The 225,276-nt window shown below is 70.5% G+C and carries 199 protein-coding genes, 4 tRNA genes, 3 pseudogenes and 1 riboswitch (2 of these 207 running past the window's edge); of the genes and pseudogenes, 107 read left to right on the top strand and 99 right to left on the bottom strand.

The window, feature by feature from the left end:
• On the top strand, positions 1 to 349 hold the 3' end of the coding sequence (locus ACUN0C_RS01310; RefSeq protein ID WP_445464505.1) for a hypothetical protein. Its footprint begins 608 nt before the window's first position; the window shows 349 of its 957 coding nt (coding positions 609-957); its start codon lies beyond the left edge, outside the window; its stop codon occupies positions 347 to 349.
• Positions 350 to 377: 28 nt separating this feature from the next.
• On the opposite strand, the gene ACUN0C_RS01305 is transcribed toward ACUN0C_RS01310, so the two are convergent.
• The 4 genes from ACUN0C_RS01305 to minC all read right to left on the bottom strand — a co-directional run bounded on the left by ACUN0C_RS01305 (position 378) and on the right by minC (position 4,091).
• A complete protein-coding gene (locus ACUN0C_RS01305; protein ID WP_445464504.1) occupies positions 378 to 2,039 on the bottom strand; it encodes an ATP-binding protein in 1,662 nt (553 codons plus the stop codon).
• Positions 2,040 to 2,219: 180 nt separating this feature from the next.
• Positions 2,220 to 2,516, bottom strand: a complete 297-nt coding sequence (gene minE / locus ACUN0C_RS01300) for a cell division topological specificity factor MinE (RefSeq protein WP_445464503.1) — start codon at positions 2,514 to 2,516, stop codon at positions 2,220 to 2,222.
• Positions 2,513 to 3,328 carry a septum site-determining protein MinD gene (gene minD / locus ACUN0C_RS01295; protein WP_445464502.1) on the bottom strand — a complete coding sequence of 272 codons (816 nt, stop codon included), beginning with the start codon at positions 3,326 to 3,328 and terminating at the stop codon, positions 2,513 to 2,515. The genes minE and minD overlap by 4 nt, the downstream gene beginning before the upstream one ends.
• Before the next feature lie 16 nt (positions 3,329 to 3,344).
• Positions 3,345 to 4,091, bottom strand: a complete 747-nt coding sequence (minC, locus tag ACUN0C_RS01290) for a septum site-determining protein MinC (RefSeq protein WP_445464501.1) — start codon at positions 4,089 to 4,091, stop codon at positions 3,345 to 3,347.
• A 285-nt stretch (positions 4,092 to 4,376) separates the two neighbouring features.
• Between minC and ACUN0C_RS01285 the strand changes: the two genes are divergently transcribed.
• The 4 genes from ACUN0C_RS01285 to ACUN0C_RS01270 all read left to right on the top strand — a co-directional run bounded on the left by ACUN0C_RS01285 (position 4,377) and on the right by ACUN0C_RS01270 (position 9,435).
• Positions 4,377 to 5,333: an alpha/beta fold hydrolase gene (locus ACUN0C_RS01285; protein ID WP_445464855.1), complete on the top strand. Its 957-nt coding sequence runs from the start codon at positions 4,377 to 4,379 to the stop codon at positions 5,331 to 5,333.
• A gap of 243 nt (positions 5,334 to 5,576) precedes the next feature.
• On the top strand, positions 5,577 to 7,499 hold the full coding sequence (gene dnaK / locus ACUN0C_RS01280; RefSeq protein WP_445464500.1) for a molecular chaperone DnaK: 1,923 nt from the start codon (positions 5,577 to 5,579) through the stop codon (positions 7,497 to 7,499).
• A gap of 67 nt (positions 7,500 to 7,566) precedes the next feature.
• Positions 7,567 to 8,691, top strand: coding sequence for a molecular chaperone DnaJ (gene dnaJ / locus ACUN0C_RS01275; protein ID WP_445464499.1), 1,125 nt, complete (start codon positions 7,567 to 7,569; stop codon positions 8,689 to 8,691).
• A gap of 57 nt (positions 8,692 to 8,748) precedes the next feature.
• Complete coding sequence (locus tag ACUN0C_RS01270) at positions 8,749 to 9,435, top strand: class I SAM-dependent methyltransferase (RefSeq protein WP_445464498.1); 687 nt, start codon at positions 8,749 to 8,751, stop codon at positions 9,433 to 9,435.
• Positions 9,436 to 9,451: 16 nt separating this feature from the next.
• On the opposite strand, the gene ACUN0C_RS01265 is transcribed toward ACUN0C_RS01270, so the two are convergent.
• Positions 9,452 to 9,574: a hypothetical protein gene (locus ACUN0C_RS01265; protein ID WP_445464497.1), complete on the bottom strand. Its 123-nt coding sequence runs from the start codon at positions 9,572 to 9,574 to the stop codon at positions 9,452 to 9,454.
• Between the two features lie 207 nt (positions 9,575 to 9,781).
• On the opposite strand from ACUN0C_RS01265, the gene ACUN0C_RS01260 reads away from it, so the two are divergent.
• Positions 9,782 to 10,252, top strand: coding sequence for an NUDIX domain-containing protein (locus ACUN0C_RS01260; RefSeq protein WP_445464496.1), 471 nt, complete (start codon positions 9,782 to 9,784; stop codon positions 10,250 to 10,252).
• A 67-nt stretch (positions 10,253 to 10,319) separates the two neighbouring features.
• Here ACUN0C_RS01260 and ACUN0C_RS01255 read toward each other — a convergent pair.
• The 3 genes from ACUN0C_RS01255 to ACUN0C_RS01245 form a co-directional block, all read right to left on the bottom strand.
• Positions 10,320 to 10,397, bottom strand: a tRNA-His gene (locus ACUN0C_RS01255).
• A gap of 136 nt (positions 10,398 to 10,533) precedes the next feature.
• Positions 10,534 to 11,112: a translation initiation factor IF-3 gene (gene infC, locus ACUN0C_RS01250; RefSeq protein ID WP_445464854.1), complete on the bottom strand. Its 579-nt coding sequence runs from the start codon at positions 11,110 to 11,112 to the stop codon at positions 10,534 to 10,536.
• Positions 11,113 to 11,223: 111 nt separating this feature from the next.
• Complete coding sequence (locus tag ACUN0C_RS01245) at positions 11,224 to 12,405, bottom strand: glycosyltransferase family 4 protein (RefSeq protein ID WP_445464495.1); 1,182 nt, start codon at positions 12,403 to 12,405, stop codon at positions 11,224 to 11,226.
• A gap of 73 nt (positions 12,406 to 12,478) precedes the next feature.
• Here ACUN0C_RS01245 and ACUN0C_RS01240 point away from each other — a divergent pair, with 73 nt between their 5' ends.
• From ACUN0C_RS01240 to ACUN0C_RS01205, 8 genes are all read left to right on the top strand, one after another.
• A complete protein-coding gene (locus ACUN0C_RS01240; RefSeq protein WP_445464494.1) occupies positions 12,479 to 13,258 on the top strand; it encodes an alpha/beta hydrolase in 780 nt (259 codons plus the stop codon).
• Between the two features lie 95 nt (positions 13,259 to 13,353).
• The gene (locus tag ACUN0C_RS01235) at positions 13,354 to 14,025 is read left to right on the top strand and encodes a phosphoribosylanthranilate isomerase (protein ID WP_445464493.1); all 672 of its coding nucleotides are present in this window, start codon (positions 13,354 to 13,356) and stop codon (positions 14,023 to 14,025) included.
• Between the two features lie 23 nt (positions 14,026 to 14,048).
• Positions 14,049 to 15,266: a tryptophan synthase subunit beta gene (trpB, locus tag ACUN0C_RS01230; RefSeq protein WP_445464492.1), complete on the top strand. Its 1,218-nt coding sequence runs from the start codon at positions 14,049 to 14,051 to the stop codon at positions 15,264 to 15,266.
• A gap of 129 nt (positions 15,267 to 15,395) precedes the next feature.
• Entirely contained in the window at positions 15,396 to 16,403 is a 1,008-nt protein-coding gene (locus ACUN0C_RS01225) for an ATP-binding cassette domain-containing protein (protein WP_445464491.1), read from the top strand.
• A complete protein-coding gene (locus tag ACUN0C_RS01220) occupies positions 16,400 to 17,212 on the top strand; it encodes an ABC transporter permease (RefSeq protein WP_445464490.1) in 813 nt (270 codons plus the stop codon). Before ACUN0C_RS01225 ends, ACUN0C_RS01220 begins: the two co-directional genes overlap by 4 nt.
• Before the next feature lie 97 nt (positions 17,213 to 17,309).
• Positions 17,310 to 18,146 carry a tryptophan synthase subunit alpha gene (gene trpA, locus ACUN0C_RS01215; RefSeq protein WP_445464489.1) on the top strand — a complete coding sequence of 279 codons (837 nt, stop codon included), beginning with the start codon at positions 17,310 to 17,312 and terminating at the stop codon, positions 18,144 to 18,146.
• A gap of 10 nt (positions 18,147 to 18,156) precedes the next feature.
• Positions 18,157 to 19,104 carry an acetyl-CoA carboxylase, carboxyltransferase subunit beta gene (gene accD / locus ACUN0C_RS01210; RefSeq protein WP_445464488.1) on the top strand — a complete coding sequence of 316 codons (948 nt, stop codon included), beginning with the start codon at positions 18,157 to 18,159 and terminating at the stop codon, positions 19,102 to 19,104.
• Between the two features lie 4 nt (positions 19,105 to 19,108).
• The gene (locus ACUN0C_RS01205) at positions 19,109 to 20,428 is read left to right on the top strand and encodes a bifunctional folylpolyglutamate synthase/dihydrofolate synthase (RefSeq protein ID WP_445464487.1); all 1,320 of its coding nucleotides are present in this window, start codon (positions 19,109 to 19,111) and stop codon (positions 20,426 to 20,428) included.
• A gap of 34 nt (positions 20,429 to 20,462) precedes the next feature.
• Here the strand turns inward: ACUN0C_RS01205 and trxA are convergent, their stop codons facing one another.
• The 7 genes from trxA to ahcY form a co-directional block, all read right to left on the bottom strand.
• Entirely contained in the window at positions 20,463 to 20,786 is a 324-nt protein-coding gene (gene trxA, locus ACUN0C_RS01200; protein WP_445464486.1) for a thioredoxin, read from the bottom strand.
• Between the two features lie 51 nt (positions 20,787 to 20,837).
• Positions 20,838 to 24,341: a double-strand break repair helicase AddA gene (addA, locus tag ACUN0C_RS01195; RefSeq protein WP_445464485.1), complete on the bottom strand. Its 3,504-nt coding sequence runs from the start codon at positions 24,339 to 24,341 to the stop codon at positions 20,838 to 20,840.
• On the bottom strand, positions 24,334 to 27,465 hold the full coding sequence (gene addB / locus ACUN0C_RS01190) for a double-strand break repair protein AddB (RefSeq protein ID WP_445464484.1): 3,132 nt from the start codon (positions 27,463 to 27,465) through the stop codon (positions 24,334 to 24,336). Before addB ends, addA begins: the two co-directional genes overlap by 8 nt.
• Positions 27,466 to 27,469: 4 nt before the next feature.
• Positions 27,470 to 28,189, bottom strand: coding sequence for a nucleotidyltransferase family protein (locus ACUN0C_RS01185; protein ID WP_445464483.1), 720 nt, complete (start codon positions 28,187 to 28,189; stop codon positions 27,470 to 27,472).
• Positions 28,190 to 28,209: 20 nt separating this feature from the next.
• Positions 28,210 to 29,709 carry a tRNA (adenosine(37)-N6)-threonylcarbamoyltransferase complex ATPase subunit type 1 TsaE gene (gene tsaE, locus ACUN0C_RS01180; protein WP_445464482.1) on the bottom strand — a complete coding sequence of 500 codons (1,500 nt, stop codon included), beginning with the start codon at positions 29,707 to 29,709 and terminating at the stop codon, positions 28,210 to 28,212.
• Positions 29,710 to 29,713: 4 nt separating this feature from the next.
• Positions 29,714 to 32,203, bottom strand: a complete 2,490-nt coding sequence (locus tag ACUN0C_RS01175; protein ID WP_445464481.1) for an ATP-binding protein — start codon at positions 32,201 to 32,203, stop codon at positions 29,714 to 29,716.
• Between the two features lie 157 nt (positions 32,204 to 32,360).
• Positions 32,361 to 33,773 (bottom strand): adenosylhomocysteinase, encoded by a 1,413-nt coding sequence (ahcY, locus tag ACUN0C_RS01170; protein ID WP_445464480.1) that lies wholly within the window; start codon positions 33,771 to 33,773, stop codon positions 32,361 to 32,363.
• A gap of 192 nt (positions 33,774 to 33,965) precedes the next feature.
• Between ahcY and ACUN0C_RS01165 the strand changes: the two genes are divergently transcribed.
• On the top strand, positions 33,966 to 34,931 hold the full coding sequence (locus ACUN0C_RS01165; protein ID WP_445464479.1) for an alpha/beta hydrolase family protein: 966 nt from the start codon (positions 33,966 to 33,968) through the stop codon (positions 34,929 to 34,931).
• A 16-nt stretch (positions 34,932 to 34,947) separates the two neighbouring features.
• On the opposite strand, the pseudogene ACUN0C_RS01160 reads toward ACUN0C_RS01165, so the two are convergent.
• Together ACUN0C_RS01160 and ACUN0C_RS01155 are read right to left on the bottom strand one after the other, a co-directional pair.
• Positions 34,948 to 35,531: pseudogene (locus ACUN0C_RS01160) on the bottom strand (DUF1003 domain-containing protein).
• A gap of 308 nt (positions 35,532 to 35,839) precedes the next feature.
• On the bottom strand, positions 35,840 to 36,097 hold the full coding sequence (locus tag ACUN0C_RS01155) for a hypothetical protein (RefSeq protein WP_445464865.1): 258 nt from the start codon (positions 36,095 to 36,097) through the stop codon (positions 35,840 to 35,842).
• Between ACUN0C_RS01155 and ACUN0C_RS01150 the strand changes: the two are divergent.
• Together ACUN0C_RS01150 and rnk are read left to right on the top strand one after the other, a co-directional pair.
• Positions 35,982 to 36,476, top strand: a pseudogene (locus tag ACUN0C_RS01150) (DUF1127 domain-containing protein); the annotation flags it as partial. The gene ACUN0C_RS01155 and the pseudogene ACUN0C_RS01150 sit on opposite strands and share 116 nt — an antisense overlap.
• Positions 36,477 to 36,703: 227 nt before the next feature.
• On the top strand, positions 36,704 to 37,333 hold the full coding sequence (rnk, locus tag ACUN0C_RS01145) for a nucleoside diphosphate kinase regulator (protein WP_445464478.1): 630 nt from the start codon (positions 36,704 to 36,706) through the stop codon (positions 37,331 to 37,333).
• 32 nt (positions 37,334 to 37,365) lie between these two features.
• Here rnk and ACUN0C_RS01140 read toward each other — a convergent pair.
• From ACUN0C_RS01140 to pheT, 10 genes are all read right to left on the bottom strand, one after another.
• Positions 37,366 to 37,441: transfer RNA gene (locus tag ACUN0C_RS01140), tRNA-Phe, on the bottom strand.
• Positions 37,442 to 37,637: 196 nt separating this feature from the next.
• A complete protein-coding gene (gene yacG, locus ACUN0C_RS01135; protein WP_445464477.1) occupies positions 37,638 to 37,841 on the bottom strand; it encodes a DNA gyrase inhibitor YacG in 204 nt (67 codons plus the stop codon).
• 8 nt (positions 37,842 to 37,849) lie between these two features.
• Positions 37,850 to 38,491, bottom strand: coding sequence for a Maf-like protein (locus ACUN0C_RS01130; protein WP_445464476.1), 642 nt, complete (start codon positions 38,489 to 38,491; stop codon positions 37,850 to 37,852).
• Positions 38,492 to 38,584: 93 nt separating this feature from the next.
• Entirely contained in the window at positions 38,585 to 39,010 is a 426-nt protein-coding gene (locus ACUN0C_RS01125) for an arsenate-mycothiol transferase ArsC (RefSeq protein WP_445464475.1), read from the bottom strand.
• A gap of 5 nt (positions 39,011 to 39,015) precedes the next feature.
• Complete coding sequence (locus ACUN0C_RS01120) at positions 39,016 to 39,498, bottom strand: UPF0262 family protein (protein ID WP_445464474.1); 483 nt, start codon at positions 39,496 to 39,498, stop codon at positions 39,016 to 39,018.
• 12 nt (positions 39,499 to 39,510) lie between these two features.
• Positions 39,511 to 40,803, bottom strand: coding sequence for a histidinol dehydrogenase (hisD, locus tag ACUN0C_RS01115; RefSeq protein ID WP_445464473.1), 1,293 nt, complete (start codon positions 40,801 to 40,803; stop codon positions 39,511 to 39,513).
• 3 nt (positions 40,804 to 40,806) lie between these two features.
• Positions 40,807 to 41,274: a DUF2948 family protein gene (locus ACUN0C_RS01110; RefSeq protein ID WP_445464472.1), complete on the bottom strand. Its 468-nt coding sequence runs from the start codon at positions 41,272 to 41,274 to the stop codon at positions 40,807 to 40,809.
• 113 nt (positions 41,275 to 41,387) lie between these two features.
• The gene (murA, locus tag ACUN0C_RS01105; RefSeq protein WP_445464471.1) at positions 41,388 to 42,677 is read right to left on the bottom strand and encodes a UDP-N-acetylglucosamine 1-carboxyvinyltransferase; all 1,290 of its coding nucleotides are present in this window, start codon (positions 42,675 to 42,677) and stop codon (positions 41,388 to 41,390) included.
• Positions 42,678 to 42,872 (bottom strand): hypothetical protein, encoded by a 195-nt coding sequence (locus tag ACUN0C_RS01100; RefSeq protein WP_445464470.1) that lies wholly within the window; start codon positions 42,870 to 42,872, stop codon positions 42,678 to 42,680.
• Between the two features lie 83 nt (positions 42,873 to 42,955).
• On the bottom strand, positions 42,956 to 45,361 hold the full coding sequence (pheT, locus tag ACUN0C_RS01095; RefSeq protein ID WP_445464469.1) for a phenylalanine--tRNA ligase subunit beta: 2,406 nt from the start codon (positions 45,359 to 45,361) through the stop codon (positions 42,956 to 42,958).
• A 190-nt stretch (positions 45,362 to 45,551) separates the two neighbouring features.
• On the opposite strand from pheT, the gene ACUN0C_RS01090 reads away from it, so the two are divergent.
• Together ACUN0C_RS01090 and ACUN0C_RS01085 are read left to right on the top strand one after the other, a co-directional pair.
• Complete coding sequence (locus tag ACUN0C_RS01090; RefSeq protein ID WP_445464853.1) at positions 45,552 to 47,645, top strand: M3 family metallopeptidase; 2,094 nt, start codon at positions 45,552 to 45,554, stop codon at positions 47,643 to 47,645.
• A gap of 6 nt (positions 47,646 to 47,651) precedes the next feature.
• The gene (locus ACUN0C_RS01085) at positions 47,652 to 48,860 is read left to right on the top strand and encodes an FAD-dependent oxidoreductase (protein ID WP_445464468.1); all 1,209 of its coding nucleotides are present in this window, start codon (positions 47,652 to 47,654) and stop codon (positions 48,858 to 48,860) included.
• Here the strand turns inward: ACUN0C_RS01085 and ACUN0C_RS01080 are convergent.
• From ACUN0C_RS01080 to ACUN0C_RS01065, 4 genes are all read right to left on the bottom strand, one after another.
• The gene (locus tag ACUN0C_RS01080) at positions 48,805 to 49,569 is read right to left on the bottom strand and encodes a Crp/Fnr family transcriptional regulator (RefSeq protein ID WP_445464467.1); all 765 of its coding nucleotides are present in this window, start codon (positions 49,567 to 49,569) and stop codon (positions 48,805 to 48,807) included. The genes ACUN0C_RS01085 and ACUN0C_RS01080 overlap by 56 nt on opposite strands.
• Entirely contained in the window at positions 49,560 to 49,895 is a 336-nt protein-coding gene (locus ACUN0C_RS01075; protein ID WP_445464466.1) for a hypothetical protein, read from the bottom strand. The genes ACUN0C_RS01080 and ACUN0C_RS01075 overlap by 10 nt, the downstream gene beginning before the upstream one ends.
• A 338-nt stretch (positions 49,896 to 50,233) precedes the next feature.
• Entirely contained in the window at positions 50,234 to 50,476 is a 243-nt protein-coding gene (locus ACUN0C_RS01070; RefSeq protein WP_445464465.1) for a DUF7662 domain-containing protein, read from the bottom strand.
• 2 nt (positions 50,477 to 50,478) lie between these two features.
• Positions 50,479 to 50,790 (bottom strand): hypothetical protein, encoded by a 312-nt coding sequence (locus ACUN0C_RS01065; RefSeq protein ID WP_445464464.1) that lies wholly within the window; start codon positions 50,788 to 50,790, stop codon positions 50,479 to 50,481.
• A 90-nt stretch (positions 50,791 to 50,880) separates the two neighbouring features.
• Between ACUN0C_RS01065 and ACUN0C_RS01060 the strand changes: the two genes are divergently transcribed.
• Positions 50,881 to 52,194: a DUF763 domain-containing protein gene (locus ACUN0C_RS01060; RefSeq protein WP_445464463.1), complete on the top strand. Its 1,314-nt coding sequence runs from the start codon at positions 50,881 to 50,883 to the stop codon at positions 52,192 to 52,194.
• 37 nt (positions 52,195 to 52,231) lie between these two features.
• Here ACUN0C_RS01060 and ACUN0C_RS01055 read toward each other — a convergent pair whose 3' ends face one another.
• The 3 genes from ACUN0C_RS01055 to ACUN0C_RS01045 all read right to left on the bottom strand — a co-directional run bounded on the left by ACUN0C_RS01055 (position 52,232) and on the right by ACUN0C_RS01045 (position 55,625).
• Positions 52,232 to 52,435 carry a hypothetical protein gene (locus ACUN0C_RS01055; protein ID WP_445464462.1) on the bottom strand — a complete coding sequence of 68 codons (204 nt, stop codon included), beginning with the start codon at positions 52,433 to 52,435 and terminating at the stop codon, positions 52,232 to 52,234.
• A 139-nt stretch (positions 52,436 to 52,574) separates the two neighbouring features.
• Positions 52,575 to 53,309, bottom strand: coding sequence for a S24 family peptidase (locus tag ACUN0C_RS01050; protein ID WP_445464852.1), 735 nt, complete (start codon positions 53,307 to 53,309; stop codon positions 52,575 to 52,577).
• A gap of 123 nt (positions 53,310 to 53,432) precedes the next feature.
• A complete protein-coding gene (locus ACUN0C_RS01045; RefSeq protein ID WP_445464461.1) occupies positions 53,433 to 55,625 on the bottom strand; it encodes a 3-hydroxyacyl-CoA dehydrogenase NAD-binding domain-containing protein in 2,193 nt (730 codons plus the stop codon).
• Positions 55,626 to 55,711: 86 nt separating this feature from the next.
• Between ACUN0C_RS01045 and ACUN0C_RS01040 the strand changes: the two genes are divergently transcribed.
• Positions 55,712 to 56,515, top strand: coding sequence for an EAL domain-containing protein (locus tag ACUN0C_RS01040; protein ID WP_445464460.1), 804 nt, complete (start codon positions 55,712 to 55,714; stop codon positions 56,513 to 56,515).
• On the opposite strand, the gene ACUN0C_RS01035 is transcribed toward ACUN0C_RS01040, so the two are convergent.
• From ACUN0C_RS01035 to ACUN0C_RS01015, 5 genes are all read right to left on the bottom strand, one after another.
• On the bottom strand, positions 56,503 to 56,970 hold the full coding sequence (locus ACUN0C_RS01035) for a cupin domain-containing protein (protein ID WP_445464459.1): 468 nt from the start codon (positions 56,968 to 56,970) through the stop codon (positions 56,503 to 56,505). The two genes, ACUN0C_RS01040 and ACUN0C_RS01035, sit on opposite strands and share 13 nt — an antisense overlap.
• A gap of 2 nt (positions 56,971 to 56,972) precedes the next feature.
• Positions 56,973 to 58,181 (bottom strand): acetyl-CoA C-acetyltransferase, encoded by a 1,209-nt coding sequence (locus ACUN0C_RS01030; RefSeq protein WP_445464458.1) that lies wholly within the window; start codon positions 58,179 to 58,181, stop codon positions 56,973 to 56,975.
• Positions 58,181 to 58,648, bottom strand: coding sequence for a GFA family protein (locus ACUN0C_RS01025; protein ID WP_445464457.1), 468 nt, complete (start codon positions 58,646 to 58,648; stop codon positions 58,181 to 58,183). Before ACUN0C_RS01025 ends, ACUN0C_RS01030 begins: the two co-directional genes overlap by 1 nt.
• Positions 58,648 to 60,438 (bottom strand): acyl-CoA dehydrogenase C-terminal domain-containing protein, encoded by a 1,791-nt coding sequence (locus tag ACUN0C_RS01020; RefSeq protein ID WP_445464456.1) that lies wholly within the window; start codon positions 60,436 to 60,438, stop codon positions 58,648 to 58,650. The genes ACUN0C_RS01025 and ACUN0C_RS01020 overlap by 1 nt, the downstream gene beginning before the upstream one ends.
• Before the next feature lie 83 nt (positions 60,439 to 60,521).
• Positions 60,522 to 60,920, bottom strand: coding sequence for a MerR family transcriptional regulator (locus ACUN0C_RS01015; RefSeq protein ID WP_445464455.1), 399 nt, complete (start codon positions 60,918 to 60,920; stop codon positions 60,522 to 60,524).
• Positions 60,921 to 61,183: 263 nt separating this feature from the next.
• Between ACUN0C_RS01015 and ACUN0C_RS01010 the strand changes: the two genes are divergently transcribed.
• The 3 genes from ACUN0C_RS01010 to ACUN0C_RS01000 all read left to right on the top strand — a co-directional run bounded on the left by ACUN0C_RS01010 (position 61,184) and on the right by ACUN0C_RS01000 (position 67,932).
• Positions 61,184 to 65,425: a peptidoglycan-binding protein gene (locus ACUN0C_RS01010; RefSeq protein ID WP_445464454.1), complete on the top strand. Its 4,242-nt coding sequence runs from the start codon at positions 61,184 to 61,186 to the stop codon at positions 65,423 to 65,425.
• Positions 65,426 to 66,259: 834 nt separating this feature from the next.
• The gene (locus ACUN0C_RS01005; protein ID WP_445464453.1) at positions 66,260 to 67,186 is read left to right on the top strand and encodes a sulfite exporter TauE/SafE family protein; all 927 of its coding nucleotides are present in this window, start codon (positions 66,260 to 66,262) and stop codon (positions 67,184 to 67,186) included.
• Complete coding sequence (locus ACUN0C_RS01000; protein ID WP_445464452.1) at positions 67,183 to 67,932, top strand: TIGR02186 family protein; 750 nt, start codon at positions 67,183 to 67,185, stop codon at positions 67,930 to 67,932. Before ACUN0C_RS01005 ends, ACUN0C_RS01000 begins: the two co-directional genes overlap by 4 nt.
• Positions 67,933 to 67,934: 2 nt before the next feature.
• On the opposite strand, the gene pdeM is transcribed toward ACUN0C_RS01000, so the two are convergent.
• Both pdeM and ACUN0C_RS00990 read right to left on the bottom strand, forming a co-directional pair.
• On the bottom strand, positions 67,935 to 68,624 hold the full coding sequence (pdeM, locus tag ACUN0C_RS00995; protein ID WP_445464451.1) for a ligase-associated DNA damage response endonuclease PdeM: 690 nt from the start codon (positions 68,622 to 68,624) through the stop codon (positions 67,935 to 67,937).
• Positions 68,617 to 71,184, bottom strand: coding sequence for a ligase-associated DNA damage response DEXH box helicase (locus ACUN0C_RS00990; RefSeq protein ID WP_445464450.1), 2,568 nt, complete (start codon positions 71,182 to 71,184; stop codon positions 68,617 to 68,619). Before ACUN0C_RS00990 ends, pdeM begins: the two co-directional genes overlap by 8 nt.
• 219 nt (positions 71,185 to 71,403) lie before the next feature.
• Between ACUN0C_RS00990 and ACUN0C_RS00985 the strand changes: the two genes are divergently transcribed.
• The 3 genes from ACUN0C_RS00985 to ACUN0C_RS00975 are packed head-to-tail and all read left to right on the top strand — an operon-like array spanning position 71,404 to position 73,079.
• On the top strand, positions 71,404 to 72,138 hold the full coding sequence (locus ACUN0C_RS00985) for an RNA polymerase sigma factor (RefSeq protein ID WP_445464449.1): 735 nt from the start codon (positions 71,404 to 71,406) through the stop codon (positions 72,136 to 72,138).
• A gap of 21 nt (positions 72,139 to 72,159) precedes the next feature.
• Complete coding sequence (locus ACUN0C_RS00980; RefSeq protein WP_445464448.1) at positions 72,160 to 72,570, top strand: DUF5602 domain-containing protein; 411 nt, start codon at positions 72,160 to 72,162, stop codon at positions 72,568 to 72,570.
• On the top strand, positions 72,567 to 73,079 hold the full coding sequence (locus tag ACUN0C_RS00975; RefSeq protein WP_445464447.1) for a plastocyanin/azurin family copper-binding protein: 513 nt from the start codon (positions 72,567 to 72,569) through the stop codon (positions 73,077 to 73,079). Before ACUN0C_RS00980 ends, ACUN0C_RS00975 begins: the two co-directional genes overlap by 4 nt.
• 363 nt (positions 73,080 to 73,442) lie before the next feature.
• Here ACUN0C_RS00975 and ACUN0C_RS00970 read toward each other — a convergent pair whose 3' ends face one another.
• Positions 73,443 to 73,706 carry a hypothetical protein gene (locus tag ACUN0C_RS00970; protein WP_445464446.1) on the bottom strand — a complete coding sequence of 88 codons (264 nt, stop codon included), beginning with the start codon at positions 73,704 to 73,706 and terminating at the stop codon, positions 73,443 to 73,445.
• A 222-nt stretch (positions 73,707 to 73,928) separates the two neighbouring features.
• On the opposite strand from ACUN0C_RS00970, the gene ACUN0C_RS00965 reads away from it, so the two are divergent.
• From ACUN0C_RS00965 to ACUN0C_RS00955, 3 genes are all read left to right on the top strand, one after another.
• Positions 73,929 to 74,930, top strand: a complete 1,002-nt coding sequence (locus ACUN0C_RS00965; protein ID WP_445464445.1) for a phospholipase D family protein — start codon at positions 73,929 to 73,931, stop codon at positions 74,928 to 74,930.
• A gap of 9 nt (positions 74,931 to 74,939) precedes the next feature.
• The gene (locus ACUN0C_RS00960; RefSeq protein WP_445464444.1) at positions 74,940 to 75,143 is read left to right on the top strand and encodes a hypothetical protein; all 204 of its coding nucleotides are present in this window, start codon (positions 74,940 to 74,942) and stop codon (positions 75,141 to 75,143) included.
• A gap of 579 nt (positions 75,144 to 75,722) precedes the next feature.
• Complete coding sequence (locus ACUN0C_RS00955; protein WP_445464443.1) at positions 75,723 to 76,733, top strand: ligase-associated DNA damage response exonuclease; 1,011 nt, start codon at positions 75,723 to 75,725, stop codon at positions 76,731 to 76,733.
• 153 nt (positions 76,734 to 76,886) lie between these two features.
• Here ACUN0C_RS00955 and ACUN0C_RS00950 read toward each other — a convergent pair whose 3' ends face one another.
• On the bottom strand, positions 76,887 to 77,291 hold the full coding sequence (locus ACUN0C_RS00950; RefSeq protein ID WP_445464442.1) for a hypothetical protein: 405 nt from the start codon (positions 77,289 to 77,291) through the stop codon (positions 76,887 to 76,889).
• A 246-nt stretch (positions 77,292 to 77,537) separates the two neighbouring features.
• Between ACUN0C_RS00950 and ACUN0C_RS00945 the strand changes: the two genes are divergently transcribed.
• The 3 genes from ACUN0C_RS00945 (at position 77,538) to ACUN0C_RS00935 (ending at position 81,469) form a co-directional block, all read left to right on the top strand.
• On the top strand, positions 77,538 to 78,374 hold the full coding sequence (locus tag ACUN0C_RS00945) for a nitroreductase family protein (protein ID WP_445464441.1): 837 nt from the start codon (positions 77,538 to 77,540) through the stop codon (positions 78,372 to 78,374).
• 230 nt (positions 78,375 to 78,604) lie between these two features.
• Positions 78,605 to 79,648 (top strand): Fe(3+) ABC transporter substrate-binding protein, encoded by a 1,044-nt coding sequence (locus ACUN0C_RS00940; protein ID WP_445464440.1) that lies wholly within the window; start codon positions 78,605 to 78,607, stop codon positions 79,646 to 79,648.
• 75 nt (positions 79,649 to 79,723) lie between these two features.
• Entirely contained in the window at positions 79,724 to 81,469 is a 1,746-nt protein-coding gene (locus ACUN0C_RS00935; protein ID WP_445464439.1) for an ABC transporter permease, read from the top strand.
• Here the strand turns inward: ACUN0C_RS00935 and ACUN0C_RS00930 are convergent.
• Positions 81,436 to 83,394 (bottom strand): acetoacetate--CoA ligase, encoded by a 1,959-nt coding sequence (locus tag ACUN0C_RS00930; protein ID WP_445464438.1) that lies wholly within the window; start codon positions 83,392 to 83,394, stop codon positions 81,436 to 81,438. The two genes, ACUN0C_RS00935 and ACUN0C_RS00930, sit on opposite strands and share 34 nt — an antisense overlap.
• 138 nt (positions 83,395 to 83,532) lie before the next feature.
• On the opposite strand from ACUN0C_RS00930, the gene ACUN0C_RS00925 reads away from it, so the two are divergent.
• Positions 83,533 to 85,278 (top strand): AsmA family protein, encoded by a 1,746-nt coding sequence (locus ACUN0C_RS00925; RefSeq protein ID WP_445464437.1) that lies wholly within the window; start codon positions 83,533 to 83,535, stop codon positions 85,276 to 85,278.
• A gap of 3 nt (positions 85,279 to 85,281) precedes the next feature.
• On the opposite strand, the gene ACUN0C_RS00920 is transcribed toward ACUN0C_RS00925, so the two are convergent.
• From ACUN0C_RS00920 to ACUN0C_RS00870, 11 genes are all read right to left on the bottom strand, one after another.
• A complete protein-coding gene (locus ACUN0C_RS00920; RefSeq protein ID WP_445464436.1) occupies positions 85,282 to 86,079 on the bottom strand; it encodes an ABC transporter permease in 798 nt (265 codons plus the stop codon).
• Entirely contained in the window at positions 86,079 to 86,666 is a 588-nt protein-coding gene (locus ACUN0C_RS00915) for a sugar O-acetyltransferase (protein ID WP_445464435.1), read from the bottom strand. Before ACUN0C_RS00915 ends, ACUN0C_RS00920 begins: the two co-directional genes overlap by 1 nt.
• A complete protein-coding gene (locus ACUN0C_RS00910; protein WP_445464434.1) occupies positions 86,666 to 87,568 on the bottom strand; it encodes an ABC transporter permease subunit in 903 nt (300 codons plus the stop codon). Before ACUN0C_RS00910 ends, ACUN0C_RS00915 begins: the two co-directional genes overlap by 1 nt.
• A gap of 3 nt (positions 87,569 to 87,571) precedes the next feature.
• Positions 87,572 to 88,720: an ABC transporter ATP-binding protein gene (locus ACUN0C_RS00905; protein ID WP_445464433.1), complete on the bottom strand. Its 1,149-nt coding sequence runs from the start codon at positions 88,718 to 88,720 to the stop codon at positions 87,572 to 87,574.
• A 91-nt stretch (positions 88,721 to 88,811) separates the two neighbouring features.
• Positions 88,812 to 89,930 carry a polyamine ABC transporter substrate-binding protein gene (locus ACUN0C_RS00900; protein WP_445464432.1) on the bottom strand — a complete coding sequence of 373 codons (1,119 nt, stop codon included), beginning with the start codon at positions 89,928 to 89,930 and terminating at the stop codon, positions 88,812 to 88,814.
• A 119-nt stretch (positions 89,931 to 90,049) separates the two neighbouring features.
• Positions 90,050 to 91,033 carry a branched-chain amino acid ABC transporter permease gene (locus ACUN0C_RS00895; RefSeq protein ID WP_445464431.1) on the bottom strand — a complete coding sequence of 328 codons (984 nt, stop codon included), beginning with the start codon at positions 91,031 to 91,033 and terminating at the stop codon, positions 90,050 to 90,052.
• 1 nt (position 91,034) lies between these two features.
• A complete protein-coding gene (locus tag ACUN0C_RS00890; RefSeq protein WP_445464430.1) occupies positions 91,035 to 91,922 on the bottom strand; it encodes a branched-chain amino acid ABC transporter permease in 888 nt (295 codons plus the stop codon).
• Positions 91,923 to 92,010: 88 nt separating this feature from the next.
• Positions 92,011 to 93,216 carry an ABC transporter substrate-binding protein gene (locus ACUN0C_RS00885; protein ID WP_445464429.1) on the bottom strand — a complete coding sequence of 402 codons (1,206 nt, stop codon included), beginning with the start codon at positions 93,214 to 93,216 and terminating at the stop codon, positions 92,011 to 92,013.
• Between the two features lie 24 nt (positions 93,217 to 93,240).
• Complete coding sequence (locus ACUN0C_RS00880; RefSeq protein WP_445464428.1) at positions 93,241 to 93,984, bottom strand: ABC transporter ATP-binding protein; 744 nt, start codon at positions 93,982 to 93,984, stop codon at positions 93,241 to 93,243.
• The gene (locus ACUN0C_RS00875; protein ID WP_445464427.1) at positions 93,977 to 94,738 is read right to left on the bottom strand and encodes an ABC transporter ATP-binding protein; all 762 of its coding nucleotides are present in this window, start codon (positions 94,736 to 94,738) and stop codon (positions 93,977 to 93,979) included. The genes ACUN0C_RS00880 and ACUN0C_RS00875 overlap by 8 nt, the downstream gene beginning before the upstream one ends.
• Before the next feature lie 820 nt (positions 94,739 to 95,558).
• Entirely contained in the window at positions 95,559 to 97,205 is a 1,647-nt protein-coding gene (locus tag ACUN0C_RS00870) for a peptide chain release factor 3 (RefSeq protein WP_445464426.1), read from the bottom strand.
• A 265-nt stretch (positions 97,206 to 97,470) separates the two neighbouring features.
• Here ACUN0C_RS00870 and ACUN0C_RS00865 point away from each other — a divergent pair, with 265 nt between their 5' ends.
• The 5 genes from ACUN0C_RS00865 (at position 97,471) to ACUN0C_RS00845 (ending at position 101,972) form a co-directional block, all read left to right on the top strand.
• Entirely contained in the window at positions 97,471 to 97,782 is a 312-nt protein-coding gene (locus ACUN0C_RS00865; protein ID WP_445464425.1) for a (2Fe-2S)-binding protein, read from the top strand.
• 63 nt (positions 97,783 to 97,845) lie between these two features.
• Positions 97,846 to 98,331, top strand: coding sequence for a bacterioferritin (gene bfr, locus ACUN0C_RS00860; protein ID WP_445464424.1), 486 nt, complete (start codon positions 97,846 to 97,848; stop codon positions 98,329 to 98,331).
• A 143-nt stretch (positions 98,332 to 98,474) separates the two neighbouring features.
• On the top strand, positions 98,475 to 99,416 hold the full coding sequence (locus ACUN0C_RS00855; protein WP_445464423.1) for a TAXI family TRAP transporter solute-binding subunit: 942 nt from the start codon (positions 98,475 to 98,477) through the stop codon (positions 99,414 to 99,416).
• Between the two features lie 58 nt (positions 99,417 to 99,474).
• On the top strand, positions 99,475 to 101,583 hold the full coding sequence (locus tag ACUN0C_RS00850; protein WP_445464422.1) for a TRAP transporter permease: 2,109 nt from the start codon (positions 99,475 to 99,477) through the stop codon (positions 101,581 to 101,583).
• Positions 101,580 to 101,972 (top strand): DUF1850 domain-containing protein, encoded by a 393-nt coding sequence (locus tag ACUN0C_RS00845; protein WP_445464421.1) that lies wholly within the window; start codon positions 101,580 to 101,582, stop codon positions 101,970 to 101,972. The genes ACUN0C_RS00850 and ACUN0C_RS00845 overlap by 4 nt, the downstream gene beginning before the upstream one ends.
• A gap of 3 nt (positions 101,973 to 101,975) precedes the next feature.
• On the opposite strand, the gene ACUN0C_RS00840 is transcribed toward ACUN0C_RS00845, so the two are convergent.
• Together ACUN0C_RS00840 and ACUN0C_RS00835 are read right to left on the bottom strand one after the other, a co-directional pair.
• On the bottom strand, positions 101,976 to 102,749 hold the full coding sequence (locus ACUN0C_RS00840; protein ID WP_445464420.1) for a ZIP family metal transporter: 774 nt from the start codon (positions 102,747 to 102,749) through the stop codon (positions 101,976 to 101,978).
• A 61-nt stretch (positions 102,750 to 102,810) separates the two neighbouring features.
• The gene (locus ACUN0C_RS00835; RefSeq protein WP_445464419.1) at positions 102,811 to 104,625 is read right to left on the bottom strand and encodes an ABC-F family ATP-binding cassette domain-containing protein; all 1,815 of its coding nucleotides are present in this window, start codon (positions 104,623 to 104,625) and stop codon (positions 102,811 to 102,813) included.
• Between the two features lie 280 nt (positions 104,626 to 104,905).
• Between ACUN0C_RS00835 and ACUN0C_RS00830 the strand changes: the two genes are divergently transcribed.
• Positions 104,906 to 106,474, top strand: coding sequence for a phosphatase PAP2 family protein (locus tag ACUN0C_RS00830; RefSeq protein ID WP_445464418.1), 1,569 nt, complete (start codon positions 104,906 to 104,908; stop codon positions 106,472 to 106,474).
• Between the two features lie 92 nt (positions 106,475 to 106,566).
• Here ACUN0C_RS00830 and ACUN0C_RS00825 read toward each other — a convergent pair whose 3' ends face one another.
• Genes ACUN0C_RS00825 through ACUN0C_RS00805 form a run of 5 tightly spaced genes read right to left on the bottom strand, consistent with a single transcriptional unit; the run spans position 106,567 to position 110,706 of the window.
• The gene (locus ACUN0C_RS00825) at positions 106,567 to 107,250 is read right to left on the bottom strand and encodes a fumarylacetoacetate hydrolase family protein (protein ID WP_445464417.1); all 684 of its coding nucleotides are present in this window, start codon (positions 107,248 to 107,250) and stop codon (positions 106,567 to 106,569) included.
• Positions 107,251 to 107,270: 20 nt separating this feature from the next.
• A complete protein-coding gene (locus ACUN0C_RS00820) occupies positions 107,271 to 108,026 on the bottom strand; it encodes an ABC transporter permease (protein WP_445464416.1) in 756 nt (251 codons plus the stop codon).
• 4 nt (positions 108,027 to 108,030) lie between these two features.
• A complete protein-coding gene (locus ACUN0C_RS00815; RefSeq protein ID WP_445464415.1) occupies positions 108,031 to 108,834 on the bottom strand; it encodes an ABC transporter ATP-binding protein in 804 nt (267 codons plus the stop codon).
• Between the two features lie 2 nt (positions 108,835 to 108,836).
• Positions 108,837 to 109,724: an ABC transporter permease gene (locus tag ACUN0C_RS00810; protein WP_445464414.1), complete on the bottom strand. Its 888-nt coding sequence runs from the start codon at positions 109,722 to 109,724 to the stop codon at positions 108,837 to 108,839.
• Positions 109,714 to 110,706 carry an ABC transporter substrate-binding protein gene (locus tag ACUN0C_RS00805; RefSeq protein WP_445464413.1) on the bottom strand — a complete coding sequence of 331 codons (993 nt, stop codon included), beginning with the start codon at positions 110,704 to 110,706 and terminating at the stop codon, positions 109,714 to 109,716. Before ACUN0C_RS00805 ends, ACUN0C_RS00810 begins: the two co-directional genes overlap by 11 nt.
• A 107-nt stretch (positions 110,707 to 110,813) precedes the next feature.
• Between ACUN0C_RS00805 and ACUN0C_RS00800 the strand changes: the two genes are divergently transcribed.
• Complete coding sequence (locus ACUN0C_RS00800) at positions 110,814 to 111,569, top strand: FadR/GntR family transcriptional regulator (RefSeq protein WP_445464412.1); 756 nt, start codon at positions 110,814 to 110,816, stop codon at positions 111,567 to 111,569.
• 40 nt (positions 111,570 to 111,609) lie between these two features.
• On the opposite strand, the gene ACUN0C_RS00795 is transcribed toward ACUN0C_RS00800, so the two are convergent.
• Positions 111,610 to 112,716 (bottom strand): FUSC family protein, encoded by a 1,107-nt coding sequence (locus tag ACUN0C_RS00795; protein ID WP_445464411.1) that lies wholly within the window; start codon positions 112,714 to 112,716, stop codon positions 111,610 to 111,612.
• A gap of 121 nt (positions 112,717 to 112,837) precedes the next feature.
• On the opposite strand from ACUN0C_RS00795, the gene ACUN0C_RS00790 reads away from it, so the two are divergent.
• Positions 112,838 to 115,132, top strand: a complete 2,295-nt coding sequence (locus ACUN0C_RS00790) for a mechanosensitive ion channel domain-containing protein (protein ID WP_445464410.1) — start codon at positions 112,838 to 112,840, stop codon at positions 115,130 to 115,132.
• A 109-nt stretch (positions 115,133 to 115,241) separates the two neighbouring features.
• Here the strand turns inward: ACUN0C_RS00790 and rpsA are convergent, their stop codons facing one another.
• The 3 genes from rpsA to aroA form a co-directional block, all read right to left on the bottom strand.
• Entirely contained in the window at positions 115,242 to 116,945 is a 1,704-nt protein-coding gene (gene rpsA, locus ACUN0C_RS00785) for a 30S ribosomal protein S1 (protein ID WP_445464409.1), read from the bottom strand.
• 193 nt (positions 116,946 to 117,138) lie between these two features.
• Positions 117,139 to 117,783, bottom strand: a complete 645-nt coding sequence (locus tag ACUN0C_RS00780) for a (d)CMP kinase (RefSeq protein WP_445464408.1) — start codon at positions 117,781 to 117,783, stop codon at positions 117,139 to 117,141.
• Positions 117,780 to 119,150, bottom strand: coding sequence for a 3-phosphoshikimate 1-carboxyvinyltransferase (gene aroA / locus ACUN0C_RS00775; RefSeq protein ID WP_445464407.1), 1,371 nt, complete (start codon positions 119,148 to 119,150; stop codon positions 117,780 to 117,782). Before aroA ends, ACUN0C_RS00780 begins: the two co-directional genes overlap by 4 nt.
• A 170-nt stretch (positions 119,151 to 119,320) precedes the next feature.
• Here aroA and ACUN0C_RS00770 point away from each other — a divergent pair, with 170 nt between their 5' ends.
• Both ACUN0C_RS00770 and ACUN0C_RS00765 read left to right on the top strand, forming a co-directional pair.
• Positions 119,321 to 119,740 carry a TIGR02300 family protein gene (locus ACUN0C_RS00770; RefSeq protein ID WP_445464406.1) on the top strand — a complete coding sequence of 140 codons (420 nt, stop codon included), beginning with the start codon at positions 119,321 to 119,323 and terminating at the stop codon, positions 119,738 to 119,740.
• 83 nt (positions 119,741 to 119,823) lie between these two features.
• Positions 119,824 to 119,899 (top strand) — tRNA-Ala (locus ACUN0C_RS00765).
• A 129-nt stretch (positions 119,900 to 120,028) separates the two neighbouring features.
• On the opposite strand, the gene ACUN0C_RS00760 is transcribed toward ACUN0C_RS00765, so the two are convergent.
• Positions 120,029 to 120,802 carry a tellurite resistance TerB family protein gene (locus tag ACUN0C_RS00760; protein ID WP_445464405.1) on the bottom strand — a complete coding sequence of 258 codons (774 nt, stop codon included), beginning with the start codon at positions 120,800 to 120,802 and terminating at the stop codon, positions 120,029 to 120,031.
• A 244-nt stretch (positions 120,803 to 121,046) separates the two neighbouring features.
• Here ACUN0C_RS00760 and ACUN0C_RS00755 point away from each other — a divergent pair, with 244 nt between their 5' ends.
• Positions 121,047 to 121,439, top strand: coding sequence for a response regulator (locus ACUN0C_RS00755; protein ID WP_445464404.1), 393 nt, complete (start codon positions 121,047 to 121,049; stop codon positions 121,437 to 121,439).
• 35 nt (positions 121,440 to 121,474) lie between these two features.
• The gene (locus ACUN0C_RS00750; RefSeq protein ID WP_445464403.1) at positions 121,475 to 122,356 is read left to right on the top strand and encodes an SMP-30/gluconolactonase/LRE family protein; all 882 of its coding nucleotides are present in this window, start codon (positions 121,475 to 121,477) and stop codon (positions 122,354 to 122,356) included.
• 1 nt (position 122,357) lies between these two features.
• On the opposite strand, the gene ACUN0C_RS00745 is transcribed toward ACUN0C_RS00750, so the two are convergent.
• Positions 122,358 to 123,272: a lytic transglycosylase domain-containing protein gene (locus ACUN0C_RS00745; RefSeq protein WP_445464402.1), complete on the bottom strand. Its 915-nt coding sequence runs from the start codon at positions 123,270 to 123,272 to the stop codon at positions 122,358 to 122,360.
• Positions 123,273 to 123,383: 111 nt separating this feature from the next.
• Between ACUN0C_RS00745 and ACUN0C_RS00740 the strand changes: the two genes are divergently transcribed.
• Together ACUN0C_RS00740 and ACUN0C_RS00735 are read left to right on the top strand one after the other, a co-directional pair.
• A complete protein-coding gene (locus ACUN0C_RS00740) occupies positions 123,384 to 123,572 on the top strand; it encodes a hypothetical protein (RefSeq protein WP_445464401.1) in 189 nt (62 codons plus the stop codon).
• A gap of 147 nt (positions 123,573 to 123,719) precedes the next feature.
• On the top strand, positions 123,720 to 126,932 hold the full coding sequence (locus ACUN0C_RS00735; protein ID WP_445464400.1) for a sensor domain-containing protein: 3,213 nt from the start codon (positions 123,720 to 123,722) through the stop codon (positions 126,930 to 126,932).
• Between the two features lie 3 nt (positions 126,933 to 126,935).
• On the opposite strand, the gene ACUN0C_RS00730 is transcribed toward ACUN0C_RS00735, so the two are convergent.
• Positions 126,936 to 128,123: a CaiB/BaiF CoA transferase family protein gene (locus ACUN0C_RS00730; RefSeq protein WP_445464399.1), complete on the bottom strand. Its 1,188-nt coding sequence runs from the start codon at positions 128,121 to 128,123 to the stop codon at positions 126,936 to 126,938.
• A 2-nt stretch (positions 128,124 to 128,125) separates the two neighbouring features.
• Positions 128,126 to 129,091 carry a hydroxymethylglutaryl-CoA lyase gene (locus tag ACUN0C_RS00725; RefSeq protein ID WP_445464398.1) on the bottom strand — a complete coding sequence of 322 codons (966 nt, stop codon included), beginning with the start codon at positions 129,089 to 129,091 and terminating at the stop codon, positions 128,126 to 128,128.
• Between the two features lie 141 nt (positions 129,092 to 129,232).
• On the opposite strand from ACUN0C_RS00725, the gene ACUN0C_RS00720 reads away from it, so the two are divergent.
• The 7 genes from ACUN0C_RS00720 (at position 129,233) to ACUN0C_RS00690 (ending at position 136,876) form a co-directional block, all read left to right on the top strand.
• Positions 129,233 to 130,204: a Bug family tripartite tricarboxylate transporter substrate binding protein gene (locus ACUN0C_RS00720; RefSeq protein WP_445464397.1), complete on the top strand. Its 972-nt coding sequence runs from the start codon at positions 129,233 to 129,235 to the stop codon at positions 130,202 to 130,204.
• Entirely contained in the window at positions 130,201 to 130,644 is a 444-nt protein-coding gene (locus tag ACUN0C_RS00715; protein WP_445464396.1) for a tripartite tricarboxylate transporter TctB family protein, read from the top strand. The genes ACUN0C_RS00720 and ACUN0C_RS00715 overlap by 4 nt, the downstream gene beginning before the upstream one ends.
• A gap of 22 nt (positions 130,645 to 130,666) precedes the next feature.
• Positions 130,667 to 132,190 (top strand): tripartite tricarboxylate transporter permease, encoded by a 1,524-nt coding sequence (locus tag ACUN0C_RS00710; RefSeq protein WP_445464395.1) that lies wholly within the window; start codon positions 130,667 to 130,669, stop codon positions 132,188 to 132,190.
• 54 nt (positions 132,191 to 132,244) lie between these two features.
• Positions 132,245 to 132,856 (top strand): cysteine hydrolase family protein, encoded by a 612-nt coding sequence (locus tag ACUN0C_RS00705; protein ID WP_445464394.1) that lies wholly within the window; start codon positions 132,245 to 132,247, stop codon positions 132,854 to 132,856.
• Positions 132,857 to 133,003: 147 nt separating this feature from the next.
• Positions 133,004 to 133,678 carry a L,D-transpeptidase gene (locus tag ACUN0C_RS00700; RefSeq protein ID WP_445464393.1) on the top strand — a complete coding sequence of 225 codons (675 nt, stop codon included), beginning with the start codon at positions 133,004 to 133,006 and terminating at the stop codon, positions 133,676 to 133,678.
• Positions 133,679 to 133,793: 115 nt separating this feature from the next.
• The gene (locus ACUN0C_RS00695; RefSeq protein ID WP_445464392.1) at positions 133,794 to 136,523 is read left to right on the top strand and encodes a cation-translocating P-type ATPase; all 2,730 of its coding nucleotides are present in this window, start codon (positions 133,794 to 133,796) and stop codon (positions 136,521 to 136,523) included.
• Positions 136,524 to 136,630: 107 nt separating this feature from the next.
• On the top strand, positions 136,631 to 136,876 hold the full coding sequence (locus tag ACUN0C_RS00690; protein ID WP_445464391.1) for a DUF1858 domain-containing protein: 246 nt from the start codon (positions 136,631 to 136,633) through the stop codon (positions 136,874 to 136,876).
• A gap of 31 nt (positions 136,877 to 136,907) precedes the next feature.
• Here the strand turns inward: ACUN0C_RS00690 and ACUN0C_RS00685 are convergent, their stop codons facing one another.
• The gene (locus tag ACUN0C_RS00685) at positions 136,908 to 139,217 is read right to left on the bottom strand and encodes a PAS domain S-box protein (protein WP_445464390.1); all 2,310 of its coding nucleotides are present in this window, start codon (positions 139,215 to 139,217) and stop codon (positions 136,908 to 136,910) included.
• Between the two features lie 223 nt (positions 139,218 to 139,440).
• A complete protein-coding gene (locus ACUN0C_RS00680) occupies positions 139,441 to 140,436 on the bottom strand; it encodes an MBL fold metallo-hydrolase (protein WP_445464389.1) in 996 nt (331 codons plus the stop codon).
• 149 nt (positions 140,437 to 140,585) lie between these two features.
• Between ACUN0C_RS00680 and arfB the strand changes: the two genes are divergently transcribed.
• Positions 140,586 to 141,008 carry an alternative ribosome rescue aminoacyl-tRNA hydrolase ArfB gene (arfB, locus tag ACUN0C_RS00675; protein ID WP_445464388.1) on the top strand — a complete coding sequence of 141 codons (423 nt, stop codon included), beginning with the start codon at positions 140,586 to 140,588 and terminating at the stop codon, positions 141,006 to 141,008.
• Between the two features lie 62 nt (positions 141,009 to 141,070).
• Positions 141,071 to 142,501 carry an MATE family efflux transporter gene (locus ACUN0C_RS00670; protein WP_445464387.1) on the top strand — a complete coding sequence of 477 codons (1,431 nt, stop codon included), beginning with the start codon at positions 141,071 to 141,073 and terminating at the stop codon, positions 142,499 to 142,501.
• Between the two features lie 3 nt (positions 142,502 to 142,504).
• Here ACUN0C_RS00670 and ACUN0C_RS00665 read toward each other — a convergent pair whose 3' ends face one another.
• The 3 genes from ACUN0C_RS00665 to thiB are packed head-to-tail and all read right to left on the bottom strand — an operon-like array spanning position 142,505 to position 145,797.
• Positions 142,505 to 143,197 carry a thiamine ABC transporter ATP-binding protein gene (locus tag ACUN0C_RS00665; protein ID WP_445464386.1) on the bottom strand — a complete coding sequence of 231 codons (693 nt, stop codon included), beginning with the start codon at positions 143,195 to 143,197 and terminating at the stop codon, positions 142,505 to 142,507.
• Positions 143,190 to 144,761, bottom strand: coding sequence for a thiamine/thiamine pyrophosphate ABC transporter permease ThiP (locus tag ACUN0C_RS00660; RefSeq protein ID WP_445464385.1), 1,572 nt, complete (start codon positions 144,759 to 144,761; stop codon positions 143,190 to 143,192). Before ACUN0C_RS00660 ends, ACUN0C_RS00665 begins: the two co-directional genes overlap by 8 nt.
• Positions 144,762 to 144,768: 7 nt before the next feature.
• The gene (thiB, locus tag ACUN0C_RS00655; RefSeq protein ID WP_445464384.1) at positions 144,769 to 145,797 is read right to left on the bottom strand and encodes a thiamine ABC transporter substrate binding subunit; all 1,029 of its coding nucleotides are present in this window, start codon (positions 145,795 to 145,797) and stop codon (positions 144,769 to 144,771) included.
• A gap of 64 nt (positions 145,798 to 145,861) precedes the next feature.
• Positions 145,862 to 145,960: riboswitch (TPP riboswitch) on the bottom strand.
• A gap of 110 nt (positions 145,961 to 146,070) precedes the next feature.
• Between thiB and ACUN0C_RS00650 the strand changes: the two genes are divergently transcribed.
• From ACUN0C_RS00650 to ACUN0C_RS00610, 9 genes are all read left to right on the top strand, one after another.
• A complete protein-coding gene (locus ACUN0C_RS00650) occupies positions 146,071 to 146,526 on the top strand; it encodes a potassium channel family protein (RefSeq protein ID WP_445464383.1) in 456 nt (151 codons plus the stop codon).
• 92 nt (positions 146,527 to 146,618) lie between these two features.
• A complete protein-coding gene (locus ACUN0C_RS00645) occupies positions 146,619 to 148,316 on the top strand; it encodes a cation:proton antiporter (protein WP_445464382.1) in 1,698 nt (565 codons plus the stop codon).
• Positions 148,313 to 149,188: a universal stress protein gene (locus ACUN0C_RS00640; RefSeq protein ID WP_445464381.1), complete on the top strand. Its 876-nt coding sequence runs from the start codon at positions 148,313 to 148,315 to the stop codon at positions 149,186 to 149,188. The genes ACUN0C_RS00645 and ACUN0C_RS00640 overlap by 4 nt, the downstream gene beginning before the upstream one ends.
• Before the next feature lie 170 nt (positions 149,189 to 149,358).
• Positions 149,359 to 149,607: a DUF4212 domain-containing protein gene (locus ACUN0C_RS00635; protein WP_445464380.1), complete on the top strand. Its 249-nt coding sequence runs from the start codon at positions 149,359 to 149,361 to the stop codon at positions 149,605 to 149,607.
• Positions 149,608 to 149,616: 9 nt separating this feature from the next.
• Positions 149,617 to 151,464 (top strand): sodium:solute symporter family protein, encoded by a 1,848-nt coding sequence (locus ACUN0C_RS00630; RefSeq protein ID WP_445464379.1) that lies wholly within the window; start codon positions 149,617 to 149,619, stop codon positions 151,462 to 151,464.
• Positions 151,465 to 151,571: 107 nt separating this feature from the next.
• The gene (locus ACUN0C_RS00625; protein WP_445464378.1) at positions 151,572 to 151,883 is read left to right on the top strand and encodes a hypothetical protein; all 312 of its coding nucleotides are present in this window, start codon (positions 151,572 to 151,574) and stop codon (positions 151,881 to 151,883) included.
• A gap of 5 nt (positions 151,884 to 151,888) precedes the next feature.
• Complete coding sequence (locus ACUN0C_RS00620; protein ID WP_445464377.1) at positions 151,889 to 152,215, top strand: hypothetical protein; 327 nt, start codon at positions 151,889 to 151,891, stop codon at positions 152,213 to 152,215.
• Positions 152,216 to 152,315: 100 nt separating this feature from the next.
• Positions 152,316 to 152,681, top strand: coding sequence for a hypothetical protein (locus ACUN0C_RS00615; RefSeq protein ID WP_445464376.1), 366 nt, complete (start codon positions 152,316 to 152,318; stop codon positions 152,679 to 152,681).
• A 101-nt stretch (positions 152,682 to 152,782) separates the two neighbouring features.
• The gene (locus ACUN0C_RS00610; protein WP_445464375.1) at positions 152,783 to 153,163 is read left to right on the top strand and encodes a hypothetical protein; all 381 of its coding nucleotides are present in this window, start codon (positions 152,783 to 152,785) and stop codon (positions 153,161 to 153,163) included.
• 4 nt (positions 153,164 to 153,167) lie between these two features.
• Here ACUN0C_RS00610 and ACUN0C_RS00605 read toward each other — a convergent pair whose 3' ends face one another.
• Positions 153,168 to 153,623 carry a secondary thiamine-phosphate synthase enzyme YjbQ gene (locus ACUN0C_RS00605; RefSeq protein WP_445464374.1) on the bottom strand — a complete coding sequence of 152 codons (456 nt, stop codon included), beginning with the start codon at positions 153,621 to 153,623 and terminating at the stop codon, positions 153,168 to 153,170.
• Positions 153,624 to 153,674: 51 nt separating this feature from the next.
• Between ACUN0C_RS00605 and ACUN0C_RS00600 the strand changes: the two genes are divergently transcribed.
• Entirely contained in the window at positions 153,675 to 154,643 is a 969-nt protein-coding gene (locus tag ACUN0C_RS00600; protein WP_445464373.1) for an alpha/beta hydrolase fold domain-containing protein, read from the top strand.
• Positions 154,616 to 155,503 carry an acyl-CoA thioesterase gene (locus ACUN0C_RS00595; RefSeq protein WP_445464372.1) on the top strand — a complete coding sequence of 296 codons (888 nt, stop codon included), beginning with the start codon at positions 154,616 to 154,618 and terminating at the stop codon, positions 155,501 to 155,503. The genes ACUN0C_RS00600 and ACUN0C_RS00595 overlap by 28 nt, the downstream gene beginning before the upstream one ends.
• On the opposite strand, the gene ACUN0C_RS00590 is transcribed toward ACUN0C_RS00595, so the two are convergent.
• Positions 155,494 to 155,958 (bottom strand): hypothetical protein, encoded by a 465-nt coding sequence (locus tag ACUN0C_RS00590; protein ID WP_445464371.1) that lies wholly within the window; start codon positions 155,956 to 155,958, stop codon positions 155,494 to 155,496. The two genes, ACUN0C_RS00595 and ACUN0C_RS00590, sit on opposite strands and share 10 nt — an antisense overlap.
• Positions 155,959 to 156,628: 670 nt before the next feature.
• Here ACUN0C_RS00590 and ACUN0C_RS00585 point away from each other — a divergent pair.
• Positions 156,629 to 156,982, top strand: a complete 354-nt coding sequence (locus ACUN0C_RS00585; protein ID WP_445464370.1) for a DUF952 domain-containing protein — start codon at positions 156,629 to 156,631, stop codon at positions 156,980 to 156,982.
• Positions 156,979 to 158,070 (top strand): quinone-dependent dihydroorotate dehydrogenase, encoded by a 1,092-nt coding sequence (locus ACUN0C_RS00580; RefSeq protein ID WP_445464369.1) that lies wholly within the window; start codon positions 156,979 to 156,981, stop codon positions 158,068 to 158,070. Before ACUN0C_RS00585 ends, ACUN0C_RS00580 begins: the two co-directional genes overlap by 4 nt.
• An 18-nt stretch (positions 158,071 to 158,088) precedes the next feature.
• Here ACUN0C_RS00580 and ACUN0C_RS00575 read toward each other — a convergent pair whose 3' ends face one another.
• The gene (locus ACUN0C_RS00575; RefSeq protein ID WP_445464368.1) at positions 158,089 to 159,441 is read right to left on the bottom strand and encodes an MATE family efflux transporter; all 1,353 of its coding nucleotides are present in this window, start codon (positions 159,439 to 159,441) and stop codon (positions 158,089 to 158,091) included.
• A gap of 70 nt (positions 159,442 to 159,511) precedes the next feature.
• Here ACUN0C_RS00575 and ACUN0C_RS00570 point away from each other — a divergent pair, with 70 nt between their 5' ends.
• Complete coding sequence (locus ACUN0C_RS00570; protein ID WP_445464367.1) at positions 159,512 to 160,414, top strand: histone deacetylase family protein; 903 nt, start codon at positions 159,512 to 159,514, stop codon at positions 160,412 to 160,414.
• Between the two features lie 15 nt (positions 160,415 to 160,429).
• On the opposite strand, the gene ACUN0C_RS00565 is transcribed toward ACUN0C_RS00570, so the two are convergent.
• Together ACUN0C_RS00565 and ACUN0C_RS00560 are read right to left on the bottom strand one after the other, a co-directional pair.
• Complete coding sequence (locus ACUN0C_RS00565) at positions 160,430 to 160,705, bottom strand: DUF6460 domain-containing protein (protein WP_445464366.1); 276 nt, start codon at positions 160,703 to 160,705, stop codon at positions 160,430 to 160,432.
• A gap of 26 nt (positions 160,706 to 160,731) precedes the next feature.
• A complete protein-coding gene (locus ACUN0C_RS00560) occupies positions 160,732 to 162,387 on the bottom strand; it encodes a cisplatin damage response ATP-dependent DNA ligase (RefSeq protein ID WP_445464365.1) in 1,656 nt (551 codons plus the stop codon).
• Positions 162,388 to 162,521: 134 nt separating this feature from the next.
• Here ACUN0C_RS00560 and ACUN0C_RS00555 point away from each other — a divergent pair, with 134 nt between their 5' ends.
• Positions 162,522 to 162,695, top strand: coding sequence for a DUF1328 domain-containing protein (locus tag ACUN0C_RS00555; protein ID WP_445464364.1), 174 nt, complete (start codon positions 162,522 to 162,524; stop codon positions 162,693 to 162,695).
• Between the two features lie 1,432 nt (positions 162,696 to 164,127).
• On the opposite strand, the gene lepA is transcribed toward ACUN0C_RS00555, so the two are convergent.
• Positions 164,128 to 165,930, bottom strand: coding sequence for a translation elongation factor 4 (lepA, locus tag ACUN0C_RS00550; RefSeq protein ID WP_445464363.1), 1,803 nt, complete (start codon positions 165,928 to 165,930; stop codon positions 164,128 to 164,130).
• Between the two features lie 152 nt (positions 165,931 to 166,082).
• On the opposite strand from lepA, the gene ACUN0C_RS00545 reads away from it, so the two are divergent.
• On the top strand, positions 166,083 to 166,598 hold the full coding sequence (locus ACUN0C_RS00545; RefSeq protein WP_445464362.1) for a GNAT family N-acetyltransferase: 516 nt from the start codon (positions 166,083 to 166,085) through the stop codon (positions 166,596 to 166,598).
• Positions 166,599 to 166,606: 8 nt separating this feature from the next.
• Here ACUN0C_RS00545 and ACUN0C_RS00540 read toward each other — a convergent pair whose 3' ends face one another.
• Entirely contained in the window at positions 166,607 to 167,512 is a 906-nt protein-coding gene (locus ACUN0C_RS00540; RefSeq protein ID WP_445464361.1) for a lytic transglycosylase domain-containing protein, read from the bottom strand.
• Positions 167,513 to 167,806: 294 nt separating this feature from the next.
• Between ACUN0C_RS00540 and ACUN0C_RS00535 the strand changes: the two genes are divergently transcribed.
• The 4 genes from ACUN0C_RS00535 (at position 167,807) to ACUN0C_RS00520 (ending at position 171,751) form a co-directional block, all read left to right on the top strand.
• Complete coding sequence (locus ACUN0C_RS00535; RefSeq protein WP_445464360.1) at positions 167,807 to 168,904, top strand: ABC transporter substrate-binding protein; 1,098 nt, start codon at positions 167,807 to 167,809, stop codon at positions 168,902 to 168,904.
• 82 nt (positions 168,905 to 168,986) lie between these two features.
• The gene (locus ACUN0C_RS00530; RefSeq protein WP_445464359.1) at positions 168,987 to 169,889 is read left to right on the top strand and encodes an ABC transporter permease; all 903 of its coding nucleotides are present in this window, start codon (positions 168,987 to 168,989) and stop codon (positions 169,887 to 169,889) included.
• Positions 169,886 to 170,677, top strand: coding sequence for an ABC transporter permease (locus tag ACUN0C_RS00525; protein WP_445464358.1), 792 nt, complete (start codon positions 169,886 to 169,888; stop codon positions 170,675 to 170,677). Before ACUN0C_RS00530 ends, ACUN0C_RS00525 begins: the two co-directional genes overlap by 4 nt.
• A 9-nt stretch (positions 170,678 to 170,686) precedes the next feature.
• Positions 170,687 to 171,751, top strand: a complete 1,065-nt coding sequence (locus tag ACUN0C_RS00520; RefSeq protein WP_445464357.1) for an ABC transporter ATP-binding protein — start codon at positions 170,687 to 170,689, stop codon at positions 171,749 to 171,751.
• 41 nt (positions 171,752 to 171,792) lie between these two features.
• On the opposite strand, the gene ACUN0C_RS00515 is transcribed toward ACUN0C_RS00520, so the two are convergent.
• The 5 genes from ACUN0C_RS00515 to ACUN0C_RS00495 all read right to left on the bottom strand — a co-directional run bounded on the left by ACUN0C_RS00515 (position 171,793) and on the right by ACUN0C_RS00495 (position 176,763).
• Positions 171,793 to 171,987, bottom strand: coding sequence for a hypothetical protein (locus ACUN0C_RS00515; RefSeq protein WP_445464356.1), 195 nt, complete (start codon positions 171,985 to 171,987; stop codon positions 171,793 to 171,795).
• Between the two features lie 71 nt (positions 171,988 to 172,058).
• On the bottom strand, positions 172,059 to 173,393 hold the full coding sequence (locus ACUN0C_RS00510; protein WP_445464355.1) for a cytochrome c: 1,335 nt from the start codon (positions 173,391 to 173,393) through the stop codon (positions 172,059 to 172,061).
• A 215-nt stretch (positions 173,394 to 173,608) separates the two neighbouring features.
• On the bottom strand, positions 173,609 to 174,043 hold the full coding sequence (locus tag ACUN0C_RS00505; protein WP_445464354.1) for a DUF4112 domain-containing protein: 435 nt from the start codon (positions 174,041 to 174,043) through the stop codon (positions 173,609 to 173,611).
• A gap of 41 nt (positions 174,044 to 174,084) precedes the next feature.
• A complete protein-coding gene (locus tag ACUN0C_RS00500) occupies positions 174,085 to 175,341 on the bottom strand; it encodes an NAD(P)/FAD-dependent oxidoreductase (RefSeq protein WP_445464353.1) in 1,257 nt (418 codons plus the stop codon).
• 15 nt (positions 175,342 to 175,356) lie between these two features.
• Positions 175,357 to 176,763: a glutamine synthetase family protein gene (locus ACUN0C_RS00495; RefSeq protein ID WP_445464352.1), complete on the bottom strand. Its 1,407-nt coding sequence runs from the start codon at positions 176,761 to 176,763 to the stop codon at positions 175,357 to 175,359.
• A gap of 236 nt (positions 176,764 to 176,999) precedes the next feature.
• Between ACUN0C_RS00495 and ACUN0C_RS00490 the strand changes: the two genes are divergently transcribed.
• Positions 177,000 to 177,659, top strand: a complete 660-nt coding sequence (locus ACUN0C_RS00490) for a response regulator transcription factor (protein WP_445464351.1) — start codon at positions 177,000 to 177,002, stop codon at positions 177,657 to 177,659.
• Here ACUN0C_RS00490 and ACUN0C_RS00485 read toward each other — a convergent pair whose 3' ends face one another.
• Entirely contained in the window at positions 177,660 to 181,160 is a 3,501-nt protein-coding gene (locus ACUN0C_RS00485) for a PAS-domain containing protein (RefSeq protein ID WP_445464350.1), read from the bottom strand.
• A 123-nt stretch (positions 181,161 to 181,283) separates the two neighbouring features.
• Between ACUN0C_RS00485 and ACUN0C_RS00480 the strand changes: the two genes are divergently transcribed.
• The 5 genes from ACUN0C_RS00480 to ACUN0C_RS00460 all read left to right on the top strand — a co-directional run bounded on the left by ACUN0C_RS00480 (position 181,284) and on the right by ACUN0C_RS00460 (position 186,838).
• Entirely contained in the window at positions 181,284 to 181,934 is a 651-nt protein-coding gene (locus ACUN0C_RS00480; protein ID WP_445464349.1) for a hypothetical protein, read from the top strand.
• 5 nt (positions 181,935 to 181,939) lie between these two features.
• Entirely contained in the window at positions 181,940 to 184,039 is a 2,100-nt protein-coding gene (locus ACUN0C_RS00475; protein WP_445464348.1) for a DUF294 nucleotidyltransferase-like domain-containing protein, read from the top strand.
• Between the two features lie 73 nt (positions 184,040 to 184,112).
• Complete coding sequence (gene mscL / locus ACUN0C_RS00470; RefSeq protein ID WP_445464347.1) at positions 184,113 to 184,538, top strand: large conductance mechanosensitive channel protein MscL; 426 nt, start codon at positions 184,113 to 184,115, stop codon at positions 184,536 to 184,538.
• A gap of 70 nt (positions 184,539 to 184,608) precedes the next feature.
• Entirely contained in the window at positions 184,609 to 185,778 is a 1,170-nt protein-coding gene (locus ACUN0C_RS00465; RefSeq protein ID WP_445464346.1) for a pyridoxal phosphate-dependent aminotransferase, read from the top strand.
• A gap of 4 nt (positions 185,779 to 185,782) precedes the next feature.
• Positions 185,783 to 186,838 (top strand): AbrB family transcriptional regulator, encoded by a 1,056-nt coding sequence (locus tag ACUN0C_RS00460; protein ID WP_445464345.1) that lies wholly within the window; start codon positions 185,783 to 185,785, stop codon positions 186,836 to 186,838.
• Positions 186,839 to 186,942: 104 nt separating this feature from the next.
• Here the strand turns inward: ACUN0C_RS00460 and hemA (ACUN0C_RS00455) are convergent, their stop codons facing one another.
• Positions 186,943 to 188,214: a 5-aminolevulinate synthase gene (gene hemA, locus ACUN0C_RS00455; protein WP_445464344.1), complete on the bottom strand. Its 1,272-nt coding sequence runs from the start codon at positions 188,212 to 188,214 to the stop codon at positions 186,943 to 186,945.
• Between the two features lie 260 nt (positions 188,215 to 188,474).
• Here hemA (ACUN0C_RS00455) and ACUN0C_RS00450 point away from each other — a divergent pair, with 260 nt between their 5' ends.
• Positions 188,475 to 189,986, top strand: a complete 1,512-nt coding sequence (locus tag ACUN0C_RS00450; protein ID WP_445464343.1) for a pilus assembly protein TadG-related protein — start codon at positions 188,475 to 188,477, stop codon at positions 189,984 to 189,986.
• Positions 189,987 to 189,998: 12 nt separating this feature from the next.
• On the opposite strand, the gene ACUN0C_RS00445 is transcribed toward ACUN0C_RS00450, so the two are convergent.
• The gene (locus ACUN0C_RS00445) at positions 189,999 to 190,379 is read right to left on the bottom strand and encodes a DUF423 domain-containing protein (protein ID WP_445464342.1); all 381 of its coding nucleotides are present in this window, start codon (positions 190,377 to 190,379) and stop codon (positions 189,999 to 190,001) included.
• A 104-nt stretch (positions 190,380 to 190,483) separates the two neighbouring features.
• Positions 190,484 to 190,657 (bottom strand): hypothetical protein, encoded by a 174-nt coding sequence (locus ACUN0C_RS00440; protein WP_445464341.1) that lies wholly within the window; start codon positions 190,655 to 190,657, stop codon positions 190,484 to 190,486.
• A gap of 312 nt (positions 190,658 to 190,969) precedes the next feature.
• On the opposite strand from ACUN0C_RS00440, the gene pncB reads away from it, so the two are divergent.
• Both pncB and ACUN0C_RS00430 read left to right on the top strand, forming a co-directional pair.
• On the top strand, positions 190,970 to 192,280 hold the full coding sequence (pncB, locus tag ACUN0C_RS00435) for a nicotinate phosphoribosyltransferase (RefSeq protein ID WP_445464340.1): 1,311 nt from the start codon (positions 190,970 to 190,972) through the stop codon (positions 192,278 to 192,280).
• Positions 192,281 to 192,326: 46 nt separating this feature from the next.
• Positions 192,327 to 193,187 carry an SIR2 family NAD-dependent protein deacylase gene (locus tag ACUN0C_RS00430; protein WP_445464339.1) on the top strand — a complete coding sequence of 287 codons (861 nt, stop codon included), beginning with the start codon at positions 192,327 to 192,329 and terminating at the stop codon, positions 193,185 to 193,187.
• Here the strand turns inward: ACUN0C_RS00430 and ACUN0C_RS00425 are convergent.
• From ACUN0C_RS00425 to ACUN0C_RS00415, 3 genes are all read right to left on the bottom strand, one after another.
• Positions 193,180 to 194,493 carry an MFS transporter gene (locus ACUN0C_RS00425; RefSeq protein ID WP_445464338.1) on the bottom strand — a complete coding sequence of 438 codons (1,314 nt, stop codon included), beginning with the start codon at positions 194,491 to 194,493 and terminating at the stop codon, positions 193,180 to 193,182. The two genes, ACUN0C_RS00430 and ACUN0C_RS00425, sit on opposite strands and share 8 nt — an antisense overlap.
• Positions 194,494 to 194,557: 64 nt before the next feature.
• Complete coding sequence (locus tag ACUN0C_RS00420; protein WP_445464337.1) at positions 194,558 to 195,628, bottom strand: amidohydrolase family protein; 1,071 nt, start codon at positions 195,626 to 195,628, stop codon at positions 194,558 to 194,560.
• Between the two features lie 40 nt (positions 195,629 to 195,668).
• Positions 195,669 to 197,444: a CocE/NonD family hydrolase gene (locus ACUN0C_RS00415; RefSeq protein WP_445464336.1), complete on the bottom strand. Its 1,776-nt coding sequence runs from the start codon at positions 197,442 to 197,444 to the stop codon at positions 195,669 to 195,671.
• A gap of 182 nt (positions 197,445 to 197,626) precedes the next feature.
• Between ACUN0C_RS00415 and ACUN0C_RS00410 the strand changes: the two are divergent.
• From ACUN0C_RS00410 to ACUN0C_RS00395, 4 genes and pseudogenes are all read left to right on the top strand, one after another.
• Positions 197,627 to 198,118: pseudogene (locus ACUN0C_RS00410) on the top strand (NAD(P)-dependent oxidoreductase); the annotation flags it as partial.
• A complete protein-coding gene (locus ACUN0C_RS00405; protein WP_445464851.1) occupies positions 198,092 to 198,535 on the top strand; it encodes an NAD-binding protein in 444 nt (147 codons plus the stop codon). The pseudogene ACUN0C_RS00410 and the gene ACUN0C_RS00405, both read left to right, overlap by 27 nt.
• 163 nt (positions 198,536 to 198,698) lie before the next feature.
• Complete coding sequence (locus ACUN0C_RS00400; protein ID WP_445464335.1) at positions 198,699 to 199,496, top strand: hypothetical protein; 798 nt, start codon at positions 198,699 to 198,701, stop codon at positions 199,494 to 199,496.
• Between the two features lie 83 nt (positions 199,497 to 199,579).
• The gene (locus ACUN0C_RS00395; protein ID WP_445464334.1) at positions 199,580 to 200,482 is read left to right on the top strand and encodes an NAD(P)/FAD-dependent oxidoreductase; all 903 of its coding nucleotides are present in this window, start codon (positions 199,580 to 199,582) and stop codon (positions 200,480 to 200,482) included.
• A gap of 48 nt (positions 200,483 to 200,530) precedes the next feature.
• Here the strand turns inward: ACUN0C_RS00395 and ACUN0C_RS00390 are convergent, their stop codons facing one another.
• The gene (locus ACUN0C_RS00390; RefSeq protein ID WP_445464850.1) at positions 200,531 to 201,136 is read right to left on the bottom strand and encodes a peroxidase-related enzyme; all 606 of its coding nucleotides are present in this window, start codon (positions 201,134 to 201,136) and stop codon (positions 200,531 to 200,533) included.
• Positions 201,137 to 201,204: 68 nt separating this feature from the next.
• On the opposite strand from ACUN0C_RS00390, the gene ACUN0C_RS00385 reads away from it, so the two are divergent.
• Positions 201,205 to 206,013, top strand: a complete 4,809-nt coding sequence (locus tag ACUN0C_RS00385) for an NAD-glutamate dehydrogenase (RefSeq protein ID WP_445464333.1) — start codon at positions 201,205 to 201,207, stop codon at positions 206,011 to 206,013.
• 119 nt (positions 206,014 to 206,132) lie between these two features.
• The gene (gene hemA / locus ACUN0C_RS00380) at positions 206,133 to 207,350 is read left to right on the top strand and encodes a 5-aminolevulinate synthase (RefSeq protein WP_445464332.1); all 1,218 of its coding nucleotides are present in this window, start codon (positions 206,133 to 206,135) and stop codon (positions 207,348 to 207,350) included.
• Here the strand turns inward: hemA (ACUN0C_RS00380) and ACUN0C_RS00375 are convergent.
• Together ACUN0C_RS00375 and ACUN0C_RS00370 are read right to left on the bottom strand one after the other, a co-directional pair.
• A complete protein-coding gene (locus ACUN0C_RS00375; RefSeq protein WP_445464331.1) occupies positions 207,326 to 207,952 on the bottom strand; it encodes a DUF4202 domain-containing protein in 627 nt (208 codons plus the stop codon). The genes hemA (ACUN0C_RS00380) and ACUN0C_RS00375 overlap by 25 nt on opposite strands.
• Before the next feature lie 22 nt (positions 207,953 to 207,974).
• Positions 207,975 to 208,898, bottom strand: a complete 924-nt coding sequence (locus tag ACUN0C_RS00370) for a dihydrodipicolinate synthase family protein (protein ID WP_445464330.1) — start codon at positions 208,896 to 208,898, stop codon at positions 207,975 to 207,977.
• A gap of 177 nt (positions 208,899 to 209,075) precedes the next feature.
• Between ACUN0C_RS00370 and ACUN0C_RS00365 the strand changes: the two genes are divergently transcribed.
• The 9 genes from ACUN0C_RS00365 to ACUN0C_RS00325 all read left to right on the top strand — a co-directional run bounded on the left by ACUN0C_RS00365 (position 209,076) and on the right by ACUN0C_RS00325 (position 218,293).
• Entirely contained in the window at positions 209,076 to 210,074 is a 999-nt protein-coding gene (locus ACUN0C_RS00365; RefSeq protein WP_445464329.1) for an NAD(P)H-quinone oxidoreductase, read from the top strand.
• Positions 210,075 to 210,117: 43 nt separating this feature from the next.
• The gene (locus ACUN0C_RS00360; protein ID WP_445464328.1) at positions 210,118 to 210,972 is read left to right on the top strand and encodes an FAS1-like dehydratase domain-containing protein; all 855 of its coding nucleotides are present in this window, start codon (positions 210,118 to 210,120) and stop codon (positions 210,970 to 210,972) included.
• Between the two features lie 58 nt (positions 210,973 to 211,030).
• A complete protein-coding gene (locus tag ACUN0C_RS00355) occupies positions 211,031 to 211,480 on the top strand; it encodes a response regulator (protein ID WP_445464327.1) in 450 nt (149 codons plus the stop codon).
• A 224-nt stretch (positions 211,481 to 211,704) separates the two neighbouring features.
• Positions 211,705 to 212,679 (top strand): 2-dehydropantoate 2-reductase, encoded by a 975-nt coding sequence (locus ACUN0C_RS00350; RefSeq protein ID WP_445464326.1) that lies wholly within the window; start codon positions 211,705 to 211,707, stop codon positions 212,677 to 212,679.
• Between the two features lie 46 nt (positions 212,680 to 212,725).
• Positions 212,726 to 213,925, top strand: coding sequence for an ADP-forming succinate--CoA ligase subunit beta (sucC, locus tag ACUN0C_RS00345; RefSeq protein ID WP_445464325.1), 1,200 nt, complete (start codon positions 212,726 to 212,728; stop codon positions 213,923 to 213,925).
• On the top strand, positions 213,925 to 214,821 hold the full coding sequence (gene sucD / locus ACUN0C_RS00340; RefSeq protein ID WP_445464324.1) for a succinate--CoA ligase subunit alpha: 897 nt from the start codon (positions 213,925 to 213,927) through the stop codon (positions 214,819 to 214,821). Before sucC ends, sucD begins: the two co-directional genes overlap by 1 nt.
• An 80-nt stretch (positions 214,822 to 214,901) precedes the next feature.
• Entirely contained in the window at positions 214,902 to 215,381 is a 480-nt protein-coding gene (locus ACUN0C_RS00335; protein ID WP_445464323.1) for a YaiI/YqxD family protein, read from the top strand.
• A 148-nt stretch (positions 215,382 to 215,529) separates the two neighbouring features.
• Positions 215,530 to 217,248, top strand: a complete 1,719-nt coding sequence (locus ACUN0C_RS00330) for a DEAD/DEAH box helicase (RefSeq protein ID WP_445464322.1) — start codon at positions 215,530 to 215,532, stop codon at positions 217,246 to 217,248.
• Positions 217,249 to 217,381: 133 nt separating this feature from the next.
• Positions 217,382 to 218,293, top strand: a complete 912-nt coding sequence (locus ACUN0C_RS00325) for a sulfotransferase domain-containing protein (RefSeq protein WP_445464321.1) — start codon at positions 217,382 to 217,384, stop codon at positions 218,291 to 218,293.
• A 51-nt stretch (positions 218,294 to 218,344) separates the two neighbouring features.
• On the opposite strand, the gene ACUN0C_RS00320 is transcribed toward ACUN0C_RS00325, so the two are convergent.
• A complete protein-coding gene (locus tag ACUN0C_RS00320) occupies positions 218,345 to 218,845 on the bottom strand; it encodes a DUF2059 domain-containing protein (protein WP_445464320.1) in 501 nt (166 codons plus the stop codon).
• A 273-nt stretch (positions 218,846 to 219,118) separates the two neighbouring features.
• Here ACUN0C_RS00320 and ACUN0C_RS00315 point away from each other — a divergent pair, with 273 nt between their 5' ends.
• Positions 219,119 to 221,119 carry an AI-2E family transporter gene (locus ACUN0C_RS00315; RefSeq protein ID WP_445464319.1) on the top strand — a complete coding sequence of 667 codons (2,001 nt, stop codon included), beginning with the start codon at positions 219,119 to 219,121 and terminating at the stop codon, positions 221,117 to 221,119.
• A 439-nt stretch (positions 221,120 to 221,558) separates the two neighbouring features.
• Here ACUN0C_RS00315 and ACUN0C_RS00310 read toward each other — a convergent pair.
• Positions 221,559 to 221,633, bottom strand: a tRNA-Thr gene (locus ACUN0C_RS00310).
• 247 nt (positions 221,634 to 221,880) lie between these two features.
• Between ACUN0C_RS00310 and rpmI the strand changes: the two genes are divergently transcribed.
• The 5 genes from rpmI to ACUN0C_RS00285 form a co-directional block, all read left to right on the top strand.
• The gene (gene rpmI, locus ACUN0C_RS00305; RefSeq protein WP_445464318.1) at positions 221,881 to 222,081 is read left to right on the top strand and encodes a 50S ribosomal protein L35; all 201 of its coding nucleotides are present in this window, start codon (positions 221,881 to 221,883) and stop codon (positions 222,079 to 222,081) included.
• 18 nt (positions 222,082 to 222,099) lie between these two features.
• The gene (rplT, locus tag ACUN0C_RS00300) at positions 222,100 to 222,504 is read left to right on the top strand and encodes a 50S ribosomal protein L20 (RefSeq protein WP_445464317.1); all 405 of its coding nucleotides are present in this window, start codon (positions 222,100 to 222,102) and stop codon (positions 222,502 to 222,504) included.
• A 92-nt stretch (positions 222,505 to 222,596) separates the two neighbouring features.
• A complete protein-coding gene (locus ACUN0C_RS00295; RefSeq protein WP_445464316.1) occupies positions 222,597 to 223,661 on the top strand; it encodes a Rieske 2Fe-2S domain-containing protein in 1,065 nt (354 codons plus the stop codon).
• Between the two features lie 223 nt (positions 223,662 to 223,884).
• Positions 223,885 to 224,967, top strand: coding sequence for a phenylalanine--tRNA ligase subunit alpha (gene pheS, locus ACUN0C_RS00290; protein WP_445464315.1), 1,083 nt, complete (start codon positions 223,885 to 223,887; stop codon positions 224,965 to 224,967).
• A gap of 157 nt (positions 224,968 to 225,124) precedes the next feature.
• On the top strand, positions 225,125 to 225,276 hold the beginning of the coding sequence (locus ACUN0C_RS00285) for a glucose 1-dehydrogenase (protein WP_445464314.1). The gene runs 625 nt beyond the window's last position; the window shows 152 of its 777 coding nt (coding positions 1-152); its start codon is at positions 225,125 to 225,127; the stop codon falls past the right edge of the window.

Genomic DNA, 225,276 nt, shown 5'->3' with positions numbered 1-225,276 from the left:
GCTGGTCGAGCGCGAGGCAAGGCTCGCGCTCGAATGCCCGTTCACCCTCGCCACGCCCGAACCGATCGCATCGAGGCTCTCCTCGCACGAATTCGCGCTCTGGCAGAGTCCGGCACGGCTCCGCTGCCTCTCGACGCGGTGGGACAGCCTCGCCTGGCGCACGGGCTCCCGGCTCACGCTCGCAAGCGCGGACCCGGCCTCGGCAATCGGCGCCGGATGGTTCCTCCTCGGCACCCGGAACTGGTGCGTGCGTGACCATGCCCGGTCGCGCGGGCTGACGGATGCCGTCGCGCTGCTCGATCGCACGGGCGGTGTGCGGGTCAAGCGGGCGGGCGATCACGCAGCCTGACGCCGGCCCTGCGACGCAACGGGCGGCGTCACCTCGCCCGCAGCTCGACCGTCCGCCAGCGCTTCACCACCTCGTCGATGAAGCCTCCGCCCTGCGCCTCCGTGGAATCGTCCTGCAGGTTCCGGAGCTTGGAATGGGGAAGCGTGGCCTCCGGAACCGTCGTGAACCGCACCCGCATCGGCATGGAGACGGCCTCGCCAAAGGCGAGCGCCTCGCGGTTGCCCATCGAGGGCAGCGCTTCCAGCGTCGAGGTCGCGGCGTCGGAGACGGCCGAGCGGATGATGGCGTGGTCGGCGTCGTTGGCGAGCCGCATCGCGAAGATCGTGCTGCACTGGGAGAGGATGGTGGGATCGAGCTCCGAGGGACGCTGCGTGATCACGCCGAGATAGACGCCGTACTTGCGACCCTCCTTGGCGATCCGCGAGATCGAGCGCCGGGTCGGGCCGAAGCCGAGCCGCTTGTCCGCGGGCACGTAGCGGTGCGCCTCTTCGGCGACCACGAGAAGCGGCACGCGCCCCTCGCCCCACATGCCGAGTTCGAAGGCGAGGCGGCAGAGTACGGAGACCACGGCGTCGACGACCTCCGCCGGAAAGCCAGCGAGCTCCACAATCGTGACCGGCTTGCCGTCCGCCGGAATGCGGAAGAGCGTCTTCAGGAGGTCGGCCATCGTGTCCTCGATGGTCCTCGCCGAGAACATGAACTGATAGCGCGGGTCCTGCGCGACCGACTGGATCCGGCCCTTCAGCCGCCTGAGGCGCGGACGGTCGTCCTTGCCGTCGAGCTTGCCGAGCTGCTCGTCGATGAGCGCCAGGAGGTCCGACATGCGATAGGGCACGGGCGAATCGACCGTCTGGCCGGAATCGTCCTCGCGCCGGAGCAGGATGCTCGAGCGCTCCTGCTTCTGCGCGTAGCGTGCCTTGGCCATCGGGATCAGGTCGGCGAGGACGTCGAGCTCTTCCGGAACGCCCGGCCGGCGCCGGTAGATGACGTCCGTGATCTCCTCGAAATTGAAGAGCCAGAAGGGCAGGTTCAGGTTGCGCGGGCTCATCACCTCGGCGAGTTCGCCGAACGATCCCTTGTACTCGTTGTGCGGGTCGATCAGCAGCACGCGCGCTGCCGTGTTCACCCGCAGGATCTCGCGCAGGATGAGCGCGACGGCGGTCGATTTTCCGCAGCCGGTCGTGCCGAGCACGGCGAAGTGCTTCTGCATCAGGTCCTTGACCCGGACGGTCGCCTCGATCGAGGAGTCCTGGCCGAGGCGGCCGACGACGATCGTCTCCGCGCTCCCGTAATCGTAGATGGTGGCGAGGTCGTTCGCGCCGACGGCATGCACGCCGGCCCCGACGGCCGGGTAATGCTGGATGCCGCGCTCGAAGAACGGGCTCGGCTGATCGGTGATCTGTCCGACGAGCTCGACCTTCACGAGCGTGGGGCCGACATCGCCGCCCGGCCCCGCCTGGTTGGCGGCCGCGGTCGAATAGATCAGCCCGATGACGCGGACCGGGCCGGCATTGATCGAGAGGAGCTTGCCGACCGAAACGGGGTTTTCCTCGGCGGCGCTGTCCTCCTCTTCCCTGGGGGGCGCGGCGACGATTGCCCGGGAGCCCTCGACCGAGACGACGCGGCCGATCGGGAAGGCATGGATCCGGCCGGGATCGCGGCTGACCTGCGTGGCGTCTCTCAACTGCACGGGTCCATCCCGTTCCGCCGGAACGGCCGCAAGGGCCGCACGCGCCGCGGTCCGGCTCACCTTCTACGGGCGCAGCGCAACCAAAGACAGGCGGCGCTTGAGGAACCGTTAAGCGGCGCCGGAAAAGCCGGAGCCGCGGCGCGCAAACGCCGCGGCCCCGGGAGGCATGCGCCGGATCGGTCAGGCGGCTGCGGGAGCGGCCGCCGATGCCCTTGCCGGCGCGGGCGGCGCGATCGCGGTCGGGATCTCGATCTCGACCTCGAGCGTGGAGACCACGTCGCCGCGCTCCATCTTCACCTGGACCTTCTCGCTGTCGACCGCGAGGTGCTTGGCGATGACGGCGAGGATCTCCTCGCGGAGCACGGCGACGAGGTCCGTCCGCCCGGTCATCGACCTCTCGTGGGCGAGCAGGATCTGCAGCCGGTCGCGGGCCACGGGAGCCGTTGCGCGCCGCTGGAACAGCGCCAGTAGGTTCATGCCGCCCTCCTTCCGAACAGCTTGCCGAAGATGCTGCGCCGGTCGCTCGGCACGGCCATCGCAACCGGCTCGCCGGAAAGGCGGCGGGCGGCGTCGCTATAGGCCTTGGCCGGCGCGCTCAGCGGATTGCAGAGCGTGACGGGCGTGCCGAGGTTCGACGCCCGCAGGACCTCCTGGCTCTCGGGAATGATGCCGAGGAGCGGGATGGAGAGAATTTCGAGGACGTCGTCCACCTTCAGCATCTCGCCGCGCTCCGCGCGTGCGGCGTCGTAGCGGGTGAGGAGCAGGTGCTTCTCCATCTTCTCGCCGCGCTCGGCCTTCAGCGTCTTGGAATCGAGCAGGCCGATGATGCGGTCGGAGTCGCGCACCGAGGAGACCTCGGGATTGGTGACGACCACCGCCAGGTCGGCGTGGCGCATGGCGAGCGTCGGGCCGCGCTCGATGCCGGCGGGGCTGTCGCAGATCACCCAGTCGAACTTCTCGCGGAGCTCGCCCATGACCCGGTCGACGCCTTCCTCGGAAAGCGCATCCTTGTCGCGGGTCTGCGACGCCGGCAGGAGCGACAGGTTGTCGAGCCGCTTGTCGCGGATGAGGGCCTGGGCGAGCTTCGCGTCGCCCTGCACCACGTTGATCAGGTCGTAGACGACCCGCCGCTCCGCGCCCATCACGAGGTCGAGATTGCGCAGCCCGACGTCGAAATCGACCACCACCACGCTCTGCCCGGTTGCCGCAAGGGCGGCGCCGAGCGCCGCCGTGGACGTCGTCTTGCCGACGCCGCCCTTCCCGGATGTCACGACCAGCACTTTGGCCATCTTCAGCACCCTCCTCTCAGTTCAGCGCCGTCATCATGATTGTGTCGCCGTCGAGCCAGATCTGCACCGACCGCCCGCGGTATTCGGGCTCCATGTCGTCGGCGGTCTTGTAGAGGCCGTCGATGGCGACGAGCTCGGCCTCGAGCTTGTGGCAGAAGATCCGCGCGCCGGCATTGCCGGTCGAGCCGGCGATCGCGCGGCCGCGGAGCGTCCCGTAGACGTGGATCGAGCCGCCGGCGACGATCTCCGAGCCGGATGCGACCGAGCCCACGATGGTCACGTCGCCCTGCGGGAAGAGCACGGACTGGCCGGAGCGGACGGGGCTGTCGATCAGCAGCGACGGGACCGGCCCCTGCGGCTTCGGCGCGTGGATCGGCGTGGCGGCGGCCTGGGCGGCCGCTGCCGGCGTCCCGCGCGGCGCCGGATCGGGGATCTCGACCTCTTCGGCGTGACGCCCGCCGCTGATGAGCGGCGGCATGCCGAGGCCGATCATCGAGGCCTTGGCGCCCTCGATGCCCATGATCCGGATCTCGCGATCGTAGAGATCCTGGATGAGCGCTGCGAGGCCGGCCTTGTCGAGGGTCAGCGCCGAGACGTCGAGCACGACCGGCCGTCCCCGGAAGAAGCCGGGCGAGCGCTTTCCGAGCGCGTCGATCTCGACGAACCACGCTTCGATCGGCGGCTCCGGCGCGAGCACGAGCGCGAGGAAGGAGCGGCCTCTGAAGCGGAGCGATTGACGGGAGGGAGCTGCGGCTGTCGTCACGGCTTTGGTCTCTGTTATGGTTCGATTAACCTTGCTTAATGTTAACGGCGGGTTAATGCGCGCGGCTTGCGGCGCAAGGGGTGCGAAGCCTGACGGCCCACGGCGCCGGCCCGCCGCGGCGCCTGCCGGTCCGGGCGACACCGTTAAGACGACCGGAGGCGTGCGTCCCGGATCGGCACATCGGGCCCTCGCCGCGAATCGGGGGACGATCGAGCGGCGGCCGTGGCCCGGTGATTCGCACCCGCTCGACCTCCAGCCTGCCGCGAGGAGGACGCCGTGAAAGCGATGCATCGCCTCGCCCTGCTGGCCGCCGCGGCTGGCCTGGCCGCCGCGCCGGTCCGAAAGGCCTTCCAGGCGGATCTCGGTCGCATCCGGCAAAGCCTTGCGCGGGAAGCCCGGACCGCCGCGACCGCGGCCGGCGTGGTCGAGTTCGCCGAGCGCGGCGACGGTCCTCCGGTCCTCGTGGTCCACGGCGCCGGCGGCGGTTTCGATCAGGGCCTCCTCATTGCCGAGGCGTTCGTCGGGCAAGGCTTCCGCTGGATCGCACCATCCCGCTTCGGCTATCTCCGCAGCCCCTTGCCCGCCGACGCCTCCCCGGCCGCGCAGGCCGACGCGTTTGCGGCCCTTCTCGACACGCTCGGCATCGGACGGCTGGCCGTCGTCGCCATGTCCGGAGGCGTGCCGCCGGCGCTCCAGCTCGCACTGCGCCATCCCGCACGCGTCTCGGCCCTGGTTCTGCTCTCCTCCGCCCCGTTTGCGGGCGCGCCGGCCGGGACGCTCGATCGCCCCGCGCCGGAATGGCTCTATCCGGCGTTCTTCGCCTCCGACTTTCCGGCCTGGGCGACAAGGCGGGTCGCGCCGTCGCTGCTCCTCCGGATCTTCGACGTGCGGAAGGACCGTCCCGCCGCGGCCGATCCGGCGGAGCGCGCATTCGTACAAGCCGCGCTCGACGCCTTCCTGCCTGCAAGCGCGCGGGCGCCGGGTCTCGCCAACGAAGGCGCGGCGCTCGATCCCTCAAGCCGGTATGCGCTGGAAGAGGTCGCCGCCCCGACCCTGATCGTCCATGCCCGCGACGACGGCATCAACCCGTTCATGATCGCCGCTCACCTCGCAGCCCGGATCCCGGGCGCCGCATTCATGCCGGTCTCCGCGGGCGGGCACCTCCTCATCGGGCATCAGAGGGAGGTGCGTGCGCGGCTCGCCGCCTTTCTCCGGGCGGCGGAGACGGGCGGCGGCGGCTGAACGCCACCGAAACTGCGGAGGATGAGCCGGGAGGCGACGCGCTTCCGCTTGCGGCTGCCGCCGATCACATCCTTGCGAGCCCGAAACGCCCTTCTTATATGAGCCGCAACGCGCGGGAGGGCTGATTTGCGGGCCTCCCGAGCCTGCTTGTTTCACTTCGTTGGGGGCCGGGGAAGGCGTTCGCCTTTCGTCCAAGGACGCCGCTCGGGTCTGGCCGGCCTGCCGGAAAAGGAGAGAAAAGACATGGCGAAAGTCATCGGCATAGACCTCGGCACGACGAATTCGTGCGTCGCCGTCATGGACGGCAAGACCGCCAAGGTCATCGAGAATTCCGAAGGCGCACGGACCACGCCCTCCATGGTCGCCTTCACCGACGACGGCGAGCGCCTCGTCGGCCAGCCGGCCAAGCGCCAGGCGGTGACCAATCCGACGCGCACCATCTTCGCCGTGAAGCGGCTGATCGGGCGGCGCTTCGACGATCCGACCGTCAAGAAGGACCAGGAACTCGTTCCCTACAGGATCGTGCGCGCCGACAACGGCGACGCCTGGGTCGATATCGACGGCCAGAAATACTCCCCCTCCCAGATCTCCGCCTTCATCCTGCAGAAGATGAAGGAGACGGCCGAATCGTATCTCGGCGAAAAGGTCGAGAAGGCGGTCATCACCGTCCCGGCCTACTTCAACGACGCCCAGCGCCAGGCCACCAAGGATGCCGGCAAGATCGCCGGCCTGGAGGTGCTGCGCATCATCAACGAGCCGACGGCGGCCGCGCTCGCCTACGGCCTCGACAAGAAGCAGGCCGGCACGATCGCGGTCTACGACCTCGGCGGCGGCACGTTCGACATCTCCGTGCTCGAGATCGGCGACGGCGTCTTCGAGGTGAAGTCGACGAACGGCGACACCTTCCTCGGCGGCGAGGATTTCGACATGCGGCTCGTCGACTACCTCGCCGACGAGTTCAAGAAGGACCAGGGCATCGACCTCAGGAAGGACGCGCTCGCGCTGCAGCGCCTGAAGGAGGCCGCCGAGAAGGCGAAGATCGAGCTCTCCTCCGCGCAGCAGACCGAGATCAACCTGCCCTACATCACGGCCGACGCCTCCGGGCCGAAGCACCTGACCCTGAAGCTCTCCCGCTCGAAGTTCGAGAGCCTCGTCGACGACCTCATCCAGCGCACCGTCCAGCCGGTGAAGAACGCCCTCAAGGATGCCGGCGTGTCGCCTGGCGACATCGACGAGGTGGTGCTCGTCGGCGGCATGACGCGCATGCCGAAGGTGCAGGAGGTCGTGAAGCAGCTCTTCGGCAAGGAGCCTCACAAGGGCGTTAACCCGGACGAGGTGGTCGCGATGGGCGCGGCGATCCAGGCCGGCGTGCTGCAGGGCGACGTCAAGGACGTGCTGCTCCTCGACGTGACTCCGCTGTCGCTGGGCATCGAGACGCTCGGCGGCGTCTTCACGCGCCTGATCGACCGCAACACCACGATCCCGACCAAGAAGAGCCAGGTCTTCTCGACCGCCGAGGACAACCAGGGCGCGGTCACGATCCGGGTGTTCCAGGGCGAGCGCGAGATGGCGGCGGACAACAAGCTGCTCGGCCAGTTCGACCTGGTCGGCATTCCGCCCGCGCCACGCGGCATGCCGCAGATCGAGGTCACCTTCGACATCGACGCCAACGGCATCGTGAACGTCCAGGCGCGGGACAAGGGCACCGGCAAGGAGCAGCAGATCCGCATCCAGGCCTCCGGCGGGCTGTCCGACGCCGAGATCGAGAAGATGGTGAAGGATGCCGAGGCGCATGCCGAGGAGGACAAGGAGCGGCGTGCGCTGGTGGAGGCGCGCAACCAGGCCGAGGCGCTCGTCCACTCCACCGAGAAGGCGCTCGCCGAATATGGCGACAAGGTCGGCGAGGCCGACAAGTCGGCCATCGAGGCGGCGGTCGCGGACCTGAAGAGCGCGCTCTCCGGCGAGGACGTTTCGGACATCCAGGCCAAGTCGCAGGCGGTTGCCCAGGCCTCCATGAAGCTCGGTGAGGCCATGTACCGGGCGCAGCAGGAGGACACCTCGCACGAGGTGCGCGACGAGCATGCCGGGGGCTCCAAGGACGACGACGTGGTCGACGCCGATTTCGAGGAGATCCCGGACGAGGACCAGAAGAAGCGGTCCGCCTGAGCCCGGCAAATGATCGGCCGCCCGGACCCGGTCCGGGCGGCTTCCTCCATCTGCGATACCGACATCCATGGCCAAGCGCGATTATTACGAAGTGCTGGGCGTCGCCCGCGACGCCGACGAAAAGGCGCTGAAGGGCGCGTTCCGCCGCCTGGCGATGGAGCTCCATCCCGACCGCAATCCGGGCGACGCCACCGCCGAGCACCGCTTCAAGGAAGCGAACGAGGCCTACGAGGTCCTCAAGGACCCGCAGAAGCGCGCCGCCTACGACCGGTTCGGCCACCAGGCCTTCGAGGGCGGCGGGTTCGGCGCCCAGACCGCCGGCTTCTCCTCCTTCGCCGACATCTTCGACGACATCTTCGGCGACTTCATGGGAGGGGCGCGCCGCGCCTCCGGCCGCGAGCGCGGCTCCGACCTCCGCTACAATCTCGAGATCACGCTGGAGGAGGCCTATACGGGCAAGGCGGTCGAGATCGAGGTGCCGACGAGCGTCACCTGCGAGATCTGTAGCGGCTCGGGCGCACGGCCCGGATCGAGCCCGCAGACCTGCACCACCTGCCACGGCGCCGGCCGCGTGCGCGCCAGCCAGGGCGGCTTCTTCCACATCGAACGGACCTGCCCGGCCTGCCAAGGCCGCGGCGAAGTCGTGCGCGACCCCTGCCTCGACTGCGCGGGCTCCGGCCGCGTCATGCAGACGCGCACGCTCTCCGTGAACATTCCCGCCGGGATCGAGGAAGGCACGCGCATCCGGATCGCCGGCGAGGGCGAGGCGGGCTTGCGCGGCGGGCCGGCCGGCGACCTCTACATCTTCCTGTCGATCAGGCCACACGCCTTCTTCCAGCGCGACGGCGCAGATATTTTCTGCCGCGTGCCGGTTTCCATGACGACGGCGGCGCTCGGCGGGCAATTCGAAGTGCCGACGGTCGACGGCGGGCGCACCCGCGTGAAGGTTTCGGAGGGGACCCAGAACGGCAAGCAGTACCGGCTGAAGGGGAAGGGCATGCCGGTCCTGAGGACACGGCAGTTCGGGGACATGTACGTGCAGATCGTGGTCGAGACGCCGCAGCACCTCAGCCGGCGCCAGAGGGAACTTCTCGAGGAGTTCGAACGTGTCTCGTCCGGGGAGAACAATCCGGAATCGACCGGCTTCTTCTCCCGGGTGAAGGATTTCCTGGAGACGCTCGGTGAGAAGTAGGGCAGAAGTCCGGTCATGATCGCTTCAGCCAGAAAGCGCCGTGCCGGGGATCACCCGGTGCTGGCATCCGTCGCCCGGGTCGGGGAAAAGCTCGGCGACGAGTTGCGGGCGATGCGCCATTCGGCCGGCAAGAAGCGGAATTCCGGTGAACACCCGGTCATCACCTCCGTAGCGAGGATGAGCGAAAAGCTCGGCGACGAACTGCGCTTCTTCCGCTCCGCCGCGACCAACCCGATCCGCGCCGGCGCGGTCACGCCCTCCAGCAGGGCGCTCGCACGCCTGATGGTGGAACTCGCCAGGCCGGACCCGGAAGGCCTGACCCTGGAACTCGGCGCGGGGACCGGCGTCGTCACTGCCGCGCTCATCGAGGACGGGATCCCGCCTGAGAACCTCGTCGCGGTCGAGCACGACCCGGATTTCTGCCGGCTCCTTCGGGAACGCTTTCCTGGGCTCAGGGTCGTGCAGGGCGACGCCTACGCGCTCGACCGCACGCTCGCCGGCTACGGCCCCTTCAACGCGGCGCTCTCCTCGCTGCCGCTTCTCACCCGTCCGCCGCTGCTGCGCCGCCGGTTCCTCGACGACGTGCTGGAGCGCGTCGTGCAGGGCGGCCGCCTCGTGCAGTTCTCCTACGGCCTGGGCGAGCCGGTACCCGGCGCGCCGCGGCGCTACGCCGTCTACAAGTCGCCCTGGGTGGCGATGAACCTGCCGCCCGCGCGCGTGTGGACCTACCGGAAGACCGACTGAGGCCGAAGCGCCCGCGTCAGCCCCTTCTGCGACGGACGGCGATTCGAGCCGGCTCGGGTTCGCTCACCGCCTTCAGCGCCGCGAGCGCGAGAAGCGCCGGTATGGCGAGGATCAGAGCCATCAGGAGCGTCGGGATCATCGTGTCCTCCCTGTGCCGCGAAGCCGGGTCATGTCCGCGCCTCTCGCGCTTCGACTGCGTCCGCACAGGAGCGCACACCCGTTCGATCGATGAAACGACCGAACGGGACGGACCGCCTTGCTGTAGATCAAAGTTCCGGCTGAGGGTGGACCCGGCGTGGCCGGTTCAGGGCCGCGCCGCCGTTCTCCTGGAACCCGGGGACGCAACATGCCCAAGGTGAGCGCCGGTCTCCTGCTCTACCGCTCCACGGAAGACGGGATCGCCGTGCTTCTCGTGCATCCGGGTGGACCGTTCTGGCGGAAGCGCGATCTCGGCGCCTGGTCCATTCCGAAGGGGGAGGCGGAGCCCGGCGAGGACCTCGCGGCGGCGGCGGCGCGTGAGTTCTCCGAGGAGCTGGGTGCGGTTCCCGACGGCGCGTTCGTGCCGCTCGGCCGGGTCAGGCAGCGCGGCGGCAAGGACGTGGAAGCCTTCGCGCTCGAGGCCGATTTCGACGTCTCGCACATCCGCAGCAACACGTTCGAAATGGAATGGCCGCCGCGCAGCGGGCTGAAGCAGGCGTTCCCCGAGGTCGACCGGGCGGAGTGGTTCGCGCTGCCGCTTGCCCGCCGGAAGATCCTGGGGAGCCAGCTTCCGATTCTTGACCGCCTGGAGCGGGCCTGCCGCGGCGAACCGGACTGAGTGCGTGCGACCGGAGCATCGGGTCCGGCCGGTTCAAATCCGCGAGAACCTGAATTCGTGGGGCTTTTGGTACAGCCGGGTGGACTCGAACCACCGACCTTCGGAGCCACAATCCGACGCTCTAACCAAACTGAGCTACGGCTGCTAGAAAAGACATCGGGTGCCGGAGCCCCCGATGCGCGCGGACACTATTCAGTCGCCCTGCCCATTTCAAGTGCGTAGGGCGAGCGGGAGGTCGGCGCGGACGCGCGGACGGGCCCGCGTCGCCACACCGGCCCCGTTCAGGCGGTCGCCGCCGGCCTCGCCGCCGCCGCCGCCTTCTGCGGCGCAGGCGCGAGGATCATGATCATCTGGCGGCCCTCGAGCTTGGGTTCCGCTTCGACCTTCGAGGCCTCCGTCAGTTCGTCGCGAACCCTGACGAGAAGCTGGAAGCCGAGTTCCTGGTGCGCCAGTTCGCGGCCGCGGAACCGCAGCGTCACCTTGACCTTGTCGCCTTCGTCGAGGAAGCGGCGAGCCGCCCGCATCTTCACCTCGTAATCGTGGGTGTCGATGTTCGGCCGCATCTTGATTTCCTTGACCTCGACGGTCTTCTGCTTCTTGCGCGCCTCGGCCGCCTTCTTCTGCGACTGGAACTTGAATTTCCCGTAATCGAGGATCTTCACGACCGGCGGACGCGAGTTCGGCGAGATCTCGACGAGATCGAGCCCGGCTTCGTCCGCGAGACGGCGGGCTTCGTCGATCGGCACTATGCCGCGGTTCTGGCCTTCATGATCGACCAGCTGGACCTGCGGGATACGGATCTCGTCATTGACGCGGGGCCCCTCCTTGACCGTCGGGGGTGCACGATAAGGTCGACGAATGGTCCAATCTCCTGAATTGTTGCGGATACGGGATATAGGCGGTTTGCGTGCGCAAAACCACCTTTGTGGCCAGAATCCGGGCTTTTACCCTCGGAGTCAACCGGCTCCCGATCAAGGCCCGGCGCTATCGGGACGGTTGTGGCCCGGTCGCGACAACAGGACATCGTCGTAGAGGGCGAGAGTCGCGTCGACCATCGCCGCGACCGAGAATGCCGCCGCATGCCGCCGCGCGCGCCGCGAGAGAGCGACGCGCTCGCCCGGCGTGAGCGCCAGCGCCTCCGCGATCGCCGAAGACAGCGCGACCGGATCCCCCGGCGCCACGTGCCAGCCGGTCCGCTCGCTCTCAGGGACGTCGGGCGGGACGAGGACGGTTTCGGTGACGGCGCCAAGCGCCGTGACGACGACGGGGACACCCATGGCCTCGGCCTCGACGGCCGCACGGCCGAACGCTTCCGGCGCGACGGACGCCACCACCGCGACATCGGCCATCGACAGCGCCGCCGGGACATCCTCGATGTGGCCGACCAGGACGACGCGGCCGGCGAGCCCCTTCTCCGCGATGGTCTGCTCCAGCTGCCGCCGGTAGCCGGCGCGGCCCTGGTCGTCGCCGGCAAGAACCACCATCAGGTCGGGGATGTCGGCGAGCGGCGGGAGGGCGGCCGCGTCGATCAGCACGTACTGCCCCTTCCACGCCGTGAGGCGGGCCACGTTGAGGACCACCGTCTCGCTGCCCGACAAGCCCCAGGCCTTTCGCAACGCGTTTCGGCGCTCCGAGGCGACGGCGTCGGGATCGAAATGCGTGAGGTCGGTGCCGCGGTGGATGACGGCGATGTCCCGGCGCCGAATCCCGTAGCGCTCGGCGACCAAGTCCGCCGTGTAGGCCGAGTTGGCGATCACCCGCTCGCCCCGGGCCATCACCGAATTGTAGAAGCGCTTGGCTCGCCCCTTCTCCGCATAGATGCCGTGATAGGTCGTGACGAAGGGAACGGCGGCGGCACGGCAGGCGAAATAGGCGGACCACGCCGGGGCGCGGCTGCGGGCATGGACGATGTCGACGCCGTGCGCCTCGACGGCGCGGCGCAGCCGTACGGCGTTGAGGACGATGTCGAGCGGGTTCTTGGCCCCGAGCGGCATCCTGATCAGTTCGCCGCCGAGCCGGGCGAGCTCGCCCTCCAGCCGCCCGCCCGCGCTCGCGACGAGCGCCCGGTCGCCGCGACGGACCAGCCCCGCGGCGATATCGAGCGTGGTGCGCTCGGCGCCGCCGGTGTCGAGGCCCGGGATCACCTGCAGCACCGTGGCGGGTCGGGCTCTTGACCGCGTCGGCAGGATTGCGCACCTCGGATGACGGCAGAGCAAGAGACATAGAATGGGCGAACTGAGATTGGAACAGCTCACGGTCGGCCAGGACGGCGAGGCGCGGCCGATCTGCGTGCTCCATCGCGCCGGCAAGGCGCCCGGCCTGTTCTGGCTCGGGGGTTTCCGCTCCGACATGGCGGGCACCAAGGCGGAGGCGCTCGATGGATGGGCCGGCCGCAGCGGGCACGAGATCACGCGCTTCGACTATTCGGGGCATGGCCGCTCGGGCGGCCGCTTCGAGGACGGCTCCATCACGCGCTGGCTGGAGGAGGCGGCGGCGGTGTTCGACCGCTGCGCCCACGGCCCGCAGATCGTCGTCGGCTCGTCGATGGGGGGCTGGATCGCGCTCCTCCTGGCACGACAGCTCAGGGAACGCGGCGAGGCCGAGCGCCTGGCCGGAATGGTGCTGCTCGCGCCGGCCGTCGACATGACCAAGGACCTGATGTGGGACCTCTTCGACGAGGCGGCGAAGCGGGACATCGCGGAGCGGGGCTATCACCTGCAGCCCTCCGCCTATTCGGACGAGCCTTACCGACTGACCCGGCTCCTCATCGAAGACGGCGGGCGGCACCTCTTCGGGCCCGGGCCGGTCGAGGTCGGCTGCCCGGTGCGGGTGATCCAGGGCAAGCTCGACCCGGACGTGCCCTGGACGCACGCAACGGCGCTGATGGAGCGCCTCGCCTTCGACGATGCCGTGCTGACGCTCGTTCCCGACGGCGACCACCGGCTGTCGCGGCCGGAGGACATCGCCGTCCTGCTGCGCACCGTGGAGGACCTGGCGGCCGGCTGACGCTTGCCGATCCGGCCGCGGCAACCTACCTCCGGAAAGGCGCGCCGAGCCCCGCTCGTTGGACTTTTCCGCGCTTTCGTGCCACGGACGCGGCGATGGTGAGCGAGATCAAGATCTGCGGAATCTCGACGCGCGAAGCGCTCGACGCGGCGATCGGCGCGGGTGCGACCATGGTCGGGTTCGTGTTCTTCGACCGCAGCCCGCGCGCGGTCACGCTCGGCCACGCCGCCGCGCTCGCCGGCCGCACCTGCGGCAAGGTCGGCGTGGTGGCGCTCACCGTGGATTCCCCGGACGACGTCCTTGCCAAGATCGCGGAGGATCTCCGGCCGGATTTCATCCAGCTGCACGGCGCCGAGACGCCGGAACGCGCCGAGGAGATCCGCCGCCGTCACGCCGTCCGGGTGATGAAGGCGATCGGGGTCGAGGGGCCCGATGACCTTGAGCGCGCGCGGGCCTATGCCGGCTCGGTCGACGCGCTCCTCCTCGACGCCAAGCCGCCGAAGGGCGCCGACCGGCCGGGCGGCAACGCTATCGCCTTCGACTGGCGGCTCATCGCCGGCTTCGACCCGGGCGTGCCGTGGATGCTCTCGGGGGGGCTCTCCGCGACGAACGTCGCCGAGGCTCTCCATGTCAGCCGGACACGCGCGGTGGACGTCTCGTCCGGCGTCGAGCGTGCGCCGGGCGTCAAGGACCCGCGCCTCATCCGCGAATTCGTCAATGCAGTCCATGCCGGCGATCCCGACCGGCTCACGGCGATAGCCGCCTGAACAGACACGGAGCCGATCCGCACGTGAACGAGCAGCCGAATTCCTTCCGCACCGGTCCCGACGAGCGTGGCCGCTTCGGCCTCTATGGCGGCCGCTTCGTCGCCGAGACGCTGATGCCGCTCATCCTGGAGCTGGAGCAGGCCTATGCCGAGGCGAAGGACGATCCCGCCTTCCACGCCGAGCTCGCCCATCTCGGCAAGCACTATACCGGCCGTCCCAGCCCGCTCTATTTCGCCGAGCGGCTGACCGCCCATCTCGGCGGCGCGAAGATCTACTTCAAGCGCGACGAGCTGAACCACACGGGCAGCCACAAGATCAACAACTGCCTCGGCCAGATCCTGCTCGCCAGGCGCATGGGCAAGACGCGCATCATCGCGGAGACCGGCGCCGGCCAGCACGGCGTCGCATCGGCGACCGTCTCGGCGCGCTTCGACTTCCCCTGCGTCGTCTACATGGGCGCCACCGACGTCGAGCGGCAGAGGCCGAACGTCTTCCGGATGCGCCTGCTCGGCGCGGAGGTGAAGCCGGTCACGGCCGGCGCCGGCACGCTGAAGGACGCCATGAACGAGGCGCTCCGCGACTGGGTGACGAACGTCGACACGACCTATTACCTGATCGGCACGGCGGCGGGCCCGCACCCCTACCCGGCGATGGTGCGCGACTTCCAGTCGGTCATCGGCACGGAGCTGAAGGAGCAGATCATGGAGGCGGAGGGCCGCTATCCCGACGCTCTGGTGGCGGCGGTCGGCGGCGGCTCCAACGCGATCGGCCTGTTCCACCCCTTCCTCGACGAGCGCGACGTGGCGCTCTACGGCGTGGAGGCCGGCGGCCACGGCATGGACGTGCCGAACGGCCACGCGGCGTCGATGAACGGTGGCCGTCCGGGCGTGCTCCACGGCAACCGCACCTATCTCCTTCAGGACGACGACGGCCAGATCCTCGAGGGCCACTCGATCTCCGCCGGCCTCGACTATCCGGGGGTCGGGCCGGAGCACTCATGGCTGAAGGACACCGGCCGCGTCACCTATGTGCCGGCGACCGACCGCGAGGCGCTGGAGGCGTTCCAGCTCTGCACGCGGCTGGAGGGCATCATCCCGGCGCTCGAGCCGGCGCATGCGCTGGCGCATGTGATCCGGCTCGCGCCGAACATGGCCAAGGACCAGATCATCGTGATGAACATGTGCGGCCGCGGCGACAAGGACGTCTTCACGGTCGGCAACATCCTGGGCTTCGATCTCTAGCGGGGCGGGGCGTCCGACGGAGCGGGTTCGCCGCGGCCCCGGCATCGGGCGATGTCGGTCGCGGCGGCACTGCCGCTCCTCGCGCGCTCACGAACCCGCCGATCGGCCCGACCTGACAGGACCGGTTCGATGAGCAACGCAGCGGACGGCGTGCCCGCCGTCACTCCCTCCGCGTCGGCCGTGTTTGCGCGCGGGCTCGCCAAGAGCTTCGGCGCCAACCGCGCCGTCGCCGGCATCGACCTCGATGTGCAGCGCGGCACGATCTTCGCCATTCTCGGGCCGAACGGCGCCGGCAAGACGACGCTGATGCGGATGCTTGCGACGCTCACGAGCCCCGACGCAGGTTCGGCGACGATCGCCGGGCACGACCTCATCGAAGCGCCCCACGCGGTGCGCGGCGCAATCGCGATGACGGGGCAGTTCGCCTCGCTGGACGAGGACCTGACCGGCCGCGAGAACCTGCTTCTGCTTGCACGCCTGTGGGGCTTCAAGGGCCGCGCGGCGAGGGCGCGGGCCGACGATCTGCTCGCCGCCTTCGATCTCTCGGAGGCCGCCCGCAAGCAGGTCAGGCACTATTCCGGCGGCATGCGCCGGCGCCTCGACATCGCCGCCTCGCTCGTCGTGACGCCCGAGGTGCTCTTCCTGGACGAGCCGACCACCGGCCTCGATCCCGGTGCGCGTCAGGAGGTCTGGCGGATGATCCGCGCACTCGCCGGCGCGGGCGTCACCATCCTCCTGACCACCCAGTACATGGAGGAGGCCGACCAGCTCGCCGCCCGGATCGCGGTCATCGACAAGGGCAGGAAGATCGCCGAGGGCACGAGCCGCGAGCTGAAGGCGGCCACCGGCTCCGGATGGCTCCATGTGGCGGTCGGCGATCCGCGGCGGCTGGAGGAAGTCGCCGGGCTGCTCGGCGCACGCTTCGGCGACGTGCAGCGGAACCCGGAAGGGGGCACGCTGTCGGTCGTCGTCGCCAGCACGGGCGCGGCGAGCGAGGCGCTTGCCGAGATTGCTGCCGCCGGCATAGAGCTGACGCAGTTCTCGATGGGATCACCCACCCTCGAAGAGGTGTTCTTCGCCCTCACCGGCGACAGCAGGCGCCTCGAGGCAACGATGCCGGAGGAGGGTGCGGCGTGAGGGACCAGGGGACCGCGAACCTCGACCGGAAGCTTTTCGCCCCGCGGCCCGCGCCGCCGTCGGCCTTCTTGAACGCGCTCGCGTTCGCGTGGCGCGCCGTCCTGAAGTTCAAGCACGTGCCGGAGCAGCTCTTCGACCTCGTGATGACGCCGATCATGTTCACGCTGCTCTTCACGTTCGTCTTCGGCGGCGCGCTCGCCGGCACGCCGCGCGAATACCTGCAGTTCTTCCTGCCGGGCATCCTCGTTCAGACCGTCTGCTTCAACGCTGTCTATTCGGGCATGAACCTCTCGACCGATCTCGGCAAAGGACTGTTCGACCGCTTCCGCTCGCTGCCGATCTGGTCACTCGCGCCCTTCGCGGGGCTGATCGTCGGCGACATCGTGCGCCACCTGATCGCCGGCGGAATCATCCTCGCGATCGGCCTCGCCCTCGGCTACCGGCCGGCCGCCGGCCTGCCCGGGATCCTCGCCGCCTTCCCGCTCCTCTTCGTGATCGGTTTCGGCATGGGCTGGATATTCCTCGTGCTCGGCCTCCTCATCAGGACCCCGATGACGGTGATGACGGTCAGTTTCGCCTTCCTGTTCCCGCTGGTCTTCGCTTCCAGCATCATGGTTGCCCCGGAAACGATGCCGGGCTGGCTCCGCGGGTTCGTGGAGGTCAACCCGGTCTCGCTGATGGCGGCCGCGATGCGCGGGCTGATGAGCGGCGAAGCGACGGCCGGCGAGGTGCTGCTTGCCCTCCTTGCACCGGCGGCGCTGACGCTGCTCCTCGCGCCGGTGACGCTCGTCCTCTATCGCCGCAGGTGAGAACGCGAACCACCCATGCCGACCGCGCTCTCCGGCCCGCGGCCGGCACCCGCCACGCCGGCATTTCCTGCCAATTGATCTTGTGTTAGCGGAAGCCATGACCCGCATAGACCGCCGCTTCTCAGACCTCGACAGAGCCGCGCGCCCGGCGCTCGTGACCTTCGTCACGGCCGGCGATCCGGACTACGACACCTCGCTTGCGATCATCCGGGGCCTTCCCACGGCAGGCGCCGACGTGATCGAGGTCGGGATGCCGTTCTCCGATCCGATGGCCGACGGGCCGGCCATCCAGGCCGCGGGCCTGCGCGCGCTTCACGGCGGCCAAACGCTCGCCAAGACGCTCGCCATGGTGCGCGCGTTCCGCACGGGCGACGACGAGACACCCATCGTGCTGATGGGCTATTACAACCCGATCTATTCCTACGGCAACGAGCGTTTCCTCGCCGATGCCAAGGCGGCCGGGGTCGACGGGCTGATCGTGGTCGACCTGCCGCCCGAGGAGGACGAGGAACTCTGCATTCCGGCAATGCGGGCCGGGCTCAACTTCATCCGGCTCGCCACCCCGACCACCGACGACAGGCGGCTGCCGGCGGTGCTCGCCAACACCTCGGGCTTCCTCTATTACGTCTCGATCGCGGGCATCACCGGCACGGCCGCCCCGGATACCGGCCGCGTGGCGGACGCCGTCGCGCGGATCAAGGGCCATACCCGCCTGCCCGTCTGCGTCGGCTTCGGGGTGAAGACCCCGACCCAGGCTGCCGCGATCGGCCGCGCCGCCGACGGCGTCGTGGTCGGCTCGGCGCTGGTCGAGGCGATCCGCGCGAGCCTCGACGAGAGCGGACGGGCGACGGAGCGGACGGTGCCTGCGGTGACGGACCTGGTGGCGAGCCTCGCGCAGGGCGTCCGCGCCGCCCGCCAGATCGCCGCGGAATAGGAGCGATACCTTGAACTGGATCGAGAACGTCGTCCGGCCGAAGATTCGCGGGCTGTGGCCGAAGCGCGAGACGCCGGACAATCTCTGGGTCAAGTGCCCGGAGACGGGCGAGATGGTGTTCCACAAAGACCTGGAGGCGAACCAGTTCGTCTTTCCGGGTTCGGGCTATCACCAGCGCATGGACGCGCCGGCGCGCCTGCGCAGCCTGATGGACGGCGCCGAGTGGGAGACGATCCCGAGCGCCACGGTGCCGGTCGACCCGCTCCGCTTCCGCGACGAGCGGCGCTACACCGATCGCCTGAAGACCGCCAAGGCGAAGACCGGCCGCGATGACGCCTTCGTGGTCGCCGCCGGCGAGATCGAGGCCGTGCCGGTCGTGGTCGCCGTGCAGGACTTCGATTTCATGGGCGGCTCGCTCGGCATGGCCGCCGGCGAGGCGATCATCTGCGGGGCCGAGGCCGCCGTCGCGCGGCGCCGGCCCTACATCCTCTTCGCCGCCTCCGGCGGCGCCCGCATGCAGGAGGGCATCCTTTCGCTCATGCAGATGCCCAGGACCACCGTGGCCGTCGACCAGGTGAAGGAAGCGGGCCTGCCCTACATCGTCGTCCTCACCAACCCGACCACCGGCGGCGTGACGGCGTCATACGCCATGCTCGGCGACGTCCACATCGCGGAGCCCGGCGCGCTGATCGGCTTTGCGGGGCCGCGGGTGATCGAGCAGACCATCCGCGAGAAGCTTCCCGAGGGGTTCCAGCGTTCGGAATACCTGATGGAGCACGGCATGGTGGACATGGTCGTGCATCGGCACCAGCTCCGCGCCACGCTCGCGCGCATCTGCCGGCTCCTCATGAAGCTGCCCGAGCCGGCGCCGCTGGAGCTGCTCCCGCCGCCGAGCGAGGACGCTCCGGAGGCAGAGCCGGTCGCGGAGGAGAAAGACGCCGCCCCGGCGGCAGCCTGACGCCATGACTGACCTGGAGGCGATGCTGGAGGCGCTCGGCGCGCTCCATCCCCGCCGCATCGACCTCTCGCTCGATCGCATCCTGCGCTTGCTGGAACGGCTCGGGCGGCCGCAGGACCGCCTGCCCCCCGTCATCCACATCGCCGGCACCAATGGAAAGGGATCGACGCTCGCCTTCCTGCGCGCGATGACGGAGGCGGCCGGGCTGACGTCCCACGCCTACACCTCGCCCCATCTCGTCCGCTTCAACGAGCGCATCCGGCTCGGGCACCCGGGCGGCGGCCGGCTGGTCGAGGACGACGTCCTCATCGATGCGCTCGAAAGGCTCCGCAGCGCGAATGGCGACGAGCCCATCACCGTCTTCGAGGTCACGACCGCCGCCGCGCTCCTGCTCTTTGCCGAACACCCGGCCGATCTCAGCCTGCTCGAGGTCGGGCTCGGCGGCCGCTTCGACGCCACCAACGTGATCGACCGCCCGCTCGCCGCGGTCATCACCAATATCAGCCACGACCATGCCGACTTCCTCGGCGACGACCTGCTCGGCATCGCCCAGACCAAGGCCGGGATCCTGAAGCGCGGCCGCCCCGGCATCGTCGGCCCGCAGGACGAACACGTCATGGCGATGCTCCGGGTCGAGGCCGACGCGGCCGGCGCCACCCTCTTCGAGAACGGCCAGGACTGGTCGGCCTACGAGGAGCGCGGCCGGCTCGTCTACCAGGATACGGACGGTCTTCTCGACCTCCCCTTGCCGCGCCTTTCGGGCGCGCACCAGATCGACAATGCCGCCACCGCCATCGCCACGATCCGCCGGGCGGGGCTGGACGTTCCCGCCGCCGCCATCGAGGCGGGCCTCGCCGCGGTCGACTGGCCGGCGCGGCTGCAGCGCCTGCGATCGGGTCCGCTGGTGGAGAGGGGTCCGGCGAACGCCGATTACTGGCTGGACGGCGGCCACAACCCTGCCGCCGGCCATGTGCTCGCCGCCGCCATGGCCGAGATGCAGGACCGCCACGAGCGGCCGCTGGTGATGATCGCCGGGATGCTCACGAGCAAGGACCCGCAGGGCTTCTTCGCGCCCTTCGCCGGGCTCGTCCGCCACGTCATGACCGTGCCGGTGCCGGGCACGGAATCCGGCTTTCCGCCCGGGCGGCTCGCCGAGATCGCGATGGCGGCGGATCTTCCCGCCCGGCCGGCGCCGAGCGTCGCGGCCGCCCTCGACCGGCTCCGCGGCGACTATACGGGCATGGCGCCGCCGCGCATCCTGATCTGCGGCTCGCTCTATCTCGCGGGATCCGTGTTGAAGGAAAACGGGCCGCTCCCCGTCTGAGGCGCGGCCCGGATCATATCCGACTGCAGAGCAATCAGCCGGTGGTCTTCTCGATCCACTTCTGCAGGTCGCTCTTCGGCCCCGCGCCGACTTTCATGTCGACGGCCTCGCCGTTCTTGAACATGATGAGGGTCGGGATGGAGCGCACGCCGTACTTGGCGGCCGTGCGCTGGTTCTCGTCGACGTTGATCTTCACGATCTTCACGCGGCCGTTCATCTCGGTCGCGATCGATTCCAGATGCGGGGCGATCATCTTGCAGGGGCCGCACCATTCGGCCCAGAAATCGACCACGACCGGCTCGGCGGCGCCAAGCACGTCGGTCTCGAAACTCGCATCGGTGACGGCGGCAGTAGCCATCTCGTTCTCCAGGGAATCCGTTCCGTTCACCGGAACGTAGAAACCGGACCCTCACCGGTCAAGGAAACCCTCCGCAACACCGATATGCGCCAATGCCGCATCCATCGCGGCCGGCGGGATCTCGATGATTGCGGGACCGGCGGTATAGACGAGCGTGGCGCGGACCGGCCGCCCCGGCGCGATGCGCGCGACGAGGTGCCGGTAGAGCGCGAGCTGGAGGACATAGGCAGGGTCCACTTCGGCGGCCGAACCGGGCACCGCACGGTTCGTCTTGAAGTCGAGGATGTGCGCGCCGCCCGCGTCGAGGAACAGGCGGTCGACCTGGCCGCTCACGGCGAACGCGCCTCGTTCCGTCGCCAGCCGCCCGACGAGCTGGACCTCGGCCCGGCTCTCCGGGCCGAACAGGCCGGCGAGGGCCGGATGGTCGAGCACCGCCAGCGCCTGCGCCTTCAGTTCCGAGCAGACCGCCGGGTCGGGATGATTGGCGGCGAGATAGCGTTCCGCGGCCGACGCCCGCTCCTCCGCCGCAAGCGCCGGAAGGCGCTCCAACAGGCGGTGGACGAGGCGCCCGCGGATGAGGGCCTCGCTGTCGGCCGCCCCGAAAGCCATCCCCTCGGCGGCGCTCCGCGGCGGATCGGGCTCGGCGAGCGCACTCGACGGCCTGAGCGGCTCGGGCGCCGGCGCCGGCGACGGCGCCGGCTCGTACAGCCAGGCGGGGGGCCGAGCGTTCTCGGGACCGGCCCGCTCTCCCTCCGGGGCGGGATCGCGCGCCGGGCGCGGCGGATCGGGCCAGAGGAACGGCGCGGCGATCTCCTCCGTCTCCGGATCACGCGCCACGTCCGGCGGCAGGAGCGCGCGCGCGACGAGGTCGTACCAGCAGCCCTCGACTTTCGTCTTCTGCCGCACCCCGCAGACATAGAGCCGGTCGCGGGCGCGCGTCATCGCGACATAGAGGAGCCGCCGGTACTCGTCGGTCGCATCCCGGTCGGCCGCCGCGTCGGCGCGGTGCTGCGCCGCCGGCGCTTCGTTGCCGCGCCGCCGCCAGAAGAAGGCGGGCTCGTCGCGGCTGCCGATCGGGACGAGCGCGCTCCTGTGGCTCGGATGCGTGATCCGGCTGCCGGTGTCGACGAGGAACACGACGTCGGCTTCCAGCCCCTTTGCGCCGTGCACGGTCATCACCCGCACCCCGCCGGCGGTGTCGTCGAGGTCGCGCTTGAGGTCGCCGGAGCCGGCCCGCATGAAGGCGACGAAGCCCTGGAGCGAAGGCGGCTCGGAAGCCTCGTAGGCGAGCGCTTCGCCGAGCAGCGCGTCGAGCACGTCGTCGGCCTCGCCGCCAAGGCGCCGGCGGAAGTCGCGACGGGCCCCGTCGGGCCCGAGGACGGTGGCGAAGAAGCGGAACGGCGGCACCTGGTCGGCCATGGCGCGCCAGCCGGCGAGCCGCTCGTAGGCGAGATGGTGGCGCTCGCTGCCGCTGTCGCGGAGCGCCTGCCAGAGGCTCTTGTGGCCACGCTCCGCGGCGACGGCCAGGAGCTCCTCCTCGTCGAGCCCGATGAGCGGGCTCTTCAGCACGGCCGCGAGCTGGAGGTCGTCCTCCGGCAGGAGCATGACGTCGGCGAGTGCGAGCAGGTCGAGCGCCGCGATGTGGGTGGCGACGGCGACCCGGTCGGCACCCGCCGCGGGGATGGCGCGGGCCTTGAGCGCGCGGTTGATGGCGGTCACGAAGGCGTCGCGCTTGCGGGTGAGGATCAGGATCTCGCCGGGCTTCACCCGCTTGCCCGACCGGAGCGGCCGTCCGCCGAGCAGCGCCTGCACCTCGGCCGCGATGGCATCGGCGAGCGCCGCCTCGGCTTGCGTCGGCGCGTCGAGCGGCGTCGTCCAGTCCTCCGGCTCGGGCGCGTCGGCTTTCAGGAAGCGCGGCCACAGGATCACCTCGCCGGGCTCGTCCAGCCGGTGCGCGGAATGGGCGACGTAGTCCGTCGTGACGCTCGCCTCGAGCTCGCCCGCGAAAACCCTGTCGACGGCCTCCAGGATCTCCGGCGTCGAGCGGAAGGACAGGAAGAGCGGCGCATGGGAGAAGGGATGGTCGATCCCCTTCGCCGCATCATGGAAGTGCCGCTCCATCTCCGAGAGCATGCGCGGGGCGGCGCCCTGGAAACCGAAGATCGACTGCTTGTCGTCGCCGACGGCAAAGACGGAGCGCAACGTGGCGACAGCGCCGGCACCGCTGAAGAAGTCGCCGGCGAGCGACTTCACGATCTCCCATTGCGCCGGACTGGTGTCCTGGGCCTCGTCGACCAGGATGTGACGGATGCGCGCGTCGAGCTTGTAGAGCACCCATTCGGCGGCGTCGGCGCGCGAGAGGAGGTTGCGGGTCCGCGCAATGAGATCGTCGTAGTCGAGGAAGCCGAGCCGGTTCTTGGCCGCGCGATAATGGCCGAGAATGGCGTCGCCGACCCGCAGCAGCGCCTCCGTCGCGTCGAAGGTGCGCGCCGCCGCGAGCCGGCGGGCGAGCGGGATGAGCCGGTCCGCCTCGGCCGCAAGCCGCTCGTCGAGCCCCGGAACGCCCTTCCTGAAGGCCGATCCGAAGCGATGGGACAGGCTGTAGCACCGCCATTCCCCCGGCTCGTTGTCCGGGCGCAAGAAGAAGACGAATCGTGCCGCCGCCTCGGCCACCGGTCCATCGGCGCCGAGAATGCCCGCAAGGTCCTTGGCGGCGCCCACGTCGTATTTGTGGGTCGCCGCCGTCAGGGCCCCGACGAGCTCGCTGCAATCCGCGTGAGCCCAATGGGCCGCCTCGCAGATAACGCGACAGAGGCTTTCCTCGGTGTCCTCCGGCGCGAGGCCGAGGCGCTGCCGGAGGTCGAGGAGCGCGTCGTCTATCCCGCCGGCTTCGCCGATGGTCGCCGAATTGGCGATCCAGCGCTGGAGCTCGCTGCGGCAGGCGATGACGGCGGAGACGGCCTTGGCGATCTCCTGGTCGCCGGCGCTCTCCGCGAGCTTCCGCAATGCGCCGGACAGGCGCGCGTCACCGTCCTGGGCGCGTGCCATGATGGCCTGCTGCGCCTCGAAGAGCAGTGCCGCGGACGCGGTGTCGTCGAGGATCTCGAACTGGGCCGGGACGTTCGCCTCGAGCGGGAATTGGTGCAGGAGCCGCTCGCAGAAGGCATGAATGGTCTGGATTTTCAGGCCGCCCGGGGTCTCCAGCGCCTGGGCGAAGAGCCGCCGCGCGCGCTCGAGATCGCCCGGTCCCGGCGCCCGTCCCTCCAGGTCGCGGATGGCTCGTGCGAGGTCCGCATCCGGCATGGTCGCCCACGTCCCGAGTGTGCCGAAGACCCGACGGGACATTTCGGCGGCCGCCGTGCGCGTGAACGTCAGGCACAGGATCGTCGCGGGATCCGCTTTGGCCAAGAGCAGCCGGATGACCCGGAGCGTCAGGACGTGGGTCTTCCCGGAGCCGGCATTCGCGACGACCCAGGCCGAGCGGCGCGGGTCGGATGCGACGCGCTGGCGATGCTGGGTGCGCGCGAGCGGGTCGTCCGTCTCCAGGTCAGTCATCGGCGCTCTCCAGCGCCCATTCGGCGATCCGGGCAAGGTGGTCGTAATCGCCGCCGAACTGGCGGCCGAGCTTCGGGATCTTGCGCGAGAGATAGGGCGTGTCGGCCGATCCGAAGGCGGCGATCAGCTCCCGCAGCCGGGCTTCCGTGGTGGCGATCGTCTCGCGCAGCGTCACCTCCGGTTTGTCGCCGCGGGCCTTGCGCATGCCGCGCGCGCAGATCTCCGGCCCGTCGCGGTGGCCGGCCAGGCGGTAGTATTCGAGCCGCGCCACCTCCGCCTTCGGAACGCCCGAGAAGGCGCCCGCCTCCACGAGGATCGCCTCGAGCGGCAATTGCGGCGAGAGCGAAAGCACCTCGTCGATCCCCGGGGGCTGCCCGGTCTTGTAGTCGATCACGGCGAGCGTGCCGTCGGCGAGGCGGTCGATCCGGTCGGCGCGTCCGGTGAGGACGAAGCCGTCCCGGACGTCGAAGCGGGCCGAGGATTCCACGATCCGCTCGGCGATCTCGCCGCGGTCGGCTTCCGTCTTGACGAACCAGCGCGCGATCCGCTCGAAGCGCGGCCGCCACACCGTCGCGACCTCGGGATAGTCGCGATACTCGGCGAAGACCGCATCCGCGATGATGCCGAGCCGGGCCTCGGCAACGCCGTCGAACGGGCCTGCGGGCCGCTCCTTCACGAAGCGTTCGAGGATGGCATGGACGACGGTGCCGCGCTCGGCCGCGTCGAGCTCCTTCGCGATCGGCTCGAACGGCCGAAGCCCCAGCACGTGCCGGGCGTAGATCGCATAGGGGTCGCGGATCAGCGTCTCGATCTCCGTGACGGAGAGCCGCGACGGCCTGAGATGGACCGCCGGCCGCGGCGCTGGCCGCGGCGACGGCGCGACCGCAGGGCCGGCATCGTCGAGGGCGCGTGCCCAGGCGAGGACATCCTCGCCTCGGCCGCACAGGGCCCCCGCGAGATCGGCGCCGGCAAAGGCGAGCAGCCGCTGCAGCCAGCGCGAGGCGACGCGCGGCTGGTTGTCCTCACGGCGCGCGCGGGTGATCCACACCGTCCGGTGCCCGAGCGCCTGCGCGAAATCGTGCGCCGAGAGCCCGATCCGCCGCTCCGGCGGCTCGAGAGCCATGGCCGCGCGCATCGTCCGCGAGAGAAGAGGGTCGAGGCGCGTCTCGCTCGGCCAGGTGCCTTCGTTCAGCCCGCCGAGCACGATCGTGTCGACCGCCTGCAGCCGCGCCTCCAGCGCGCCCCAGATATGGATCCGCGGATCGGCACCGCCGCGCCGGCGCACCACGGCCGCCTCGATCAGTGCGCCGAAGAGCGCCGGGTATTCGGCAGGTGCTATGGCCGGGCCCGCGCCTGCCGCCGCCCGGATCGCGGCGACGGCGTCAAGGAGCACGGTGCCGGCCTCGCCTTCCGGAACGTCCGCACCGGAACCGCCTGGCCCCCTTGCCGCCGCATCGAGCGCCGCGACATGAGCCTCGACGAGCGCAGCGAGAGGGACCTCGCCGTCGCACGCGGCGAGCCGCTCCAGCGGTTCGAGCGCGGCGGCAACGCGCTCCGCGAGGCCGGTCGCCGCCCGCCAGTCTGCCGCGGAAAGCCCACGCGCCGCGCGCGTCTGCTGTCCCGCCCATTCGGCCGCCTCGTGCTGAGGGCGCCGGCCCTCCGCCAGAGCGAGCGCTCGGCGGAGGGCGGCGGTCCCGGGATTGAGCCGCGGTCCCCGCAGCACCGCCCGCTCGAGCGCGCGCGCGCCCTGGTGGGCCTGCACGCCGGTCAGCCCGAACCGCGCCAGCGGGTGCTTCAGCAGCGCGAGCAGGCTTTCGGCGCGGGTGCCGCCGAGACCGACCTCGGCGACGAGGCGCGCGAATACGCCCGGCGCCGTCGCGGCAAGCGGCACGCCGCCGGAATCGTCGACCTGGATGTCCCAGCGCCGCAGCTCGACCGCAACGCGCCGCGCGAGCCGGCGGTCCGGAGTGACGAGGGCCGCCACGGAGCCGTCGCGGCTGGCGGCCTGCCGCAGGATCACGGCGATGGCGAGCGCCTCCTCGCGCTCGTTCGCGGCTTCGACCAGGGCGACACCGGCAAGCGCGTCGTTCTTCTCGTCGGCGCCCATCGCCTCCGGTGCAACCCAGAGCGGGGTTGTTTCGGCCGGCCGGAGCGCCTCCGACACGAACCGCGCCCGCAGCGCGAGCGGCCGCGGCGCCTCGGCGAGCGGCCGCACCCCGGCACGCTCGACGCCGAGCCGGGCGAGCAGCCGCTTCAGTCCCGCCTGGGGATGGCCGGCCGCGGCGGCGTCGCCCTGCGGCTCGCCGACCAATCGCCAGCTCGCCTCGTCGAGATCGCAGTCGAGGCCGGGCAGGACGACGGCCCCGTTCGGAAGCTGCGCCACGACGGCCAGCAGCTCCGCCGTGGCCGGCACCGATCCGGTCGTACCGGCGGCGATCACGGGGCCCCGTGAGCCGGAACGCAGGAGGCGATCGGCCTCGCCCCGGATGAGACGGTCGCGCCTGTAGCCGGGATCGACCATGCCTCTGGCCGCGAGGTGCTCCGGCCAGGCGCGCGTCACGATGTCGAGGAACTGCAGCGTGATCTGCCAGTAGCGCGTGAGGTCCGGCCCGAGATCGAGCGGAAGCGCCTGCCAGCCGGCGCCTTCCGTGCCGACCTGGTCGATCAGGCGCCCGAGCACGGCGGCGAGCCGCGCCGCGTCCGCCGCGGAGGCAGGAACGAGCAGCGGTTCGTCGTCGAAGCCCGCGGCGGCGCGGACCAGCGCGCCCGCCCAGCCCCGGACGAGCCCTGCAAGCGCGAGCTGGCGCTCCACGGGCGGAATTGCCGGCGGCAGATCGCTGACCGGCTCGTCGCCATCGGCGTCGAAGAAGCGGTCGTCCTCGTCGACGTCGCCGAGCGCCCGGATGCGCGGAAGCAGGACCGCCCCGCCGAGCCGCTCGAGGAAGATTCCGCGGATCGCCCGGGCCGAGCGGCGGGTCGGCAAATAGAGCGTGACGTCGGCGAGCGCGAGCGGATCGCGCCCCGCAGAAAAGCCGGCGACGAGGCGACCTTCGAGGAGAGCGTCGACCAGCGTCGCCAGGAACGGCGCGCCGGGCGGGATCGTGGCGACGTTCGGCGCTCTCATCCGGTCAGGCGGCGCTCTCCGCGATGGCGAGCTCGGCGGCTCGGACGGCGCGCGGCGTCTCGACGTTGATCCACAGCCCGTCGAGGCGGACGCCGTGGAGCCGCCCAGCCTCGATGGCCCGGTCGAAGAGCAGGTTGAGCGAGAACGGCCCCTCCGGGGCATCGGCGAACAGGCGCGGATGCAGGATCGCCGCCCCGGCATAGACGAAGGGCGCGACGGTGCGTTCGGCGCGGCGCGTCAGCAGGCCCTCCTTCGTCAGCACGAAGTCGCCGCGGCCGTCGTAGCCGGCGGAGGCGACGGTCGAGGCGACGAGAAGGAGCGCGTCCATCCTGTCCTCGTCCCAGCCGGCCATCAGCCATTCCATGTTGCTGCGGACGCCTTCCAGCCAGAACGAATCGGAGTTTCGCAGGACGAATGCGCCCTCCCCGAGCGCCGGCAGCGCCTTCACGATGCCGCCGCCGGTATCGAGCAGCTTTGCGCGCTCGTCGGAGACGATAATCCGCGGCGCCGAGCGGCGGGCGAGATGCGCCTCCACGAGGTCGGCGAGGTAGTGGACGTTGACCACGACCTCCTCGATCCCCGCCTCTGCGAGACCGTCCAGGCAATGGTCGATCAGGGCGCGGCCGCGGACCTCGATCAGCGGCTTCGGCGTGGTGGCCGTGAGCGGGCGCATGCGCTTCCCGAAGCCGGCCGCCAGCACCATTGCCGTCTTCGGTTTCAGCATTCCGCGCCTCCTGCCCGTCGTCACAGGATGGCGTCATACCAGAGGCGGACGCCGGACAGAACCGGATGGGCGAGATTGCGGCCGAGCACGGCTGCGACATGGCGACTGTGCCGCTCGTATCCGCCGCGGCCCTCCGCCCGGGCGAGCCGCGCGAAGGCGCCGAGCACCTTGGTCGCGCGCTGAGCCCCGAGGATCGCATAGGCAATGTCGAACGCGCCGGGATCGAACGACGGATCGGCGCACGTGCGGGCCGCGACGTAGCGCGCCTTCAGCGCCTGCTCCTCCTCCGGCGCGATCTGCACGCGCGCATCCTGAGCGAGCGAGGCGACGTCGTAGGCCGGGTGCCCGATCAGCGCGTCCTGGAAGTCGATGATGCCGACGCGGTCGAGACCCGCCGCATCGTCGATCCAGAGGATGTTCGGCGAGTGGAAGTCGCGCAGCACGAGCGTTTCGCCGGGCGGAAGCCGGTCGACCGTCTCGCCCCAGGACGCGAGGAATGCGTGGCGCTCCCCGGCCGTCCATGCGCCCGCGCGCCCCGGCAGGTACCAGTCGGCGAAGAGCGATATCTCCACGAGCAGCGCGTCGCGATCATAGGGCGGCACTGTGTAGTGGCCGTGTCCTGGCAGCGCGACCGTCCTCGGCCACGGACGCGCATGCATGTCGGAGAGGAGATCGATGGCGGCCTCGTAGCGCGGCAGGATGGGGCGGCCGTCGGCCGTCGCGATCCCCTCCGCTCCGAGATCCTCGAGAAGGACGAACCCATCCTCCGGCACGGCCGAGATCATTCCGGGCGCGTGCACCCCGGCGGCGCGGAGCGCGTGCGCGATGGCGAGGAAGGGGCCGACGTCGCGCGCCCGGTGCGCCACCTCGTCATAGGAGCGACCGCCATAGGCTGGCGCGCCTGCCGGCCGCGCGGGCGCATTCATCAGGATGGCGGTGCCGGCCTCCGCCGTCACCCGCTCGTAGGCCCGGCCGGAGGCGTCGCCCTTGATCGGGGCGCGGCTCGCGCCGCTCCATCCGACGCGATCGAGAAAGGCGCGGATCGAAGCGCTGCGGGCGAGCCGCTCCGCGAGCTCGGGCGTCGCGACGAGGCGCACCGTCCGCCCCTCGCCGTCGAAGCCGAGCGAGACGGCGAGGCAGTCGCGCGCGCCGAGATGGGGCGCGCGTTCCGGCCATTCGACCAGGAGCACGCCCTCCTGCAGCGCTTCCGCGAGCCCTATCTCCTCGATCTCCCCGGGATCGGCGATGCGGTAGAGGTCGGCATGGGTCACGCGCAGCCGCTCGAGCGGATAGTCGAGCCGGATCGGAAAGGTAGGGCTCGGCACCTCCAGCCCGGGATCGCAGGCGAGCGACCGGATGAGCGCCCGGGCGAAGCTCGTCTTCCCGGCGCCGAGATCGCCGGATAGCGTGACGAGGTCGCCTGCCTGCAGCGCGCAGGCGACATCCTGCGCCAGGCACGCCGTGGCCCTCTCGTCGGCCAGCCGGCCCTCGAAGACCGTTCGCGTGGGCTCGCCCGCCAAGGGCTCATTCCGCCGCGTCGGCGGCGACCTCCGTGACCTCGGGCAGGCGGACGATCGCAGTCGTGCCCTTGCCTTCCTCCGACTTGATGTCGATGGAGCCGCGGTGAAGCTCGACGAGGCTCTTCACGATGGAGAGCCCGAGCCCGGCGCCGTGGCTGTGGCCGGAGCGGCCGTAGGCCTCGAAGGGACGGAAGATCCTGGCGAGAAGGTCGGAAGGGATGCCGACGCCGTCGTCGTGGACGGTGTAGATGACCCAGCGCCCGCGCTTCTCGGCCTTCACCTCGACCTTGCCGCCGGCCTCCGAGAAGCGGATGGCGTTGGAAACGAGGTTGAAGAGGATCTGCCGGATCCGTTGCTCGTCCGCCTGGAACTTCCCGAGCCTGGCGGGGATGTCGATATCGAGCGTGATGTTCTGCTCGGCGATGCGGTCGCGCAGGCCCTCCACCGCGGCCTCGGCAACGCCCCTTATGTCCACTTCGCCGACGTCGAGCGTCATGATGCCGGCGTCCACGGTGGCGAGGTCGAGGATGTCGTTGATGATGGTGAGGAGCGCCGAGGAGGAGGACGCGATGTGGTCCATGTACTCGCGCTGGCCCTCGTTCAGCTTGCCGACGGTCTCGTTGGAGATCATCTCGGCAAAGCCGATGATGGAGGTCAGCGGCGAGCGCAGCTCGTAGGAGACGTGCTGGATGAACTCCGACTTCAGCCGGTCGGCGGCCTCGAGCGCCTCGTTCCGCTCCTTCAGCGCGCGCTGCACCCGGGCGGTGTCGCTGACGTCGACGAAGGTCAGCATGGTCATGCCTTCGGGCAGCGCGACCGTGGTGAAGTCGATGACGCTGTCGTCCGGCCGCTGCATCCGGCCGGAGACCGGCTCGTTATGGTCGAGATCGGTCACCGCGATCCGGATCGCTTCCCAGGTCGGCGGCTCGTTGTAGATCGCCGTGCAGTCGCGAATGATCTCGGTGACGTGCGGCTCCTGCTCGAGCTGCGCCGGCGAAAGGCGCCAGATGTTCGCGAAGACGGGGTTGAAGAGGCGGAGCCGCCCGTCGGTCCCGAACACCGCCACACCCTCGTTGAGATGGTCGAGCGTCTCGCCCTGGAGCTGGGACAGCGCGTTGACGCGGCTTTCGAGCGAGAGCTGCTCGGTGACGTTCTCGAAGATGTAGGTGATGCCGCCTTCCGCGTTCGGAACCGCCACCATGCGGAGCGTCCGCCCGTCCGGCAGATGCCACCAGTCCTCGCGCGATTCGATCGCCTGGTAGGCCGCGAGATGCCGGGCGCGCCATTCGCGGTAGTTCGCCTGCTCCGGCAGCTTGCGATCGGCGCGCAACCGGTCGAGCACGGCGCTCTCCTCGGGCTTGCCGTCGAGCCATTGCGAGGAGAAGCCCCAGAGCGCGCGATAGGCCTCGTTGTAGAAGAGAAGCCGACCGTCGCGGTCGAAGCTCGCGATGGCGGCCGCGAGCTGATCGAGGGTCTTGGCGTTCGATTCGGTGACGCGCTTCAGCTCGTCACGGACGGTTTCGACCTCCGACAGGTCGAGCGCGCAGCCGATCGAGCCGTCCTCGATCAGGATGTCGTAGACCTGCAGGCGCCGGCGCTCGCCCGCCATGATGGCGGTGACGCTCTCGTCGTAGCTGCGCCCGGCCCGGTGCGCCTCGCGCACGCCGTCCCTGGCGCGGGTCGGCAGCAGCTCGACGCCGGAATTCACCACGGCGTCGGCGTTCGCGGCCTCGACCGCCCGGACATAGGCCGGGTTCACCCAGGTCAGCCGGCCGATGCGGTTGCGCCGCCAGAGCGGGAAGGGCAGCGTCTCGGCGAGCGCACGGAGCGCCGTCACCTCCTTGATGATGAACGCCGCCTGCTCCTTCAGCTCGGCGAACGAGCGGCGGTCGCCCGTCAGCTCGCGGAACCGCAGGATCGCGCGCTTGCCGCTGGTTCTGCCGGAGACTTCCAGCGCCGCGCCGATCCGCGACCGGACCGCCATGTGGAAACCTTCGCCATAGCGGCGAAGCTTCTGGACCGCCTCCTCCAGCTCGCGGGCGTTCTCCGGCTCGAGCCAACGCGAGATGGCGAGGAACTCGGCGCGGTCGAACGGCGCACCGACGCGCTCCGGCAGCGACCCGAGCACCTCCGGCGGAGAGGCGCCGGAATCCCAGATGACCGTCTTCTGATCGTCCGCGGCGAGCAGGACCTCGGCGCGTTCGAGCCGGGCGGTGAGCTGCGCGATGCGCTCCTCCGCTTCACCGGCCCTGTTGTCGGCGCGCGCCCGCAGGAGGAGCCCGAAGCCGAGCGCGGCCGCACCGAGCGCGCCGGCGGTGATTGCAAGCCAGAGCACGTCCGCGACGCCGGAGCCGCCGGCCGCCGTGGTGGAGAGGGCCAATGCGCGGTGGCTGCCGCCGAGGACGACGGCGGCCGCACCCAGAGCGGCGAGCCCGGTCGGTCTCCATCTCAGGCCCTGCCGGCCCGCCTCGCCATCGGTCGTCCGCGCCGCCATCCGCCCCACCGCATCCGGGCCACCGAGATCCCGGACGAATCATCGTCCGACCTTACCCACTCGTCCGAACATCGGGAAGGCGGGCGCAGGATAGGGGCGGGAAAGGAAACGAAGCGTTAACCAAGAAAAGGAGGGGCCGAAGCCCCTCCGCCGCCGCTCAGTAGCGGTAGTGGTCCGGCTTGAACGGACCCTGGTCCGACACGCCGATATAGGCGGCCTGCTCGCCCGTGAGGCGGGTCAGGGACACGCCGAGCTTCTCCAGATGGAGGGACGCCACCTTCTCGTCGAGGTGCTTCGGCAGCACGTAGACCTTGTTCTCGTACTGGTCGGCCTTCGTCCACAGCTCGATCTGCGCCAGCACCTGGTTGGTGAAGGAGGCGCTCATCACGAAGCTCGGATGGCCCGTCGCATTGCCGAGATTCACCAGGCGTCCCTCGGACAGCAGGATCAGGCGCGTGCCGTCCGGCTTCTCGATCAGGTCGACCTGCGGCTTCACGTTGCGCCACTTGAAGTTCTTCAGGCTCGCGACCTGGATCTCGTTGTCGAAGTGGCCGATGTTGCACACGATCGCCATGTCCTTCATGGCGCGCATGTGGTCGATCGTGATGACGTCCTTGTTGCCGGTGGCGGTGACGAAGATGTCGGAGCTCGGGGCGACCTCCTCGAGCGTCTTCACCTCGAAGCCGTCCATCGCCGCCTGCAGCGCGCAGATCGGGTCGATTTCGGTGACCACGACGCGGGCGCCGGCGCCGCGCAGCGACTGGGCGGACCCCTTGCCGACGTCGCCGTAGCCGCACACGACCGCGACCTTGCCGGCCATCATGACGTCGGTCGCCCGGCGGATGCCGTCGACGAGGCTTTCGCGGCAGCCGTACTTGTTGTCAAACTTCGACTTCGTGACCGAGTCGTTCACGTTGATCGCCGGGAAGGGCAGCTGCCCCTTCTTCTGCAGGTCGTAGAGGCGCATGACGCCGGTCGTCGTCTCTTCCGAGACGCCGCGGATCGCCGCCTTCACCTTGGAGTACCAGCCGGGATTGCGCGCGAGCCGGCTGCGGATCGTCGCGTAGAGGTACTCCTCCTCCTCGTTGCCGGGATTGTCGAGGAGCGACGGGTCGCTTTCCGCCCGGGATCCGAGGAGCACGAGGAGCGTCGCGTCGCCGCCGTCGTCGAGGATCATGTTCGCCGGCTCGCCATTGGCGAACTCGAAGATCCGGTCGGCGAAGGTCCAGTATTCCTCGAGCGTCTCGCCCTTGTGGGCGAAGACCGGGATGCCGGCGGCGGCGATCGCGGAGGCGGCGTGGTCCTGCGTGGAGAAGATGTTGCAGGACGCCCAGCGGACCTCGGCGCCGAGCGCAGCGAGCGTCTCGATCAGCACCGCTGTCTGGATCGTCATGTGGAGGGAGCCGGCGATGCGGGCGCCTTTCAGCGGCTTCGACGGGCCGAACTCCTCGCGAAGGGCCATGAGGCCCGGCATCTCGGTCTCGGCGATCTCGATTTCCGTGCGGCCCCAACCGGCGAGCCCGATGTCCTTCACGGCATAGTCGCCATGCGTCGCAGTCAAGTCGTTCACGTCGTGCTCCTTGGCGTTTGCGCGCGCATTAGCACGGTCGGGGTCAAGCGGCAACCGGATATAAAGAAATGCTTATGTGTGAGTGTCTCGTACGACCGGCGGCGCGATGCGGGCCCGAACGGGCCGCACGCCGCTGTTGCGCAACGCACGCCCGCCGCTATCCTGCGGAAAACGCAAGGGAAGGAAGACCCGATGGAAGCGCAGATCGAAAGGGACTTGCCGGCGGACGGGGCCGGCGGACGACCCCAGGCCTTGTCGCCTGGCCTGTCCTTCACGGAGGCGGTGTCGGGCTCCGACATCCCGGTCCACTACACCTTCATCGAGGCGGTCGACGGCCTCTACGTGCCGGTCGGCCTGCGGCTTCCGCCGGGCGAGGGCCCCTTCCCGCTCGTGCTGTTCGCCTCCGGCAATGGCGGCGGCGGCCTCAGGCTGCTGCGCTGGTTCACCAACAACCGGAGCTGGACCCAGGAACAGTTCCTCAAGGCCGGCTATGCGGTGGCATGGCTGCGCTACCGGGCAGAGGTCGACTACGCCTACGACAAGCTCGGCAAGCTGGTCGAGGACCGGCGGCAGGGCCGGCAGCTCCTCAGCCGCGGCCCGCTCGAATACGAGGACGTCATCTCGGTCGTCGAGCACATGAAGACGCTTCCGTTCATCGACGAGGACAGCATCGGCTACATGGGATCGAGCCATGGCGGCGAGATGGTCTTCAAGATGGCGTCGGAATATTCCGGCATCGCGGCCATGATCGCGAGCGAGCCGGCCTGTCACGAGTTCCTCCGCCTCAGGCCGGACGAGACGGCCGGCATCAACCCGGAGACCGGCCTCCTCAACGTCGAGCGCATGCTGATGCGCAGCCCCGAGAAGGTCCGCCCGCGCATCACCGAGGAGGTGGCGCGGGAGCGGATGAGGACGATCGACACGCCGATCCTCGTCCAGGGGCGCGACGACGACGAGCTGCAGGGCATCTTCCGCGTCAGCTACGACCTCCTCGCCGAGCTCGGCAAGCCGGCCGAATGGGCGAGCTACGACCACGAGGACCACGGCTTCGTCTATCCGGAGCGGAACGCGGCCGGCATTTATGACCCGAACGAGGTCGCGAGACAGTCCGTCGCGGATTCGATCGCCTTCTTCGACCGGCATCTCCGGCAGCGCTGACCGGGTGCCGACGCCGTCACCCGGCGCCGGCCTCCTCCACCTCGGCGTCGATGTGGTCGAGCACGGCCTCCGGCGCAACTTGGCGCTTCGCCTCCCGTATCTCGTGGTCGTCGTCGGCTGCGATCCCCATCCGCTCGGCGATGGCCGACAGGAGTTTGACCGTCTTGGTGATCTCGTGCTCGGCGAGCAGGCTGATCTGGAGATCGAGCTCCGCCCGCTTCTCGGCCGCCGCCGCCATGCGGTTCTGGCTGATGAGGACGAAGGTGGAGAGGAAGATGGCCTCCACGGAAGCCATCATCGCGAGCATCACGAATGATGGATCCCACGCTTAAGGACCGGCACCCAGCCGAGATTGGCGACGATCCAGAAGCCGAAGCCGGCGAGGTGCAGATAGACGAAGGCCATGCTCCCGGTGAATCGGGTGATCGCCTCTGCGAGCCGCTCCTGCAGGGATGCGGCGTCGCGCTCCCGCGCCCGCCGCTCGCGGAGCGCCTCGATATTGCGACGGAGCACGGGCGCGAGCCCCTCCGGCCCAGGCGGCGGCACCGTCGGCGAGGCGGGCTGGCGCGCAGAGCGCGCGCCGTGCGGTTGTTCGGGCATGAGAACGATTGTCTGGCCTGTACCGGGAGAGACCAGAACCGACTGCTCCATCGCGCGGTTCCGGGCGCGACCTTCCTGCGCCTCGCCTGCCTCGCCCGCGAGCGGCCCGTGGCGGGAAGCCGGATCCCGCGGGCATTGGGCAGCGCGTCGGCTCGTGACGGTAATCGGCTATGCACCGGCCGCGGCACTTCTGCCATCCCGACGAGGAGATCGCTTCCCGGCCGGCGTAGTTGCAGAATAAAACAACGGATGTACACAAACTACATCACTGATCTTATTGTATTACATGATATTGTTTCGCGTTTTCCTTATTCGGAGGCATGAACCGAACGCGGAGCAAAAAGACTTTTTTCCTGTGACTTGATCTTTTCCTTCATAGACCCCATGTTGGGAGCATGGTGATCGAGATCACATCCGGATTGCGTTCGTCGGCAGGTCGCCTGCTGACCCATGGGCTGCCCGAGCGGGCATAGGCAGCCGAACTCATCCCGCTCGGGGTCACAGCAAGCATCCAGATCAGTGACATCGAGAGCGACCGGAGGTCGCTGGAGGATCATCATGCCCATTCGCCAGAATCTGACTCTCGTCGACAGAGACCGACCGTCCGACGCTGAACACGTCTGCCGCGCGGTTTCTCTTAACCGCGACTCCAGAGCGAACGATCTGCGCTGGCCTGCGCCGGGTGAGCCCAGCGAGCACCGCGGGCGCGCCCGGCAGCTGCAGGCGCAGGCGCTGCGCGAGCTTCTTTCGGGTATTCCCCGGTGGATCGCGACAGGCGTGCGCCGGCTGGCGGCGATCGCGGCCTCCTTCCAGGAGGCGTTGGGGGACGCCGTTGCAGCGCGTCGGACCTTCGAGGAGCTGTCGCGCCTGAGCGATCGCCAGCTTGCCGACATCGGGCTCACGCGCGACGACATCCCTGCCGTCGCCGTCCGGCGTCTGCGCGGAAGCGACGGCTCCGCGACGCAGCCCGGGTCCCGCCCGGACGTGGCTTCGGACGAGCGCGTCGGGCAGGAGGTCCGCAAGGCTGCGTGAGGCCTGCCGTGCCGCGTGGGGCGTTCCCCGCCCCCGCGGAATCCAGCATTTACGCGAAGCGGGAGGGCGGATCGCTCCCCGGGTACCCTCGCGATCGCCGCATCCTCGCAGGGTCAACCGTCACAGAGAACGGAGGCACCATGAACAAGGCGCAGCACCTTCCCCCGATCGTCATCCCCGAAGACCATTATGAACGCCTCGCGTTCATTGCGATCGTGAGCAGGATGGGTCGCCGGCCGCCACCGACGGGCGCAGCGCTCGCTCACGAGCTCGACCGTGCGCGGATCGTACCGCCGGGCGAGGTGCCGGGCTCGGTCGTCACGATGGGCTCGACGGTCGCGTTCCGCGATGACGACACCGGCCGCGCCTCCACCGCCACCATCGTCTTTCCCGGAGAGGATACACGCGACCGAGGTCTCCTCTCGGTGCTGACACCACTCGGAACGGCTCTTATCGGCCTGTCCGAGGGTCAGTCGATCCGGTGGAAATCCGCTGTCGGCGACTGGCGCAGCCTCACCGTCGTGCGGGTCAGCCAAGCCTCGCCGACATCCTTGGCCGAGGACGGCTGCACCTCGATGCAGGGAACTGGCCGGGAGGTCGAGCGGACGTACCGCTCGCCTCCGGGATCGCTGGCCATGCGGCGCCTGGGCGGCACGCGAGACGGTGCTGGCGGAGCGCAGCATGGCGAAGCTTCAGGAGAGCCGGGACGCAATCAGGATTGTCCCACCGAACGGGCCACTCCGCCCCGGCGGGACAAGAACGAGTGCTAACCCGCTGAAAAACGAGCGTGTTCCGGGATGGATGGTGCCCAGGGGCGGAATCGAACCACCGACACGCGGATTTTCAGTCCGCTGCTCTACCAGCTGAGCTACCTGGGCGGGTCGGCCGGGGCGGCACCCCGACCGGAAGTGCCGGCCTTATAATGGCTTGGGTCGGGGCTGTCCAGCGCTACGCCGCCCGGGCGTCGCGGAGCGATCCGGCCCTGCCGCGGTTTCCCGGCGGACCGATCGCATTCGGCGGCGCCCAGCCGCATCGTCGCACGCCTGGCGCCGCCGACGGGGCACCCGGTCCGCCCTAGGCCTCTTCGTCGCGGCCCCCGCCCTCCTCCTCGTCGTCCGGCGACGCCGGAATGGCATAGCGGCCCGTCAGCCAGTTGCCGAGATCGATGTCGGCGCAGCGCTTGGAGCAGAACGGATAGGCCTCCCGGGTCGCGCGCTTGCCGCAGATCGGGCAGGTGCGCGGCGGACGGAGGGGAACGAGCTTGGGGTTGTCGGCCATGACCTTCTTCAGGCCGTTTCCGCGTGCCAGCCGGCGTGGATCACATAGCCTTCCCCGGACAGCAGGCTTGCCGTTTCGTAGAGCGGCAAGCCGACCACGCCCGAATAGGAGCCGACCAGCTTGGTGACGAAGACCCCGGCCCTGCCCTGAACGGCATAGCCGCCGGCTTTGCCCTGCCATTCGCCGGAGCTGACATAGGCGTCGATCTCCGCGCCAGACAGCCGCTTGAAGCGCACCCGCGTCTCCACGAGCTTCAGGCGCACCTTGTCCTTCGGCGTGACGAGCGCGACGGCCGTGTAGACCCGGTGGCCGCGGCCGGAGAGGAGATGCAGGCAGTCCACCGCCTCGTCGGACAGCTCGGGCTTGGGCAGGATCCGGCGGCCGACGGCGACGACGGTATCGGCGGCGAGCACGAAGGCCTCCGCGAATTGCGGGTCGCGGCGGACCGCCCGCGCCGAGACTTCCGCCTTCGTGATCGCAAGGCGCCGGGCGAGCGAGCGCGGCAGCTCGCGCCGCTGCGGCCTCTCGTCGATCTCGGCGGGAAGCAGGCGCTCCGGCGCGATCCCGATCTGCTCGAGAAGCGCCAGCCGCCGCGGCGAGCCGGAGGCGAGCACGAGCGGCCGGGACGCTCCGCCGGAAGCTTCACTCATGATGGCCTTGCCTTGCGCGTGAGGGTTTCGAGGCGGTTACCTAGTGCATTCGCCGCAGCGTGTGAACCAGCGCCCCCGAATAGCGCGTCCGCTTCAGCGCGCGAAGCGCGCCCGGATGCGCCGGTCGAGGCGATCCCGCACGTCGCGGTAGGCGTCCAGGATCTGCACGCGGGAGCCGGTGGCCGCGGTCGGGTCGGCGGTCGGCCAGTACTCGACGTCGATGGCGTGGGTGCGGGTGAGCTCCAGCATGCGGTGGTGCGCCTCCGGCGAGAGCGTGACGGCGAGATCGAAATTGAGGTCTTCCAGATCGTCGAGCGCCTGCGGCTTGCGCGCCCCGAGCGTCAGTCCGATCTCGTCGAGGACGGAATCGACGAAGGGATCGCGATCGCCCGGCTGGATGCCGGCGGACGCCACATAGAGGCTGGCGGGGAAGAGGTGATGCGTCAGCGCCTCCGCGATCGGCGAGCGGATCGAGTTGCGCCCGCAGACGAACAGGACGGAGGTGGGCTTCGTCGCCAATGCGGTCAGCCGCGCCTGAAGAGCGCGCAGACGAGCGTGAAGAGCCGGCGCGCCGTATCGAAATCGATCTCGATCTTCCCGGCCAGGCGTTCGCGCAGCAGCTCCGAGCCTTCGTTGTGGATGCCGCGCCGGCCCATGTCGATTGCCTCGATCCGGCTCGGGGACCCGGTGCGGATGGCCGCGTGATAGCTCTCGCAGATCAGGAAGTAGTCCTTGACGATCTTGCGGAACGGCGTGAGCGAGAGCACGTGCGTGACGAGCGGCTCGCCGCCCGCCGTCCGCACGTCGAAGACGAGCCGCTTCTCCACGAGCGACAGGATCAGCGCGTAGGGTCCGGGCGGCTGACCGAGCGGGCGGAAGCTGTTCTGTTCGATGAGGTCGTACGCTGCGACGGCGCGCTCGTGCTCGACATCGGGCTGCGCGCGGCCGATGGAGCCCTCGTCGAAGCGGATTGCGACGAGGCGGAAGGGATCGGCGCCGTCGCTCATCGCCGGGCCGGTCTACCGGTTGAGTCGGATCGCCACGGACCTGGCATGGGCGCCGAGCCCCTCGGCTTCCGCGAGCGCGATCGCAGCGGGCGCGAGGGCGCGCAGGCTGTCCGGCCCGAGCCGCAGGATCGAGGTCCGTTTCACGAAATCGAGCACGGAGAGCCCCGAGGAGAATCGGGCCGAGCGCGCAGTGGGTAGCACGTGGTTGGAGCCGCCGACGTAATCGCCGATCACCTCGGGCGTGTGGCGGCCGAGGAAGACGGCGCCGGCATTGCGGATGCGCCCGAAGAGCAGCTCCGGGTCGTCGGTGGCGATCTCCAGATGCTCGGGGGCGACGCGATCGACGATCGCGGGCGCCTCGGAAAGGTCGGCGACGACGATGATCGCGCCGTGATCGTCCCAACTCGCCCGCGCCGTCTCGGCCCGCGGCAACGTCCTGAGCTGACGTTCGACGGCGGCCCCGACCGCGTCGGCCAGGGCTTCGTCGTCGGTCACCAGGATCGACTGCGCGGCCACGTCGTGCTCCGCCTGGGCGAGGAGATCGGCGGCGATCCAGTCCGGATCGTTCTCGCCATCGGCGATCACGAGCACCTCCGACGGACCGGCGATCATGTCGATGCCGACGGTCCCGAACACCATCCGCTTCGCCGCCGCGACATAGGCGTTTCCCGGGCCCACGATCTTGTCGACCGGGCGGATCGTGGGCGTGCCGTAGGCGAGCGCGGCCACCGCCTGCGCGCCGCCGACGCGGTAGATCTCGTCCACCCCGGCGAGCCGCGCGGCGGCGAGCACGAGCGGGTTCAGTTCGCCGTCGGGGGTCGGAACCGTCATGACCAGACGGGCGACGCCGGCGACCTTGGCGGGCACCGCGTTCATCAGCACGGACGAGGGGTAGCTCGCCTGCCCGCCGGGCACGTAGAGCCCGACCGCCTCGATCGCGGTCCAGCGGCTGCCGAGCGCGACGCCGAGGGCGTCCGTATAGAGGTCGTCGACCGGGCGCTGGCGGCCGTGGTGGGATTCGATCCGGGCGCGGGCGAGTTCGAGCGCCTCGATGGTCTCAGAATCGCAGGCCGCGACAGCCGCATCGATCTCCGCTTCGGTGACGCGCAGGGCGTCGGCTGCGGGGCGGTGCCTGTCGAAACGCTCGGTGTAATCGAGGAGTGCGTCATCCCCGCGGGAGCGGACATCGTCGAGGATCGCGCGGACCGCCGCCTCCACGTCGGCCGCGGTCTCGCGCTTGGTGGCGAGCAGGGCGTCGAGGCGGCTCTCGAAATCCGGTGCGCGGCTGGACAGGCGGACCGGCATTCCTCAAGCCACTTCCTGCCGGAGGGCGTCAGCGGCTTCCGTCTCGAGATCGCAGAGCTGGGCCTCGACGCATTCGACCGAAAGCCTGATCATCGCCTTGCCCGAGAAGATCAGGAAGATGTCGCCGGAAGGCGGCTCGCGCTCGTCGAAGCGGATCGAGAGGAGCGACAGCGTCTTGTCCGGGCGCTTCAGGTCCATGCCCGTGCAGGAGGCGCGCTCGACGCGCTCGAAATGGAGCGCTGTCAGCTTCCGGGGGCAGGTGGCGCGGGCAAGGAAATTCTTGTCTCCCGCAGTTTCCCACGGGAAGCGCCGGAGCGCGAGTGCGAACCGGCGTTCGCGCGGGAGCCATTTCACGTCGCCGACCCGGAAGGAGGCGTCCTGAAGGAAGGCGGAAATGACGTCGAGGTCGTCGGCATCGAGCGCGATCAGGCGAAGGCGGTCGGCATCCGGCATACTTGCGGTCTCGGCCATGGGTTCGGTCTGGTCCTAGTGCGTCGCGGCTTTGCCCGCAATATCGGTACGACGCAACGGCGCGGCCAGCGCTGAACGACCAACCGCACCGGAGCGCGTCGTTAGCCGGGCAGCTAGCCGCGGACGCGCTCGATTTCCGCTCCGCAGGCCGACAGCTTCTCTTCGAGGCGCTCGAAGCCGCGGTCGAGATGATAGACGCGGTTGACCGTGGTTTCGCCCTCGGCCGTCAGCCCTGCGATGACGAGCGACACGGATGCGCGGAGATCCGTCGCCATGACATGCGCGCCCTTCAGGCTCTTCACGCCGGTGACGGTTGCCGTCTGGCCGTTGAGGCGGATGTCGGCGCCGAGCCGGGCGAGCTCCTGGACGTGCATGAAGCGGTTCTCGAAGATGGTCTCGGTGATCGAGGACGTTCCGTCCGCGCGCGTCGCGAGCGCCATCAGCTGGGCCTGGAGGTCCGTTGGAAAACCAGGGAACGGCGCGGTCGTGACCGTGACCGGCTCGACGCCCGCACCGTTGCGCACGATTCGGATGCCGCCCTCGACATCGGCGACCGACGCACCGGCGGTGGCGAGCACGTCGAGCGCAGACTGCAGCAGTTCGGGATGGGCACCCTGGAGGATGACGTCCCCGCCGGTCGCCGCCACCGCCATCGCATAGGTCCCGGTTTCGATACGATCCGGCAGCACCGGGTGGACGGCCCCGTGCAGGCGCGGCACGCCCTCGATCCGGATCGTGCTCGTGCCGGCGCCCTCGATCCTCGCCCCCATCTTGCCGAGGCAGGCGGCGAGGTCGGCGACCTCCGGTTCGCGGGCGGCGTTCTCGATCACCGTCTCCCCGGAGGCGAGCGTCGCCGCCATCATCACCGTGTGGGTCGCGCCGACGGAGACGTTCGGGAACCGGACGCGCCCGCCCTTCAGGCCGCCGGGCGCGCGCGCCACGACATAGCCGCGGTCGAGCTCGATCTCGGCGCCGAGATCGCGCAGGCCCATCAGGAAGAAATCGACGGGCCGCGTGCCGATCGCGCAGCCGCCGGGCAGCGACACCCGCGCCTCGCCCATCCTGGCGAGCAGCGGGCCGATGACCCAGAAGCTTGCGCGCATGCGGCTGACCAGGTCGTAGGGCGCTGTGGTATCGACGATCTCGGCGGCGGTGAGGCCGAGCGTCTGCCCCGAATTGGGAAGGTCGCCCGGGCGCTTGCCGGAAACCATGTAATCGACGCCGTGATTCGCGAGGATGCGCTTCAGGAGCCCGACATCGGCGAGATCCGGAACGTTTTCCAGCGTGAGCGTCTCGTTCGTCAGGAGGCTCGCGATCATGAGCGGGAGCGCGGCGTTCTTCGCGCCCGAGATCGGGATCGTGCCGTTCAGGCGATGCCCGCCGACGATGCGAATGCTGTCCATCTAGGTCTCCGGTCCGCGGACGAGGCCCGCGCTCGTGTCTTCATCGCTCGGCGCGCCATCCCCCGGCCCGGCGGGTCCGTTCCGGTCCCGCCCCTGCGCCTTCCGGCGCTTCAGATTGTCTCGGAGCGCCTGCGCGAGCCGGTCCCTGCGCTGGTCGCGCGCGCCGGTGCCCCGCACGGAACTGTCCTTGGCCATTGCCGGATGGATAACCGAACTCTGCCCCCGCTGCAAAGAATGTGGAACGCCGTCGGGCGTTCCACTCCGCCGGGCGGAAGAATTCAGCCGCGGAGCTGGCCCCCGGTCGCCTTCTCGACAGCGGCGACGATGGCCGCGGAGACCTTGTCGATCTCCTCGTCGGTGAGCGTCCGCTCGCGGGGCTGGAGCGTCACCTCGATGGCAACCGACTTGCGCCCTTCGCCGAGAGCGGGGCCGGCGAAGACGTCGAAGACGGCGGCGTCCTGGACGAGCGTCTTGTCGGCGCTCCGGGCGGCGCGCAGCAGCCGGTCGGCCGCGACGCTCTCGTCGACAAGGAAGGCGAAGTCGCGTCGGACCGCCTGCAGGTCGGATGCGGCAAGTGCGGGCCGTGCCGTCTTCGTCGCCTTCGGCAGCGGGATCGCGTCGAGATCGACCTCGAAGGCGACGAGCGGTCCGGCCACGTCCATCGCGTCGAGTACGCGGGGATGGAGCTCGCCGAAGGTCGCGAGCCGGTTCTTCGGCCCGAGCATGAACGAGCCGACGCGTCCCGGATGATACCAGGAGGGCCCTTCGGCGACGACCTGCAGCTTGTCGAGCGGCGCGCCCGCAGCGGCAAGCACCGCAAGCGCGTCGGCCTTGGCATCGTAGACGTCGACCGGACGGGGCTGAGCCGACCAGTGCCGCGGCCCGGTCGCGCCGCAGCGGATGCCGGAGACGTTCACGCGCTCGTCCTCGGGCCGGTCGCCGCCATAGGCCTGGCCGCCCTCGAAAAGCATGAGGTCGCCGAAGCCGCGCGCCATGTTGCGGGCGGCCGCCGCCACCAGGTTCGGCAGCAGCGAAGGCCGCATGTCGGACAGTTCGCTCGAGATCGGGTTGGCGAGTTCCAGGGCATGCTGCCCCCCGCCGAAGAGCTCTGCCTGCGCCTTCGGCAGGAAGGACCAGGTGACCGCCTCGTTGAAGCCGCGGGCCGCGAGCGCGCGGGCGGCCATGAAGCGGCGGCGCTGCGCCTGCGTGATGCTGCGGCCGGTAACGGTTGTGAGCCGCGGCAGCGGCACGCTCTCGATCCGATCGAGACCGTGGATGCGGACGATCTCCTCCACCAGATCGGCCTCGCCGTCGATGTCCGGCCGCCAGGACGGTACCTCCGCGACGATCTCGGCATCGGTGCCGGCGATGGTGAAGCCGAGGGCGCGGAGAATGTCGAGCTGCTCCCCGGCCGGGATGTCGACGCCAGCGAGGCTGCGCACGCGGTCCATGCGCAGCCGGTAGGATCGGCTGCGGATCGGCGCTGCGCCGGCAACGACGAGATCGGACGCCTCGCCGCCGCAGATCTCGAGGATGAGCCTGGTGGCGATCTCCGCGCCGGTTTCCACGAAGGCGGGATCGACCCCGCGCTCGAACCGGTAGCGTGCATCGGAATGGATGCCGAGCTTGCGGCCGGTCGTCGCCGTCCGGATCGGATCGAAATAGGCCGCCTCGAGAAAGACGTTCCGTGTCGTTCCGGTGCAGCCGGTCCGCTCCCCGCCCATGATGCCGGCGATGCCTTCGGGGCCGTTGTCGTCGGCGATCACCGTCATCGTCCCGTCGAGCGTGTACGTGCGGCCGTCGAGCGCCTCGATCGTCTCGCCGTCCTGGGCGAGCCGGGCATGGACGGTGCCAGCCACCTTGTCGGCGTCGAAGACGTGGAGCGGCCGCCCGTAGCCGTGCGTCACGTAATTCGTGATGTCGACGAGGGCAGAGATCGGGCGCAGCCCGATGGCGCGGAGCCGCTTCTGCATCCAGGCCGGCGACGGGCCGTTCGTTACGCCCCGGAAATAGCGGCCGACGAAGAGCGGACAGGGCGTGTTGGTCGGGTCTTCGAAGCGGAGGTCCACGCTGATCGGGCTCGCGAAGGACCCTTCGACGGGAGCCCGGTTGAGCGGCTTGAGCCGGCCCATGCCCTTGGCGGCGAGGTCGCGGGCGATGCCGTAGACGCCGAGTGCGTCGGGCCGGTTGGGCGTCACGCCGACGTCGATGACCGGGTCGTCCAGTCCCATCCAGCTCGCATAGGAGCGGCCGACGGGCGCGTCCGCGCCAAGCTCGATGATGCCCTCGTGGGCGTCGGAAAGCTGCAGTTCGCGCTCGGAGACGAGCATGCCGTTCGACTCCACGCCGCGGATGGTGCCGACCTTGAGGTCGACGCCCGTCCCGGGCACGTAGGTCCCGGGCGGGGCGAAGACGCCGATCATGCCGGTGCGCGCGTTCGGGGCGCCGCAGACGACCTGGACGGGGACACCCGCGCCCGTCTCCACCATGCAGACGCGGAGGCGGTCCGCGTTCGGATGCTGCCGCGCCTCGAGCACGCGGGCGATGACGAAGGGCCGGAGCGCCTCGGCCGGGTTGGTGAGGCTCTCGAGTTCCAGACCGATATGCGTCAGAGCCTCCGCGATCTCCTCGGCGGAGGCCTCGGTCTCGAGATGGTCCTTCAGCCAGGACAGCGTGAACTTCATGGCACCGTGGGGGTCGGCGTGGCGGAGTCGCGCCGTTCCCTAGCGGGGTGGATAAAGCGAGGCAAGGCGCACACATAGGGACGAGTGCAATCCGGTCCGGCCGATGGCGGCCGCATGCCGGATCGCACGGCACTTCGACATGGGGAGAAACGGCGTGGAGCGGGGCACCGAGACGACGACGGACGAGACGATCGCGGAAGGCGGCGCCGCGGCGAATCCGCCGGGCAACCCGCTCCTCCTCGACTGGCTGACGCCGTTCGGGCTGCCGCCCTTCCACGAGATCCGCCCGGAGCACTTCCGTCCCGCCTTCGAGGCAGGCATTGCCGAGCAGGAGGCGGAGATCGCCGCAATCGCCGGCGATCCGGCGGCGCCCACCTTCGACAACACCGTCGCCGCACTCGAGAGGAGCGGCCAGACGCTTCGCCGCGTCTCCGGGGTTTTCTTCAATCTTGCCGGCGCGGACAGCAACGACGCGCTGCAGGCGATCGAGCGCGACATGGCGCCGGCGCTGGCGCGGCACAGGACGAGAATTCTCCTCGATTCCGCGCTGCACGCCCGCATCGCCGACCTCTTCGCGCGCCGCGACTCGCTCGGCCTCGGGGAGGAAGAGGCGCGCGTGATCGAACGCTACCACACCATGTTCTCGCGAAGCGGGGCGGGGCTCGGACAGGCCGAGAAGGCCCGGCTCGCGGCGATCGCGGAGCGGCTGTCGGTGCTGGGGACGGGGTTTGCGCAGAATTTGCTGGCCGACGAGAAGGCGTATGCGCTGGTGCTGGAGGGCGAGGAGGACCTCGCCGGTCTCCCCGGCTTCCTGCGCGCGGCGGCGGCGCGGGCGGCGGCCGATCGCGGCCATCCCGGCAAGCACGTGATCACGCTGTCGCGCTCCTCGATCGAGCCGTTCCTGCAGTTCTCGACCCGCCGCGACCTGCGCGAGGCGGCGTTCCAGGCATGGGTGGCGCGCGGCGAGGGCGGCGGCGACACCGACAATCGCGCGATCGCGGCCGAGATGGTGCGGCTGCGGGCCGAGCGCGCGAAGATCCTCGGCTATCCGAGCTTCGCCCATTTCCGCCTCGACGACACGATGGCGGGCAGCCCCGAGGCCGCCTACGGCCTGCTGCGCTCGGTGTGGGCGCCGGCGCGCGCGCAGGCGCTCCGCGAGGCGGCCGCGCTCCAGGGGATCGTGCAGGCCGAGGGCGGGAATTTCGAGATCGCCCCCTGGGACTGGCGGTTCTACGCCGAGCGGCGCCGCAAGGACGAGTTCGACCTCGATGAGAACGAGGTGAAGCCGTACTTCCAGCTCGACCGCCTCGTGGAGGCCGCGTTCGAGACGGCCAACCGCCTGTTTGGATTGACCTTTCGTGAGCGGCACGATCTCGCGCTCTATCACCCGGACGTGCGGGCCTGGGAAGTCAGCGATGCGGCGGGAAAGCATGTCGGACTCTTCCTCGGCGACTATTTCGCGCGGCCGTCGAAGCGGAGCGGGGCCTGGATGAGCTCGTTCCGGACCCAGGAGAGGCTCGCCGGGGACATCCGGCCGATCGTCCTCAACGTGATGAACTTCTCCAAGGCCGCCGAGGGCGAGCCGGCACTCCTCTCCTTCGACGATGCGCGCACCCTTTTCCACGAGTTCGGCCACGGCCTGCACGGTCTCCTGTCGGACGTCACCTACCCCGCGATCGCCGGCACCAGCGTGTCGCGCGACTTCGTCGAGTTCCCCTCGCAGCTCTTCGAGCACTGGCTGGAACGCCCTGAAATCCTTCGCAAATTCGCGCTCCACGCGGACACGGGCGAGCCGATGCCGGAGGCGCTTCTCGACAAGCTGCTCGCCGCGCGGAACTTCAACCAGGGCTTCGCGACGGTGGAGTACGTGGCGTCGGCGCTGGTCGACCTCGACATCCATACGAGCGAAGACGTCGAGGCGATCGACCTCGGGGAATTCGAGCGCTCTGCCCTCGATCGGCTCGGCATTCCGGCCGGCATGGTCATGCGCCACCGGCCGCCGCACTTCGCCCACATCTTCGCCGGCGACGGCTATTCGGCCGCCTATTACTCGTATCTCTGGTCGGAGGTGCTGGACGCGGACGGGTTCGACGCCTTCCTGGAGGCCGGCGACGCGTTCGATCCCGCGACCGCCGAACGGCTGAAAGACTACGTCTATTCCGCGGGCTACCGGCGCGACCCGAAGGAGGCCTACCGGCTCTTCCGGGGGCGCGAGCCGGATCCCGACGCGCTCCTCAGGAAGCGCGGGCTCGCCGCCGCGCCGGTCCCGACCGGGGAAATGTAGGCATCCATGCGCGCCGCCGCCCTCCGCCATATCGTGCTCGTCGGCGGCGGCCACGCCCATGTCGAGGTGGTCCGGCGCTTCGGAAACCGGCGCTTTCCGGGCGTTCTGATGACGCTGGTGTCGCGGGAGGGGGAGACGCCCTATTCGGGGATGCTGCCCGGGCTCGTCGCCGGCCATTACCGGCGCGGGGACATCCACGTGCCTCTCCGCCCCCTCTGCGATGCGGCCAGCGCGGCCTTCGTGGCGGGCGAGGCGGTCGGGCTCGACCTCGCCGGCAAGGCGGTGCGGCTCAAGGACGGGCGGGAGATCGGCTACGACCTCCTGTCGCTCGACGTCGGCATCACGCCGCGCCTCGACGGCATCGAGGGGGCGGAGGCGCACGCGATCGCGGTCAAGCCGATCGGCCAATTCCTGCAGAAATGGGAAGCACTTGAGGCCAGCGCGCTCGCGCCCGGGGGGCCGCGCCGGATCGCGGTCGTGGGCGGCGGGGCGGCGGGCTTCGAGCTGGTGCTCGCGATCCGCCATCGGCTGCGGGCGGATGCCGCGGCGCACGGCCTCGACCCCGACGCCTTCTCCTTCGTGCTGGTGACCGACGGGCGGCTGCTTGCCGGGCAGAACGGCGCGGTGCGCCGCGCCGCACACCGGGGATTGATCGGCGCGAAGGTCGCACTCGTGGAGGGGGCGCGGGTGACCGCGATCGGGGCGCACGCCGTACACGCCGGCGGACTCGCCGTCGACGCCGACATCGCGCTCGTCGCCACCGAAGCGGCGGCGCCGCGCTGGCTGCAGGAATCCGGGCTCGTCCTCGACGGCGACGGCTTCGTCGCGGTCGCGCGCACGCTGCGCTCGCTCGGCGACCCGTCCGTGTTCGCCGCCGGCGACTGCGCGACGATGGTCGACGACCCGCGCCCGAAGGCCGGCGTCTTCGCCGTGCGCCAGGGGCCGCCGCTCGCCCGCAACCTCCGGCGCGCGGCGGAAGGACGTCCGCTCGCCGAGTACCGGCCGCAGCGGCAGCACCTCTCGATCCTTTCGACGGGCGATTGCCGGGCGATCGCGGCGCGCGGGCCCTTCAAGGCCGAGGGCGGCTGGGTGTGGCGCTGGAAGGACCGGATCGACCGCCGCTGGATCGCCCGCTACGCCGCCGAGGCGGCCGAGGACTTCAGAGGTCGGGGCAGCTGCAGGCGAGGCTCCTCAGGCGGTCGCGATCGCGGATGAGGATCTGGCCGCGCCGGGCGAAGATGGCGCGGTCGCCTTCCAGCACGTGGAGCGCGCAGGTGACGCTCGCCCGGCGCACGCCGAGGAGCGAGGCCAGGAAATCGTGGGTCAGCCCGATGGCGGGGTCCTCGAGCCGGCCGGAGGCGTCGAGGATCCAGCGCGCGACGCGCTGCTCCAGCCCGTGCCGGGCGCTGCAGGCGGCGAACCGCATGGACTGCGCGAGCCGGGCGCGGACATGGGCGAGGAGGAGGCCCCGGAGCACCGGCGCGTCCGGCAGGACCTCGCGCAGCCGCGCGGCAGGGAGCGACTGCACGGCGCAGGCGGTCTGCGCCACGGCCCGGCTCTGGGCGAGCGCCGCCCCGAGCGCGACCGAGGCGCCGACCATGCCGTCGCGCCCGACCATGCCGACCTGGACCGGCTTGCCGTCGCCGGTGAGCGCCAGGATCGCGACGAGCCCCTCCTCCACGAAGTGACAGGATTCCACCGGCTTGCCGGGCTCCTGGACGGAGGCGCCGGCGGGGAAGGCCGCCGGCGTCAGGTGGCCGCGCAGAAGCGCCGCCTCGGACGCCGGCAGCGCGTCGAGCAGCGCGCTGCGGCCTTCCGACGGCGCCGGCGCGCGGCGCGCGGCAGGCGGTGCGACGGGAAGACGCTCGACGGGCAGCGCCGCAGGCACGGGCCCGTCGCCGCGAACGTCATCGTTCAGGCGCATGCACGCGCCTCGTCGGTTCCCGATTCCAACCGCCCGGCGCCCCCGCCGCGCACCGCATCGGGCACCGCCGGGGCGGCCGGGAGGGCCGCGCCGGCGCGCGCGCCGAGGACGAGCGGCACGCCCTGCGCGGCCGCCGCCGCAACCAGAGCGCGTTCGATGGCGGCCGGCGTCAGGCGCGCGGCGGCCGGCTCCTGCATGAGCCGGGCGACGAGCTCGGCGGCGTCGATGATGCGGCCCTCGCGCGCGGCCGCCGCCACCGCGGCATGGATGCTGAGATAGATTCCGTAAGGCCGGCTCTGCCAGGTCGCATAGGCCCGGTCCTGCATGACGCTCCTCCCGGTGGGACGTCCGTCTTCGTACCCCGAAGGATGGCCCAGCGCGCCCCGGGCGGCGTTAACGTGTGATAACGCCACTTTGGGTTTTGATCTTGACCCTTCCAGTGGGAGTGCGGGTGCCATTGGCGAGGTCTTATTGGTACGCTGCATCTGCAGGTCGTGGGTCTAGCTGACTCCTATTGCAGCGCATCTGCCCGAAAGCGACAGACCTCACAAACTATGTGGTGACGTCACGCGCAAACTTGGCTAAGCCGAGCTACAGGGTTTACGGGAGAGGGCCTGACGAAGGTGCCGCGAGCGCCGCTTCGAATTGCAAATAAGCATTGACCCTACGGCCGCCGAAATACCACAGTTCTTGCTAAGAGATTTACCTTCGCTAAGTAGCCAGCAGCCTGCCACGATTTGCATTGGACATGGTAAGTTGTCGCCACATCCTCGTTATCCCACCACCACTCGTGTGTATACGCCGAGGCTGGGAGGCCCACCAGCCGATCAACGTCCGCGAGTGTCATCTGCACATAGCGATCTTTGCGGCGACTCAGGTACTCCCTTAGCGGGTCGTACTTGCTCATGGCTACGGCGCTTCAGGCGCGAAATCGAGAGGCTTGGCAGATGCTTCGATTAACGCCTCTGGGCTCTCACGAGCAATCCGTTGAACGAGAGCGAGAGCTCGTCTGATCGCTTCGCGTTGAACGTCTTGAATTGGCATCGGTTCGCTTACTGGCAGTGCTAGACCGACGTGAATACCAGGGCCAGCACCAATCCCGTCAATCGCAGTGAGACTTATTTGAACTCTGGCTGATACGAGGTAGCCGTGTTCGTCATGGAACGGATCGAGCGCAAGCACTTGCACGGAGTGCAGCGGCCTATTCACGAAAGCTGCCATCTTCTCCTCCCACAACCTAAGCCTTCATGCTCAACCCTGAGAGTGGGTTTGGCAACTCCAAAGTACCATTATCAATAGAGGACCCCACCCATGACGAAACGCGCCGGGAGTGCCGATCTGCCGCTGCATGGGGGGCGGGTGCCGCGCTGGCTGGCGGAGCGCATGACCCGGCTCGGCGCGGTGATGAGCGAGGCGATCGTGCTGCATTACGGGCGCGACGAGCTCTTGCGCCGGCTGGCGCACCCGTTCTGGTTCCAGTCCTTCGGCGCCGTCATGGGCATGGACTGGCATTCCTCCGGCATCACGACGAGCGTGCTCGGCGCCCTGAAGCGCGGGCTCGCGCCGCGGTCGGGCGAGCTCGGCCTGCATGTCTGCGGCGGGCGGGGGCGGCACTCGCGCGCGACGCCGCAGGAACTCGCGGCGGTGGGCGATCGCACCGGCCTCGACGGCGCGGCGCTCGCGGCGGCGAGCCGGCTCGTCGCCAAGATCGACAGCGCGGCCGTGCAGGACGGCTTCGACCTCTATCTGCACGGCTTCATCGTCACCGACGACGGCAGGTGGGTGGTCGTGCAGCAGGGCATGAACGGGGCGCGGCGGCAGGCGCGGCGCTACCACTGGCTCTCGGAGACGATGACGGACTTCGTCGACGCGCCGCACAGCGCGATCGACGGGCCGGGCCAGGGCGAGATCGTGAACCTCACCGACCGCCGGGCGGCGCGGGCGCGGGACGCCCAGGTCGCGCTCCTCTCCGAGCTCGGGCCGGACGGGATCGCCGAGGCCTATGCGCGGATCGACGGGGATGCGGGCCGGGCGCCGGGCGGCGCCGCGGGCGGCAAGGGAGGGCGCCGCACGGGCGAGGCGGAGGCGCCGCTCCTGCCGCATCTCGTCATGCCGGCGCATCACGACGTGCGCGCCGGCGACGTCGTGCTGCGGCGGCTCCACGGCAGCCTCGCCGCGGCGGCCGAGCGCGGGCCGGCGGACTTCGCCGCGCTCCTCGCGGTGCCCGGCGTGGGCGCGCGCACCGTGCGGGCGCTCGCGCTCGTCGCCGAGGTGGTGCACGGCGCGCCGTGCCGCTTCACCGACCCGGCGCGCTTCTCGCTCGCCCATGGCGGCAAGGACGGGCACCCCTTCCCGGTGCCGGTCCGCGTCTACGACGAGACGATCGGCGTGCTGAAATCGGCGATCGGAAAGGCCCGGCTCGGGCGGGACGAGGAGTTCGGCGCGCTCCGGCGGCTCGACGCGCAGGCGCGGCGGCTGGAGCGGCACGCGACGGGGCCGTCGCTCGAGGCGTTCGTGGCGGAAGAGCGCGCGGCCTCGCACCTCTATGGCGGGCGGACGGTCATGGGCGAGGCGGCGGCGCCGGGCGGCCGGGCCGGGGGCCGGGGAGCCGCGCGGGACGGGTGACGGGGTGGAGGGGGCGACGGGGTGAAGGGGCGGCGGGTCAGTCCTGCGCGGCCGGCGGGGGCGCGGCGAGCGCCACCTCCGCCTTGCGGCTCGCGGCGCGCAGCTCGCTCCTGACGACGTCCTGGCCGGGGCCGTAGAGGAGCGCGATGCGGTGGGCCTCCCGCTCGAGGTCGAGCGGCTGGCCGCTTTCGATCGCCGCCGCGACGGATTCGCGTATGGCTGCGAGCGGAACGTCCGACATGCCGCCTCCTGAAACCGGGGCCGCGAGCCCCTGCCGCATCAGGTAATCCGGAGCGCCGCGCCGGGTTCCCGCTCCCTGCGCAGGCGGGGCGCGCGGCGGCGGCTTCTCAACCTTGAGATGCGAAAGGGCGGCGGAGGCGCTACTGGCTCGCCCACAGGATGCGCGCGACCCAGGCGACCTCCTTCAGCGGCAGCGTGCGGGCGCCGTGCTCCGGGTTGAGCGATTCGAGCTCGATCGCCTTCGCCGTGCGGCGCTTCAGGATCTTGGCCATGACCTCGCCGTCGGCGGTCTTCACGACGACGCGGTCGCCCTTGCGGATGCGGGCGGTGGGCGAGACGATGATGATGTCGCCGTCGCGATAGAGCGGCAGCATGGATTCGCCGGCGACGGCGAGCGCGTAGGCGCCCTCGTCGCGGAATGCGGGGAACGGCACCTCGTCCCACCCCTGGCCGGCCGGATAGCCGCCATCGTCGAAGAAGCCGCCGGCGCCGGCGCGGGCGAAGCCGAGGAGCGGCAGCGGGCGGGCCGGCGGCGGGGCGCGGAGCGCTGCGGCGCGGGCCGACGGGGCGCGAGGCCGGGCCGGGCGGGGCGGCGGGGCGAGGGCACGGGCCGGCGCCGGATCGAAGCGGGCGGGCGGGGCGGCCTCGCCGGCGACGAGGCGCATCAGGTCGTCGAGGCTCGCGCCGGTGGCGTCGAGGATCTTGGCGATCGATTCGGTCGAGGGCCAGCGCGGCCGGCCGTCGCCGCCGACGCGCTTGGAGCGGTTGAAGGCGGTCTGGTCGAGGCCCGCCTTGCGGGCGAGCCCGGAGGCGGACAGGCCGTGCTCGGCGGCGAGCGCGTCGATGGCGCGCCACACGGTCTCGTGGTTCCAGATCGGCTGCGGCATGGCCGGGACCTCCGTCCCGGCCGAGCACTACAGGAAAATAGTCCTCGCCTCCAGCGCGTCCCGGTAGAAAAGCGGGGCCGGTAGAAAACGCGGCCGGCAGAGAAGGCGGGCTCAGGCGGCCGGCGCGAAGCGGCCGTAGAAGGTCTCGCCGGCGGCGGCCATGTCGCGCAGCAGCCGGTTCGGGCGGAAGCGCTCGCCGTGGCGTTCGGCGAGGCCGTCGCACATCGCGACGAAGCGCGCCGCGCCCATGCCGTCGATATAGGACAGCGTGCCGCCGGTGAATGGCGCGAAGCCGAAGCCGAGAATGGAGCCGACATCGGCCTCGCGCACGTCGGTGACGACCTTCTCCTCGAAGGTGCGCGCGGCCTCCAGCGCCTGCACGGCGAGGAGCCGCCGCTTCAATTCGTCGACGGCGAAATCCTCGGCCGGGCGCGGCGCGACGATCTCGGAGAGGCCCGGCCAGAGCCGCTTCTCGCGCCCGTGGTAATCGTAGAAGCCCTTGCCGTTCTTGCGGCCGAGGCGCTCGCGCCGGACCACCAGCTCCTCCAGCAGCCGCTCCTGCGCCGGGTCGACGGCCTGCGCGCCGAGGTCGGCCTTGGTCGCCTGCACGATCTTCCAGGCGAGGTCGAGGGCGACCTCGTCGTTGAGGGCGAGCGGGCCGACCGGCATGCCGGCCATGCGGCCGACATTCTCGATCATCGCCGGCGGCACGCCCTCCGTCAGCATGAGGTGGCCTTCCAGCAGATAGGCCGTGACGCAGCGATTGGCGTAGAAGCCGCGCGAATCGTCGACGACGATCGGCGTCTTGCGGATGGCGCGGACATAGTCGAGCGCGGTCGCGAGCGCGCGCTCGCCGGTGTCGCGGCCGCGGATGATCTCGACGAGCATCATGCGGTCGACGGGCGAGAAGAAGTGGATGCCGACGAATTCGGCCGGGTCGCGCCACCCCGCGGCGAGCGAGGTGATCGGCAGCGTCGAGGTGTTGGAGGCGAAGATCGCGCCGGGGCCTAGATGCTCGGCGGCGCGGCGCATCGCCTCGGCCTTCACCTGCCGGTCCTCGAACACGGCCTCCACGACGAGGTCGCAGCCGGCGAGCGCGGCGTAATCGGCGGTCGGCGCGATCCGCGCGAGGACGGCGTCCTTGTCGGCCGGTGTGGCGCGGCCGCGCTGGACCGCCTTGTCCATGAGCGCGGCGGAATGCGCCCTGCCCTTCTCCGCGGCGTCCATGTCGCGGTCGAGCAGCACGACCTCCATGCCGGCCTGCGCGGTGACGTGGGCGATGCCGGCGCCCATGAAGCCGGCGCCGATGACGCCGATCCGCTTCAGCTCCGACTTCGGCGCGCCGGCGGGGCGGCGCGCGCCCTTGTTGAGCTCCTGCAGCGAGACGAAGAGCGAGCGGATCATCGCCGCCGCCTCCGGCGTCTGCAGCACGCGGGCGAAATAGCGGCTCTCGACGCGGAGCGCGAGGTCCATCGGCAGCTGCAGCCCCTCGAACACCGCCTGGAGCAGGTAGCGGGCGCCGGGATAATTGTCGTAGGTCTCCTTGCGGTAGATCGCGTTCGCCGCCGGCCAGAGCTGGAAGCCGGCGGCCGAGAAGACGTTGGCCGCGCCCTTCGGCCGGTAGCCCTTCTCGTCCCACGGCTTAACGGGCTTCAGCCCCTCCGCGATCATGGCCTTCGCCGCCTCGACGAGCCCGGCGCGCGGCACGACCCGGTCGACCAGGCCCATCGCCTTCGCCCGGGCGGGATCGAGCGACTCGCCCTTCAGCAGCATCTGGAGGCCCGCCTGCGGGTCGGCCATGCGCATCACGCGCTGCGTCCCGCCGGCCCCGGGGAAGATCCCGATCTTCACCTCCGGCAGGCCGAAGCGGCTCGCCCGGTCGTCGGAGATGACGCGGCCGTGCGCGGCGAGCGCGAGCTCGGTGCCGCCGCCCATGCAGGCGCCGTGGATCGCCGCGACGAACGGCTTGCCGCAGGTTTCCAGCCGCCGGTAGATGCGCGACATCAGGCTCGACTGCTCGAAGAGCTCGCGCCCGGCGCCTTCCGGATCCTTCTCCGCCTTCTCGCGGAAGAGGCCGAACATGCGGTGGAGCATGGTGATGTCGGCGCCGCCGGTGAAGCCGTCCTTGGCGGAGAGGATGACGGCGCCGACGATCTCGGCATCGGCGGCGACCGCCTCGACGATCGCCGCGAGCTCGTCGAGCACCTCCATCGTGAAGACGTTCATGGAGCGGCCGGGCATGTCCCAGGTCACGAGCGCGATGCCGTCGGCGCCGGTCTCCATCGTGAAGTTGTCGGTTCTCATCGGCGTCGTCTCCCGTCGGGCGAGCGTTCAGGATTCATGAAGGCGCGGCCGGCATAGTCGCGGCCCGCTGCGGCACGGAGACCGGCATGACGGCCAGAATGGGTTGCGAGGGCTGCAAGAACGGCGAGGCGCTCGGGTTCGAATTCGCGATGGCCTTCCAGCCGATCGTGGAACTCCCGCGCGGCCGCGTCTGGGGCTACGAGGCGCTCGTCAGGGGCCCCGCCGGCGAGCCCGCGCACCAGGTGCTCGCAAACGTCGACGCCGAGAACCGCTACCGCTTCGACCAGGCCTGCCGGGTGAAGTCGATCGAGACGGCGGCCGCGCTCTTCCCGCGCGGCGCGGATCTGAGGCTCTCCATCAACTTCATGCCGAACGCCGTCTACGAGCCGGCCGCCTGCCTGCGGACCTCGCTCGCCGCGGCCGAGCGCACCGGCATCCCGCGCGAGAACATCCTGTTCGAGTTCACCGAGCAGGAGGAGATCCGCGACGTCGGCCATGTCGAGCGCATCATCGAGGCGTACCGCCGGCACGGATTCATAACGGCGATCGACGATTTCGGCGCCGGCTATGCCGGGCTGAACCTGCTGGCCAAGTTCCAGCCGGACCTCCTGAAGATCGACATGGAGCTCATCCGCGGCATCGAGAGCTCGCATGCGCGGCAGGTCATCCTCTCGGCGCTGGTCTGGACGGCACGCAACCTGGACGTGACGCTGCTGGCGGAGGGCGTGGAGAGCGAGGCCGAGCTCACGGTGCTGCGCGCCGCCGGCATCGAGCTGTTCCAGGGCTATCATTTCGCGAAGCCCGCGTTCCAGGCGCTGCCGGACGTGCCGATCCTCGCGACCACGGCGGAGCCGGGCGCGGCCGCGCGCGTGAGCCCTCACCGCGGCTGATCGCGCCGGGGATAGGGCGTGCCGTCGCGGTGGAGATAGGCGCCCTCGCGGTTCACCATGTCGAGGTCGGAATAATGCGCGACCTCGCCCGCGATCCGGCTGCCGACTTCCAGGATCAGCGCGTCGCGATCCGAGCGGTTGAGGAGCTGGTGGCCGTTCGGCACGCCCGCCTTGAAGGCGGCCACGTCGCCTGCCCGCAGCACGGTCTCGCCGCCGTCCTCAACCAGCACGACCTCGCCGGAGACGACCACGATCAGCTCGTCCTCCTTCTCGTGCCAGTGGCGCTGCGAGGAGCCGGAGCCCGGCTCGAGCCGGCACAGATTGACGCCGAACTGGGTCAGGCCGCCGGCGGCGCCGAGGCGCTTGCGGAAGCGGCCCGCGGCGATCTCGTGATAGGGCGCCGGATAGCCGCAACTGTTCTGTTCCGGCACGGCATCCAGGTCGATCTTCGGCATGGTCACACCCTTTCGATGATCGTGGCCGTCCCCATGCCCGCCCCGATGCAGAGCGTGACGAGGGCGGTGGAGAGGTCGCGGCGCTCCAGTTCGTCGAGGACCGTCCCGAGGATCATCGCGCCGGTCGCCCCGAGTGGATGGCCCATCGCGATGGCGCCGCCATTGACGTTGACCCGGTCGGGATCGAGGTCGAGCGCCTGCACGGCGCGGAGCACGACGGCGGCGAAGGCCTCGTTGATCTCGAAGAGGTCGATGTCGGAAAGCGCCATGCCGGAGCGGCGGAGCACCTTGCGCGTGACGTCGATCGGGCCGGTCAGCATCAGGGCCGGGTCGGAGCCGACATTGGCGAAGGCGCGGATGCGGGCCCGCGGCTTCAGCCCGGCAGCGCGGCCGCCTTCGGCATTGCCGACAAGCACGGCGGCGGCGCCGTCGACGATGCCGGAGGAATTGCCGGCATGGTGGACGTGCACGACGCGCTCGACGTCCGGGTGGGCCTGGATCGCGACCGCGTCGAAGCCGCCCATCGCCCCGATCATCTCGAAGGCCGGGTTGAGCGCGGCGAGCGACTGCATGTCGGTCGAGGGTCGCGGATGCTCGTCGCGGTCGAGGAGCGTGATGCCGTTGACGTCGCGCACCGGCACGACGGAGCGCGCGAAGCGGCCCTCGCCCCAAGCCGCGGCGGTGCGCTTCTGGCTCTGCACGGCATAGGCGTCGCAATCGTCGCGCGTGAAGCCGTATTTCGTGGCGATGAGATCGGCCGAGATGCCCTGCGGCATGAAATAGGCGGGCACCGCGACTTCGGGATCGACCGGCCAGGCGCCGCCCGACGCGCCGATGCCGACGCGCGACATCGATTCCACCCCGCCAGCGAGCACCAGATCGTGCTGGCCCGTCGCGACCTGCGCCGCGCCGGTGTTCACGGCGTCGAGGCCGGAGGCGCAGAAGCGGTTGATCTGCATGCCCGGCACCTGCTGGCCGTATCCGGCGACGAAGACCGCGGCGCGGGCGACGTTGCCGCCGGCCTCGCCGACGGGATCGACGCAGCCGAGAACGACGTCGTCGACGAGGTCCGGGTCGAGGCCGTTGCGCTCCCGGATGGCGGCGAGCGGCGCCGCCGCGAGCCGCACCGTCGGCACCTCGTGGAGCGCCCCGTCCGGCTTGCCGCGGCCGCGCGGCGTCCGCACGGCGTCGTAGATGAAGGCCTCGGCCATCAGGATCTCCCCGGGTCGAACTGGTTGCTGACCATCTGCGCGAGATCGTCTCCGAAGCTCGCTTCCGTCGTCTGGCCCGGCAGCGCCAGAGCCGCGTCGAGCCAGGCGAGCCGGCTCTCCATCCCCATCTGCGCCTGCGGCGTGATCGCGTTCGGGTCGTCGAGGCTCGCGAGCGTGATGCTGACCGTGCCGTGCGGCAGGAACTGGTAGGTGAGCGTCGTCCCGCACGCCGCACAGAAGCCGCGGTCGACCAAGTTCGAGCTGCGGAAGAGCTTCGGGGCGCCGCGGTCCCAGCGCACGTCCTCGGCGCGGAACTGCGCGAAGGCCACGAACGGCGCGCCGGAGGATCGCTGGCACATGCGGCAATGGCAGACGTCGGCGGTGCGGTGCTGCGCGAGGAGCGTGTAGCGGACGGCGCCGCACTGGCAGCCGCCGGTGAGCGCGGGGTCCATGAGGGCGCGGTCCATCAGAACGCCTCCGCGGGCATCTGCATCATGGTGTCGAAGCCTGACGAGATGCGGGCGAGATGGGCGCCGGTCTCGGGCATGATGCGCTCCATGAAGAAGCGGCCGAGCAGGAGCTTGCGCTCGGCGAGCGCGTCCGCGCCGTCGCCGCCTGCCGCCGCGTACGCGACCTTGGCCATCCGCGCCCACATGTAGCCGAGCGCGACGAGGCCGAAGAGGTGCATGTAGTCGGTCGCGCCGGCGCCGGCATTGTCCGGCTTGGCCATGGCGTTCTGCATGAACCACATGGTCGCCTGCTGGAGATGGTCGAGCCCCTGTTTCAGCGGCTTCACATAGGGCGCGAGCGCGGCGTCGTCCGCATTCTCCGTCACGAACCCGCCGATTTCGGCGAAGAGGGCCATGATCGCCTTGCCGCCGTCCTTCGGCAGCTTGCGGCCGACGAGGTCGAGCGCCTGGATGCCGTTGGTGCCCTCGTAGATCATCGCGATGCGGGCGTCGCGGACGAACTGCTCCATGCCCCATTCCGCGATGTAGCCGTGCCCGCCATAGACCTGCTGGGCGAGCACGGCGTTCTCGAAGCCCTTATCGGTGAGCACGCCCTTCAGGACCGGCGTCATCAGGCCGAGCCGGTCGTCGGCGCGCGCCTTCTCGGCCGCGTCGCCGCTGCGATGGGCGACGTCGGCCTCGAGCGCGGTCCAGACCACGAGCGCGCGCGCCGCCTCGTTGAAGGCGCGGATCGTCATCAGGATGCGGCGCACGTCGGGATGGACGATGATCGGGTCGGCCTTCGCCTCGGGCTGGCGCGCGCCGGTAAGCGCCCGGCCCTGCAGCCGCTCGCGGGCATAGGCGGCGGCGTTCTGGTAGGCCACCTCGGAGAGCGCGAGGCCCTGGACGGCGACGCCGAGCCGGGCCTCGTTCATCATCGTGAACATCGCGCGGAGCCCCTTGTTCTCCGCGCCGACCAGCCAGCCCTTCGCGCCGTCATAGTTCATGACGCAGGTGGAATTGCCGTGGATGCCCATCTTCTCCTCGATGGAGCCGCAGGAGACGCCGTTCGCCTCGCCGGGGGCGCCGTTCTCGTCGACGAGCCGCTTCGGCACGACGAAGAGGGAGATGCCGGACGTCCCCTCCGGCGCGCCGTCGATGCGCGCCAGCACGAGATGGACAATGTTGTCGGTGAGGTCGTGCTCGCCGGCGGAGATGAAGATCTTCTGGCCGGTGATGCGGTAGCCGCCGTCCGGCTCCGGCACGGCGCGCGTCTTGATGAGGCCGAGATCGGTGCCGCAATGCGGCTCGGTGAGGTTCATCGTGCCGGCCCATCGGCCGGAGACGAGCGCGGGCAGGTAGGTCCGGCGCTGCGCCTCGGTGCCGTGCTGCGCGAGCGCGGCGATCGCGCCCTGGATCAGGCCCGGATACATGCTCCAGGCCATGTTCGCCGCGGTCGTGAACTCGTTCATGATGGCGGCGAGCGTGTAGGGCAGGCCCTGTCCGCCATAGGCCGGGTCGGCGGAGAGCCCGACCCAGCCGGCGGCGGCGTAGTCGGCGTAGGCTTCCCGGAAGCCGGCGGGCGTGGTCACGCGGCCGTCGGCGTGGCGCGTGCAGCCCTCGCGGTCGCCGCTGCGGTTGAGCGGCTGCAGCACCTCCTGCGAGAAGCGCGCGCCCTCGGCGAGGATCGCCTCGACCGTGTCGAGCGGCGCGTCGGCGAAGCCGGGCAGGTTGGCGAATCGCTCGTAGCCGAAGACGTCCCTGAGGAGGAAAAGGACGTCTTCCACGGGGGCATTGTAGATCGGCATCAAGGGACCTGCTTACGTTGACGTAAACGGCATCCTTCTAGCCCCTCGGCGGGGCGCCGGCAAGTGGCGCCGGCAGGGGCACGTCACTCGGCGGCCTGGCTCGCGGCTTCGCCCTCGCGGTCGCGCAGCATGCCGCTGACGACGGTCAGTGTGCGGCTGAGCTCCTCGATCGCCTTCTCGATGTCGCGCTTCTGCTCCTTCAGGAGCTCGATCTGCCGGGTGAACTTGTCGAGCGCGACCTTGAGCTGCGTCGCCTGGCCGTCCTTGAGGTCGTAGAGGTCCAGCATCTCCTTGATCTCGGTGAGCGAGAAGCCGACCTTCTTGCCCATCAGGATCAGCTTGAGGCGGGCGCGGTCGCGCCGGCTGTAGATGCGGTTCGTCCCCTGCCGCTTCGGGTGCAGCAGATCGCGGTCCTCGTAGAACCGCAGGGTCCTGAGCGACACGCCGAATTCGCGCGAAAGATCGCCGATCGTGAAGGCCATGATGATTCCCGTCGGCGCCGACGGAGTCCGGCGCCGCTTGTCCGTCGGCGAGAAGCTAGGTTCCGCTGACGTAAGTGTCAACCGAACCGCGCCGGTTCGCCGCTGCCTGAAGGCGATATTGCTAAGATTGTAGGTATTTCCGCGGCCGGATTAACCCGGTGTTTACCATGGCGGACATCAATTCGGTGCAGGGCGGAGTCGGGTTGTATCGGCTTTTCGGGCTTCGCGCAGACCTGCGGCACTCTGCCGACCGAGGAGAATAGATGAACTCCCGCGAGACCTGGAACCTCCGGACGGGCCGGCCGCAGACCGAGCCGCCGACCGAATGGGGGCGGGAAGCCGACCAGCTGCGGCGCAGCGCCTCCGAGGGCCGGTTCGACCCGGCGTCGAGGAACGCCGAGCCGAGCGCGCGCGACCGCGTCTCCGAGCGGCTGGAGGCCGGGCTGCGCGGCTTCTCCGCGGCCGACCTGGAACGCGCCGTGGAGCGCCTGGCGCGCGACATCGAGGACATCGGCCGCAACGCCGCCGAGCCTCGCCCCGAGCCCGTGCGCAGCCGTCCCGCAGACCCGGCGCGGCCGGAGATGTCCTCCACGCTGCAGCGGCTGGAGGCCCGGCTCGATGCGCTCGCCGACCGGCTGGAGCGCCGGCCGCAGCGGAGCGAGCCGCGCCCGGCCGCGCCCGAGCCCGAGCGCGACATGATTCGCTCCGTCGAACTCCTCGCCGCCCGCATCGACCGCATCCAGGACATGCTCTCCGCCGCCGCCCCCGAGCGCAGCGACGACGCGATCGACGAGATCGGGCGCAAGCTCGACAACGTGGCGCGCGAGGGCCAGGCCGTCTCCGAGGGGCTTTCGGACCTGAGGACCCAGATCGGGGCGCTCAAGGACGCGCTGCGGGCCGAGCCGGACGCGCCGGCGGGCCACGCCGGCGAGCTGAAGCAGGTGCTCGAAGAGGTCGGCACGCGGCTCGACGCGATCGCCGCGAGCGTGCCGTCCCGGGACAGCGTGGAGCGCGGCTATGCGGCGCTGATGGACCGCCTCGACCGGATGCAGCCGCAGACGGGGCCGGACGAACCCGACGCGGCGCTCGCCGAGCGGCTCGACAGCCTGCGCCAGGAAGTGAAGGCGCTGCCCTCGCACGACCAGATGGCGCGGCTGGAGGAGGGGCTGCTCGACCTCGCCGACCGGCTCGACAACATGGCCGAGCGCGTCGACCGCAAGCCGTTCGGCCGGCTCGAATCGCAGATCGAGCAGCTCGCCGACCAGCTCGCCGAATTGCGGCGCATGCGGGCCGGCGGCGCGGCCGAGCTGCAGGCGAGCCTCGACGCCATCGCGCGCGGCATCGACGCCGTGCCGGGGCGGGTCCCGGCGATCGACGTGCAGGGGCTCGAGGACCGCCTGTCGGCACTGCAGGGCGGCATGGAGCGCGGCTTCGCCGAGACCGGCCGCACGACGCTCGCCCGCGTCGAGAAGCAGTTCGCGACGCTCGCCGACGCCATCGAGCAGATCGAGGCCCGCACCGCGGAGCGCCTCTCCGGCGAGCTCGACCGCCGCTTCGAGGCGCTCGACCAGACCGCCGCCCGCTTCGCCGAGACCGGCGCCGCGCCGGGCCTGGACGGCGTGGAGCGCAGGCTCGAGGAACTCCACGCGCTCATTTCGGAGCAGGGCCGCCTTCTCGCCGCGCCGCAGACCGAGCAGATCGACCGCAGGCTCGAGCAGATCCAGGCGAAGCTCGCCAATTCGCGCGCCGACGAGCGCATCGGCCGCCAGCTCGAACCGGTGCTGGAGGGGCTGGAGGCGATCGCGAAGCGGATCGACGCGCGCCTTGCGCCCGATTTCGGCATCCTCGCCGAACGGATGGCGGCGCTCGACGCCCGGCTCGCGGCCTTCTCGCCGGCCGGGCAGGCGCCGGACGTCCTGAAATCGGAGCTCGACGGCATCACCGGACGGCTCGACCGCCTCGCCGGCGCGCCCGCGATCGACCTCGACCGGTTCGAGCGCATCATGGCGCGGCTGGAGGAGCGCGTCGCGGCGGAGGAGGGCGCCAGCCGCCTCGAGCAGATCGAGGCGCGGCTCGAGGCGATCGGCCAGGCCATGGACCGCAGCGGCGGCCTGCCGCAGGGCGAGGACATCGCGGACCTGCGCGGCGACATCGCGTCGCTGCGCCGCGAGCTCCGGTCGCTCGGGACCGGGGGCTCCGGCGAGGTCACCGCGCTCCTGACCGACCTCTCGCAGCGCGTCGACGCGATCGGCCGCGAGAAGCCCGTCACCGCGCGCGACCTCGAGGCGCAGGTCGGCCGGATCCTCGCCATGATCGCCGGCGCGGAGCGGGACGGCCCGGACATCGAGGCGATCGAGGCGCGGCTGCGCACGATCCAGGACCGGCTCGACGGCGTGCGGGGCGAAGGCCTGTCCGGCAACCTCCACGCGCTTCCGCCGGATCGCGACGCCGAGACGGTGAAGGCCCTCGCCCGCAATCTCAGCGCCGACATCGGCGCGCTCAAGGCCTCGGGCGACGTGGTCGACCCGGCCGACCGCGAATCGCTCGAGGCGGTCCAGGAGACGCTCGAAGCGGTGATGAAGCGGCTGGCGTTCCTCGAGCGCGACGCACGCCCGCCCGCCCCCAATCCGGCCGCCCCCAGCACGGCCGCCCCGCCGCCGATGGAGCGCGACGCCGGCCACGCCATCCGCGCGCGGCACCTCAGCCGCACCGGGGCAGCGCCCGATCGGTCGGCGCCGCCGGAAATCACCCTCAACCAGGCCCCGGCCGCAGCCGAGCGCGAGGCGCCCGCCGTCGAGCCGCCGGCCCAGGCGGAGCGCGCGGGCGCGGAGCCGGCCCGCGCCGGCGCCGGCATCCTCGGCCGCCTCACCTCCAGCCAGCTGCTCCGGCGCGCCACCGCCGGACGCACCGAATCGTTCTCGCCCGACACGGAAGAAGTGGAGGAGCCGCAGGACGCGCCGCTCGAGCCGGGCACGGATTCGCCGCTCGATTCGGCGCTGAGCGGTGCGCCGAGTTCCGACACGGCCATGATGAGCGGAGCCGGCCGGGCCGGGCCGCGGCCCGCGCCGCCGGCGGCGCAGGCGCCGAATCTGCGCCCGAGCGGGGCCGCCTTCGAGAAGGTCGCGCGGAGCGCCGGCGCGCCGGCCGCGAAGGGCGCCGACAGCGACTTCCTCGCAGCGGCACGCCGGGCGGCGCAGGCCGCATCGGCGGAAGCCGCAGCGGCCGACTTCAGGGCCGGCGCGACTCCGTCGCAATCGCCGCTGTCGCGCACGATGGCGGCGGTGAAGGCACGCCGCCGCATGGTGCTGGCGGCGGCACTCGCCGTGGCGGTGGCGCTCGCGGCGCTGCAGTTCGTCCGCCAGCGCGCGGCCGACGGCCCCGAGGTCGCCTCCGCGCCCGTGACCGAGATGGCCGAGCCGACCGGCCCGGTCGCAGACCTCGAGGGCAGCACGGCCGGCGCCGAGACCGGGCAGACGGCGGCCGGAGCCGCGCCGGAGGAGCCGGCGCAGCCGGCCGCCACCGCCGGGCCGGCCGTGGAGCCGCGCGCCGACGAGACCGCGGCCCTGCCGGCCGCGCCCGACGCGACGCAGACGCAGACGCAGACGCCGGCCGCCGCGGCCCCCGCCCCCGCCCGGCCGGCCGCCATTCCGCTGCCGCCCGACACGATCGGGCCGGACCGGCTGAGGACCGCCGCCTCGCAGGGCAACCCGGCCGCCCAGTTCGAGGTCGCCGCGCGCTTCGCCGAGGGGCTCGGGGTCGAGCAGGATCTCGCCAAGGCCGCGGAGTGGTACCGGCTTGCCGCGGAAGCCGGGCTCGCGCCCGCGCAGTACCGGCTCGGCTCCATCTACGAGAAGGGGCTCGGCGTGCCGAAGGATCTCGCCCGGGCGCAGGACTGGTACCGGCGCGCGTCGGAATCCGGCAACGTCAAGGCGATGCACAATCTCGCCGTGCTCCATGCGGAGGGCGCGGCCGGCCAGCCGAATCTCGAGGAGGCGGCCCGGCTGTTCCGCCGCGCCGCCGATTACGGCGTCCGCGACAGCCAGTTCAACATCGCGATCCTCTACGCCCGCGGCCTCGGCGTGCCGCAGGACATGATCGAGGCCTACAAATGGTTCGCGGTCGCGGGCCGGGCGGGTGACGCGGAGGCGGAGAGGCGGCGCGACGTGATCGCCAAGGCGCTGAGCGCGGCCGACCTCGCCAAGGCGGACGCCGCCGCGGACGGCTTCGTGCCGCTCGAGGCCGACCGCCGCGCCAACGTGGTCGCCGAGCCGGAAGGCGGCTGGGGCCCGCCGAAGCAGGACGCGCGCATCAGCACGACCGGCGACCTCATCGCCCGCGTCCAGGCGCTCCTGTCGGAGCGCGGCTTCGACGTCGGCAATCCGGACGGCCGCGACGGCCCGCGCACGCGCCGCGCGATCGCGCTCTTCCAGGAGCGGGCCGGGCTGCCGGTGACCGGCGAGATCGACACCGGCACGATCGCCGCGCTCGCCGAGGGCTCCGTCTGAAGCGACCCGCCCGGCCCATCGCGGCCGGGCGCGCCTTCCTGGGCCAACGGCTCTCTGCGTCGCCTCTCCCATTGTCGTCATCGCCGGACTTGGTCCGGCGATCCACCGGGCGCGTGCGGCGGGTGCTGTGCTGGATGCCCGGGTCGAGCCCGGGCATGACGACAGAGAGAAGGATAGAGGCAGGGGCGGAGCGGCTCTCCGGGTGGCCTCCCCACTGTCGTCCTCGCCGGACTTGATCCGGCGATCCACGGGGCGCGTGCGGTGGGGGCTGCGCTGGATGCCCGGGTCAAGCCCGGGCATGACGACAGAGAGGGGGGCGCGGGCAGCGGAGCGGGTTTCGGGTGACCTTCCCCACTGTCGTCATCGCCGGACTTGATCCGGCGATCCATGGGGCGGGTGCCGCGGGGCGGGGCTGTGCTGGATGCCCGGGTCGAGCCCGGGCATGACGACAGAGAGAGGGGATCGGGCGGCGGAGCGGGTTTCGGCATGGCCTCCCCACTGTCGTCCGCGTCGGGGCGGCGGAGCGGGTCTCGGCGTGGCCTCCCCACTGTCGTCATCGCCGGACTTGATCCGGCGATCCAAGGGGCGCGTGCCGTGCGGCGGGGGCTGTACTGGATGCCCGGGTCAAGCCCGGGCATGACGACAGAGAGAATGGCGGGGTGGGGCGGAGCGCCTTCGGCGTCGCCTCCCCCGCTGTCGTCATCGCCGGACTTGATCCGGCGATCCACGGGGCAGCGCATAACCCGGCCCCTTAAGCGTTTGACAGGACGAACCTGTTAAGCCCTTAGTCCGACACGTCGCCGAGAACCTCAAACCACCGGACTGGCGCTTCGGGTGCAGCTCTACCTGCCCATCGCCGAACTCACCGTGAACATCCTGCTCTTCCTCGGAGTGGGTGGCGCCGTCGGGTTCGTGTCCGGCCTGTTCGGGGTCGGCGGCGGCTTCCTCCTGACGCCGCTGCTGATCTTCACCGGCGTCGCGCCGGCGGTGGCGGTGGCGACGGTTGCGCCGCAGATCGTCGCGTCCTCGGCATCGGCCGCGATCTCCTACTGGCGACGGCGGCTGATCGACGAGAAGATGTCGCTGATCCTGCTGTCGGGCGGCATGATCGGCTCGGCGGCCGGCGTCTACGTCTTCCGCGCGCTGCGCACGCTCGGCCAGCTCGACCTCATCCTCGGGCTCGCCTACGTCACCTTCCTCGGCATCGTCGGCGGCCTGATGCTGCGCGAATCGGTCGGCGCGATCCTCCGCAGCCGGGCCGGTCGGCCGCCGGCCGGGCGCCGGCCGGGCCAGCACAACTGGGTCCACGGCCTGCCGCTGAAGGTCCGGTTCCGCCGCTCGAAGATCTACGTCAGCATCCTGCCGGTCGTCGCGCTCGGCTTCGGCATCGGCTTCCTCGGCACCGTGCTCGGCATCGGCGGCGGCTTCCTGCTCGTGCCCGCGCTCATCTACCTGCTGCGGGTGCCGACCAGCGTCGTGATCGGGACCTCGCTCGCCTACATCGTCTGCACCATGGCGCTCGCGACCGTGCTCCACGCGATCGCCAACGGCAGCGTCGACATCGTGCTCGCGCTCCTGCTCATGATCGGCGGCGTGATCGGCGCGCAGTTCGGCGCGCAGGTCGGCCAGACGCTCCGCGGCGAGCACCTGCGCGCGCTCCTCGCCATCATCGTGCTGGCGGTGGCGACCCGCTTCCTGCTCGGCCTCTTCCTGACGCCCGCCGACATCTATTCCTTCGAGGTCCTGGGGGCGCTGCCGTGATCGGGCGGGCGCTCATGCTCTTCGCGCTGCTGGTCACCGCGCAGACGGCGCGGGCCGAGGGGCTCGTCTCGACGCTTTCCGACGAGGCGGTCGAGATCAATTCGAGCTTCGCGGGATCGCGGATCGTCGTCTTCGGCGCGGTCGAGGGGGCGCCGCCCGCCGCGACCGACTACGAGGTCGCGGTCGTCGTCGCCGGCCCGCCGCAGGACCTGGTGGCGCGCCGCAAGAGCCGGCTGTTCGGCATCTGGGCCAACCGGGATTCGCGCGAGTTCGACGACGTGCCGTCCTACTACGTCGTCCATTTCAGCGAGAACCTGAGCCGGGAAGCGAGCATGGAGCGGCTCGAGCAGTTCCGGCTGGGCATCCGGAACCTGCCGTTCGTCCAGGAGGTCGCGGCCAACCGCGCCTCGACGGACTTCGCCGACGCTGTGCTGCGGCTGAAGGAGGCGCGCGGGCTCTACAGGGAGCGGCCCGACGCGGTGGAGTTCCTGTCGCCGCAGGTCTTCCGCACGACGTTCTTCCTGCCGGCGAACGTGCCGACCGGCGAATACCGGATCGCCGTCTATTTGTTCCGCGAGGAGGCCTTCCTCGCCGGCCAGACGCAGACGCTGGTCGTGGAGAAGAGCGGCCTCAACGACCAGATCGCCCAGTTTTCCGAGGACCAGCCGCTGATCTACGGCCTGGTCACGGTCGCGCTCGCGCTCTTCACCGGCTGGCTCGCCGGCGTGATCTTCCGGCGGCCGTAGGCTCAGTCGCCCGCAAGCGCGTGCGGGGCTACCGGATAGAGCCGCCGCTCGCCGATCATGAAGGCGAGGAAGGCGCCGCCGAAGAGCCCTGCGAAGGCGCGGTCTAGGACGTTCAGCCCGCCGGCGAGCACGCCGAAGGCGGGCAGGACCAGCCGCTCGCCGTCACCGACGAAGGCGCGGCGCCGCACCGAGCGGCCGTGGCGGGCGATCTTCGCGGCCGGGTGGAGATGGCCGGCGACTTCGCCCGGCGCGGCGCCGGCGCTCGGCTCGTGCCGGAAGGTGAGGCCGTCCTGCGCGAACGCCGCCGCGATTTCGCCGCCGATCGCGGCGGGGAGGTCCGGGTCGTGGTTGCCGGCGACCCAGATCCAGTCGCGCCCGCGCTGGAGCTCGGAGATCGCCGTACGGCAGGCGCGGTCGAGGCGGTCCGGCCCGCCGCGATCGTGGAAGCTGTCGCCGAGGCAGATCACGCGCCGGGGGTCGCGCGCGCCGACAAGCGCGGCGAGCGCGGCGAGCGTCGCCCCGGTGTCGTAGGGCGGCAAGAGCATGCCGCGGCGCGCGAAGGACGAGGCCTTCTCCAGATGGAGGTCGGAGACGACGAGCGTGCGCGAGGCGGCCAGCCAGAGCGCGCCGGCGCCGTCGAGCACGGCCTCGCAGCCCGCGATCTCCACCGCCAGTGCGGGCCGCTCAGCCAATGCCGCCTCCCGCCACCTGATCCCGCCCGTCACGCTTCGACCCGTCGCCCATCGCCTCGCGGACGAGCTCCTCCGCCGCGTCCGCCATCATGTCCTCCTGCGCCTCGCCGAACACGGGCTCGCGCCCGATCTCCAGCATGATGGGCACCGAGAGCGGCGAAATGCGGGAGAGCCTCTGATGCCCGATTCGACCCTTGATGCGCGAGAGCATTTCGGCGAGGCGCGCGATGTCGAGGAGCCCCGTCGCGGCGTCGGCCCGGGTCGCCTGCAGGAGGATGTGGTCGGGCTCGTGGCTACGCAGCACGTCGTAGACGAGGTCGGTGGAGACCGTCACCTGCCGGCCGGTCTTCTCCTGCCCCGGATGGCGCCGCTCGATCAGGCCGGAAATGACCGCGCAGGTCCGGAAGGTGCGCTTCAGCAGGTAGGATTCGGCGAGCCAGGCCTCCAGGTCGTCGCCGAGCATGTCCTCGTCGAAGAGGGCGGCGAGCGACGGCCGGCCGCTCTCGAAGAGCGCGCCGAGATCGCGCAGCGCCCAGACCGCGAGCGCGTAATCGGTCGCGACGAAGCCGAGCGGGCGCGCGCCGGCGCGCTCCAGCCGGCGGGTGAGCAGCATGCCGAGCGTCTGGTGCGCGAGCCGGCCCTCGAACGGGAAGGCGACCATGTAGTGGCGGCTGCGCAGCGGGAATGTCTCCACCATCAGCTCGTCGGCGCCGGGCAGCCGCGACTTCTCGCGCTGGAGCTCCAGCCATTCGCGCACCTGCGGCGGCAGGCGGCGCCACGAATCGGGCTCGGTGAGGAGCCGGCGCACGCTCGCCGCGAGATAGGTGGTGAGCGGGAACTTGCCGCCGGCATAGGACGGGATCTGCGGATCCTCGCTGGCGGCGTTGCTGGCGAAGGCCTCGTTGTCGCGGATGCCCTCGAAGCGGAGCGTGCGGCCGGCGAAGCGGAAGGTGTCGCCCTTCACCAGCGTCTCCAGGAAATATTCCTCGACCTGGCCGAGCATGCGCCCGCCGCGCGCCGAGAGCCCGCCCTTGCGCGCCAGCCTGACGTTCAGCATCGGGGATTCCACGATGGTCCCGACGTTCAGCCGGTACTGCTGCGCGACGCGCGGATGGGTGACGGCCCAGCGACCGTCCCTGCGCTTGCGGATGCGGGCGAAGCGCTCGTAGGCCCGCAGCGCATAGCCGCCGGTCGCGACGAAATCGACGGCGCGCTCGAACGTCTCCCAGGAAAGCGCGCGGTAGGGCTCGGCGGCGACGATCTCGTCGTAGAGCGCGACCGCGTCGAACGGCTCGGCGACCGCCATGCCGAGGATGTGCTGGCAGAGCACGTCGAGCGCGCCGGCCCTGAGCGGCGGGGTGTCCTGCGCGCCGATATAGTTGGCGTCGAGCGCGGCCTGGCATTCCAGCACCTCGAAGCGGTTGGCCGGCACGAGGATGCCCTTCGAGGGCTCGTCCATGCGGTGGTTGGCGCGCCCGATGCGCTGCGCGAGCCGGCTCGCGCCCTTCGGCGCGCCGACATGGATGACGAGATCGACGTCGCCCCAGTCGATGCCGAGATCGAGCGTCGAGGTGGCGACGACGGCGCGCAGCGCGCCGGCCGCCATCGCCGCCTCGACGCGCCGGCGCTGGCCGCGGTCGAGCGAGCCGTGGTGGAGCGCGATCGGCAGCGCGTCCTCGTTGATGGTCCAGAGTTCCTGGAAGAGCATCTCCGCCTGCCAGCGCGTGTTCACGAAGAGGAGCGTGGTGCGGTGCGCCCGGATCGCCGCGTAGACCTCCGCCAGGGCGTAGCGCGCGGTGTGGCCCTGCCACGGGATACGCTCCTGCGAGCCGAGGATGGCGAGGTCGGGCCGCGCGCCGCCCTCGACCACGACGAGCTCGGAGAGCCGGCGCCCGTCCTCCGCTCCCGATTGCGCGACGAGCCAGGCGCGCAGGTCGTCCGGCTCGGCGACCGTCGCCGAGAGCCCGATGGTGCGCAGGCCGGGCGCGAGCGCGCGCAGGCGCGCGAGGTCGAGGGCGAGGAGGTCGCCGCGCTTGGAGACGACGAGCGAATGGAGCTCGTCGAAGATCACCACCGAGAGCCTCGAGAAGAAGCGCCGCGCATCCTTCGAGGCGACGAGGAGCGCGACCTGCTCCGGGGTGGTGAGGAGGATGTCGGGCGGGTCGAGCTTCTGCCGCTGGCGCTTGTGGGCCGGCGTGTCGCCGGTGCGGGTCTCCAGCCGGACGGGCAGCCCCATCTCGGCGACGGGCGCTTCAAGGTTGCGGGCGATGTCGACGGCGAGCGCCTTGAGCGGCGAGACGTAGAGCGTGTGCGGGCCGAACACGGGCTCGCCGGGGGCGCGGCCGCGGTCCGCGAGCTCGACCAGGCTCGGCAGGAAGCCGGCGAGTGTCTTGCCCGCCCCGGTCGGCGCGACGAGGAGCGAGGAGAGGCCGGCTTGCGCCCTTTCCAGGAGCGCCAGCTGGTGCGGCCGCGGCGCCCAGCCGCGCGCGGCGAACCAGGCGCCGAAGCGGTCCGGCAAGAGCGGCGCGGTGTCCGCGGCGGAAAGGACGGGCGCCGTCATGGAACGGAATTAGAACGGGCGGCGGGCGGGAGTCGAGGGGGCAGAGCGATCGGCGTGTCGCCGCGGCGGCGCCCGGACCTCGATACGGGGGCGATCCGGCATAGGGTGGTGAATCACTGCTTGTGCGTCCCCGCGGCTCAACTGCTGCGCCTTCGGTGATCAACGGGAACCTCTTTCGGCAACCAAGCATCCAATGCGCCGAATGCACGAGGTGACGTGATGTCAGATGCGGTTTCGACGCGTGAGGACCGGCACGAGCCAACCTCAGAACTGGGATTGGCCGAGCGAGCGAGAGACGGAGATGCATCCGCCTTCCGGGACATCATGCAGCGCAACAATACGCGCCTCTTTCGCGTCGCGCGCAGCGTTCTGAAGGACGATGCCGACGCCGAGGACGCCGTTCAGGAGAGCTATCTGAAGGCGTACACGAAGCTCGGGGAGTTCCGCGGCGAGTCCACCCTGTCCACATGGCTGACCCGCATAGTCCTGAACGAGTCGCTGATGCGTCTGCGCCAGGGCCGAAGGACCGCCGAGATTACGAGAACCTTCGAGCAGGAGTCGCGGTCGGGGCGGGTCGTCAGGTTTCCAGGGATGGCGCAAGGCCAGGACCCGGAGAAGGCCGCGGCAACAGCTCAGATCACCCGCATCCTGGAACGCGCGGTGGATGCTCTGCCGATCGACTTCCGCGTCGTCTTCGTCATGCGGTGCGTACAGGAGATGAGCGTCGAGGAGACGGCCGAGCAGCTCGCCATTCCGCAGGCCACGGTCAAGACCCGCCTTCATCGCGCACGGCTCCTGCTCCGCCGCTCCCTCGACGAAGAGTTGGGCGTCTCGCTCACCGGCACATTCCCCTTCGGCGGTAGCCGCTGTGCCCGGATGACCGAGGCCGTGCTCGCCCGGCTCGGATTGACCGACATGCTCCCGTCCGGCCCGAACGGGAACGGTGACATCTAACAAGGGCGTCAGGAGACGATCATGAAAGCACTGTTGAACGTCATTCTCGCATCTGGCTTGATCCACCTGGCGGGCCCGACCCTGGCCCAGGAGCAAGCGCCACCGGCGGAGAATTTCAAGAAGGTCAGCGAGCTGGTCACGCTGCCGGATTTCCTGCCCGGTCTGGGCCAGCTCTATGTCGATCCGAGTTCGCTGCCCGCGGGGCCGTTTCTGGCGTACGACCGCGACGGCAGGCTGGTCAGCACGATCTACATGATCCCGGTCGAGGACCTGACGCCGGAAAAGCGCTTCGAGGACCTGAGCCTTGGCAACGGCAACGTCGATCACGTCGACGTCTATTTCAACGCCGGCCATCCCGGCGTCGAGAAGCCACACGCGCATGTGGTGCTGTGGCACGTGCCGGCGGCCGACGAAGCGCGGGTCGCGCAGTGACCCTGACGCGCCGCAGCGTTCTGCGGATCGGCGGGGGTCTCCTCGCCGGTCTGCACTTCGGGGCGGACCCCGCCAGGGCGGCCGAGGCTATCGAGATCATCATGAGCGGGAACGAGGACGGCTCGCGGGTCTGGTTCGAGCCGATCGGGCTGCTCGTTCAGCCCGGGCAGTCGGTCCGTTGGACCAACAGGGATCCCGGCAACTCCCATACGGCGACCGCCTACCATCCGGACAACGGGGACCATCCGTTGCGCATTCCGGCCGGGGCGAGTCCCTGGAATTCCGACTACCTGCTGCCGGAGTCGTCATTCTCCGTGACGCTCACCGTGCCCGGCGTCTACGACTACTTCTGTGTTCCCCATGAGCATGCCGGGATGGTGGGGCGGATCGTCGTTGCGGGTTCGTCGTCTCCGGTAGCGCCGCGGCCCGGTGGCATACCGGAAGTCGCCGAGAAGGGATTCCCCCGCGTCGCGGCCATATTGCGGAATGGCCGCGTCGACGCTCGCTGAATCGGGCGTCGGCCTCCCCGCTGTCGTCGGCATGGCCTGCCCTCTGTCCTCGGCGTGGCCTCCCCCACTGTCGTCATCGCCGGACTTGATCCGGCGATCCACGGGGCGGGTGCCAGGCGAGGGGCTGTGCTGGATGCCCGGGTCGAGCCCGGGCATGACGACGGAGAGGGTGGCGGGCGGAGGAGCGGCTTTCGGCGTGGCCTCCCGCACTGTCGTCATCGCCGGACTTCATCCGGCGATCCACGGGGCGGGTGCCAGGCGGGGGGCTGTGCTGGATGCCCGGGTCGAGCCCGGGCATGACGACGGAGAGGGCGGCGGGCGTCGGCCTACCCGCTGTCGTCGGCATGGCCTCCCCCACTGTCGTCATCGCCAGACTTGATCCGGCGATCCAGGAGCGGCGCGGGCCGTGGGGCGGGGCTGCACTGGATGAAAGGGCAACCTCTTCGCGTCTTCGGCTAGCCGGACATCGACCTGATCGAGCCCGAGGACGGCCAGATCCAGGTGAAGGTTTACGGTGGCCACGTTCTCGACCGCGCAATCGGCGAAATCCGCTGCGACGGCGTCGACGGCATCGCCTGCTAGTTCGTCGACACGGACTACAACGAGGAGAGCTTCTTCGTCCGCCACGCGTACTTCCTCGACGGCGCAAAGAACGGCGGCAGCCATCCCTACAGGAGCCTCAAGACCGCTCTCAACGCCGAGATCGAAGAGGAGACGTGGGAGACGCTCTATTCGGATGTATCACGGCCATTTGCGCGACCGGGGACAGGGCGGATTGCGGTGAAGGTGATCAACCACTTGGCGACGATGTGCTAAAGCTATATTGAGTCTAGACGGAAGGACACCCAGATGAACCGTTTTCTCGTAGGCGAAGCATTGACTGCTGAGATCGAAGCGATCCTGAAGTCGCCCGGGAGTCGCTACGCGGTAGCGTTCTGGGGGCGTGGCTCAACAGAGCGATTGCCGGATGGAGGAAAAGGCAACGTCAAGATCATCTGCAATCTGCGAAGCGGAGGCACGAACCCGGCAGCCATCAAGGCGATGAATCGAGAGAACGTGCGCCAGATGGATGACCTCCACGCGAAAGTGTATCTCGGCTCCGATCACGCCGTGGTCACTTCCGCCAATGCCTCGGCTAATGGACTGGGCTTCGAAGGGCACGAGTTGAAAGGCTGGCGTGAGGCCGGGTGGTTGACTGACGAGATCCGGCCCATCGCGGACTGGTTCGAGGTTTTGTGGAGTGAAGCCCACGAGATTTCAGATCAGGACATCAGGCTCGCCGAGGAGGCTTGGCGTAAACGGCAAAGGGCGAAACCAACTTTGCGCGACTTTGCAGATTTTGATCCTCACATGGAACAGGTACCACTCCTGTACTGGATAAGAATTTTACCATGGGAATATGAGAAGGAGTCAATAAAGAAGCAAATGGGATCTGCAGATCGTAATGTGCTTTCTCTTGTGGATAATTCTCTAGAAGTTGATAACAAAAAAGATGAGGATACCATGGTGGCTTCAACCGTCCTCGTTTGGACGCGCACTGGTGGCCACCGGGTTGATCGGCGATCAAGGCCGTACTGGTTTCGGGCTGGCAGAGTCTTGAGAAAGTGCTTCAGTTACGAAGGGTACCCCCGAGATGCTATCCTTCCATCTGAGGAGCAGGTCATCGCACCCTTTCTGTTGACAGATGAGTTCATTGGTGTGTTTCGAGAGACATTGGAGCAAAGTGAGTTCGACCTGCTGCGGTCAGATCACACCGAGGGGCCGTGGTACACTCAAGAACGCTTGAATCTGCACAGGCGCTTCTGGTCAGAGTGTCATAACCGTTACGTCGCATCCACTGCGACCGAATAGGTCGGGCTGATGCCGACCATCCTCGCCGAAAGCTTCACCGCCTCACTTGGCAGGCTCAGCGATAACGAACAGAAGCAGGCGAAGCTGACGGCGTTCGACCTGCAGACGGATCGGGTCGAGCCCGGGCATGACGACAGAGAGTGCGGACCAGGCGGCGGAGCGGCTCTCGGCGTGGCTTCCCCACTGTCGTCATCGCCGGACTTGATCCGGTGATCTACAGGGCGCGTGCCGTGCGGCGGGGCTGCGCTGGATCCCCGGGTCGAGCCCGGGCATGACGACAGAGAGGGTGGCGGGCGGAGGAGCGGCTTTCGGCGTGGTTTCCCCCGCTGTCGTCATCGCCGGCCTTGATCCGGCGATCCACAGGGCGCGTGCCGTGCGGCGGGGCTGTGCTGGATGCCCGGGTCAAGCCCGGGCATGACGACAGGGAGGGGGAAAGGCCCGGGCATGACGACAGAGAGTGGGGTTGGGGCTTCATGACGACGGAGAGTGGGGTGGGGCGGCGGAGCGGCTTTCGGCGTGGCCTTTCCCACTGTCGTCATCGCCGGACTTGGTCCGGCGATCCATGGGGGGCGTGCCGTGCGGCGGGGGCTGTGCTGGATGCCCGGGTCAAGCCCGGGCATGACGACAGTGGGAAGGAGAGAGGCGCGTGCCATGGGGCGGGGGCTGTACTGGATGCCCGGGTCGAGCCCGGGCATGACGACAGAGAGGGGGGCGAGGACCGGGCATGACGACGGAGAGAGGGGCGTGGCCAGGGGTCGTGCAGGGGCCGGGGCGGTGCCCTAGATGATGGCCATGCGCTACACCGATCTCGTCTGCCGCACCGAGAAGGGCATCTACTGCCCGCCCGGGGATTTCCATATCGACCCGGTCAGGCCGGTGCCGCGCGCGCTCGTCACCCACGGCCATTCCGACCATGCGCGCGCCGGGCACGGCGCGGTGCTCGCCACGGCGGAGACGCTCGCCATCATGGCGGCGCGCTACGGCGAGGGTTTCGCCGGCACGACGCAGGAGGCGGTGCTGGGCGAGGTGCTGGACCTGGGCGGCGCGAGCGTCACGTTCCATCCGGCCGGCCACGTGCTCGGCTCGGCGCAGATCGCGGTCGAGAAGGACGGGCTGCGCATCGTCGCCTCCGGCGACTACAAGCGCCGGCGCGACCCGACCTGCCGCGGCTTCGAGCCGGTCGCCTGCGACGTCTTCATCACCGAGGCGACCTTCGCGCTGCCCGTCTTCCGCCATCCGGACGCCGGCGACGAGATCGCCCGGCTGCTCGCGTCCGTCGCGCAGTTTCCCGACCGCACGCACCTCGTCGGCGCCTATGCGCTCGGCAAGGCGCAGCGCGTCATCGCGCTCCTGCGCGAGGCGGGCTACGACCGCCCGATCTACATCCACGGCGCACTGCAGCGGCTCTGCGACCTCTACGAGGAGGAAGGCATACGCCTCAGGCCGCTCGAGCCGGCGACGATCGAAAAGGGCGGGCGCAAGGACTTCGCCGGCGCAATCGTGATCGGGCCGCCGTCCGCCTTCGCCGACCGCTGGGCGCGGCGCTTCGCCGATCCCGTAGCCGCCTTCGCCTCCGGCTGGATGAGCGTGCGCCAGCGCGCCCGGCAGCGCGGCGTGGAGCTGCCGCTCGTCATCTCCGACCATTGCGACTGGGACGAGCTCACGGAAACCATCGCCGAGATCGCGCCGGCGGAGGTCTGGGTCACGCACGGGCGGGAAGAGGCGCTGGTGCGCTGGTGCGCGCTGAACGGCATCGCGGCGCGGCCGCTCCACCTCGCCGGCTACGAGGAGGAGGCGGAGTAGAGGCCCCGTTCGCTGAATGAGCGCCTGCCGTTTCCCTTGCGTTCCCAATCGGGTAAATCGGGGCCGGGCAATTTGAGGAAATCTCCGCCACCGCCCGTAAGGAATACCGAAAGATCGCGGGGCGGCCGCGCGGACGCTCCCGCGCGGCGAGGGTCAGCCGGCGACCGCGGCCGGGTCGGCGAGGGCGAGGCGGACGGCGACCAGCGCGACGAGGCCGGCATGGAGGCCTGCCGCGGCGAGCACGCCGGCGAGCGTCGCCGGGCCGGCGAGGAAGGCGGCGAGCGCGAGCGCGAGCAGGAACATGGCATGGACGCCGACATCGCCGAGCATCCTGCCGGCGCGGCGCCGGTTGGAGAGCACGCCCGCCGGCGTCACCCGGTAGGTGCCGCCGACCGTGGCGCCGAACAGGCGGTACAGGGCGGCGCGGTCGGTGATCCCGGTCAGGTCGCGGAGCTCGGCATAGGTCGCCTGCCCGCGGAGCACGCTCGCCCAGGCGCGCCCGGTGATGAAGACCGCCCCGGCATAGAAGAGCGCGAGCAGGAAGACGGCAGCGTCCATGAACTCCACTTCGACACCCTCGCAACGATCGTTCCCCGCGCCGGCTATAGCATGAGAGAGGCACTCCGCGGCAATTCGGATGGAACCGGTGCGGCAACGCGCGCATTGATCCGATTCCGCGCCGCGTCCGCGTCTGCGGCGTCGTCGGACCGCCGGGAGCCCGTCCGGCCGGTGCCGTGCGGCCGTCGCCTCGGGCGATGACGCGATCGGTCCCGTCGCCTATGCTGGCGCGAACGGGAGGTCGCGATGCAGGGGCTGGAAGGATTGCGCGCCGCGCTGGCGGAGCGCTTCGGCGAGGCGTTTCCAGCCGAGGTTCCGCCGGAGGCGGCGGACCGGCTGGCCGGGCTTGCGGCGCACCGCGTCATCCGCGCCTTCACGGACGAGCCGCTCGACCCGGCGCTCGTGCGGCTCCTCTGCGCCTGCGCGCTCTCCGCGCCGTCGAAGAGCGACCTGCAGCAGCGCGACATCGTCATCGTGTCGGACCCGACGCTGCGGGCGCGCATCGCCGACCTCGTGCCGGGCCTGCCCTGGCTGCGGACGGCGCCGGGCATGGCCGTCTTCTGCATCAACGGCCGGCGCCTGCCGCAGATCGCGGAATGGCGGGGGAAGCCGTTCCCGAACGACCATGTCGACCTTCTCTTCAACGGCATCGGGGACGCCGCGATCGCGCTCGCCTGGTTCCAGGCGGCGCTCGCCATGGCCGGGCTCGGCGGGTGCCCGGTGAGCGAGATCCGGAACCACGCGGAGGCGGTGAGCGGATTGCTCGGCCTGCCCGACAAGGTCGTCCCCTATGCCGGCTTCTGCTTCGGCCGACCGGCCGAGGCCGGCGCGGTCACGCCGCGCCTGCCGCTCGACGTGACGGTGCACGAGAACCGCTTCTCCGAGGAGAACCTCGAGGAGCGGATCGCGGCGCACGACGCGCGCCGGGAGGCGCTGCGCCCCTATTCCAGGCAGCGCGGCACGAGGCGCTTCGGGACGGCGGACGGCTACGGCTGGTCGGAGGACAAGGCCCGGCAATATTCCGAGCCGCTCAGGGCGGGGTTCGGGGACTTCTTGCGCGGCAAGGGGTTCCGGCTGGAGTGAAGCCTCCGACGCGCTGCCGCGTGTCCGGCACCGTCGGCACCGAAGGCAGGCCAATTGCGCCCGCGCCCGGAAATGGTATTGTCGACTTGCAGAGTCACCAAGTTTAGAACCATTCTAAACTATTGTGATTACATGCGATTTCGTTGACTCGACCCGGTGCGCGGATATAGTCGCGCCCGTTTCGAACACCCCGACGCCAGGGCCTTGAACCCTTCCGATTGGAGATCACGATGACCGTCCCGACCCGCAGCGCCGCGGCACTGCTCGCCCCCCTCCTGCTCGCCGCAGGCCCGTCCCTTTCCCAGGCCGCCGAAGTGGTGAACGTCTACACCTACCGGCAGCCCGAGCTGATCCAGCCCCTCCTCGACGCCTTCACCAAGGAAACGGGCATCGCGACGCGCGTGATCTTCGCCGATCGCGGGCTCGAGGAGCGGATCAGGGCCGAGGGCGCCAACTCGCCCGCCGACGTGCTCCTGACCGTCGACATCAACCGCCTCGCGGCCGCCAAGGAGGCCGGCATCACGGCGCCGCTCGCGAACGCGGCGATCGAGGCGAACGTGCCGGCGGAGTACCGCGATCCCGAAGGCGAATGGTTCGGCCTCACCATGCGCGGCCGGGTGGTCTACGCCTCGAAGGACCGCGTGCCGGAGGAGGCGATCACCTACGAGGAACTCGCCGACCCGAAGTGGAAGGGCCGGATCTGCACGCGCTCCGGGCAGCACGTCTACAATATCGGCCTGTTCTCCGCGATGGTCGCCCATCTCGGCGCGGAAGGGGCGGAGAAGTGGCTGACGGGCCTCAAGAACAATCTCGCGGTGAAGCCCGCCGGCGGCGACCGCGACCAGGCCAAGGCGATCTTCGCCGGGCAGTGCGACATCGCGCTCGGCAACACCTATTACGTCGCGCTGATGATGACGAACGAGAAGGAGCCGGAGCAGAAGGAGTGGGCGAGCGCCATCAAGGTGCTGATGCCGAACGCCGGCGATCGCGGCACGCACGTCAACATCTCCGGCATGGCGCTCGCCAAGAACGCGCCGAACCGCGACAATGCCGTGAAGCTGATGGAATTCCTGTCCGGCGACGAGGCGCAGCGGATCTACGCCGAAACGAACCACGAGTATCCCGTCGAGAAGGGGATCGCGGTGTCCGACATCGTCGCCTCGTTCGGCGACCTGAAGCCCGACACCCTGCCGCTCGCCGAGATCGCGAAGCACCGCCAGGAAGCGAGCGAACTCGTCGACAAGGTCGGCTACGACGACGGCCCGAGTTCCTGACACGGACGGGAGCTTCCACAGGATGACGCGGCGGGCGCCCTCCACGGCGCTCGCCTTTTCTTCGGCGGCGCGGCCGTGACGGAGATCGGGCGGCCGCTCGTCGCCGGCATCCTGCGCCGGCGCGCACGGACCCGCGGCCCGGGCCGGGCGGACGCCTGGCCGCTCGCCGCCGCAGCCCTCGTCTGGGTCGTGATGGCGCTGCCGCTCGCCGCCCTCCTCGTCATCGCGGCGAGCGCGGTCGGCTCGACCTGGCCGCATCTGCTGCGCACCGTCCTGCCGGGCGCGACGGTCACCACGCTGCTGCTGATGGCGGGCGTCGGGATCGGCACGGCCGTGATCGGGGTCGGCACGGCCTGGCTCGTCGCCGTCTGCCGCTTCCCCGGCCGGCGCGTGCTGGAATGGGCGCTCGTTCTCCCGCTCGCCGTGCCGACCTATCTCGTCGCCTTCGCCTATATCGAGATCCTCGACTATACCGGCCCGGTGCAGAGCGCGCTGCGAACGCTGTTCGGCTTCCGGACCGCGCGCGAATACTGGTTCCCCGAGATCCGGTCGCTGCCGGGCGCGATCTTCGCGATGACGGCGGTGCTCTACCCCTACGTCTACCTCACGACCCGCATCCTGTTCCTGATGCAGTCGGCGCACGTGATGGAGGTGGCGCGTACGCTCGGCGCCTCGCCGTGGCGCCTGTTCCTCCGGATCGCGCTGCCGATGGCGCGGCCGGCGATCGCCGTCGGCGTCAGCCTCGCGCTCATGGAGTGCATCAACGACATCGGCGCGGTCGATTTCTTCGGCGTGCGGACGCTGACCTTCGCGATCTACCAGACCTGGCTGAACCGCGCCGACCTCGCCGGCGCAGCGCAGCTCGCGCTGGTGCTCCTCCTGATCGTGCTCCTCTTGATCCACGCCGAGCGGAGCGCACGCGGGCGGCAGCGCTTCAACGTGGCCTTCGGCGGACGCGAGCCGCCGCCGCGCTTCACTCTGTCCGGATGGCGCGCGGCCGGCGCGGTCGCTGCCTGTGCCGCGCCCGTCGCGGTCGGGTTCCTGATGCCGGGCGCCCTCCTCCTCGACTACGCGACGCGGCGGCTCGAGCGCTTCGCCGAGCCGGCGGTCCTCGCCGCCGCCGCCAACAGCATCATGGTCGCCACCGCGACCGCGCTGGTGGCCGTCACGGTCGCCTTCGCGCTCGTCTATGCCGCAAGGCTCTCGCAGGGCCGGGCGGTCGCGCTGCTCGGCCGGCTCGCGGCGACCGGCTACGCGGTGCCCGGCACGGTGCTCGCCGTCGGTATCCTGATCCCGATGGCCGCGCTCGACAACCGCATCGACGCGGCGGCGCGGGCGCTGTTCGGGACCGGCACCGGCCTCCTCATCACGGGCTCCGGCGCGGCGATCGTCTATGCCTGCACGGTGCGCTTCCTGGCCATCGCGCACGGCTCGCTCGACGCCGGCTTCACAAAGATCGGGCGGCACCTCGACATGGCGGCGCGCACGCTCGGGCGCTCGGCGGGCCGGACGCTGGTGGAGGTGCATCTGCCGCTGATGCGGCGGGCGATCGTGGCGGCCGCCCTCCTCGTCTTCGTCGACACGATGAAGGAGCTGTCCGCCACCGTGCTGCTCCGCCCGTTCGACTTCGAGACGCTGGCGACGCTCGTCTACGGCGCGGCCTCGCGCGGCGCCTTCGAGGATGCGAGCCCGGCGGCGCTGGTCATCGTGGCGATCGGCATCGTGCCGCTCGTGCTGCTGCTGGGGAGCGGGACCGAGAGCCCGGCCGGCTTCGGCAGGCGGACCGATCAGCCGGTGGCGAGCTCCGGCAGGTCCCTGTAGAGGTCCAGCGCCTCCGGATTGGCGAGCGCCTCCTTGTTCTTCACCGCGCGGCCGTGCACGACGTCGCGCACCGCGAGCTCGGTGATCTTGCCGGACTTGGTGCGCGGAATGTCGGCGATTGCGACGATCTTCGCCGGGACGTGGCGCGGCGAGGCGCCCTCGCGGATCTTCGCCTTGATGCGCCGGACGAGGTCGTCGGAGAGGCCCGTCCCCGGCGCGAGCCGCACGAACAGCACGACGCGCACGTCGTTGTCCCAGTCCTGTCCGATGGCGAGCGCCTCCAGCACCTCGGGCATCTGCTCGACCTGGTTGTAGATCTCGGCAGTGCCGATCCGCACGCCGCCCGGATTCAGCGTCGCGTCCGAGCGGCCGTGGATGATCATGCCGCCGTGCGGCGTCCATTCGGCGAAATCGCCGTGGCACCAGACTCCGGGGAAGCGCTCGAAATAGGCGGCGCGGTACTTCGCGCCGTCGGGGTCGTTCCAGAACATGATCGGCATGGACGGGAACGGCCGGGTGCAGACGAGCTCGCCCTTCTCGCCCGTGACGGGGCGGCCGTCCTCGTCCCAGACGTCCACCGCCATGCCGAGGCCCGGGCCCTGGATCTCGCCCTTCCAGACCGGCCTGGTCGGCACGCCGAGCACGAAGCAGGAGACGATGTCGGTGCCGCCGGAGATCGAGGCGAGGTGGAGGTCCGGCTTGATGCCGTCATAGACGAAGTCGAAGTTCTCCGGCGCGAGCGGCGAGCCGGTCGAGGTCATCATCCGCACGGATGAGAGGTCGTGCGTGTCGCGCGGCCGCAGCCCGGCCTTGCGGACGGCGTCGATGAACTTCGCGGAGGTGCCGAAGATCGTCATCTTCTCGTCGGCCGCGAAATCGAACAGGACGTTGCCGTCCGGATGGAACGGCGAGCCGTCGTAGAGGAGCAGCGTCGCCCCGCTCGCCAAGCCCGAGACGAGCCAGTTCCACATCATCCAGCCGCAGGTGGTGAAGTAGAAGAGCCGCTCGCCGGGCCGGATCGAGCAGTGCAGCCGGTGCTCCTTGACGTGCTGCAGCAGCGTGCCGCCCGCGCCGTGGACGATGCATTTCGGCACGCCGGTCGTGCCGGAGGAGAACAGGATGTAGAGCGGGTGGTTGAACGGCAGATGCTCGAAGGCGAGATCCCGCGCGTGATGGCCGGAGAGGAAGTCGTCGAGCGTCTCGGCGCGGGGAATGGCGCGCGCCGCAGCCTCGGCATGGCCGAGATAGGGCACAACGACGATCCGCTCCGCGGTTGGGAGCTCGGCGGCGATCGCCTTCAGCTTGGCTGAAATGTCGATCGGCTTGCCGTTGTACCAGTAGCCGTCGCACGCGACGAAGAGCTTGGGCTCGATCTGCCCGAATCGGTCGAGCACGCCGCGCTCGCCGAAATCGGGCGAGCAGGACGACCAGATCGCGCCGAGCGAGGTCGCCGCCAGCATGATCGCGACAGTCTCCGGCATGTTCGGCATCATCGCCGCCACCCGGTCGCCGGCGCCGATGCCGGCTTCGTGCATGGCCTGCTGGAGGCGCGAGACGAGGGCGCGCAGCTCCGTCCAGCCGAGCGTGCGGCGGACCTTGTCCTCGCCGCGGAAGACGAGCGCCGGGCCGTCGCCGCGGTGGCGCAGGAGGTTCTCGGCGAAGTTGAGCCGCCCGTTCGGGAAGAACTCTGCGCCGGGCATCAGGTCGGCATCCGCGATCCGGATGTCGCCCTTCTCGCCGACGATTTCGCAGAAGTCCCAGACGAGGTCCCAGAACGCCGCAGGGTCCTCGACCGACCAGGCCTGCAGCGCGTCGACATCGGCGATCGCGGCGCCGGCGCGGCGGGCGGCCTCGGCCATGAAGGCGCTGACCGGGAGCGCGGAGAAACCTGCGGGATCGGGGCTCCAGAGCGGCGTGTCGGTCATCGTGCGGTCCGGCCTTCGGAAGTTCCTCGTCTGCCTGCACGACATGGCACAGGGCCGCCGGGCCGCCAAGGCTGTTCGCCTTGCGTTTCGGGAGCGGAGGTCGTATCGGCTGCGCAGGACAGCGGCGGTATTCCCTTCATGAAGCGGATTGCGTGGGGCGTCCTCGCGCTCGTCGCGCTCCTCGCCGCCGCCGCGGTGCTCGGGATCGCGGCGCTGCCGCGGGACGCGCTGAAGACACAGGTCGCCGAGCAATTCTCCGCGTGGACGGGACGCGAGGTCTCGATGCGCGGCGAGCCGGAAATCCGGTTCTTCCCCGAGCCGTCGGTGACGCTCACGGAGGTCACGGTGGCGGGGCCGTCCGGCATGGCCGGGGGCGAGATCCTCAGGACCGAGAAGCTCACGGGAACGATCCGGATCCTGCCGCTCGTGCTCGGCGAGATCGACATCAAGTCCTTCACCATGCTGCGGCCGGTGGTGACGCTCGTCCGCGACGAGACCGGCCGCCGGAACTGGGCGTTCGACACCGGTGCGGCGGCGCTGCAGCTCGCTTTCGCCGGGGACGTGCCGCTCGGGCGGTTCGAGCTGCGGCACGGCACGATCAGCTACGACGACCGACAGAGCGGGGTCGCCGAACAGCTCGACGACGTCGGGATCGTGCTGGAATGGCCGAGCGTGCGCGGCGCGCTCACGCTTTCCGGCTCGGCCGTCTGGCGCGGCGAGAAGGTCGACTTCGGCGCGAGCGCCAAGCAGCCCTTCGCCTTCGCCAACCGGCGGGCGACGGCGGTGGAGGCGCGGGTCGACGCACCTTCGATCCACGGGCGGTTCGACGGCCAGCTCTCCGACATCCGCCAGCCGCAGCTCGCCGGCGCGCTGGAGCTCTCCACGCCCTCCTTCCGCGGCTTCGCCGGCTGGGTCGGCAGCGCCATCGGCCCCGGCCCAAATCTCGGCGCGGCAACGCTCGCCGGCGATGCGGAGCTCTACCAGGGCACGCTCTCGGTCTCCAACGCGCGGCTGATGCTCGACGGCAACCGGGCGCAGGGCGCGCTCCGCGTCGGCATCGCGCCCCGGCCGAGCCTCGCCGGCACGCTCGCCTTCCCGAGCCTCGACCTGACGCCCTATTTCCAGGAGATCGGCGCCGCCATGACGGAGCGGCAGGACGCCTGGCGTTCCGTCGGCCTCGACACCGAATGGTACCGCGCGCTCGAGGCCGACATCCGGCTTTCGGCGGATTCGGTGACAGCCGGACCGTTCGCCGCCGGCGCGACGGCGGCCGCCGCCTCGGTCCGGGACGGCCGCTTCGAGGTCGCGATCGCCCAGTCCGCCTTCTACGGGGGCGTCCTCTCCGGCACGATCGCGGTGACCGACGATCCGCAGGACGAAAGCTTCGGCATGGAAGCGCAGCTCCGGGCGAACGCCTTCGACCTCGGCCAGCTCGTCGCCAGAATCGCGCCGGACGCCACCGCCCGCGGGCGGGCGACCCTGAGCGCCGACGTATCGACCGCGGGCCTCAATGCGGGCGAGCTGGTGGCGGGGCTCTCCGGCATGGGGGCCGCGTCCATCGAGGCCGGCGCGCTGCCCGACCTCGGCCTGACCGCGCTCGCCGCCGCGCTCCGCAACGGGCAGAACCTGCAGCAGGCGCACGCCGCGACGTCGCCCTTCGACCTGCTCAAGGCGGCGATCAGGTTCGACGACGGGCTGGCGGCGGTGGAGGGAACCGTCACCGCGGGACCCGACCGCGCCGCCATCGAGGGCGAGATCGACCTCGCCTCCGGCCGCCTGAGGCTCGAGGGCAGCATGGCGAACGACGCCGCCGAGGCCGGCTCCCGCTTCGCCGTCGCCGGGACGCTCGCCGACCCCGTGCTGCGCCCGGCCGCGACGCGCTGAGGGTCAGCCGGCGGCGCGCCCTGATGGCCGCCGCGTCTTGCCGAGGATGGAGGCGGTCAGCACGCCGATCGTGACGATGCCGACCAGCACCGTGGAGACGGCGTTGATCTCCGGCGTCACGCCGAGCCGCACCTGGCTGTAGATCCGCATCGGCAGCGTCGTCGCCCCCGGCCCGGTCGTGAAGCTCGCAATGACGAGGTCGTCGAGCGAGAGCGTGAAGGCGAGCATCCAGCCGGCTGCGACGGCCGGGAAGATCACCGGCAGCGTCACCAGGAAGAAGGCGCGGAGCGGCGTCGCGCCGAGGTCGAGCGCGGCCTCCTCCAGCGATCTGTCGAAGGAGCTGAGCCGCGACTGCACGACGACGGCCACGAAGCACATGGAGAAGGTGATGTGGGCGATCGTCACCGTCCAGAAGCCGCGGTCGAAGCCGATCGCGACGAAGAGGAGGAGGAGCGACAGGCCGGTGATGACCTCCGGCATGACGAGGGGCGCGGCCACCATGCCGGAGAACAGCGTCCGGCCGAAGAAGCGGCCGCGCCGGACGAGCGCGATCGCCGCCATCGTGCCGAGCGCCGTGGCCACGGTGGCCGAAAGGAGCGCCACCCGCAGCGTGACCCAGGCCGCGTCGATGAGCTGCTGGTTGTTCAGCATCGACACGTACCAGCGCGTCGAGAACCCGCCCCAGACCGTCACCAGGCGCGAGGCGTTGAAGGAGTAGATGATGAGGAGGACGATCGGCAGATAGAGGAACGCGAAGCCGAGAACGACCGACACCATGTTGAAGGCGCTGAACCGGCGCATCAGGCGACCCCCCCGGTCGCCCGCGCGACCGGCGCAATCGCGCGCAGCACGCGCGCCGGGTTGCCGGCGGCGAGGCTGTCGGCCGGGACGTCGCAGGTGACGACTGCGCCTGCGCCGATCACGGCGCGGTCGCCGATCGTCACGCCGGGCAGGACGATCGCGCCGCCGCCGATCCAGACGTCGTCGCCGATCGTGACCGGCAGCGCGCTTTCCAGGCCGCTCGCGCGGGTGGCGGCATCGAGCGGATGGGTGGCGGTGTAGATCTGCACGGCGGGCGCGATCTGCACCCGGTCGCCGATCGCGATCCTGGCGCAATCGAGGAAGATGCAGCCGTAATTCACGAAGCCGCCCTCGCCGAAGGCGATGTTCGCCCCGTAATCGCAGCGGAACGGGGTCTTCACGACCGTGCCCGCGCCGATCCGGCCGAACAGCGCCGATAGGAGCGCGGCGTGGCGATGCCGGTCGGCCATGTCGAGCGCGTTCAGCTCGCGCAGCAGAAGCTGCGCCCGCTCCATGTCGGCCTGGAGCTCCGGGTCGGTCGCGTCGTAGAGCGCGCCGGCCAGCATCTTCTCCTTCTCGCTCGGCATCAGCGGCCCTCCCCGCCGACGCGCCGCTGCGCGTTCTGAAAGAGGACGATCGGCACCACCAGGAGGACGAGGAGGACGGTCGCGACCGCGCTCGCCACCGGCCAGTCCCGATTGGCGAAGAACTCGTTCCAGAGCGTCTTGCCGATCATCAGCGTGCGCGAGCCGCCGAGGAGGTCCGGGATCACGAACTCGCCGACGGCAGGGATGAAGACGAGGAGCGAGCCGGCCAGCACGCCCGGAAGCGAAAGCGGGACCGTGACCTGCCAGAAGCGCCGGAACGGCCCGGCGCCGAGATCGGCGGCGGCTTCCAGGAGCGCCGGATCCATCTTCTCCATGACCGCGTAGAGCGGCAGCACCATGAAGGGCAGGTAGGAATAGACGATGCCGATATAGACGGCCGTGTCCGTGTTGATGATGGAGAGCGGGCTCGCGATGAGGCCGGTCCAGAGCAGGAACTGGTTGAGCAGGCCCTCGGGCTTCAGGATGCCGATCCAGGCGTAGACGCGGATCAGGAAGGAGGTCCAGAACGGCAGGATCACCATCATCACCAGGACCGGCCGCCAGCCGGCCGGCGCGCGCACCATGCCGTAGGCGAGCGGATAGCCGACGAGGAGCGCGATAACGGTGGAGATCGCCGCGATCCGGAGGCTGGAGACGTAGGACCGCCAGTAGAGCGGGTCGTCGACGAGCCAGGCGTAGTTCTCGAAGGAGAGCTGGGCGAGCTTCTCGCCGATCGCCTCGAGCCCGTCGAAGACCGGCATGTAGGGCGGCATCGCGATCGCCGTCTCCGACAGCGAGATCTTGAAGACGATCACGAAGGGCGCGAGGAAGAAGGCGAGCAGCCAGAGATAGGGGATCCAGGTGACGATCCGGCGCTGCAGCGGCGTGCGGGTCCGGGCCATCGCTCAGTCCGCCAGCACGACGCCGGCATCGTCCGCCCAGGAGAGCCAGACGCGGTCCTCCCAGGTGATCGGGCGCTCGACCGAGCGCGCGGCGTTCAGGAGGCTCGCGCGCACGATCTTCCCGCTCGCCAGCCGCACGTTGTAGATCGACATGTCGCCGAGGTAGGCGATGTCCCAGACCTCGCCCTCGACCGCGTTGCGCTCCCGCTCCGCCGGCGGCTCGTGCGCGATCCTGATCTTCTCCGGGCGGACGGCCACCCAGGCGCTGCGCCCGGCCTCCTGGCCCGCATCGGCATTGGCGACGCGGAGGCGCATGCCGTCCTCGCCGGCGAGCGTCACCGCCCCTTCGGCGCGCCCCTCGACGGTGCCGCCGAAGATGTTCACCGAGCCGATGAAATCGGCGACGTAGCGCGTTCGCGGCGCCTCGTAGATCTCCGCCGGCGTGGCGATCTGGACGATGCGGCCCTGGTTCATCACGGCGATGCGGTCGGCGACCGTCATCGCCTCCTCCTGGTCGTGCGTCACGATCACGAAGGTGAGGCCGAGCGTTTCCTGCAGGTTGATGAGCTCGAACTGCGTCTCCTCGCGCAGCTTCCGGTCGAGCGCGGCGAGCGGCTCGTCGAGGAGCAGCACCTTCGGCCGCTTGGCGAGCGCGCGGGCGAGCGCGACGCGCTGGCGCTGGCCGCCGGAGAGCTGGTCGGGCCTGCGCTTCGCGAAGCCCTCGAGCTTCACCAGCCGCAGCATCTCGGCGACGCGCTCGCGGATCTCCGCATTCGGCAGCCGGTCCTGCTTCAGCCCGAAGGCGATGTTGTTCTCCACGCTCATGTGCGGGAAGAGCGCGTAGGACTGGAACATCATGTTGACCGGCCGGCGGTGCGGCGGCACGGCGGAGAGGTCGCGACCCTCGAGCAGGATCGACCCGTCGCTCGGCTGCTCGAAGCCGGCCAGCATGCGCAGGAGCGTCGTCTTCCCGCAGCCCGAAGGCCCGAGCAGGGCGAAGAACTCGCGCTCGTAGATGGTGAGCGTCTGGTCGTCGACGGCGGTGAAGTCGCCGAAGCGCTTGGTGATGCCGCGGAACTCGATGAAGGGCCTGGCCGCCGGGTCGTTCCAGGGCTGGAACGCGCGGCGGACGGCCCCGAGCACGTGTCTCAACCCGGCCTCTCCCCCTCGACTGGCGCGGCGGGAGCCCGCGTCCCGGGCTCCCGATCCTCTGTCCCGCGGTGCCGCCCGCCGCGGCGCGCGGCTATTGCCCCGACGTGACGCGCGTCCAGGCCCGCGTCACGAGCCGCTGCGTCTGCGGGTCGTAGGGGAGCTTGGTGAAGAGCTTCGCCACGGTCTCCTCGTCCGGATAGATCGCGGGGTCGTTGATGACCTCCTCGTCGAGGAGCTCCTGCGACGCCTTGTTGCCGTTGGCGTAGTAGACATAGTTCGAGGCCTTGGCCGCCACCTCGGGCTTCAGCATGTAGTTGATGAAGGCGTGGGCCGCGTCGGGGTGCGGGGCGTCGGCCGGGATCGCCATCTGGTCGAACCACATCATGGCGCCCTCCTTCGGGATCGAATAGGCGATCTCGACGTCCTGCCCGGCCTCCTCGGCGCGGTCGCGGGCCTGCAGCACGTCGCCCGAATAGCCGACCGCCAGGCAGATGTCGCCGTTGGCGAGCGCGTTGATGTATTCGGAGGAATGGAACTTCTGGACGTGCGGCCGGATGGCGAGGAGGAGCTCCGCCGCCTTGTCGATGTCCTCGGAATTGCGGCTGTCGGGATCGAGCCCGAGATAGGAGAGCGCCGCCGGGATGAGCTCGGTCGGCGCGTCGAGCAGGTGCACGCCGCAATCGGCGAATTTCGAGATCACCTCCGGCTTGAAGATCATGTCCCAGGAATTGACGGGGGCGTCGGGCATCCGCTCCTCGATCTTGGCGACGTTGTAGCCGATCCCGGTCGTGCCCCACATGTAGTTGACGGAATAGGCGTTCTCGGGATCGTAGATGGCGACGCGCTCGGCGATCTCGGGCCAGACGTTCTCGAGGTTCGGCAGCTTCGACTTGTCGAGCTTCTGGAACACGCCGGCCTGGATCTGCCTGGCCAGGAACTCGGCCGAGGGCACCACCACGTCGTAGCCGGTGCCGCCGGCGAGCAGCTTGGTCTCGACGATCTCGTTTGAATCGAAGACGTCGTAGACGACGTCGATGCCGGTCTCCTGCTTGAACTCGGCGAGGATCTCCTCGTCGATATAGTCGGACCAGTTGTAGACGTGGACGACCTTGTCGCCCTGCGCCGAGGCGGGCGCGCCGGCCGTCGCGGCGAGAAGGGTGGCGGCGGCGAACCCGGCGAACAAGCCTCTCAATTGCACCTCCTGTGGCATGCTCTTCCCACGTCGCGCCCGGGCGAACGGACGGACCAGCGGGAACCATATTTCCGGAACGCCGCGGGTTCAACCGAAGCCGAGGCGGAAGCGGCCGACCGGCGCGCCTCGCCGCCGGCTCAGAGCGGCCGACGCACGATCCTGGCGATCAGGCCGACGATGCCCTCGCGGAAGAGCAGCACGCAGACGACGAAGATCGTGCCCTGGATGACCGTCACCCAGGCGCCGAACTCCGCCAGGTAGTTCTGCATGGTGACGACGATCGCCGCGCCGACCATCGGTCCGAACACGGTGCCCATGCCGCCGATCAGCGTCATCAGCACGACCTCGCCGGACATCGCCCAGTGCACGTCGGTGAGGGAGGCGAGCTGGAACACGATCGCCTTCATCGCGCCGGCGAGGCCGGAGAGCCCGGCGGAGAGCACGAACACGATCAGCTTGTAGTGGTTGGCGCGGTAGCCGAGCGAGACCGCCCTCGGCTCGTTGTCGCGGATCGCCTTCAGGATCTGCCCGAACGGCGAATGGATGACGCGGTAGATGAAGAGCAGGGCGAGGAAGAACACGGCCGCGACGATGTAATAGAGGGTGCGGTCGTCGCGGAGATAGATGAAGCCAAACAGCGCGCCGCGCGGCACGGCCTGGATGCCGTCCTCGCCGCCGGTGAACTGCGCCTGGAGCGCGAAGAAGAACACCATCTGCGCGAAGGCGAGCGTCACCATCGCGAAATAGATGCCCTGGCGGCGGATGGCGATCGCCCCGAACACGGCGCCGAGCACGATTGCGACGCCGACGCCCGACAGGATGGCGAGCTCCGGGTTGAGCCCCCAGACCTTGGCGGCGTGCGCCGAGACGTAGCTCGCCATGCCGAAATAGGCGGCGTGGCCGAAGGAGAGGAGCCCGCCATAGCCGAGCAGGAGGTTGAAGGCGGACGCGAACAGGGCGAAGCAGAGCACCTTCATCGCGAAGACGGGATAGACCAGGAACGGCGCGGCGAGGAGCAGCACCGCGAGGCCCGCGAAGATGAAGGCGTGATGCACGTTGGAGCGCGAGCGGCCGGCGAACTCGGTCTCCTCGAAGGGGATCGTCTCGGTCTCGCTTGCCATGTCAGGTCGCCCGTCCGAACAGGCCTGCCGGCTTCACGAGCAGCACGATGGCCATGATGATGAAGATCACGGTGGCGGCGGCCTCCGGGTAGAACACCTTGGTGAGGCCCTCCACGAGGCCGAGCATGAAGCCGGTGACGATGGAGCCGAGGATCGAGCCCATGCCGCCCACCACCACGACCGCGAAGACGATGATGATGAGGTTCGAGCCCATGGTCGGGTTGAGCGAGTAGATCGGCGCGGCGAGCACGCCGGCGAAGCCCGCGAGCGCGACGCCGAAGCCGTAGGTGAGGGTGACGAGGCGCGGCACGTTGATGCCGAAGGCCTGGACCAGAGTCGGGTTCTCCGTCGCCGCGCGCAGATAGGCGCCGAGCCGGGTGCGCTCGATCACGAACCAGGTGGCGAGGCAGACGACGAGCGAGGCAACGACCACCCAGGCGCGGTAGGTCGGCAGGAACATGAAGCCGAGATTGGTGCCGCCGGCGAGCTGGCTCGGGATCGTGTAGGGCAGGCCCGACACGCCGTACTGGTTGCGGAAGAGGCCCTCGATGATGAGGGCGAGGCCGAAGGTCAGGAGCAGGCCGTAAATGTGGTCGAGCTTGTAGAGCCTGGAGATGAGCAGCCGCTCGATCACGATGCCGACCAGGCCGACGGCGATCGGCACCAGCACCAGCGCGTACCAGTAGTTGAGCCCGGCATAGTGCAGCAGCATCCAGGCGAAGAACGCGCCCATCATGTACTGCGCGCCGTGCGTGAAGTTGATGATGTTCAGGAGCCCGAAGATGACCGCGAGCCCGAGGCTCAGCATGGCGTAGAAGGCGCCGTTGATCAGCCCGAGCAGGAGCTGGCCGAACAGGGCGGCGGCCGGGATGCCGAAGATCTCCATCATGCGGCGGCTGTGCTCCTCGAGGGTTGGCGGCGGCGGGTCCGGGGATCCGCCGCCCTGGCGTCGTCGCCTGCGCCCGGAGGCGAGGCGGCTATTGCGTGACGAGCGGGCAGCCGCCGTCGGCGAGCGGCCGGAAGGCCTGGTCGGCCGGGATCGTGGCGAGCACGTTGTAATAGTCCCAGGCGCCCTGCGATTCCTCCGGCTTCTTCACCTGGAAGAGGTACATGTCGTGGACGTGCCGGCCGTCCTGGCGCACCTCGCCCTTGCCGAAGAGCGGGTCCTCGGTCGGCATCTCCTTCATCTTGGCCATGACGGCGCCGGCCTCGTCGGACTGCGCGGCCTCCACCGCCTTCAGGTAATGCAGCACCGCGGCATAGACGCCGGCCTGCACCATGGTCGGCATGTCGCCGTCATGGGCCGCGGCGAAGCGCTTCGACCATTCGCGGGTCTGGTCGTTGAGGTCCCAGTAGAACGCCTCGGTGAGCACCAGGCCCTGCGCCGTCTCCAGCCCGAGCGCGTGGACGTCTGTGAGGAAGATGAGGAGGCCGGCGAGGCTCTGCCCGGCCTGCGTGATGCCGAACTCGGAGGCCTGCTTGATGGCGTTGATCGTGTCGCCGCCGGCATTGGCGAGGCCGATCACCTTGGCGCCCGAGGCCTGCGCCTGCAGCAGGAAGGACGAGAAGTCCTGGCCGGGGAAGGGATGGCGGACGGCGCCGAGCACCTTGCCGCCCTTCTCCTCCACGACCGCCGCCGTATCGCGCTCCAGCGCATGGCCGAAGGCGTAGTCGGCGGTGACGAAGAACCAGCTGTCGCCGCCCTGCTCGACCATCGCGCCGCCGGTGCCGTGGGCGAGCGCCCAGGTGTCGTAGGTCCAGTGGACGAGGTTCGGCGAGCACTTCGACCCGGTCAGGTCGGAGGCGGCGGCGCCGGAATTCAGGAACACCTTGTTCTTCTCGCGCACCACCTCGTTGACGGCAAGGGCGGCCGAGGAGGTCGGCACGTCGACGATGACGTCGACGCCGTCCTGGTCGATCCACTGGCGGGCGACGTTGGAGGCGATGTCCGGCTTGTTCTGGTGGTCGGCCGAGACGATCGTGACGTTGATGCCCTTGCCGGCGGCGTCGAAGTCCTCGACGGCCATGCGCGCGGCGACGACGGAGCCCTCGCCGGAGAGGTCCGCATAGACGCCGGAGCGGTCGTTCAGAACGCCGATCTTCACGTCGATGCCTTGCGCGAGCGCGGTTCCGCTCATCAGTGCGGCGGCCGCCGCGGCAAGGATCAGGCTCTTTACTCGCATGCTACTTCCTCCCGTTCGTATCGCTCAGACGCCGAGATAGGCGTGGAGCTTCTCGCTGTTGGCCTCGAGGTCCTCGTTCCTGAACATGTCGACCACCCGCCCCTGCTCGACGACCCAGTGGCGGTCGGCGACGGTGGAGGCGAAGTGCAGGTTCTGCTCGACGAGCACGATGGTGAAGCCGAGCGTCTTCAGCCGCTGGATGGTGCGGCCGATCTGCTGGACGATGACCGGGGCGAGCCCCTCGGTCGGCTCGTCGAGGAGGAGGAGGCGGGCGCCGGTGCGCAGGATGCGCGCGATCGCCAGCATCTGCTGCTCGCCGCCGGAGAGCTTCGTGCCCTGGCTGCGCAGCCGCTCCTTGAGATTCGGGAAGAGCGCCATGATCGTCTCGACCGGGAGCCCGCCCGGCCGGATGACCGGCGGCAGGAGCAGGTTCTCCTCGACGTCGAGGCTCGCGAAGATGCCGCGCTCCTCGGGGCAATAGCCGATGCCGAGCCGGGCGATCGTGCGCGACGGCAGGCCGACCGTCTCGCGGCCGGCATAGCGGATCGAGCCGCTGCGCTTCTCCAGGATGCCGATGATCGCCTTCAGCGTGGTCGTCTTGCCGGCGCCGTTGCGGCCGATGAGCGTGACGACCTCGCCTTCCCCGACGTCGAAGGCCATGCCGTGGAGGACGTGCGATTCGCCGTACCAGCCGTGCAGGTCGCGCACGGTGAGCAGGCTCTCGGCGGCCGTATCCTCGGGGCGGGCGAGGGTCTGGGCTTCAGGCATGGCCGGTCCCGATATAGGCCTCCAGCACGCGCGGGTCGCTGGAGACGGTGTCGTAGTCGCCTTCGGCGAGCACCTGGCCGCGGGCGAGCACGGTGATCCAGTCGGAGAGCGTCGAGACGACGGAGAGGTTGTGCTCCACCATCAGCACGGTGCGGTCGGCGGAGACGCGCTCGATGAGCGCGGTCGTGCGCTCGACGTCCTCGGCTGCCATGCCGGCGGTCGGCTCGTCGAGCAGCATCAGCTCGGGGTCGAGGGCGAGCGTGGTGGCGATCTCGAGCGCCCGCTTGCGCCCGTAGGAGAGCTCGCCGGCGCGCACGTCGCGGTAGGTCTGGAGGCCGACGTCCTGCAGGAGCCCGTCCGCCTCGCCGTCAAGGCGGTGGAGCACGCGCTCCGAGCGCCAGAAGTCGAACGAATCGCCGCGCCGGCGCTGCAGCGCGACGCGCACGTTCTCGAGCGCGGTGAGGTGCGGGAACACGGCGGAGATCTGGAACGACCGCACGAGGCCGAGCCGGGCGATGTCGGCCGGGGCCATGCGCGTGATGTCGCGGCCGTTATAGGTGATGGACCCGGCGCTCGGCTTCAGGAACTTGGTGAGGAGGTTGAAGCAGGTCGTCTTGCCGGCGCCGTTCGGGCCGATCAAAGCGTGGATGGAGCCGCGGCGGATGGTGAGGTCGACCCCGTCGACGGCGACGAAGCCCTTGAACTCCTTGCGGAGGCCGGACGTGCGCAGAATGACCTCGTCGGTCGCCGCCATGGCCAACCGGCTCCTCCCGACCCGTTCTTCTCGTTCGTCGGGAGAGAGAGAAATCCATCCGGCAGGCGAGGTCAATGCGCCCTTGGGCCTAAAGAAGCGGCAGCGGAGCGGCGCCTCCGATGTCGGCGAGGCTGCGCTGGATGCCAGGGTCGGGCCCGGGCATGACGACAGAGAGAGGGGACTGGCGCGCAGGTCCCTCACCCGACAGAGAGGGGGCCCCGGCCTCGCCTCAGCCGACAGAGAGTGGGGCAGGCGGCGGAGTGGTTCTCGGGGTGGCCTCTTCACTGTCGTCATCGCCGGACTTGATCCGGCGATCCAGGAGCGGCGCTTCCGAGGGGCGAGGCTGTGCTGGATGCCCGGGTCGAGCCCGGGCATGACGACAGAGAGAGGGGACTGGCCTCGGCTCACTCGACGGAGAGGGGGGGCGGGCGGCGGAGTGGTTCTTGGTCTCGCCTCGTACTCTGTCGTCATCGCCGGACTTGATCCGGCGATCCACTCGGCGCGTGCCGTGGGGCGAGGCTGCGCTGGATGCCCGGGTCGAGCCCGGGCATGACGACAGAGGGAGGGGGGCGGCCTTGCCTCACCGGACAGAGGAAGGGGCGCCAGGCCTCGCCTCACTCGACAGAGAGGGCGCGGCGCGCCGGAGTGGTTCTTGGTCTCGCCTCGTACTCTGTCGTCATCGCCGGACTCGATCCGGCGATCCAGCGGCGTCCCCGAGAGGCGAGGCTGTGCTGGATGCCCGGGTCGAGCCCGGGCATGACGACAGAGAGAGACCGAGACGGAGACAGAGATAGAGTGAAGGGCGGGCGGGCCCCGCGGCTCAGTAGATCAGCTCGCAGGTGTCGCTGAAGCGGATGGCGGGGTAGCGCTTCTGGTTGTTGTCGAGCTCCCACTGGCTGCGGGCGAGATAGACCGGGCGGCCGTCGCGGTCCTCGGCCATGGCGCCGATGTTCTCGCCCCTGAACGCTTCGAGCGCCTTCGGGTCGTCGGCGCTCACCCAGCGCGCCGTCACGAAGGGTGCCGTCTCGAGCTCGATGGCGGCGCCGTACTCGCCCTGGACGCGGGACTTCAGCACGTCGAGCTGCAGGATGCCGACCACGCCGACGATCCATTGCGAGCCGAGCGCGGGGCGGAACACCTGGACGAGGCCCTCCTCGGCGAGATCCTCCAGCGCCTGGCGGACCTGCTTCACCTTGCTGGCGTCGCCGGAGAGCACGCGCCGCAGCACTTCCGGCGCGAAGGCCGGCAGGCCGGTGAAGCGGATCGCGTCGCGCTCGGAAAGCGTGTCGCCGACGCGCAGCGTGCCGTGGTTCGGGATGCCGATCACGTCGCCGGCAACCGCATTGTCCGCGATCTGGCGCTCCTGCGCGAAGAACATGACCGGGCTGTGGACGGTGAGCGCCTTGCCGGTGCGCACGTGGTTGAGCTTCATGCCGCGCCGGAACCGGCCCGAGCAGAGCCGGACGAAGGCGATGCGGTCGCGGTGGTTCGGGTCCATGTTGGCCTGGACCTTGAAGACGAATCCGGTGACGGCATCGTCGTCCGGCGGGACGTCGCCGGATTCGCTCGGCTGCGGGCGCGGCGACGGCGCCTCCGCCGCGATCAGGTCGAGCAGCGCGTCGACGGTGTAGTCGCGGAGCGCGCTGCCGAAGACGACGGGCGTGAGATGGCCCTCGCGGAAGGCGGTGCGGTCGAACGCGGAATAACCCTCCTGCGCAAGCGCGACCTGGTCGCGGAACTCGGCGAGCGTCTGCGCGGAGACGTGGGCCTCGAGCTTCGGGTCATCCGGCCCGTCGGTCTCGATCACCGTGTCGAAGGCGCCGCCGCGGCCCTGCGAGGAGGTCAGGAAGCGGTTGCCGACGAGGTCGAACACGCCGTGGAAGTCGGTGCCCATGCCGACCGGCCAGACGACCGGCGCGGCGTCGAGCGCGAGCGTCGATTCGATCTCGTCGAGGAGCTCGAACGGGTGGCGGCCCTCGCGGTCGATCTTGTTCACGAAGGTGACGATGGGGATGTCGCGGAGCCGGCAGACCTCGAAGAGCTTGCGCGTCTGGCTCTCGATGCCCTTGGCGGCGTCGATCACCATCACCGCGGAATCGACCGCCGTGAGCGTCCGGTAGGTGTCCTCCGAGAAGTCCTCGTGGCCCGGCGTGTCGAGGAGGTTGAAGGCGAGCCCGCCGCGCTCGAAGCGCATGACGGTGGACGACACGGAAATGCCGCGCTCGCGCTCGATCGCCATCCAGTCGGAGCGGGTGCGGCGGCGCTCGCCGCGGGCGCGCACGGCGCCGGCGAGCCGGATCGCGCCGCCGGCGAGGAGCAGCTTCTCGGTCAGCGTCGTCTTGCCGGCGTCGGGATGCGAGATGATGGCGAAGGAGCGCCGGGTGCGGTGGTCGAGCGCGTCGGGCGCCGCATTCCCCGGCGCGGCATCGGCGCGCCCGGCATCGCTCTGCAGTCCCAGTCCGCTCATCTCGAAATCACCCGCTGGATCGCCGCCGCGACGGAGCGCCGCAAGACCGGGCGCGAAGGCCCGGCACGGCGCCGAATCGCCCGGCAGAGCGGGCGCGCGACGGCATCCATGTACGGATTCGAACTGCCCTTGTGGAGTCCGGAACGATATCCTGATTCGCGAGGTCTTGAATTCGCCCCCGTTCAAATGATCTATGGCGGGTGCACCTTTGGGCGGCCGTCACACGGACGACACGGCCGCCGGTCATCACGCCAGCCGAGGCACCATGATCGTCTGCTCGTGCAACATCATCACGCGCCGCGCGATCGAGGCGACGATCGAGGAGATCCTCGGCGAGGACCTCTATGCCGTCCTCACGCCGGGCCGCATCTATCACCGCATGGGCAAGCGCGGGAAATGCGGCGGCTGCTTCCCGCAGGTCGTGCGCATCATGCTGGAGCACGGCGAGGCGATCCGCGAGCGCATGAAGGCGGAGGCCGAGGCCGCGCCGCCGCCGGACGAGGAGCGGATCCAGATCGAGGTCGAGCGCGTGACGGTGGTGGTGGAGCGCCGTGTCGCCATCTTGGAACCGCTCTAAAGCACCTTGCCCTTCCCCGCCTCTGGCCTAAAGATGACCGCGACCACGGCCAAGGGGAGCACAATGAAAGGTAGCGAACGCGTCATCGAGAGCCTGAACCAGGCCCTCAAGATGGAGCTCGGCGCGGTGAACCAGTACTGGGTCCACTACCGCCTGCTCGAGGACTGGGGCTTCCAGCGTCTCGCCGACAAGGAGCGGAAGGAATCGATCGAGGAGATGCACCACGCCGACAAGCTGGTGCAGCGCATCATCTTCCTCGAGGGCCATCCCAACCTGCAGACGATCGCGCCGCTGCGCGTCGGCCAGAACATCAAGGAGGTGCTGGAGAGCGACCTTGCCGGAGAATACGACGCCAAGGAGGCCTATACGCGCTTCCGCGACGTCTGCGAGGAGGCGAAGGACTACGTCTCCAAGAACATCTTCGAGGAGCTGCTGACGGACGAGGAGGGCCACATCGACTTCCTCGAGACGCAGCTCGACCTCCTAGGCTCGATCGGCGAGGAGCGCTACAAGCTGCTCCAGGCGAAGCCCGCCGACGAAGCGGAATAGCCTGCCGTCGGTGCGGCCGGGCGCGCCGCACGGGGTGCGCCCGCGGCAGGCGGGAGGCCGCCGGATTCGGCTCGCCTCCGGCCCGCGAGCCGGTATAGTGTCCCCTCCGCAAGCAAGCACCAACGACATCAGGGAGTGAAATCATGAGGTTCTGGAAGACCATGGCGGCGGTGGCGGCGATCTCGCTCGCCAGTTCCGGGGCGGTCCGCGCCGAGACCTTCGTGAACATCCTCACCGGCGGCACGTCGGGCGTCTACTACCCGCTCGGCGTCGCGCTCTCGAAGATCTACGCCTCGATCCCGGACACCCGTCCCTCGGTGCAGGCGACCAAGGCTTCGGTGGAGAACCTCAACCTGCTGCAGCAGGGCAAGGGCGAGATCGCCTTCACGCTCGGCGACAGCCTCGTGCTGGCGGTCGAGGGCAACGCCGATGCCGGCTTCGCCAAGCCGCTCGACAAGCTGCGCACCATCGCCGCGATCTACCCGAACTACATCCAGATCGTCGCCTCGGCCGATTCCGGCATCAAGACGCTCGAGGATCTCCGGGGCAGGAGCGTCTCGGTCGGCGCGCCGAAATCCGGCACCGAGCTCAACGCGCGCGCCATCCTCGGCGCTGCGGGCCTCTCCTACCAGGACCTCGGCAAGGTCGAGTATTTGCCCTTCGCCGAGTCGGTCGAGCTCATGAAGAACCGCCAGCTCGACGCCACGCTGCAATCGGCCGGCCTCGGCGTCGCCTCGATCCGCGACCTCGCCTCCTCGGTCCCGATCACGGTCGTCGAGGTGCCGGCGGAGATCATCGAGAAGATCGGCACGCCCTACATCTCGGCGACCATCCCGGCCGGCACCTATACGGGCCAGGACGCGGACGTGAACTCCGCCGCGGTCGTCAACTACCTGGTCACGAGCGCCGACGTCGACGAGGAGCTCGTCTACCAGATGACGAAGACGATGTTCGAGAACCTCGACCAGATGGCCGCCGCGCATTCCGCCGCCCGCGCGATCAAGCTCGAGGATGCGGCCCAGAACCCGCCGGCGCCGCTGCATCCGGGCGCGGAGCGCTACTTCAAGGAAAACAACGCGATGTGATCGCGGCGGGGCGCTCCGGCGCCCCGCTCACCGCTCCGGCCCCTTCCGGCACGCCCCGATGACAGCTCCCGCCGATTCCACCACGCTTCCCCGCGAGGCGCAGGAATTCGGCTGGGGCATCGGCCGGCACGCGAAGGTCCTGTTCTGGATCGCCGTCACCTTCTCCGCCTACCAGCTCTGGACCGCGGCCTACGCGCCGCTGCCGAGCCAGGTCATCCGCGCGGTCCATGTCGGCTTCCTGCTCCTCCTGCTCTTCGGCCTCGTCGCCGCGCGCGATCCGAGCTCCACCCTCAAGGTCACGGTGCTCTGGGCGATCGGGCTCACCGGCTTTGCGATCGGCCTCTACCACTGGTACTTCTACGCCGAGATCCTGTTCCGGGCCGGCGACCCGAACACGGCCGACATCGTGGTCGGCACGATCCTCGTCGCCATCGTCTTCCTCGCCGGCCGGCTGATGATGGGCTGGGCGCTGCCGACGATCTGCGGCGTGTTCCTGCTCTACGGGCTCTTCGGCGAGTACCTGCCCTCGCCGCTCAATCACCGCGGCTACGGCTACGAGCAGATCATCGACGCGCTCTTCCTCGGCACGGAGGGCATCTACGGCACGCCGATCTACGTCTCGGCGACCTACATCTTCCTGTTCATCCTGTTCGGCGCCTTCCTGGAGCGCGCCGGCATGATCCAGCTCTTCAACGACATCGCGCTCGGCACCGTCGGCCACACCCGCGGCGGCCCGGCCAAGGTCTCCGTCGTCTCCTCCGCGCTGATGGGCACGATCAACGGCTCCGGCGTGGCGAACGTCGTCACGACCGGGCAGTTCACCATCCCGCTCATGAAGAAGTTCGGCTTCCGCCCGGCCTTCGCCGGCGGCGTCGAGGCAACCGCCTCGATGGGCGGGCAGATCATGCCGCCGGTGATGGGCGCGGTCGCCTTCATCATGGCCGAGACGCTCGACATTCCCTACGTCCAGGTCGTGACCGCCGCCGTCGTGCCGGCGATGCTCTATTTCACGACCGTGTTCTGGATGGTGAGCCTGGAGGCGGCCCGGCTCGGGCTGCGCGGGATCCCCAAGGCCGAATGCCCGAGCGCGCTCGGCGCGATCATGCGGCAATGGTACCTGATCCTGCCGCTCGTGGCGCTCGTCTACCTGCTCTTCTCCGGCTACACGCCGCTCTTCTCCGGCATGGTCGGCCTGTCGCTCACCGCGCTCATTGTGCTCGGGGGGCCGGTCGCGCACGCCTCCGGGTCGCTGCCGCTGCGCATGCTGTTCTGGACCGCGCTCGGCCTGCTCGCCGCCGCCGCGTTCCAGACCACCTTCAATCTGGGCGGCTACCGCCTGAGCGGGATCACCGTCATCCTGATCCTCGTCGCGCTGCTCGTGCTCGCCAATTTCTTCGTGCGCGGCGGGCGGGCGACGCTGTCGCTCGCCCTCACGAGCCTCGCCGAGGGCGCCAAGAACGCGCTCCCGGTCGGCATCGCCTGCGCGCTCGTCGGCGTCATCATCGGCATCCTGACGCTGACCGGCGCGGCATCGACCTTCGCCCGCTTCATCGTCTCGGCCGGGGAGGCCTCGCTGTTCCTGTCGCTGGTGCTGACGATGATCACCTGCCTGATCCTCGGCATGGGCATCCCGACCATCCCGAACTACATCATCACGTCCTCGATCGCCGGGCCGGCGCTCCTGGAGCTCGGCGTGCCGCTGATCGTCAGCCACATGTTCGTGTTCTATTTCGGCATCATGGCCGACCTCACGCCGCCGGTCGCGCTCGCAGCCTTCGCGGCCGCGCCGATCGCGCGCGAGACGGGGCTGCGGATCGGCGTGCAGGCGATGCGCGTCGCCATCGCCGGCTTCGTGGTGCCGTTCATGGCGGTCTACACGCCGGCGATCATGCTGCAGGACGGCGGCCCGCTCGCCGCCGCGATCGGCTACTGGCCCGCCGTCGCCTATGCGATCTTCAAGGCGCTGCTCGCCATCTCGCTCTGGGGGGCGGCGACGATCAGCTATCTGCGGGCGCCGCTGCGGCCCTGGGAGCGCATCTGGGCGTTCGCCGGGGCCGCCTTCCTGATCGCCGCCTTGCCGATCACCGACGAGATCGGCTTCGCCGCCTGCGGCGCGTTCCTCGGCTGGCACTACTGGCGCACGCGCCCGGCCGCGCAGCCGGCATGACGGGCTTCTGCCTCGCCGGCGGCGGGGCCGCGGCGAAGGTGGCCGCGCTCGCCTTCTCGCTCTCCTGGACGCACACGATCGAGCGCACCGAATGGTCGGAGCGCTGGGAGGTGCGGCCGGACGGGCTCGTCGTCGTCGAGGCCTCGGTGGCGACCAGCGGGGCCGGCATGGAGCCGCCCGACGGCGCCCGCCTCGCCGGCGGCCGCTACGTCTGGCAGCCGGCCGTGCCGCCGCTCCCCGAGCTGGTGCTGCGGCGGGCGGCGGAGGCCGGCGACTGGACGCTCTGCGCCGCCGGCCGGTGCGATTCCCTCGGCACCTGGCTCGGGACGGAGGCGGACCCGGTGCGCATCGTTCCGGCGGAGGACGGCTGCAGCCCTGGCCGGACCTGAGCCTCAGCCGAGCGCGTGGTCGAGCGCCATCATGGCGACGACGCCGATCATCAGGCCGGCGGTCGCCTCGCCCTGGCCGCGCTCGCGGTGGGTCTCGGGGATGATCTCGTGGCTGATGACGAAGATCATCGCGCCGGCCGCGAAGGCGAGCCCCCAGGGCAGGAGCATGCCGGACACGGTGACGGCGGTGACGCCGATCACGCCGCCGATCGGCTCGACCAGGCCACTGAGGGCCGAGATGCCGATCGCCTTCCTGCGCGAATAGCCCTGCGCGGCGAGCGCGACGGCGACGGCCATGCCCTCGGCGACGTTCTGCAGGCCGATGCCGATGGCGAGCGTGTTGCCGCGGGCGAAATCGCCGCCGCCATAGCCGACGCCGACGGCGAGCCCCTCCGGGAAGTTGTGCAGCGTGATGGCGAAGACGAAGAGCCAGATGCGCCTGAGGCTTTCGGCGGACGCGCCCTCCGGCCCGGTCAGGAAGTGCTCATGCGGCAGCGTCTCGTTGGCGAGCCAGACGGCGGCGCCGCCGAGGAGGAGACCGAGGCCGACCACGAGGCTCGCCGCCCAGGCGCCGCCGTAATCCTCCCCCGCATGCTCCAGCGCCGGCAGCATCAGGGAGAGGAAGGAGGCGGAGAGCATGATTCCGGCGGCGAAGCCGAGCGCCGCATTGCTGAAGCGCCGCGCCAGCCCCGGGGCAACAAGGAGCGGAACGGCGCCGAGCGCGGTCGCCAAGCCGGCGAGGAGGCTGCCGAGCGAGCCGGCGAGGATCGGGCTCATGGCCGGCGGGCTCGTCGTCGCCGCGGGCGGCGAAGGCTGGCGCGTTGCACCGCCATCCGGGTCAGCCTTCGACCTCTTCGCGCAGCATTTCGAGCCGCAGCCACTCGTCCTCCGCCGCGGCGAGACGCGCCTCAGCCTGCTGGTGGGCGGCGGCCGCCTTGGCGAAGCCGTCCGGGTCGCGGGCGAACAGGCCGGTATCGGCGAGCCGCTCGGCGAGCTTCGCCACCTCGGCCTGCAGCCGCTCCATCTCCTTCGGCAGCGTCTCGAGCGCGTGCTTGTCCTTGAAGGAGAGGCGGCGGCGCTCGGGCGCCGGCGCGGAAGACGCGGCGGCCGCCTTCGCCTGCCGCCCCGCTGCCGGTGGAGCCGCGGCCGCACGCGGCGCGCTGCCCCGCTGCGCAATCATGTCGGAATAGCCGCCGGCGTATTCGGTCCAGCGGCCGCTGCCTTCGGAGACGAGCACCGCGTTCACCGTCCGGTCGAGGAAGTCGCGGTCGTGGCTGACGAGGAGCACGGTGCCGGGATAGTCGGCGAGCATCTCCTGGAGGAGGTCGAGGGTCTCGAGGTCGAGGTCGTTGGTCGGCTCGTCGAGCACGAGGAGGTTCGACGGCGTGGCGAGCGCGCGCGCCAGCATGAGCCGGCCGCGCTCGCCGCCGGACAGCACGGAGACGGGCGTGTTCGCCTGCTCCGGCGAGAACAGGAAGTCCTTCATGTAGCTGACGACGTGCTTCGGCGCGCCGCCGACCATGACGGTGTCGCCGGCGCCGCGCGTCAGCGCCTGCGACAGCGTCCAGGACGGGTCGAGCGCGTCCCGCCGCTGGTCGAGCGTGACCATCTCGAGGTTCGCGCCGAGGCGCACGGTGCCGGCATCGGGCGCGAGCTCGCCGGTCAGGAGCCCGATCAGCGTCGTCTTGCCGGCACCGTTCGGGCCGACGATGCCGATGCGGTCGCCGCGCAGGATGCGGATCGAGAGGCCGTCGACGATCGGGCGGCCGTCATACGCCTTCGACACCCCGTCCGCCTCGATCACCTGCTTGCCAGAGACCGCGCTCTCGGCGACGGTGAAGGTCACGGAGCCGACCTGCCGGCGCGCCTCGCGGCGCGCCTTGCGCATGCCTTCCAGCGCGCGCATGCGGCCCTGGTTGCGCTTGCGCCGCGCCGTCACGCCGTAGCGGACCCAGTCGAGCTCCATCAGGATCTTCTTGTCGAGCCGGGCGCGGTCGCGCTCCTCCTGCTCGAAGACCGTGTCGCGCCAGGCCTCGAAGCCGGCGAAGCCCTCGTCCAGGCGCCGGCTCGTGCCGCGGTCGAGCCAGACCGTCGCCCGCGACAGGCGCTCCAGGAACCGGCGGTCGTGGCTGATGAGGACGAGCGCGGAGCGCGAGGCGGCGAGTTCGCTCTCCAGCCACTCGATGGCCGGCAGGTCGAGATGGTTGGTCGGCTCGTCGAGGAGCAGGATGTCCGGCTCCGGCGCGAGCGCCTGGGCGAGGGCGGCGCGGCGCGCCTCGCCGCCGGAAAGCCGCTGCGGGTCCTCGCTGCCGTCGAGGCCGAGCTGCTCGAGAAGGTACGCGGCGCGGTAGGGATCGTCGCCCGGCGCGAGCCCGGCCTCGGCGACGGCGCGCGTCGTGGCGAAGCCGGAGAGGTCGGGCTCCTGGGGCAGGTATCGGATGGTGGCGCCCTGGCGCACCACGCGCTCGCCCGCATCCGGCTCGACGAGGCCGGCCGCGATCTTCAGGAGCGTCGACTTGCCCGAGCCGTTCCGCCCGACCAGGCAGAGCCGCTCGCCCGGGCCGACGGCGAGCGTGACGTCGGCAAGGAGCGGCGCCCCGCCGAAGGTGAGGCGAATGCCGCGCAGGCTGAGGAGCGGTGGGGCGGAGGCCATCGGCAGGCGCGTGTTGCGGATCGGTCCAGGGGAAAACGCGGGAGCGCCGACGGGCTTCGCCGCGGCGAGCCCTCCTTACGCGATCCCGCGCGACGCCGGAAGCGCCTCACGCAATGGCCACATTCACTAACGTGGTGGTCGCATCCCCAGAGACCTTGATGTAATCTGTAAGTATAGTCGGGGGATATACCAAAACAATCAGAACAGTGGACGGTCGGAGCTGCGACTCGGCTCCGGCGACGCCTTGTCGTGTCCTCCGGCTGACCAAAAGCGGGAGGAAATGATGCACGATTACGTGATGTTGTGGAACTCGATCGCGCTGGAACTGAACAGACGCGACCATACCGGCCGGATGAACGCCATCAACCAGACCGGCCCGACGAGGAGTTCGCGAGCGTTGGCGATGGTTCACATCGCGATGCACGACGCGTTCTTCTCGCTCGTTCCGCCGGCCGGCGGCACCGGAATCGCAGGGCTCGACCGAGGCTTCGGCCCTTACCTGCCGAGCCTGCCCAACAAGGGCGGCGCCACTGCGGCCGACGCGGGCGAGGCGGTGTCTGCAGCCGCGTGCATCGTGCTGTGCGCGCTCTATCCCCATTTCAGGCCGGTCATAGAGGCGGCGCGCGCCAGCCTGTGCATCAACAAGGCTGCGCCCGGCTGGGTCTATGGCTGCCGGGTCGGCAAGGCGGTGCTCGACGACCGCGACGGTGACGGGTCCGACAAGGGCGGAAGCGCGCCGGAACTCAAGCGGTACTGGCGACATCGGGAGGATCCGGGCAATCTCGGACAAGGGCTTCTCGGGGAAAGATGGGGAGAGGTCGCGCGCTTCTCCGTGCCGTCGCTCATGCCCATGGCCCCTCATCCCAACCCCGGAACGGCTGCGTTCGATCGTGACCTCGATCACGTTCGGGTGAAGGGAAGCGCATCCGCCGACCCGGGAACGCCTGCCCCACCAGCGAAATGTCCAGTCCCACAGCGCACGCCCGACGAGACCATCCAGGCGCTGTACTGGGCATATGACGGCGCCAGCCAGATCGGCACGCCGCCGCGTCTCTACAACCAGATCGTGAGGCAGATTCTGAAGCAGCGCGACATCAGCCCTCTCGACAAGAAGCTGGCGGCAAGCGCGCGGCTCTTCGCGCTGATCAACGTGGCCATGGCCGACGCCGGTATCGCGGCCTGGTGGTACAAGTACCACTTTCAGCTCTGGCGGCCGATCCTCGGCATCAGGGAGTACGATCCGAGCTTCTGGATGATCGGCGGCTCGCCCACCCAAACCGTCGGTCCGCGGTGCGATCCGTTCTGGAAGCCGCTCGGCTCGCCGCGCACCAATGAAATCGGTCGGCCGAGCTTCACGCCGCCCTTCCCGGCCTATCCGTCCGGCCACGCCACCTTCGCCGCGGCGGCGTTCGAGATGGTGAGGCTCTTCTTCGAGGTCACCCCGGAACAGGCGGACACGATCGCCTTCGACTTCGTTTCGGACGAGCTCGACGGGCGCAACATCGATCCGGACGGCTCCGTGCGCAGCCGGCACGTCCGCCATTATCCCAACCTGCTCTCGGCGATGTTCGAGAATTCCGTGAGCCGCGTCTTCCTGGGCGTCCACTGGCGCTTCGACGGGGTTGGACCCGACGTCGAAACGCCGGCGCACATCCTGACCGACACCAGCGACCTCGGCGGCGTGCCGCTCGGCCGGAAGATCGCCCAGGCGATCTACGACGGCGGCATGACGCATGCGGGGCTGGCGTGGGACGATCTGGAGGTACTCGAAACCGCCGAGGTCGAGATGGAGGATTGCTGCGCGTGCAAGGAGGCGCTGGAGCCAAGCACCGGGGATGCTGGCCCCTGACCTTCCGTGCCACGCAGAGACAGACGAGCCCCGCCGTGGCGGGGCTCGTCGGATCGTCAGTGCCGGGCGGCGCCTGCGACGCCCGGATCGGGTCAGACCACCTCGACCTTGAGGTCGCCGACGCCCTCGACATGGCCTTCGAGCACGTCGCCCTTCTTGGTCGAGCCGACGCCGGCCGGGGTGCCGGTCATGATGATGTCGCCGGGGGCGAGGCGGAACAGGCCGGACAGGTAGGCGATCGTCTCGGGAACCTTCCAGATCAGCTGGTTGAGGTCGCCCTTCTGCTTCAGCTCGCCGTTGACCTTGAGCCAGATCGCGCCTTCGGCCGGATGGCCGATCGCGGCGGCCGGGACGATCTCGCTCGACGGCGCGGATTCCTCGAACGCCTTCCCGACCTCCCAGGGGCGGCCCATCTTCTTGGCCTCGCCCTGCAGGTCGCGGCGGGTCATGTCGAGCGCGACGCCGTAGCCGTAGACGTGGTCGAGCGCCTGCTCGACCGGGATGTTCTCGCCGCCCTTGCCGATCGCGACGATCAGCTCGATCTCGTAATGGACGTCCTTGGTCATCGCCGGATAGGGAAACTTGCCGTCCAGCACGATGTTGTCCGGGTTCTTCTGGAAGAAGAACGGCGGCTCCTTGTCCGGGTCGTGACCCATTTCGATGGCGTGCTCGGCATAGTTCCGCCCAACGCAGTAGACCCGGCGGACCGGGAAGAGCTCGCTCGAACCGCGGATCGGCAAGGCGACGGTCGGCGGCGGGGTAAAGACGTACGACATGGACTTCCTTTCTAGAGAGGTCAGGAACGGCTCGCGGCGTAATAGTCGACGCGACGCTCCAGCCAGGCGAGGCCTTCCGCGATGACGAACGCGAAGGCGAAGAGGACGAGCAGGGCGGCCCAGAACTGCTCCATCAGGAAGCGCGAGCCGTAGAGCTTGAAGAGCGCCCCGAAGCCGACGATCGAGACGAGGATCTGGCCGATGATGACGCCCTTCACGGCGCGGATCATGCCGAGCCGGATGCCGGCCAGGATCTCCGGCAGCGCGGCCCAGACGTAGATCTCGCGGAACGCCTGCCAGCGGCTCGCGCCGAAGCTCTTGGCCATCTCGACGAGCGAGGGCGAGATGGCGTGGACGCCGGCGCGGGCGTCGAGCACGATGATCCAGATCGCGAAGAGCACGACCGTCAGGATGATGGTGGTCTGGCCGAGGCCGAACAGCACCATGATGACCGGCACGAGCGCGGTGAGCGGCGCCGAGAGGAAGAGGTTCACCCAGGGCAGGAGGAGCCGGTCGGCGATCACCGAGCGGCCCATCAGGATGCCGAGCGGCACGCCGACGACGATCGCGATGACGTTGCCGATGACGAAGGCCTCGGCCGTCACCCAGAGCGCCGACATGAAGGACGCCGTCGGCACGATCTCGACCAGCTTGACAAGGATCGCGGAGAGCGGCGGCAGGAGAATCGTCAGCTTCAGCTGGCCGACGATCTCCCACAGGATGGCCCAGAGGATGAGCGAGGTCATCATGGGCACGCGGTAGCCGTGGATCAGCATGGCCTCAGTCCAGGTAATGCTTCAGGCTCTGCCAGATCCCGTCGACCGTATCGAGATAGGCAGGCTGGCGGCGGATCGCGTCGGGATCGGCGCCGCGCTCGATGGCCGGCTCGATGATCTCGGAGACGCGGCTCGGGCGGCGGGCGAGCAGCACGATCCGGTCGGAGACGTAGACCGCCTCCTCGATCGAATGCGTGACGAAGATGAAGGTCTTCTTCTCGCTGGCGACGAGCTCGAGCAGGTCCTCCTGGAACTTGCGCCGGGTCTGCTCGTCGACGGCCGAGAACGGCTCGTCCATCAGGAGCACGTCGGCGTTGACCGAGAGCGCGCGGGCGAGGCCGACGCGCTGGCGCATGCCGCCGGAAAGCTCGTGCGGGAACTTCTCCTCGAAGCCGGCGAGCCCGACCTGGCGGATGTAGCGCCGCGCGACGTCCTCGCGCTCGGAGCGGGCGACGCCGCGCAGCTCGAGCCCGAAGGCGACGTTGCGGATGACGGTGGCCCAGGGCATCAGCGCGAAGTCCTGGAACACGAAGGCGCGTTCCGGCCCCGGCCCGGTGACGGTGCGCCCGTTAATCAGCACCTCGCCGGAGGTGAGCGGGAGGAGGCCGGCGATAATCTTCAGCAGCGTGGTCTTGCCGCAGCCCGAGGGCCCGAGCAGCGAGGTGAGCTTGCCGCGCGGGAAGTCGATGCTGATGTTGTCGAGGGCGTGGACGCCGCCGGGATAGATCTTGGTGACGCCGCGCACCTCGACGACCGAATCGGTCGCCGGCTCGGGTGCGCGCGCCACGGCTGCACTGCTCGTTGCCATCGTCATCTCGCTCGCTTCTCGGGCCGGAACATGGTCACCTCGATCCGCTCCAGGAGCTCGATGAAGAGCACCGAGAAGACCATGATCGAGAGGATCGCGGCGTACATCTTGGGATAGTCCGCAATGGACCGGTTGTAGGTGATGAGGTCGCCGACGCCGGTCGGCGTGATGAGGAGCTCGGCGAGCACCGCACCGATGAAGCCGGCGGCGGCGCCGAGGCGCAGGCCGGCGAAGATGACCGGGCTCGCGGCCGGCAGGATGACCCGCATGATCACCTGCCGCCTGGAGGCGAGGAAGGACCGTCCCATCTCCACCAGCGAGGCCGGCGTGTGGCGCACGGCGCTGTAGGAATTCAGCACGATCACCGGCATCGCCATGATGCACACGACGAGGACCTTGGAGGTCAGCCCGATGCCGTAGGCGAACACGATGAGCGGGATGAGCGCGGCGAGCGGCGCCGCCTGCATGATGATGAAGATCGGCGAGGCGAACCATTCCGCCTTGTCGTTCAGCCCCATCGCGACGCCGATCGCGACGCCGAGCGCGCCGGAGATGGCCAGCCCGATCAGCAGCGGCTGCAGCGTCACGGCGAAGGCGCGCCCCATCGACCCGTCGGCGATCATCTCCCAGAGCGCGCCCATCGTCTCGGAGAAGCCGGGGAAGGCCGGGCTGATCGGGATGCGGGCGGCCCACTCCCAGGCAATGCAGAAGACGAGCGCGGACAGGACCCGCAGCACCATAGGGTGCACGAGGAAATCGCGCGCGGCGTTCGCCTTGCGGTCGGTGAGAGCCTTGCCCGGGCGCGTGCCGGGCAAGGCGAAGAGACGCGAGGCGCGGATGCCGCTCGGGACGGCTTCCGCGTTCGCGTGCGTTCTCTGATCAGTTACCAAGCTTCTGTCTCGCGTTCTCGAGCGGGCGCATGTCCCAGAAGTCCTCGACCTTCAGGCTCGCGGGATCGCCCTCGAGCTGGCCGGCCTGGACGTAGAAGTCGAAGTCGGTCCTCGCTGCCTCGGCGCCGCCGCCGTTCGGGTCGAAGAGGCCTTCCTTCACGCCCTCGGTGTAGTAGGCCGGAACCTCCTCGATCACTTCCTTCGGCTGGTCGGCGAGGAGGTTGCGTGCCTCGCGCTCGCGCTCGACGACGCTCGGGTCCTCGTTCATCTCGCGCCACAGCTTCAGGAGCTCCTCGACCAGGATGTTCGCCTGCTCGGGGTTCTCGTCGAGCCACTTCTGGCTGGCGAACACGACCTCGTCGCTGGCGCGCTCCTCCGGCGTCGGCAGGACGTGGAAGCGGTCGCCGGCCTGCTGCATCAGGATGTTCTTGTTGGAGAGGTCGAGGATGGTCGCCTTGATCGTGCCGTTCATCAGCGCGATCACGCGGTTGCCGGAGCCCGGGACGTAGGAGCGGTCGCCGAACGTGATGCCCTCGCGGGCGGCGATGATGTTGCCGATCGCCTCCGTGCCGCTGCCGCGGCCGTGGAAGGTGAAGGGCTGGCCGTCGAGGTCCTTCCAGGTCTGGTACTCGTTCGCGACGACCGGGTAGAAGACGAGCGTCGAAAGCTGGAAGATGACCCGCAGCGGCACCTTGGTGCGCTGGATCACGGCGTAGGGCGTGCCGATGCCGATGTCCATCTGGCCGCTGATGATCGACTGGATCGCGAGCTCCTCCTCGGAGAAAGAGGTCAGCTCGTAGTCGAGGCCCCGCTCCTTGGCGCGCTCGAGCGCGATCTGGAAGGCGAGCGTCTCTTCGGACACGACGTCGCCGAGCGCCACGCGCACCTTCTGCTGCGCGAGCGCGGCCGATCCGCCGAACAGGCTGGTCGCCACCAACAGCCCGGCCGCGAGGCGGCTCGCACCTTTCAGACTTCTGAGCATGTAATCCTCCCTCGGCCGGCTTGCCTGCGACGCTGCCTCGCGCCTGTTGCCTGACCAATGGATCATTGGTTAAGCTATGTCTGTCGATTGATCAAGCGAGCGGTAGTATGGTCCGACTGGCCGAGGAGGTTGCCGACGAGGAGTGGAGCGAGGGGGAAGCCCCCGACGCCACCCCGCATATCGGCGAGGGTCACGCCGCGCTGACGCAGCTGCGCGCCTATCTGGCCCAGCGCGAGCTCGCGCCCAACACCCGCCTGCCGCCGGAGCGCGAACTCTGCGAGATCCTCGGCGTCTCGCGCGGCGAGCTGCGGAAGGCGCTCGCCATCCTGGAGGAGCACGGCGACGTCTGGCGCCATGTCGGCAAGGGCACCTTCACGGGCGCGCGCCCGGTCGAGGAGCGCTTCTCCATCGGCGAGATCTCGAGCCAGACCAACCCCGCCGACGTCATGCGGGCGCGGCTGCTCATCGAGCCGGAGCTGGCGCGCGAGGCGGCGCTCCACGCCACCGCCGACGACATCGCGACGCTCAAGACCTGCATCGCCGGCAGCCGTCGCTCGGAGACGTGGCGGCAGTACGAGAACTGGGACAACCGCTTCCACCGCGCCATAGCGGCCGCGACGCACAACGCGCTGCTGCTCTCGCTGTTCGACACGCTGAACGGGGTCCGCCGCGCCGTCGTCTGGGGGCGCCTGCGTCACGACGTCCAGAAGCCGCCGACGGACCATCACAGCTTCGCCGACCACGAGGCGGTGATCGCGGCGATCGAGGAGCGCGACATGAACGCGGCGGCCGCGCACATGCGGCGGCACCTCCAGCACGTCCAGGCCAAGCTGCTCGACCACGCGCGGCAGGCGGCCGAATAGCACCCGGGCGCGCCAGGGGACAGACGGCGTCTGCTCAGCGCTAGGCGGCCGTGCGGGCCGGCGCGAGCGCATCGCCGGTCCGGCCCGGCGTCGCCGGCTTCGCGGCCAGGCACTCGAGCTCCGCCAGATTGCCGAGCACCTCTTCGGCCGCGAACACCAGGGCCTGCATGGCCCTAACCTCGTCCGGCTCCCGGCCGAGCCCGTTCCGATGCACGCCGCCGGCCTTCTCGATCGGGCGCAGGCGGCGCGCGAGATCTCGCCGGTCCGGCGCCGGCGCCCGGCCCTCCAGGTGCGCGATCATTTTCTCGAGGTAGCGGCAGGACGATTCCTGCATGGCGGCGAGCGGGGCGCGCACCGCCTCGCGGTCGGCCGGATGCATCCTCGGCAGCTGGTGGGTCACGACGCGATCGAGCAGGACGAGGCCGTGCCACAGGCGCTCCACCGCGGTGAGCGCGTGGGAAATGCCGCATCCGCTCCGCAGATGCCTGTGCAGCCGGCTCTCGGTGGCGCGTGCCCGCTCGAGATGCGCCAGGAAGCGGGCGTGTGACGGGTTCCGGTCGTTCTCCGCCTCCGACGTCAGGACGCCGATGGTGGTGCTCAGGAGTTCGCGGCAATCCGACAGCGCCCGGCAGATGAGCCGCTGCGCACGGTCGCGCCCGATTTCGGGGAGGACGACGAGCGCGACGAGCAGGCCGCTTCCCGCGCCGATCAGGATCGCGACGGCGCGCTCGATCGCGACAGGCAAGTCCGGGCTCGGTTCGAGCGCGATGATCGCGGCGGCGACCGCCCCGTAGTTCAGATCGGGCCGTGCGGCGGCGATCGCGTTCGTCAGGGCCGTGACTGCAACGAGCCGGAGGAGCACGTCGTCGGCGCCGCCGATGAGATAGACCGACGCAAGGCCGACGAGCGTGCCGATCACCGTGCCGGCGATGCGCCCCATCGCAACGCGCAACGTGCTGTCGGAACTCAGCTGGATCGTGAACAGGGCCGAGATGATCGCCCATGACAGGTGCGGCAGGTCCATCGCCGTCATTGCGCCGAATGCCAGCGCGGTCGCGCCGACGCTCTGAACCGCGACCCGAAGGACGTCGCGCGCCGATCCCTGGACGAACCCGCGGAATGGCGCCGTTACGGCGGCTAAGCTCATGATTTTCCAAATCGTTTTTCGAACACACAGAAGGTCCGAACGCGCCCCTCAGCGTTCGGTTTCACCATTTCCGCGCTCGGCCGCGCTTCACCTCTTCGCCCGATTGGCCGATAGAGCGGCCATGCGATCCAGATTTGCCGCCCTCTCCGCCAGCCTGATCCTCGCCGCGCTCGGCGCCACGATGGCCATTGCCCAGGCGCCACCGCCCGGCGCACCGGCGCCGAGCCGGACTGCGGAAGGCGCGCCCATCCCCGCCGATGCCGCGGCGGCGCTCGTCAGGGTCCTGGAAGACCCGGAGGCGCGCGATGCGCTGATCGCGTTGCTGCGGCAGGACCCCGACCTCGCGGGTGCCGCGGCGACGGCGCCCGAAGCCGCCCAGCCGGAGGCCGGCTCGCTCGCCCAGCGCGTCGGCGTGTACACGAAGGAGGCGGCGGAGACCGCCTCGGAGTTCGTCGTCCAGGTCGTCCGCTCGCTGTCCGGCCTGAGCGGGCTGATGTCGGATGCGGGCGGAGCGGGGCTGCAGCGCCTCGGCGAGGCGCTGCTGCGGCTCGCGATGGTGGCGGGAGCGACGATCGGAGCCCTCTTCCTCCTGCGCTGGAGCGCCCGGCCGTTCTACCGCTCGCTCGACAGGCGGGCGGCACGGAGCGGGCTCGTCGGGCGCGCCATCACGATCGTGGTCGCCCTCCTCGTCGACGCCGCGACGGTCCTCCTCGCCTGGGGCGGCGGCTACGCCTTCGCGCTGCTGGCGGTCGGCGACGTCGGGCAGATGCGGCTCCAGAGCGCGTATTTCCTGAACGCCTTCCTGTTCGTGGAGGCGATCAAGGTCGGCCTGCGCCTCCTGCTCGCGCCGCGCCACGCGCATCTCCGCGTCCTGCCGTTCTCCGATCTTTCGGCGAACTACTGGCATTTCTGGGCTGCGCGCCTGGTCGGCTTCGCCGGCTACGGCATCCTGTTCTTCGTGCCGCTCGTGAACACGACGGTCTCGGTCTTCGTCGGCAGGGGGCTGCGGGTCCTGGTCGTGCTGACGGCGGCGCTGATGGCGGTCGTCGTCATCCTGCAGAACAAGAGCTCCGTCGCCCGCTCCATAAAGGAGTACGGCGCGGGCCTGTCCGGGCTGTCCGCCCGACGCGGCTTCTACGTCCTCGGCAGCCTGTGGCACATCCTGGCGATCCTGTACGTGGCGGCGCTCTTCGTGATCGCGGTGTCGCGGCCGGGGCGCGCGCTCGAGTTCATGCTGGGCGCCACGGTGCAGTCCCTCCTCATCGTCGCGGCGGGCATGGTGGTCATCGCCGTGATCAGCCGCGCCGTCACCGGCGGCATGCGGCTTCCCGAGGACATCCGCGCGCGGCTGCCGCTTCTCGAGGTGCAGCTCAACCGCTTCGTCCCGACGATCCTCAAGGTGGTCCGCACCACCGTCCTCGTCGCCGTGGTGCTCGGCATCCTGCAGGCCTGGGAGCTCGTCGACGTGGCGGGCTGGATGGAAACCGATTCCGGCGCGCGCTTCATCGCCGGCCTGTTCGGCGCGATCCTCACCATCCTCGTCGCCCTCGGCATCTGGCTCGTCGTGTCGTCCTGGATCGACTACCGGCTCAACCCGTCCTTCGGGACGGTGCCGACGGCGCGCGAGCGCACGCTGCTGGCGCTCTTCCGCAATGCGGCCCTCATCACCGTCGTGGTCGCGGGGCTGATGATGGCCCTCTCAGAGCTCGGCGTGAACATCGGCCCGCTTTTGGCCGGCGCCGGCGTCGTCGGCCTCGCCATCGGCTTCGGCGCGCAGAAGCTCGTCCAGGACATCATCACCGGCGTCTTCATCCAGTTCGAGAACGCCATCAACGAGGGCGACGTGGTGACCGTCGGCGGCATCACCGGCACCGTGGAGCGCCTGACGATCCGCTCCGTCGGGCTCAGGAGCGTCGACGGCATCTACCACATCGTCCCGTTCTCCTCGGTCGATGCGGTCTCCAACTTCATGCGCGGCTTCTCCTACCACGTCGCCGATATCGGGGTCGCCTATCGGGAGGACGTGAAGGAGGTGAAGCGGCTGATGGAGGTCGCCTTCGAGCGACTGAAGGAGGAGCAGGGCGTCAACCTGATCGGCCCGATGGAGATGTTCGGCGTGCAGGAGCTCGGCGATTCCGCCGTGATCGTGAGAAGCCGCCTGAAGACGCTTCCCGGCAAGCAATGGGCCGTGGGCCGCGCCTACAACGAGCGCGTGAAGGAGGTCTTCGACGAGGGCGGGGTCGAGATCCCGTACCCGCATCTGACCCTCTACATGGGCGAGGACAAAGCGGGGAACGCGCCGCCGCTGCGGATCCGCCGGGACCGCGATCCGGCGACTGGCTCCGCCCCACGGCCGGACGCCGACGCCGCGGCGGGCGGAGTGACCCTGGCGAGCGCCGCGCCCGACCCGGCCTGATCCGGCCTGATCCGGCCTGCACCCTGCGCCGTACCGCACGGCACCTGCCTGAAACGAAAGAGCCCGCGGCGCTGGCCGCGGGCTCCGGTCTTCAATGCTGCAGAGGGACTTACTCGTCGCCCTGCTTGTCGCGCTGCTTCAGGGCCGCGCCGAGGATGTCGCCGAGCGAGGCGCCGGAATCGGTCGAGCCGTACTGGGCGACCGCCTCCTTCTCCTCGGCGATCTCCAGCGCCTTGATGGAGAGCGTGATCTTCCGGTTCTTCTTGTCGACGTTGGTGACGCGGGCGTCGACCTTCTCGCCGGCGGCGAACCGCTCCGGCCGCTGCTCCGAACGCTCGCGCGAGAGCTCGGCACGGCGGATGAAGGCGGAGAGGTCGCTGTCGGCGATCTTCACCTCGAGACCGGAATCCTTCACCTCGAGGACCTCGCAGGTGACGATCGAGCCCTTGCGGACGCCGGCCACGGCGTCGGCGAAGCGATCGCCGCCGACCTGCTTCACGCCGAGCGAGATGCGCTCCTTCTCGACGTCGACGTCGAGCACCACGGCCTCGACCATGTCGCCCTTGCGGTAGTCCTCCATCGCCTCCTCGCCGGCGCGATCCCAGTCGAGGTCGGAGAGATGGACCATGCCGTCGACATCGCCCTCCAGGCCGAGGAACAGGCCGAACTCGGTCTTGTTCTTGACCTCGCCCTCGACGGTGGAGCCGACCGGATGCTTCTCGGCGAACTCCTCCCACGGATTGCGCATGGTCTGCTTGAGGCCGAGCGAGATCCGGCGCTTCTGCGCATCGACGTCGAGCACGACGACCTCGACCTCCTGGGAGGTGGAGACGATCTTGCCCGGATGGACGTTCTTCTTCGTCCAGCTCATCTCGGAGACGTGGATGAGGCCCTCGATGCCCGGCTCCAGCTCCACGAACGCACCGTAATCGGTGATGTTCGTGACGCGGCCGGTGAACTTCGCCCCGAGCGGATAGCGCTGGTCGATGCCGTCCCAGGGATCGGCCTCGAGCTGCTTCATGCCGAGGGAGATGCGGTAGGTCTCCGGGTTGATCCGGATGATCTGCACGCGCACCGTCTCGCCGATGTTCAGGATCTCGGAAGGATGGTTCACGCGTCTCCACGCCATGTCGGTGACGTGCAGCAGGCCGTCGATGCCGCCGAGATCCACGAAGGCGCCGTATTCGGTGATGTTCTTCACCACGCCGTCGACGATCTGGCCCTCGTTCAGGCGCTGGACGAGCTCGGAGCGCTGCTCGGCGAGCGTGTCCTCGAGCACGGAGCGCCGCGACACGACGATGTTGCCGCGCCGCTTGTCCATCTTCAGGATGCGGAACGGCTGCGGCGTCTGCATCAGCGGGCCGACGTCGCGGACCGGGCGGACGTCGACCTGGCTGCGCGGCAGGAACGCCACGGCGCCGTCGAGGTCGACGGTGAAGCCGCCCTTGACCTGGTTGAAGATGTGGCCGGTGACCGTGTCGTTCTTCTCGAAGCTCTCCTCGAGCCGGACCCAGCTCTCCTCGCGCCGCGCCTTCTCGCGCGACAGCATGGCCTCGCCGAGCGCGTTCTCGACCCGCTCCAGATAAACCTCGACCTCGTCGCCCGGCTTCAGGGCGCCGTCCTTGCCCCTGACGCCGAATTCCTTCAGCGGGACGCGGCCCTCGACCTTCAGGCCCACATCGATGACGGCCAGGTCCTTCTCGATCGCCACCACGCGGCCCTTGACCACGGTGCCTTCGGCGATGTCGTTGGCGAGAAGCGATTCCTGCAGCAGGGCTGCGAAATCTTCCCGGCTCGGCTGTTGTAACTGCATTCAGACTCCTGATCGCCCGGACCGCGTCCGGGCACACACCGGCTGCTCGTGTTGCATCAGCCGCCCAGGCCTTCCCGCTTGAAACGAAGCGGGCCGGTGCTTCTCGAGGGCCTTGGGCGGCGCTCTCTCGCTCGGCGGAAGATGGGGACGGGCGCTTCAAGCACCAATGGGGGCACACCCGAAAAGGTGCGCCCTAGCGGCGGCTCTTCCGAACCCGCTCCACATGTTCCACAGCCGCGCGAAACGCGGTTTCTATATCCAAGTCGGTGGTGTCGAGCAAGTAGGCGTCCGGGGCCGGCCGCAGCGGCGAATCGGCCCGCGACATGTCGCGGGCGTCGCGGCGGCGGAGATCGTCGAGCACCTCCGCCTCGTCCGCACCCGGATCGAACTGCCTGAGCTCCAGCGTGCGGCGGCGCGCGCGCGCCTCGGGCTCGGCCGTGACGAAGATCTTGGCGTCGGCGTCCGGGCAGACCACGGTGCCGATGTCGCGGCCGTCGAGCACCGCCCCCGGCTCCGCTTCGGCGAAGGCGCGCTGCATGGAGACGAGGACGGCCCGAAGGCGCGGCATGACGGCCACGCGCGACGCCGCCTCGCCGATGCCCGGCCGCGTGAGGCGGCCCTTGTCGAGCCGGTCGAAGCCGAGGGTCCGCGCCACCCCGACCGCCTGGTCCTCGTCGTCGAGGCCGGCCCCTGCGGCGAGGAGCGCGTCGGCGACGGCTCGGTAGGTGAGGCCGGTGTCGAGGTGCCTCAGCCCGAAATGCGTCGCCAGGCGCCGCGCCAGCGTGCCCTTGCCGCTCGCCGCCGGGCCGTCGATGGCGATGACGAGGCGGCCGCTCATGCCGTCCCTGCCGCGGCGCGCTTCGCCCCCTCCGCGTCCTCCCGGAACGCCGCCCCGAGCCCGGTCATCAGGCTCAGGAAGTCCGGGAAGCTGGTGGCGATCATGGCGGTATCGTCGACGGCGACCGGCTCGCGGGCGGCGAGCCCCATGACGAGGAAGCTCATGGCGATGCGGTGGTCGAGATGGGTCGGAACGGTGCCGCCGCCGCGCACGACGCCGCCGTCCACCTCGAGGCTCGCCGGCCCCTCCTCGCAGACGACGCCGTTGGCGGCGAGGCCGCGGGCGACGGCGGCGAGGCGGTCGGACTCCTTCACCCGCAGCTCCTCCAGCCCGCGCATCACCGTCCGCCCTTCCGCGAAGGCGGCCGCGACCGCGAGGACGGGGTACTCGTCGATCATGGAGGGCGCGCGCTCCGGCGGAACCTCGATGCCGCGCAGCCGCGAGGCGCGTGCCCGGACGTCGCCGACGGCCTCGCCGCCCGACATCCGCTCGTTCCCGACGACCAGGTCGGCGCCCATCTCGCGCAGCGTGGTGAGCAGGCCGGTACGGGCCGGATTGAGGAGGACGTTGCGAACGGTCACGTCGGAGCCCCCGACGAGGAGCGCGGCGACCAGCAGGAACGCTGCCGAGCTCGGATCGCCCGGCACCGTTATGCGCTGCGCCCTGAGGTCCGGCAGGCCCTTCAGCCTGATGACCCGCTCGCCGCCGGCGCCCGCCTCGATCTCGATCTCGGCGCCGAAGCCGGCCAGCATCTTCTCGGTGTGGTCGCGCGTCGGCACCGGCTCGATCACCGTGGTGATCCCCTCGATGTTCGCGCCGGCGAGCAGCACCGCGGACTTCACCTGCGCGGACGGCACCGGCACGCGATAGGCGATCGGCGCCATCGCCTCGGCCCCGCGCAGCGTGAGCGGCAGCCGGTCGCCGGATCGGGCGATGACGTCGGCTCCCATGTCGCGGAGCGGCTGGAGCACGCGCCCCATCGGCCGGCGCGACAGCGAGGCGTCGCCGACGAAGGTGGTGGCGAAGGGATGCGCCGCGGCGATGCCCATCGCGAGGCGCGCGCCGGTCCCGGCATTGCCGAAATCGAGCGCGCCCTCCGGCTCGAGCAGCCCGCCCGCGCCGAGCCCGGCGACGCGCCAGAAGCCGTCGGCGCCGCGCTCCACGGTCGCGCCGAAGGCCCGCATGGCGGCGCCGGTCGCGAGCACGTCGTCGGATTCGAGCAGGCCCGCGATCTCGGTCGTGCCGATTGCGAGCGCGCCCAGCATCAGCGCCCTGTGCGAGATCGACTTGTCGCCCGGAACGGACACTTCGCCGCGCAGCGGCCCGCCCGGCAGCGCCGCCAGCGGTTTGGACGGCGGGTGGTTCATGCGCCCTCAATCATGGCCGTGCCGATCGCACCTCGGTCATTTTCGGAAGGGCGGTTCCGTATCATAGGGCAGTCCGGAGGTCACGACGGCCGCGCGGAAAAGAGGTTTGACACCTGCACCGGCCGTGGTTAGGGGAACCCCCGATTTTCCACACCCATCGAGGCTTGCGAGTGGCCAAACCGGAACTCGGAACGAAGCGGGCCTGCCCCGGCTGCGGCTCCAGATATTACGACCTCAACCGCGACCCGATCGTGTGCCCGACCTGCGGCACGGTCTACGAGCTGACCGCGCGCGAGAAGGCCTCGCCGGCCAAGGCTGCGGACGAGGACGCGGAGAGCGAAACCGAAGAGGACGAGGACGCCGAGAGCGACGTCGAGATCGTGCCGCTCGAGGAGGCCGAGGACGATACGGACGACGATGCCGGAGCGGAGGATGACGGCGTGCCGCCCCTCCCCGACGCCGACATCGACATCGACGAGGACATCGAGGAAGGCGAGGACGCGGCGTTCCTCGAGGACGACGAGGAAGGCGGCGACGACGACGTTTCCGGCCTTCTCGAGGTCGACGGGGACGACGACGAGGAGAGGTGATCGAGGCGGCGCGACGGGACTTGCAATTCCCGCCCGCCACACATAGGTTCCGCGCGCTTCGCCGGAAGGCGGCGCAGGAAGCTGGGGCCATAGCTCAGTTGGGAGAGCGCGTGAATGGCATTCACGAGGTCGGCGGTTCGATCCCGCCTGGCTCCACCACTTCCCGCAACGGCGCCCTAGGCGCCGTTTGTCTTTGACCGGCCGCGCCGCGCGGCGCTCCCCGCTGCGCCGGCGATCCACCTCCCCAAGTTCGGCACGAACCGGCTCCGCCGGGGATGCCCGGCCGCCTCAGGCCGTTTTCTCGGTGCTCGCCTCCACCGTCGCGTGAAGGTGCCCGACCAGGGCGTCGTCGAGCTTGAGGCGGGCGGCGAGCATGGCGAGGTAGCCGCGCTCGGCCGCGTTGTCGACGTCGATCGCGAGGAGCGACGCGGTGTAGATCTCCGCGGCTTCCTCTGGCGTCGCGGCGCCGCCCGCCACGGCGTCGACGTCGAGGGGCGCGCGCAGCTCGTCCATCACGAAGGCCTTGTCGTCGGCGTCGAGGTCGAGCGCGTCCATCTTCGCGAAGATGCCGGCCTGCTCGGTGGCGTCGATATGCCCGTCGGCCTTCGCGGCCGCGATCATGGCCCGCAGCAGCCGGCGCCCGAGCTTCTGCTGGTCGGCTTCGGCGGCCGGGTTGAACGGCGTGCCGCTTGGCGGGGGCGGCAGCGCCTCGACGCCGCCGGTGGCCGAGGTGCCGGGCCGCTGGCCGGCCTGCCAGTCCTGGTAGGCGCGGTAGGCGAGCGCCCCGATGAGCGCCATGCCGCCGACCCGGAGCGCCGACCCGCCGAGCTTCCGGCCCCGCTTCGATCCGAGCAGGATGCCCGCGAGGCCGCCGGCCAATGCGCCGCCGCCGAGGCCGCCGCCCGATCCGCCGAGGCCGCCGCCGCCCAAGCCGCCGCCGAGCGTGCGCCGGGCGAGGTCGCCGAGCTGGCCGAGATCGAACTCCCCGCTCCGGCCCCCGCCCTGCGGCAGAGCCGATCCGCCGCCGAGGAACTGGTCCAGCAATCGCTTGGTGTCGAGCATTCAGGTCTCCATCGTGGTCCGGCTGGACGTAGGCAGGGAAATCGCGGGAACAAGCGTTCCGTTCCGGCCGCGGACGCCGGAGGAAGGGGACGCGGACCAAGGTCGTGCCCGGTGAGGCTCGCCCGGATTCGGCAGGCCCGGCGCCGGCGCGGAGGGTGCGGGAAGAAATTCCTGTGCGCATCGCCGCAGGCGGGGAACCGCAGCGGGCGAAGAAGGTTGTGCACGCATGTCCGGATTAAGAGGCTTGAAGATCCTCGCCACCGAGGACGAGGTTCTCGTCGCCATGTCGCTCGCCGACACGCTCGAGGAGTTCGGCTGCACCGTGCTCGGTCCGTTCGGCACGCTCGCCGATGCGGAGGACTTCGCGGAGGACGCGCTCGACGGGGCCGTGCTCGACATCAACCTGCGCGGCACGATGGTCTACCCGCTCGCCGAGCGCCTGCTCGACCGCGGCGTGCCCGTCCTGTTCTGCAGCGGTTACATCAATGCCGGCCCGCTGCCGGAGCCGTTCGCCGATTGCGTCTGCATCACCAAGCCCTATACGACGGAGATGCTGCGCCGGGCGATGGAGCGGAGCTTCGGCGGCTTCGCCGGCGCGGGCTCGGGCACGGAATCCGACGAGCACGCCGCGGCGTGAGCCGCGCTCTCCCGCCGCCCCAAGCCGGAGGCGACATGACCCTCGAGTTCCGCCTCCTCGCCGACACGCGCTGCCGGCTGGCCGAAAGCCCGGTCTACGACGCGCGCACCGACACGCTGTTCTTCGTCGACATCCTGGGCTGCCGGCTGCACGCGTTCGGGCTCGCCGACGGCCGCGCCGGGCAGTGGAGCTTCGACCGGGAGGTCGGCTGCGTCGGCCTCACCCGAAGCCGGCGGCTGGTGCTGGGCCTGCGCGACCGGGTCGTGCTGTTCGACGCGGAAACCGGGGAGCAGGAGCTCGTCGCCGAGGTCGGCCTCGACCCGGCCGCCGCGCGCCTCAACGACGGCAAGGTCGGCCCCGACGGCGCGCTCTGGGCGGCGGCGATGGACGACCGCGCCGACAAGGGGCCGACGGCCTCGCTCTACCGCATCGAGCCGGACGGCACGTGCCGCGCCGTGCTGGGCGGGCTGACCATCGGCAACGGCATCGCCTGGTCGGCCGACGGCCGGACCATGTACCTTGCGGATTCGCGCGGGCCCTGGATCGACGCCTTCGACTTCGACGCTGCCGGCGGCGCGCTCTCCGGCCGCCGCCGGTTCGCCACCCTCGACGATGCGGCAGGGCGCCCCGACGGCGGCGCGACGGACGTGGAGGGCTGCTACTGGAGCGCCGGCGTCTCGGCCGGGGTGCTCAACCGGTTCGCGCCGGACGGCCGGCTGATCGAGCGCCACGAACTGCCGATCCCGGCGCCGACCATGCCGTGCTTCGGCGGCCCCGACCATCGGACGATCTTCGTCACCAGCCTGCGCGAGGGCCGGCCGGCGGAGGCGCTCGCCCGCGCCCCGGCCTCGGGCGGCGTGCTGGCCGCGGAGGCGGGCGTCGCCGGCGTGCCGCCCTGGCGCTTCGGGCGCGGCTGACTCAGTTCTTCAGCACGACGCAGCTGCCGCCGGCGGCCCGGAGACGGTCGCAGACGGCCTCCGCCCGCTCCCGGCTCGGCGCGCCGATCCGGACCTGGTAGAGCGGCCGCGCCCCGCGGCTGCGGTTGCGCGACGAGATCACCAGCGGCGCGGCGTCGCCGAGCACCGCCGGGAAACGCTTCTTGACGGAAGCGAATTGCGACAGCGCCTGCGCCCGCGAGAAATGGCCGGCGACCTGCACGCCCCAGGGCGCCCAGGGCGCCTGCGCGACGGCAGGCGGAATCCGCCCCACGGCGAGACTGGCGGCGAGCGTGACGCATTCGGCCGGGTCATCCTTCCTGTCCTGCGCCGCCTCGGCTTCGGTGCCGGCCTCGCCGTCGGGCAGCCATTGCTCGGGCGCCTGCCCGGTGATCGCGGCGACGTAGTCGCGCGTCTCCCAGGGCAGGCCGCCAATGCCGGCGATCCAGTCCTCGACGCGCCGCGACCCCGCATTGTAGGCCGCGGCGGCAAGGCCGAGATTGCCGAACCGGGTGCTCAGGTCGCGCAGGAAGGCGGCGGAGGCCGGGATCGCCTGCGCCGGGTCGAAGGGGTCCTCCAGCCCGCGCTCGAGCGCCGTGCCGGGCATGAACTGCGCGATCCCCTGGGCGCCCTTGGGGCTGACGGCGTCGCTGCGGAACGCGCTTTCCTTCCAGATCAGCCGCGTGAAGAACCCGATCGGAAGGCCGGCCGCGGCCGCCGCCGTCTCGATCAGCCGGCAGACGGTTTCGACGGCGCTTTCCGCCTCCCGCTCCGCACTTTCGGCAGCATCGGCCGCCGGGGGCGAGGCGGGCGGAGCGGCCGGCACGGGCGCGGCCACGGCAGCGGAGAGGAGGGTCGCCGCCGCCAGGACCGAAAGGATGAGACGCATACGCATCATGTCGTGCACTATGGAACAGCCCGGCGCGCAACAACACGCGCCATGACGCCCTTGCGGCGCCCCGACGGAAGCCGCTAGTACGGCTCCGGTTCCCTCGCAGCGGAGAGCACCGTGCCGATACTCATCATCCTGCTGCTCGCGATCCTGATCGCGCAGATCGGCTTCTGGAACACGCTCACCGCGATTCTCGGCGGCATTGCGATGGTCATCCTGCTGATCGGGGTGGCGATCGCGCTGGTGCTTGCCGTCGGCTACCTGCTCAAGCGGCGCCTTTTCGGCGAAAGGCCGTTCCGGGACTGAGCGGACGGCAAGGCGGCAAGGCCGCGCTGCAGTCTCGATCAGGGATTCTTAATCTGCCGCAGGGGAAATGGTGCCGGGCATCTCGCCCGTCGCGAGCAGCTGCGCATGCAGGCCGAGGCCGATCACGAAGGGGAGGAGAGCGCGGGCATGCGGTCCTGGCCGCGTGCCGCGGAGCGCACTGCTGCGCTCTGGGCGGCCTGCATCGCGGCCGCCGGCCTCCTGGTGTTCATAACCGTCGGCACCTCGTCCGGGCTGGCCGGGGTCGCGGCCGGGGTCGCCCTCGGGGTGGCCATCTGCGGGACAGCCCTGGCTTGCTTCGACGGCGGACGGGGGAACCTGGCGCTCGCCGCGACCACGGAGCGGGCGCGGCGGATCGCGAAGGGCGAGGTCGAGCCGACGCATCTGCGCGGGCGCGCGCCGGCGCCGCTTGCGGAACTCGACGACGCACTCGACGGGATCGAGGATGCGATGCGCGAGCGCGAGCTCACCATGGCGCTCATATCGCGTGCCACCGGCGATGCGGTCTGGGACTGGAACCGCAACACGCAGCGGATCGCCTGGCGCGGCGCCTCCGACGCGCTCGGCACCGAGCAGGACGAATTCGAAACCGCGGCGTCCTGGTGGATGGACCGCATCCACCCCGACGAGCGCGAGGCGGTTCTGGCGAGCGTCGAGGACGCGATCGCGCGCGGCGCGGAACGCTGGTCGCGCGCGTACCGGCTACGGCACGAGGACGGCTCCTACCGCCCGTTCTGGGACCGGGGCTTCATCGTGCGAAACGGCAAGGGCGAAGCCGTCCGCATGATCGGCTGCGCGACCGACATGTCGGCGCAGCGCGCCGCCGAGCAGCGGCTCGTCGCAAGCGAGCGCCGGTACCGCTCGCTCGTCTCCGCGACGACCAGCATCGTCTGGACGGCGGACAGGAACGGGAAGGCGGTCGACCCCGTGCCGTCCTGGGAAGCCTATACCGGCCAGAGCTTCGAGGAGACGCAACAGGACGGGTGGATCCAGGCGATCCATCCGGACGACCGGGCGGCCATGTCGGCGGCCTGGAAAACGGCGCTTGCCGGCTCCGACGCCTTCCAGGTCGACTGCCGGGTGCGCAGCCGCGACCGAACCTATCGCTGGTTCTCGGTCCGCGGCGCGCCCGTTCCCGCCGAGGACGGCTCGATCGCGGAGTGGATCGGCACCTACACGGACATCCAGGAGCGCCTGAATGCCCAGCAGGAGATCGCCGCGCGATCGCGCGATCTCGCGGAGCGCGTGAAGGAACTGCGCTGCCTTCATGCCATCGCGGTCGCCTGCAACCGCGAGGACGTGAACCTGGAGGAGATCCTCGGCTGGATCGCACTGGTCCTGCCATCCGCCATGTGGCGCCCCGAAGACGCCGTCTGCCGGATCGCGCAGGACGGGGCGGACTATACCAGCCCGTCCTACGCGAGCCCGCGCGCCTGCATCTCGGCGGACATCGAGGTTGCCGGCGAAGCGGTCGGCCGGATCGAGGTCGGGTACCTCGCCGACGGGGACGGCGAGGCCGTTTTCCTCAATGAAGAGCGGGACCTGCTCCACACGGTGGCGAGCCTGATCGGTCAGACGATCGCGCGCCGGCGCGACCGCGAGACGCTCCGCCAACAGAGCCGCGAGCTGGCGCGGCGGCAGACGCTCTTCGAGCAGATGGAGCAACTCGCCAATGTCGGCGGCTGGGAGATCGACCTTTCGACCGGCGAGCTGATCTGGACCGACCAGACCTACAAGATCACCGAGTTGCCGCGCCACCAGAAGCCGACGATTGCCTGGCAGTCGAGCCGGTATGAAGGCGACGCCGCGGCGTTCCACCGGCGCAAGCTGCAGGAGATCATCGACACGAACGGCTCCTACGACCTCGAGCTGCCCTACGTCACCGTCACCGGAAAGCGGCGCTGGCTGCGCACGATCGGGCAGGTGGAGACCGTGGAGGGCGGAGCGCGCCGGGTGTTCGGGGCGGTCACCGACGTCACCGAAGCCAAGGCGGCCCAGGGGCGGATGTGGGATCTCGCCAACCGCGACTCGCTGACCGGCCTGCCGAACCGCCGGCTCTTCCACGAGAGCCTCGAATCGGCGGTGTCAGACTGCGGAATGCATGGCCGGGTCGGGCTGCTCCTGATCGACCTGGACGATTTCAAGGACGTCAACGACACGCTCGGCCACGACGCGGGCGACGCGCTCCTGCGCGCGGTCGCGGCGCGGCTGCAGGGTCTGGTCGGCGCATCCGGCACCGTCGCGCGGCTCGGCGGCGACGAATTCGCGGTCGTCCTGCCGCGCCTCGATGAGGAATCCGCGGCGCTTTCGCTCGCCGAACGGCTGATCGACGCCATCCGCCGGCCGATCGACTATCGCGGCGAGGCGATCGCAAGCCGCGCGACGGCCGGCGTCTCGCTCTTTCCGGAGCAAGCCGCATCGGCGGCCGAACTCCTCAAGAATGCCGACGTCGCGCTCTATTCGGGCAAGCGCGGGCGGCGCTCCGGCGCCGTCCTGTTCCGGCCCGAGATGCGGCACGCCATGGAGGAGAAGGTCGCCGTCTGCGCGAGCGTCCGCCGGAGCCTCGAGACCGGGAACATCATCCCCTATTACCAGCCGAAGATCTGCCTCCGGACCAACCGGGTGACGGGCCTGGAGGCGCTCCTCCGGCGCCGGCATCCGGAGCTCGGCATCCAGGCGCCCGGCGCCATCGCGCCCGCGTTCGAGAATGCGGAGATCGCCGCGCAGCTCGGGGAGCGGATGCTCGAGGCGAGCCTGCGCGACATGGTCGCGTGGCGCGAGCAGGGCATCGAGTTCGGCCATGTCGCGCTCAACCTGGCGGAGGCGGAATTCCGGCGGCCGGATCTGGTGGAGCGGCTGCTCGGGCGGATCGAGGCGGCCGGGCTCGCCCCGTCGCTCCTCGGCATCGAAGTTACCGAGACCGTGCTCCTCGGCCGCGAGGGCGACACCGTCGACGCCAAGCTCCAGCTCCTCCACGAGGCGGGCCTCAAGATCGCGCTCGACGATTTCGGGACCGGCTATGCCTCGCTCACCCACCTGAAGCAGTTCCCCGTCGACGTCCTGAAGATCGACCGCTCGTTCATCGAGAGCATCGAGGAGGACGAGGCGAGCCGGGCCATCGCGCTCGCCGTCATCGCGCTCGGACACAGCCTCGGCATGGAGGTGGTGGCGGAGGGCGTGGAGACCTCGGGCCAGGCCGGAATCCTGTCGGCGGCCGGCTGCGACGTCGGGCAGGGCTATCATTACGCGCGCCCGATGCCGGCGCCGCAGGTCGCGCGCTTCGTGCGGGCCTTCGGCGAGCGGGCGGCAGGCGAGGAAGGGCGGCGCCGCGCCCGCGCGTGACGCTCAGATCACGCCCCGTTCCTTCAGGGCGGCGATCTCGGCCGCCCCCAGCCCGAATTCGCCCAGCACCGCCTCCGTGTCGGCGCCGAGCTCCGGCGCGGGCCGGTTCACGCGGCACGGGGTCTGCGACAGCTTCAGGGGGAAGCCGGTCATGCGGACGGTGCCGCGGCCCGGATGCGGGACGTCGATCACCATCTCCTGCGCGACGACCTGCGGGTCCTCGAAGACCTCGGCCAGGCTCTGGACGCGTCCGCTCGGCACCCCGGCGGCGTTGAGGCGCGCGACCCAGTTCTGCTGCGTGTCGCCCCGCATGCGCTCGTCGATGAGAGCGTTGAGGGCCGCCCTGTTCCGGATGCGCTCCGCATTGCTGCAGAAGCGCGGATCGTCGAGCAGGTGCTCGAGGCCGAGCGCCGCGAGGAAGCGCTTCAGGATCGGCGGCGTGCTCGGCGCCACCGCGACGTCGCCGTCGCTCGCATGGAACAGCCCGTAGGGCGAGGCGACGGGGTGATCGTTGCCGGTCGGCGGCGGCGTCGCGCCCGTCGCGAGCTGCGTCGAGGCCAGGTAGGCCATCATGCTGATCATGCCGTTCATCATGGAGGCCTCGACCGTCTGGCCGATGCCGTCGCGGTCGCGGACCCTGAGCGCCGCGACCACGCCGAGCGCGGCATAGAGCCCGGCGATCAGGTCGGTGAGCGGCGGCGCGGCCCGGAGCGGCCCGCTCTCCGGCGTCCCGTTGACCGACATGAAGCCCGACATCGCCTGGGTGATGAAATCGAAGGCGGGCCGGTCGACATAGGGGCCCTCCGAGCCGTAGCCGTTCACGCTCGCCACCACCAGGCGCGGATTGAGCGCCGCCAGGCGGTCCGCGCCGAAGCCCATCTCGGCCAGCACGCCGGGCCGGAAGTTCTCCGCCAGCACGTCGGCGCCGGCGATGAGGCGGGCGAGCACCGCCTTGCCCTCGTCGCTCTTCAGGTCGATGACGACCGAGCGCTTGTTGCGGTTGAAGGCGGCGAAGTACCAGCTGAAGCCGTCGACGATGGAGCCCAGCTGCCGGACGTGGTCGCCGCGGCCGGGCGGCTCGACCTTGATCACCTCGGCGCCGAGATCGCCGAGGATCATCGTGCAGAACGGTCCGGACAGGATCCGCGTCAGGTCGACCACGCGGATGCCGGCGAGGGGTTGCTCCGCCATGGTCAGCCGGCCGCTGTCGCCACTTCGCCCATGCCGTGGCGCTGGAGCCGCGGGCCGGCCTTCATGACCTGGCCGGGCAGCGTCCGCCCGATCACCCGCTCGACGTAGCGCGCGACCTCGCACAGGCGGTCGAGGTCGATGCCGGTGTCGTAGCCGCTCTCGTGGAGGAGGTAGACGAGGTCCTCCGTGCAGATGTTGCCGGTCGCGCCGGCCGCGAACGGGCAGCCGCCGAGGCCGGCGATGGAGGCGTCGTAGCGGCGGACGCCTTCGGCGAGGCCGACGAGGACGTTGGCGAGCCCGACCCCGCGCGTGTTGTGGAAGTGCAGGCCGACGTCGAGCTCCGGCGTCTCCGCGCGGAGCGCCCTCACCGCCGCCTGCACGGTCGGCGGCGTCGCCATGCCGGTCGTGTCGCCGAGGCCGATCCGGCGGATGCCGAGATCGCGGTAGGCGGTCGCGATGCGCACCAAGGCGGCCGGCGGCACCTCGCCCTCGAACGGGCAGCCGAACGCGGTGGCGATGCCGCCGATGACCTCGATGCCGGCCTCCTCCGCCAGCTTCGCAACGTCGCGGAAGCCGGCGAGCGACTGCGCGACCGTGCGGTTCACGTTCTTGGAATTGTGGCTCTCGGAGGCGGAGCAGAACACCACCATCGCGTCGACGCCGGCCGCGGCGGCGCGCTCGGCGCCCCTGAGGTTCGGAACCAGAGCGGTCAGGAACGCGCCCCGGCTCCGGTCGACGCCCGCCATCACCTCGGCTGCATCGGCGAGCTGGGGCACCGCGCGCGGCGACACGAAGGAGGTCACCTCGAGATGCCGCACGCCGGCATCGATCATCGCGTTGACGATCGCGATCTTCTCCTCGGTCGGGATGAAGGCCTTCTCGATCTGGAAGCCGTCGCGCGGGCCGACCTCCACGATCTCGATGAAGCGGGGACCTGGGTGATCCGCGCCGCTGCCCTGTCCGTTCATCGGGGATCCTCCTGACTGGGACGGTGCTCGCTGCCGGTCCGGCTGCTGCTGCTGCTTGACCATGTCCGGTCCAGATGGTCAACTTTGCGGCGCAAACAGGATGCGGACACGATCCGCACGATAATCCTCGGAGGAAATCGCATGTTCCGACGCCTCGCCAGCGTCGCGGCCGTCGCCGCGTTGGCCCTGCCGCTCGCCGCCTTCACGCCGCAGAACGTGGAGTGCATCGCACCGGCCAATCCCGGCGGCGGGTGGGACTTCACCTGCCGCACCGTCGGCAAGCTCCTCACCGACACGGGCCTCCTCGGCGGGCAGGTGCAGGTCACGAACATGACCGGCGCGGTCGGCGCGGTCGCCTATGCGAACGTCGCCTCCAAGCGCTCCGGCGACCCGAACCTGATCGTCGCCACCTCCACCGTCGGCATCACGCAGATCGCCCAGGGCAAGTACCCGGCCGGCGTCGATGCCATGCGTTGGCTCGCCATGCTCGGCGCCGACGTCGGCGTCGTCCTCGTCCAGAAGGACGCCCCCTTCAATTCGCTGGAAGAGCTCCTGACGGCGATGAAGAACGATCCGGGCTCGATCGTCGCCGCCGGCTCCTCCGGCGTCGGCGGGTGGGACCATCTCCGCCTGCTCATGATGCTGGAGGAGGCCGGCATGGCCACCGACCAGCTGAAGAGCGTGAAATGGGTCGAGTTCTCCGGCGGCGGCGACGCCGTCACGCAGCTGATGGGCGGCCATGTCGGCGTGGTCTCCACCGACATCGGCGAGATCGGCGGCTTCATCCAGTCCGGCGACGTGAAGGTGCTCGCGGTCATGTCCGGCGAGCGGCTCGAGGCCTATCCCGACGCGCCGACGGCCAAGGAGCAGGGCGTCGACTACGAGGGCTACAACTGGCGCGGCTTCTACATGGGCGGCAAGGTCGACGACGCGTCCTATGACGGCTGGGTCGAGATCATGCAGAAGCTCTACGAATCCCCGGAATGGCAGGAGACGGCGAAGGCCAAGGGCCTGACGCCGGTCTGGCGCGGCGGCGAGGAGTTCGAGGCCTTCGTCCGCGAATCCGAAGAGAACATGAAGAACGTGTCGAGGGCGATCGGGGTCATTCAGTGACCCGAGGCCTGAGCGACCGGATCGCGGGCGTCATTCTCCTGGCGCTCGCGATCGGGTTCTGGATGGGCGCCTCGCACTATCAGGTGAGCTTCGGCGATCCGGTCGGCCCGGCCGCGTTCCCGAAGCTCGTCGCCATCCCGCTCGGGCTCTTCTCCCTCTACCTCGTGGTGCGGCCGGATCCCGATCCGCAATGGATCCACTGGCCCGGCATCGTCCGCCAGGGGGTGACGCTCGCGGTCCTGCTGCTCTACCCGCTGCTCCTCGAGCCGCTCGGTTTCCCAGCCTCGACCGCGCTCGGCAGCATGATCCTCGCCCGCATCCTCGGCGGCAGCTGGCTGCAGTCGGTCCTGCTCGGCCTCGTCGTGGGCGGCGGGCTCTTCGTCGTCTTCGACATGGTGCTCGGGCTGCCTCTCCCGTTCGCCCCCGAACTGTCGTTCTGAACCCTGTTCCGGCGGAGGCGCCATGGAAACGCTCGGCTTCCTCGCGCAGGGCTTCGCGGTCGCGTTCACGCCGACCAACATAGGCCTCGCGCTCGTCGGCTGCTTCATCGGCACGATCATCGGCGCGCTGCCGGGGCTCGGCCCGGTGAACGGCGTCGCAATCCTGATCCCGGTCGCGTTCTCGCTGCAGCTCCCCCCCGCCTCGGCGCTGATCCTCCTCGCCTGCGTCTATTACGGCTGCATGTATGGCGGCCGGATCTCGTCGATCATGCTCAACATCCCCGGCGACGAGCCGGCCATGATGACCTGCCTCGACGGCTACCCCATGGCGCAGAAGGGGAAGGCGCCTGAGGCGCTCGCCATCTCGGCGGTGGCCTCCTTCGTCGGCGCGATCCTCGCCACGATCGGCCTGCTCCTCTTCGCGCCGCTGCTGGTCCGTTTCGCCATCCATTTCGGCCCGGCCGAGTATTTCGCGCTCTATGTGCTCGCCTTCGCGACGATCGGCGGGATCACCGGCGCGAACCCGGCCAAGACGCTGCTGGCGGCGGGCCTCGGGCTCGCCCTCGGCACCGTCGGCATCGATCCCCAGAGCGGGGTTCCGCGCTTCACCTTCGGCGTCTTCGAGCTCTTCGACGGCTTCGACGCGATCGTGGCGATCGTCGGCCTGTTCGCGATCTCCGAGGTGTTCGTCCTGCTCGAGCACGGCCATGCGGCGATCTCGGCGCGGACGGTGGCGGTGAGCCGGGCCTTCGCAAGGGGGAAGGACATCGCCGCCTCCGCCGGGGCCATGCTGCGCGGCTCGGTGATCGGCTTCGTGTCGGGCGTGCTGCCCGGCGCGGGCGCCTCGCTCGGCTCCTTCCTCGCCTATACGATCGAGAAGCGCTATTCCGACCGCGACGGCACCTTCGGCAAGGGCGATCCGCGCGGCGTGGCCGCGCCGGAGGCGGGCAACAACGCCGCCGCCGGCGGCGCGCTCGTGCCGATGCTGAGCCTCGGCGTGCCGGGATCGGGCACCACGGCCGTCCTCCTTGCCCTCCTCATCTCGCTGAACATCACGCCGGGCCCGCTCCTCTTCCAGAAGGAGCCGGACGTCGTCTGGGGGCTGATCGCGGCGCTGTTCTTCGCGAACTTCGTGCTTCTCCTGATGAACCTGCCGCTCGTCGGCATCTTCACGCGCCTGCTCGCGATCCCGATGTGGGCGCTGATGCCGTTCGTGGTCATGATCAGCTTCGTCGGCATCTACTCGATCAGCCATTCGCCCTTCGACGTGTTCATGATGGTGCTGTTCGGGGTGCTCGGCTACATCCTGCGCAAGCTCGCCATCCCCGTCGTCCCGGTGGTGCTCGGCCTTCTCCTCGGGGCCGACATGGAGAGCAACTTCCGGCGCGCGCTGTCGATCTCCGGCGGCGAATACGGCATCCTCTTCCAGAGCGGCATCTCGCTCACGCTCTATGCGCTGACCGCAATCTTCCTCGCCATCGCCGTCTATTTCGGCATGCGGCAGAAGCGGGCGGCCCATCCGGAGGCCGAGCCGGAGCACGACTGACCGCGCCCGGGCCGGCGGCGGATCGAATCCGCCGCAGGCCCGTTATGCCGGGCCATGGAGAACGTCGACGCGCTGCGCTGGGGGCCGCTCGGAGAGGGCACGGTCCACCTCTGCATCGACATGCAGAACCTCTTCGCCGAGGCGACGCCGTGGCACACGCCGTGGATGGAGCGCGTCCTGCCGGTCGTCGCCTCGATCGCCGAGCGGCATGCGGAGCGCACCATCTTCACCCGCTTCATCCCGCCGGAGCGGGCGGAGGACATGCCCGGCATGTGGCGGGCCTATTACGAGGCCTGGCCGGAGATCACGCGCGAGCGCCTCGCGCCCGGCCTGATCGACCTCGTCCCGGCGCTCGCCCGCCTCGTCCCGCCGGCGCGCGTGCTCGACAAGTTCCATTATTCGCCCTTCTTCGGGACCGACCTCGCCGCCTTCCTGGTCGGCCGCAAGGTCGACACGCTCGTCGTCAGCGGCGCTGAGACGGACGTCTGCGTGCTGGCCGGCGTGCTCGACGCCGTCGACCACGGCTTCCGCGTCGTGCTCGCCCGCGACGCGCTCTGCAGCGGTTCCGACACCACCCACGACGCGCTCATGACGCTCTACGGCAGACGCTTCTCGCAGCAGATCGAGCTCGCCGACGCCGCCACCATCCTCGAGCACTGGCGCTGATCCGGCGGCGGAACGGCGCTCGGCCGCCGGCCGGCGGGCGTGGCGGGAACGACACGGATCGCCGGATTCTCCTGGCGCCGCGCCGGCGGTCTTGACCGGATGCGGGGCTTGCAGCTTCGCTCTTCAGCAACTCGGCCGAACCCGGCCATGGGACCCACGACCTTGATCGACAGACGTTTATTCCTTTCCGGTGCCGGCGCGCTGCTGGCCTCGGCATGCACCCAGAGCGCACCCCCGCCGAAGCCGGTTGCGGCCGCGCCGCTGCCGCGCCTGATGCTGGTGCCGGAGACGCCGGAGCCGTTCCCGGTCGCCGCCGTCGACCTCTCCAAGGTGCCCCCGCAGTTCCACCGCCAGATGGTGGCCGACCCGACCGGGGAGCCGCCGGGCACGGTCGTGATCGATACGGGCGCGCGCTACCTCTACCTCGTCATGGAGGGCGGGATGGCGATGCGCTACGGCGTCGGCATCGGCCGCGACGGTTTCGAGTGGAACGGCGACGCCGTCGTCGGCGACCGGCAGGAATGGCCGAAGTGGTTCCCGCCGAAGGAGATGATCGAGCGGCAGCCGGAACTCGCCGAATATGCGAACGGCATGGACGGCGGACCCGCCAACCCGCTCGGCGCCCGCGCCCTCTATCTCTACCAGGGCAGGAAGGACACGCTCTACCGCATCCACGGCACCGCCGAGGTGGCCTCGATCGGGCGGGCGGTGTCGTCGGGCTGCGTTCGGCTCCTCAATGCCGACGTGATCGACCTCTACAACCGCGTGCCGCTCGGCGCCCGCGTGGTCGTCCTGCCGCCGGCGCAGACCCTCGCCGCCTGAGGACAGGAGGTCGCTTTGATTTCCCCGGCTGCCTCGGGCATGGTGCGGCCGAGGAGTATGCGTGGCCCCGTCGACGACCAGACCCGATGAAGGCAGCCGCCCGGGCGGCCCCGACATGCCCCTTTCAGTCGGCGCCGGCATCGCCACCGATGCCGGCCCGACCGCCTGGCATGCGCTCGGCGCCGAGGAGGCGCTGGCGCGCACCGAAAGCTCGGCGCGCGGCCTGACGAGCGCCGAGGCGGCGGCGCGGCTCGCGCGGTTCGGCCCGAACAAGCTGCCGGAGGCGAAGCGCAAGGGCGCGGCTGCCCGCTTCCTCGCGCAGTTCCACAACGTCCTCATCTACGTGCTCCTCGTCGCGGCCGTCGTCACCGGCGTCATGGCCGAGTACGTGGACATGACGATGATCCTCCTCGTCGTCGTCGCGAATGCCGTGATCGGCTTCATCCAGGAGGGCCGGGCCGAGCGCTCGCTCGAGGCGATCCGGGACATGATCAGCCCGCACGCCTCGGTGCTGCGCGACGGAAGCCGCGTGTCGGTTCCGTCCGCCGACCTGGTGCCGGGCGACATCGTGCTTCTTGAAGCCGGCGACCGGGTTCCGGCCGACCTCAGGCTCATTCGAGCCCGCAGGCTGCGCATCGAGGAGGCCGCTCTCACGGGCGAGTCCGAGCCGGTCGAGAAGGGCGAAGCGCCCGTCGGGGCGGAGGTGGCGCTCGGCGACCGGAGCTCGATGGCCTTCTTCGGCACGCTCGCCGTGGCCGGACAGGGCATCGGGCTGGTGGTGGCGACCGGCAGCGCGACCGAGCTCGGCCGCATCAGCACCATGCTCGGCGAAGTCCAGCAGCTGACGACGCCGCTCGTCCGGCAGATGGGCCAGTTCGGGCGCCAGCTGACGGTGGCGATCCTCGTCGTTTCGGTGCTCGCCTGGGCCTACGCCATCTACGTCGACGGCCTGCCGGTCGGCGAAGCGTTCATGATCGTCGTCGGGCTCGCGGTCGCGGCGATCCCCGAAGGCCTGCCGGCGATCATGACCATCACGCTCGCGATCGGGGTCCGGCGGATGGCCCAGCGCAACGCGATCGTGCGCGTGCTGCCAGCGATCGAGACGCTCGGCTCGGTCTCCGTGATCTGCTCCGACAAGACCGGCACCTTCACCCGCAACGAGATGATGGTCAGCGGCGCGGTCACGTCCGAGGGCCGGTTCGAAGTCGCGGGCACCGGCTACGCGCCGGAGGGCTCCGTCTCGCGCGACGGGCTCGCGCTCGCCGTGGACGAGCACCGGACGCTGCGCCGCCTCGGCCGCGCCGCGCTCCTGTGCAACGACGCCGACATCCGCTTCGACGACAGCGGCTGGTCGGTCGAGGGCGACCCGATGGAGGGCGCGCTCGTCGCCTTCGCGGAGCGGGCCGGGCACGACCGGGAGGCGTCGCGGGCGGAGTATGTGCGCCGCGACGAGATCCCGTTCGACCCTGCCGTCCGCTACATGGCGACGCTGCACCCGGCGCGGTCCGGCGGCGCGATCGCCTATCTGAAGGGCGCGCCGGAGCACATGATCGGCATGGCGACGGGGCAGCTCGCGCCGAACGGGCCGACGGCGCCGCTCGACGCGGCGTTCTGGGCGGCGGAGACGGAGCGCATGGCGAACGAGGGCAAGCGCGTGCTCGCCCTCGCCTTCCGCCGCTTCCCCGAGGACCGGCACGCGCTCCAGCAGGATGCCTTCCGGGAGGACGTCGTCCTGATCGGCCTGATCGGGCTGGTCGACCCGCCGCGCGAGGAGGTCATCCAGGCGGTCGCCGACTGCCAGGCGGCCGGCATCGCGGTGAAGATGATCACCGGCGACCACGCCCGCACCGCCGCGGCCATCGCCGGCCAGATCGGGCTCGCCGATCCCGGCGCGGTCACGACCGGCGCCGACCTCGACGAGATCGACGATGTGGCGCTGCGCCGGGTCGCCGCGGAGACCACCGTCTTCGCGCGCACCAGCCCCGAGCACAAGCTGCGCATCGTCCAGGCGCTGCAGGCCGACGGCCGGGTGATCGCCATGACCGGCGACGGCGTCAACGACGCGCCGGCGCTGAAGCGCGCCGACGTCGGCGTGGCGATGGGCCGGAAGGGCACAGAAGCCGCCAAGGAAGCGGCCGACATGGTGCTCGCCGACGACAATTTCGCCTCGATCGCGGCGGCCGTCCGGGAGGGGCGCACCGTCTACGACAATCTCCGCAAGGTGGTCGGCTGGACGCTGCCGACCAATGGCGGGGAGTCCTTCGTCATCATCGCGGCCATCCTGTTCGGGCTGACGCTCCCGGTCACGCCGGTGCAGATCCTGTGGATCAACATGATCACTGCGGTCGCCCTCGGGCTGACCCTCGCCTTCGAGCCGACCGAGCCCGACACGATGCGCCGCCCGCCGCGCAGCCCGAAGGAGCCGCTGCTCTCGGGGCTTCTGCTCTGGCGCATCGGCTTCGTCTCCACGCTCTTCGTGCTGTTTGCGTTCGGCATGTTCTTCTCCGCGCTGGAGCGCGGCCTGCCGCTGGAGGAGGCGCGCACCATCGTCGTCAACACGATCGTGGTGATGGAGATCTTCTCGCTCTTCAGCATGCGCTACCTGCACGCCCCGTCGCTCTCCTGGTACGGCATCCGGGGCACGCGCGCGGTGCTCATCGGCGTCGGGCTCGTCGTCGCCGCGCAGCTCCTGCTGACCTACCTGCCGCAGCTCAACGCCGTGATGGGAACGCGCCCGGTGGCACTCGCCGACGGTGCCGCGATCATCGGGGTCGGCATCGTGCTCTTCGCGCTGCTGGAGATCGAGAAGGCCGTCCGCCGCCGCTATCACCTCGCAGGCGCCTGACTGCCCTTCCGTTTGCGCCCCGACAAAGACCGATCCGCCGGCGGGAGCCATGCTCCGGCCGACGATCGGAGCCGGCCCGCCTGCCGGCGAGAGGCGGAGAACGCGCCATGTTCATCACGCTCGACAGGCTCGTCGACGAGGTGATGCGGGCCTGGCCCGCGACCATCAAGGTCTTCCTCGGCCGCAAGATGCACTGCGTCGGCTGCCCCGTCGGGCGCATCCACACGATCGACGACGCCTGCCTCGCCCACGACATCGACCCGGATGCCTTCATGCAGGAACTGGAGGCGGTGCGCAGGCGGGCGGAGGACCCGGCGCGCGAGGACGACGCGGCGCTCGCCAGGACCGCCTGAGGCCGCCCGGCCGGCCGGCGATCGCGCGGCGTCAGGGCTCCAGCATCTCGCGCATCTTCCGGGCGAGCTCGCCGGCGGTATAGGGCTTCCGCAGCCAGTCCGCGCCGTCGATGGCGGCGTTGCGCAGGCTCTCGGGCTCGGCATAGCCCGTCGTGAGCAGGATCGGCACGTCGGGGATGATCCGGCGCGCCTCCCGCGCCACGTCCGTGCCGGACAGCCCGCCCGGCATGACCATGTCGGTGAACACGATGTCGATCTTCGGGTCCTGCTCCATCAGCCTGACGGCGGCCGGGCCGTTCTCCGCCTCGATCACGGCGTAGCCGAGCTCGTTCAGGCGGGCGACCGTGACGCGCCGGAGCCGGACCTCGTCCTCCACGACCAGCACCGTCTCGCCCCGGCCGGGATAGGCCGAAGCCACGGGCCGCGGCTGGGCCTCCAGGACCTGGTCACCCTCGCTCGCCGGCGGCAGGTAGATCCGGACCGATGTGCCATGCCCGGCCTCGCTGTAGAGCTGCACGTGCCCGCCCGACTGCTTGACGAAGCCGTAGACCATGCTGAGGCCGAGGCCGGTGCCGGAGCCGACCGGCTTGGTCGTGAAGAACGGCTCGAAGGCGCGCTCCTGCACCTCGCGCGACATGCCCGCGCCGGTGTCCGTGATGGTGACGGCGACGTAGCGCCCCGGCCGGACCTCCGAATGGGAGCGGGCGTAATCGAGGTCGAGCTCGGCCGGCGCCACCTCGAACGTCAGGGTCCCGCCCGTCGGCATGGCGTCGCGGGCGTTGATGGCGAGGTTGAGCAGCGCGTTCTGCAGCTGCGAGGGGTCGACCTGGGTCCTCGGCAGATGGTCGGCGATGCGGGTCTGGATCTGGATCGTCTCGCCGAGCGTGCGCCGGAACAGCCCCGACAGGTCGCGAATCATCTGACCGACGTCGACCACGCGCGGCACCAGCGGCTGGCGCCGCCCGAAGGCGAGCAGGCGCTCGGTGAGCTGGGCGCCGAGCTGCGCCGTCTCCATCGCCTCGGCGAGGAGCGCGCGCTGCGCTTCGGTGCCTTCGAGCCGCGCCTCCAGCATCTCGAGGTTGCCGATGATGACGGTGAGGAGGTTGTTGAAATCGTGCGCGATGCCGCCGGTGAGCTGGCCGACGGCCTCCATCTTCTGCGCCTGGCGGAGTTCCTGCTCCATCTTCTGCTTCGAGGTGAGGTCGCGCACGAAGCCGGTGAAGAGGCGGCGGCCGGAGGCGTTCGCCTCGCCGACGGCGAGCTCCATCGGGAAGGTCGTGCCGCCCTTGCGCTGGCCGGTGACGATCCGGCCGATGCCGATGATCCGGCGCTCGCCGGTTCGGCGGTAGCGCTCCATGTAGCCGTCGTGCTCCTCCCGGTAGGGCGCCGGCATCAGCATCATGACGTTCTTTCCGATGACCTCCTCGGCCTGGTAGCCGAAGAGCGCCTCCGAAGACTTGCTGAAATCCTCGATGATCCCGAACTCGTCGATGGTGATGAGCGCCTCGGGCACGGTGTCGAGGATCGAGCGCAGGCGCGCTTCGCGCTCAGCCAGCGCGGATTCGGTCCGCCGGCGCTCGGTGACGTCGAGCACGGTGCCGACGAGGCGCTGCCGGACGCCGCCCTCCGCGCTCGAGCGGATGGCGCAGACGACGTCCCTCACCTCCCCGTCCGGGCAGACCACCCGGAAATCGGCCTCGACGGGTTCCTCGGTGCCGCCGCTTTCCATCAGGTGGCGCGCAAAGCGGTCGCGGTCGTCGGGATGGATGCTGGCGAGGAGCTCGCGCTCCGGCACTGTCCGCGCCTCGGCGCCGAGCCCGAAGATGCGCAGGCACTCGGCCGAGCAGGCGATGCCCGGGCTGCCCACGCGACGCTCGAAATGGCCGAGATGGGTCAGGCTCTGCGCTTCCCTGAGCGTCGCCTCGCTCCGCCGCAGCGCCCGGATGGAGGCGCGGTGCCGGTCGGCGATGAAGGCGGTGAGCACGATGGCGACCGCGGCGACCGAACGGTTGGTGATCGTCTCCACGGCGCCCCAGGCCGCGCTATCCGGGGAGATGACGTACCCGATGCCGACGAACGCCACGGCGAGCGCGGCGAGCGCCACGATCGCGTAGCGCCACGGCAGCCAGAAGCTCAGCATCATGATGCCGAGATAGAGGAGCCCGGTCGCGTATTCGGGCGGCAGAAGCGAATCGATCCCGAGCGCGGCGACGAGGAGGGCGATGGTGATGAGCAGCAAGGCCGTCCCGTCCCTCAGCATCCGGATGGCGCGAGGCGGAACCGGCGCGGCGGCCGCACCCGTGGCGGTCACCGTCGGCATCCCGTTCTGCGACTGCTCCACGCTACCTCCCACCGCACGCCCCGCCTTTGACGAGGATCAAAACCGAGACGGAGAGGAGGGCAAGCGCAAAGTGCTGCCCGTCGGCTCCGCACGGCGTGCGCGGGACGGGTCCGGGCGGTACGACGAAGCGAGGGAATGCCGCAGAGCGCCCCTCGGGGCGAGCGGGAACGACGGAGAGCGTGGCGGCGAGGGGCGTGGCATGTCCGCCACGCCCGCATCGCGATCAGGTGGCGGGCATCCACATGGCCGGGACGAGATCGTAGCCGTCGCCGTCCTTCACGATGTAGCCGTTCGCCGGGAACGGGAAATGGTAGCCGGCGACCCGCAGCCTTTCGGTCGCCGCCATGTCGAGGATCCGGCGGCGGGTCTGGCGGGCCTGCTCGGCGTCCATGTCGAAGACCGGCGACCAGTCGGGGTTGCGCACGAAGAGCGCCGGGTGGTTCGTCACGTCGACGATCATGATCATGCGGTCGTCGCCGGAGGCGATCACGAAGGCGGTGTGTCCGGGCGTGTGCCCGCGGGCGTCGATCGCGGTCACGCCCGGGGCGACCTCCTGGTCCCACCGGTACTGCGTGACGTCGGAGGCGTTGTCGCCAAAGGCGCGGCGCACCGCCTGGAAGTTGCCCTTCAGGCCCTCCGGAGCGGAATCCATCTTCGCATCGTCCATCCAGAACGCCCATTCCGGCTCGGGGACCATGATCTCCGCATTCGGATAGACGAGCTCGCCCGCCTTGCTGCGCACGCCGTTGATGTGGTCGCCGTGGAAATGGCTGATCACCACCTTGGTGACGTCCTCAGGCCGGATCCCGGCCGCCTCCATGTTGGCGCGAAGCTGCCCGGTCGTCGGCGGGCCGTTGTCGGCGAAGCCGGTGTCGATGAGGATCACTTCGGAGCCGGTCTGGACGACGAGCGGCGTGAAGGGGATCGGCAGCGTGTCGGTCGGGATGAAGGCGGTCTCGAGCGCCTTCTGCACGTCGCCGAACTCGGCGTTCGGAATGAACGTCTCGTCGAGCGGACGCGCCGCGAAGCCGTCGGCGCAGGCCGTGACCGTGATGTCGCCGATCCGGTAGCGATAGGCGCTCGCCGGCTGGGGCTGCGGGCCCCCGCCCGGTGCGGCCGGCGGCTGCTGGGCCGAGGCCGGTCGCGGCATCGCGGGCACGGCGAGCATGGCGGCGCCCGCCGCCGCTGTCGTCATCAATTGCCGTCTGTCGAGCTTCATCTTCTGCTCCTCCCGGAATCGAGCTTCTCATCACGCCACGGCCATGCCGGCCGGACAACCGCCGGCCGGTCACGTTGCATTGAACGCCGCGGCGGGTATCTGGAGCGGAGGCAGCCCGATTCCAGCCGGGACAGGCGCGAGGCCCCGCCATGATCAGGATCACCGGCACGCTCGCCATCGACGAAAGCGAGATCGCCGAGCAGTTCGTCCGCGCGTCCGGGCCGGGCGGCCAGAACGTCAACAAGGTCTCGACCGCGGTCGAGCTCCGCTTCGACGCGCGCCGGTCGCCGAACCTGCCGGAGCCGGTGCGGCTGCGGCTCGAGCGGCTGGCCGGATCGCGCCTCACCAAAGACGGCGTGATCGTGCTCTTCGCCGACCGCTTCCGCAGCCAGGAGCGGAACCGCGCCGACGCGCTGGAGCGGCTCGTCGCGCTGATCCGCAAGGCGGCCGAGCAGCCGAAGAAGCGCAAGCCGACGCGGCCGACCGCCGCTGCACGGCGCAAGCGACTCACGGCCAAGAAGGAGCGCGGCGAGATCAAGCGACTGCGCAGCACGCGCCCGCCTTCTGACTGAGCGCTGCCTCGCCGTCGAACAGCCGATGGCCTTTCCCGCGGCCCGAGAGTAGAAGCCGCGCCATGCCGGACACGATGGCGAAGAGCATGGGCGCGCGGAGCGCGTGGGCCCGGGAGGTGCGCGCGACCCTTTCGCTCGCCTGGCCGATCATCCTCACCAACCTCGCCCAGACCGGCATGACGGCGACCGACGTCGTGCTGATGGGCTGGCTCGGGCCGCGCTACCTCGCCGCCGGCGCGCTCGCCTCCAACCTCTATTTCGCCTTCCTGATCTTCGGGATCGGGCTCCTCGGCGCCACCTCGGCGATGGTCGCGCGCGAGATCGGGCGGCGCTTCAATTCGGTCCGCGACGTGCGGCGCACGGTGCGGCAGGGGCTGTGGAGCGCGATCGCCATCACGCTGCCGGTCTGGGTCGTGCTGTGGAACGCCGAGACGATCCTCGTCGACGTGCTCGGGCAGGACCCGGCGCTCGCCCAGCAATCGGCCGCCTACATGCGCGCGCTGCAATGGTCGATGCTGCCCTTCCTCGGCTACATCGTGCTGCGCAGCTTCGTGGCGGCGCTGGAGCGGCCGGTCTGGGCGCTCCTCGTCGGCGCGGTCACCATCGTCGTCAACGCGCTCGCCGACTGGGTGCTGATGTTCGGGGCGCTCGGCTTCCCGCGGCTGGAGCTGGTCGGCGCGGGGCTCGCCACGACGCTCTGCAGCACGCTGATGTTCCTCGGGCTCGCGCTCATCGTCTCGGTCGACCGCCGGTTCCGGCGCTACCACGTCTTCGGCCGCTTCTGGCGGCCGGACTGGCCGCGCTTCCGCGCCTTCTGGCGGCTCGGCCTGCCGATCGGGGCGACCATCCTGTTCGAGGTCTCGATCTTCAACGCGGCGGTGTTCCTGATGGGCCTGATCGGGCCGGCGAGCCTCGCCGCGCATTCGATCGCGATCCAGCTCGCCTCGCTCGCCTTCATGGTGCCGATGGGCTTCGGGCAGGCGGCGACGGTGCGGGTCGGCCGGGCGTTCGGCGCCGGCGACCGGCAGGCGATCGCGCGCTCCGGCTGGACCGCCTACGCGCTCGGCGTCGGCTTCATGACCATGACGGCGATCGTCATGGTCGGCGCGCCGGAGCTGCTGATCTCGGCCTTCCTCGACATCGGCGACCCGGGCAATGCGGAGGTCGTCGCGCTGGCGGCGACGTTCCTCGCCTATGCCGCGCTGTTCCAGGTCGCCGACGGGGCGCAGGCGGTCGGCTCGGGCATGCTGCGCGGCCTGCACGACACGCGCGTGCCGATGCTCTTCGCGCTGTTCGGCTATTGGGGCGTCGGCCTGCCGTTCGGGGCGCTGCTCGGCTTCCGCTTCGGGCTCGAGGGCGTCGGCATCTGGATCGGGCTCGCGAGCGCCTTGATCCTGGTCGCGATCCTGATGACCGGGCGGTGGATCGCGCGCGAGCGGCTGGGGCTTGTCGGCGCGTCCGCGGCGGAGGCGCGGCGCGAAGCCCGGGCGTGAGGCTCAGCGGTAGGGCTCGAGCTCGGGATGGACGGCCGCGTCGAGGAGCCGGTCCGGCCGGTCGGCGGCGACCACCCGCCCGTCGGCGACGAAGGCCATCAGCTCGGCGATCGGGACGACGTCCTCCGGCGTGTGGATCGACATCACCACCGTCAGGCCGCGCTCGCGGCGGACCGCGTCCACGAGCGCGATCATGTCGGCGCGAAGGGCGGGATCGAGCGCGGCGAAGGGCTCGTCGAGGAGCATCAGGGGTCGGTCGCGGACGAGCGCGCGGGCGAGCGCCACGCGCTGGCGCTGGCCGCCGGAGAGCTCGCCGGGGCGCCTCCGCTGCATGCCGGCGAGGCCGACCCGCTCGAGCGCCCCGGCGATGCGGGCGCGGTCCTCCGCCTTCAGCCGCAGGTCGGGCCTGATGCCGAGGCCGACATTCTCCTCCGCCGTGAGGTGCGGGAAGAGGTTGTGATCCTGGAAGAGGATGGAGAGCGGGCGCTCGGCCGGGGCAAGCCCGATCAGGTAGCGCCCGCCGAAGCGCAGCGTGCCGGTCGGCCGCTCGCCGAAGCCGGCGACGGCGTGGAGGAGCGTGGTCTTGCCGCCGCCCGAGGGGCCGATCAGCGCGCAGAGCGCGCCGGCCGGGACCAGGAGGTCGTAGCGGGCGCTGAACTCCGGATAGTCGAGCCTCAGATCAGCGATTTCAAGCAAGCGCGTCCCCGGACCAGCGTTGCGCGGCAAGAAAGATCGCGAGCACGAGCGAGGCAAGGAGGAGCGACACGGAGGCCGCCGCCTCCATGCGGTAGGCGCCCATCAGCTGGTGGAGGAGGAGCGGCAGCGTCAGGAGATTGCCCGAGCCGAAGAAGGCGGCGACGCCGAGATCGCCGAGCGAGAGCGCGCTCGATATGCCGAGCGCGACGAGGAACGGCCGGCGCAGCAGCGGCCAGTCGACGATCCTGATGCGCGCGGCGCCGGCGATGCCGAGGCTGTCGGCGAGGCGGCCGTAGCGCTCGGCCGAGAGCGCGAGCGGCGGCTCGACCTGGCGGAGCGCGAAGGGCAGCGCCATCAGGGCGTTCACGAGGACGATGAGCGGCAGCGCGAAGGCGAACGGGTTCACGACCGGCCGGAGCGCCACGAACAGCCCGGCCGAGAGGGCGACCGGCGGGATGGCGAGCGCGGCGAGGCCGACGAGGCCGATCGCGTCGGCGGCCCGGTCGCCGCGCGCACCGCCGCGCAGCCTGCGGGCAAGATCGGCGAGCGCGACGGCGAAGAGCGTCGCGAGCAGCCCGGCCGGCACGGCGATCGCGACGCTGGTGACGAGCGCGAGCGCCGTCTCCCCCGGCGCGAGGCTCGAGAGACCTGCGACTCCCGAGACGAGGATCGCGGCGAGCGGCGGCAGGACGAGCGCCGCCCCGAGCGCGAGCACGAGCCCGTCCAGGGCCTTGAGCGCCGGGATGCCGGTATCCGGCCGCTCGGCGGGGAGCGCCGCGCCCGGCATTTCCGGCGGCCGGCGCGCCGCCGCGAGCACCGGCACCGCGATGGCGAGGCAGATCGCGATCTGGATCGCGGCGAGCAGCCCGGCGCGCCCGAGATCGGCCTCGAAGCGCACCGCCTCGTAGATCGCCACCTCCAGCGTGGAGGCGCGCGGGCCGCCGCCGAGCGCCAGGACGATGGCGAAGCTCGTGAAGCAGAGCAGGAAGATCAGGAGCCCGAGCGCCGGCGCCTCCCGGAAGAGGACCGGCCGGTCGACGATCCTGAACACGGCCCCGGCCGGCATGCCGAGCTGGGCGGCGAGTCGCCAGTGCTCGGCGGGCACCGCCGAGAGGCTGCCGAGGAAGATGCGGGCCGCGAGCGGGGCGTTGAAGAAGACGTGCGCGACGAGGATGCCGGGCAAGCCGTAGAGCCACGACCCGTACTCGAAGCCGAGGAAGCGCGCGGCCGTGCCTGCCCAGCCGGAGCGGCCGAGCACCGCCACGATGCCGAAGACGGCGACGATCGCCGGCAGCACGGTGGCGAGGTTGAGCGCCGCCACGAAGAGGTCGCGGCCCGGGAAGCGGGCCCGGCGCGCGAGCGCCAGCGCGAGCGCCGCGCCGAGAAGCAGCGACAGCACTGTCGAGAGCGCCGCCTGGCCGACGCTGAAGGCGAGGACGCGGCCGACATAGCGCCAGGGCAGGTCCGCGCTCTCCGGGCCCGCGGCCGCGGCGAGCCCGCCGAGCGCCGCCGCGACGATCCCGAAGACGAGGACGAGGACGACGACGCCCGGCAGCCGGCCCATGGCGCGCCTAGCGGCTCATCGCGTCGAGCCATTCGTCGACGAAGGGGCGGCGATGCTCGCGGACCTCTTCCGGCGTCATCAGCAGGGATTTCTCCGGCGCGGGGAGGTCGGCGAAGGAGGCCGGCAGCCCGCCCTCCGGCTCGACCGCCGGATACATCCAGTTGCCCTCGGGGATCGCCGACTGGAACGGGTTGGAGAGCATGAAGCGGAGGAAGCCGCGGGCGAGATCCGGGTTCTTCGACGCGGCGGTCGCGGCGGCGACCTCGACCTGCATGTAGTGCCCTTCGGGGAAGATCGCCGCCCGGTACTTCGTCTCGTTCTCCGCGCCGATGTGGTAGGCGGGCGAGGTCGAATAGCTCAGCACCATGTCAGCCTCCCCCTTCAGGAACAGGCCGTAGGCCTCCGACCAGCCCTTGGTCACGGTGACGATCCGCGGCGCGAGCTTCCGCCAGACGCCGGCGGCCTCCTCGCCGTAGAGCGAGCGGACCCACAGGAGCAGGCCGAGCCCCGGCGCGGAAGTGCGCGGGTCCTGGACGACGAGCGTCGGGCCGTCCTCGGCCTCCACGAGGTCGCGGAAGCTCGCGGGCGGGGCGGCGAGCCTGGTGGAATCGTAGACGAAGGCGTGCCAGCCCCAGTCGAACGGCACGAAGGTGTCGTCGCTCCACGGAACCGGCAGGTCGAGCGCGGCGAGGTCGACCTCGTGGGGCGCGAAGAGGCCGGTCGCGCGCGCTTCCGCGACGAGGTTCTGGTCGAGCCCGAGCACGACGTCTGCGCGGGTGCCGGACCCTTCGAGCTTCAGCCGGGACAGGAGCGTGCCGGCGTCGTCGCTCGCCACCCAGTCCAGCGTGCAGCCGCACTCCGCCTCGAAGCGCTCCTTGATCGTGGCGCCCGGCCCGTATTTCCCGGCGAACGAGGTGTAGGTGTAGACGGTCAGGCGCGGCTTCGCCTGCGCCGCAGCCTGGCCTGCGCCGAGCGCGAGTGCGGCCATCGCCGCGCTGGCCAGCCGCAGCCAGCCGATTCCCCGGAAAACCTTCATGACGCTGCTCCTCGCCTGCGCGTGGTCCCGGGTCGGGCGCGGCAGGGTGCGGGGCGGGAGCCGTCGGCTCTCGGCATCTCATCCCTCCGCCGGCATGACCCGGATCAGGTTCGACGGGTTGGCTCATGCCTCTCAGCCCGGACGGGCACCCCGCGAGACGGCGCGCACGCTAGTGCGGGCGGGGCGAAGGCGCAAGCGCTCGTCCGGCCGGGCGATTGTCGCCGACGCGCCGCCGTCGTAGGCAATGGGGAGGTGGAGCGGGGGGAGCAGATCGTGGCGGTGTCACTCCTGATCGGGGGCGCGCTCGTGGTCGCGACGATCGTGATCCATTACGAGGTGCTGCGGCTCATATCCGTGGCGCTTCCCCAAATGAGGCTCCCGCTCCGCCTGCGCATCCTCGTCGTGGTGCTCGGCTGCTTCGCGGCGCATACCATCGAGGTCTGGGCCTACGCCGCCGGCTACCTCCTGCTCGACCGCGTCGGCCTCGGATCGCTCCACGGCAACCTGGAGCTCCATTTCGCCGACTACCTCTATTTCTCGGTGACGTCCTATTCGACCCTCGGCTTCGGCGACATCTACCCGGCCGGCGCGCTCCGCCTCATCTCGGGCATCGAGGCGCTGAACGGCCTGTTCCTCATCGGCTGGTCGACCTCCTTCACCTATCTCGCCATGGAGCGCCTGTGGCCGCTCCACACCCGGGCGCGGAGCCACACAGACCGGCGCGAGTAGAACCCTCCGCCGGGAGCGGCGGCGGCAGCTCTCGATCCCGTTTGACCATCGCGCCGCGGGCTGCCATTCGACGGCGGTCAGACGGATCGTGGATGGCCGACGTAATCTTTCACGAAATGGCGTGGCTGCTGCTCGGCGCCGCAGCCATCGGGATGCTCGGGGCGGCGCTCCGCCAGCCGGTGATCGTCAGCTTCATCGCCGTCGGGCTGCTGGCGGCCGCGCTCTTCGACAACAGCGCCGAGACCGCAGGCCAGATCCGCTTCCTCGCCGAGCTCGGCGTGGCGCTCCTGCTCTTCCTGGTCGGCCTGAAGCTCGACTTCCGCCTGGTCAGGACGCTCGGCCCGGTGTCGCTCGCGACCGGGCTCGGGCAGGTCCTCTTCACCTCGGTGATCGGGTTCGGCATCGGGCTCGCGCTCGGCCTCGACGCCGTCACCAGCCTCTACGTCGCGGTCGCGCTCACCTTCTCCTCCACGATCATCATCGTGAAGCTGCTCAGCGACAAGCGCGAGCTCGAGACGCTGCACGGCCGCATCGCGCTCGGCTTCCTGATCGTGCAGGACATCGTAGTCGTGATCACGATGGTGGTCCTCTCCACTCTCGGGATCGGCGAGGGCGAACATGGCGGCGCCGGCTCGCTCTGGCAGGTCCTCGCCGCGCTCGTCGCCGCGATCGTCGTCCTGATCCTGTTCGTGCGCTACGCGGCGGACGGTTTGATGGGCCGGCTCGCACGCACGCCGGAACTGCTCGTCATCTTCGCGATCGGCTGGGCGGCCGCCGCGGCCGCGCTCGGCGACACGGTCGGGCTCGGCAAGGAGATCGGCGGGCTCATTGCGGGCGTGTCGCTCGGCTCGACGCCCTATCGCGACATGATCTCCGCCCGGCTCGCCGGGCTCCGGGAATTCCTGCTCCTCTTCTTCTTCGTCTCGATCGGCGCGTCCTTCGACCTCTCCGGCCTCGGGCAGGATCTCGGGCGGGCGATCGTCTTCTCGCTGTTCGTGCTGATCGGGAACCCGCTGATCGTCATGGTGATCATGTCGGCGATGGGGTACCGGCTCCGCACCGGGTTCCTGGCCGGTCTGACGGTCGCGCAGATTTCCGAGTTCTCGCTCATCTTCATGGCGATGGGTCTCAGCCTCGGCCATGTCGAGCCGTCCGCCGTCGGCCTCGTCACCCTGGTCGGCCTGGTGACGATCGCGATCTCCGTCTACATGATCACCTATTCGCACCAGCTCTACGAACTCGCCGAACCGCTGCTGCGGCCGTTCGACTTCCGGCGCACGCGGCACGGCGCCGCCGACGAGCCCGAGCAGCCCGAGATCGACGTCATCCTGTTCGGGCTCGGCCGGTTCGGCGGGCAGCTCCTGAAGCGCCTGACCGACGCCGGGCTCAGGGTGCTCGCGGTCGATCTCGACCCGCAGGCCGTGCGGGCCTGGTCGGCGCACGGGTACCAGGTCCGCTACGGCGACGTCACGGAGCCGGAGTTCTGGAACGACCTCCCGCTGTCGAAGGCGCGATGGATCGTGCTGGCGATCCCCTACGGCACGATCCTCCTGACGGAGACGGATGCCCGCAGCGGCCTGCTCAGCGCGATCCGGAGCCACCGCTTCTCCGGCCGCGTGGCGATCACCGCTCGCGACGATGCCGAGGCGAGCCGGCTCGACGAAGGCGGCGTGGACCTCGTGCTGCATCCCTTCGACGACGCGGCCGCCTCAGCCGCCAAGCAGATCCTCGACATCGACGAAGCCGCAATTCCGCCCGCAGCGAAGAAACCGGAGGTTCTCGCGTCATGAAGACGATCGTGGTGGCCACGGATTTCTCGCAGCGCGGCGAACTCGCCGTGGCCCGCGCGCGCGTGCTGGCCGAGACGACCGGCGCCGACCTTCTCCTCGTGCACGCGATCGACGACGACCTGCCGACCGACATCCTCCACAACAGGAAGGCCGAGGCCGAGCGCCACCTCGCGGCGGAATGCGCCAGGATCGGAGACGGCACGGCCGTCGCCAGGCGGGTCGTGACGGGCGACGTCTACTGGGCGATCGATTCCGCGGCCAAGGCGGCCGGCGCCGACCTCGTCGTCGCCGGCGACCACCGCAGGAACTTCTGGCGAGACACCTTTCGCGACACGACGGTGGAGCGGTTCGTGCGGTTCAGCGAGGTGCCGGTCCTGATCGCCCGGCAGCCGGCGAGCGAGCCGTACCGCCACGCCCTCCTCGGCGTGGAAAGCTTCGAGCCGGCCGACCTCGCCCCTCTCTTCGCCGCCGTCGCGGCGATCGCACCGCGCCGGCTCACCGCGCTGCACGCCTTCACCACGATCGCGGCCGGAATGATGGTCTATGCCGGCGTCGACCGGCAGGAGATCGACGCCCACCGGAGAGAGGCGGCCGCGACTGCGCGATCCCGTCTCCAGGCTGCGCTCCGGCGGACCGACGCCGCCGCCGGCGCGCTGCCCCGCGTGCTGGAAGGCGAGCCGGCGGAGGCGCTGCAGAAGGTCGCCTCGGAGGAGGGCTGCGACCTCGTCGCCGTCGCCACCCATGCGCGCCGGGGCCTGGTCCGCGGCCTGCTCGGCAGCGTCAGCTCCGAGCTGATCCGGCACGGCACGACCGACCTCCTGGTGCTGCCCCGCATCGCGACCGACACGCCCGACACGCCCGCCACGACGTAGCAGGCGCCGGGGCCGGCCCTCCGCCCAAAGTCGAATCCAGCCACATCTTCCGCGGTGCTAGGATCGCGGCGCTCGAATTGCGCCCTGCGCGATTCGCGAGAAGGGGCACAAGCCCGAGTCTGGTGGAGGCAACGCCGCTCTTTCGGCGGCATTGGGGAGGGCATCGAACGATGTCTCATGATGGCGCCTATTGGGCCAAGACGAAGAGCCTGATGATCACCACGCTGGTGATCTGGTTCTTCTTCAGCTTTGTAATTCACTTCTTCGTACGGTCGCTGAACGAGATCGTGATCCTCGGGTTCCCGCTCGGCTTCTACATGGCCGCGCAGGGCTCCCTCATCGTCTTCGTGATCCTGATCTTCTGGTTCGCGCGGCGGCAGGACTCCATCGACCGCGAATTCGGCGTGGCCGAGGAATAGGGGGGCACGATGTCTGCACGCACAAGCGGCGGTGATTTCACCAGCAATCTCGGCAAGATCTACGCCGTCTACACCGGCGGGTTCTTCGGCTTCGTAGTCCTGCTCGCGATCCTCGAGCAGGTCGGGGTGCCGAACCGCATCATCGGCTACCTGTTCGTCTTCTTCACGCTCGCGGTCTATGCCGGCATCGGCGTGCTCTCCCGCACGATGCAGGTGTCCGAGTACTACGTCGCCGGGCGCAAGGTGCCGGCGATCTACAACGGCATGGCGACCGGTGCGGACTGGATGTCCGCGGCCTCCTTCATCGGCATGGCCGGCACGCTCTACGCCCTCGGCTATGACGGCCTCGCCTACGTGCTCGGCTGGACCGGCGGCTACGTGCTCGTCGCCGTGCTCGTCGCGCCCTACCTGCGCAAGTTCGGCGCCTACACGGTCCCCGACTTCCTGGCGGCGCGCTACGGCGGCAACGTGGCGCGCTTCATCGGCATCATCGTGCTCCTGTTCTGCTCCTTCACCTACGTGGTGGCGCAGATCTACGGCACCGGCATCATCGCCTCGCGCTTCCTCGGCATCAGCTTCGAGGTCGCCGTCTATGTCGGCCTGCTCGGCATCCTGCTGTGCTCGATGCTCGGCGGCATGCGGGCGGTGACCTGGACGCAGGTGGCGCAGTACATCGTGCTGATCGTGGCCTACCTCATCCCGGTGGTGCTGCTCTCGGCGCAGAAGTACGGCCTGCCGATCCCGCAGCTCACCTACGGCCAGGCGCTGCAGGAGATCACCGCGCTCGAGCAGCAGATGGTCCAGAACGGGCTCGCCCAGTCCGTGAAGCCGCACATCGCGCCCTTCACGAACATGGATCCGTTCAACTACTTCGCGCTGATCCTCTGCCTGATGGTCGGCACGGCCTCGCTGCCGCACGTCCTGATGCGCTACTTCACCACCCCCTCGGTGCGTGAAGCGCGGAAGTCGGTCGGCTGGTCGCTGCTCTTCATCTTCCTGCTCTACTTCACGGCCCCGGCCTATGCGGCCTTCGCCAAGCTGGAAGTCTACCAGAACGTCATCGGCGCCTCGATGGACGCGCTGCCGGCGTGGATCTACACCTACGGCAATCTCGGCCTGGTGCAGGTCTGCGGCGTCGACGCGACCACGCTCGAGGCGATCCGTGCGGCCTGCCTGTCGGTCGGCAGCGCGGACAACATCCTCGGCCTCGCCGACCTCAAGATCAACAACGACGTGATCGTCATCTCCACCCCGGAGATCGCCGGCCTGCCGTATGTGATCGCGGGTCTCGTGGCGGCGGGCGGCCTCGCCGCGGCGCTGTCGACGGCCGACGGGCTGCTTCTGGCCATCGCCAACGCGCTCAGCCACGACGTCTACTACAAGATGGTCGATCCCGAGGCGCCGACCCGGCGGCGGCTGATCGTCGCCCGCGTCCTGCTGGCGGTCGTGGCCGTGATTGCCGCCTGGGTGGCATCGACGAAGCCGGCCGACATCCTGTCGATGGTGGCGTGGGCGTTCTCGCTGGCTGCGGCGGGCAACTTCCCGGCGCTCGTCCTCGGCATCTGGTGGAAGCGCACCACGACGGCCGGCGCGATCGCGGGCATGCTCGTGGGCTTCGGATCGACGCTCTTCTACCTCGTGATGACGAAGTACGGCGGCATGGCGCTCTGGCCGATCCCGGGCGTCACCGGCGGCATCCAGAACATCTCCGCCGCCATCATCGGCCTGCCGCTCGGCGTCCTCACGATGATCGTGGTCTCGCTGATGACCCCTGCCCCCTCCAAGGAGATGCAGGACTTCATCGACGAGATCCGGCGGCCGCGCGGCAAGGTCCTGATGACCGAAAAGGCCGCCTGAGCCGAAACCGACAAACCTCCAGGGCGGGGCTTCGGCCCCGCCTTTTTCTTTGGGCGGAAGGCCGCTATGCCGGACCGGCGGGAGAACGGGGCGATGGGAGAGGGCGCTTGAGCGACGCGGTCCAGTTCGGCGAGTTCTGGGTCTACCACCTGACGAACTACGTGCTCGCGGCGCTGATGTACTCGCTGCTCGCTCGGTTCGTGCTCTCGTTCGTGTTCGAGCCGGGCTCCACGAACTACATCTTCCGCTTCTTCGTGCGCATCACGAACCCGATCGCGCGCGCCGTCGCCTTCTTCACGCCGCGCGCGGTGCCGCCGCTGCTGGTGATCCTCCTCGCCGCGGTCTGGATGCTGATGCTGCGCTTCACCCTCTATGTCGGCCTCGCCGGCGCCGGCCTCGCGCCGGGCCTGACCGGGTGAGGCCGATGAGCGGCAATCCCTTCCTCACCCTCATCGTCGCGCTCGCGATCCTGAACGGGCTGTTCTCGCCGTTCTTCACGCTGACGGCGCGCATCGTCATCACCGTACTCGCTCCGGCGCTCCTGATCGCCGGCCCGACGCTCGTCGCCTTTTTCACCTCGCTCCTCGCCGCAACCATGACGCTCATCCTGTCCGGCGTCCCGGCAGCGCTCTTCGAGCGCGCGACCGGCCGGAAGGAGACGGACGCCACGTCCTACGCGGTCTGGCTCGTCACGGCGCTGGTGCTCGCCTTCCCAACCTTCGCGCGCATCGCGGCCATGATCCTTCAATGACCATCGCGCCGGACGGCCGCGCGTCGCACCGCCCGCCCGGAACGGAACCCGCCCCGCGTCATTAGCCCGCCGAACGCTGTGCTGACGACGTGAGACCATCATGGAAGAATTGCGAAGCCTGGCCTACCTGTCGATCGGCCGCGCCGTGTCGCTCTGCTTCTTCGGGCTCGGCCTCGTGATCCTGAGCCTCAGCTACGACCCGGTGTGGGCGCTGAAGATCGGCGGGACGGGATCCATCCTGCTCTGCCTGTTCCTGCTGCAGCGCGCCGACCGCGCCGGCCGGATCGACCCGCGCACGACGGAAGTCTGGACGATGCTCGCGGCCGAGCGCCGCCCGCACCACGAGGACGGCTACCGCATGCTGACGGAGATCCTGCTCGAGACCTATCTCCGCTTCGCGCGCTGGTCGGCCGGCGTCGCGGCGCTCTTCTTCGGGACGGCGCTCGCGCTCTCGATCGTGCTCTGAGGGCCTCGTCGCCCGATGCGCGCCGCGCAGGCCTTGCGGAGGGGGCCTTGCGGAGCGGAGCACGCTGACCGTACTCTTTCCGCCTCGGGCGGAGACGACCCGTGGAGCGGCTGCGGAACCTAGCGTTTCAGAGCATCGGGCGTGCGGTCGGCTTCGCAGGCCTCGCCATCTTCGTGATGATGGCCGGGCTCTCCTACGACCCGCTGCTGGCGCTCCGCTCCGGCGGCATCCTGGTCCTGATCCTCCTCATCATCCTGCTCCTGCGCGCCCGCGCCAGCGCGGCCGGCGATCACACGCGCACCGAGCTCTGGCTCTATCTCGACAAGAGCGAACGGCCGGCCGAGCCCTACGCGCGCTGGGTGATCTCCACCGTGCTGCGCGAGGCCTATCTGCGCTTCGCCCGCTGGACGGCGGCGGTGGCCGCCGTGCTCTGGTCGTCCGCGCTGCTCCTCTCGCTCCTCCGGCTCGGCCCGGCCAGCTGAGGCGTCATCGCCCGACGAAGACGAAGTCGACGCGCCGCCGGTGCGGCCGGTCGCGGTGCTCGACGAGGTAGAGGCCCTGCCAGTTGCCGAGGCCGAGCCGACCGCCGCGGACGGGCACGGCGAGCGAGGCGCCGGTCAGCATGGCGCGGACATGGGCCGGCATGTCGTCCGGCCCCTCCGCGCGGTGGCGCCAGGGATGGTCGCGCGGAGCGAGCCGGTCGAGCGCCGTCGCGAGGTCGCCGAGCACGTCCGGATCGGCATTCTCCTGGATCGCGAGCGACGCCGAGGTGTGCCGCACGAAGACGGTGAGAAGCCCCTCGGAGGCCCCGGCCGCCCGGAGGAAACCGGAGGCCGCGCCGGTGATGTCGAGGAAGCCCGGCCCGCGGGTCTCCACGCTGACGGACGAGCGGACCATGCGCTCGATCGCGAATTCATCGATCGGTTCCGTGAACCCGCCCATCTGGACCGCGCCCCCGCCATCTGCTTTCTGGCTCGGCCAAGGGAGTAGCACGTGATCCGCCCGTTTCTCGACCCGTCGATCTTCTCCGACGACGCCATCGACCCCGACACGCTGGCCGCGAACGCCGCGCTCGTCGCCGCCGCCCGCGCCGGCCCGGACCGCTGGACGTTCACGGCCGACGAACTGCACGCGGCGCGGCGCGCCGGCCTCAGCCCCTTCAGGCTGCAGAGGCCGAGCGCGCGCGCCGTGACGACGGCTGCCCCGGGGCTCCACGGTCCCGAGGTCCCGATCCGGGTGATCGCGCCGGCCGCCGGTGCGCCGCGCGGCCTCTACCTCCACATCCACGGCGGCGGCTGGATGCTCGGCGCGGCCGACATGCAGGACGAGACGCTGGAGGCGACGGCGGAGCGCACCGGGCTCGTCTGCTGCTCCGTCGAGTACCGGCTCGCGCCGGAGCACCCCTACCCGGCCGGCCCCGACGATTGCGAGGCGGCCGCGCTCTGGGCCGCACGCGAGGCGGCCGCGCGCTTCGGCGTGGACCGGCTCTTCATCGGCGGCGAATCGGCCGGCGCCCACCTTTCCGTTGTCACGCTCGTCCGGCTGCGGGACCGCCACGGGCTGACGCATTTCCACGGCGCCAACCTCCTCTGCGGCGCCTTCGACCTCGCCCTCACGCCCTCCATGCGCGCTCAGGAGGAGCCGCTCATCCTCGCCCGGCGCGACACCGAGGCCTTCGTCGCGCGCTTCCTGCAGAACGGCGAGGACCGCCGCGATCCCGACGTGTCGCCGCTCTACGCGGACCTTCGCGGCATGCCGCCGGCGCTCTTCACCTGCGGCACGCGCGACGGGCTCATCGACGATACGCTGTTCATGGCGGCGCGCTGGGCCGCGGCCGGCAGCGCGGCCGAACTCTCGCTCTGGCCGGGCGGCGCGCATTTCTTCCAGGGCATCGACATGAAGCTCGCGCAACGCAGCAACCGGGAGATCGACGCATGGCTGAAGCGGATGGCGGACGGATGATCGAAAAGCTCAGGCAGGCGCCGGTCACGCTCCGCTCCTTCGTCAACACCTGGGAGTGCGACGAGAACGGGCACATGAACGTGCAGTTCTACGCCGAGCGCTTCGACCATGCCGCGATCCACGCGGCGCTCCGGGGGGCGCCGTCCGGGCTGCCGACGGTGCGCCACATCCGCTACCACCGCGAGCTCCATGCCGGCGAGGGCGTGTCGGTGCACTCCGCGATCGCGGCGGGCGGCCCGCATCCGATCACGGTCGTCCACGGGCTCTACTCGATCGACCGCGACGTCCTCTCCGCCACCGTGATCGACGGCTTTCCGGCGACGGCCGCGGGCGCGGCCGGGCCGGCGATCCGGTGGGCGGACGTGCCGGAGGCGAAGCCGCGCGGCATCGCCCCCGAGCCGGCAGGGACCGCGATCGCACTGGACGACGTGCTCTCGGCAGGGGCGCAGGAGACCTTCCGCGGCATCGTTCCGGCGCGGTTCTGCGATGCAGGCGGCAGGGCCGCGACCCGCGCCGTGGTCCATTGCATGACCGACGGCGCCGGCCACGCCTGGAGCGCCATCGGCATCCGGCGCGACTTCTTCGCGACGAACAATCTCGGGCGCGCCGTCGTCGAGGCGAAGCTGACGCTCGCCGACCCGCTGCGGGCCGACATGCCGGTGGTCATGCTAACGACCTATGGCGAGCCGCTCGGCAAGGTCTTCCGCTACCGGCACCACCTCTTCGACGCCCGCACCGGGCGGCTCGCGGCGATCGGGGACATCGGCACCGTCATCTTCGACATGGCGGCCCGCAAGGCCGTCGACCTTCCGCGCGCGATCCTCGACCGCGCCGCCGCGGCCGAGCCGGCTCAGAGCTGATCGCCGGCGCCGTAATCGCGCTTCAGCCGCTCGACCATGTCGAGGAAGCCGCGGAACGCGCGCTCGGTGAATTCGAGCGCCTTGTCGAGCTCGTCCTGGGTCGGCATGTCGGGCTCCGGCGTCCTCGGCATGGCCGGCGGCGCCGGCGCGGGCTCGGGGGCGACGAGGCCGCGCTCGGCCTCCAGATCGCCCAGCCGCGCCTCCAGCCGGTCGATGCGGCCGTTGAGGCGGTCGATCTCCTCGGCGACCGCGACGCGCTCGTCGGGCAGCAGCCGGCACGCCGTCTGCGCGCCCGCGCCGGCGCAGTGCGAGACGGCCCCGGTGGAGCGGTCGATGCGCCAGGCGCCGTCCGGCGCCGGCACGATCGTGTAGCGGCCGTCCTCGCCCGCCTCCTGCGCGAGCGCCGCTCCGGCCGAAAGCGTGACGGCGAGCAGGACCGCGGTGCGTCCGATCATGAGACTGTCCTCCAGCGCCCCGTCTCTCGAGGATAGGCCAGCAGCGGCCGTTGAGAAACCCGCCCCGCACGATCGCCGGGGGTGCGGAGCAGGTCTCTGCATGGCCTTCCCGGTGTCGTCCTCGCCGGACTTGGTCCGGCGATCCACGGGGCGCGTGCCGTGTGGCGGGGGGCTGCGCTGGATGCCCGGGTCAAGCCCGGGCATGACGAGAGAGAGAGAGGGGATCGGGCGGCGGAGCGGCTTTCGGCATGGCCTCCCCACTGTCGTCCTCGCCGGGCGGCGGAGCGGGTCTCGGCGTGGCCTCCCCCACTGTCGTCATCGCCGGACTTGATCCGGCGATCCACGGGGCGCGTGTCGTGGGGCGGGGGCTGTGCTGGATGCCCGGGTCAAGCCCGGGCATGACGACAGTGAATGTCGCGGGGGACGGATCGGCTCTCTGCGTCGCCTCACCCACTGTCGTCCTCGCCGGACTTGATCCGGCGATCCATGGGGCGCGTGCCGTGCCGCGGGGGCTGTGCTGGATGCCCGGGTCGAGCCCGGGCATGACGACAGCGAGGAGGAAAGGCCCGGGATTGACGACAGAGAGTGAGGTGAGGACCGGGCAGGACGACGGCGAGCGCATCGAGCAGCGGTGGCGGATGGCCGACGCGGCGGCTATGGTCCCGCGCGCATGAGGAAGCACGTCTACAAGATCTGCCCGGAACCCCTCTGGCGCGAGGCGGAGGCCAACGGCGCGTTCCACGGCGCGCCGGTCGACCGCGCCGACGGGTTCATCCACTTCTCCGCCGCCCACCAGGCGCAGGAGACGGCGGCGAAGCACTTCGCGGGCGAGGAGAACCTCCTGCTCGTGGCGGTGCGCACGGACGCGCTCGGCGAGGCGCTGAAATGGGAGCCGTCGCGCGGCGGGGACCTCTTCCCGCATCTCTACGGCCCGCTCGTCCTCGACGCGGTCGCCTGGGTGAAGCCGCTGCCGTTCGGGGCGAACGGCCGCCATGCCTTCCCGCCGCTCGAGGACGGCGAATGAGCCTCGTCGACCGCGCGACGCGGCTCCTCCATCTGCTCGACCCGGAGACCGGGCACGACGTCGCGATCCGCGCCATGCGGGTCTGGCACCCGGCCGGCCGCGCGGAGGCCGCCGACCCGCGCCTCGCGATCCGCACGCTCGGCCTGACCTTCCCCAACCCGGTCGGGCTCGCCGCCGGCTTCGACAAGAACGGCGAGACGACCGACGCCATGCTGGCGCTCGGCTTCGGCTTCGTGGAGGTCGGCACGGTGACGCCGCTGCCGCAGCCGGGCAATCCGAAGCCGCGCCTCTTCCGCCTGCCGGCCGACCACGCCGTCATCAACCGTATGGGCTTCAACGGCGCGGGGCACGAGGCGCTCGCGCGGAACCTCGCCCGCCGGCGCAACCGCGCCGGGCTCGTCGGCGTCAATATCGGTGCCAACAAGGAGAGCCCGGACCGGATCGGCGACTACGTCGCCGGCGTGCAGCGCTTCGCGGCCGACGCGGCCTGGCTCACCGTCAACATATCCTCGCCGAACACGCCGGGGCTCCGCGACCTGCAGGCGGAGGCGACGCTCCGCGACCTGCTCGGCCGGGTGAGCGAGGCGCGCGCGGCGGCGGCCGAGAGGTCGGGCCGGCGGACGCCGCTCCTCGTGAAGATCGCGCCGGACATGGACGACCTCCAGCTCCAGGCGATCGTCGGCGCGGTGATGGAGGCCGGCTGCGAGGGCCTCGTCATCGCCAACACCACCGTCGAGCGGAAGGGGCTGCGGGCGGGAACCGTCGCCGAAGAGGCCGGCGGACTGTCCGGCCGCCCGCTCTTCAGCCTCTCCACCGCGCTCTTGGCGCGGGCGCGCCAGATCGCCGGGGCGGAGCTCGTGCTGGTCGGGGCCGGAGGCGTCGAGGATGCCGACACGGCGTGGGCCAAGATCGCCGCGGGCGCCGACCTCGTGCAGCTCTACACCGCCCTCCTCTACCAGGGCCCGACGCTGCCCCGGAGGATCGCCGAGGGGCTGAAGCAGCGCCTCGGCGAAACCGGGCTGCCGCAGATCGGCGCGGCACGGGGCCTCGAGACGGAGCGGTGGGCGGAGGCCTGGAAGGCGCGCTGACGGCCGGCCGCGAAGGGGTCAGGCCGGGAAGGTGCGCGGCAGCAGCCGGCGCATCCGCCAGCGGAAGGTGAGCGAGCGCGCCCCGAGGAAGACGAGGAGCGCCGCCCACAGGCCGTGATTGCCCCAGACCGGCACCAGGGCCGCCCAGGCGACGAGATAGATCACCACCGAGAGCAGCATCATGTTGCGCATGTCGCGCGACCAGGTGGCACCGATGAAGATGCCGTCCATCTGGAAGGCGACCACCGCGGCGGGCGGCGTCAGCGCAGCCCAGGGCAGGAAGGCGCGCGCCGCCTCGCGGACCTCCGGCGCCGTCGTCATCAGGTCGATGATCGCGCCGCCGGCGAGCACGTAGAGCGCCGCGACGAGGGTGGAGACGGCGAGGCCCCAGCCGATGGTGAGCCGCACCGTGCGCTCGAAGGCGGGCCGGTAGCGCGCACCGACCGCACGGCCGGCGAGGTGCTCGGCGGCGGCGGCGAGCCCGTCGAGAAAATAGGAGCCGGTCATGAAGAAGTGCATGAGGATGGCGTTCGCGGCGAGGATTTCCGGGCCGAACTGCGCGCTCTGCCGGGTGAAGAAGGCGAAGGCGAAGAGCAGCGAGAAGGAGCGCACCATCATGTCGGTGTTGAGCGCCGCGGTGCGCTTCAGCTTCGCAAGGTCGAAGACGCGGGCGGCGGACGGGCGATGCGCCGGGGAAAGGCTCCGCCAGGCGAGGCCGAGGCCGACGAGCGCCGTCGCCACCTCCGCCGCCACCGTCGCCCAGGCGACGCCCGCCACGCCCCAGCCGAGGCCGAGCACGAAGAGGAGGTTGAGCCCGATATTGGTGCCGTTCAGCAGGGTCTGGAGCGCGAGCCCCGTCCCGGAGCGGCCGCGGCCGAGCATCCAGCCGAGGATGACGTAATTGGCGAGCGCGAAGGGCGAGGAGAGCACCCGGACGTCGAAATAGAGGCGCCCGGCCGCCAGCACCTCGCCGTCGACGCCCATCGCGCCGAAGCCGAGGGCGGCGAAGGGCGCGCGCAGGAGCACCATCAGCGTGCCGGCGACGATGGCGACGAGGAGGGCGCGGAAGAGCACGGCCTGCTCCTCCGCCCGGTCCTCAGCCCCGAGCGCCTGCGCCGTCAGCCCGGTCGTGCCGCCGCGCAGGAAGTTGAAGGTCGTGAAGAAGAGGTCGAAGATGATCGCCGCGACGGCGATGCCGCCGATCAGGGCGGCCTGGCCGAGCTGGCCGATCACGGCGGTATCGACGACGCCGACGAGCGGGGTCGAGATGTAGGCGAGCGTCATCGGCAGCGCGAGCTTCAGCACGCCCGCATGGGTGACCGTGAAGGGCCGGACCGGGCCCGCCGCACGTCTCCCCAGGTCTTCCGCCATCCGCAGGCTCCCGCGTCCGCCCGGCCGCCTCATTAGCGCGGCGCGGCGGCCTTGCGCTATATGCCTGCCGATGCCGCTCGCGATCGTCCATCACCCCGCCTACGACGCGCCGATCCCCCAGGGGCACCGCTTCCCGATGGGAAAGTTCCGGCGGCTGGCGGAGCGGATCGCGGCGGACGGGCTGCCGGGCTGGCGCGGGTTCGAGGAGCCGGTGCCGATCGGCGCCGAGGCGCTCCGGCGCGTGCACGACGAGGCTTATGTCGCGGCGGTCCTCGCCTCCAGCGTGCCGCCCGCGACCGAGCGCGAGATCGGGCTTCCGGTGAGCGAGGCGGTCGCGCGCCGGGCGGAAGCCGCCACCGGGGGCACGCTGCGCGCGGCCGAGCTCGCGCTCCGCGACGGCCTCGCCTGCAACAGCGCCGGCGGCAGCCACCATGCCCGGCAGGCCGGCGGGGCTGGCTTCTGCGTCTTCAACGACGTCGCCGTGGCGGTCCGCGCGCTGAGGGCGCAGGACGCAATCGGGCGGGCGCTGATCGTCGATCTCGACGTCCATCAGGGCGACGGCACGGCGGCGATCTTCGCGCGCGACAGGAACGTGTTCACGCTCTCCGTCCATGCCGAGAGGAACTATCCCGTCCGCAAGGTGCCGTCGGACCTCGACGTCGCGCTTCCCGACGGCACGCGCGACGAGGCCTATGTCGAGGTCGTGCGGCGGGTCGTGCCGGAGGCGGTCGAGGCGTTCCGGCCGAACATCGTGTTCTACAATGCCGGCGTCGACCCGCACCGGGACGACCGGCTCGGGCGGCTCGCGCTCTCCGACGAAGGGCTCCGCGAGCGGGACCTCTTCGTCATCGACGCCGTGCGGGAGGCCGGGGTGCCGCTCGCCTGCGTCATCGGCGGCGGCTATGCCGCCGACCTCGAGGCGCTCGTCGGGCGCCACATGACGCTCTTCCGGGCGGCGGCACGCTTCGCATGAACGATCCGGCCGCGCCTATTCGGCCCGCCGCGAGCCGATCCTGAAGAGCCGCATCAGCAGGAAGATCGGGATCACGACGATCGCGCCGGCGATCAGGTAGCCGAGCACGTCGTCGAGGAAGGCGAAGCCCATGTCCCAGATCCGCAGGACGATCCGCTCGGCCCAGTAATAGAGCTGGACGGGCCGGATGTTCAGCGTCGCGAGCACCAGCCCGACCACGAAGGAGAGCACGAGCAGGCGGAAGAACACCCGGATCGGGCTGTCCCCCAGGAATCGGCTGATCCGGTCCATGTGCCTCTCCGCGTTGCGCGGCCTAGTTAGGGGCGGGAACGCGGCGGCACAAGCCGGTCAGCCTCCGCCGGGAGGAGCTTGCGGAGCGCCTCGATCCGGTCGGCCTCCGCCGGCGGCTTGTCCCAGCGCAGCCGGCTGATGCGCGGGAAACGCATCGCCACGCCCGAGCGATGGCGCGTCGAGCGGTTGAGCCCCTCGAAGGCCACCTCGAGGACCAGGCCGTGGCCGGGCTCGGCGCGGACCGCGCGAACCGGCCCGAAGCGCTCGGTCGTGTTGTTGCGGACGTAGCGGTCGAGCTCGCGAAGCTCCTCGTCGGTGAAGCCGAAATAAGCCTTGCCGACGGGCACGAGCTCCGGCGCCTCCTCCGGCCCGGCCCAGACGCCGAACGTGTAATCCGAATAGAAGGACGAGCGCCGGCCGTGGCCGCGCTGCGCGTACATCAGCACGGCATCGACGGTGAACGGGTCGCGCTTCCACTTGAACCACGGCCCCTTCGGCCGCCCCGGCACGTAGGGCGCGTCCCAGCGCTTCAGCATCAGGCCCTCGGCGACCTCGTCGAGCCGGTCGTCCTTGGGCGGGTCGGCGCGCAGCCCGGCGAGCATCTGCCAGTCCTCGAAGGCGACGAGCGGGGAGAGGTCGATCCGGCGCGAGCCGGCGGCGGCGACGAAGGCCTCGAGCCGCCTGCGCCGCTCGACGAAGGGGAGCGGGCGGAGGTCCTCCCCGCCGTCCTGCAGGAGGTCGTAGGCGCGGATGAAGGCGGGGTGGCTCTTCATCAGCTTCGGCGTGACGGCCTTGCGGTTGAGCCGCTGCTGCAAATCGCCGAACGGCGCCACCGCGATCGCGCCGTCCGCCTCGCGCCCGACCAGCAGCTCGCCGTCGATGGCGCCCTCGAAGGCGAGCTCCTCGAGCATGTCCGGAAAGGCGCCCGAAATGTCGTCGCCGGTGCGGGAATAGAGCTTGCGCACGCCCCGATCCGCCACCGCCTGGACGCGGATGCCGTCCCACTTCCATTCCGCCGCATAGGCGGACGGGTCGAGCGCGGGCAGCTCCGCCTCGTCGAGCGCCTGGGCGAGCATGACGGGCCGGAACGGCGCGAGCGCCTCGCTGACCGGCCGGGGGCCCTCTCCCGCCAGCCAGGCGAAGAGCGTCTCGTAGGGCGGCGCGAGCCCGTGCCAGATCTCCTCGATCTCGATCACGTCCTTGCCGCCCATCTGCGCGAGCGCCTGCTTGGCGAGCCGCGCCGTGACGCCGACGCGGAGCTCACCGGTGACGAGCTTCAGGAGCGCGTAGCGGCCGGAGGCGTCGAGCGCGTCGAGCAGCCGCTCCACGATGCGCGGGCCTTCAAGCCGCGAGGCGGCGTGGAGCGCCTCGACGACCGCCGCCAGGCTGGGGCTCGCATTGGCGCCCGGCCGCTCCGGCCAGACCAGCGCGATCGTCTCGGCGAGATCGCCGACGTAATCGTAGGAATAGCCGAACAGCACCTCGTCCATCCGCTCGGTGACGAGCGCGCGCAGCATGGCGGGCTTGACGCTCGCGATGGCGAGGTCGCCGGTGAGCGCGGCGAGCGCCCAGCCGCGGTCGGGATCGGGCGTGGTTCGGAAATGGTCGACCAGGAGGCGGATCTTGCCGTTCCGCTGCGGCGTCAGCACGAGGCGGTCGAGAAGGGCGGCGAAGCGTTCCATCGGCGGCAATATAGGTGCGGCCAGCGGCGGCGGCACGAGGCGCGCCTTCGCTCGCCGCTCGGTCGCAAGCCGGCTATGGAACAGAACCCGGCGGACGCGAGTTGCCCGGGCGCAGGAAACGGAGTGAGGTCGACATGCTGAGATGGGCCATCATCTTCCTGGTGATCTCGCTGATCGCGGGCGCGCTGGGCTTCTCCGGCGTAGCGCGCGGCGCGGCCTCGATCGCCAAGGTCCTGTTCTTCCTGTTCCTGGTGCTCTTCGTCCTCGCGATCATCCTGATCATCGCGACGGGCCAGGCGCTCTTCTAGAGCGAAGCGGCGGAGCGGGTCTCTGCGTCGCCTCCCCCACTGTCGTCATCGCCGGACTTGATCCGGCGATCCAGCAGCAGCGCGTGTCGTGATGCGGGGGCTGTACTGGATGCCCGGGTCGAGCCCGGGCATGACGACAGAGAGAGGGGGTGGGGCCCGGGCAGGACGACGGAGAGGGAAGACCGGGCGGCCGAGTGGCTTTCGGCGTGGCCTCCTCCCACTGTCGTCATCGCCGGACTTGATCCGGCGATCCAGGGCCATGCGGCGAGGGTCGTACTGGATGCCCGGGTCAAGCCCGGCATGACGACAGAGAGGGGGTGGGGCCGGGGCGGCTTTCGGCGTGGCCGCCCCCACGGTCGTCATCGCCGGACGTGATCCGGCGATCCAGGGACGCGTGCCGTGCGGCGGGGCTGTACTGGATGCCCGGGTCGAGCCCGGGCATGACGACAGAGAAGGGAGAGCGGCGCGTGCCGTGCGGCGAGGGTCGTACTGGATGCCCGGGTCAAGCCCGGGCATGACGACAGTGAGTGTGGCGGGGGTGTGAGGCTGACAGGCGCGCGCCCCGGGGGTGCGGTCGCGGCGCCGGTTTTCGGCGGCGGGGAGGGCAGCGGACGGCGTTGCCGGGAAGCCACGGGAGGGATGACGCGCGATTCGTGCGCAACCATCGAAGTACTTGCGCATTTACAGAGCCGGGATAGCCGTCGTCATTGGGAGACAACAAAATGGTTCGTTACTTCCTGACCAGGACAGTCGCCTTTCTGGTCCTGACCACCGCATCGACCGTCGTCATGGCGCTTCCGCACATGATGTGAGCGGAGGCGCGGAATAACCGCAGATTGCGCTCTGAACTCAGCTTGAATTCACTCGATTTCGACTTTTTCGATCGTCCGGACGATCTTGATTTCCACGGTGATTGCCGCCGCCGGGCCTGCCTCGAAAGCCAGAAGCTTCCTGCACGAGCCTGAAAAAGGCGCCTGCCGCGACGATGCGCGAAGCGCCTCCGGTCCGGCTGGGCGTCACGAACCCGATCACCCTTCCCGAACGCCACGGGCGCCGTGAACGCGGTGCGGAGCGCGGCGACGATCCCTCTGATGAGACCCGAGCCTCTGCCGCCACTGTCATTGTTTCGGCGAAGCATAGAAATGCCCGCACTCAACTCTGATTGCAGCGGATGAAGCGTAAGGTTGCGAGCGGAGCGGAGGTGAGGGGGCGAGAATCCTTCGCTCCGCTCGCAGGGTATCCGTTCCTTCGAACAGACCGGCCGATGAACTTGCGGCGGGCCCGTCGGTTCCGCGGCAAATCCGGCCTCAGGGCGAGAATCGGGGCCGCACTACTGATCGGGGAGCGCCGTTGTATTTCGGCCACAGCGTTTCGGGCGTTCTCCGGCCACGCTACCGGCCGGCGAAAGCGGATACCCGCCGCGGCGCGGCCCTCACCCCTCCATTTTCAGGGCGGCGATGAAGGCTTCCTGCGGGATCTCGACCTTGCCGAACTGGCGCATGCGCTTCTTGCCCTCCTTCTGCTTGTCGAGGAGCTTGCGCTTGCGGGTGATGTCGCCGCCGTAGCACTTCGCCGTCACGTCCTTGCGCAGCGCCCGCACCGTCTCGCGCGCGATGATGCGCCCGCCGATCGCCGCCTGGATCGGGATCTGGAAGAGGTGCTGCGGGATGAGCTCCTTCAGCTTCTCGCACATGGCGCGGCCGCGACGCTCGGCCTGGCTGCGGTGGACGAGGACGGAGAGCGCGTCGACCGGCTCGGCGTTGACCAGGATCTGCATCTTCACGAGGTCGCCCTCGCGGTAGCCGGTGATGTGGTAGTCGAACGAGGCGTAGCCCTTCGAGATCGATTTCAGCCGGTCGTAGAAGTCGAACACGACCTCGTTGAGCGGCAGGTCGTACTGCAGCATGGCGCGGCTGCCGACATAGGAGAGGTCGACCTGGATGCCGCGCCGCTCCTGGCAGAGCTTCAGGATGCCGCCGAGATAGTCGTCCGGCGTCATGATGGTGGCGCGGATCCACGGCTCGCTGATCTCGGCGATCTTCACCGGGTCGGGCATGTCGGCGGGGTTGTGGAGCTCGATCTCGGTGCCGTCGGTGAGGCGGATCTGGTAGACGACCGAGGGCGCGGTGGCGATGAGGTCGAGGTTGAACTCGCGCTCCAGCCGCTCCTGGACGATCTCCAGATGCAGGAGGCCGAGGAAGCCGCAGCGGAAGCCGAAGCCGAGCGCGGCCGAGGTCTCCATCTCGAAGCTGAAGGAGGCGTCGTTGAGGCGAAGCTTGCCCATCGCGGAGCGGAGATCCTCGAAATCCGCCGCATCGACGGGGAAGAGGCCGCAGAAGACGACCGGCTGGGCGGGGCGGAAGCCCGGCAGCGGCGTCGCGGTCGGCCGGCGGTCGTCGGTGATGGTGTCGCCGACGGCGGTGTCGGCCACCTCCTTGATGGAGGCGGTGAAGACGCCGATCTCGCCGGCGCCGAGCTCGTCGGTGACGAGCAGGCCCGGGGTCATCACCCCGACGCGGTCGATGTCGTAGACGGCGCCGGTCCGCATCATCCGGATGCGCTGGCCCTTCCGGAGGCTGCCGTCGATGATGCGCACCAGCACCATGACGCCGAGATAGGCGTCGTACCAGCTGTCCACGAGCATCGCCTTGAGCGGCCCGTTCGGGTCGCCCTTCGGCGGCGGCAGGCGGTGCACGATCGCCTCCAGCACCTCGTCGACGCCGAGCCCGGTCTTGGCCGAGATCATCACCGCATCGGAGGCGTCGAGGCCGATCACGTCCTCGATCTGCTGCTTGATGCGCTCCGGCTCGGCGGCCGGCAGGTCGATCTTGTTGAGGACCGGGACGATCTCGTGGTTGTTGTCGATCGCCTGATAGACGTTGGCGAGCGTCTGCGCCTCCACCCCCTGCGATGCGTCGACGACGAGCAACGAGCCCTCGCAGGCGGCGAGCGAGCGCGACACCTCGTAGGCGAAGTCGACATGGCCCGGCGTGTCGATGAGGTTGAGCCGGTACTCCTCGCCGTTCTTGGCGGTGTAGATGAGGCGCACCGTCTGCGCCTTGATGGTGATGCCGCGCTCGCGCTCGATGTCCATGGAATCGAGCACCTGCTCCTTCATCTCGCGGGCGGCGAGCGTGCCGGTCATCTGGATCAGACGGTCGGCGAGCGTCGACTTGCCGTGGTCGATATGGGCGACGATCGAGAAATTGCGGATGTGGTCGAGGGGCGTGCTCATGGCGCGGCATGTAGCATCCGCGCAAGGCCGGTCAAAGCGCGAACGGGCAAGCGGGCTGCGGCTTTGCGGCCGGGGCGTTCCTGATATGGTCGCCGGCGGGTGCGCCCGGCGCGGCATGGCCGCTGGCGGCGGCCGGGACGAGGAGCATCGGAATGGAGCAGGCCGCCGGGCGGGGGTTCGAGGTGAGGCCGGCCGCGGAGGCGGACCTTGCCGGCGTGCTCGCCATCTACAACCATGCGGTCGAGCACACGACCGCGATCTGGAACGACGTGCTGGTCGACCTCGACAACCGGCGGGCCTGGTGGCGCGGCCGGGCGGAGGCGGGCCTGCCCGTGCTGGTGGCGGCCGCCGGCACGGACGTCCTCGGCTACGGCAGCTACGGCCCGTTCCGGGCCTTCGACGGCTACCGGCAGACCGTCGAGCACTCGGTCTACGTCGCGGAGGCCGCGCGCCGCCGGGGCGTGGCGCGCGCGCTGATGCAGGCGCTCGAGGCGGAAGCCCGGCAAGCGGGGATGCACGTGATGGTCGGCGCCATCGCGGCGGACAACGCGCCCTCGCTCGGCCTCCACGAGCGCCTCGGCTTCGCCGAGACGGGCCGGATGCCGGAGGTCGGCCGCAAGTTCGGCCGCTGGCTCGACCTCGTGCTCGTGCAGAAGGTCCTGCGCTGAACCTCCCGCTACGGGCGGGGGCGCGGCACTGGCCCGGCTTCCGACGCCGGCAGGACGGTTCCGGCAGCGGGCGCGAAGGCCATGGTCGTGCCGCGGAGCGAGCCCGTCGTCAGCGGCTGCGGCGCGCCGTTGTCGACGGCTGCGAAGAGGGTCGCGCCCGTCGGGGCCGGGGCGGGGGCTGGGCTGGGGGCAGCGGCGGAGCTAGGGGCAGCGGCGGGGTTGGGCGCGGCGGCGGGCGCCGGCGCGGCATCGGCGAAGACGGCGCGCACCTGCCGGGTGGCCGTCTCGCGCGCTGCCGGCGCGCCTGCCGGCGTGGGAGCGGCGGCCACGGCGACTTCCCCGCCCGGCCGCGGGCTCGGCACCGGCGCCGCCGCCACGGCGACCTCCGCGCCCGTGCCGATCACGCCCTGGCGGGCCATGATGCGCTTCAGGTCCTCGCAATAGCGGCGCGACGCCGCCGTCATGCGGGTGGCGCGGTGGCCGCCCTGGTAGCGCAGCGCGGTCCCGCAGACGTCGCCGCCGCCGAGCTCGTGCGCCTTGCCGAGATATTTCATGCCCCAGGCGAGGTTCGTCTCCGGCTGGTAGAGCTCCTCCGTCGTGCCCTTGAAGCCGATGCCGCGCGCGGTTGCCGGCTTGATCTGCATGAGCCCCACGGTGCCGCGTCCCGTCGCCTTGGCATTGTAGCCGCTCTCCTTCCGCACCACCGCATGGGCGAGCGGGAGCGGAACCCGGTTCTCGGCCGCGTAGCGGGCGATGAGGTGGTCGTAGGCGCTGCCGGTGCCGGCGACCGCGGGTGGCGGCGGCTTCTGTTCTGCCCTGGAGGCGGGCCGCTCGCCGGCGGAGACGCAGGCGGTCAGCGATAGCGCCAGGCACAGCGCCCAGGAGGCTCGCGTCGCAACGGCGCGTCGGGTCATCGGCAGGTCCCTCGTCTTCCCTCGAGCGGCGGGCCGCTACAGACCGGCTATGGCGAGATTGTGCTGATTCTGGGGCGGGTTGGCCATCATCCCGCTGGCGCTTCTGCGCGAGATCGGCCACCATCCCGCCCCGGCTGCCCGCGCGGGGGCGATCGCACGGCCGCCGCGTCGGGGAGGAATTGCCGTCGCGGGGCGGCGGCTCGAGGTCGGGGAGAGACATCGAACCGCAACAAAAGGGCGTTATCGACCGCGCGGCAGAGGGCTTCTACCGGCCCGTCTCGAGGGGAGAGTGTCATGAGAAAATGGGTGTCAATGACCACGGCTTCGGCCCTGGCGATCTCGGCCTTCACCGGGGCCGCGCAGGCGCAGTCCAACGAACTGATCGAAGCCGCCAAGAAGGAAGGCCAGCTCACCACGATCGCGCTGCCGCACGACTGGTGCAATTACGGCGAGATGATCCAGACCTTCAAGGACAAGTACGGCCTGCAGGTGAACGAGCTCAATCCCGACGCGGGTTCGGGCGACGAGATCGAGGCCATCAAGGCCAACAAGGGCAATACCGGGCCCCAGGCCCCTGACGTGATCGACGTCGGCCTCTCCTTCGGCCCGTCGGCGAAGGCCGAGGGCCTGCTGCAGCCCTACAAGGTCGAGACCTGGGACTCGATCCCGGACACGGCAAAGGACGCCGAGGGCTACTGGTACGGCGACTATTACGGCGTGCTCGCCTTCCAGGTGAACAAGGACATCATCCAGGAGGCGCCGCAGGACTGGGAAGACCTGCTGAAGGCCGACTACAAGAACGCCGTCGCGCTCGCCGGCGACCCGCGCGCCTCCAACCAGGCGATCCAGGGCGTCTACGCGGCCGGGCTGTCGCGGGCGGGCGGCGATGCCGCCAAGGCGGCGGAGGCCGGGCTCGAATTCTTCTCCGAGCTCAACAAGGCCGGCAATTTCGTGCCGGTGATCGGCAAGGCGGCCTCGGTCGCGCAGGGCTCGACGCCGCTCCTCGTGCGCTGGGACTACAACGCGCTCGCCGACCGCGACACGCTCGCCGGCAACCCGCCGATCGAGGTGGTGGTGCCGAAGACCGGCGTGGTCGCCGGCGTCTACGTGCAGGCGATCAGCGCCTACGCGCCGCACCCGAACGCCGCCAAGCTCTGGATGGAGCACCTCTATTCCGACGAGGGGCAGCTCATCTGGCTGAAGGGCTATTGCCACCCGATCCGCTTCAACGACCTGGTGAAGAACGGCAAGGTGCCGCAGGAGATGCTCGACAAGCTGCCGCCGGCGGAGGCTTACGAGGCCGCCGTCTTCCCGACTCTGGAGGAGCAGAACGCGGGCAAGGAAGTGATCACCAAGCAGTGGGACAGCGTGGTCGGCGCGAACGTCCAGTAATGCGCCGGGGGGCGGCCGCGCCGATGCGTGCGGCCGCCTCCCTCATGACCGGCTTCGGGGGCGAGCCGCGCCAAGGGGGCAGATGACCGCACTGAGCGACAGCGCAGCAGCGAGCGGGGGCGCCGTGCGGGCGCGCGCCCGGCCCATGTCCTGGGCCTGGGTCGGCGTCGTGCCGTTCTTCGTCTTCGCGCTGATGTTCCTGATCCTGCCCACGCTCTATCTCGTGGTCGGCGCCTTCCAGGACGCGCAGGGCAATTTCACGCTCGCCAATATCGGCAAGCTGCTCCACCCCTCCATCCTCAGCGCCTACTGGATCTCCATCAAGGTGAGCACCGCCTCGGCGGTGCTCGGCGCGGCGGTCGGCTTCTTCATCGCCTATGCCGTCGTGCTCGGCCACGTGCCGCGCTGGATGCGCCCGGCCGTCATGACCTTCTCCGGGGTGGCGTCGAACTTCGCCGGCATCCCGCTCGCCTTCGCGTTCCTCGCCACGCTCGGCCGCACGGGCCTCGTCACCGTGCTCCTCGTCAAGTATTTCGGCTTCAACCTCTATGCGACCGGGTTCAACCTCCTGAGCTTCTGGGGCCTCACCCTCACCTATCTCTATTTCCAGATCCCGCTGATGGTGCTGATCCTCGCGCCGGCGCTCGACGGGCTGAAGCGCGAATGGCGCGAGGCCTCGTCCATCCTCGGCGCCACCGGCTGGCAGTACTGGCGCCACGTCGCCTTCCCGATCCTGTGGCCGAGCATCCTCGGCACGACGCTGCTCCTCTTCGCCAACGCCTTCGGCGCGGTCGCGACCGCCTATGCGCTCACCGGCTCCTCGCTCAACATCGTCACCATCCTGCTTTATGCGCAGATCCGCGGCGACGTGCTGCACGACCAGAATCTCGGCTATGCGCTCGCGCTCGGCATGATCCTCATCACGGGGCTCTCGAACGGCGCCTACATCTGGCTGCGGGCGCGCTCCGAGCGGTGGCTGCGATGAAGGGCGCGCGCATCGGCCCCTGGATCGCGATCGCGATCGGCGCGCTCTATTTCGTCGTCCCGCTGATCGCGACGCTGGAATTCTCCATGCGCATCCGGCGCGGCGAGTACACGTTCGACGCCTACCGCATCGTCTTCGCCGACCCGCGCTTCCAGGCGAGCTTCCTCTATTCCACCTTCCTCGCCTTCGCGACGATCGCGATCGGCATCCTGCTCGTCGTGCCGACCGCCTACTGGATCCGGCTGAAGCTGCCGAAGCTGCGCCCGCTCGTCGAGTTCATCACCCTGCTGCCGCTGGTCATCCCGGCGATCGTCATCGTCTTCGGCTATCTCCGGCTCTACAATTCCTCGTCCTGGCTGCCCTTCACCGCGAGCGCGCGGGCGACCGACCTGCTCCTCACCTTCAGCTACGTCACGCTGGCGCTGCCCTACATGTACCGCGCCGTCGACACCGGCCTGCGCGCAATAGACGTGCGCACGCTCACGGAGGCGGCGGAGAGCCTCGGCGCCGGCTGGGGCACGATCCTGTTCCGGATCATCCTGCCGAACGTCCGCTCGGCCGTGCTCTCCGGCGCGTTCCTGACCTTCGCCATCGTGATCGGCGAGTTCACGATGGCGAGCCTCCTCAACCGGCCTGCCTTCGGGCCCTATCTCCAGCTCATCGGCGCGAACCGCGCCTACGAGCCGGCTGCGCTCGCGATCATCGCCTTCGTCGTCACCTGGGCCTGCATGGGCCTCATCCAGATCTTCGGACGGTCGCGCCACATGGCGGCGCCCGGCAAGCGTTAGGGAGCCGGGATGGCCTTTCTGGAGCTGCAGCACCTGCAGAAGGCGTTCGGCACGCAGATCGTCGTGCAGAGCATGGACCTCGCCATCGAGCGCGGCGAGTTCATCTCCTTCCTCGGCCCGTCCGGCTGCGGCAAGACGACGACGCTCAGGATGGTGGCGGGCTTCGAGCAGCCCACCGCCGGCACCGTCCGCATCGAGGGCCGCGACGTCACCGACCTCAGGCCGAACCAGCGCAAGATCGGCATGGTGTTCCAGTCCTACGCGCTGTTCCCCAACATGACGGTCGCCGAGAACGTCGGCTTCGGCATGAAGATCGCCAGGCGCCCGGCCGCGGAGATCAGGCCGCGGGTGGCCGAGATGCTCGAGCTCGTGAAGCTGCCCCAACTCGCCGACCGCTACCCGTACCAGCTCTCGGGCGGCCAGCAGCAGCGCGTCGCGCTCGCCCGGGCGCTCGCCGTCAAGCCGAAGCTCCTCCTCCTCGACGAGCCGCTCTCCGCGCTCGACGCCAAGATCCGCGTCTCGCTGCGCGAGGAAATCCGGGCGCTCCAGCGCGAGCTCGGCATCACCACGATCTACGTCACGCACGACCAGGAGGAGGCGCTCTCCATGTCGGACCGGATCGTGGTGATGAGCGAGGGGCGGATCGAGCAGATCGGCACGCCCTTCGAGATCTACAATTATCCGCGCACCCGCTTCGTCGCCTCGTTCGTCGGCACCCTCAACCTCCTCGAGGGGCGGATCGTCGATCCCGCGGCGGGGCGGATTGCCGTCGACGGCCAGGAGATCGCCGCTGCGGCCGGCCTGAACGGCGCAAGCGCCGGCGACACCCGGCTCGTCGCGCTGCGGCCCGAGGCGCTCTCGCTGCGCGACGGGGACCCGGACGCGAACCGGCTGCAGGGCACGATCGAGGAGGTAAGCTTCCTAGGCTCGGTCGTGCGGGTGCGGGTCGGCTTCGGCGCGAGCTCGATCTCGCTCGACATGTTCAACAATCCCGGCGCGCCGCCGCCGGAGCGCGGGACGCCGGTCACGGTCAGTTTCGCGCGGCAGGACCTCGTCGTCCTGGAGGCGCAGTAGGGCGGCCGCCGGGCGCGCCACGAACCGCACCGCCAGCAAGCCTACCGGCCGAGGCTCCAGCCGAGCAGGACGAGGAGCAGGAAACCGATCCCGACCAGCCCGCCGATGAACACGACGCGCTGCCATTTCCGGCGCAGGACGATCTCGCCCTGGCTCGCCTCCTCGGCCGAATAGGAGCGTGCAGTGCCGCCGGGCGGGTCGGCCTTCCCGGTTGCGGGTTCGCGCTGGTCCGGCATCGGGCTTCTCCTTTCCTGCGGTGAGCCAGGGCCGGGGGCCTCCTGCGCCGCCGCCGCGGACGGGCCCCCGCCTAGTTCCCGCCCGCTTCCCTGACCGCGCGGATCGTGGCCGGCAGGTTGTGCCAGTTCGGCCTGTTGGCGAAGCGCGACCGCGCGAACCCGGCCAGCGCCGCGATCTCCCGGTCGGTGAGGGATTGCGCGAAGCCCGGCATGGCGCGCTCCGCCTGGGCGGCCGGCGGCACGATGCCGTGGAGCACGATGTGGAGGAAGTTGCGAGCGTCCGGCCCGGTGATGCTCGAGCTGAAGGCGAGCGGCGCGGGCCGGGGGCCGGGCGAGGCGTCGCCCTGGTGGTGGCAGCTCACGCAGGATTCGATGAAGATGCGCTCGCCCTCCTGGGTCTCGGTCGGGCGGTCGGCGCTGATCGCCGGTCCCGTGCCGGCCTGCGCATCGGGCCCGAATTCGCGCGCCGCCGCGAAGGCCGCCGCCCGCTCCATCGTGGTCTGCCGCGCCAGCCGTTCGCCCGCCAGCGAGGCGACATAGGTCGCGATCGCGGCGACGTCCTCGTCGGGAGCGGAAGCGAGGCCGTCGACGACGCGCGCCATCGGCCCCGCCGCGATGCCGTGGTGCTGGTCCCAGCCCCGCAGGACGTTGAAGGCCGCCTCGGTCGTCCACGGCATGAGCGCGGGCGAGGTGGAATCGAGGGCGGGGCCGTACCAGCCCTCGGCCTCGCCGCCCGCATAGCCCTGGCTGCGGCGCACCGCGCCGAAGGCGTTCGCCGGCGCATGGCAGGACGCGCAGCGGCCGAGCCCTTCGGCGAGATAGGCGCCTCGGTTCCATGCGGCGCTCCGGCTGGGGTTCGGCCGGAATGCGGCATCGTCATGGAAGGCGAGGTTCCAGAACGCCATGACGGCACGGCGGCCGAACGGGAAGTCGAGCTCGTTCTCCGGCGCCTCTGCGCGCACGGCGGGCCTCGTCATCAGGTAGGCGTAGAGCGCGCGGAGATCCTCGTCGCTGGCGCGCGCGTAATGCGGATAGGGAAAGGCCGGGTAGAGATGCGTGCCGTCGCGCGCCACGCCCTCGCGCATGGCCCGGCGGAACGCCGCCTCCGACCAGCGGCCGATGCCGGTCTCCGGATCCGGCGTGATGTTGGTGGAATGCACGGCGCCGTAGGTCGTCGGCACGGCCACGCCGCCGGCATAGGCTTCGCCGCCTTCGGCCGTGTGGCACATCGCGCAGCCGCCGATGCCGGCGAGCTGCTGCCCGCGCTCGATCAGGGCCGGGTCGAACGAGGCGGGGTCGGGCGGATCGACGGGATCATAGGCTGAGCGCCAGGTCAGTGCGAACAGGCCGGCTCCCGCGAGCACGACCAGGACCGTGACGACGATCGTGACCCATTTCACCCGCACCGGACCCCCTTCCGCTCCGCGGCTTCGCCAGGCGGGCCGAGCGCCGCCCCCCGCTTCCAGGAAATGAGGAGTAGCGCGTTCGAGGCAAGGTGTCTTGGCAAAGCGTTCGTCGCGGCGGCGACGCCGCGGCGGAACCCGCGCGCTTCATCCGGAGGCCCGCAGGCTGCCCTCCCCGAACGGAACGGCGCGTCCGGCTACGGCCGTCGGCCACGCCCTCAGCCGGGCGGAACGAGATGCCCCTTCTCGGCGAGGTGCTGCTTCAGGAGGCGGACGTTCTTGGTGTTCGCCTTGTGGAAGAAGTCGCCAACCCAGCCGACCACGGGGATGAGGCCGAGCACGTAGTCCACGGCCACGTTGCCGATCATCCTGGCCTTCACCGCATTGGACGCGCCCGCTTTGTGCGCCTCGTAGACGATGTAGGCCGACATCGCGGCCGCCGCGGTGTCGCCGACGACCGGCACGAGGCCCATCAGGCCGTCCATGCCGACCGGCATGCGGATGCCGGGCACGTAGAACTGCCGGTCGAGCCATTTCTCGAGATTGTCGAGGCGGCGCATGCGCCGGGACATCGAATCGTCGGCGGACATGCGGCCGGCGAAGCCGGTGCGGGGCGCCGTCCCCGGATAGCGCGGCGTGTCGATGGTGCTCATGGACTGGAAATGGGGGCGGGCGAGCTCCGGTTCCAGCGCCGTCAGTCGCCCAGCCGGCCGAATCGGATCGCGAGCGTCACCAAAGCCCGCCGCAGCCACGTCGTCGTCGGCAGCGGCGGGATGCGGAGATCGGCGTAAAGGTCCAGTTCCCGGCCGCGGCCGAGCACGCGCTCGGCGAGGAGCCTGCCGAGATAGGGCGCGAGCCCGACGCCCTGGCCGGAGAAACCGGCGGCCGCCCAGACCTGGGGCGCGATCTCGCGGACGAAAGGCAGGCGCGGCTTGGTGACGGAGACCACACCGCCCCAGGCATGGGCGATGCCCACGCCCTTCAGCTGCGGATAGACGTCGAGGAGGTGCGGCAGGACGAAGGAGGGGATGTCGTCCGGGATCGCGCCGGCATTGCTCTCGCCGCCGCCGAAGGTGAGCCGCCCGTCCGCCGTCTTGCGCCAGTACCTGATGACGTAGCGGCTGTCGGATGCGCCTTCTCCGCCGGGCAGGACGGTGCGGCCTGCCGCGCCGAGCGGCTCCGTCGCCACCATGTAGCTGTTGATGCCGATCGTCCGCCGCCGCGTCGCCTGCTCGAAACCGCGCGAGCGCCCGTCGGTGGCGACGATCACGTGCGACGCCTTGACGTCGCCATGCGCGGTGCGGACCACCGGCGTGCCCGAGCGGCGCGTCAGCGACAGCGCGGGCGTCTGCTCGTGCAGCGCGGCGCCGAGCCCCTCGGCGGCATGCGCCAGCCCGTGGAGGAAGCGGAGCGGATCGAGATGGCCGCCGCCGGTGTCGCGGACGGCGGCGCAATAGGCGGTCGAGCCGAGCGCGGCTGCCGCCTGGTCGCGGTCGAGATAGTCGACGCGGTAGCCGTAGCGCGTGCGCAGCGCCTCCACCTCGGCATGGACCTCTGGAACGAGGCGGCGGCGGTGGACCGCGTGCAGCAGGCCCGGCCGGAAGTCGCATTCGATCTGGAATCGGCCGATCAGGTCGTGGACATGGGCCTTGGCGGCCTCGCCGACCTGCCAGAGCGCCCTCGCCCGCTCGCGGCCGAGATGCGCCTCGAGCCAGAGCACATCGCGGCGCTGGCCCGAATGGAGCTGGCCGCCGTTCCGGCCCGATCCGCCGGCGCCCATCCGTTCGGCTTCCACGAGCACTACGGAAAGTCCCGCCTCGGCCGCCCTGAGCGCGGCGCAGAGGCCGGTATAGCCGCCTCCGACGATGCAGAGGTCGGCCTCGCGCGAGCCGGCGAGCGGCGGAAAGGCGGGCGGGTCCGCGGCGGCGAGCGCGTAGAACGGAGCCGGCATCGCCGCCGCCATGCGCTAGACGCTCAGGAGCAGATATTCGCGCTCCCAGGCGCTGATGACGCCCATGAAGGTCTCGAACTCCGTCTCCTTGATGGCGCGATAGGTACGCACGAAGGTCTCGCCGAAGATGTCGACGAGCTCCGGCGTGTTCTCCAAGAGCCGCACGGCGTCGAGGATCGAGCGCGGCAGCGTGAAGACGGGGTCCTTGTTGGGTCCCTCCTGCGGCTTGTCGGGCTCCAGCCCCCCGGCCAGACCGAGATAGCCGCAGGCGAGCGAGGCGGCGATGGCGAGGTAGGGGTTCGCGTCCGAGGACGGCACCCGGTTCTCGACCCGCCGGTCCTCCGGATCGGACAGCGGCACGCGCAGCCCGACGGTGCGGTTGTCGTAGCCCCAGCGCACGTTGATCGGGGCCGAGGTGTTGCGGGACAGGCGGCGGTACGAGTTCACGAACGGCGCCATCATGCACATGACCCTGGGGATGTAGGTCTGCATGCCGGCGATATAGGAGAGGAAGGCGGGCGTGTGGCTGCCGTCGGCGGCCGAGAAGACGTTCTGCCCGGTCTCGATGTCCACCACGGAATGGTGGATGTGCATGGCCGAGCCCGGCTCGTCGGCGATCGGCTTGGCCATGAAGGTCGCGTACATGTTGTGGCGGAGCGCCGCCTCGCGGATCGTGCGCTTGAAGAGGAAGACCTGGTCGGCGAGCTCGACCGGGTCGCCGTGGCGCAGGTTGATCTCCATCTGCGCCGTGCCGTCCTCGTGGGCGAGCGTGTCGATCTCCAGACCCTGCGCCTCAGAGAATTCGTAGACGTCGTCGAAGAGCGCCTCGAACTCGTTCACGGCCGTGATGGAATAGGCTTGGCGGGCGCGCTCGGGCCGGCCGGAGCGGCCGACCGGCGGCTCCAGCGGATAGTCGGGATCGACGTTCGGCTTGACGAGGTAGAACTCCATCTCCGGCGCGACGACCGGCTTGAGGCCGCGCTTCGCGTAGAGCTCGATGACGCGCCGGAGCACCTGGCGCGGCGCGATCTCGAACGGCGTGCCGTCCTTGTGGAAGGCATCGTGGATCACCTGCGCGGTCGGATCGCTCGCCCAGGGCACGATCGCCAGCGTCGAGAAGTCCGGCCGGAACAGCAGATCGCCGTCGGTCAGGCCCTCGGTGAAGGCCTCCTCCTCTTCCGGATAGTCGCCGGTGATGGTCTGCGTGAAGATCGACGCCGGCAGCGTCATCGGGTGGCCGCCGAAGAACTTCTCGGTCGGCATCAGCTTGCCGCGCGCGACACCCGCCTGGTCGGGGATGATGCACTCGACGTCTTCGATCCGCCTGGCGCGGCACCACTGGCGTGCGGCGTCGACGCCGGTCACGCCGCGGACACCGCTGTTCTCCGGCAGCACGAGCTGCTTCTCTGTGAGGGTCATCATGGCCTCGCTCCCCGTACATACCCGGTCGCGCGGGGAAAAGGGAAGCCGGTGCGGCGTCGCAGCCGCGCACGAGCCTTGATCGAGCGCAAGGCGGAGGCGGATCGGCGGGCGTAGAGACACGATCCTGCCCCTGACCGGGGGCGCTGCCGCGAGATCGGTTGCGAAAAGCCTCCCCGGCCCGTTAAGCTCGCGGAAAATGCCGCAAAGACGGCTCGGAGGGGTGCGGAGGACGCCTCGTGACGGACACGTTGACATTCATCGTGGCGGACGACCATCCGCTGTTCCGCGGCGCGCTGCGGCAGACGATCGAGTGCGCTTTTCCGGGCGCCGCGATCGTCGAGGCTGGCACGCTCGACGACGTCGCTGCCGCCATCGAGAGCGCCGGCGACCCGGATCTCGTCCTCTTCGACCTGGCGATGCCGGGCACGCGCGGCTTTTCCGGCCTGGTGTTCCTGCGCGCGCAATATCCGGCGGTCCCGGTCTGCGTGGTTTCCGGCAGCGAGGATCCGGCCACCGTACGGCGGGCGATGGCGCTCGGGGCGTCCGGCTTCATCCCGAAATCGGAGCCGACCGGCTCGATCGCGGAGGCGATCACGACCGTGCTCGCGGGAGGGCTGTGGACGCCGGGCGGCATCGTCATGGAGCAGGACAGCGGCGACGCCGAGATCGCGGCGCGGCTGCGCAGTCTCACGCCGCAACAGGTCCGCGTCCTGATGATGATGTCGGAGGGGCTCCTGAACAAGCAGATCGCCTACGAGCTCGGGGTCTCGGAGGCGACCGTGAAGGCGCACGTCTCCGCCGTCCTCCAGAAGCTCGGCGTGGAGAACAGGACGAAGGCGGTGCTGACCGCCGGCCGCTTCGAGGCCGGGCAGTGGCACCTCAACGCGGCCGAATAGTCACTCCGCGGCCGGCCGCGCCACCGCCCACTGCGCCATCAGGGCGCGCAGCGCCGCCGGCTTCAGCGGCTTGTTCAGGACCCTGATCCCCGCCTTCATGGCGGCTTCCCGCAACTCGCCGGAGCGGTCCGCGGTGATCAGGATCGCGGGAATGTCGACGCCGGTCTTCGCGCGCAGTTCCGCGATCGCCGAGAGGCCGTTGCCGTCGTCGAGGTGGTAATCGACGAGCATCAGGTCGGGCAGGCGCGGCGCTGCCCGGACGACCCGGAGCGCCGCTCGCGCGCTCGGCGCCGCGATCGGGGCGCAGCCCCAGCCCGACAGCAGCGCCTCCATGCCGGTCAGGATCTTGGCGTCGTTGTCGATGCAGAGCACGACCATGCCCGAGGAGAGCTCCGCCGCGCGCTGGACCGCCGGCTGCGCCTCGGTCGGCAGCATCGTCGCAGCGGCGAGCGGCAGCGACAGGCGGAAGTGCGTGCCGCGGCCGAGGCTCGACGTGAAGGTCAGCTGGGCCTTCAGCACCCGGGCGATGCGCTCCACGATGGACAGGCCGAGGCCGAGCCCGGGCGCGGCGCGGGCGCCGGCGTCGAGGCGCCGGAACTCCTGGAACACCAGCTTCTGGTCGGCGGCCGAGATGCCGATGCCGGTGTCGACCACCTCGAGGGAGAGCCGGCCCCGCTTGCGCCGGCAGCCGACCACGATGCGGCCGCCGGCCGGCGTGTACTTGACGGCATTGGAGACGAGGTTTTGCAGCAGGCGCGCGAGAAGCTGCGGGTCGGTGCGCACGACGAGCGCGCTCGGGACGATGCAGAACCGGATGCGCTTGGCCCGCGCCTCCGGCCCGAACTCGACGCGGACGCGCTCCAGGAGGTCGCCGATCCGCACCGCCTTGACGTCCGGCTTCAGGTGCCCGGTGTCGAGGCGGGACAGCTCGAGCACGGCACGGAAGATCTCCTCGACGCCGTCGAGCGCGGTCTCGATGTTCCGCGCCAGCTCGGAATGCGGCGTGCCGGCGACGCGCTCGGAAAGCGCGGTGGCATAGAGGCGGGCGGCATTGAGCGGCTGCAGGATGTCGTGCCCGGCCGCGGCGATGAACCGGGTCTTGCCGATGTTCGCCTCCTCGGCGGCGGCATTCGCCTTTTCCAGCGCGGCGTTGAGGCGCGTGAGCTCCTCGGTGCGTTCGGCGACGCGCTTCTCGAGCGTCGCCCTGGCCCGCTCCAGCTCGGCCTCGCTCTCCGCGCGCTCGGTGATGTCGGTGACGGTGAAGGCGATGCCGCTGTCGCCGATCGGGCGCGGCTCGACCGTGAGCAGCCGGCCGGTGGCCGGGTGGCGCTCGCGCAGGCCCTCGCGAGCGCCGAGGATGCGCTCGATGGTGCGGTCCGCCAGCGCATCGGGGTCGCCCGGGCCGAACAGGCCCGCTTCCGCAAGGTGGCGGACGATGACGCGGAAGGAGACGCCGACGGTGCCATGCTCCGGGGGCAGGTCGAGGAGCTGGCGGAAGGCCCGGTTCCAGCAGACGAGGCGGAGGTCGGGGTCGAACACGCCGATGCCCTGGTCGATCCGGTCCAGGACGTTCTGCAGGAGATCGCGATTGTAGTGGAGGGCGGCTTCCGCGTCGTCGAGGAGGCGCTGGGCGGAGACCGGCGAGGGATCGTCGCGGTTGATGAGGAGCGCCAGCACGAGGCGCGCGGAGGCCGCGCCGATCGCGCTCGCCAGGAGGTGCTCGGTGAAGCGGAGCAGATTGAGGTCGGCGGGCGCACGCGGATCGAGCTCGCGGCCGCTGTCGTGCGCGAAGCGCAGGAACGAGCGCTCCGACCGCTCCTGCCCGAGATAGCGCGCGGCGGTCTCCTGCAGCTCGCCGACCCGGACATTCGTCCGCAGCGGCCTGAGCTTCGGCGAGGGGACCCGGTCCTGCGGCACGAACACGTTCGCCTGCAGCCGCTCGGCCGGCTGAGGCTGGCGCATCAGCGAGACGCCGACATAGGCGGCGGCATTGGCGAGGAGGCTCCAGAACACGCTGTGCGTGAGCGGATCGAAGGAGATGTGGAAGAGCGCCTGCGGCCTCAGCACGGAGATCCCGAACGGCCCGTCCGCGAGCAGCGCCGCCGGGAAGAAGCCGACCCTGACGAGGTCCGGCAGGAGCAGCGTGTAGGCCCAGACCGCGATGCCCGCCGTCATGCCGGCAATCGCGCCCCCGGCGGTCGCGCGCCGCCAGATCAGCCCGCCGAAGAAGGCCGGCGCCAGCTGCGCCACGGCCGCGAAGGAAAGCAGGCCGATCGAGGCGAGCGCCGCGGTCCCGGCGACCCGGTAGTAGAAGTAGCCGAGCAGCACGACGAGGACGATGGAGCTGCGCCGGATGTTGAGGATGAAGCGCCCCATGTCGGTCGGCAGCAGGAGCCGGCTGCGGCCGCGCAGCATGAGCGGCACGAGGAGCTCGTTGGAGATCATGATGGCGAGCGCGACGCTCGCCACGATGACCATGGCGGTGGCTGCCGACAGCCCGCCGAGAAAGGCGATCAGCGTGACCACGTCCGCGCCGGCCGCGAACGGCAGCTCCAGCACGAAGAGGTCGCCGTCCGCCTCCTTGCCGAAGGTGAAGATGCCGGCGAGCGCGACCGGCACGACGAAGAGGTTGATGGTGACGAGATAGGCCGGGAACAGCCAGACCGCCCGCCGCAGCTCGCTCGGGCTGTAGTTCTCGACCACGCCGACATGGAACTGCCGTGGCAGCAGGAGGCAGGCGAAGAAGGAAAGGAGCGTCATCGTCAGCCAGCTGCCGCCGGCTAGCTCCCGGGTGAACTTGCCGATGATCTCCGGGTCGGCTGCGGCGAGGCTGTAGAGCTCGCCCGGCCCGTCGAAGAGGAAGAACGTGACGTAGACGCCGACCACCAGGAAGGCGAGGAGCTTGACCACCGCCTCCGCCGCCACCGCCAGCATCATGCCGTCCTGGTGCTCGGTGGCGTCGGCGTGGCGGGTGCCGAACAGGATGGAGAAGAGCGCCAGCGAGCAGGCGATCAGGAGGGCGATGTCGCCGATGATCGGGAAGTCCACGGTCTCCGCGACGCCCGGCACCATGGTCGCGACGGAGGCCGAGATCGCCTTCAACTGCAGCGCGATGTACGGGATCACGCCGAGCGCGACGATCATCGTGGTGACGACGGCGACCGACTGCCGCTTGCCGTAGCGGGCGCCGAGGAAGTCGGCGATCGAGGTGATGCGCTCGGCCTTGGAGAGCTGCACGACCCGCCGCAGGATCGGGTAGCCCGCCGTGAACATCAGGATCGGCCCGATATAGATCGGCAGGAACTCCCAGCCGGAGCGGGAGGCGACGCCGACGGAGCCGAAGAACGTCCAGGACGTGCAGTAGACGGAGAGCGCGAGCGCGTAGAGCAGCGGCCGCGCCTGCGGGCGGGAGCGCGCCGCCGCGCGGTCGCCGTAGGAGGCGATCGCGAACAGCACCGCGATGTAGCCCACCGCGGCGAGAACGGCGACCCAGCCGAGCACGAGGATCCCTCATCCCTCCCGATGCGCTATCATAGCGATGCGCGCGGGCGCGGCACAGTCGCCCCTTGCGCGGATGGCGGCACCGGCTAACCTCGCCCCCGCCGCAGATGGTGGAGCGCGTCCATGCGCATAGCAGACCTGTTCCGGAAGACGCCGCCATTTGCGAGCCTTCCCGCGCTCGAGGATTTCTTCGACAGCCGCACGGCCTTCATGGTGCAGAAGTGCGTGTTCGAGTATGCGCGCGCACGGTCCGGGCTGCTCTCCAGCAAGCTCTTCAAGGAGGCGGCCTTCATGTCCGCGCTCAACGCGGCGCGCTGGCGGAACTACCCGCTCTGCCTGGAATGCGTCGCCGTCATGTCGGAACATGCGCTGAGGCCCCATGCCGGCGAGGACGGGCCGGCGCTCCGGTCCGGCATTGCCGCCGCGGCCGCCAACGTGACGAACCGCTATCCGATCCCCCCGGGCCTGCCCGCCGAGTTCTGGGCGCAGGCGCGCGAGCGGATCGCCCACCGCATCGACATGGCGGGGCTGGCGGCACCCCATCCCGTGAAGGACCTGCCGAATGCGATCGCCAAGGAGTTCTTCGCGAACCTGCCGATCCACGAATCGCTGCGCGGCCACGATTTCGTGCTGGTGACCAACAATCTGCGGGTCAATCTGTGCCGGGCCTACGAGGATCTCCTCGCCCAGGCCGACCTGCCGCGCCTCGCCGAGGCGGTGATGGCCGGCCCGCCCGCGGTGGCGCTTCCGGGCCAGCGGCGGCGCTCGGGCTGACCCCGATGGCGCGGCCGCTGCCCGCCACGCCGCTCATCGCGCTCGACGCCGTGGTTCTCGACCTCGAGACTACCGGGCTCGACGTGCGCAGCGCCCGCATCGTCCAGGTCGGGGCGGTGCGCCTATCCGAAGGGCACGCTGCCGAGGATGGCGCGCTGTCGCTGCTGGTCGATCCGGGCGAGCCGATCCCGCCCGCATCCACCGCCATCCACGGCGTCGGCAACGACGCGGTGGCAGGCGCGCCCGGCCCGTCGGAGGCGCTCGCGCAGATCGCCGCCTTCGCCGGCGAGCGCATCGTCATCGGGCATACGATCGGCTTCGACCTCGCCGTGCTGAAGGCCGAATCGGCCCGCGCCGGCGCGCCGTGGAAGCGGCCGCGGAGCCTCGACACCCGGGTGCTCGCCCAGGTCGCCAACCCGGACCTCCCCGGCTTCGGGATGGAAGTCATCGCCGGATGGCTGGGCGTGCGCCTGCGCGACCGCCACAGCGCCATCGGCGACGCGCTCACCACGGCCGACCTCTTCCTGGCGCTGATCCCGCATCTGCGCGACCGCGGCATCCGCACGCTCGCCGAGGCCGAGGCCGCCTGCAAGCGGCTCGCCGATGCGGCCGCCGCGCAGCCCGGCGGATGGGAGGAGCCGGTGGTCGCCCCGCGGGCGGAGCGCGAGCGCGGCCTCGCGCGCATCGATTCCTATCCCTACCGGCACCGCATCGCGGACGTCATGACGAGCCCGGTGCTGTTCGGCGAGGCGGCCATGCCGCTGGTGCAGGCAGCGCGGCAGATGGCCGACCAGCGCATCAGCTCCCTCATCCTTCCCGACGAGGGCGAGGGCTACGGCATCGTGACCGAGCGCGACGTGCTGCGGGCGATCGCGCGCGACGGCGCGGCCGCGCTGGACCGGCCGGTCGGCGCGATCGCGACGCGGCCGCTGCGGACCGTGCCGGCGGAGGCCTTCATCTACCGCGCGGTCGGGCGGATGAACCGCCTCAAGGTGCGCCATCTCGGGGTGCGCGACGAAGCGGGCGCGCTGGTCGGGGCGATCTCGGCGCGCGACCTGCTGCGGCTGCGGGCGACGGAGGCGATCAGCCTCGGCGACGCCATCGACGACGCGCGGAACGTGGCCGCGCTCGCGGCCGCCTGGGCGCGCCTGCCGGCCGTTGCGGAAAGCCTCGTCGCGGAGGACGTCGACGCGCGGGCGATCGCCGGCGTGATCAGCCGCGAGCTCGGCGCCGCCACCCGGCAGGCGGCCGTGCTCGCCGAGGCGAAGCTGAGGCAGGAGGGCCTGGGCGACCCGCCGGTGCCCTACGCTCTGCTCGTCCTCGGCTCCGCGGGGCGCGGCGAGAGCCTTCTCGCGCTCGACCAGGACAATGCGATCGTGTTCGCCGAGGGCGAGCCGGACGGGCCGGAGGACCGCTACTTCGCCCGCCTCGGCGCGGAGATCGCCGATGCGCTCCACGCCATTGCCGTGCCCTATTGCAAGGGCGGCGTCATGGCCAGGAACCCCGCCTGGCGCGGCAGCCTGGCGACGTGGCACGGCCGGGTCGCGAGCTGGCTCGAACGCTCCCGCCCGGAGGACCTGCTGTCCGTCGACATCTTCTTCGACCTGCGCGCGGTCCACGGCGAATCCGGTCTCGCGCACCGGCTCCTCGCGGACGCGCAGGAAGGTGCGCGCGGCTCGCTCGCCTTCCTGAAGCTGCTGGCCGAAGCCGGCGGCAAGATCCACTCGCCCTTCGGCCTCTTCGGGGCGCTCCGCACCGAGGACGGCCGGCTGGACCTGAAGATGAGCGGCCTCTTTCCGGTCGTGACCGCAGCGCGGATCCTGGCGATCCGCCACGGCATCGCCGAGCGGAGCACGCCCCGCCGGCTCGAGGGCCTGCGCAAGCGGCAGGTCGGCGCGGGCGCGGATCTCGAGCGCCTCGTGGCCGCCCATGCGGTCCTTCTGAAGCGCGTACTGGCGCAGCAGATCGAGGACATCCACGACGGCGTTCCACCGTCGAACAAGGTGAAGGTGAAGGCGCTCGGCCGCGCCGAGCAAAGCGAGCTCAAGGACGCCCTCGCGGCGATCGGGCAGGTGCCGCACATCGTGCGCGACCTGATGTTCTGATCGGCCGCGAGGGCGGTTGCGGACCCGCGGACCGAGGATCATCCTTCACCGGCAAATCACTCGGGAGGGGGCAATGCTCCAGGAGTTCAAGGAATTCGCGCTGAAGGGCAACGTCGTCGACCTCGCCGTCGGCATCATCATCGGCGCGGCGTTCGGCGCCATCGTCTCCTCGCTGGTCGACGACATCATCATGCCGCCGATCGGGCTGCTCCTCGGCGGGATCGACTTCTCCGAGCTCTTCGTGGTGCTGAAGGGCGACGGCGCCTACAACACTGTGGCGCAGGCCAGGGAGGCCGGCGCCGTCACCTGGAACGTCGGGCTCTTCGTCAATGCCGTGGTGAAGTTCGTCATCGTCGCCTTCGCGGTGTTCCTGCTGGTCAAGGGCATGAACAGGCTCACCCGCAAGCAGGTGGAGAAGCCGGCCGAGGTGCCTCCGCCGCCGGCCGACGTGCAGCTCCTCACCGAAATCCGCGACCTGCTGAAGGCCCGCAGCCCGTGATCCCGGAGTGGCGGCGGAGTGACGCTTTCGCCGCTTCCGCCGCTCCCGCACTTGGGGTAGGGCTGCGGCCATGAACGAGACCCTCCTTGGTGCGCTTCGCCGGGAAGCCCGCGAAGCGCCGGCATCCGGCATCGTCGAAGTGATGAACTACGGCCGCGACCGGCCGGGCATGATTCCGCTCTGGGCCGGGGAAGGCGACCTGCCGACGCCCGCCTTCATCGCCGAGGCGGCCGCGCGGTCGCTCGCCGCCGGGGAGACCTTCTACACCTGGCAGCGCGGCATCCCGGAGCTGCGCCAGGCGCTGGCGCGCTATCACGAGCGGCAGTTCGGACGCGTGTTCCCGCACGAGCGCTTCTACGTCACCGGTTCCGGCATGCAGGCGATCCAGATCGCGATCGCCGCGATCGCCGGGCCGGCGGACGAGGTCATCGTGCCCTCGCCGGCCTGGCCGAACTTCGCCGCCGCGCTCGGGCTGGCGGGCGCGCGGCCCCGCTTCGTCCCGATCGGGCTCGGCGAGACGCGCTGGGCGCTCGACATGGACGCCGTCGCCGCGGCGGTCGGCCCGAACACGCGCGCGATCTTCGTCAATTCGCCATCGAACCCGACCGGATGGACGGCGACCGCCGACGAGCTGCGGTTCATCCTCGACCTCGCCCGCAGGCACGGGCTCTGGATCATCGCCGACGAGGTCTACAACCGGTTCGTCTACGATGCGGAGCGCGCGCCCTCCTTCTACGATTTCATGGAGGACGGCGACCGGCTGGTCTTCGTCAACACCTTCTCCAAGAACTGGGCCATGACCGGCTGGCGGATCGGCTGGATCGCCGCGCCGGAGGCGCTCGGGCCGGTGATCGAGAACCTCATCCAGTATTCGACCTCGGGCGTCGCGGCCTTCATGCAGCGCGCCGCGGTGACGGCGCTCGAGGAGGGCGAGCCCTTCGTGCGCGCGCAGATCGCCCGCGCGGCGGAAGGGCGGGCGATCGTCTGCGGCGCGCTCGCCGGCTCCAACCGCGTCCGGTTCGTCTGGCCGGAAGGCGCCTTCTACCTGTTCTTCGCCGTCGAGGGCGAGGCGGACACATCGAGGCTCGGGCTGAAGCTCGTCGACGAGGCTAATATCGGGCTGGCCCCGGGCACCGCCTTCGGCCCCGGCGGCGAGGGCTTCATGCGGATCTGCTTCGCGCGGAGCCCCGACGACATGCGCGAGGCGGCGCGGCGGCTCTCCGGCTGGCTGGCGCGCTGAACTCATGCCGGCCCCGTTCCGCGCCCTCTCCCAGCATGTCCTCTTCCGCACCGCCGTAACCCTCCTGATCGGCACGGTCGGCGGCGCGATCGCCACCTTCGCCGGCCTGCCCGCCGGCTGGCTCTCCGGCAGCCTGCTCGCCGTCGCGATCGCGTCGCTGTCCGGCTACCACACCGAGGTGCCGGCCCCGATCCGGGCGCCGATCTACCTCTTCCTCGGCATCTATGCTGGGACCGGCGTCGGGCCGGAAACCATCGAGCAGATGCGGACCTGGCCCGTGAGCTTCGCGATCCTGCTCGCCTCGATGATCCTTCTCATCGCGGTCACCTACCGCTGGCTCAACCGCTGGTGCGGCTGGGACCCGCACACGGCGCTGCTGTCGGCCATGCCGGGGGCGCTCGCGATGGTGATGGCGGCGGCCGAAGCGATCCAGGCCGACCTGAAGAAGGTCGCCGTCACCCAGACCATGCGCCTCCTGATCCTGATCGAGCTCATCCCGATCGGGGTGCTGGTGTTCGGCGTCTCGCCGGGCGCGATGCTCCTGGAGGAGCCCGCGATCGCCGACCTCGCGTCGGTCAGCCTGATCGCGTTCGCCGGCACCCTCGGCGGGATTCTGATGCACCTCACGCGCCTTCCCGGCGGCCTCATGCTCGGCGGCATGGTGGCCACCTCGATCCTCTATTTCACGGGCGCCGTGGACGGGCAGCTGCCGCCGAACCTCGTCATACCCGGCACGATCGTGCTCGGGTCGGTTGCCGGCAGCCGCCTGCGCCCGGGCGACTGGCAGCTTCTGCCCCGCCTGGCCGGGCCTGCCCTCATCGCCTTCGGGATCGGGATCGGCATCACCGGCGCGGCCTCGGCGCTGGTGACGCTCCTGCTCGGGGTGGATTTCATCCAAGCCTTCATGGCCTTCGCGCCCGGCGCCATCGAGGCGCTCGTGATCGTCGCCTTCGCGATCGGCGTCGACCCGGCCTATGTCGCCGCGCACCACGTCGTCCGCTTCTTCGCGCTGGCGCTCGCGACGCCGCTCATCGCGCAGTGGATCAGCCGCCGCCGCTGACGCGGCGACGATGGGGATCAGCCGCCGCCGCTGACGCGGCGGCAAAGCGGGATCAGCCGGAGCCGATGCTGCGGGCGATCGGGGCTGCGGCGGCGAGAAGGCGGTCAGCCGCCGGAGGCGGCGAAGATCTCGGCGCGGCGCGAGACGAGCTCGACGGTGGTCGGGCCGGTCAGCGGCAGTCCGACATGCTCCCAGGTCTCCACCATCGCGTCGACGAGCTGATCGATGAGCTGGTCGCTGTGGAACGGGGTCGGCGTGACCCGCAGCCGCTCCGTGCCGCGCGGCACGGTCGGGTAGTTGATCGGCTGGATGTAGATGCCGTGGCGATCGAGCAGGTGGTCGCTCGCCGCCTTGCAGGATTCCGGGTCACCGACGAGGACGGGCACGATGTGCGTCTCCGACGGCATGACCGGCAGGCCGGCGTCGATCATGCGCTCCTTGGTCCGCTGCGCCTGGCGCTGCTGGGCGGCGCGTTCGACACCGGAGCGCTTCAGGTGGCGGATCGAGGCGCAGGCCGCGGCGGCCAGGCCGGGCGGCAGCGCGGTCGTGAAGATGAAGCCCGGCGCGTAGGAGCGCACCGCGTCGACCACCGCATTGGTGCCGGTGATGTAGCCGCCGAGGACGCCGAACGCCTTGGCGAGCGTGCCCTCGATGACGTCGATACGGTCCATCAGGCCGTCGCGCTCGGCGATGCCGGCGCCGCGGGGGCCGTACATGCCGACGGCATGGACCTCGTCGATATAGGTCATGGCGCCATAGCGCTCGGCGAGATCGACGATCTGCTCGATCGGCGCGACGTCGCCGTCCATCGAGTAGACCGATTCGAACACGATCAGCTTGGCGCGCTCGCGGCCGGCGGCCTTCAGGAGGTCCTCGAGGTGCTCGACGTCGTTGTGCCGCCAGATCTGCTTCTGGCTGCCGGAGCGGCGCACGCCCTCGATCATCGAGGCGTGGTTCAGCTGGTCGGACAGGATCAGGCAGTCCGGCAGGAGCCGCGAGATGGTCGAGATCGACGCTTCGTTCGACACGAAGCCGGAGGTGAAGACGAGCGCGCCCTGCTTGCGGTGAAGGTCGGCGAGTTCGCGCTCGAGCTGGACGAGCGGATGGTTGGTGCCCGAGATGTTGCGCGTGCCGCCGGCACCGGCGCCCATGCGGCCGGCTGCCTCCTGCATCGCCGCCACCACCTTCGGGTGCTGGCCCATGCCGAGATAATCGTTGGAGCACCAGATGACGATGTCGCGCTCGGCGCCCTCGCTGCGGTGCACGGCCCGCGGGAACGACCCGACGCGCCGCTCGAGGTCCGCGAAGACCCGGTAACGCCGTTCGGCCCGCAGCGCGTCGACCGCGCTCTGGAAGTGGCTCTGATAATCGAACATCCGATCGCTCCAGCCCGTCGGACACATAACTAAACCGGAATTCGTCCCGAACGCCAGCGGCACCTTGCCGCTGCACCTGAATGGCCGTCGCTTCACCCCTCGGCGCGCCGGCGTCGAACCGCGATGCCGACGTTAATCCTAACGCTTCACGACGTTTTCTCAAAGGACGTGCCGGGCCGCGCCCGATGAGCCATCTCTGCATTCATCCAATTTTAATCGAATGCGACGGCGCAAAGCCGTCCGCAGCGACGGAGGTGGTCATGGGCAACCTGCTCGCATCGGCGCGGCGGCCCGGTTTCCTGCGGAGCGAGACCGGCAATGTCGGCATCCTGTTCGCGGCCGCCGCGGTGCCGATGATCGCGCTTCTCGGCGGCGCCGTCGACGTCGCCCGCTACACCCGCCACAAGGCCGAACTGGCCAACGCGCTCGACGCCGCCGCCATCGCGCTCGCGCGCCAGCCGGAAATGACCGACGCCGCCGCGAGCGCCTTCGTCACGCGCTACGTCGAAGGGCTGCTCGGCGAACCGCGCCGGATGCTCGACCTCGCCGGCTTCGAGGCGCGCCGGACCGATTCCGGCTATGTCGTCGAGGCGCGCGGCGCCATGCGCGCCGCCTTCCTGCCGGTGATCGGGATCGACGGGATGCCGCTCGACCTAGCGACAGAGGTCGCCGCTTCGGCCGGCAAATACGAGATCGCGCTCGCGCTCGACAACACCGGGTCGATGGCGCAGAACGGCAAGATCGCGGCGCTGCGCCAGGCCGCGTCGGATCTCGTCGACACGCTCTATTCCGAGCCCGGCGCCGACGAGCGCGTGAAGGTCGCGCTCGTGCCCTTCGTCACCGCCGTGAACGTCAAGGGCAAGGCGTTCGACTGGTCCTGGATCGAGCGCGCCGGCGACAGCGCCACCTACGGCTTCAACTTCAAGGACGGCAAGGCGGTCGACCGGGTCGAGCTCTTCGCCAGGATGGGCGCCGCCTGGCGCGGCTGCGTCGAGGCGCGGGCGGGCGGCCTCGACGAGACGGACGATCCCCCGACGAGCGCGGCGACGCGCTGGGTGCCCTATCTCTGGCCGGACGAGCCGGACCAGAACCGGTACGGCAACAATTACCTTGCGGACGGAACGTCGGGCGACGACTGGACGCGGCTGCGCAACGTCGCGAAATATGCCGACAAGGCGCGGATCGACGATCCGCTCGCCGGCGGCCCGAACAAGGCCTGCCCGCGCCCGATCGTGGAGCTCACCGACGACGTCGGCCGGATGAAGAGCGAGATCGCCAGGATGCAGCCGCATCCTGCATCCGGAACCAACATCGCGCAGGGGCTCGTCTGGGGCTGGCGGGTGCTCTCGCCCGAAGCGCCGTTCACCGAGGGCGCGCCCTATTCGGACAAGGAGACGACGAAGGTGCTCGTGCTGCTCAGCGACGGGCGCAACGAGATCGTCGACCATCATGCCGCGACGGTGAAGTCGGACTACACGTCCTACGGCTATCTCGCCCAGAAGCGGCTCGGCGCCGATACGCGTTCCGGCGCGGAGATCGCCACCGACCGGAAGGTCGCCCGCATCTGCGCGAGCGTGAAGGGCCGGAACGTCCGCGTCTACACGATCCTCTTCCAGGTCAACGCCGCCAACATCCAGGACGTCTTCCGCGACTGCGCCTCCAGGGGCGAGGACGGGCAGCCGCTCTATTACTACGCCCCCGACGCGGCGACGCTGCAGACGGCGTTCCGGGACATCGGCGAAGACCTGACGAGCCTCCGGATCGCGCGGTAGGGAACCGACGGCCTAAACGCCGGCGGATCGCCCGGGCAGTAGAACAGCCGCGGCCGCGGCGAGCCAGCCGAGGATCATCAGCGTCCCGCCCCACGGCGCCGGGCTCGGCGAGAAGCGCACGTCGAGGAGCCCGCCGAGCGCCAGCGTGCCGGCGAAGACGACGACGCCGACGATCAGCATGGCCTGCGCGAGGCGGATCGCACCCGCGCGCCCGGGCAGGGCGCCGAGCGCGAGGACCGCAGCGGCGTGGACGAGCAGGAATTCGGAAGCGATCGCCAGATTGCCGCCGCCGGTCAGGTGCGAGGCGGCTGCGCCGAAGGCGACGCCGGTGCCGCCGCAGAGCGCAGCGGCGGCGAGGAGGATGCGGTCGGCGAGGCTGCGCGGCTTCGGCATCTGAGGCTCCGTCGGCCTGACCCGGCCGGAAGCCTTGCTCTCGCCCGAAGGCGGGGCGGCCGCAAGCGCGCGCTTCGCCGCGGTGGCGGGCGACCGGCCCCGCGTTACGGCCTGCCGACCTCCGGCGCCGCCGCGATGGTCTGCGCGTTCTCCCACGGCCAGGTGGCGACGCGGACCTCGGGGCCCGGCTCGTCGCCGCGCGGGACGATGAACACGAAGAGGAGGAGGGCGATGCAGGCCGTGGCGGCCAGCATCCCCGCGAACGAATTCTCAGCCATGAACGGCTCCGACCTGTGACGTTGATAATCTTGTTGCCGGTCCAAACGCGATCGAATGACAGCCGTTCCAAGTACTTACGGAGTGAAAGACTTTTTGCTGCCGGCGCGGCAGATCGGCTGCGCCGCGGGGCGGCTGCGAACCGGCGCCTGCATGATCGACCCCTCGGTCACCGTTTCGTCTGCAGCCGAGTTGGTCCATGCTGCGGCGGCACGGACGAAGACGAGCACGAGCGAAGCGGCGATGCGGATTCAAGCGCAATCATCGGAACGGGCCGGCCGGACCCGGTCGAAGCCGAGCGGCCGGGGTTTTCGGTGAGCAACGTCCCGACCGACATCGCGACGCGGGTGTGGAACCATACCTTCAAGCTCGACCCGATCGTCCGCAGCCTGCTCGACACCGACTTCTACAAGCTCCTGATGCTGCAGATGGTGTGGGGGCTCTACCCGGACACTCAGGTCACCTTCTCGCTCATCAACCGGACGACGCGCGTGCGCCTCGCCGACGAGATCGACGAGGCCGAGCTGCGCGCCCAGCTCGATCACGCGCGCAGCGTCCGTTTCGGCAAGCAGGAGATGATCTGGCTCGCCGGCAACACCTTCTACGGGCGCAAGCAGATCTTCGGCCCCGAATTCCTCGAATGGCTCAAGGACTTCCAGCTGCCGGACTACGAGCTGCGGCGGGTCGACGGCCAGTTCGAGCTGCACTTCCGCGGCCCCTGGACGCACACCATGATGTGGGAAATCCCGGCGCTCTCCATCATCAACGAGCTGCGCTCGCGCTCCGCCATGAACGGGCTCGGCCGGTTCGAGCTCGACGTGCTCTATGCGCGCGCCAAGGCGAAGCTCTGGAACAAGGTCGAGCGGCTCTGCCAGCTCCCGGACCTCGTCATCTCCGACTTCGGCACGCGGCGCCGCCACGGCTTCCTGTGGCAGCGCTGGTGCGTGGAGGCGCTGAAGGAGGGGCTCGGCGCATCCTTCATCGGCTCCAGCAACGTGCTCATCGCCATGCAGGGCGACCTCGAGGCGATCGGCACCAATGCGCACGAGCTGCCGATGGTGGTCGCCGCGCTCGCCGAGGGCGACGAGGCGCTCCGGCTCGCGCCCTACCGCGTGCTGGAGCAGTGGCAGAGCTATTACGGCGGCAACCTGCTGGTCGTGCTGCCGGACACGTTCGGCACCGCCTCGTTCCTGCGCGACGCGCCGGACTGGGTTGCCGACTGGACCGGCTTCCGCCCGGATTCCGCGCCGCCGGTCGAGGGCGGCGAGGCGATCATCCAATGGTGGGCGGCGCACGGCATCGACCCGCGCGACAAGCTCCTCGTCTTCTCCGACGCGATGGACGTCGACACGATCGAGGCGACCTACCGCCACTTCCAGGGCCGGGTGCGGATGAGCTTCGGCTGGGGCACGAACCTCACCAACGACTTCCGCGGCGTGTCGCCGAAGCGGCTCACCGGGCTCGAGGCGATCTCGCTCGTCTGCAAGGTGACGGAGGCGGAGGGACGGCCGGCGGTCAAGCTCTCGGACAACCCGAACAAGGCGACCGGCGAGCCCGGGGAGATCGAGCGCTATCGCCGCGTGTTCGGCCAGCTGGCCTTCCCCGCGCGCGAGGTCGTCGTCTGACAGCGCACGGGAACGAAGCCGGCGCTCTTCCTGTTCCCGCCCCGCAATGCCCGACGACCTCGCCGAACTCGTTGACGCGGTGCGCGAAAGGCGCGCCATCCTGTTCGCGGGCGCCGGCGTCTCGATGAGCGTCGGGCTGCCGTCCTGGCAGACGCTGATCGAGCACCTCGCCGCCGAGCTCGATATGGACCCGGCCGAGGCGATCGCCACCGCCGGCTCGCACCAGGCGCTTGCCGAGTACTACCGGCTGCGCCAGGGCAGCATCGGCCCGCTCAGGAGCTGGATGGACCGGGAATGGAAGGTGTCGGAGGCGCGCGTCCGGGCCTCGCGCCTCCACCAGCTCCTGGTAGAGCTCGACTTCCCCATCATCTACACGACGAACTACGACCGGAACCTCGAGACGGCGTACGAGCTCGCGGGCAGGCCGTACGTGAAGGTGGCGAACGCCCGCGACGTCGCCAAGGCGACCTGGGACGTCACGCAGATCGTGAAGTTCCACGGCGATTTCGAGGACGATTCCAGCCTCGTCCTCGCCGAGACGGACTATTTCTCGCGCCTGTCCTTCGATTCGCCGCTCGACGTGAAGTTCCGCGCCGACGCCATGGGGCATCCGGTGCTCTTCATCGGCTATTCGATGCAGGACCTGAACATCCGGCTGCTCCTCCACCGGCTGTGGGAGACCTGGGCGCGCTCCGGCTACGAGCGCGACCGGCCGAAGAGCTTCGTGTTCATGCCGCGCGCCAACCCGGTCCAGCAGGCGGTCCTCGGGCGCTGGGGCATCACCGTCGTGACCGGCGAGTCAGACGACCCGGAGGAGGCGCTCTGCGTGTTCCTCCAGGAGCTCGATCTTCGCGCGAAGGAGCGACCGAGCCGCCCGGAGCCGCGTGCGGCCCTGCCCGTCACCTGAGCGGCACGTTGCGCGTCTCCACTCCGATCGCCGCGACCGCGCCGGCTGCGATCACGAGCAGCCCGGCGAAGACGGCGAGCGCGAAGCCGAAGCCGGAGGCGATGACCGGCGCCATCGCGGAGGGCGCGAGCAGGCCGCCGAGACGCGCCATCGTGCCGGCCGCGCCCATGCCGGTCGCCCTGAGCGTGGTCGGGTAGAGCTCCGGGGTGAAGGCATAGAGCGACCCCCACGTGCCGAGCAGCGCGAAGCTCATGACCATCATGGAGGTCGCGACGAGGGCGGCGGAGGTCGTGAGGCCGTAGAGGAAGCAGCCGGCGGCGCTGAGAAGCAGGAACCCGATCAGCGTCGGCCGCCGCCCCCAGCGCTCCACGCCGTAGGCGGCAAGCGCGTAACCGGGGATCTGGGCGAGCGCGAGGACCACCAGGAAGAGATGGCCGCGCACGAAGCCGAAGCCCTCGCCGGCGAGCCGCGACGGCAGCCACACGAAGATGCCGTAATAGGAGACGGAGACGAGGAACCAGGTCGCTAGGATCAGGAGCGTGGTGCGCAGCAGGCCCGGCGAGAAGAGCGCCCTCAGGCCGGCCTTGCCGCCGGCAGTTTCGGCCAGGTCCGCGGAAGGCGAGGGCCGGCCGTTGGTGCGCGCGATGCGGTCGAGCACGGCGCGGGCCTTCGCCGCCTGCCCGGTGCGCAGCAGATAGAGCGGCGATTCCGGCACCCAGAAGCGCAGCCCGATGCCGACGAGGGCGGGCAGCGCGGTGAAGAAGAAGATGGTCCGCCAGGGCGCCTCGACGCCCGAGGCCTGCGCCGCCCAGGCGATCAGCGCGACCGCGACCGTGCCGACCGCCCAGAAGCCCTCAAGGATGACGAGCCAGCGGCCGCGGCGGTCGGGCGTGAGGAATTCCGCCATCATGGCGTAGTCGACCGGCAGCGTCCCGCCGACCCCGAGCCCGGTCAGGAAGCGCAGGACGAGGAGCCAGGCGAAGTCCGGCGCGAAGGCGGAGAGGATGCCGAAGACGGCGTCGATCAGGACCGTCACGATCAGCACCCGCCGCCGGCCGAAGCGGTCCGCGAGCCGGCCGAAGAGGCTCGCCCCGATCAGCATGCCGAGGAAGAAGGCCGTCCCGGTCTGCAGCGCCTGGGGCACCGTCAGCCCGAAGGTCGCGGCGATCGACGGCGCGGTGAAGCCGATCGCCAGCACCTGCATGGCGTCGGCCGCCCAGACCAGCCCGAATATGCCGAGGAGCCGGCGCTGGAAGGTGCCGACGCCGGCGGTCGCGAGCGCCGTCTCGAAGGGAACCGCCACCATGTCCGCGCTCTCCCGCTGTCCTCGACCCTCCTACGCGAGGGTGCAGCAAACGTTCCCCGCGACCTCAGCCGAGGCCGAGGACGCGCCGTGCATTGCCGCCGGCGAGCGCGGCGACCATGGTCTCGTCGAAGCCGTCGACGGAGCGGATATGCCCGATCGGGTCGGCCTCGGCCATGTCGAAGGGGTAGTCGGTGCCCATCAGGATCCGGTCGGCGCCGAACACCTCCACAAGGTTCCTCAGCTGGTGCGGCGTGAAGACGACCGTGTCGAAATAGACCTTGCGGAGATAGCTGGTCGGCGGGTTCGGCAGCTCGCCGCGCGTGTCGGAGCGCGCGCCCCAGGCATGGTCGATGCGGCCGGAATAGGCGGGAAGATAGCCGCCGCCGTGCACGGCAAGGATCTTCAGGTCCGGGTGCCGCTCGAGCACGCCGTCGAAGATGAGGTAGTGCAGCGCGACCGTGGTGTCGAACGGGTTCCCGACGACGTTGTTGAAGTAGTAGCGCGTCAGCCGCTCGGCATGGGTGAAGCCGTTCGGGTGGATGACGACGAGCACGCCGAGCGCCTCGGCCTTCGCCCAGAACGGCGCGAACTCCGGATCGGACAGCTCCTTGCCGGCGACGTTGGTGAGCACCTGCACGCCGCGGAAACCGTGCTGCCGCACGATGCGGTCGAGCTCCTTCGCGGCCTCGCCGCCGTCCTGGAGCGGGACGGTCCCGAAGCCGACGAAGCGGTCCGGCCGGCCGGCGACGTACTCGGCGACGCCGTCGTTGACGATCTGCGACGCCCGCACCGCGATGTCGAGCGGCACGGTGTAGTAGCATTGCGGCGGCGGCGGCTTCACGACCTGCACGTCGACGCCCATCGCGTCGAGATCGGCGAGGCGCACGTCGTATTCCAGGAAGCGCGAGGTGCGGTCGGCGTCCTGCTTCTGGTTCAGCGCCTTCGTCTCCGGCGTCGCGAAATGGGCGAGCGGGACGGTCGACCAGTCGAGATGGGGCTTCACCAGCTCGGCCGCCTCGGGCACGGCGATGTGCGAATGCACGTCGACGGTGGTGCTCTTCGGCCGCGTTTCCCGGCCGGGACGGCCGTGCGTTCGGGCCGCTGTCGGGCCGTAATGGTTCCAGATGTCCGCCATCGGCCTTCCCCCGTTTCCCTTCGAGTCCTTGTCGTCCGCCCTACCGAGCCGGGATCACCGGCAGCAGCAGATAGGGCTGCTCGGCGGCCGAGAAATGGAGCGTCGTGCGCCCGCCGAACACCGCCGCCGGGCGGTCGGCCGGGTCATCGTGCAGGAACGGCCCGCAGCCGGTCAGCTCGTTCTTGAAATTGGAGAGCCGGCCGCCGCTGCCACCCGGATAGACGTAGTCGCGGCCGCGCACGGAGAGGCCGATCCGGTGGCCGGCCGGCACGACGATCGAGGTCGGCCAGATCTCCACGTCGAGCTCGACCGGCGCGCCCGGCGTGAGCTTCTGCTCCTCGTCGTGCGTGTGGTACGGCCGCCAGGGCAGCGTGAGCTCCGGATCGAGCTTGCGGTGCGAGGCGCGCAGCCAGCCCTGTGCGATCGGGGTGTGCGGGTCGATGGCGCCCTGGAACGTGACCTCCTTCAGGTCGGGCGCGAAGATCCGCAGCACCAGGAAGAGGTCGGCATCCTCGGTCGACGACGAGACGAAGAGCTTCGCCGCCACCGGCCCGGTGATCTCCGTCTCCGCGGCGAGCGGGGGCGTGAGGAAGGTGAGGCCGTCGCCAAGCGCGTCGAACGTCAATGTCGCCGCGGCGCTCGGCGCCTCGTCGCGCAGCGCGCCGTCCTGCGGATCGAGAAAGAGCTTCGTCCAGCGCGTGTCCGGCAGCGGCCAGTCCGCCTCCGCCCGCTCCACGAAGCGCTCGCCGGGATGCCGGACCTGGAGCAGCACCCGCGGCTGGGCGTCCCAGCCGTTCGCCTCGCCCTTCAGGAAATGATCGAAGAAGCGGAGCTGCAGGGTGCGGCCGTAATCCGTGTAAAAGTGCGTCCAGTGCTCGATGCCGTGCACCTCGAGCCACTTGTCCTTCGAGGCGGCGCGCGTGAACGCCTCGAAATTGCCGCGCGGATGGAGACCCTGCCCGCCCCAGTTCGCCGCCGACAGGATCGGCACGGTGATCTTTGACCAGTCGGGCGAGCGCGCCTTGTGGTAGTCGTCGTCGAGCGGATGGGCGCGGATCTCGCCGCCGAAATCGCAGCGGTTCGCGGCGAGCGCGTCCTCCGACAGGACTTCCGGCCCGCAGACGAGCTCGCCGTGGGCGCGGCTCCGCTTGCCGCGCTCGCCGGCGCCGTACTGCACCGTCTTCACCTGCATGTCATACCAGTTGGCCCAGAAGGTCGAGAGGATGCCGCCGTGATGGGTCATGTCGCGGTACCAGTCGGCCGCGCCTTCCCAGACGCACATCGCGGAAAGGTGCGGCGGCTGCAGCGAGGCGACCTGCCACTGGTTGGTGCCGAAATAGGAGATGCCGTTGAGGCCGACCTTGCCGCTCGACCAGGGCTGCACGCCCGCCCATTCGATGCAGTCGTAGAAGTCCTTCCGCTCGCGCGGCGAGAACGGGTCGACGTAGCCCGGCGAGCAGCCGGCGCCGCGGGAATCGACGCGGACGCACGCATAGCCTTCCGGCACCCACTTCTCCGGGTCGACGACCTCCCAGGCCTGGTAGAGGTTGCTGGACCCGGCGGCGACGTCCGGGTGCTCGCGCACCATCCGCTCCCAGGCGCTCGGATAGCCGTCCTGGAAGGCGAGGCCCTTGGCGTAGGGCCCGCAGGTGAGGAGCACGGGGTGGCGGCCCTCGCCGAGCGGGCGGAACACGTCGGCCCTCAGCACTAGGCCGTCGTCCATCGTGATCGGCACGTTCCAGTCGATGCGCATGCCGTCGCGCTCTTCGGAGCGCATCTCGCCCTCGCGCCGGGGTTGCCCGCCTGACACGTGCATCGATCCTCCCCCGCTCTTCTTGTTCGCGGCGGCGCGAGACTAGGTTCGGCGCGCATCGGCCGCAAACCATAATCCGTGTTGCCGCCGATCAGCTTTCCTGATGCCTCGGGCGGGCGCGGTGCCGGCCGTTTCGGCCGCTTCGCGGAGCGGTACGACGGTGCTACTGATCCCGCCAACGCAGGCGAATCCGGGAGGAGGCACGAATGAAGATCGGTATCGCAGGGCTCGGACGGATGGGCGCGGCAATCGCGGAGCGGCTGCAGGAAGTCGGCCACGACATCGTGGTCTGGAACCGTTCGCCGGAGAAGGCGAAGCCGCTCGCCGACAAGGGCGCCGCGGTCGCGGCGAGCCCGGCCGAGCTCGCGTCGCAGGTCGACGCGATCGTCACCATCCTCACCGACGCAGATGCGATCGACCGCGTCTATCGCGGCGAGGGCGGCATCCTCGCGGGCGACCTTTCCGGCAAGCTCGTCATCGACATGAGCACGGTGCGGCCGCATACGGAGGCGAGGCTCGCCGAGGACGTGCGGGCGCGCGGCGCGACCTTCGTCGAATGCCCCGTCGGCGGCACCACCGGCCCGGCGCGCACCGGCAAGCTGATCGGGTTCATGGGCGGCGAGGCGGCGGACGTCGCGCGCGCGCGGCCGATCCTGGAGCAGCTCTGCCGCCGGCTCGACCATGTCGGCCCCGTCGGCGCGGGCGCCAGCGTCAAGCTCGCCATCAACCTGCCGCTCCTCGTCTATTACCAGGCGCTCGGCGAGGCCTACGCGCTGTGCCGGAACATCGGCTACGACCCGGTGGCGCTCATGGACATCTTCGCGGATTCCTCCGGCGGGCCGAACATCCTGAAGATGCGGGGCGCGGCGATCGGCAAGGTGCTCGGCGGGGAGGAGCCCGGGCCGGCGACCTTCGACGTCGATTCCATCCGCAAGGACCTGCGGACGATGATCGAGGAGGCGAAATCCCGCGGCTTCGACCTTCCCGTCGTGGCGAGTGCGCTCGCCGTCTACGACGAGGCGAGTTCGGCCGGGCTCGGCAGCAAGGACAGCTCGGCGCTCGCCGCCTATTGGCCGACGCGCACCGGGGCATAGCCGGCCATGATCTCGGCCGCCGGTCGGGCGGAGCCATGCCCTGCCCGGTTGCACGCCCGGCGCAACTCGCCCGCCTCGACTCTTTCCGCAAATTGAGCGAGAAATTTAGCCGCGCTCTGTTGTCTGGGTTGCGGGAGGGCGGATGCCGGGCGGCGCGTGGTGCATGGACCGTGCTGCTCGCCGGGCCGCTATTGCCCTCGCGGCACTCGCGCTCGGCGTTCCAGACGCGTTCGCCGGCGCGTGGACGCTCGACCGCTCGGCCGGCCAGGTCATCTTCTCCCTGACCGCCAAGGACGCGGTTCGCGCCTTCGACGCGTCCGGCGCAAGCGTCTCGCGCCCCGCGCATCGCAAGCGGGAGCTCTCCGCCTACGTCGAGTACGGCGCGACCGACTGGCTGACGCTGGTCTTCAGCCCGACGCTGGAGCGCACCACGATCGCGGCGCCCTCCAGCGCGCGCTACCAGGGCCTCGGCTACACCGAGTTCGGCGCGCGGGCGCGCTTCTGGCAGGCCGGAGCGTGGGTCGGCTCGGTACAGGTGCTCGGGCGGGCAGCAGGCGCCGCCGACCGGAGCGACCCCGCCCAGGCCGGGAAGACCGCGCACCAGGTCGACGCGCGCCTGCTCGTCGGCCGCTCCTTCTCGGTCCGGGGCCGGCCCGCCTTCGTCGACGTCCAGGCGGGCCGCCGCATGGCATCGGGGAAGGGGGCGGGCGAGTACCGGCTCGAGGCGAGCGCGGGCATCCACATCCGGCCGCGGCTCCTGCTCCTCGCCCAGTCCTTCAACGCGCTCTCCAACCGCGGCGGCGGGCTCGGCACCCGGCCGCGCCGGCACGAAGTCCAGTTCAGCGCCGTCTGGGCGCTTTCGCGGGCATGGTCGCTGCAGCTCGGCGCCGTCGCCACGGTCGCCGGGCGCGAGGCGCTGCGCGAGCGCGGGCTGGTGGCCGCCCTCTGGCGGAGGTTCTGACCCACCGGCGCGCGAGTACGCCCCTGCACCGGAACAAAGCGCGTCCCGCGCAACTTCCTGCCGAGCACCGGAAGGGGGAAGACGTGAAAGCGGACTACGACGTCATCATCGTCGGCGGCGGGCCGGCCGGTCTCAGCGCCGCGCTCATCCTCGGGCGGACGCTCAGGCGCGTCCTCGTCTGCGACGAGGGCCGGGGGCGAAACTGGGCCTCGCACGAGCTGCACGGCTACCTCACGCGCGACTGCTGCCACCCGACCGACATCAGGGCGATCGGGCGCGAGCAGCTGACGCGCTACGACACCGTGGCGGTGCGCCACGTCCGGGTCGAGGACGCGCGCCGCATCGACGGCGGCTTCGAGATCGGGCTCGCCGGCGGCGAGACGCTCAGCGCGCGCAAGCTGCTCCTCGCCACCGGCGTCGCCGACGAGCTGCCGCCGCTGGCGGGGGCGGAGGCCTATTACGGCAAGGGCGTCTTCCACTGCCCCTATTGCGACGGCTGGGAGAACCGCGGCGCGCCGCTCGCCGTCTACGGCCCGCAGGAGAATGGCGCGCGGCTCGCGATGGAGCTCCTCGGCTGGAGCGCCGACATCGTGATCCTCGCACACGGACCTTCTGAGATTGGCGAGGAGATGCGGGAAAGGCTCGACCGGCACGGCATCAAGGTGGAGGAGACGCGCGTCGCCGCGCTCGAGGGCGGGGAACGGCTGGAGCGGGTCAGGCTCGAGGACGGCCGCGTGCTCGACCGGCAGGCGCTCTTCTTCGCGATGCCCGAGCGCCAGGCCTCCGACCTCGCCGACCGGCTCGGCTGCACCTTCACGCGCAAGGGCGCGGTCGATACCGGCGATTACGAGAACACCAACGTTCCCGGCCTCTACGTCGCCGGCGACGCCTCGCGGCACGTGAACCTCGCCATCGTTGCGGCGAGCGAGGGGGCGATGGCGGCCTTCGCCATCAATTCGGAGCTCCTCGGCGAGGACTTTCCCTGAGCGGAGCGATCCGGACCCTGAGCCGCGCGAGCCGGGCGATGCCCCGGCTCAGCGGCCGGCGGCGTGGTACTCCGCGTTCGGCCGCATGTCGGTCGCCGAGGCGATCCGGTTCGACATGCTGAAGAAGGACGCCACCGCCGCGATGTCCCAGATGTCGCGGTCGCTGAAGCCGACCTCGCGGAGCCGCGCCCGGTCGGGCTCCTCGACCCTGTGCGGCGCCTCGGCGAGGAGCCAGGCGAAGTCGAGCATCGCCCTGTGCCGCGGCGACAGGCGCGCCGCGCGGTAGTTCATGGCGAGCGCCTCCCCGAGCGCCGGGTCGCCCGACAGCGTCCGCACCGCCGCGCCGTGGGCCACCAGGCAGTAGAAGCAGCGGTTCACGCAGGAGACGACGACGGCGATCATCTCGCGCTCGAGCTTGGAAAGGCCCGACGGGCCGAGCATCAGGTCGTTGTAGAAGGTCGAGAAGGCCGTGAGCTTCGCCTCGTCGAAGGCATAGGCCGTGAGCACGTTCGGCACGAGGCCGAGCTTCTCGCGGCACTTGGCGAAATAGGCCTCCGTCTCCGGCGAGAGCGGATCGGCCGGCGGCAGGTCGAGGGCGATGACGGGCTCGTCGCTGCTGGCATCCATGGCGGCCTCCGGGTTTCCTTGCCCCATCCACTGCCCCATGTGATCCTCCCGCGAGCCTCGCGACAAGCCATCCGAACAGGACCCGGAGGGAAAGCGTGCCCGAACGATTCGAGGCCGAGAAGAGAAGGCGCCTGACGGAGGCCAGGAAACTCCTGGAGAACGAGGAAGCCGGCCGGGTCGCCGCTTTCGCCGAGGCGATCTTCCGGAACGCGGCGGCCGAGGATCTCGCCGCCTCGCCGCCGCAGGCGCTCGCGGAGATCGCGCGCGCCGCCTACCGCTTCTTCGCGACGCGCCGGAAGCCGACGGCGATCCGGCTCGCCGATCTCCCGCCCGGGCCGGACCAGCCGGCGCAGCGCACCGCCGTCGAGATCCTGACCGGCAACCGGCCCTTCATCCTCGATTCCGTGCTCGGCGAGATCCAGGCCGGCGGCCACGCCGCGGAGCTGGTCCTGCACCCGATCCTCGAGGTCGCCCGCGCCCCGGACGGCGGGCTGGAAAGCTATCGCCTCAGCCGCCGCGGCCTGGTGACCGATCTGCCGCGCGAGAGCTTCATCCATGTCGAGGTTCCCCTGATCCGGTCCGAGGCGGAACGCGCCCGCCTCGCCGGGAGCCTCGAATCGCTCCTGAGCGAGGTGCATCTCGTCACCAACGACTGGCGCGCCATGCGGTCGCGGCTGCGCATGGCGATCATGGACTTCCGCACCGACCCGCCGGCCCTGCCCGAGGCTGAGGTCGAGGAGGCGGCCGCCTTCCTGGAATGGCTGGTGGAGGACAACTTCACCTTCCTGGGCGTGCGCGACTATTCCTACGGCGGGCTCGAGGCGGGCGTGCTCGAGGCGGAGACCGGCGAGGGGCTCGGCCTGCTGCGCGATCCCGGCGTGAAGGTGCTGCGGCGCGGCGGCGAACTCGTCACGATGACGCCGGAGATCCGCGATTTCCTGACGCGGCCCGAGCCGCTCATCATCACCAAGGCGAACGTGAAGTCCCGCGTCCACCGGCGCGACTACATGGATCTCGTCGGCGTGAAGCTCTTCGCGAACCGCGAGCGCGTCGTCGGAGAGCTCCGGATCGTCGGCCTCTTCACCTCCACCGCCTTCACCAGTTCGGTCCAGCGCATCCCGATCGTGCGCCGCAAGACGGACGCCATCCTGAAGCGCGCCGGCTTCGACCCGGTCAGCCATTCCGGCAAGGCGCTCCTCAACGTGCTGGAGAGCTACCCGCGCACCGAGCTGTTCCAGGCCGACACCGACACGCTCTACGAATCGGCGCTGACGGTCCTGCAGCTGCACGAGCGGCCGCGTGTCCGCGCGATCGTCCGCCGCGACCGCTTCGACCGTTTCGTCTCCGTCCTCGTCTACGTGCCGCGGGACAGGTATTCCTCCGACGTCCGGGCGCGCATCGGCACGGCGCTCGCCGAAATGTACGGCGGCCACGTCTCCGCGGTCTTCCCCGCCTTCCCGGACCCGAACCTCGCCCGGGTGCAGTTCATCGTCGGGCGCGAGCGCCACGGCGACCGGATGCCGAACAGGCTCGCGGTGGAGGCGCGGATTGCGGCGATCGTCAGGACCTTCGAGGACGATCTCGGCGCCGCCCTCGCCGAGGCCTATCCGCCGGAGGAGGCCGAACGCCTGCTCGAAACCTATTGCGAGGCGTTCGGCTCCGGCTATCGCGCGGCCTTCCCGGCGGCGCGCGCGGTCGAGGACATCGCCGTCATCGGCGCGCTCGGCGGCCACGGCGCGATCGCGATCGAGTTCCGGCAGGATGCCGGCATGGCGCCGGGGCGGATCATGCTCCGGCTCCACCACAGGGAGGAGCCGGTCCCGCTGTCCCGGCGCGTGCCGCTGCTCGAGAATTTCGGCTTTTCCGTCGTCGACGAGCGCACCTACCGCGTCGAGCCGGCCGGCGGCGCGGTCATCTACATCCACGACATGACGCTCGCCGCACCCGACGGCGTCGCGATCGACCCCGATGCGGTCGCCGGACGCTTGCGCGAGGCGGCGCTTGCGGTCTGGGGCGGACAGGCGGAGAGCGACGGCTTCAACCGCCTGGTGCTCGCCGCCGGCCTCTCCTGGCGCGAGGCGGCGCTCTTCCGCGCCATCGGCCGCTACATGCGCCAGACGGACATGCCCTATTCGATCGACTACCTCTGGGACACGCTCGCCGCACGGCCCGAGATCACCCGGCTCCTGCTCGCGCGCTTCCAGGCCCGCTTCGATCCCGCCGTCGGGGACAGGGAGGCCGCGGAGACCGGGGCGGAGACCGCGCTCGAGGCGGCCTGCGAGGACATTGCGAGCCTCGACGAGGACACGATCCTGCGCGGCTTCTGGCAGGTCGTCCGCGCCACCCAGCGCACCGATTTCCACGTCCGCGGCGCCGATGGCGAGCCGCCCGCGGCGATCACGCTCAAGATCGACCCGCACGCGCTCGCCTTCGTGCCGCGCCCGCGGCCGTTCCGCGAGATCTTCGTCCACGCGCCGGCGGTCGAGGGCATCCACATGCGCTTCGGCCCGATCGCCCGCGGCGGCATCCGCTGGTCCGACCGGCCGCAGGACTTCCGCACAGAGGTGCTGGGGCTCGTGAAGGCGCAGCAGGTCAAGAACGCCGTCATCGTCCCGGTCGGCGCGAAGGGCGGCTTCGTGCCGCTGAAGCCGCCGGCGGGAGCCGGGCGGGAGGCGCTGTTCGAGGCCGGGCGCGCGGCCTACGTCGCCTTCATCGACCGGCTGCTCGCCGTCACCGACGATCTCGACGGCGACCGGGTCGTCCCGCCGGAGGGCGTGGTCCGCCATGACGGCGACGATCCCTATCTCGTCGTCGCCGCCGACAAGGGCACGGCAACCTTCTCCGACACGGCCAACGGGATCGCGGACCGCCACGGCTTCTGGCTCGCCGACGCCTTCGCGTCGGGCGGTTCGGCCGGCTACGACCACAAGGCGATGGGGATCACCGCGCGCGGCGCCTGGGAAGCGGTGAAGCGGCACTTCCGCGAGATGGACGTCGACATCCAGTCCGAGCCGTTCACGGTGGCGGGCGTCGGCGACATGTCCGGCGACGTCTTCGGCAACGGCATGCTGCTCTCGCGCACGCTCCGGCTGGTGGCCGCCTTCGACCACCGCGACATCTTCATCGATCCCGACCCCGATGCCGCGGCGTCCTTCGCCGAGCGCATGCGGCTCTTCCGCCTCCCCCGCTCGAGCTGGCAGGATTACGACCGCAGCGCGCTGTCGCGGGGCGGCGGCGTCTATTCACGCCAGGCGAAGGAGATCGCCCTCTCGCCCGAGGCCGCGGCCCTGCTCGGCCTGTCGGGCCGGGAGCAGCGGCCGCAGGCGGTGATGCGCGCGATCCTCAGGGCCCAGGTCGACCTGCTGTGGTTCGGGGGGATCGGGACCTATGTCCGCGCCGCGGACGAACCGGATTCCGAGGTCGGCGACAAGGCGAACGACGCGATCCGCGTCACCGCCGAGGAGCTCGGCGCAAAGATCGTGGGCGAGGGCGCCAATCTCGGCATGACCCAGCGCGCGCGCATCGCCTACGGGCTCAAGGGCGGACGCTGCAATTCCGACGCGATCGACAATTCCGGCGGGGTGAACTCCTCCGACCTCGAGGTGAACATCAAGATCGCGCTCGCGCCGGCGGTCCGCTCCGGCCGGCTCGGGATCGAGGCACGCAACGCGCTCCTCGCCTCGATGACGGAGGAGGTCGCAGCGCTCGTCCTGCGCAACAATTATCAGCAGACGCTCGCGATCTCGCTGGAGGAGGTGCGCGGCCTCGAAAGCCTGCCGCACCAGGCGAGGCTGATGTCGGCGCTCGAGGCGCGCGGCATCCTCGACCGTGCGGTGGAGACGCTGCCCGATGCCCTCGCCCTCGAGGAGAGGAGCGCCGCCGGGGAGCCGCTCACCCGGGCGGAGATCGGCGTCCTCCTCGCCTATTCGAAGATCGAGCTCTTCAACGAGCTGGTCGGCTCGGAGGTGCCGGACGATCCGCACCTCGCCCGCGAGCTCGTCCGCTATTTCCCGGAGGCGATGCGCGCGGACTTCGCCGACGAGATCGCCGGCCATCGCCTCAGGCGCGAGATCATCGCCACCCAGCTCGCCAATTCGCTGGCCAACCGCTGCGGGCCGACGCTCGCCGTGCGGCTGCGCGACCGCATCGGCGCGACGGCGGCGGACCTCGCCCGCGGCTTCGCGGCGGTGCGGGATTCCTTCGGCCTGCAGGCGCTCCACGCCGAGATCGACGCGCTCGACGCGCAGATACCGGGCGCTCTGCAGCTGGAGCTCTACCGCGCCGTCCAGGACGTCACCATCGAGCGGATCGTCTGGTTCGTGCGCCATGTCGACCTGAAGGCGGGGCTCGTCCCCGTGGTGGAGCGCTACCAGGCGGCTTTGGCCGAGCTCGGGCCGCTGGTGGCGGAGCTGATGCCGGCGGCAGCCGCCACCGCACTGCGGGCAACGACGGACCGGCTTGCCGCGGGCGGGGTCCCCGCCGGCCTCGCCGAGCGGATCGCGATGCTCCCCGCGCTCGCCGGCGCGACCGACCTCGTCCTCGTCGCCGAGCAAGCGGGCCGCGACCTCGCGGAAACGGCGCGCGCCTGGTTCGCGGTCGCGGAGCGCTTCGCGCTCGGCGATATCGACCAGATGCTCCGCCGCATCGAGCCGCGCGACTATTACGAAGGCCTTGCCGTCGACCAGGCGGCGGACACGCTCGCCGCCGCCCACCGGGCGCTTGCGGCCGAGCGGCTGCTGGCTGCGGAGGCCGACCCCGCCGCCCGGGATGCGCAGGAGGGGCGGCGGTCGGCCGAGGCGCTCCGCCACCTGAAGGGGATGATGGCGGAGGGCCGCCCGAGCGCGGCCAAGGCGACGGTCATCGCAAGCCTGGTCGCCGAGCTGGCGGCGGGCGCCGCCCGCTGACAGCCGCCAGCCGCGGCGCATGCGGCCCTCATCGAAGCGCGCGGGCCGACCGTGTTGACTTCGATCAATGCGGCCGGACCGGCGCCCGGAGAAACATGCCCGCGGAGAGGATACACCGCATGGGCGTCACTGAGCTTTTCCGGAAGAGCGTCGAAGAGGTCCGCCGCGAGGGCCGCTACCGCGTCTTCGCCGACCTGGAGCGGATGACCGGCCGCTTCCCCGTCGCGCGCAATCACGGCGCGGGACCCGCCGAGGTCGTGGTCTGGTGCTCGAACGACTATCTCGGCCAGAGCCAGAATCCCGCCGTGATCGCCGGCGGACGAACGGCGCTGGAAAGCATGGGCGCAGGATCGGGCGGCACCCGGAACATCTCCGGGACCAACCACCTCCACGTTCTCCTGGAGCAGGAGCTCGCCGATCTCCACGGCAAGGAGGCTGCGCTCCTCTTCACCTCCGGCTACGTCTCGAACGCGGCGACGCTCGCGACGATCGGGCGGATCGTCCCGGACCTCGTGATCTTCTCCGACGCCTGCAACCACGCCTCCATGATCGAGGGCATCCGCCATTCGGGCTGCGAGAAGCAGATTTTCCGGCACAACGACCTCGCAGACCTGGAGCGGCGGCTCGCAGCCTGCGATCCGGACCGTCCGAAGCTGATCGCCTTCGAATCCGTCTACTCGATGGACGGCGACATCGCCCCGATCGCGGCGATCTGCGACCTCGCCGACCGCTACGGCGCGATGACCTATCTCGACGAGGTCCACGCCGCCGGGCTCTACGGGCCGCGCGGCGGCGGCATCTCCGAGCGCGACCGCGTCGCCCACCGCCTCACCATCATCGAAGGCACGCTCGCCAAGGGCTTCGGCTGCATGGGCGGGTACATCGCGGCCGATGCCGACGTCGTCGACGCGATCCGCAGCCATGCCTCGGGCTTCATCTTCACGACCTCGCTGCCGCCGGTCCTGCTCGGCTCGGCGCTTGCGAGCGTCCGCTACGTCAAGCAGCATCCGGAACTGCGGGCGAGGCACCAGGAGCGCGCGGCGAGGCTCAAGCGGCTCCTCGCCTCCGCCGGGCTGCCGGTCATGCCGAGCACCAGCCACATCGTGCCGGTCCTGGTCGGCTGCCCGGTCAAGGCCAAGCTGGTCACGGACCGCCTTCTCCTCGAGCACGGCATCTACGTGCAGCCGATCAACTACCCCACGGTCGCGCGCGGCAGCGAGCGGCTGCGGCTGACGCCGACGCCCTTCCACACCGACGCGCTGATGGAGGGCCTCGTCGCCGCGCTCGTCGAAGTCTGGCAGACGGTCGGGCTCTACGAGCCGCTCGCCGCTGAGTGATCCGGCCCCTCGGCCGCCCGCCGCGCGCCCTCCGAAACGACCGCCGCCATGTCGGGCGGGAGCGCGCCCGCCAGCCCCGCCGCCGCGGCGCGGCCCTCGGCCGACATCTTGCGCCAGGTCTTCGCGACGATGCCGGCGACATGGTCCGGGTCGCGGCCTGCGGCGAAGCCGGCCATGTAGTGCTCGACGAAGACCAGGCAGGCGACGTCCTCGAGCGCCTGCGCGTCCGCGTCGCGCTTGAGGTTCCGCTTCTCGACCAGGTCCTGCACCCGGGCGCAGTCCTCATCCGCGTAGCCGGCCGACCGCATCAGCTCCGCAACGCGCGCGGCGTGGCGTCGCTTCTGCTCGTTTCTCCAGCGCAGGTAGCCCGCGCGGTCCATCGGATAGGCCGAGCGCGGCAGGCGCCAGCGCTCCAGGTGCTGGGCGCGGGCGGCGATGCGCAGGAGCTCCGAGGCGTCCGGCCGGAACGCCGCGAGCCGCTCCGCCATGCGCCGGCCATAGGCGAGCTCGGCGGGGCAGAGCGCGCCGTCGACAACGATCGTGTTCGGATCCGCCGCGTTCGACGCGTCGATCAGCGCGACGACATGGTCGAGGCGGTCCACCGCCGGGCCGCCCCGGCTTTCCTCAGGCCGGCTCGCGCTGCAGGCCCGGCATGTCGAAGCCGGCGCGCGCGAGCTCGTCCACCAGCGCCCGCGTCCGCTCCTCCGGGAACTCGTCGAGCGGCGGCCGCACGATGCGCCAGCACGGGTCGCCCAGGTAATGCGCGATGGTCGCCTTCATCGCGGCGATCATCATCGGATAGCGGGCGAAGGTGGTGCGGATGCGGTCGACTTCGGCCTGCAGGCCGGCGGCTTCCGGCGCCTGCCAGGTCGACCACAGCCGGTGCATGGCCCCCGGGTTCACGTTCGCGGTGGCGCTGATGCAGCCGGCCGCGCCGAGCGGCAGGCTCCTGGCGAACAGGCTCTCGCTCGCAGGGAAGATGCGGAAGCCGGGGAACGCCTTCAGCATGGCCTCGGTGTTGTCCCAGTTGCCCGAGCTGTCCTTGATGCCGACGACCGTGTCCGGGTAGGCCGCGATGAGCCGCTCGATGAGCGGCAGGCTGATCGGCACGCCGGAGACCTGCGGGATGTGGTAGAGGCAGATCCGCAGCCGCGCGTCGCCGACCTGCTGGATCACCTCCGAATAGTGCCGGTAGAGGCCGTCATCGCTGACGCCCTTGTAGTAGAAGGGCGGCAGCATCAGCACGCCCGGCGCGCCGAGATCGACCGCATGGCAGGTGAGGTCGACCGTCTCCGGGATCGAGCAGCAGCCGGTGCCCGGCATCATGCGCGCCGCCGGCACGCCGTTCTCGACCAGCCCCTCCAGCAGCGCCTTGCGCTCGCCGACGGAGAGCGAGTTCGCCTCGCTGTTGGTGCCGAAGACGGCAAGGCCGGAATTCTGCTCCACGAGCCACCGGCAATGCGCGATGAAGCGCTCCGGATCGGGCGTCAGGTCGGCCCGGAAGGGTGTCACGACCGGGGCGTAGACGCCCTCCAAACGCACGCTCATGAACCGCTCCTCCGCTCTTTCCTGCCGCGCCTATGATTGCCCGTTCGATGGCGGATCGCGGGCGCGCTGGCAAGACTTCTCTCGCCGGAGGCCCGCTTTGCACCCTTCCGGCGTGGACGCGTAGCGGCCGCCGCCTTAAGAAGCCCCTGGCCCTGAAACGCAAGGAGGAGCGCCGGCATGGCTTCGATACCGCAGGAAATGACGGTGGTCGAGATGAGCGGTTCGGGCGGGCCGGAAGTGCTCGTCCCGGGCAAGCGGAGCGTGCCCGCGCCGCGCCCGGGCGAAGTCCTGGTCCGTGTGGTGGCCGCCGGCGTCAACGGCCCCGACCTCATGCAGCGGAAGGGCCTCTACCCGCCGCCGAAGGGCGCCTCCGACCTGCTCGGCCTCGAGATCTCGGGCGAGATCGTCGCGGTCGGCGCCGAGGCGAAGGGCTGGCAGGTCGGCGACACGGTCTGCGCGCTCACCAATGGCGGCGGCTACGCCGAATACTGCGCCGTCGAAGCCGAGCACTGCCTGCCGATCCCCGACGGCGTCTCGATCGTCGATGCGGCCGGGCTGCCGGAGACCTACTTCACGGTCTGGAGCAACGTCTTCATGGGCGCGAAGCTTTCGGCCGGCGAGCTCTTCCTGGTGCATGGCGCCGCCGGCGGGATCGGCACGACCGCCATCCAGCTCGGCAAGGCGTTCGGCGCGCGCGTCTTCGCGACCGACAGCCCGGCCGAACGCTGCCGGATGGCGGCCGAGCTCGGCGCGGAGCGGGTGATCGACTACCGGGAGGAGGATTTCGTCGAGATCGTGCGCGCCGCCGGCGGCGCCGACGTGATCCTCGACATCGTCGGCGGGCCCTATGTCGAGCGCAACATCAAGGCGGCGAACCATGACGGCCGCATCATCCAGCTCGCCTTCGCGGCCGGCTCGAAGGTCGAGATCAACCTGATGCCGATCATGCTGAAGCGGCTGCATTATACCGGTTCGACGCTGCGCTCCCGCCCCGACGGCTTCAAGAGCGAGGTCGCGCGCGGGCTCAGGGAGCACGTCTGGCCGCTCTTCGCGCAGGGCAGGCTTCGGGTGGTCACCGGAGAGACGCTGCCGCTCGCCGAGGCCTCGAAGGCCCATGCCGCCATGGAGGGCGCCCGCCACACCGGCAAGATCCTGCTCCTCGCCGGCACGGCGTGAGTGCGGCCCGCGGAGCGGAAGCACGCGGCACCGGAGGATGACCATGACGGGCGAAGAGATCGACCTCCAGGCCTGGACCGACCGGTCGGAAACGGCCGAGGACACCCTGACGCCGCATCTCCTGCAGGCGTACCGGGCGACGGTTCTGGACGAGGCGGAGCCGGATGCGGCACGCCCGGCGCCGCCGGGGATCCATTGGTGCCTCGCGACGGCAATCGCGCCGATGAGCGCCGTCGGGCCGGACGGCCATCCCGCCCGCGGCGGCTTCCTGCCGCCGGTGCCGCTGCCGCGGCGCATGTGGGCCGGCAGCCGCATCCGCTTTCACGACGAGTTCCGCGCCGGGGATCGCGTCGAGCGGGTCTCGACCGTGACCGCGATCGCCGAGAAGGAAGGCCGGACCGGCCGGCTCTGCTTCGTCACCGTCACGCATCGTTTCTCGACGGCCCGCGGCCCCGCGGTCGAGGAGGAGCAGGACATCGTCTACCGCGCCCTCGCTCCCGGCGCGCCGGACCCCCGTCCGGTCGAACCGGCGCCCGCTAGCGACAGCCCCGCGGATGCGGGGCGGACGGTCGACGGCTCCGCCGTGCTCCTCTTCAGGTACTCGGCGCTCACCTTCAACAGCCACCGCATCCACTACGACCGCACCTACGCGGTGAACGAGGAGGGCTACGCGGGCCTGGTGGTCCACGGCCCGCTGCAGGCCTCGCTCCTGATGGCGCTCGCCGCAAGCATGCGCCCCGCCGAGCCGCTGAAGCGGTTCGACTTCCGTGCGGAGCGGCCGCTCTTCGACGGCGGCGCCATCGTCCTGAAAGGGGCGTGGCAGAGCGAGCGGGCCGCCGAACTCTGGGTCGGTCCGGACCGCGCGCATCCGCACATGCGAGCGACGGCCGCCTGGTGAGGGCGGCCGGTTTGCGCGCCCAGGCCGCCTCCGCCTCCAAAACAGCGCATTCCGCCGCGTGGACACCCGGGCGGCAACCCGCTATGCCTGTCCCGGGGCGCTCTGGGTGCATACGGGCAAGATGACGGCGGAAGGGTTTCCGGACAGGCCGGGCGTGATGATCGTCGACGACGAGGCGCTCGTGGCGCTGTTCGTTGCCGATGTCGTCGAGGATCTCGGCTTCCAGGTCATCGGGCCGGTTCGCGACATGGACGAGGCGATCGCCGCCGGCGCGAAGCGCCGGCCGCAGGCCGCGATCGTGGACATGGGGCTCGGCACGCGGGGCATGAGCGGGCTCGACGTCGCGCGCGAGCTGGCGGAGCGCTACGGCACGGCGGTGATCTTCCTCTCGGGCTATGGCGATCTCGACAAGAACCCGGACGTGCAGGCGCTCAAGCCCGCGGCCGTACTACAGAAGCCGTGCTTGCCCGAGCATATCGAAGCCGCCCTGAAGGTGGCCCTCGGCTGATCTTCGGCTCGATTGCCCGGGTAGGCGGCAATATGTCGCCGCCCAACCGCTGCACACAATCGATTGCACTGCTGAGCCGGCTTCTAGTCCGGTCAACCTCCGCGCGTTACCTCCCGCGCGAGCCGCGCCCGGCATTGACGCCGGCGTGAAACTGCTTCACGTTGTGGCATACCACATACCGAATACAAGCGGCGTGTGGCTCATGCTATTCGGGGAGGAAGAGCATGAAGATCTGCATCTACGGCGCCGGCGCGATCGGCGGCTATCTCGGCGTCCAGCTCGCGCAGGCGGGCGCCGACGTCAGCCTAGTGGCGCGGGGCGCCCATCTCGCCGCGATGAAGGAGAACGGCGTCAAGCTCCTGATCGACGGCGAGGAGCGCGTGGCGAAGGTCCGCTGCACCGACGATCCGTCCGAGCTCGGGCCGCAGGATTACGTCATCATTGCCCTCAAGGCGCATTCGGTGCCCGGCGTGGTGGACGCGATGGTGCCGCTCCTCGGCAACAGCACGAGCGTCGTCACCGCCGTCAACGGCGTGCCCTACTGGTACTTCCACCGCCACGGCGGCGCACTGGAGGGCCGCACGCTGGAAAGCATCGACCCGGGCGGCCGGCAATGGCAGGTGCTCCGGCCCGAGCGCGCGCTCGGCTGCATCGTCTATCCGGCGACGGAGGTCGTCGAGCCGGGCGTCATCCAGCACATCTACGGCGACAAGTTCCCGCTCGGCGAGCCTTCGGGCGAACGCACGGCGCGCGTCGAGCGCCTCAGCGAGATCATGAACGCTGCCGGCCTGCGCGCCCCCGTCCTCGAGAACATCCGCGACGAGCTGTGGCTGAAGCTCTGGGGCAATCTCTGCTTCAACCCGATCAGCGCGCTGACCCACGCCACGCTCGACGTGATCGCCTCGGACCCCGGCACGCGCGCCGTCGCCCGCGCGATGATGCTGGAAGCGCAGGAGATCGCAGAAAAGCAGGGCATCCACTTCCGGGTGGGCGTCGAACGGCGTATTGACGGCGCGGGCGCCGTCGGCGCGCACAAGACGTCCATGCTGCAGGATCTCGAACGCGGCAGGCCGATGGAGATCGATCCGCTGGTCACCGTGGTCCAGGAGATGGGGCGTCTGGCCGACGTGCCGACGCCTACGATCGACGTCGTGCTGGCCCTCATCAAGCAGCGGGCACAGGCCGCAATGCTGCACTGAGGCCGCCCGGCAGAGGAAGAAACGTCACAGCGAGGGCATCCGGTTCATGAACATACACGAATACCAGGCCAAGGCCGTGCTGAAGGAATTCGGCGCGCCCGTTTCGAAGGGCGTGCCGATCTTCACCCCGGACGAGGCCGAGAAGGCGGCGAACGAGCTCGGCGGGCCGGTCTGGGTCGTGAAGTCTCAAATCCACGCCGGCGGGCGCGGCAAGGGCAAGTTCAAGGAGCCTGCCGCGGGCGACAAGGGCGGCGTCCGGCTCGCAAGGTCGGTCGACGAGGTGAAGGCCCATGCCCGCGAGATGCTCGGCAACACGCTCGTCACCCTGCAGACCGGGCCGGCCGGCAAGCAGGTGAACCGCCTCTACATCGAGGAAGGCGCGGAGATCGAGAAGGAGTTCTACCTCTCCATCCTGGTCGATCGCGCCACCTCCCGCGTCGCCTTCGTGGTCTCCACGGAAGGGGGCATGGACATCGAGGAGGTCGCCCATTCGACGCCGGAGAAGATCAAGACCTTCTCGATCGATCCGGCGACCGGTGTGATGCCGCATCACGGCCTCACCGTCGCCAAGGCGCTCGGGCTTTCCGGCGCCGCCGCCAAGCAGGCCGCCCAGCTCGTGACCAATCTCTACGAGGCCTTCGTCGCCAAGGACATGGCGATGCTCGAGATCAACCCGCTGATCGCCACGAAGCAGGGCGAGCTGCGCGTCCTCGACGCCAAGGTCTCGTTCGATTCCAATGCGCTCTACCGCCATCCCGAGATCATGGCGCTTCGGGACGAGACGGAGGAGGACCCGAAGGAGATCGAGGCCTCCAAGCACGACCTCGCCTACATCGCGCTGGACGGCACGATCGGCTGCATGGTGAACGGCGCCGGCCTCGCCATGGCCTCGCTCGACATCATCCAGCTCTACGGCGAGAGCCCGGCCAACTTCCTCGACGTCGGCGGCAGCGCCTCGGAGGAGAAGGTCGCGGCGGCGTTCAAGATCATCACCGCCGACCCGAAGGTGAAGGGCATCCTGGTCAACATCTTCGGCGGCATCATGAAGTGCGACGTCATCGCCCGCGGCGTGATCGCCGCCGTGAAGACCGTCGGGCTCGAGGTCCCGCTCGTGGTCCGGCTGGAAGGCACCAATGTCGAGGAAGGCAAGAAGATCATCCGCGAGAGCGGGCTCAACGTCATTCCCGCCGACGATCTCGACGACGCCGCGCAGAAGATCGTAAAGGCCGTGAGGGAGGTTCGCTGATGTCCATTCTGATCGACAGCAACACCCGGGTCATCACCCAGGGCTTCACGGGCAAGAACGGCACGTTCCATTCGGAGCAGGCGATCGCCTACGGCACCAAGGTCGTCGGCGGCACCTCGCCGGGCAAGGGCGGCTCGACCCATCTCGGCCTGCCGGTGTTCGACACGGTGGCCGAGGCGCGCGAGGCGACCGGCGCCGACGCTTCCGTCATCTACGTGCCGCCCCCGGGCGCGGCCGACGCCATCTGCGAGGCGATCGACGCCGAGATCCCCCTCATCGTCTGCATCACCGAGGGCATCCCGGTGATGGACATGGTGAAGGTGAAGCGCGCGCTCTCCGGCTCGAAGTCGCGGCTGATCGGGCCGAACTGCCCGGGCCTCGTGACCGCCGGCGAGGCGAAGATCGGGATCATGCCCGCCAACATCTTCAAGAAGGGCAATGTCGGCATCGTCTCCCGCTCCGGCACGCTCACCTACGAGGCCGTGTTCCAGACCAGCCAGGAGGGCCTCGGCCAGACCAGCGCGGTCGGCATCGGCGGCGATCCGGTGAAGGGCACCGAGTTCATCGACGTGCTGGAGATGTTCCTCGCCGATCCGCAGACCGAGTCGATCGTCATGATCGGCGAGATCGGCGGCTCGGCCGAAGAGGAGGCGGCGCAGTTCCTGAAGGACGAGGCCAGGCGCGGCCGCAAGAAGCCGATGGTCGGCTTCATCGCGGGCCGCACCGCTCCTCCGGGACGCCGCATGGGCCATGCCGGCGCGATCATCTCGGGCGGCAAGGGCGGCGCCGAGGACAAGATCGCCGCGATGGAGGAGGCCGGAATCCGCGTCTCGCCGTCGCCGGCCCGCCTCGGCACGACGCTCGCCGACCTGCTCCGGGGCAAGGCCGCGGCCTGACCGGCAGGCTTCCTGAACCAGGGAACGGGCGCCACTCGGCGCCCGTTCGCATTCGAGGGCCGGAGCAGCGGACGGACCGGATGGCGGCGCAGGTTTCCGGCGGAGCGGACGGCATCGCGATCTATGTCGATGCCGACGCCTGCCCGGTGAAGGCGGAGACCTACAAGGTCGCGGAGCGTCATGACCTCCGCGTGTTCGTCGTCGCCAACAGCTACCTCGCGGTGCCGCGGGAGAGCTTCGTCGAGCGGGTGGTCGTCGGCGCGGGGCCAGACGCCGCGGACGACTGGATCGCCGAGCGGGCCGGCGCCGGCGCGATCGTCGTCACCGCCGACATCCCGCTCGCCAGCCGCTGCCTCAAGGCGGGCGCCCAGGTCATCGCGCCGACCGGCAAGCCGTTCACCGACGCCTCGATCGGCATGGCGCTCGCCACCCGCAACCTCCTCGACCAGATGCGCAGCGCCGGGGCGGTCACGGGCGGCCCGCCGCCCTTCGCCCCGCGCGACCGCTCCGCCTTCCTGTCGGCGCTCAACCAGGCGATCGTCCGCCTGAAGCGCCGGTAGGTCGAGCGCGTCTACTCCGCCGGCTTCGGCGGCCCTCGCACGAATCCGCCTGACCGGCCGGTCCCGGATAGGCTAGAAGGCGCGGAACCGGCTCACCGGGTTCCGGTTTCGGAGACGGTCGACCAAGGCACGAACGCAGGACGGTAAAGTGGCATTCCTCCCGGCGAGCCCAGCGCTCGCCCGCGCGCTCGCGGAGCGCAACTACACCGAGGCGACGCCGGTCCAGGACGCGGTGCTGGCGGAGGAGGCGGCCGGGCGCGACCTTCTCGTGTCCGCGCGGACCGGCTCCGGCAAGACGGTCGCCTACGGGCTCGCGATCGGGGCGACGCTGCTCGGCGACGCCGAGACGCTGCCTGCCGCCGGCGCGCCGCTCGCGCTCGTGGTGGCGCCGACGCGCGAGCTCGCGCTGCAGGTGCAGAACGAGCTCGCCTGGCTCTATGCCTTCGCCGGTGCGCGCGTGATCTCCTGCGTCGGCGGCATGGATCCGCGCCGCGAGGCGCGCCGCCTCGCCGACGGCGCCCACATCGTCGTCGGCACGCCGGGGCGGCTGCGCGATCATCTCGAGCGCGGCGCGCTCGACATTTCCGGCATCCGGGCCGTGGTCCTCGACGAGGCCGACGAGATGCTCGACCTCGGCTTCCGGGAGGACCTCGAGTTCATCCTGGAGGCGACGCCGCCGGAGCGGCGCACCCTCCTCTTCTCCGCCACCCTGCCCAAGGCGATCACGACCCTCGCCAGGCGCTACCAGCGCGACACGCTGCGCATGGAAGTGTCGGGCGGCGAGCGCGGCCACGCCGACATCGAGTACCGCGCCGTCCGGGTCGCGCCGAACGAGATCGAGCACGCGGTGGTGAACCTGCTGCGCTTCTTCGAGGCGCCGAGCGCGCTCGTCTTCTGCAACACGCGCGATTCGGTCCGGCGGCTCCAGGCGGCGCTGTCGGAGCGCGGCTTCGCCGTCGTGGCGCTGTCGGGCGAGCTCAGCCAGTCGGAGCGCAACCATGCCCTGCAGGCGATGCGCGACGGCCGCGCCCGCGTCTGCGTCGCCACCGACGTCGCCGCCCGCGGCATCGACCTGCCCGAACTCGACCTCGTGGTCCATGCCGACCTGCCGCACGATGCCGAGACGCTGCAGCACCGGAGCGGGCGGACAGGGCGCGCCGGCCGCAAGGGCGTCAGCGTGCTCCTCGTCCCCCTGAAGACCCGGAACCGGGCCGAACGGCTCCTCGGCGGGGCCGGCGCGCAGGCAATCTGGAGCGGCCCGCCGACAGCCGACGAGGTCCGCCGCCTCGACCAGGAGCGGCTCCTGCAGGATTCGCAGCTCCTCGAGGAGGCGAGCGAGGAGGAGCTGGCGACCGCGCGCCTGCTCATCGAAGGGCGCTCCGCGGAGGAGATCGCGACCGCGCTGGTCCGCCTCTACCGCTCCCGCCTGCCCGCCGCCGAGGAGGTCTACGATCCGGGTCCGCAGCGTCCGGCGCGCACCCGCGGCGAAGACGGGCCGCAGCCCGGCGCGCCGCGCGAGAGGCGCGAGCGGACCGCCGGCGCGGGGGCGAGCGTCTGGTTCCGGCTGGACATCGGCCGGCGCAACAATGCCGACCCGCGCTGGCTCGTCCCGCTGATCTGCCGGCGCGGCAAGATCACCAAGGCGGAGATCGGGGCGATCCGCATCTTCGAGCGCGAGACGAAGTTCGAGATCGCGGAGGAGGTCGCCGGTCGCTTCGCCGAGGCGCTCGCGCACGGCCCCGACGACAACGTCCGGATCGAGCCGGTCGCCGGCGCGGCGCGCCAGGGGCCGCGCCGGCCGTCCGGAGCGAAGGCCGGACCTCGGAAGGACACTGCCCGGCCCGGCAAGCCTCGCCGGCAGGGCTGAGCGGACTCCGCCGCCGCGGATCGCACGCGAAACCGCGGGGAAGCAGCCGGGAAACCAAGTCGCCCGGCGATGAAAAGCGCCCGAAACGGCGGGCCTCTATCAGGCGTCATCGCTTCCCCGGAGGACACTTGCGATGAACGCCCCCGTCAGCGTGTGGCCGCAGAAGACGCGCGAGCTGCACAACCACCACTTCGATTCGACCGTCTGGAACGACTTCGCCTTCCGCGACGACGACATCGTCATCGGCACCTATGCGAAGTCCGGGACGACCTGGACGCAGCAGATCGTCGCCCAGCTCCTCTTCCAGGGCGCCGAGGATCTCGACGTCGCGGACATGTCGCCCTGGATCGACCTGCGCGTGCCGCCGAAGGCGATGAAGCTCGCCGCGGTCGAGCAGCAGCGGCACCGGCGGTTCCTCAAGACGCATCTGCCGGTCGATGCGCTCGTCTTCTCGCCGAAGGCCCGGTACATCTATGTCGGCCGCGACGGCCGGGACGTGGTGTGGAGCATGTACAACCACCACGCCAACGCCAATGCCGCGTGGTACGCAGCGCTGAACGAGACGCCCGGCCGCGTCGGCCCGCCGATCGAGCCGCCGCCGGCCTCCATCAGGCAGTACTTCCACGACTGGCTGGAGCGCGACGGCCATCCGTTCTGGCCGTTCTGGGAGAACGTGCGCTCCTGGTGGGAGGTGCGCGACCTGCCCAACGTCCTGCTCGTGCATTTCGCCGAGATGAAGGCCGACATGCCGGGCCAGATCCGCAGGATCGCCGACTTCCTGGGAATCGCGATCGACGAGGCGCGCTGGCCCGCGATCATCGAGCACTGCAGCTTCGAGTACATGCAGGCGCATGCGGAGCGGAGCGCGCCCCTCAACGGCACGTTCTGGCAGGGCGGCGCGCGGACCTTCATCAACAAGGGGACGAACGGCCGCTGGCGCGACGTGCTAACGCCGGCCGAGAGCGCCGTCTACGAGGCGATCGCGCGCGACCGGCTCGGCCCCGCCTGCGCCCGCTGGCTGGCGACCGGCGCGACGCCGCGCTGACGCGGCAGGCCTTCCCGAGCCGGCGTCGTCCCGGACGCCGGCCCGCCTACGCTAGTGCTTCTGGCTGTACTTCTGCGTGATCGCCTGCACTTCCGGGTCGTTCTTCATCGTCTCCGCGATTGCGGGGGCGATGGTGCGCGAGGCCCAGACCGAGGTCGAAAGCGTCAGCGGCGTGTTGACCCGCGTGAGCTTGCTGGCGATCCCCGCGCCGATCTCCGTCTTGTAGAAATCGTGCATGGCGTTCACCTCGGCCTCGGAGAAGTAGCCGGCGTAGAACTCGGCCAGGAACTCCTCGAGATCCGGGATGTGCGCATGCACCACCTCGTTCAGCGTCGCGAGGATGCGCTCGGCGTCGTCGTCGCTGATGCCCGGATAGCTCATCTTGATGCGGGCCAGGATGCCCGGCCCCATCGAATCGAGCACGCCCTTCATCGATGTCGACGCGCCCGACGCCTCCACGACGAAGCGCGCCTTTTCGACCGCCGAGGCGGCGAAGGCTGCCGAAGGCGCAGCCGCAAGCAAGAGGGCGATCGCGCCCATTCTGAAAAGCATAACCCACCTCCTTCTCCTCATCCCGAGGGAAGGGGACTATGCGCATCGTGAGTCGTCAAGACACAGAACGGTCACACAGGAAGACGAACTGCGACAACTTTAGGAAAGTGCCCGCATCGCGCGGAACTGCGGCGGGAACTTTGTTGCGGATGCGGCAATTGAGCCGGTGAAGCACGACGTCCCCGGGCAGTCGGGCCGGCCGCCGGTTCCACCGCCGGAAGCCGTCCGGGCCAAGGCGCTCGTGCTCGGCGTTCGCGAGGGAAGGATAGCCGGATGGCCGCGTGGCGGAACAAGGAGCCTGCTGCGACGGGCGCCGCGCGCATGATCGCCGCCCCGCGGCTCGGTCCGCGCCAGGGCGCCGCCCCTCTCCTCGCAATGGCGGCGGCGGTCGCCGTGCTCTATTTCGCGCGCGACGTCTTCCTTCCGCTCGCCATCGCCGTGCTGCTCACTTTCGCGCTCGCGCCGGTGGTCTCCATGATCCGGCGGACCGGCCTGCCGCGCGTGCCGGCGGTGATCATCGCGGTCGCGGCCGCCTTCCTCGTCATATCGGCGTTCAGCTTCCTGGTCGCGACGCAGGTCGCCGAACTCGCCCGGAACGTGCCGACCTACCAGTCGAACATCCTCGCCAAGGTGCAGGCGCTGAAGGAGTCCGGCGGCGAGGACGGCGTGATCAGGCGCATCACGGAGGCCGTCGAGCGCGTCGGGCAGGAGATCAAGGAGGCCGACGAGGGCGCCGAACCGGCGGCAGGTGCAGCCGAGCCGCGGCCGGACCCGCTCCTCGTCGAGATCTACGCGCCCGAGGAGCCAATCCAGGTGCTCACCAGCATGATCGTCCCGCTGCTCGGCCCGCTCGCCACGGCGGGGCTGGTCGTGGTGGTGGTCATCTTCATGCTGCTGGAGCGCGAGGATCTCCGGGACCGCTTCATCCGCCTTGCCGGGTCGGGCGACCTCCACCGCACCACCGAGGCGCTCCAGGACGCGGGCAAGCGGGTCGGCCAGTACCTGCTGATGCAGCTCGTCGTGAACGTCACCTACGGCGTGCCGATCGGGATCGGCCTCTGGCTGATCGGCATCCCGAACGCCATGCTGTGGGGCCTGCTCGCCATCGTGCTGCGCTTCGTGCCCTATATCGGCCCGGTCATCGCGATGGTGCTCCCGCTCTTCCTGGCGGTGGCGGTCGCGCCCGGCTGGTCGCTGGTGCTGTGGGCGGCGGGCCTCTTCCTCGTCATGGAGCTTATCAGCAACAATTTCGTGGAGCCGTGGCTCTACGGCTCCCGGACCGGGCTCTCGCCGCTCGCCATCATCGTGGCCGCGATCTTCTGGACCTGGCTCTGGGGGCCCGTCGGGCTCGTGCTCTCGACGCCGCTCACGGTGTGCCTCGTTGTGCTCGGCAAGCACGTGCCGCAGTTCGAGTTCTTCGAGGTGCTGTTCGGCAGCGAACCCGTGCTCGACCCGAAGGCCCGGCTCTACCAGCGCCTGCTCGCCGGCGACCCGGAGGAGGCGACGGACCAGGCCGAGGAGCTGCTCGAGGAGGACTACCTCATCGACTATTACCGCAAGGTCGCGATCCCCGCGATGATCCTGGCGGAGCGCGACCGCGCGCGCGGCGTGATGGGCGAGGAGCAGAAGCACCAGGTCTCCGCGAGCGCGTTGGCGCTGGTCTCGAACCTGCAGGAGATCGCCGACGAAGAGCTCGATGACGGGGACGAGGTCGTGACGGAGCCGGACGAGGAAGGCGAGGACGGCCGGGAGGCGCTCTGGGACGGTGTCTTGATACCGGACGGAACCGGCAAGTCGCTGCTCTGCATCGGCGGGCGGGGCGCGCTCGACGACGTCACCGCCGCGATGCTCGCCCAGGTGCTGCGCGCCCAGGGCGCGGCCGCGACCGAGGCGAGCTACGCCGACCTCGAGCCGTCCCGGCTCCGCCTCATCGAGCTCCACGGCCTCGACGCCGCGGTGCTCTGCTTCCTCAATCGCGACTCGCTCGGCCACGGGCGCTTCCTGGTCCGCCGCCTCAAGCGGATCCGCCCCGACCTGCGGGTCGGCGTCGTCCTCTGGTCGGAACCGGAGGGCGAGGACCCGAGGGCGGGCGATGCGGCGGCCGGCGAGCTCGCCGCCGAGCTCGGCGCGGATTTCGTCGCCTTCGACATGGCCGGCGCGGCCGTCGGCGCACTCTCGGAGACGGAGCCGGTCGCCTACGAGCCTTACCCGCGCCGCCGGCCGCGCCGCGCGGCGAAGCTACCCGACGCGCCGACGGCCGCGGCCGAGCCCTGAGGCAGCGCCCTTCCCGCCGCGCCGCCGCCCGCTCCCTGTCGTCCTGGCCGGACTTGATCCGGCGATCCACGGGGCGGGTGCCGTGCGGCGGGGGGTGCACTGGATGCCCGGGTCGAGCCCCGGCATGACGACAGAGAATGGGGCGGGCGGCAGGGGCGGCGGAGCGGCTCTCTGCTTCGCCTCCCCACTGTCGTCATCGCCGGACTTGATCCGGCGATCCACGGGGGCGCCTACCGTGCGGCGGGGGCTGTGCTGGATGCCCGGGTCGAGCCCGGGCATGACGACACGGACAGGGGCGGGTCCTGCGGTGACCGATGCGGTCGAAGACCGGCAGGGCGGCAAGGGGGTGAGTGGCTGGAGTGATCGGCCGGCACGTCGGGCGGCCGGGTCGCGGCGGCTGCGCGGAAGCGGGTGCTGCAGGAGACGCGGAGCGGGAGAATGGTGCTGCGAGAGAGGATTGAACTCTCGACCTCTCCCTTACCAAGGGAGTGCTCTACCACTGAGCTACCGCAGCCTGCCGGGGCGCGGCGTCCATGCCACGGACGGCGCGAACGCGCAACCACGAGGGCCGCGCGCAGGCTCATATGGCCGATGACGCCGCACTTGTCACCCCCCGCCCGGCCCGTTATATGTCGCGCGCCGGATCGCCCGGCTGACGGTCTGCCGTCAAGGGCATGCCGTGGCGATCCAGAATGCTCAGAGATGAGCCGGATGCGAGGCTCCGCCGCTGCGGAGCTTTTCGCGTTGCATAGGAGAGCAGAATGCCCAAGCAGAAGACGAAATCGGGCGCCAAGAAGCGCTTCAGGTTCACCGCCACAGGCAAGGTGAAGGTCGGTCAGGCCGGCAAGCGACACGGCATGATCAAGCGGACGACGAAGTTCGTGCGGAACGCCCGCGGCACGATGGTGCTGTCGGAGCCGGATGCCGGCATCGTCAAGAAGTACATGCCGTACAACCGCTGACGCCGAAGGAACCGCATCATGGCACGTGTCAAGAGAGGCGTGACGTCTCACGCCAAGCACAAGAAGGTCCTGAAGCAGGCCAAGGGCTTCTACGGGCGCCGTTCGAACACCATCCGCATCGCCAAGCAGGCGGTCGAGCGGGCGAACCAGTACGCCTACCGCGACCGGCGCCGGCGCAAGCGCAATTTCCGCGCGCTCTGGATCCAGCGCATCAACGCGGCGGCGCGCGAGCAGGGCCTGACCTACGGCCGGCTGATCGACGGCCTCCTCAAGGCCGGCGTCGAGGTCGACCGGAAGGTCCTGTCGGACCTCGCCATCCACGAGCCCGAGGCGTTCGCCGCCATCGTCGCCCAGGCCAAGGCCGCCCTCGCCTATCTCAAGGACGCCACCCCGAACGAGTTCGAGGCGGCCGTCCGGGCCTGAGCCCGGGCTGAAACGACCGGGGGGCCGCCGGCCCTCCGCTCCCCCTTCCGGGTGGGCTCCTCGCGGGCGCACCCGCTTCCCGAGCGGCTCCGATGTACGGGCTCAAGGCAGACATCCTGCGCGGCTGCTGGTACGTCGCGCTCGCCAGCCGCGACCTCAAGGCCGGCGCGCTGGCGGGTCGGACCATCGCCGGCGAGCCGGTGGTGATCGGCCGCAGCGCCGACGGCGCGGTCTTCGCGCTCCGCGACACCTGCCCCCATCGCGGCATCCCGCTCCGCTACGGCCGGATGATCGCCGCCGACACGATCGAATGCTGCTACCACGGCTGGCAGTTCGGCACCGACGGCGTCTGCCGCGCGATCCCGAGCCTGCGCCAGGGCCAGCAGATCGAGCTCGGCAAGATCCGCTGCATCACCTATCCCGCCGTCGAGCGCTACGGCGCCGTCTGGGTCTATCTCGCCTTGAAGGACGAAGCGCCGGCGGAGGGCTTCGCGCCCGAGCCCCCCGTGCTGCCGGAACTCGCCTTCGCGGACCGCCCGCAGGCGACTGTCTCCATGGAATTCCCGAACTCGGTCGACCAGGCCGTCTTCGGCACCATGGATCCCTCCCACGTCGCCTTCGTCCACACCTCGCGCTGGTACCGCAAGGAGGCGCGGGTGATGCGCGACAAGGAGAAGTCGTTCGAGCCGGACGCCTACGGCTTCCGCATGACGCGGCACACGCTGCCGAACCAGAACGTGCTCTACCAGCGCCTCCTCGGCGACGGCGTGACGAGCGAGATCGACTACCAGCTGCCCGGCTACCGGGTGGAGCACATCAAGGGCGGCCGGAACTGGATCGTCGGCCTCACCGCGCTCACCCCGGTCAGCGAGGACACGACCGTCCTCCACCAGATGTTCTACACCTCGCTCGGCTGGGTCGCGCCGCTCGGCCGCGTCTTCGAGCATTTCACGAAGGTCTTCCTGCGCCAGGATTGGGACGTGGCGGCCAAGCAGCGCGAGGGGCTGGTCAGCGATCCCCGCGTCATGCTCATCAACGATTCCGACACGCAGGCGCGCTGGTGGATGCGCCTCAAGCACGAATGGACGACGGCGCAGGCGGAAGGCCGCCTGTTCGCCAATCCGCTGCGCCCGCAGACCCTGCGCTTCAGGAGCTGAACCGGCTCAGCGCTCGCGGAACCAGTCGGGCAGGTCCTCGACCTCGGCCGCCGGACCTGATCCGGCATCGCCCCACCCGTTGTCGCCTTCGCCGGATCTGATCCGGCGATCCGGGAGCGGCGGCCCGCCCCAAGAAGCAAGCCCCGTGCACCCGCCTCTGGCACTGCCGGTCGGCCTTCTGTAGAACGGCGCCGGACGAAACCAGCCCTTCCGAAGCGTGCGAATGACCGAAGACCTCGACAGCCTCGAACACGAGATCCACGCCGCGCTCGCCGGCGCGTCCGACGAGCGCACGCTGGAGGCGGTGCGGGTCGCCGCCCTCGGAAAGAAGGGTTCGGTCTCCGAGAAGCTGAAGGCCCTCGGCACGATGAGCCCCGAGGAGCGCAAGGTCGCCGGCCCGGCGCTGAACGACCTCAAGAACCGCGTCGCCGAGACGATCGAGCGCCGGCGGGCCGAGCTGAAGGAAGCCGCGCTTGCCGAGCGGCTGCGCACCGAGACGCTCGACGTCACGCTGCCCGCCCGCTTCGAGCCGGCCGGCACCATCCATCCCGTGACCCAGGTGATGGAGGAGGTGATCGCGATCTTCGCCGACATGGGCTTCGCCGTCGCCGAAGGGCCGCACATCGAGACGGACTGGTACAATTTCGGCGCGCTCAACATCCCGCCGGAGCACCCGGCGCGGCAGGAGCACGACACGTTCTACTTCCACCCCAAGCCGCATTCGAACGAGCGGATGGTGCTCAGGACGCACACCTCGCCGGTCCAGATCCGCACGATGGAGGAGACCGAGCCGCCGATCAGGATCATCGCGCCGGGGCGGACCTTCCGCTCCGATTCGGACCAGACCCACACCCCGATGTTCCACCAGGTGGAGGGCCTCGTCATCGACGAGACCACCCATCTCGGCCACCTGAAGGGGACGCTCGAAGCCTTCTGCAAGGCGTTCTTCGAGCTCGACGCGGTGAAGATGCGCTTCCGCCCGTCGCACTTCCCCTTCACGGAGCCCTCCATGGAGGTCGACATCGGCTGCTCGTGGGACAAGGGCGAACTGAAGATCGGCGTCGGCGACAGCTGGCTGGAGATCCTCGGCTCCGGCATGGTCCACCCGAACGTGATCCGCGCCGGCGGGCTCGATCCGGAGCGCTACCAGGGCTTCGCCTTCGGCATGGGCATCGACCGCATCGCCATGCTGAAATACGGCATCCCGGATCTGCGCGCCTTCTTCGAGGCCGACCTGCGCTGGCTCCGCCATTACGGCTTTTCGGCCCTCGCCATGCCGAGCCTCGCCGAGGGCCTCAGCGTCTGAAGGCATTCCGCGGGAGCGCCCGGGCGCCCCCGCGTTCCCGGCCAGGCCTCGCCCCGTCGCGGCCGCTGCGGCGCATCCCTTTGCGCCCTGTCAAACTCCCGACCCATCTCGCCTGCTAGGGTGCGCCGAACGCAACGAAGCGAAGGACGGCAGTGGAATGAACCGGGTCGAAGGCAAGGTCGCGATCATCACCGGCGGGGCGATGGGGATCGGCGAGGCCGCCGCGCGGATGCTGGCGCGCGAAGGCGCGAGCGTCGTAATCACCGACATCAAGGACGCCGAGGGCGAGCGCGCGGCGCGCGCGATCGC

Source organism: Faunimonas sp. B44, assembly GCF_052655945.1.
The sequence above is the reverse complement of the archived record's forward strand: the minus strand, read 5'-3'. Positions and strand labels throughout refer to the sequence as shown.

Coding starts and splice junctions, on each gene's coding strand:
- minE (WP_445464503.1), bottom strand. CDS start 2,516: ATGAACCTACTGGCGCTGTTCCAGCGGCGCGCAACGGCTCCCGTGGCC.
- minD (WP_445464502.1), bottom strand. CDS start 3,328: ATGGCCAAAGTGCTGGTCGTGACATCCGGGAAGGGCGGCGTCGGCAAG.
- ACUN0C_RS01285 (WP_445464855.1), top strand. CDS start 4,377: ATGCATCGCCTCGCCCTGCTGGCCGCCGCGGCTGGCCTGGCCGCCGCG.
- dnaK (WP_445464500.1), top strand. CDS start 5,577: ATGGCGAAAGTCATCGGCATAGACCTCGGCACGACGAATTCGTGCGTC.
- dnaJ (WP_445464499.1), top strand. CDS start 7,567: ATGGCCAAGCGCGATTATTACGAAGTGCTGGGCGTCGCCCGCGACGCC.
- ACUN0C_RS01265 (WP_445464497.1), bottom strand. CDS start 9,574: ATGATCCCGACGCTCCTGATGGCTCTGATCCTCGCCATACCGGCGCTT.
- ACUN0C_RS01260 (WP_445464496.1), top strand. CDS start 9,782: ATGCCCAAGGTGAGCGCCGGTCTCCTGCTCTACCGCTCCACGGAAGAC.
- ACUN0C_RS01240 (WP_445464494.1), top strand. CDS start 12,479: ATGGGCGAACTGAGATTGGAACAGCTCACGGTCGGCCAGGACGGCGAG.
- ACUN0C_RS01235 (WP_445464493.1), top strand. CDS start 13,354: ATGGTGAGCGAGATCAAGATCTGCGGAATCTCGACGCGCGAAGCGCTC.
- ACUN0C_RS01225 (WP_445464491.1), top strand. CDS start 15,396: ATGAGCAACGCAGCGGACGGCGTGCCCGCCGTCACTCCCTCCGCGTCG.
- trpA (WP_445464489.1), top strand. CDS start 17,310: ATGACCCGCATAGACCGCCGCTTCTCAGACCTCGACAGAGCCGCGCGC.
- ACUN0C_RS01205 (WP_445464487.1), top strand. CDS start 19,109: ATGACTGACCTGGAGGCGATGCTGGAGGCGCTCGGCGCGCTCCATCCC.
- trxA (WP_445464486.1), bottom strand. CDS start 20,786: ATGGCTACTGCCGCCGTCACCGATGCGAGTTTCGAGACCGACGTGCTT.
- addA (WP_445464485.1), bottom strand. CDS start 24,341: ATGACTGACCTGGAGACGGACGACCCGCTCGCGCGCACCCAGCATCGC.
- addB (WP_445464484.1), bottom strand. CDS start 27,465: ATGAGAGCGCCGAACGTCGCCACGATCCCGCCCGGCGCGCCGTTCCTG.
- ACUN0C_RS01185 (WP_445464483.1), bottom strand. CDS start 28,189: ATGCTGAAACCGAAGACGGCAATGGTGCTGGCGGCCGGCTTCGGGAAG.
- ACUN0C_RS01175 (WP_445464481.1), bottom strand. CDS start 32,203: ATGGCGGCGCGGACGACCGATGGCGAGGCGGGCCGGCAGGGCCTGAGA.
- ACUN0C_RS01165 (WP_445464479.1), top strand. CDS start 33,966: ATGGAAGCGCAGATCGAAAGGGACTTGCCGGCGGACGGGGCCGGCGGA.
- ACUN0C_RS01155 (WP_445464865.1), bottom strand. CDS start 36,097: ATGGGCATGATGATCCTCCAGCGACCTCCGGTCGCTCTCGATGTCACT.
- rnk (WP_445464478.1), top strand. CDS start 36,704: ATGAACAAGGCGCAGCACCTTCCCCCGATCGTCATCCCCGAAGACCAT.
- yacG (WP_445464477.1), bottom strand. CDS start 37,841: ATGGCCGACAACCCCAAGCTCGTTCCCCTCCGTCCGCCGCGCACCTGC.
- ACUN0C_RS01130 (WP_445464476.1), bottom strand. CDS start 38,491: ATGAGTGAAGCTTCCGGCGGAGCGTCCCGGCCGCTCGTGCTCGCCTCC.
- ACUN0C_RS01120 (WP_445464474.1), bottom strand. CDS start 39,498: ATGAGCGACGGCGCCGATCCCTTCCGCCTCGTCGCAATCCGCTTCGAC.
- hisD (WP_445464473.1), bottom strand. CDS start 40,803: ATGCCGGTCCGCCTGTCCAGCCGCGCACCGGATTTCGAGAGCCGCCTC.
- ACUN0C_RS01110 (WP_445464472.1), bottom strand. CDS start 41,274: ATGGCCGAGACCGCAAGTATGCCGGATGCCGACCGCCTTCGCCTGATC.
- murA (WP_445464471.1), bottom strand. CDS start 42,677: ATGGACAGCATTCGCATCGTCGGCGGGCATCGCCTGAACGGCACGATC.
- ACUN0C_RS01100 (WP_445464470.1), bottom strand. CDS start 42,872: ATGGCCAAGGACAGTTCCGTGCGGGGCACCGGCGCGCGCGACCAGCGC.
- pheT (WP_445464469.1), bottom strand. CDS start 45,361: ATGAAGTTCACGCTGTCCTGGCTGAAGGACCATCTCGAGACCGAGGCC.
- ACUN0C_RS01085 (WP_445464468.1), top strand. CDS start 47,652: ATGCGCGCCGCCGCCCTCCGCCATATCGTGCTCGTCGGCGGCGGCCAC.
- ACUN0C_RS01080 (WP_445464467.1), bottom strand. CDS start 49,569: ATGCGCCTGAACGATGACGTTCGCGGCGACGGGCCCGTGCCTGCGGCG.
- ACUN0C_RS01075 (WP_445464466.1), bottom strand. CDS start 49,895: ATGCAGGACCGGGCCTATGCGACCTGGCAGAGCCGGCCTTACGGAATC.
- ACUN0C_RS01070 (WP_445464465.1), bottom strand. CDS start 50,476: ATGAGCAAGTACGACCCGCTAAGGGAGTACCTGAGTCGCCGCAAAGAT.
- ACUN0C_RS01065 (WP_445464464.1), bottom strand. CDS start 50,790: ATGGCAGCTTTCGTGAATAGGCCGCTGCACTCCGTGCAAGTGCTTGCG.
- ACUN0C_RS01060 (WP_445464463.1), top strand. CDS start 50,881: ATGACGAAACGCGCCGGGAGTGCCGATCTGCCGCTGCATGGGGGGCGG.
- ACUN0C_RS01055 (WP_445464462.1), bottom strand. CDS start 52,435: ATGTCGGACGTTCCGCTCGCAGCCATACGCGAATCCGTCGCGGCGGCG.
- ACUN0C_RS01045 (WP_445464461.1), bottom strand. CDS start 55,625: ATGAGAACCGACAACTTCACGATGGAGACCGGCGCCGACGGCATCGCG.
- ACUN0C_RS01040 (WP_445464460.1), top strand. CDS start 55,712: ATGACGGCCAGAATGGGTTGCGAGGGCTGCAAGAACGGCGAGGCGCTC.
- ACUN0C_RS01035 (WP_445464459.1), bottom strand. CDS start 56,970: ATGCCGAAGATCGACCTGGATGCCGTGCCGGAACAGAACAGTTGCGGC.
- ACUN0C_RS01030 (WP_445464458.1), bottom strand. CDS start 58,181: ATGGCCGAGGCCTTCATCTACGACGCCGTGCGGACGCCGCGCGGCCGC.
- ACUN0C_RS01025 (WP_445464457.1), bottom strand. CDS start 58,648: ATGGACCGCGCCCTCATGGACCCCGCGCTCACCGGCGGCTGCCAGTGC.
- ACUN0C_RS01020 (WP_445464456.1), bottom strand. CDS start 60,438: ATGCCGATCTACAATGCCCCCGTGGAAGACGTCCTTTTCCTCCTCAGG.
- ACUN0C_RS01015 (WP_445464455.1), bottom strand. CDS start 60,920: ATGGCCTTCACGATCGGCGATCTTTCGCGCGAATTCGGCGTGTCGCTC.
- ACUN0C_RS01010 (WP_445464454.1), top strand. CDS start 61,184: ATGAACTCCCGCGAGACCTGGAACCTCCGGACGGGCCGGCCGCAGACC.
- ACUN0C_RS00990 (WP_445464450.1), bottom strand. CDS start 71,184: ATGACGGCGCCCGTCCTTTCCGCCGCGGACACCGCGCCGCTCTTGCCG.
- ACUN0C_RS00985 (WP_445464449.1), top strand. CDS start 71,404: ATGTCAGATGCGGTTTCGACGCGTGAGGACCGGCACGAGCCAACCTCA.
- ACUN0C_RS00980 (WP_445464448.1), top strand. CDS start 72,160: ATGAAAGCACTGTTGAACGTCATTCTCGCATCTGGCTTGATCCACCTG.
- ACUN0C_RS00965 (WP_445464445.1), top strand. CDS start 73,929: ATGAACCGTTTTCTCGTAGGCGAAGCATTGACTGCTGAGATCGAAGCG.
- ACUN0C_RS00960 (WP_445464444.1), top strand. CDS start 74,940: ATGCCGACCATCCTCGCCGAAAGCTTCACCGCCTCACTTGGCAGGCTC.
- ACUN0C_RS00955 (WP_445464443.1), top strand. CDS start 75,723: ATGCGCTACACCGATCTCGTCTGCCGCACCGAGAAGGGCATCTACTGC.
- ACUN0C_RS00950 (WP_445464442.1), bottom strand. CDS start 77,291: ATGGACGCTGCCGTCTTCCTGCTCGCGCTCTTCTATGCCGGGGCGGTC.
- ACUN0C_RS00945 (WP_445464441.1), top strand. CDS start 77,538: ATGCAGGGGCTGGAAGGATTGCGCGCCGCGCTGGCGGAGCGCTTCGGC.
- ACUN0C_RS00940 (WP_445464440.1), top strand. CDS start 78,605: ATGACCGTCCCGACCCGCAGCGCCGCGGCACTGCTCGCCCCCCTCCTG.
- ACUN0C_RS00930 (WP_445464438.1), bottom strand. CDS start 83,394: ATGACCGACACGCCGCTCTGGAGCCCCGATCCCGCAGGTTTCTCCGCG.
- ACUN0C_RS00925 (WP_445464437.1), top strand. CDS start 83,533: ATGAAGCGGATTGCGTGGGGCGTCCTCGCGCTCGTCGCGCTCCTCGCC.
- ACUN0C_RS00920 (WP_445464436.1), bottom strand. CDS start 86,079: ATGCGCCGGTTCAGCGCCTTCAACATGGTGTCGGTCGTTCTCGGCTTC.
- ACUN0C_RS00915 (WP_445464435.1), bottom strand. CDS start 86,666: ATGCCGAGCGAGAAGGAGAAGATGCTGGCCGGCGCGCTCTACGACGCG.
- ACUN0C_RS00910 (WP_445464434.1), bottom strand. CDS start 87,568: ATGGCCCGGACCCGCACGCCGCTGCAGCGCCGGATCGTCACCTGGATC.
- ACUN0C_RS00900 (WP_445464432.1), bottom strand. CDS start 89,930: ATGCCACAGGAGGTGCAATTGAGAGGCTTGTTCGCCGGGTTCGCCGCC.
- ACUN0C_RS00895 (WP_445464431.1), bottom strand. CDS start 91,033: ATGGCAAGCGAGACCGAGACGATCCCCTTCGAGGAGACCGAGTTCGCC.
- ACUN0C_RS00890 (WP_445464430.1), bottom strand. CDS start 91,922: ATGATGGAGATCTTCGGCATCCCGGCCGCCGCCCTGTTCGGCCAGCTC.
- ACUN0C_RS00885 (WP_445464429.1), bottom strand. CDS start 93,216: ATGCGAGTAAAGAGCCTGATCCTTGCCGCGGCGGCCGCCGCACTGATG.
- ACUN0C_RS00880 (WP_445464428.1), bottom strand. CDS start 93,984: ATGCCTGAAGCCCAGACCCTCGCCCGCCCCGAGGATACGGCCGCCGAG.
- ACUN0C_RS00875 (WP_445464427.1), bottom strand. CDS start 94,738: ATGGCGGCGACCGACGAGGTCATTCTGCGCACGTCCGGCCTCCGCAAG.
- ACUN0C_RS00870 (WP_445464426.1), bottom strand. CDS start 97,205: ATGAGCGGACTGGGACTGCAGAGCGATGCCGGGCGCGCCGATGCCGCG.
- ACUN0C_RS00865 (WP_445464425.1), top strand. CDS start 97,471: ATGATCGTCTGCTCGTGCAACATCATCACGCGCCGCGCGATCGAGGCG.
- bfr (WP_445464424.1), top strand. CDS start 97,846: ATGAAAGGTAGCGAACGCGTCATCGAGAGCCTGAACCAGGCCCTCAAG.
- ACUN0C_RS00855 (WP_445464423.1), top strand. CDS start 98,475: ATGAGGTTCTGGAAGACCATGGCGGCGGTGGCGGCGATCTCGCTCGCC.
- ACUN0C_RS00850 (WP_445464422.1), top strand. CDS start 99,475: ATGACAGCTCCCGCCGATTCCACCACGCTTCCCCGCGAGGCGCAGGAA.
- ACUN0C_RS00845 (WP_445464421.1), top strand. CDS start 101,580: ATGACGGGCTTCTGCCTCGCCGGCGGCGGGGCCGCGGCGAAGGTGGCC.
- ACUN0C_RS00840 (WP_445464420.1), bottom strand. CDS start 102,749: ATGAGCCCGATCCTCGCCGGCTCGCTCGGCAGCCTCCTCGCCGGCTTG.
- ACUN0C_RS00835 (WP_445464419.1), bottom strand. CDS start 104,625: ATGGCCTCCGCCCCACCGCTCCTCAGCCTGCGCGGCATTCGCCTCACC.
- ACUN0C_RS00830 (WP_445464418.1), top strand. CDS start 104,906: ATGATGCACGATTACGTGATGTTGTGGAACTCGATCGCGCTGGAACTG.
- ACUN0C_RS00825 (WP_445464417.1), bottom strand. CDS start 107,250: ATGTCGTACGTCTTTACCCCGCCGCCGACCGTCGCCTTGCCGATCCGC.
- ACUN0C_RS00820 (WP_445464416.1), bottom strand. CDS start 108,026: ATGCTGATCCACGGCTACCGCGTGCCCATGATGACCTCGCTCATCCTC.
- ACUN0C_RS00815 (WP_445464415.1), bottom strand. CDS start 108,834: ATGGCAACGAGCAGTGCAGCCGTGGCGCGCGCACCCGAGCCGGCGACC.
- ACUN0C_RS00805 (WP_445464413.1), bottom strand. CDS start 110,706: ATGCTCAGAAGTCTGAAAGGTGCGAGCCGCCTCGCGGCCGGGCTGTTG.
- ACUN0C_RS00800 (WP_445464412.1), top strand. CDS start 110,814: ATGGTCCGACTGGCCGAGGAGGTTGCCGACGAGGAGTGGAGCGAGGGG.
- ACUN0C_RS00795 (WP_445464411.1), bottom strand. CDS start 112,716: ATGAGCTTAGCCGCCGTAACGGCGCCATTCCGCGGGTTCGTCCAGGGA.
- ACUN0C_RS00790 (WP_445464410.1), top strand. CDS start 112,838: ATGCGATCCAGATTTGCCGCCCTCTCCGCCAGCCTGATCCTCGCCGCG.
- rpsA (WP_445464409.1), bottom strand. CDS start 116,945: ATGCAGTTACAACAGCCGAGCCGGGAAGATTTCGCAGCCCTGCTGCAG.
- ACUN0C_RS00780 (WP_445464408.1), bottom strand. CDS start 117,783: ATGAGCGGCCGCCTCGTCATCGCCATCGACGGCCCGGCGGCGAGCGGC.
- aroA (WP_445464407.1), bottom strand. CDS start 119,150: ATGAACCACCCGCCGTCCAAACCGCTGGCGGCGCTGCCGGGCGGGCCG.
- ACUN0C_RS00760 (WP_445464405.1), bottom strand. CDS start 120,802: ATGCTCGACACCAAGCGATTGCTGGACCAGTTCCTCGGCGGCGGATCG.
- ACUN0C_RS00750 (WP_445464403.1), top strand. CDS start 121,475: ATGACCCTCGAGTTCCGCCTCCTCGCCGACACGCGCTGCCGGCTGGCC.
- ACUN0C_RS00745 (WP_445464402.1), bottom strand. CDS start 123,272: ATGATGCGTATGCGTCTCATCCTTTCGGTCCTGGCGGCGGCGACCCTC.
- ACUN0C_RS00735 (WP_445464400.1), top strand. CDS start 123,720: ATGCGGTCCTGGCCGCGTGCCGCGGAGCGCACTGCTGCGCTCTGGGCG.
- ACUN0C_RS00730 (WP_445464399.1), bottom strand. CDS start 128,123: ATGGCGGAGCAACCCCTCGCCGGCATCCGCGTGGTCGACCTGACGCGG.
- ACUN0C_RS00725 (WP_445464398.1), bottom strand. CDS start 129,091: ATGAACGGACAGGGCAGCGGCGCGGATCACCCAGGTCCCCGCTTCATC.
- ACUN0C_RS00720 (WP_445464397.1), top strand. CDS start 129,233: ATGTTCCGACGCCTCGCCAGCGTCGCGGCCGTCGCCGCGTTGGCCCTG.
- ACUN0C_RS00710 (WP_445464395.1), top strand. CDS start 130,667: ATGGAAACGCTCGGCTTCCTCGCGCAGGGCTTCGCGGTCGCGTTCACG.
- ACUN0C_RS00705 (WP_445464394.1), top strand. CDS start 132,245: ATGGAGAACGTCGACGCGCTGCGCTGGGGGCCGCTCGGAGAGGGCACG.
- ACUN0C_RS00700 (WP_445464393.1), top strand. CDS start 133,004: ATGGGACCCACGACCTTGATCGACAGACGTTTATTCCTTTCCGGTGCC.
- ACUN0C_RS00695 (WP_445464392.1), top strand. CDS start 133,794: ATGCCCCTTTCAGTCGGCGCCGGCATCGCCACCGATGCCGGCCCGACC.
- ACUN0C_RS00690 (WP_445464391.1), top strand. CDS start 136,631: ATGTTCATCACGCTCGACAGGCTCGTCGACGAGGTGATGCGGGCCTGG.
- ACUN0C_RS00680 (WP_445464389.1), bottom strand. CDS start 140,436: ATGAAGCTCGACAGACGGCAATTGATGACGACAGCGGCGGCGGGCGCC.
- arfB (WP_445464388.1), top strand. CDS start 140,586: ATGATCAGGATCACCGGCACGCTCGCCATCGACGAAAGCGAGATCGCC.
- ACUN0C_RS00670 (WP_445464387.1), top strand. CDS start 141,071: ATGCCGGACACGATGGCGAAGAGCATGGGCGCGCGGAGCGCGTGGGCC.
- ACUN0C_RS00660 (WP_445464385.1), bottom strand. CDS start 144,761: ATGGGCCGGCTGCCGGGCGTCGTCGTCCTCGTCCTCGTCTTCGGGATC.
- thiB (WP_445464384.1), bottom strand. CDS start 145,797: ATGAAGGTTTTCCGGGGAATCGGCTGGCTGCGGCTGGCCAGCGCGGCG.
- ACUN0C_RS00645 (WP_445464382.1), top strand. CDS start 146,619: ATGGCCGACGTAATCTTTCACGAAATGGCGTGGCTGCTGCTCGGCGCC.
- ACUN0C_RS00640 (WP_445464381.1), top strand. CDS start 148,313: ATGAAGACGATCGTGGTGGCCACGGATTTCTCGCAGCGCGGCGAACTC.
- ACUN0C_RS00635 (WP_445464380.1), top strand. CDS start 149,359: ATGTCTCATGATGGCGCCTATTGGGCCAAGACGAAGAGCCTGATGATC.
- ACUN0C_RS00630 (WP_445464379.1), top strand. CDS start 149,617: ATGTCTGCACGCACAAGCGGCGGTGATTTCACCAGCAATCTCGGCAAG.
- ACUN0C_RS00620 (WP_445464377.1), top strand. CDS start 151,889: ATGAGCGGCAATCCCTTCCTCACCCTCATCGTCGCGCTCGCGATCCTG.
- ACUN0C_RS00615 (WP_445464376.1), top strand. CDS start 152,316: ATGGAAGAATTGCGAAGCCTGGCCTACCTGTCGATCGGCCGCGCCGTG.
- ACUN0C_RS00605 (WP_445464374.1), bottom strand. CDS start 153,623: ATGGGCGGGTTCACGGAACCGATCGATGAATTCGCGATCGAGCGCATG.
- ACUN0C_RS00595 (WP_445464372.1), top strand. CDS start 154,616: ATGGCTGAAGCGGATGGCGGACGGATGATCGAAAAGCTCAGGCAGGCG.
- ACUN0C_RS00590 (WP_445464371.1), bottom strand. CDS start 155,958: ATGATCGGACGCACCGCGGTCCTGCTCGCCGTCACGCTTTCGGCCGGA.
- ACUN0C_RS00585 (WP_445464370.1), top strand. CDS start 156,629: ATGAGGAAGCACGTCTACAAGATCTGCCCGGAACCCCTCTGGCGCGAG.
- ACUN0C_RS00580 (WP_445464369.1), top strand. CDS start 156,979: ATGAGCCTCGTCGACCGCGCGACGCGGCTCCTCCATCTGCTCGACCCG.
- ACUN0C_RS00575 (WP_445464368.1), bottom strand. CDS start 159,441: ATGGCGGAAGACCTGGGGAGACGTGCGGCGGGCCCGGTCCGGCCCTTC.
- ACUN0C_RS00570 (WP_445464367.1), top strand. CDS start 159,512: ATGCCGCTCGCGATCGTCCATCACCCCGCCTACGACGCGCCGATCCCC.
- ACUN0C_RS00565 (WP_445464366.1), bottom strand. CDS start 160,705: ATGGACCGGATCAGCCGATTCCTGGGGGACAGCCCGATCCGGGTGTTC.
- ACUN0C_RS00560 (WP_445464365.1), bottom strand. CDS start 162,387: ATGGAACGCTTCGCCGCCCTTCTCGACCGCCTCGTGCTGACGCCGCAG.
- ACUN0C_RS00555 (WP_445464364.1), top strand. CDS start 162,522: ATGCTGAGATGGGCCATCATCTTCCTGGTGATCTCGCTGATCGCGGGC.
- lepA (WP_445464363.1), bottom strand. CDS start 165,930: ATGAGCACGCCCCTCGACCACATCCGCAATTTCTCGATCGTCGCCCAT.
- ACUN0C_RS00545 (WP_445464362.1), top strand. CDS start 166,083: ATGGAGCAGGCCGCCGGGCGGGGGTTCGAGGTGAGGCCGGCCGCGGAG.
- ACUN0C_RS00540 (WP_445464361.1), bottom strand. CDS start 167,512: ATGACCCGACGCGCCGTTGCGACGCGAGCCTCCTGGGCGCTGTGCCTG.
- ACUN0C_RS00535 (WP_445464360.1), top strand. CDS start 167,807: ATGAGAAAATGGGTGTCAATGACCACGGCTTCGGCCCTGGCGATCTCG.
- ACUN0C_RS00530 (WP_445464359.1), top strand. CDS start 168,987: ATGACCGCACTGAGCGACAGCGCAGCAGCGAGCGGGGGCGCCGTGCGG.
- ACUN0C_RS00525 (WP_445464358.1), top strand. CDS start 169,886: ATGAAGGGCGCGCGCATCGGCCCCTGGATCGCGATCGCGATCGGCGCG.
- ACUN0C_RS00520 (WP_445464357.1), top strand. CDS start 170,687: ATGGCCTTTCTGGAGCTGCAGCACCTGCAGAAGGCGTTCGGCACGCAG.
- ACUN0C_RS00515 (WP_445464356.1), bottom strand. CDS start 171,987: ATGCCGGACCAGCGCGAACCCGCAACCGGGAAGGCCGACCCGCCCGGC.
- ACUN0C_RS00505 (WP_445464354.1), bottom strand. CDS start 174,043: ATGAGCACCATCGACACGCCGCGCTATCCGGGGACGGCGCCCCGCACC.
- ACUN0C_RS00500 (WP_445464353.1), bottom strand. CDS start 175,341: ATGCCGGCTCCGTTCTACGCGCTCGCCGCCGCGGACCCGCCCGCCTTT.
- ACUN0C_RS00495 (WP_445464352.1), bottom strand. CDS start 176,763: ATGATGACCCTCACAGAGAAGCAGCTCGTGCTGCCGGAGAACAGCGGT.
- ACUN0C_RS00480 (WP_445464349.1), top strand. CDS start 181,284: ATGCGCATAGCAGACCTGTTCCGGAAGACGCCGCCATTTGCGAGCCTT.
- ACUN0C_RS00475 (WP_445464348.1), top strand. CDS start 181,940: ATGGCGCGGCCGCTGCCCGCCACGCCGCTCATCGCGCTCGACGCCGTG.
- mscL (WP_445464347.1), top strand. CDS start 184,113: ATGCTCCAGGAGTTCAAGGAATTCGCGCTGAAGGGCAACGTCGTCGAC.
- ACUN0C_RS00465 (WP_445464346.1), top strand. CDS start 184,609: ATGAACGAGACCCTCCTTGGTGCGCTTCGCCGGGAAGCCCGCGAAGCG.
- ACUN0C_RS00460 (WP_445464345.1), top strand. CDS start 185,783: ATGCCGGCCCCGTTCCGCGCCCTCTCCCAGCATGTCCTCTTCCGCACC.
- hemA (WP_445464344.1), bottom strand. CDS start 188,214: ATGTTCGATTATCAGAGCCACTTCCAGAGCGCGGTCGACGCGCTGCGG.
- ACUN0C_RS00450 (WP_445464343.1), top strand. CDS start 188,475: ATGGGCAACCTGCTCGCATCGGCGCGGCGGCCCGGTTTCCTGCGGAGC.
- ACUN0C_RS00445 (WP_445464342.1), bottom strand. CDS start 190,379: ATGCCGAAGCCGCGCAGCCTCGCCGACCGCATCCTCCTCGCCGCCGCT.
- ACUN0C_RS00440 (WP_445464341.1), bottom strand. CDS start 190,657: ATGGCTGAGAATTCGTTCGCGGGGATGCTGGCCGCCACGGCCTGCATC.
- ACUN0C_RS00430 (WP_445464339.1), top strand. CDS start 192,327: ATGCCCGACGACCTCGCCGAACTCGTTGACGCGGTGCGCGAAAGGCGC.
- ACUN0C_RS00425 (WP_445464338.1), bottom strand. CDS start 194,493: ATGGTGGCGGTTCCCTTCGAGACGGCGCTCGCGACCGCCGGCGTCGGC.
- ACUN0C_RS00420 (WP_445464337.1), bottom strand. CDS start 195,628: ATGGCGGACATCTGGAACCATTACGGCCCGACAGCGGCCCGAACGCAC.
- ACUN0C_RS00415 (WP_445464336.1), bottom strand. CDS start 197,444: ATGCACGTGTCAGGCGGGCAACCCCGGCGCGAGGGCGAGATGCGCTCC.
- ACUN0C_RS00400 (WP_445464335.1), top strand. CDS start 198,699: ATGGACCGTGCTGCTCGCCGGGCCGCTATTGCCCTCGCGGCACTCGCG.
- ACUN0C_RS00390 (WP_445464850.1), bottom strand. CDS start 201,136: ATGGGGCAAGGAAACCCGGAGGCCGCCATGGATGCCAGCAGCGACGAG.
- hemA (WP_445464332.1), top strand. CDS start 206,133: ATGGGCGTCACTGAGCTTTTCCGGAAGAGCGTCGAAGAGGTCCGCCGC.
- ACUN0C_RS00370 (WP_445464330.1), bottom strand. CDS start 208,898: ATGAGCGTGCGTTTGGAGGGCGTCTACGCCCCGGTCGTGACACCCTTC.
- ACUN0C_RS00365 (WP_445464329.1), top strand. CDS start 209,076: ATGGCTTCGATACCGCAGGAAATGACGGTGGTCGAGATGAGCGGTTCG.
- ACUN0C_RS00360 (WP_445464328.1), top strand. CDS start 210,118: ATGACGGGCGAAGAGATCGACCTCCAGGCCTGGACCGACCGGTCGGAA.
- ACUN0C_RS00350 (WP_445464326.1), top strand. CDS start 211,705: ATGAAGATCTGCATCTACGGCGCCGGCGCGATCGGCGGCTATCTCGGC.
- sucC (WP_445464325.1), top strand. CDS start 212,726: ATGAACATACACGAATACCAGGCCAAGGCCGTGCTGAAGGAATTCGGC.
- sucD (WP_445464324.1), top strand. CDS start 213,925: ATGTCCATTCTGATCGACAGCAACACCCGGGTCATCACCCAGGGCTTC.
- ACUN0C_RS00335 (WP_445464323.1), top strand. CDS start 214,902: ATGGCGGCGCAGGTTTCCGGCGGAGCGGACGGCATCGCGATCTATGTC.
- ACUN0C_RS00325 (WP_445464321.1), top strand. CDS start 217,382: ATGAACGCCCCCGTCAGCGTGTGGCCGCAGAAGACGCGCGAGCTGCAC.
- ACUN0C_RS00320 (WP_445464320.1), bottom strand. CDS start 218,845: ATGCTTTTCAGAATGGGCGCGATCGCCCTCTTGCTTGCGGCTGCGCCT.
- ACUN0C_RS00315 (WP_445464319.1), top strand. CDS start 219,119: ATGGCCGCGTGGCGGAACAAGGAGCCTGCTGCGACGGGCGCCGCGCGC.
- rpmI (WP_445464318.1), top strand. CDS start 221,881: ATGCCCAAGCAGAAGACGAAATCGGGCGCCAAGAAGCGCTTCAGGTTC.
- rplT (WP_445464317.1), top strand. CDS start 222,100: ATGGCACGTGTCAAGAGAGGCGTGACGTCTCACGCCAAGCACAAGAAG.
- ACUN0C_RS00295 (WP_445464316.1), top strand. CDS start 222,597: ATGTACGGGCTCAAGGCAGACATCCTGCGCGGCTGCTGGTACGTCGCG.
- pheS (WP_445464315.1), top strand. CDS start 223,885: ATGACCGAAGACCTCGACAGCCTCGAACACGAGATCCACGCCGCGCTC.